This window comes from Paenirhodobacter populi, assembly GCF_004022215.1.
GTDB classification, from domain to species: Bacteria; Pseudomonadota; Alphaproteobacteria; order Rhodobacterales; family Rhodobacteraceae; genus Rhodobacter; species Rhodobacter populi.
On sequence record NZ_SAUZ01000002.1, the window covers coordinates 55,357 to 286,042 of the forward strand.

General features: G+C 67.0%; 198 protein-coding genes, 1 tRNA gene and 1 riboswitch (2 of these 200 running past the window's edge). Of the genes, 112 read left to right on the forward strand and 87 right to left on the reverse strand.

The genetic code is table 11. The annotated features are described in order from the left end of the window. Window positions 1-1,067, reverse strand: partial view of a serine protease gene (locus D2T30_RS01965; protein ID WP_164884182.1) — the 5' portion only. The gene continues 670 nt to the left of window position 1, outside the view; 1,067 of the gene's 1,737 nt are visible here — the first part of the coding sequence; its start codon is at window positions 1,065-1,067; its stop codon lies beyond the left edge, outside the window. 181 nt (window positions 1,068-1,248) lie between these two features. Here D2T30_RS01965 and D2T30_RS01970 point away from each other — a divergent pair, with 181 nt between their 5' ends. The 7 genes from D2T30_RS01970 to glmM all read left to right on the forward strand — a co-directional run bounded on the left by D2T30_RS01970 (window position 1,249) and on the right by glmM (window position 11,548). Then, window positions 1,249-2,244: a glycine--tRNA ligase subunit alpha gene (locus tag D2T30_RS01970; RefSeq protein ID WP_128207424.1), complete on the forward strand. Its 996-nt coding sequence runs from the start codon at window positions 1,249-1,251 to the stop codon at window positions 2,242-2,244. Between the two features lie 2 nt (window positions 2,245-2,246). Continuing rightward, on the forward strand, window positions 2,247-4,478 hold the full coding sequence (glyS, locus tag D2T30_RS01975; RefSeq protein WP_128207425.1) for a glycine--tRNA ligase subunit beta: 2,232 nt from the start codon (window positions 2,247-2,249) through the stop codon (window positions 4,476-4,478). Window positions 4,479-4,701: 223 nt separating this feature from the next. Then, the gene (locus D2T30_RS01980) at window positions 4,702-7,245 is read left to right on the forward strand and encodes a putative PEP-binding protein (protein ID WP_128207426.1); all 2,544 of its coding nucleotides are present in this window, start codon (window positions 4,702-4,704) and stop codon (window positions 7,243-7,245) included. 214 nt (window positions 7,246-7,459) lie between these two features. Beyond that, the gene (locus tag D2T30_RS01985; RefSeq protein WP_128181121.1) at window positions 7,460-8,134 is read left to right on the forward strand and encodes a cell wall hydrolase; all 675 of its coding nucleotides are present in this window, start codon (window positions 7,460-7,462) and stop codon (window positions 8,132-8,134) included. Between the two features lie 94 nt (window positions 8,135-8,228). After that, the gene (locus D2T30_RS01990; protein ID WP_128207427.1) at window positions 8,229-9,143 is read left to right on the forward strand and encodes a dihydroneopterin aldolase; all 915 of its coding nucleotides are present in this window, start codon (window positions 8,229-8,231) and stop codon (window positions 9,141-9,143) included. Between the two features lie 39 nt (window positions 9,144-9,182). Beyond that, window positions 9,183-10,208 (forward strand): dihydropteroate synthase, encoded by a 1,026-nt coding sequence (gene folP / locus D2T30_RS01995; RefSeq protein WP_128207428.1) that lies wholly within the window; start codon window positions 9,183-9,185, stop codon window positions 10,206-10,208. Beyond that, entirely contained in the window at window positions 10,205-11,548 is a 1,344-nt protein-coding gene (gene glmM, locus D2T30_RS02000; RefSeq protein WP_128207429.1) for a phosphoglucosamine mutase, read from the forward strand. The genes folP and glmM overlap by 4 nt, the downstream gene beginning before the upstream one ends. A 442-nt stretch (window positions 11,549-11,990) precedes the next feature. Here glmM and ilvC read toward each other — a convergent pair whose 3' ends face one another. Then, complete coding sequence (gene ilvC, locus D2T30_RS02005) at window positions 11,991-13,013, reverse strand: ketol-acid reductoisomerase (RefSeq protein WP_128181113.1); 1,023 nt, start codon at window positions 13,011-13,013, stop codon at window positions 11,991-11,993. A 126-nt stretch (window positions 13,014-13,139) separates the two neighbouring features. Here ilvC and D2T30_RS02010 point away from each other — a divergent pair, with 126 nt between their 5' ends. From D2T30_RS02010 to urtE, 15 genes are all read left to right on the forward strand, one after another. Further along, window positions 13,140-13,598 carry an Lrp/AsnC family transcriptional regulator gene (locus tag D2T30_RS02010; protein WP_128181111.1) on the forward strand — a complete coding sequence of 153 codons (459 nt, stop codon included), beginning with the start codon at window positions 13,140-13,142 and terminating at the stop codon, window positions 13,596-13,598. Next, on the forward strand, window positions 13,595-14,053 hold the full coding sequence (locus D2T30_RS02015; protein ID WP_128207430.1) for an Lrp/AsnC family transcriptional regulator: 459 nt from the start codon (window positions 13,595-13,597) through the stop codon (window positions 14,051-14,053). The genes D2T30_RS02010 and D2T30_RS02015 overlap by 4 nt, the downstream gene beginning before the upstream one ends. 101 nt (window positions 14,054-14,154) lie before the next feature. Further along, on the forward strand, window positions 14,155-14,964 hold the full coding sequence (locus D2T30_RS02020; protein ID WP_128207431.1) for an urease accessory protein UreD: 810 nt from the start codon (window positions 14,155-14,157) through the stop codon (window positions 14,962-14,964). A gap of 9 nt (window positions 14,965-14,973) precedes the next feature. Next, window positions 14,974-15,276, forward strand: coding sequence for an urease subunit gamma (locus D2T30_RS02025; RefSeq protein WP_128181105.1), 303 nt, complete (start codon window positions 14,974-14,976; stop codon window positions 15,274-15,276). Between the two features lie 10 nt (window positions 15,277-15,286). Beyond that, complete coding sequence (locus tag D2T30_RS02030) at window positions 15,287-15,592, forward strand: urease subunit beta (protein ID WP_128207432.1); 306 nt, start codon at window positions 15,287-15,289, stop codon at window positions 15,590-15,592. Continuing rightward, window positions 15,589-15,960, forward strand: coding sequence for a lysozyme inhibitor LprI family protein (locus tag D2T30_RS02035; protein ID WP_241648271.1), 372 nt, complete (start codon window positions 15,589-15,591; stop codon window positions 15,958-15,960). The genes D2T30_RS02030 and D2T30_RS02035 overlap by 4 nt, the downstream gene beginning before the upstream one ends. 12 nt (window positions 15,961-15,972) lie before the next feature. After that, window positions 15,973-17,679 (forward strand): urease subunit alpha, encoded by a 1,707-nt coding sequence (gene ureC / locus D2T30_RS02040; RefSeq protein WP_128207433.1) that lies wholly within the window; start codon window positions 15,973-15,975, stop codon window positions 17,677-17,679. A gap of 7 nt (window positions 17,680-17,686) precedes the next feature. Next, window positions 17,687-18,214: an urease accessory protein UreE gene (locus tag D2T30_RS02045; protein ID WP_128207434.1), complete on the forward strand. Its 528-nt coding sequence runs from the start codon at window positions 17,687-17,689 to the stop codon at window positions 18,212-18,214. Beyond that, complete coding sequence (locus tag D2T30_RS02050; protein ID WP_128207435.1) at window positions 18,201-18,854, forward strand: urease accessory protein UreF; 654 nt, start codon at window positions 18,201-18,203, stop codon at window positions 18,852-18,854. Before D2T30_RS02045 ends, D2T30_RS02050 begins: the two co-directional genes overlap by 14 nt. After that, complete coding sequence (ureG, locus tag D2T30_RS02055; protein WP_128181095.1) at window positions 18,851-19,477, forward strand: urease accessory protein UreG; 627 nt, start codon at window positions 18,851-18,853, stop codon at window positions 19,475-19,477. Before D2T30_RS02050 ends, ureG begins: the two co-directional genes overlap by 4 nt. A 247-nt stretch (window positions 19,478-19,724) precedes the next feature. Then, the gene (gene urtA, locus D2T30_RS02060) at window positions 19,725-21,020 is read left to right on the forward strand and encodes an urea ABC transporter substrate-binding protein (protein WP_128207436.1); all 1,296 of its coding nucleotides are present in this window, start codon (window positions 19,725-19,727) and stop codon (window positions 21,018-21,020) included. Between the two features lie 52 nt (window positions 21,021-21,072). Continuing rightward, complete coding sequence (gene urtB, locus D2T30_RS02065; protein WP_128207437.1) at window positions 21,073-23,067, forward strand: urea ABC transporter permease subunit UrtB; 1,995 nt, start codon at window positions 21,073-21,075, stop codon at window positions 23,065-23,067. Window positions 23,068-23,170: 103 nt separating this feature from the next. Next, window positions 23,171-24,397: an urea ABC transporter permease subunit UrtC gene (gene urtC, locus D2T30_RS02070; RefSeq protein WP_128181089.1), complete on the forward strand. Its 1,227-nt coding sequence runs from the start codon at window positions 23,171-23,173 to the stop codon at window positions 24,395-24,397. Further along, window positions 24,394-25,134: an urea ABC transporter ATP-binding protein UrtD gene (urtD, locus tag D2T30_RS02075; protein ID WP_128207438.1), complete on the forward strand. Its 741-nt coding sequence runs from the start codon at window positions 24,394-24,396 to the stop codon at window positions 25,132-25,134. Before urtC ends, urtD begins: the two co-directional genes overlap by 4 nt. Window position 25,135: 1 nt before the next feature. Further along, on the forward strand, window positions 25,136-25,831 hold the full coding sequence (urtE, locus tag D2T30_RS02080) for an urea ABC transporter ATP-binding subunit UrtE (protein ID WP_128207439.1): 696 nt from the start codon (window positions 25,136-25,138) through the stop codon (window positions 25,829-25,831). A 207-nt stretch (window positions 25,832-26,038) separates the two neighbouring features. On the opposite strand, the gene D2T30_RS02085 is transcribed toward urtE, so the two are convergent. Together D2T30_RS02085 and D2T30_RS02090 are read right to left on the reverse strand one after the other, a co-directional pair. After that, complete coding sequence (locus D2T30_RS02085; RefSeq protein WP_128207440.1) at window positions 26,039-27,238, reverse strand: UbiH/UbiF family hydroxylase; 1,200 nt, start codon at window positions 27,236-27,238, stop codon at window positions 26,039-26,041. 59 nt (window positions 27,239-27,297) lie between these two features. After that, a complete protein-coding gene (locus D2T30_RS02090) occupies window positions 27,298-27,978 on the reverse strand; it encodes a pyrimidine 5'-nucleotidase (RefSeq protein ID WP_128207441.1) in 681 nt (226 codons plus the stop codon). 137 nt (window positions 27,979-28,115) lie between these two features. On the opposite strand from D2T30_RS02090, the gene D2T30_RS02095 reads away from it, so the two are divergent. Next, window positions 28,116-28,754 carry a GntR family transcriptional regulator gene (locus tag D2T30_RS02095; RefSeq protein WP_128207442.1) on the forward strand — a complete coding sequence of 213 codons (639 nt, stop codon included), beginning with the start codon at window positions 28,116-28,118 and terminating at the stop codon, window positions 28,752-28,754. Here D2T30_RS02095 and D2T30_RS02100 read toward each other — a convergent pair. Then, window positions 28,748-30,706, reverse strand: a complete 1,959-nt coding sequence (locus tag D2T30_RS02100; RefSeq protein ID WP_128207443.1) for a glycosyltransferase family 2 protein — start codon at window positions 30,704-30,706, stop codon at window positions 28,748-28,750. The two genes, D2T30_RS02095 and D2T30_RS02100, sit on opposite strands and share 7 nt — an antisense overlap. Window positions 30,707-30,869: 163 nt before the next feature. Beyond that, on the reverse strand, window positions 30,870-32,036 hold the full coding sequence (gene carA / locus D2T30_RS02105) for a glutamine-hydrolyzing carbamoyl-phosphate synthase small subunit (protein WP_128207444.1): 1,167 nt from the start codon (window positions 32,034-32,036) through the stop codon (window positions 30,870-30,872). A 170-nt stretch (window positions 32,037-32,206) separates the two neighbouring features. On the opposite strand from carA, the gene D2T30_RS02110 reads away from it, so the two are divergent. Further along, window positions 32,207-32,665, forward strand: coding sequence for a GatB/YqeY domain-containing protein (locus tag D2T30_RS02110; protein ID WP_128181073.1), 459 nt, complete (start codon window positions 32,207-32,209; stop codon window positions 32,663-32,665). 33 nt (window positions 32,666-32,698) lie between these two features. Beyond that, window positions 32,699-33,769: an FUSC family protein gene (locus D2T30_RS02115; protein WP_128207445.1), complete on the forward strand. Its 1,071-nt coding sequence runs from the start codon at window positions 32,699-32,701 to the stop codon at window positions 33,767-33,769. A gap of 195 nt (window positions 33,770-33,964) precedes the next feature. Here the strand turns inward: D2T30_RS02115 and D2T30_RS02120 are convergent, their stop codons facing one another. The 7 genes from D2T30_RS02120 to xdhA are packed head-to-tail and all read right to left on the reverse strand — an operon-like array spanning window position 33,965 to window position 43,254. Further along, the gene (locus D2T30_RS02120; RefSeq protein WP_128207446.1) at window positions 33,965-35,047 is read right to left on the reverse strand and encodes a BMP family ABC transporter substrate-binding protein; all 1,083 of its coding nucleotides are present in this window, start codon (window positions 35,045-35,047) and stop codon (window positions 33,965-33,967) included. Window positions 35,048-35,102: 55 nt separating this feature from the next. Further along, window positions 35,103-36,035 carry an ABC transporter permease gene (locus D2T30_RS02125; protein WP_128181067.1) on the reverse strand — a complete coding sequence of 311 codons (933 nt, stop codon included), beginning with the start codon at window positions 36,033-36,035 and terminating at the stop codon, window positions 35,103-35,105. Beyond that, window positions 36,032-37,111, reverse strand: a complete 1,080-nt coding sequence (locus D2T30_RS02130; RefSeq protein WP_128181065.1) for an ABC transporter permease — start codon at window positions 37,109-37,111, stop codon at window positions 36,032-36,034. Before D2T30_RS02130 ends, D2T30_RS02125 begins: the two co-directional genes overlap by 4 nt. After that, complete coding sequence (locus D2T30_RS02135) at window positions 37,108-38,622, reverse strand: ABC transporter ATP-binding protein (protein ID WP_128207447.1); 1,515 nt, start codon at window positions 38,620-38,622, stop codon at window positions 37,108-37,110. Before D2T30_RS02135 ends, D2T30_RS02130 begins: the two co-directional genes overlap by 4 nt. Continuing rightward, entirely contained in the window at window positions 38,619-39,557 is a 939-nt protein-coding gene (gene xdhC / locus D2T30_RS02140; protein WP_128207448.1) for a xanthine dehydrogenase accessory protein XdhC, read from the reverse strand. Before xdhC ends, D2T30_RS02135 begins: the two co-directional genes overlap by 4 nt. Then, entirely contained in the window at window positions 39,554-41,854 is a 2,301-nt protein-coding gene (gene xdhB / locus D2T30_RS02145) for a xanthine dehydrogenase molybdopterin binding subunit (protein ID WP_128207449.1), read from the reverse strand. Before xdhB ends, xdhC begins: the two co-directional genes overlap by 4 nt. After that, a complete protein-coding gene (gene xdhA / locus D2T30_RS02150) occupies window positions 41,851-43,254 on the reverse strand; it encodes a xanthine dehydrogenase small subunit (protein WP_128207450.1) in 1,404 nt (467 codons plus the stop codon). The genes xdhB and xdhA overlap by 4 nt, the downstream gene beginning before the upstream one ends. Window positions 43,255-43,458: 204 nt before the next feature. On the opposite strand from xdhA, the gene dnaE reads away from it, so the two are divergent. The 4 genes from dnaE to D2T30_RS02170 all read left to right on the forward strand — a co-directional run bounded on the left by dnaE (window position 43,459) and on the right by D2T30_RS02170 (window position 50,181). Then, window positions 43,459-46,962: a DNA polymerase III subunit alpha gene (gene dnaE, locus D2T30_RS02155; RefSeq protein WP_128207451.1), complete on the forward strand. Its 3,504-nt coding sequence runs from the start codon at window positions 43,459-43,461 to the stop codon at window positions 46,960-46,962. Window positions 46,963-47,063: 101 nt separating this feature from the next. Then, window positions 47,064-48,461: a magnesium transporter gene (gene mgtE / locus D2T30_RS02160; protein WP_128207452.1), complete on the forward strand. Its 1,398-nt coding sequence runs from the start codon at window positions 47,064-47,066 to the stop codon at window positions 48,459-48,461. Beyond that, complete coding sequence (locus tag D2T30_RS02165) at window positions 48,458-49,009, forward strand: 5-formyltetrahydrofolate cyclo-ligase (RefSeq protein ID WP_128207453.1); 552 nt, start codon at window positions 48,458-48,460, stop codon at window positions 49,007-49,009. Before mgtE ends, D2T30_RS02165 begins: the two co-directional genes overlap by 4 nt. A gap of 356 nt (window positions 49,010-49,365) precedes the next feature. Continuing rightward, window positions 49,366-50,181: a TIGR00282 family metallophosphoesterase gene (locus D2T30_RS02170; protein ID WP_128207454.1), complete on the forward strand. Its 816-nt coding sequence runs from the start codon at window positions 49,366-49,368 to the stop codon at window positions 50,179-50,181. A gap of 44 nt (window positions 50,182-50,225) precedes the next feature. Here D2T30_RS02170 and D2T30_RS02175 read toward each other — a convergent pair whose 3' ends face one another. The 3 genes from D2T30_RS02175 to putA all read right to left on the reverse strand — a co-directional run bounded on the left by D2T30_RS02175 (window position 50,226) and on the right by putA (window position 55,868). Continuing rightward, entirely contained in the window at window positions 50,226-51,071 is an 846-nt protein-coding gene (locus D2T30_RS02175; RefSeq protein ID WP_128207589.1) for an aldo/keto reductase, read from the reverse strand. 120 nt (window positions 51,072-51,191) lie between these two features. Next, the gene (locus D2T30_RS02180; RefSeq protein WP_128181045.1) at window positions 51,192-52,319 is read right to left on the reverse strand and encodes a zinc-binding metallopeptidase family protein; all 1,128 of its coding nucleotides are present in this window, start codon (window positions 52,317-52,319) and stop codon (window positions 51,192-51,194) included. A 117-nt stretch (window positions 52,320-52,436) separates the two neighbouring features. After that, the gene (gene putA / locus D2T30_RS02185) at window positions 52,437-55,868 is read right to left on the reverse strand and encodes a bifunctional proline dehydrogenase/L-glutamate gamma-semialdehyde dehydrogenase PutA (protein ID WP_128207455.1); all 3,432 of its coding nucleotides are present in this window, start codon (window positions 55,866-55,868) and stop codon (window positions 52,437-52,439) included. Window positions 55,869-55,977: 109 nt separating this feature from the next. Between putA and D2T30_RS02190 the strand changes: the two genes are divergently transcribed. From D2T30_RS02190 to D2T30_RS02200, 3 genes are all read left to right on the forward strand, one after another. Next, on the forward strand, window positions 55,978-56,451 hold the full coding sequence (locus tag D2T30_RS02190; protein WP_128207456.1) for an Lrp/AsnC family transcriptional regulator: 474 nt from the start codon (window positions 55,978-55,980) through the stop codon (window positions 56,449-56,451). A 44-nt stretch (window positions 56,452-56,495) separates the two neighbouring features. Further along, window positions 56,496-56,569 (forward strand) — tRNA-Gly (locus D2T30_RS02195). A 249-nt stretch (window positions 56,570-56,818) separates the two neighbouring features. Beyond that, window positions 56,819-57,025 (forward strand): cold-shock protein, encoded by a 207-nt coding sequence (locus tag D2T30_RS02200; RefSeq protein ID WP_128181039.1) that lies wholly within the window; start codon window positions 56,819-56,821, stop codon window positions 57,023-57,025. A gap of 58 nt (window positions 57,026-57,083) precedes the next feature. Here the strand turns inward: D2T30_RS02200 and D2T30_RS02205 are convergent, their stop codons facing one another. Together D2T30_RS02205 and D2T30_RS02210 are read right to left on the reverse strand one after the other, a co-directional pair. After that, entirely contained in the window at window positions 57,084-58,319 is a 1,236-nt protein-coding gene (locus D2T30_RS02205; protein WP_128207457.1) for an MFS transporter, read from the reverse strand. 11 nt (window positions 58,320-58,330) lie between these two features. Beyond that, a complete protein-coding gene (locus D2T30_RS02210) occupies window positions 58,331-59,005 on the reverse strand; it encodes an HAD-IA family hydrolase (RefSeq protein ID WP_128207458.1) in 675 nt (224 codons plus the stop codon). Between the two features lie 115 nt (window positions 59,006-59,120). On the opposite strand from D2T30_RS02210, the gene glmU reads away from it, so the two are divergent. Together glmU and glmS are read left to right on the forward strand one after the other, a co-directional pair. Then, window positions 59,121-60,467 (forward strand): bifunctional UDP-N-acetylglucosamine diphosphorylase/glucosamine-1-phosphate N-acetyltransferase GlmU, encoded by a 1,347-nt coding sequence (gene glmU / locus D2T30_RS02215; RefSeq protein ID WP_128207459.1) that lies wholly within the window; start codon window positions 59,121-59,123, stop codon window positions 60,465-60,467. Between the two features lie 2 nt (window positions 60,468-60,469). Then, on the forward strand, window positions 60,470-62,284 hold the full coding sequence (glmS, locus tag D2T30_RS02220; protein ID WP_128207460.1) for a glutamine--fructose-6-phosphate transaminase (isomerizing): 1,815 nt from the start codon (window positions 60,470-60,472) through the stop codon (window positions 62,282-62,284). A 39-nt stretch (window positions 62,285-62,323) separates the two neighbouring features. On the opposite strand, the gene purD is transcribed toward glmS, so the two are convergent. Continuing rightward, window positions 62,324-63,586 carry a phosphoribosylamine--glycine ligase gene (gene purD / locus D2T30_RS02225; protein WP_128207461.1) on the reverse strand — a complete coding sequence of 421 codons (1,263 nt, stop codon included), beginning with the start codon at window positions 63,584-63,586 and terminating at the stop codon, window positions 62,324-62,326. A 66-nt stretch (window positions 63,587-63,652) separates the two neighbouring features. Here purD and xseA point away from each other — a divergent pair, with 66 nt between their 5' ends. Continuing rightward, window positions 63,653-65,242 carry an exodeoxyribonuclease VII large subunit gene (gene xseA / locus D2T30_RS02230; protein WP_128207462.1) on the forward strand — a complete coding sequence of 530 codons (1,590 nt, stop codon included), beginning with the start codon at window positions 63,653-63,655 and terminating at the stop codon, window positions 65,240-65,242. Window positions 65,243-65,396: 154 nt separating this feature from the next. On the opposite strand, the gene D2T30_RS02235 is transcribed toward xseA, so the two are convergent. Then, window positions 65,397-65,834, reverse strand: coding sequence for a hypothetical protein (locus D2T30_RS02235; RefSeq protein WP_241651171.1), 438 nt, complete (start codon window positions 65,832-65,834; stop codon window positions 65,397-65,399). A gap of 67 nt (window positions 65,835-65,901) precedes the next feature. After that, window positions 65,902-67,062 carry an alkane 1-monooxygenase gene (locus D2T30_RS02240; RefSeq protein ID WP_241651172.1) on the reverse strand — a complete coding sequence of 387 codons (1,161 nt, stop codon included), beginning with the start codon at window positions 67,060-67,062 and terminating at the stop codon, window positions 65,902-65,904. A 151-nt stretch (window positions 67,063-67,213) separates the two neighbouring features. Here D2T30_RS02240 and ftsY point away from each other — a divergent pair, with 151 nt between their 5' ends. Beyond that, window positions 67,214-68,242: a signal recognition particle-docking protein FtsY gene (gene ftsY / locus D2T30_RS02245; RefSeq protein ID WP_128207463.1), complete on the forward strand. Its 1,029-nt coding sequence runs from the start codon at window positions 67,214-67,216 to the stop codon at window positions 68,240-68,242. A gap of 14 nt (window positions 68,243-68,256) precedes the next feature. On the opposite strand, the gene D2T30_RS02250 is transcribed toward ftsY, so the two are convergent. Then, entirely contained in the window at window positions 68,257-68,868 is a 612-nt protein-coding gene (locus tag D2T30_RS02250; RefSeq protein ID WP_128181021.1) for an MgtC/SapB family protein, read from the reverse strand. Between the two features lie 259 nt (window positions 68,869-69,127). Here D2T30_RS02250 and D2T30_RS02255 point away from each other — a divergent pair, with 259 nt between their 5' ends. From D2T30_RS02255 to D2T30_RS02270, 4 genes are all read left to right on the forward strand, one after another. Next, entirely contained in the window at window positions 69,128-69,769 is a 642-nt protein-coding gene (locus D2T30_RS02255) for an inner membrane-spanning protein YciB (RefSeq protein ID WP_128207464.1), read from the forward strand. A 197-nt stretch (window positions 69,770-69,966) separates the two neighbouring features. After that, on the forward strand, window positions 69,967-71,145 hold the full coding sequence (locus D2T30_RS02260) for an aminotransferase class V-fold PLP-dependent enzyme (RefSeq protein ID WP_128181017.1): 1,179 nt from the start codon (window positions 69,967-69,969) through the stop codon (window positions 71,143-71,145). Window positions 71,146-71,256: 111 nt separating this feature from the next. Then, complete coding sequence (folE2, locus tag D2T30_RS02265; protein ID WP_128207465.1) at window positions 71,257-72,351, forward strand: GTP cyclohydrolase FolE2; 1,095 nt, start codon at window positions 71,257-71,259, stop codon at window positions 72,349-72,351. Window positions 72,352-72,511: 160 nt separating this feature from the next. Further along, a complete protein-coding gene (locus D2T30_RS02270; RefSeq protein WP_128207466.1) occupies window positions 72,512-73,291 on the forward strand; it encodes an SDR family oxidoreductase in 780 nt (259 codons plus the stop codon). Between the two features lie 78 nt (window positions 73,292-73,369). Here the strand turns inward: D2T30_RS02270 and D2T30_RS02275 are convergent, their stop codons facing one another. Together D2T30_RS02275 and D2T30_RS02280 are read right to left on the reverse strand one after the other, a co-directional pair. After that, the gene (locus D2T30_RS02275) at window positions 73,370-74,089 is read right to left on the reverse strand and encodes a nucleoside/nucleotide kinase family protein (RefSeq protein WP_241651173.1); all 720 of its coding nucleotides are present in this window, start codon (window positions 74,087-74,089) and stop codon (window positions 73,370-73,372) included. Further along, window positions 74,089-74,706, reverse strand: a complete 618-nt coding sequence (locus D2T30_RS02280) for a thiamine phosphate synthase (RefSeq protein WP_128207467.1) — start codon at window positions 74,704-74,706, stop codon at window positions 74,089-74,091. Before D2T30_RS02280 ends, D2T30_RS02275 begins: the two co-directional genes overlap by 1 nt. Window positions 74,707-74,826: 120 nt before the next feature. On the opposite strand from D2T30_RS02280, the gene D2T30_RS02285 reads away from it, so the two are divergent. From D2T30_RS02285 to D2T30_RS02295, 3 genes are all read left to right on the forward strand, one after another. Further along, window positions 74,827-75,567, forward strand: coding sequence for an RNA methyltransferase (locus tag D2T30_RS02285; RefSeq protein WP_128207468.1), 741 nt, complete (start codon window positions 74,827-74,829; stop codon window positions 75,565-75,567). 213 nt (window positions 75,568-75,780) lie between these two features. Beyond that, a complete protein-coding gene (gene ctaA / locus D2T30_RS02290; RefSeq protein ID WP_128207469.1) occupies window positions 75,781-76,929 on the forward strand; it encodes a heme A synthase in 1,149 nt (382 codons plus the stop codon). Further along, window positions 76,926-78,395: a carboxypeptidase M32 gene (locus D2T30_RS02295; protein ID WP_128207470.1), complete on the forward strand. Its 1,470-nt coding sequence runs from the start codon at window positions 76,926-76,928 to the stop codon at window positions 78,393-78,395. The genes ctaA and D2T30_RS02295 overlap by 4 nt, the downstream gene beginning before the upstream one ends. A 94-nt stretch (window positions 78,396-78,489) precedes the next feature. Here the strand turns inward: D2T30_RS02295 and D2T30_RS02300 are convergent, their stop codons facing one another. From D2T30_RS02300 to D2T30_RS02310, 3 genes are read right to left on the reverse strand one after another with little or no spacing between them, the layout of a single operon-like run. After that, a complete protein-coding gene (locus tag D2T30_RS02300) occupies window positions 78,490-79,860 on the reverse strand; it encodes a cytochrome P450 (RefSeq protein ID WP_128207471.1) in 1,371 nt (456 codons plus the stop codon). Beyond that, window positions 79,857-81,068 (reverse strand): hypothetical protein, encoded by a 1,212-nt coding sequence (locus D2T30_RS02305; RefSeq protein WP_128207472.1) that lies wholly within the window; start codon window positions 81,066-81,068, stop codon window positions 79,857-79,859. Before D2T30_RS02305 ends, D2T30_RS02300 begins: the two co-directional genes overlap by 4 nt. A gap of 53 nt (window positions 81,069-81,121) precedes the next feature. After that, window positions 81,122-81,817 carry a M48 family metallopeptidase gene (locus tag D2T30_RS02310; protein WP_241651174.1) on the reverse strand — a complete coding sequence of 232 codons (696 nt, stop codon included), beginning with the start codon at window positions 81,815-81,817 and terminating at the stop codon, window positions 81,122-81,124. Window positions 81,818-81,954: 137 nt separating this feature from the next. On the opposite strand from D2T30_RS02310, the gene D2T30_RS02315 reads away from it, so the two are divergent. Together D2T30_RS02315 and D2T30_RS02320 are read left to right on the forward strand one after the other, a co-directional pair. Then, window positions 81,955-83,076, forward strand: a complete 1,122-nt coding sequence (locus D2T30_RS02315; protein ID WP_128180999.1) for a Ppx/GppA phosphatase family protein — start codon at window positions 81,955-81,957, stop codon at window positions 83,074-83,076. Continuing rightward, complete coding sequence (locus tag D2T30_RS02320; protein ID WP_128207473.1) at window positions 83,073-83,843, forward strand: RlmE family RNA methyltransferase; 771 nt, start codon at window positions 83,073-83,075, stop codon at window positions 83,841-83,843. Before D2T30_RS02315 ends, D2T30_RS02320 begins: the two co-directional genes overlap by 4 nt. Window positions 83,844-84,085: 242 nt before the next feature. Here the strand turns inward: D2T30_RS02320 and D2T30_RS02325 are convergent, their stop codons facing one another. From D2T30_RS02325 to miaA, 3 genes are all read right to left on the reverse strand, one after another. Further along, on the reverse strand, window positions 84,086-84,613 hold the full coding sequence (locus tag D2T30_RS02325) for a TIGR00645 family protein (RefSeq protein ID WP_128180995.1): 528 nt from the start codon (window positions 84,611-84,613) through the stop codon (window positions 84,086-84,088). A 143-nt stretch (window positions 84,614-84,756) separates the two neighbouring features. Further along, entirely contained in the window at window positions 84,757-85,626 is an 870-nt protein-coding gene (locus D2T30_RS02330) for an AraC family transcriptional regulator (RefSeq protein ID WP_241651175.1), read from the reverse strand. Between the two features lie 111 nt (window positions 85,627-85,737). Further along, complete coding sequence (gene miaA, locus D2T30_RS02335; protein ID WP_164884183.1) at window positions 85,738-86,619, reverse strand: tRNA (adenosine(37)-N6)-dimethylallyltransferase MiaA; 882 nt, start codon at window positions 86,617-86,619, stop codon at window positions 85,738-85,740. A gap of 113 nt (window positions 86,620-86,732) precedes the next feature. On the opposite strand from miaA, the gene pyrH reads away from it, so the two are divergent. The 12 genes from pyrH (at window position 86,733) to lpxB (ending at window position 98,746) form a co-directional block, all read left to right on the forward strand. Continuing rightward, on the forward strand, window positions 86,733-87,464 hold the full coding sequence (pyrH, locus tag D2T30_RS02340) for a UMP kinase (protein ID WP_128180991.1): 732 nt from the start codon (window positions 86,733-86,735) through the stop codon (window positions 87,462-87,464). 126 nt (window positions 87,465-87,590) lie between these two features. Beyond that, window positions 87,591-88,154, forward strand: coding sequence for a ribosome recycling factor (frr, locus tag D2T30_RS02345; protein WP_128180989.1), 564 nt, complete (start codon window positions 87,591-87,593; stop codon window positions 88,152-88,154). 20 nt (window positions 88,155-88,174) lie between these two features. Then, complete coding sequence (gene uppS, locus D2T30_RS02350; RefSeq protein ID WP_380727794.1) at window positions 88,175-88,918, forward strand: polyprenyl diphosphate synthase; 744 nt, start codon at window positions 88,175-88,177, stop codon at window positions 88,916-88,918. Further along, on the forward strand, window positions 88,915-89,730 hold the full coding sequence (locus D2T30_RS02355) for a phosphatidate cytidylyltransferase (protein WP_128207475.1): 816 nt from the start codon (window positions 88,915-88,917) through the stop codon (window positions 89,728-89,730). Before uppS ends, D2T30_RS02355 begins: the two co-directional genes overlap by 4 nt. 3 nt (window positions 89,731-89,733) lie before the next feature. Continuing rightward, window positions 89,734-90,912: a 1-deoxy-D-xylulose-5-phosphate reductoisomerase gene (gene dxr, locus D2T30_RS02360; protein ID WP_128207476.1), complete on the forward strand. Its 1,179-nt coding sequence runs from the start codon at window positions 89,734-89,736 to the stop codon at window positions 90,910-90,912. A 3-nt stretch (window positions 90,913-90,915) separates the two neighbouring features. Next, window positions 90,916-92,262 carry an RIP metalloprotease RseP gene (rseP, locus tag D2T30_RS02365; RefSeq protein WP_128207477.1) on the forward strand — a complete coding sequence of 449 codons (1,347 nt, stop codon included), beginning with the start codon at window positions 90,916-90,918 and terminating at the stop codon, window positions 92,260-92,262. Window positions 92,263-92,390: 128 nt separating this feature from the next. Further along, window positions 92,391-94,778 (forward strand): outer membrane protein assembly factor BamA, encoded by a 2,388-nt coding sequence (bamA, locus tag D2T30_RS02370; RefSeq protein WP_128207478.1) that lies wholly within the window; start codon window positions 92,391-92,393, stop codon window positions 94,776-94,778. Between the two features lie 7 nt (window positions 94,779-94,785). After that, on the forward strand, window positions 94,786-95,370 hold the full coding sequence (locus D2T30_RS02375) for an OmpH/Skp family outer membrane protein (RefSeq protein ID WP_128207479.1): 585 nt from the start codon (window positions 94,786-94,788) through the stop codon (window positions 95,368-95,370). Window positions 95,371-95,474: 104 nt separating this feature from the next. Beyond that, the gene (fabZ, locus tag D2T30_RS02380; protein WP_128180977.1) at window positions 95,475-95,942 is read left to right on the forward strand and encodes a 3-hydroxyacyl-ACP dehydratase FabZ; all 468 of its coding nucleotides are present in this window, start codon (window positions 95,475-95,477) and stop codon (window positions 95,940-95,942) included. Window positions 95,943-95,994: 52 nt separating this feature from the next. After that, a complete protein-coding gene (lpxA, locus tag D2T30_RS02385) occupies window positions 95,995-96,807 on the forward strand; it encodes an acyl-ACP--UDP-N-acetylglucosamine O-acyltransferase (protein ID WP_128207480.1) in 813 nt (270 codons plus the stop codon). Then, on the forward strand, window positions 96,804-97,601 hold the full coding sequence (locus D2T30_RS02390) for an LpxI family protein (protein WP_128207481.1): 798 nt from the start codon (window positions 96,804-96,806) through the stop codon (window positions 97,599-97,601). The genes lpxA and D2T30_RS02390 overlap by 4 nt, the downstream gene beginning before the upstream one ends. Next, window positions 97,598-98,746 (forward strand): lipid-A-disaccharide synthase, encoded by a 1,149-nt coding sequence (gene lpxB, locus D2T30_RS02395; RefSeq protein WP_128207482.1) that lies wholly within the window; start codon window positions 97,598-97,600, stop codon window positions 98,744-98,746. The genes D2T30_RS02390 and lpxB overlap by 4 nt, the downstream gene beginning before the upstream one ends. Window positions 98,747-99,016: 270 nt before the next feature. On the opposite strand, the gene D2T30_RS02400 is transcribed toward lpxB, so the two are convergent. The 4 genes from D2T30_RS02400 to D2T30_RS02415 all read right to left on the reverse strand — a co-directional run bounded on the left by D2T30_RS02400 (window position 99,017) and on the right by D2T30_RS02415 (window position 106,629). Further along, entirely contained in the window at window positions 99,017-99,931 is a 915-nt protein-coding gene (locus tag D2T30_RS02400) for a transglutaminase family protein (protein WP_128207483.1), read from the reverse strand. Between the two features lie 7 nt (window positions 99,932-99,938). Next, entirely contained in the window at window positions 99,939-102,356 is a 2,418-nt protein-coding gene (locus D2T30_RS02405; RefSeq protein WP_128207484.1) for a circularly permuted type 2 ATP-grasp protein, read from the reverse strand. A gap of 26 nt (window positions 102,357-102,382) precedes the next feature. After that, window positions 102,383-105,835, reverse strand: coding sequence for a transglutaminase family protein (locus D2T30_RS02410; protein WP_128207485.1), 3,453 nt, complete (start codon window positions 105,833-105,835; stop codon window positions 102,383-102,385). Window positions 105,836-106,068: 233 nt separating this feature from the next. Next, window positions 106,069-106,629 (reverse strand): YcbK family protein, encoded by a 561-nt coding sequence (locus D2T30_RS02415; RefSeq protein ID WP_128207486.1) that lies wholly within the window; start codon window positions 106,627-106,629, stop codon window positions 106,069-106,071. A gap of 317 nt (window positions 106,630-106,946) precedes the next feature. On the opposite strand from D2T30_RS02415, the gene D2T30_RS02420 reads away from it, so the two are divergent. Genes D2T30_RS02420 through D2T30_RS02435 form a run of 4 tightly spaced genes read left to right on the forward strand, consistent with a single transcriptional unit; the run spans window position 106,947 to window position 111,252 of the window. Next, window positions 106,947-108,611: a L,D-transpeptidase family protein gene (locus D2T30_RS02420; RefSeq protein WP_241651176.1), complete on the forward strand. Its 1,665-nt coding sequence runs from the start codon at window positions 106,947-106,949 to the stop codon at window positions 108,609-108,611. A 43-nt stretch (window positions 108,612-108,654) separates the two neighbouring features. Continuing rightward, window positions 108,655-109,758 carry a UDP-3-O-(3-hydroxymyristoyl)glucosamine N-acyltransferase gene (gene lpxD / locus D2T30_RS02425; protein ID WP_128180961.1) on the forward strand — a complete coding sequence of 368 codons (1,104 nt, stop codon included), beginning with the start codon at window positions 108,655-108,657 and terminating at the stop codon, window positions 109,756-109,758. A 19-nt stretch (window positions 109,759-109,777) separates the two neighbouring features. Further along, a complete protein-coding gene (locus tag D2T30_RS02430; protein ID WP_380727781.1) occupies window positions 109,778-110,041 on the forward strand; it encodes an acyl carrier protein in 264 nt (87 codons plus the stop codon). Between the two features lie 2 nt (window positions 110,042-110,043). Then, window positions 110,044-111,252 (forward strand): beta-ketoacyl-[acyl-carrier-protein] synthase family protein, encoded by a 1,209-nt coding sequence (locus D2T30_RS02435; RefSeq protein ID WP_128207488.1) that lies wholly within the window; start codon window positions 110,044-110,046, stop codon window positions 111,250-111,252. 82 nt (window positions 111,253-111,334) lie between these two features. On the opposite strand, the gene D2T30_RS02440 is transcribed toward D2T30_RS02435, so the two are convergent. Then, complete coding sequence (locus tag D2T30_RS02440; RefSeq protein ID WP_128180955.1) at window positions 111,335-111,994, reverse strand: invasion associated locus B family protein; 660 nt, start codon at window positions 111,992-111,994, stop codon at window positions 111,335-111,337. A 499-nt stretch (window positions 111,995-112,493) separates the two neighbouring features. Between D2T30_RS02440 and D2T30_RS02445 the strand changes: the two genes are divergently transcribed. After that, window positions 112,494-114,032 carry a helicase HerA-like domain-containing protein gene (locus tag D2T30_RS02445; protein ID WP_128207489.1) on the forward strand — a complete coding sequence of 513 codons (1,539 nt, stop codon included), beginning with the start codon at window positions 112,494-112,496 and terminating at the stop codon, window positions 114,030-114,032. A gap of 7 nt (window positions 114,033-114,039) precedes the next feature. Here D2T30_RS02445 and D2T30_RS02450 read toward each other — a convergent pair whose 3' ends face one another. After that, window positions 114,040-114,345: a DUF6477 family protein gene (locus D2T30_RS02450; RefSeq protein WP_241651177.1), complete on the reverse strand. Its 306-nt coding sequence runs from the start codon at window positions 114,343-114,345 to the stop codon at window positions 114,040-114,042. A 213-nt stretch (window positions 114,346-114,558) separates the two neighbouring features. On the opposite strand from D2T30_RS02450, the gene D2T30_RS02455 reads away from it, so the two are divergent. Further along, the gene (locus tag D2T30_RS02455; protein WP_128207490.1) at window positions 114,559-115,656 is read left to right on the forward strand and encodes a DUF6456 domain-containing protein; all 1,098 of its coding nucleotides are present in this window, start codon (window positions 114,559-114,561) and stop codon (window positions 115,654-115,656) included. Window positions 115,657-115,745: 89 nt separating this feature from the next. Here the strand turns inward: D2T30_RS02455 and D2T30_RS02460 are convergent, their stop codons facing one another. Next, entirely contained in the window at window positions 115,746-116,429 is a 684-nt protein-coding gene (locus D2T30_RS02460) for an MIP family channel protein (RefSeq protein ID WP_128207491.1), read from the reverse strand. A gap of 114 nt (window positions 116,430-116,543) precedes the next feature. On the opposite strand from D2T30_RS02460, the gene lipA reads away from it, so the two are divergent. Continuing rightward, a complete protein-coding gene (lipA, locus tag D2T30_RS02465) occupies window positions 116,544-117,494 on the forward strand; it encodes a lipoyl synthase (RefSeq protein WP_128180947.1) in 951 nt (316 codons plus the stop codon). Between the two features lie 231 nt (window positions 117,495-117,725). On the opposite strand, the gene pdxY is transcribed toward lipA, so the two are convergent. Then, a complete protein-coding gene (pdxY, locus tag D2T30_RS02470) occupies window positions 117,726-118,580 on the reverse strand; it encodes a pyridoxal kinase (RefSeq protein WP_128207492.1) in 855 nt (284 codons plus the stop codon). A gap of 143 nt (window positions 118,581-118,723) precedes the next feature. Here pdxY and D2T30_RS02475 point away from each other — a divergent pair, with 143 nt between their 5' ends. From D2T30_RS02475 to D2T30_RS02500, 6 genes are all read left to right on the forward strand, one after another. Then, entirely contained in the window at window positions 118,724-119,896 is a 1,173-nt protein-coding gene (locus D2T30_RS02475) for a M24 family metallopeptidase (protein ID WP_128207493.1), read from the forward strand. A gap of 168 nt (window positions 119,897-120,064) precedes the next feature. Beyond that, window positions 120,065-121,669, forward strand: coding sequence for an ABC transporter substrate-binding protein (locus tag D2T30_RS02480; RefSeq protein WP_128180941.1), 1,605 nt, complete (start codon window positions 120,065-120,067; stop codon window positions 121,667-121,669). Window positions 121,670-121,734: 65 nt separating this feature from the next. Then, a complete protein-coding gene (locus D2T30_RS02485) occupies window positions 121,735-122,742 on the forward strand; it encodes an ABC transporter permease subunit (protein WP_128180939.1) in 1,008 nt (335 codons plus the stop codon). Then, entirely contained in the window at window positions 122,739-123,641 is a 903-nt protein-coding gene (locus D2T30_RS02490; RefSeq protein ID WP_128180937.1) for an ABC transporter permease subunit, read from the forward strand. The genes D2T30_RS02485 and D2T30_RS02490 overlap by 4 nt, the downstream gene beginning before the upstream one ends. Before the next feature lie 4 nt (window positions 123,642-123,645). Further along, on the forward strand, window positions 123,646-124,488 hold the full coding sequence (locus tag D2T30_RS02495) for an ABC transporter ATP-binding protein (protein WP_128180935.1): 843 nt from the start codon (window positions 123,646-123,648) through the stop codon (window positions 124,486-124,488). Further along, window positions 124,485-125,333 carry a dipeptide ABC transporter ATP-binding protein gene (locus tag D2T30_RS02500; protein ID WP_128207494.1) on the forward strand — a complete coding sequence of 283 codons (849 nt, stop codon included), beginning with the start codon at window positions 124,485-124,487 and terminating at the stop codon, window positions 125,331-125,333. Before D2T30_RS02495 ends, D2T30_RS02500 begins: the two co-directional genes overlap by 4 nt. A gap of 131 nt (window positions 125,334-125,464) precedes the next feature. On the opposite strand, the gene D2T30_RS02505 is transcribed toward D2T30_RS02500, so the two are convergent. Both D2T30_RS02505 and D2T30_RS02510 read right to left on the reverse strand, forming a co-directional pair. Continuing rightward, window positions 125,465-126,415: a nucleoside hydrolase gene (locus tag D2T30_RS02505; RefSeq protein ID WP_128207495.1), complete on the reverse strand. Its 951-nt coding sequence runs from the start codon at window positions 126,413-126,415 to the stop codon at window positions 125,465-125,467. A gap of 55 nt (window positions 126,416-126,470) precedes the next feature. Continuing rightward, window positions 126,471-127,379, reverse strand: coding sequence for a LysR substrate-binding domain-containing protein (locus D2T30_RS02510; protein WP_128207496.1), 909 nt, complete (start codon window positions 127,377-127,379; stop codon window positions 126,471-126,473). 180 nt (window positions 127,380-127,559) lie between these two features. Between D2T30_RS02510 and D2T30_RS02515 the strand changes: the two genes are divergently transcribed. The 12 genes from D2T30_RS02515 to D2T30_RS02570 all read left to right on the forward strand — a co-directional run bounded on the left by D2T30_RS02515 (window position 127,560) and on the right by D2T30_RS02570 (window position 146,784). Beyond that, window positions 127,560-128,855: an NAD(P)/FAD-dependent oxidoreductase gene (locus tag D2T30_RS02515; RefSeq protein ID WP_128207497.1), complete on the forward strand. Its 1,296-nt coding sequence runs from the start codon at window positions 127,560-127,562 to the stop codon at window positions 128,853-128,855. A gap of 26 nt (window positions 128,856-128,881) precedes the next feature. Continuing rightward, window positions 128,882-130,390, forward strand: coding sequence for an L-piperidine-6-carboxylate dehydrogenase (gene amaB, locus D2T30_RS02520; protein WP_128207498.1), 1,509 nt, complete (start codon window positions 128,882-128,884; stop codon window positions 130,388-130,390). A 195-nt stretch (window positions 130,391-130,585) separates the two neighbouring features. After that, window positions 130,586-131,770, forward strand: a complete 1,185-nt coding sequence (locus tag D2T30_RS02525; protein ID WP_128207499.1) for an RsmB/NOP family class I SAM-dependent RNA methyltransferase — start codon at window positions 130,586-130,588, stop codon at window positions 131,768-131,770. Between the two features lie 116 nt (window positions 131,771-131,886). After that, a complete protein-coding gene (locus tag D2T30_RS02530) occupies window positions 131,887-134,178 on the forward strand; it encodes an ATP-binding response regulator (RefSeq protein ID WP_241651178.1) in 2,292 nt (763 codons plus the stop codon). A 162-nt stretch (window positions 134,179-134,340) separates the two neighbouring features. Next, window positions 134,341-135,417, forward strand: a complete 1,077-nt coding sequence (recA, locus tag D2T30_RS02535) for a recombinase RecA (protein WP_128180921.1) — start codon at window positions 134,341-134,343, stop codon at window positions 135,415-135,417. A 98-nt stretch (window positions 135,418-135,515) separates the two neighbouring features. Next, on the forward strand, window positions 135,516-138,170 hold the full coding sequence (alaS, locus tag D2T30_RS02540) for an alanine--tRNA ligase (RefSeq protein WP_128207500.1): 2,655 nt from the start codon (window positions 135,516-135,518) through the stop codon (window positions 138,168-138,170). Between the two features lies 1 nt (window position 138,171). Then, complete coding sequence (locus tag D2T30_RS02545) at window positions 138,172-138,462, forward strand: DUF1330 domain-containing protein (protein WP_128207501.1); 291 nt, start codon at window positions 138,172-138,174, stop codon at window positions 138,460-138,462. 302 nt (window positions 138,463-138,764) lie between these two features. Then, window positions 138,765-139,559 (forward strand): class II glutamine amidotransferase, encoded by a 795-nt coding sequence (locus D2T30_RS02550; protein WP_128207502.1) that lies wholly within the window; start codon window positions 138,765-138,767, stop codon window positions 139,557-139,559. 166 nt (window positions 139,560-139,725) lie between these two features. Then, complete coding sequence (cysS, locus tag D2T30_RS02555; RefSeq protein ID WP_128207503.1) at window positions 139,726-141,114, forward strand: cysteine--tRNA ligase; 1,389 nt, start codon at window positions 139,726-139,728, stop codon at window positions 141,112-141,114. Between the two features lie 25 nt (window positions 141,115-141,139). Continuing rightward, window positions 141,140-142,783 carry a citramalate synthase gene (cimA, locus tag D2T30_RS02560; protein ID WP_128207504.1) on the forward strand — a complete coding sequence of 548 codons (1,644 nt, stop codon included), beginning with the start codon at window positions 141,140-141,142 and terminating at the stop codon, window positions 142,781-142,783. Next, window positions 142,780-143,544, forward strand: coding sequence for a squalene/phytoene synthase family protein (locus D2T30_RS02565; protein ID WP_128207505.1), 765 nt, complete (start codon window positions 142,780-142,782; stop codon window positions 143,542-143,544). Before cimA ends, D2T30_RS02565 begins: the two co-directional genes overlap by 4 nt. A 186-nt stretch (window positions 143,545-143,730) precedes the next feature. Further along, window positions 143,731-146,784 (forward strand): methyl-accepting chemotaxis protein, encoded by a 3,054-nt coding sequence (locus tag D2T30_RS02570; protein WP_164884184.1) that lies wholly within the window; start codon window positions 143,731-143,733, stop codon window positions 146,782-146,784. A 92-nt stretch (window positions 146,785-146,876) separates the two neighbouring features. On the opposite strand, the gene D2T30_RS02575 is transcribed toward D2T30_RS02570, so the two are convergent. From D2T30_RS02575 to D2T30_RS02605, 7 genes are all read right to left on the reverse strand, one after another. Continuing rightward, window positions 146,877-147,041, reverse strand: coding sequence for a hemin uptake protein HemP (locus D2T30_RS02575; protein ID WP_380727759.1), 165 nt, complete (start codon window positions 147,039-147,041; stop codon window positions 146,877-146,879). Between the two features lie 606 nt (window positions 147,042-147,647). Further along, complete coding sequence (cydX, locus tag D2T30_RS02580) at window positions 147,648-147,767, reverse strand: cytochrome bd-I oxidase subunit CydX (protein ID WP_128180905.1); 120 nt, start codon at window positions 147,765-147,767, stop codon at window positions 147,648-147,650. 14 nt (window positions 147,768-147,781) lie between these two features. Further along, on the reverse strand, window positions 147,782-148,942 hold the full coding sequence (cydB, locus tag D2T30_RS02585; protein WP_128180903.1) for a cytochrome d ubiquinol oxidase subunit II: 1,161 nt from the start codon (window positions 148,940-148,942) through the stop codon (window positions 147,782-147,784). A 6-nt stretch (window positions 148,943-148,948) separates the two neighbouring features. Beyond that, window positions 148,949-150,550, reverse strand: coding sequence for a cytochrome ubiquinol oxidase subunit I (locus tag D2T30_RS02590; RefSeq protein WP_128207507.1), 1,602 nt, complete (start codon window positions 150,548-150,550; stop codon window positions 148,949-148,951). A gap of 196 nt (window positions 150,551-150,746) precedes the next feature. After that, window positions 150,747-152,423, reverse strand: coding sequence for an amino acid ABC transporter ATP-binding/permease protein (locus tag D2T30_RS02595; RefSeq protein WP_128207508.1), 1,677 nt, complete (start codon window positions 152,421-152,423; stop codon window positions 150,747-150,749). After that, window positions 152,420-154,138, reverse strand: coding sequence for an ABC transporter ATP-binding protein/permease (locus D2T30_RS02600; protein ID WP_128207509.1), 1,719 nt, complete (start codon window positions 154,136-154,138; stop codon window positions 152,420-152,422). The genes D2T30_RS02595 and D2T30_RS02600 overlap by 4 nt, the downstream gene beginning before the upstream one ends. An 82-nt stretch (window positions 154,139-154,220) precedes the next feature. Continuing rightward, window positions 154,221-155,093 (reverse strand): glycosyltransferase family 2 protein, encoded by an 873-nt coding sequence (locus D2T30_RS02605; protein ID WP_206612846.1) that lies wholly within the window; start codon window positions 155,091-155,093, stop codon window positions 154,221-154,223. Window positions 155,094-155,235: 142 nt separating this feature from the next. Between D2T30_RS02605 and miaB the strand changes: the two genes are divergently transcribed. The 6 genes from miaB (at window position 155,236) to metK (ending at window position 162,176) form a co-directional block, all read left to right on the forward strand. After that, window positions 155,236-156,558, forward strand: a complete 1,323-nt coding sequence (gene miaB / locus D2T30_RS02610; protein ID WP_128207510.1) for a tRNA (N6-isopentenyl adenosine(37)-C2)-methylthiotransferase MiaB — start codon at window positions 155,236-155,238, stop codon at window positions 156,556-156,558. Between the two features lie 399 nt (window positions 156,559-156,957). Beyond that, on the forward strand, window positions 156,958-157,974 hold the full coding sequence (locus D2T30_RS02615; RefSeq protein WP_164881662.1) for a PhoH family protein: 1,017 nt from the start codon (window positions 156,958-156,960) through the stop codon (window positions 157,972-157,974). Continuing rightward, on the forward strand, window positions 157,958-158,467 hold the full coding sequence (ybeY, locus tag D2T30_RS02620) for an rRNA maturation RNase YbeY (protein ID WP_128207511.1): 510 nt from the start codon (window positions 157,958-157,960) through the stop codon (window positions 158,465-158,467). The genes D2T30_RS02615 and ybeY overlap by 17 nt, the downstream gene beginning before the upstream one ends. Window positions 158,468-158,503: 36 nt before the next feature. Beyond that, window positions 158,504-159,412: a hemolysin family protein gene (locus D2T30_RS02625; protein WP_128180889.1), complete on the forward strand. Its 909-nt coding sequence runs from the start codon at window positions 158,504-158,506 to the stop codon at window positions 159,410-159,412. A gap of 12 nt (window positions 159,413-159,424) precedes the next feature. Continuing rightward, a complete protein-coding gene (lnt, locus tag D2T30_RS02630; RefSeq protein WP_241651179.1) occupies window positions 159,425-160,945 on the forward strand; it encodes an apolipoprotein N-acyltransferase in 1,521 nt (506 codons plus the stop codon). 8 nt (window positions 160,946-160,953) lie between these two features. Further along, window positions 160,954-161,003: riboswitch (SAM-SAH riboswitch) on the forward strand. Window positions 161,004-161,009: 6 nt separating this feature from the next. Beyond that, a complete protein-coding gene (metK, locus tag D2T30_RS02635) occupies window positions 161,010-162,176 on the forward strand; it encodes a methionine adenosyltransferase (RefSeq protein WP_128207512.1) in 1,167 nt (388 codons plus the stop codon). Window positions 162,177-162,210: 34 nt separating this feature from the next. On the opposite strand, the gene D2T30_RS02640 is transcribed toward metK, so the two are convergent. The 4 genes from D2T30_RS02640 to recJ all read right to left on the reverse strand — a co-directional run bounded on the left by D2T30_RS02640 (window position 162,211) and on the right by recJ (window position 167,133). Beyond that, window positions 162,211-162,678, reverse strand: a complete 468-nt coding sequence (locus tag D2T30_RS02640) for a DUF6869 domain-containing protein (RefSeq protein ID WP_128207513.1) — start codon at window positions 162,676-162,678, stop codon at window positions 162,211-162,213. A 37-nt stretch (window positions 162,679-162,715) separates the two neighbouring features. Continuing rightward, window positions 162,716-163,246: an invasion associated locus B family protein gene (locus D2T30_RS02645; protein ID WP_128207514.1), complete on the reverse strand. Its 531-nt coding sequence runs from the start codon at window positions 163,244-163,246 to the stop codon at window positions 162,716-162,718. Window positions 163,247-163,515: 269 nt separating this feature from the next. Further along, a complete protein-coding gene (locus D2T30_RS02650; RefSeq protein WP_128207515.1) occupies window positions 163,516-165,111 on the reverse strand; it encodes a peptide chain release factor 3 in 1,596 nt (531 codons plus the stop codon). A 279-nt stretch (window positions 165,112-165,390) separates the two neighbouring features. Beyond that, entirely contained in the window at window positions 165,391-167,133 is a 1,743-nt protein-coding gene (gene recJ / locus D2T30_RS02655; protein WP_128207516.1) for a single-stranded-DNA-specific exonuclease RecJ, read from the reverse strand. A 103-nt stretch (window positions 167,134-167,236) separates the two neighbouring features. On the opposite strand from recJ, the gene D2T30_RS02660 reads away from it, so the two are divergent. The 3 genes from D2T30_RS02660 to D2T30_RS02670 all read left to right on the forward strand — a co-directional run bounded on the left by D2T30_RS02660 (window position 167,237) and on the right by D2T30_RS02670 (window position 169,891). After that, window positions 167,237-167,452, forward strand: a complete 216-nt coding sequence (locus D2T30_RS02660) for a hypothetical protein (protein ID WP_128207517.1) — start codon at window positions 167,237-167,239, stop codon at window positions 167,450-167,452. Window positions 167,453-167,542: 90 nt separating this feature from the next. Then, window positions 167,543-168,844 (forward strand): homoserine dehydrogenase, encoded by a 1,302-nt coding sequence (locus D2T30_RS02665; RefSeq protein WP_128207518.1) that lies wholly within the window; start codon window positions 167,543-167,545, stop codon window positions 168,842-168,844. A 105-nt stretch (window positions 168,845-168,949) separates the two neighbouring features. Continuing rightward, window positions 168,950-169,891, forward strand: coding sequence for a fructose-bisphosphatase class II family protein (locus D2T30_RS02670; protein ID WP_128207519.1), 942 nt, complete (start codon window positions 168,950-168,952; stop codon window positions 169,889-169,891). Here D2T30_RS02670 and D2T30_RS02675 read toward each other — a convergent pair. From D2T30_RS02675 to D2T30_RS02685, 3 genes are read right to left on the reverse strand one after another with little or no spacing between them, the layout of a single operon-like run. Next, entirely contained in the window at window positions 169,888-170,499 is a 612-nt protein-coding gene (locus tag D2T30_RS02675; protein ID WP_128207520.1) for a hypothetical protein, read from the reverse strand. The genes D2T30_RS02670 and D2T30_RS02675 overlap by 4 nt on opposite strands. After that, window positions 170,496-171,038, reverse strand: a complete 543-nt coding sequence (locus D2T30_RS02680) for a TadE/TadG family type IV pilus assembly protein (protein ID WP_128207521.1) — start codon at window positions 171,036-171,038, stop codon at window positions 170,496-170,498. Before D2T30_RS02680 ends, D2T30_RS02675 begins: the two co-directional genes overlap by 4 nt. A 7-nt stretch (window positions 171,039-171,045) precedes the next feature. Beyond that, window positions 171,046-172,707 carry a pilus assembly protein TadG-related protein gene (locus tag D2T30_RS02685; RefSeq protein WP_128207522.1) on the reverse strand — a complete coding sequence of 554 codons (1,662 nt, stop codon included), beginning with the start codon at window positions 172,705-172,707 and terminating at the stop codon, window positions 171,046-171,048. Between the two features lie 152 nt (window positions 172,708-172,859). Between D2T30_RS02685 and dnaG the strand changes: the two genes are divergently transcribed. From dnaG to D2T30_RS02700, 3 genes are all read left to right on the forward strand, one after another. Beyond that, window positions 172,860-174,827, forward strand: coding sequence for a DNA primase (gene dnaG / locus D2T30_RS02690; protein ID WP_128207523.1), 1,968 nt, complete (start codon window positions 172,860-172,862; stop codon window positions 174,825-174,827). Window positions 174,828-174,983: 156 nt separating this feature from the next. Next, window positions 174,984-176,993, forward strand: a complete 2,010-nt coding sequence (rpoD, locus tag D2T30_RS02695) for an RNA polymerase sigma factor RpoD (protein ID WP_128180863.1) — start codon at window positions 174,984-174,986, stop codon at window positions 176,991-176,993. 40 nt (window positions 176,994-177,033) lie between these two features. Continuing rightward, entirely contained in the window at window positions 177,034-177,516 is a 483-nt protein-coding gene (locus tag D2T30_RS02700) for a mismatch-specific DNA-glycosylase (protein WP_128207524.1), read from the forward strand. 139 nt (window positions 177,517-177,655) lie between these two features. Here the strand turns inward: D2T30_RS02700 and D2T30_RS02705 are convergent, their stop codons facing one another. From D2T30_RS02705 to D2T30_RS02720, 4 genes are all read right to left on the reverse strand, one after another. Then, the gene (locus D2T30_RS02705; protein WP_128207525.1) at window positions 177,656-178,519 is read right to left on the reverse strand and encodes an SDR family oxidoreductase; all 864 of its coding nucleotides are present in this window, start codon (window positions 178,517-178,519) and stop codon (window positions 177,656-177,658) included. A gap of 154 nt (window positions 178,520-178,673) precedes the next feature. Further along, window positions 178,674-178,994 carry a DUF6280 family protein gene (locus D2T30_RS02710; protein WP_036635644.1) on the reverse strand — a complete coding sequence of 107 codons (321 nt, stop codon included), beginning with the start codon at window positions 178,992-178,994 and terminating at the stop codon, window positions 178,674-178,676. A 264-nt stretch (window positions 178,995-179,258) separates the two neighbouring features. After that, complete coding sequence (gene ygfZ, locus D2T30_RS02715) at window positions 179,259-180,002, reverse strand: CAF17-like 4Fe-4S cluster assembly/insertion protein YgfZ (protein ID WP_128180857.1); 744 nt, start codon at window positions 180,000-180,002, stop codon at window positions 179,259-179,261. Window positions 180,003-180,013: 11 nt separating this feature from the next. Beyond that, entirely contained in the window at window positions 180,014-181,714 is a 1,701-nt protein-coding gene (locus D2T30_RS02720; RefSeq protein ID WP_128207600.1) for an ABC transporter ATP-binding protein, read from the reverse strand. A 214-nt stretch (window positions 181,715-181,928) separates the two neighbouring features. On the opposite strand from D2T30_RS02720, the gene D2T30_RS02725 reads away from it, so the two are divergent. Further along, window positions 181,929-183,128: a pyridoxal-phosphate-dependent aminotransferase family protein gene (locus D2T30_RS02725; protein ID WP_128207526.1), complete on the forward strand. Its 1,200-nt coding sequence runs from the start codon at window positions 181,929-181,931 to the stop codon at window positions 183,126-183,128. 384 nt (window positions 183,129-183,512) lie between these two features. Here the strand turns inward: D2T30_RS02725 and copM are convergent, their stop codons facing one another. The 10 genes from copM to D2T30_RS02775 all read right to left on the reverse strand — a co-directional run bounded on the left by copM (window position 183,513) and on the right by D2T30_RS02775 (window position 197,150). Next, window positions 183,513-183,923: a CopM family metallochaperone gene (gene copM / locus D2T30_RS02730; RefSeq protein ID WP_241560542.1), complete on the reverse strand. Its 411-nt coding sequence runs from the start codon at window positions 183,921-183,923 to the stop codon at window positions 183,513-183,515. Between the two features lie 113 nt (window positions 183,924-184,036). Then, entirely contained in the window at window positions 184,037-185,149 is a 1,113-nt protein-coding gene (locus tag D2T30_RS02735; protein WP_128207527.1) for a pyridoxal phosphate-dependent aminotransferase, read from the reverse strand. 45 nt (window positions 185,150-185,194) lie between these two features. Then, a complete protein-coding gene (locus D2T30_RS02740) occupies window positions 185,195-188,296 on the reverse strand; it encodes a valine--tRNA ligase (protein WP_128207528.1) in 3,102 nt (1,033 codons plus the stop codon). Between the two features lie 70 nt (window positions 188,297-188,366). Next, on the reverse strand, window positions 188,367-189,881 hold the full coding sequence (locus D2T30_RS02745; protein WP_128207529.1) for a YifB family Mg chelatase-like AAA ATPase: 1,515 nt from the start codon (window positions 189,879-189,881) through the stop codon (window positions 188,367-188,369). A 369-nt stretch (window positions 189,882-190,250) separates the two neighbouring features. After that, a complete protein-coding gene (locus tag D2T30_RS02750) occupies window positions 190,251-190,952 on the reverse strand; it encodes a YjbF family lipoprotein (RefSeq protein ID WP_128207530.1) in 702 nt (233 codons plus the stop codon). After that, window positions 190,949-193,153 carry a YjbH domain-containing protein gene (locus tag D2T30_RS02755; RefSeq protein WP_128207531.1) on the reverse strand — a complete coding sequence of 735 codons (2,205 nt, stop codon included), beginning with the start codon at window positions 193,151-193,153 and terminating at the stop codon, window positions 190,949-190,951. Before D2T30_RS02755 ends, D2T30_RS02750 begins: the two co-directional genes overlap by 4 nt. A 94-nt stretch (window positions 193,154-193,247) precedes the next feature. Further along, a complete protein-coding gene (locus D2T30_RS02760; RefSeq protein ID WP_128180843.1) occupies window positions 193,248-194,294 on the reverse strand; it encodes an ABC transporter ATP-binding protein in 1,047 nt (348 codons plus the stop codon). Further along, a complete protein-coding gene (locus D2T30_RS02765) occupies window positions 194,291-195,073 on the reverse strand; it encodes an ABC transporter permease (protein WP_128207532.1) in 783 nt (260 codons plus the stop codon). The genes D2T30_RS02760 and D2T30_RS02765 overlap by 4 nt, the downstream gene beginning before the upstream one ends. Continuing rightward, window positions 195,070-195,948 carry an ABC transporter permease gene (locus tag D2T30_RS02770; RefSeq protein WP_128180839.1) on the reverse strand — a complete coding sequence of 293 codons (879 nt, stop codon included), beginning with the start codon at window positions 195,946-195,948 and terminating at the stop codon, window positions 195,070-195,072. Before D2T30_RS02770 ends, D2T30_RS02765 begins: the two co-directional genes overlap by 4 nt. An 86-nt stretch (window positions 195,949-196,034) precedes the next feature. Then, window positions 196,035-197,150: an ABC transporter substrate-binding protein gene (locus D2T30_RS02775; RefSeq protein WP_128180837.1), complete on the reverse strand. Its 1,116-nt coding sequence runs from the start codon at window positions 197,148-197,150 to the stop codon at window positions 196,035-196,037. 323 nt (window positions 197,151-197,473) lie between these two features. Here D2T30_RS02775 and parA point away from each other — a divergent pair, with 323 nt between their 5' ends. Next, the gene (gene parA / locus D2T30_RS02780; RefSeq protein WP_128180835.1) at window positions 197,474-198,118 is read left to right on the forward strand and encodes a ParA family partition ATPase; all 645 of its coding nucleotides are present in this window, start codon (window positions 197,474-197,476) and stop codon (window positions 198,116-198,118) included. A gap of 338 nt (window positions 198,119-198,456) precedes the next feature. Here the strand turns inward: parA and D2T30_RS02785 are convergent, their stop codons facing one another. Further along, window positions 198,457-199,815, reverse strand: coding sequence for an aminotransferase (locus D2T30_RS02785; protein ID WP_128207533.1), 1,359 nt, complete (start codon window positions 199,813-199,815; stop codon window positions 198,457-198,459). 233 nt (window positions 199,816-200,048) lie between these two features. Between D2T30_RS02785 and rpsF the strand changes: the two genes are divergently transcribed. From rpsF to rplI, 3 genes are read left to right on the forward strand one after another with little or no spacing between them, the layout of a single operon-like run. Then, a complete protein-coding gene (gene rpsF, locus D2T30_RS02790; protein ID WP_128180831.1) occupies window positions 200,049-200,438 on the forward strand; it encodes a 30S ribosomal protein S6 in 390 nt (129 codons plus the stop codon). A 16-nt stretch (window positions 200,439-200,454) separates the two neighbouring features. Further along, window positions 200,455-200,682, forward strand: a complete 228-nt coding sequence (gene rpsR, locus D2T30_RS02795; RefSeq protein ID WP_128180829.1) for a 30S ribosomal protein S18 — start codon at window positions 200,455-200,457, stop codon at window positions 200,680-200,682. A gap of 12 nt (window positions 200,683-200,694) precedes the next feature. Further along, window positions 200,695-201,267, forward strand: coding sequence for a 50S ribosomal protein L9 (gene rplI, locus D2T30_RS02800; protein WP_128180827.1), 573 nt, complete (start codon window positions 200,695-200,697; stop codon window positions 201,265-201,267). A 321-nt stretch (window positions 201,268-201,588) separates the two neighbouring features. Here rplI and D2T30_RS02805 read toward each other — a convergent pair whose 3' ends face one another. From D2T30_RS02805 to D2T30_RS22990, 9 genes are all read right to left on the reverse strand, one after another. Further along, window positions 201,589-202,071 (reverse strand): chemotaxis protein CheW, encoded by a 483-nt coding sequence (locus tag D2T30_RS02805; RefSeq protein ID WP_128207534.1) that lies wholly within the window; start codon window positions 202,069-202,071, stop codon window positions 201,589-201,591. A gap of 5 nt (window positions 202,072-202,076) precedes the next feature. Beyond that, the gene (locus D2T30_RS02810) at window positions 202,077-203,990 is read right to left on the reverse strand and encodes a chemotaxis protein CheA (RefSeq protein WP_128207535.1); all 1,914 of its coding nucleotides are present in this window, start codon (window positions 203,988-203,990) and stop codon (window positions 202,077-202,079) included. Further along, a complete protein-coding gene (locus D2T30_RS02815; RefSeq protein WP_128180821.1) occupies window positions 203,990-204,364 on the reverse strand; it encodes a response regulator in 375 nt (124 codons plus the stop codon). The genes D2T30_RS02810 and D2T30_RS02815 overlap by 1 nt, the downstream gene beginning before the upstream one ends. Continuing rightward, entirely contained in the window at window positions 204,361-204,669 is a 309-nt protein-coding gene (locus tag D2T30_RS02820) for an STAS domain-containing protein (protein ID WP_164884185.1), read from the reverse strand. The genes D2T30_RS02815 and D2T30_RS02820 overlap by 4 nt, the downstream gene beginning before the upstream one ends. A gap of 340 nt (window positions 204,670-205,009) precedes the next feature. Then, on the reverse strand, window positions 205,010-205,978 hold the full coding sequence (locus D2T30_RS02825; RefSeq protein ID WP_128207537.1) for a glucokinase: 969 nt from the start codon (window positions 205,976-205,978) through the stop codon (window positions 205,010-205,012). Window positions 205,979-206,083: 105 nt separating this feature from the next. After that, a complete protein-coding gene (locus D2T30_RS02830; protein WP_128207538.1) occupies window positions 206,084-207,418 on the reverse strand; it encodes an HlyC/CorC family transporter in 1,335 nt (444 codons plus the stop codon). Between the two features lie 37 nt (window positions 207,419-207,455). Beyond that, window positions 207,456-208,409 carry a site-specific tyrosine recombinase XerD gene (locus D2T30_RS02835; RefSeq protein WP_128207539.1) on the reverse strand — a complete coding sequence of 318 codons (954 nt, stop codon included), beginning with the start codon at window positions 208,407-208,409 and terminating at the stop codon, window positions 207,456-207,458. After that, the gene (locus D2T30_RS02840) at window positions 208,406-210,010 is read right to left on the reverse strand and encodes a hypothetical protein (RefSeq protein ID WP_128207540.1); all 1,605 of its coding nucleotides are present in this window, start codon (window positions 210,008-210,010) and stop codon (window positions 208,406-208,408) included. Before D2T30_RS02840 ends, D2T30_RS02835 begins: the two co-directional genes overlap by 4 nt. Continuing rightward, complete coding sequence (locus D2T30_RS22990) at window positions 210,000-210,146, reverse strand: hypothetical protein (protein ID WP_164881661.1); 147 nt, start codon at window positions 210,144-210,146, stop codon at window positions 210,000-210,002. Before D2T30_RS22990 ends, D2T30_RS02840 begins: the two co-directional genes overlap by 11 nt. Window positions 210,147-210,359: 213 nt before the next feature. Between D2T30_RS22990 and D2T30_RS02845 the strand changes: the two genes are divergently transcribed. The 5 genes from D2T30_RS02845 (at window position 210,360) to D2T30_RS02865 (ending at window position 217,014) form a co-directional block, all read left to right on the forward strand. Further along, window positions 210,360-210,917, forward strand: a complete 558-nt coding sequence (locus tag D2T30_RS02845) for a shikimate kinase (RefSeq protein ID WP_128207541.1) — start codon at window positions 210,360-210,362, stop codon at window positions 210,915-210,917. Next, window positions 210,918-212,024: a 3-dehydroquinate synthase gene (aroB, locus tag D2T30_RS02850; RefSeq protein WP_128207542.1), complete on the forward strand. Its 1,107-nt coding sequence runs from the start codon at window positions 210,918-210,920 to the stop codon at window positions 212,022-212,024. It begins immediately after the preceding gene. Between the two features lie 341 nt (window positions 212,025-212,365). After that, window positions 212,366-214,345, forward strand: coding sequence for an acetate--CoA ligase (gene acs, locus D2T30_RS02855; protein ID WP_128207543.1), 1,980 nt, complete (start codon window positions 212,366-212,368; stop codon window positions 214,343-214,345). Window positions 214,346-214,350: 5 nt separating this feature from the next. Continuing rightward, window positions 214,351-215,034: an adenylate kinase gene (locus tag D2T30_RS02860; protein WP_128207601.1), complete on the forward strand. Its 684-nt coding sequence runs from the start codon at window positions 214,351-214,353 to the stop codon at window positions 215,032-215,034. 192 nt (window positions 215,035-215,226) lie between these two features. After that, window positions 215,227-217,014, forward strand: a complete 1,788-nt coding sequence (locus D2T30_RS02865; protein ID WP_206612606.1) for an MFS transporter — start codon at window positions 215,227-215,229, stop codon at window positions 217,012-217,014. A gap of 122 nt (window positions 217,015-217,136) precedes the next feature. On the opposite strand, the gene arsC is transcribed toward D2T30_RS02865, so the two are convergent. From arsC to D2T30_RS02880, 3 genes are read right to left on the reverse strand one after another with little or no spacing between them, the layout of a single operon-like run. Beyond that, complete coding sequence (arsC, locus tag D2T30_RS02870) at window positions 217,137-217,496, reverse strand: arsenate reductase (glutaredoxin) (protein WP_128207544.1); 360 nt, start codon at window positions 217,494-217,496, stop codon at window positions 217,137-217,139. Then, window positions 217,487-218,545 (reverse strand): quinone-dependent dihydroorotate dehydrogenase, encoded by a 1,059-nt coding sequence (locus D2T30_RS02875; protein ID WP_128207545.1) that lies wholly within the window; start codon window positions 218,543-218,545, stop codon window positions 217,487-217,489. The genes arsC and D2T30_RS02875 overlap by 10 nt, the downstream gene beginning before the upstream one ends. Further along, window positions 218,542-218,880, reverse strand: a complete 339-nt coding sequence (locus tag D2T30_RS02880; protein WP_128180801.1) for a DUF952 domain-containing protein — start codon at window positions 218,878-218,880, stop codon at window positions 218,542-218,544. Before D2T30_RS02880 ends, D2T30_RS02875 begins: the two co-directional genes overlap by 4 nt. Before the next feature lie 124 nt (window positions 218,881-219,004). Between D2T30_RS02880 and D2T30_RS02885 the strand changes: the two genes are divergently transcribed. Next, a complete protein-coding gene (locus tag D2T30_RS02885; protein ID WP_128207546.1) occupies window positions 219,005-220,594 on the forward strand; it encodes a bifunctional metallophosphatase/5'-nucleotidase in 1,590 nt (529 codons plus the stop codon). A gap of 41 nt (window positions 220,595-220,635) precedes the next feature. On the opposite strand, the gene D2T30_RS02890 is transcribed toward D2T30_RS02885, so the two are convergent. The 3 genes from D2T30_RS02890 to puuE form a co-directional block, all read right to left on the reverse strand. Next, window positions 220,636-221,118, reverse strand: coding sequence for an ureidoglycolate lyase (locus D2T30_RS02890; protein ID WP_128207547.1), 483 nt, complete (start codon window positions 221,116-221,118; stop codon window positions 220,636-220,638). A 96-nt stretch (window positions 221,119-221,214) separates the two neighbouring features. Beyond that, complete coding sequence (locus tag D2T30_RS02895) at window positions 221,215-222,045, reverse strand: bifunctional allantoicase/(S)-ureidoglycine aminohydrolase (protein WP_128180795.1); 831 nt, start codon at window positions 222,043-222,045, stop codon at window positions 221,215-221,217. Continuing rightward, a complete protein-coding gene (gene puuE / locus D2T30_RS02900; RefSeq protein ID WP_128207548.1) occupies window positions 222,042-223,457 on the reverse strand; it encodes an allantoinase PuuE in 1,416 nt (471 codons plus the stop codon). The genes D2T30_RS02895 and puuE overlap by 4 nt, the downstream gene beginning before the upstream one ends. A 121-nt stretch (window positions 223,458-223,578) precedes the next feature. On the opposite strand from puuE, the gene uraH reads away from it, so the two are divergent. The 6 genes from uraH to D2T30_RS02930 all read left to right on the forward strand — a co-directional run bounded on the left by uraH (window position 223,579) and on the right by D2T30_RS02930 (window position 227,526). Next, on the forward strand, window positions 223,579-223,935 hold the full coding sequence (gene uraH / locus D2T30_RS02905; protein ID WP_128207549.1) for a hydroxyisourate hydrolase: 357 nt from the start codon (window positions 223,579-223,581) through the stop codon (window positions 223,933-223,935). A gap of 192 nt (window positions 223,936-224,127) precedes the next feature. Next, window positions 224,128-224,757: an ATP-dependent Clp protease proteolytic subunit gene (locus D2T30_RS02910; RefSeq protein ID WP_128207550.1), complete on the forward strand. Its 630-nt coding sequence runs from the start codon at window positions 224,128-224,130 to the stop codon at window positions 224,755-224,757. A gap of 127 nt (window positions 224,758-224,884) precedes the next feature. Beyond that, complete coding sequence (gene clpX / locus D2T30_RS02915) at window positions 224,885-226,153, forward strand: ATP-dependent Clp protease ATP-binding subunit ClpX (RefSeq protein WP_128207551.1); 1,269 nt, start codon at window positions 224,885-224,887, stop codon at window positions 226,151-226,153. A gap of 90 nt (window positions 226,154-226,243) precedes the next feature. Continuing rightward, on the forward strand, window positions 226,244-226,618 hold the full coding sequence (locus tag D2T30_RS02920; protein ID WP_128180785.1) for an NADH:ubiquinone oxidoreductase subunit NDUFA12: 375 nt from the start codon (window positions 226,244-226,246) through the stop codon (window positions 226,616-226,618). 42 nt (window positions 226,619-226,660) lie between these two features. Beyond that, a complete protein-coding gene (mlaD, locus tag D2T30_RS02925; RefSeq protein WP_128207552.1) occupies window positions 226,661-227,167 on the forward strand; it encodes an outer membrane lipid asymmetry maintenance protein MlaD in 507 nt (168 codons plus the stop codon). After that, window positions 227,164-227,526: a DUF2155 domain-containing protein gene (locus tag D2T30_RS02930; RefSeq protein WP_128180781.1), complete on the forward strand. Its 363-nt coding sequence runs from the start codon at window positions 227,164-227,166 to the stop codon at window positions 227,524-227,526. Before mlaD ends, D2T30_RS02930 begins: the two co-directional genes overlap by 4 nt. Here D2T30_RS02930 and aat read toward each other — a convergent pair. Further along, window positions 227,490-228,128 carry a leucyl/phenylalanyl-tRNA--protein transferase gene (gene aat, locus D2T30_RS02935; protein ID WP_128207553.1) on the reverse strand — a complete coding sequence of 213 codons (639 nt, stop codon included), beginning with the start codon at window positions 228,126-228,128 and terminating at the stop codon, window positions 227,490-227,492. The genes D2T30_RS02930 and aat overlap by 37 nt on opposite strands. Before the next feature lie 89 nt (window positions 228,129-228,217). Here aat and D2T30_RS02940 point away from each other — a divergent pair, with 89 nt between their 5' ends. Then, a complete protein-coding gene (locus D2T30_RS02940) occupies window positions 228,218-228,925 on the forward strand; it encodes a methyltransferase domain-containing protein (RefSeq protein WP_128207554.1) in 708 nt (235 codons plus the stop codon). 29 nt (window positions 228,926-228,954) lie between these two features. Here the strand turns inward: D2T30_RS02940 and accC are convergent, their stop codons facing one another. Both accC and accB read right to left on the reverse strand, forming a co-directional pair. Continuing rightward, window positions 228,955-230,301, reverse strand: coding sequence for an acetyl-CoA carboxylase biotin carboxylase subunit (accC, locus tag D2T30_RS02945; protein WP_128180775.1), 1,347 nt, complete (start codon window positions 230,299-230,301; stop codon window positions 228,955-228,957). Window positions 230,302-230,311: 10 nt separating this feature from the next. Continuing rightward, window positions 230,312-230,686, reverse strand: partial view of an acetyl-CoA carboxylase biotin carboxyl carrier protein gene (accB, locus tag D2T30_RS02950; RefSeq protein WP_128207555.1) — the 3' portion only. 108 nt of this gene lie beyond the right edge of the window; only the last 375 of its 483 coding nucleotides appear in the window; its start codon lies beyond the right edge, outside the window — the gene reads right to left on this strand; it ends in the stop codon at window positions 230,312-230,314.

Below are 230,686 nucleotides of genomic sequence, written 5' to 3' on the forward strand. Positions count from 1 at the left end.
AGCGCGGGGTCCAGCGCCGCGGACCCGACGGGCCGGAAGCTCGCCTTCATCGCGGCCAGCGTGCGGCCCATCTGCGCCTCGGCGCTGGCGGGATAGGAAATCAGAAAGCCCTTGATCAGCCCGCCCGACAGGCCCGCCTGCGCATGGGCGTGGCGGTGGTCATCCGCGCCCTCCAGCGTGAAACCGTCGCGGTCGAGCTTCCGCTCCCCCGTCACCGGCATCAGCGACAGACTTTGCAGCGTGTCGTAAAGCCCGGCCAGCGCCGCCCGGTCGCCGGTGCGCGAGATCAGCAGCACCGTGACATCCGGGCCGGTGTAAAAGGCGAAGGGCGGGTCGTAACGGTCGAAATGCACCTGCGTCATCGGCAGGTCGATGCTGATCCCGGCCTTGTCGTCCACGATGGTTTGCAGGCCGAGCGCGGCACGCTCCGTCGTGACCCGCGCCAGCAGATCGTCGCGCTGCGCGGCCGAGAATACCCCCGTCGCCGGTGCCCCCTGCGCGTTTTGCCAACGGGCGATCGCGGCGCGCGTCCCCGGCCCATAGGCCCCGTCGATCGCGCCGTCATAGAAGCCCAGCCATTGCAGCGCCGATTGCAGCTCCATCCGCGCAGAGCGGCCCATCCGTGCCTCCGCCGCCTGCGATTCGGCGAGCGTTTCCGCGGGGACGCTGCCCTGCGGGACCACCGGCGCCGCCGGGGAGGCGGTTTCCAGCGGTTGGGGGGGCTCCTCCGGCGCGGGCCAGAACTGTTCCCGATAGCCCGCCTGATCGGCCAGATAGCTGTCCTCGGGAATCAGTCCTGCCGCGCGCAACGCGTCCAGCCGTGCCTGCGCCTCGGCGGGGTCCGCGAAGGGGCCGAGCGCCAGCGCATACCAGCCGGTGCGCATCCGGAAGCCGCCCAGATCGGAGAACCCCTCCGCCCAGTCCCGCGCCCGGTCGGCGGCGCGCGGCAGGTCGGGCTTCGCCTCGATCTGGATCCATGTCGGCTCGGCCCAGACCGACCCCGTCCAGATCATCCCCGCCGCCACGCCCGCCAGAATGCGGCCGACCGTCCGCCGAATGCCCGCCATCTGCTTCGTCCTCCTGCCCTTTGGCGGACAGGTTAGCAGGCCCCGTGGTGGCGTCATCCGAAAAGCGCCGAATTAAAGCCCCGAATTCCGGTGGCTTCTGACGGTGCGGAGGGTCAAGGCCCGTTGACCCCCGCGCCCCCCTTGCCTATGGAAAGGGCGCTTTCTTTCAGAGGTGGACCCCATGTCGAACCCGGCCCCGACGAACCCGGCCACATCGAACCCCGCCGCCCCCCGGTCGTTTCAGGACATCATCCTGCGACTGATGAACTACTGGGCGTCGAAGGGCTGCGCGATCCTGCAACCCTATGACATGGAGGTGGGCGCGGGCACCTTCCACCCGGCGACGACGCTGCGCTCGCTTGGATCCACGCCCTGGGCCGCGGCCTATGTGCAGCCCTCGCGCCGGCCGACCGACGGACGCTATGGCGAAAACCCGAACCGGCTGCAGCACTACTATCAATATCAGGTGCTGATCAAACCCTCGCCCGCGAACCTGCAGGAGCTTTACCTCGGCTCGCTCGCGGCCATCGGCATCGACCTCGCGCTGCACGATATCCGCTTTGTCGAGGATGACTGGGAATCCCCGACCCTCGGCGCCTGGGGCCTTGGGTGGGAGGTCTGGTGCGACGGCATGGAAGTCAGCCAGTTCACCTATTTCCAGCAGGTCGGCGGGCATGACTGCAAACCCGTCTCGGGCGAGCTGACCTATGGCCTCGAACGCCTTGCGATGTATGTGCTTGGCGTCGATCACGTCATGAACATGCCGTTCAACGACCCCGAGGCGCCGATCCCCCTGACCTATGGCGATGTCTTCCGGCAGGCGGAGGAACAATATTCCCGCTACAACTTCGACGCGGCGGATACCGAAATCCTGCTGCGCCATTTCGAGGATGCGGAGAAGGAATGCGAACACCTGCTGTCCTTCCCGGCCGAGGACCCGAATTCCGGCAAGCGTATCGTCATGGCCCAGCCCGCCTATGACCAGTGCATCAAGGCCTCGCATCTGTTCAACCTGCTCGACGCGCGGGGGGTGATCTCGGTCACCGAACGGCAGGCCTATATCGGCCGCGTCCGCGCGCTGGCGAAGAAATGCGCCGATGCCTTCGTGCAGACCCCGGCCGGCGGCTGGACCCCGGATACTTCCAAGGCCCCGGATACTTCAAAGGCGGAGAACTGATCATGCCCGATCTTCTGATTGAACTCTTCTCCGAGGAAATCCCCGCCCGGATGCAGGGGACCGCACGCGAAACCCTGCGCAAGATGGTGACCGATGGTCTGGTCGAGGCCGGCCTGATCTATGCCCATGCCGCCGCCTTTTCCACGCCCCGCCGCCTGACGCTGGCGATCGAGGGCCTGACCGCCGAAAGCCCGACGCTCCGCGAGGAACGCAAGGGCCCGCAGACCACCGCCCCCGAAAAGGCGATCGAGGGCTTCCTGCGCTCGACCGGCCTGACGCGCGACCAGCTTGAGATCCGCGACGACAAGAAGGGCCAGGTCTATTTCGCCGTGGTGACCAGACCCGGCCGGCAGGCGCCCGGGATCATCGCCGAGGTGCTGGAAAAGACGATCCGCACCTTCCCCTGGCCGAAATCCATGCGGTGGGGCGCGGGCAGCCTGCGGTGGGTGCGCCCGCTGCACGGCATCCTGTGCCTGCTGACCTCGGAGGCCGGGGCCGAGGTCGTGCCGCTCGACATCGACGGCATCCGCGCGGGCAACACCACGCGCGGCCACCGCTTCATGGCGCCGGACGAATTTTCCGTAACCTCCTTCGAGGATTATGCGGCAAAGCTGAAGTCCGCGAAGGTCGTGCTCGACAGCGCCGAGCGCGAAGAGATCATCTGGAACGAGGCGAAGACGCTCGCCTTCGCCCGTGGCCTCGAAGTGGTCGAGGACCGGGGCCTGCTGACCGAGGTCGCGGGGCTGGTCGAATGGCCCGTCGCGCTGATGGGCGACATCGCCGAGGATTTCCTCGCCCTGCCGCCCGAGGTGCTGCAAACCTCGATGAAGGAGCACCAGAAGTTCTTCTCGGTCCGCAATCCCGCCACCGGCCGGATCGAGGGCTTCGTCACCGTCGCCAACCGCGAGACCGCGGATAACGGCGCGACCATCCTCAAGGGCAATCTCAAGGTCCTGTCGGCGCGGCTCTCGGATGCGAAATTCTTCTGGGAACACGACCTGCGCGTGGTCCGGACCGAAGGGCTCGAAGGCATGGGCGCGGGGCTTGCGCATGTGACCTTCCACAACAAGCTCGGGAGCCAGGCCGAACGCATCGCCCGGATCGAGGCGCTGGCGCGCGAGATCGCCCCCCTGACCGGCGCGGCCCCCGATCTCGCGGCGCAGGCCGCGCGGGTGGTGAAATCCGACCTGCGCTCCGCCATGGTCGGTGAATTTCCCGAGCTTCAGGGCCTGATGGGCAGCTATTACGCCCGCGCCGAGGGCCTGCCCGATGCCGTCGCCGACGCCTGCAAAGGCCACTATTCGCCCCTCGGCCCCTCGGACGAGGTGCCGACGGACCCTGTGACCGTCGCCGTGGCGCTCGCCGACAAGATCGACACGCTCACCGGCTTCTGGGCGATCGACGAGAAACCCACGGGCTCCAAAGACCCCTTCGCGCTGCGCCGCGCCGCCCTTGGCGTAATCCGGCTGGTGCTTGGGAATGGGCTGCGGGTAAAGCTGGCGGACGTTTTCGCACCTAGGATTTCAGCTCATGTGGTAAATCGGTATTATTCTGGAAAGCTGGACGTATTGTCTGCTCTTTCAGATCTCCAGATTCCTGAAGACTTCAAGGAAGGAGCCGAGCTGCAGTTTAGCGGAAGTGTGAAAGCGATTGATCCAGATGACTATGCAAGTGCAGTTGAGCATTTCCCTGATCTCGCTGATAAGCTGCAAGACCTCCTCTCCTTCTTCCACGACCGCCTCAAGGTCTTCCTGAAGGAACAGAACATCCCCTATGACGTCATCGATGCGGTGCTGTCGATGCCCGGCGCCGATGACCTCACCCTCGTCGTGAAACGGGCCGAGGCGCTCACCGCCTTCCTCAAGACCGACGACGGCACCAACCTCATTCAGGGCTTCAAGCGCGCGAACAACATCCTCACGCAGGCCGAGGAAAAGGACGGCGTCGAATACAGCTTCGGCGCCGATCCGAAATTCGCCGACACGGCCGAGGAAAAGGCGCTCTTCGCCGCGCTCGACAGGGCCGAGGCCGCCATCGCCCCCGCTATGCAGGCCGAGGATTTCGCCGCCGCCATGGCCGCGATGGCCGCCCTGCGCGCGCCGATCGACGCCTTCTTCACCGCGGTGCAGATCAATGCCGATAACCAGATCCTCCGGCGCAACCGGCTGAACCTGCTGTCGCGCATCCGCCAGATCTGCCTCTCGGTCGCCGATCTGACGAAGGTCGAGGGCTGACCGGGCCCCCCCGTCGGCTTTCCATAAATATCCTCGGGGGGCGGGGCGAAGCCCCGGCGGGGGGCAGACGGCCCCCCGGCGACGGCGGGTCCGGGAGATGACCGCCGAACGGCGCGCGTGCCGGCGCGGTTTCCGGGCATCATGCGGGTGTCATACTTGCGAAACCCGCGGTTGTGCCTATCCTGCCCGCAGGACGGGAAGCGGGGACGGGGAGAAGGCTGCAATGCAGAAGCACGCGGATTTCGCCGAGTTCACCGAACTCGTGCCGACGGCGGCCATCAGGACGGAACGCCACGGCTGGCGGGCGAAATGCCTCCAGCGGCTGATCCGGCTTGATCTGCCGGTGCCACAGACGGTGGCGCTGCCCACCGAAACCGTGCGCGCCATCGCGGCCGGGCAGATGCCCGATACCGCCGGCATCGCGGCGATCTTCGGGCCGGATTTCCTCGTCTCGGTGCGATCGAGCCCGGAAAAGCCCGAATGGGGCGGGCCGGGAACGGTGCTGAACGTCGGCATGAACGACGCGGTCCACGCGCAACTGATCGATAGCCACGGGAAAGAGGCGGCCGATGCGCTCTACCTTCGGTTCGTGCAGATCTATGCGGTCAATGTCGCGCGGCTCGACCCGGACATGTTCCACGATGATCCCGGCCCGAAGGCGCTGGAAACCGCGCTGGCCCTCTACCGGGCCGAGACGGACGAGCCTTTCCCGCAATCCCCCGCCCGGCAGCTGGCCGAGGTGCTCCGCTCCATGGCCCGTGCGTGGGAAGGCACGACCGCGCGGCTTTTGCGGCAGGCCAAGGGCGCTCCGGCCGAGGCGCCGCTCGGCCTCGTGATCCAGCGCATGGCGCTTGGCATCGGGCCGGGGCTGTCGGGGTCCGGCGAAATCCAGTTCGTCGATTCCGTCACCGGCCTGCCGCGGATCACCGGCCGCTTCCGGGGGCAGAGCCAGGGGCGCAAGGCCTCGGAGGAGACGCTCTATCTGGTCCATGACCCGCGCGGCGCCTCGCTCGAAGAGGCGGATCCCGCGCTGTTCGCCCGGCTGGTCGAATATGGCGCGCGCTGCCGCGAACATCTGCGCGAGGAGATGCAGATCGAGTTCACCATCGAAAGCGGCGCGCCGATGCTGATCGACGCGGTGCGGGTGCGGCGCTCGGGCCGGGCCGCGGTGCGGATCGCGGTGACGCTGGCCGAAGAGGGCATCATCTCGCGCGAGGATGCGCTGTTGCGGGTCGAACCGCGCGCCCTGACCGAACTGCTGCACTATCAGGTCGATCCGCGCGGCGCGCAGGACCTGCTGGCGCGGGGCATCGCCGCCTCGCCCGGCGCGGCGACGGGGCGGATCGTCTTCACCGCAAGCGATGCGCAGGCCTCGGCGGCGCGGGACGAACCCTGCATCCTCGTGCGGCGCGAAACCGTGCCCGAGGACGTGCGCGGCATGCACGCGGCGGTGGCGGTGCTGACCGAGCGTGGCGGCATGACCAGCCATGCGGCGGTGATCGCGCGCGGGCTGGGTCTGCCCTGCATCGTCGGCTGCGCCGATCTGGCGGTCAATCCGCGCGACCGCACGGTGACGGCGCCCGACGGCCGGATCTTCCGCGAAGGCGATGTCTTCACCGTCGACGGCACCAATGGCACGGTGCTGGCCGGCGCGGCGGAGATGCTGGAACCCGCGCTCGACGACGGGTTCCGCACCTTGCTGCGATGGGCGGACAATGTGCGTGACATCGGCATCCGCGCCAATGCCGACACGCCGGACGACGCCCGCACCGCCCGGATGTTCGAGGCGGAGGGCATCGGCCTTGCCCGCACGGAACACATGTTCTTCGACGACGACCGCCTGACGCTGATGCGCGAGATGATCTTTGCCGACACGCCGAACGACCGGCGCATCGCGCTGGAACGTCTGCTGCCGATGCAGCGCGCCGATTTCACCGCGCTGTTCGAGATCATGGCGGGCCTGCCGGTCTGCATCCGTCTGTTCGACCCGCCCCTGCACGAATTCCTGCCGCATGACCGCGAAGGCATGCGCGAACTGGCCGAGGCGCTCGACCGCCCGCTCTCCGAAGTCACCCGCCGCTGCGAGGCGTTGCGCGAGTTCAACCCGATGCTCGGCATGCGCGGGGTGCGGCTTGGCGTCACCGTGCCGGAAATCTACGACATGCAGGCCCGCGCGATTTTCGAGGCCGCGGTCGAGGCCGGCCGGCGCGGCGCGCCCATCGTGCCCGAGGTGATGATCCCCCTCGTCTCCGCCGCGCGCGAGGTGGAAATCGTCAAGACCCGGATCGACGCCGTGGCCTCCGCCGTGCGGACCGAGATGAAGGCCGAATTCACCTGGCGGCTCGGCGTGATGGTGGAAACGCCGCGCGCTGCGCTGCGCGCCGGGGAAATCGCCCATCACGCGCATTTTTTATCATTCGGAACCAATGACCTGACGCAGATGACCTACGGGCTGTCGCGCGACGATGCCGGGCGTTTCATGTCGACCTATGTGAAACAGGGCGTCTACGCCGAGGATCCTTTCCACATTCTTGACGTCGAAGGGGTGGGGGAACTCTTGCTGATCGGCGCGAGCCGGGGCCGCGCGGCGCGCAGGGAGGTGACGATTTCGGTCTGCGGCGAACATGGCGGCAACCCCGAATCGATCGCCTTCTGCCGGGCGGCGGGGTTCGACTACGTCTCCTGCTCGCCCTTCCGGGTGCCGGTCGCACGGCTTGCGGCGGCCCATTTCGCCATTTTGGCGCCGAAGCCGAAAAAGCGTTCTTGACCGCCGAAAGCGCTCTGATTCCAGTGGTGTTTTCAGACGGTTGTCCTTAGCGTCGAAAAGGTGATCCCGATTTGATTCGGGTCTGGCAGGCCGCCGCGTCCGGCGGATTTCTGCCTGTTTTATGGTCGATAAGTGGACGGGGCACCCGGGTTCGGGTATTGCCCCCGGGTTCCGGTCGTTTGGGCCGGGGCGACGATCTTATCGGAAGATAAACATGTCAGTGCTGAAGAGCTGGACGGGGGGCGTCGTTGTCCTCCTTGCCCTTGCCGGAGGCTTGCGTGCCGAAGTTACGGTAAGCCAGTCCAACCTGCCCGAGGGTGTGATGCAATCGGGTCTCGTCTCCGTTCTGGTGCAGGAACGCGCCGGACTCGATGCGGTTCCGGATGATCATCTGTCGACGATGATGATTTCCGCCGCAGAAACCGAAGATACGCCGACCGCGCGGCTGACCGAGGCATGGCTGGCCCGCCAGCCCGATCCGGAAACCGAGACGCAGGTCGCCTGCCTCGCCAATGCGCTCTACCACGAGGCGCGGGGCGAAGGCGTCACCGGCCAGCAGGCGGTGGCCGAGGTCATCCTGAACCGCGTCGACGACAGCGCCTTTCCGCGCACCGTCTGCGGCGTGGTCAATCAGCGCGGCGGCGGCAGCTGCCAGTTCAGCTTCGTCTGCGACGGCCGGCCCGATACGCCGACCAATGCCGCGGCTTATCGGCAATCGCTGAAGATCGCGCGGGCGATGCTGGACGGGGCGCCGCGCACGCTCACCGACGGGGCCACCTATTTCCATACCAAGGCCGTCCGTCCGGTCTGGTCGAAGCGTTTCGTCAACACCGCGCAGATCGGCGCGCATCTGTTCTACCGAAAATCCCTGCGGACGGCATCGAACTGAGGTCGTTTGTCACCACTCATATGACGTTTCGGGGTGGGCTTCGGCCCGCCCCGTTTCTATATCGTGCGGGTCTAACCTGCAGGACGCCCAGCCGATGACCAATCCCGACACCACCCTTGCCTTCGCGCATCCCGAGGAACGGGCGATCGCCTCGGCCCCCACCGATCCGCGCGACCGGATCAGCCTGCGCGATCATGTCGTCAGCGCGGACATCGGCGCGTTTCAGCAGGAACGCGGGCATGGCCAGCGGTTGCGCTTCAACGTGGTGGTGGAGGTGCGCCCCGCGCCCGAGCCGCTGGACGACGACGTGGACCGCATCCTGTCCTATGACCGGATCACCGAGGCGATCTCGGCCGAGCTGGCGGCGGAGCGGCTGAACCTGCTCGAAACCCTCGCCGCGCGGGTGGCCGAGCGTATCTTGGCCGAACCGCAGGCGATGCGCGTTTTTGTCCGGATCGAAAAGCTCGACCGCGGCCCCGGCGCGCTCGGGGTGGAAATCGCGCGCTCGCGCGCCTCGGTCCCGGTGCAGGCGGGCGAAGGGCAGGAGACGCTGCATCCCGTCGTCGCCTGGCTGTCGAACGATGTGATCGCGGCACCCGACCTTCCGGCGCGGCTCGACCGGCTTGAGGCCTCCGGCGCGCCGGTGATCCTGGCCGTGGGCCTGCCCGAAGGCGCCGTGCCGGTCAGCGGGCAGAAGCCCACGCAGCGGCGCATCGACCTCCTGGCGATCGAGCAGAACGCCTGGGTGCTGGCCGCGCGCGATCCGCGCTGTGTCGTCGTGGCGACGCGCACGGAAATCGACTGGGCGATGCGGCGGCGGCAGATGGTGGTCTGGGCGCCGTCGAAGATCGTGCTCGACGCCGTCGACGGGCCGAAGGGCGCGGTGCGCGACGGGGTGGCGCTGGCGCTGTGGCTGGCCGAGCAGATGGCCGCCGCGCGGCTGGAGCTTCACGGCGATGTTTCAGCCCCGGCAGGAAGCCGCGTGCCGGTGGTGCCCGTCGCCGCCTGAGACTTGCCAAGCCGGGTCCCCGGCGCGATAGGGGGCGGCATGAAGCTCTATTACCGACCGATCGTCCAGACCGATGCTTCGCGTCCCGCGGATGCCCTGCCGCTGGCGGGGGGCTGGGGCTGGTTCACCCATGCCGAAAAGCTGAGCCGTGAGGGCAGCCTCGGCCTGATCCCCGCGCGCGATTTGCCCGAGGAGGTCGCCTTCCGCCTGAGCGCGCCACGCGCGCCGGTGGCGGGGCTGGATCTTTCCCGCCCGCGGATCATGGGTATCCTGAATGTGACGCCCGACAGTTTCTCGGACGGGGGGCGGTTCGACGCGGCGCAGGCGGCCATCGCGCGGGCGCGCGATCTGGCGGCGGCGGGGGCGGATATTCTGGACATCGGCGGGGAATCCACCCGCCCCGGCGCGGCCAAGGTTCCGGTCGCCGAAGAAATCGCCCGCACCGCGCCGGTGATCGCCGCGCTGCGTGACGGCGGGTATCGCACGCCGGTTTCCATCGACACGCGCAAGGCCGCCGTGGCCGCAGCGGCGCTGACCGCCGGAGCCGGTCTGGTGAATGACGTGACCGCGATGGACTTCGACCCGGCGATGGCGGCGACCGTCGCGGGGCAGGGGGCGCCCGTCTGCCTGATGCACGCACAGGGCGATCCCGCGACGATGCAGATCGCGCCGCATTACGAGGATGTGCTCCTCGACGTCTACGACTATCTGGAAGCCCGGATCGCGGCGGCCGAGGCGGCGGGCATCCCACGCGACCGGATCCTGACCGACCCCGGCATCGGCTTCGGCAAGACAATCGGGCACAACCTGACGCTCCTGCGCGGGCTGAGCCTGTTCCACGGGCTGGGCTGCGCGATCCTTCTGGGCGTGTCGCGCAAGGGCTTCATCGGCCGGATCGGTGGGGCTGGCGAGGCGCGCGACCGGATGCCCGGCACACTGGCCGTGACGCTTGCGGGGATCGCACAGGGGGCGCAGATCCACCGGGTCCATGACGTGGCGGAGATCGCGCAGGGGCTGCGGCTGTGGACCGCCATCAATCATAAAAACGAGGGGAACGAGCAATGACGCGGAAACTTTTCGGCACCGACGGCGTGCGCGGCGAGGCGAACAGCTGGCCGATGACGGCGGAAATGGCGCTCAAGCTCGGCGCGGCGGCGGGGCGGTATTTCCGCGTCGATCGCGGCAACGGGCACCGGGTGGTGATCGGCAAGGACACGCGCCTGTCCGGCTACATGCTGGAAAACGCGCTGACGGCGGGGCTGACCTCGACGGGGATGAACGTGCTGCTGCTCGGCCCGGTGCCGACGCCGGCGGTGGGCTATCTCACGCGCTCGATGCGGGCGGATCTGGGGATCATGATCTCGGCCAGCCACAATCCCTCGCAGGACAACGGCATCAAGTTCTTCGGCCCCGACGGGTTCAAGCTGTCGGACGAGGCCGAGGCCGAGATCGAGGCGATGGTCGCGGGCGAGATCCGTCTGGCGCAGCCGCAGAACATCGGCCGGGCGAAGCGCATCGACGATGGCGTCGGGCGCTATGTCGAATATGCCAAGACCACCTTCCCGGCGCGCGGCCGGCTGTCGGGGATGAAGGTGGTGATCGATTGCGCCAACGGTGCGGCCTACAAGGCGGCGCCCGAGGTGCTGTGGGAACTGGGCTGCGAGGTGATCCCCGTGGGCGTCACCCCGAACGGGCGCAACATCAACGAACGCTGCGGCTCGACCCATACCCGCACGGCGGCCGAGGCGGTGGTGGCGCATGGCGCGGATCTGGGCATCTCGCTCGATGGCGATGCCGACCGGGTGATGATCATCGACGAGAATGGCGAGGTCGCGGACGGCGACCAGATCATGGCGCTGTTCGCCGCGCGTTGGGCGGATGCGGGCAAGCTGCGCGGCGGCGCGCTGGTGGCGACGGTGATGTCGAACCTCGGGCTCGAACGGTTCCTGACGGCGCGCGGGCTGCGGCTCGAACGGACCAAGGTGGGCGACCGCTACGTGGTCGAACGGATGCGCGAGGGGGGCTTCAACCTCGGCGGCGAACAGTCGGGCCATATCGTCATGACGGATTACGCGACGACGGGCGACGGTCTGATGGCGGGGGTGCAGTTCCTTGCCGCGATGGCCGAGACGGGACAGAAGGCCTCGGAACTCGCGCGCCAGTTCGAGACGGTGCCGCAACTGCTGAAGAACGTGCGCTATGCCGCGGGGCAGGAGCCGCTGGACGCCGAGCCGGTCAAACAGGCGATCGCCGCGGCCGAGGAGCGCCTGAAAGGCCGGGGCCGCCTGCTGATCCGAAAATCCGGGACCGAGCCGCTGATCCGCGTCATGGCGGAATGCGGCGACGAAACGATCCTGAACGAGGTGGTGGACGATATCGTCGCGGCCGTCGAAAAGGCCGCCTGACGGCGCGAGTCATGCATCGAAGAGAGGGGGCCAGCCCCCTCTTGCCCGTGCCGGGCAATTCACCCCCGGGATATTTATGGAAAGATGAAGACGCATGAATTCGGCCGAGGTTGTGTCAAACCCGGATTCGGCGTCGCAACCGAGAATGCGGTTCTCCACAGTGGCGCCTGTGTCCAGATCGACGCTAGGGCCCGAGGTTGGCCTCACGAGGGAACTCGTTCTGCGTCACTGTCATGACGGCGCATTTTGAGGCAGCCCCGGCCCGGATGGTCTGCGGGACATGGCCCGGACCCTTCGTCCTTCACGATTGTCGGCCTTCCTGCCCGGAGCGCAGGCGCATCGCGGCGACCGAAACCTCCCTGCCCGTCGTTTTTCCATAAATATCCCGGGGGAGTCTCTGAAAGAGACGGGGGCAGCGCCCCCATCTCCGGTGCCGCAGCGATCAGTTGCGGTTCTTGTCGACCAGCTTGCCCTTGCCGATCCACGGCATCATGGCGCGCAGCTTTTCACCGATCTGTTCGATCGGATGCTCGTCGTTGATGCGGCGGGTCGCCTTGAAATAGGGCTGGCCGACGGCGTTTTCCTGCATGAAGTCGCGCACGAACTTGCCGTTCTGGATGTCGGTCAGCACGGCCTTCATGTTCTTCTTCGTCTCTTCGTAGGGCAGCACGCGCGGGCCGGAGACGTATTCGCCATATTCCGCGGTGTTGGAGATCGAATAGTTCATGTTGGCGATGCCGCCTTCGTAGATCAGGTCCACGATCAGCTTCATCTCGTGCAGGCATTCGAAATAGGCCATTTCCGGTTCGTAGCCGGCCTCGACCAGCGTCTCGAAGCCCATGCGGATCAGTTCGACCAGACCGCCGCAGAGCACCGCCTGTTCGCCGAACAGGTCGGTTTCGCATTCCTGCCGGAAGCTGGTCTCGATGATGCCCGAGCGGCCGCCGCCGATCGCCGAGGTGTAGGACAGCGCGATGTCCATCGCCTTGCCGGTCGCATCCTGCGCCACGGCCACGAGGCAGGGCACGCCGCCGCCCTTGACATATTCGCCGCGCACGGTGTGGCCCGGGCCTTTCGGCGCCATCATGATGACATCGACGCCCTTCTTCGGCTCGATCAGGCCGAAATGCACGTTGAGGCCGTGGGCGAAGGCGATCGCCGCGCCTTCGCGCAGGTTGTCGTGGACGTATTTCTTGTAGGTCTCGGCCTGCAGTTCGTCGGGCATGGTGAACATGATCAGGTCGGCCCAGGCGGCGGCTTCGGCGATGCCCATGACCTTCAGGCCCTCGCCCTCGGCCTTCTTCGCCGAGGCGCTGCCCTCGCGCAGCGCGACGACGACATTCTTCGCCCCCGAGTCGCGCAGGTTCAGCGCATGGGCATGGCCCTGCGAGCCGTAGCCCAGAATGGCGACCTTCTTGTCCTTGATCAGGTTCACATCGCAATCGCGATCGTAATAGACGCGCATGGCGTTCCTCCGTTGATGTTCTGCATGCAGGATAGGCGGAACGCGAAAGGGATCAGATCAATGATTGAGGAAATCGTCCTTCTGAGATAAAAATCATTCGCTAAAGAATGGAAAAGTGAAACGTTCATGCAACTGGACGATACCGACCGGCGCATCCTGCGCCATCTGCTGGCCGAACCGGGCATGGCGACGGCCGATCTGGCCGAGCGCGCGGGGCTGACCACGGCCACCTGCTGGCGCCGGATCGAGAGGCTGCGCGAGGGCGGCGTCATCAAGGGGATGCGCGCGGTGATCGACTGGCGCCGCTTGGGGTGGGAGGTGGAGGTCTCGCTGCGCTTCACCCTCGACAAGACCCATCCGCGCGCCTTCGACGAATTCCTCGCCGCCGCGCGCGAGGTGCCCGAGGTGCTGGAAATCCAGACCTTCCTCGGCCAGACCGACGTCCGCCTCAACGCCATCGCCCGCGACATGGCACATTGGCAGGAGATCTATCGTGAACGCATCCTCAACCTGCCGCATATCCAGGACACCGAGGCGCTGATGCTGATCTCCGCCATCAAGGATTCGGCGGAGCTGCCGCTGTGATCGCGCTTGACGACATGGACCGGGCGATCCTGCGGGCGCTGGAGGCGGATGCGACGCTGTCGGCGGGCGCGCTCGGGCGCAGGCTCGGTCTGTCGCAGCCGGCCTGCTGGCGCCGCATCCGGCGGCTGGAGGAGGAGGGCATCATCGCCGGGCGGCGGCTGGTGCTGGATCATGCGGCGGCGGGCTTCGGCGTGACGGTGTTCCTTGGCGTCAAGCTGGCGACCAAGGGCCGCGTCAGCCTTGAGGATTTCGAACGCGCCGTTACCGCCATCCCCGAGGTGCAGGTGGTGCAGCATGTGCTGGGCCTTTTCGACTACCGCCTGAAGGTCCGCGCCCGCGACATCGCGGATTTCGAGCGTGTCTTGCGCCGCCGGATCATGACCCTGCCGGGGCTGGGTCAGGTCGAGGCCAACGTGCTGCTGTCCGAGGAACGCCTGCCGGGCCCACTCGGCTGACTGCCTGTTTTTTCGGCATGCTGCCTCTGGCGCGGCGCGGAAGGCGGCTGCGGGATGGACGCCCCCGGCCTTCGCTTGTAGACCGGGGACGAGGGGAAGCGATGTTCGACACCACCAGCCAGACCGTCATGCAACGCGCCGAGGGCGAAGCCGCCGTGGCTTTCGCCGGCGGGCGGCTGTGCGGTCTGCGCCAGCGCGGCTGCGGCAAGGCGCTGCTGCCACGGGTGCGCGATGCGGTGCCCGAGGCGGTGTTCCTGAACACGGCGGGGGGGCTGACCTCGGGCGACCGGCTGTCCTACCGCACGGAGATCGCGGGCGGGCGGTTGATCACCACGACGCAGGCGGCGGAGCGCGCCTATCGCGCCGATCACGGCCCGGCGCGGGTCGCGGTGCGGCACGAGGTCGGGCCGGGCGGCTGGCTCGACTGGCTGCCGCAGGAAACCATCCTGTTCGACCGCGCCGATCTGGTGCGCGAGACGGTGATCTCGCTCGCGCCCGATGCTGGCTGCCTGATGCTGGAATCCGTCGTCCTCGGCCGTGCCGCGATGGGGGAGGTGGTGCGCGACCTGCGTTTCCATGACACCCGCCGGATCGAGCGGGCCGGGCGCCCGGTCTTCCTTGAACCGTTCCGGCTGGGCACCGCGCTGCTGACCGGCCCGCGCACCGCGATCCTTGGCCCGGCACGGGCCTTTGCGACGCTGGTGCTGTGCGCGCGGGGGGGCGAGGATGCGCTGGCCCCCGCCCGCGCCGCCCTGACGGTCGAGGGGGTCGAGGCCGCCGCCTCGGCCTTTGACGGCAAATGCGTGGTGCGGCTGCTGGCCCCCGACGGCTGGCCCCTGCGCAAGCAGATCCTGAAACTGATGGCGGTGTTGCGGCAGGGCGCCGCACCCCCCCGTGTCTGGCAAATATAGAGGGACAAGATGAACCTGAGCCCCCGCGAAAAGGAAAAGCTGCTGATCAGCCTTGCCGCGATGGTCGCGCGCAACCGGCTCGACCGCGGCGTCAAGCTGAACCACCCCGAGGCGATCGCCATCATCTCGGATTTCGTGGTCGAGGGGGCGCGCGACGGCCGCTCGGTCGCCGATCTGATGGAGGCGGGTGCCCATGTCATCACCCGCGACCAGTGCATGGAAGGCATCCCCGAGATGATCCATTCGATCCAGATCGAGGCGACCTTCCCCGACGGCACCAAGCTCGTCACCGTCCACCATCCCATCCGCTGAGGAGGCGCCCGTGATCCCCGGAGAAATCATTCCCGCCGCCGGCGACATCACCCTGAACGAGGGGCTGGACGCCATCACCCTGACCGTATCCAACACCGGCGACCGGCCGGTGCAGGTCGGCTCGCATTACCATTTCGCCGAGACGAACCCGGGGCTGGCCTTCGACCGCGATGCCGCGCGGGGGATGCGGCTTGATATCGCCGCCGGGACCGCCGTGCGCTTTGAACCGGGCCAGACGCGCGAGGTGCGGCTGGTGCCCTATCGCGGCGCGCGCGAGGTCTATGGGTTCAACCAGACCGTGATGGGCAAGCTGTGATCGGCCGGGCCGCCCTTGCCGTCCTGCTCGTGGCGCCCCTGCCGGCGCTGGCGCAGGGGGATTGTTCAAACGCCACCCAGCAGGTCGAGATGAACGCCTGCGCCGCCGCGGCCTACACTCAGGCCGACGAGGCGCTCAACGCCATCTACAAGCAGGCCGTCGCCGTGGCCAAGGGGCAGGGCGACGATGGGCCGAAGCTCCTGCTTGCGGCGCAGCGCGCCTGGATCGCCTACCGCGATGCCGCCTGCGCGGCCGAGGTTGCCCCCTATGCGGGCGGCTCGATCCAGCCGCTCGTGCAGGCGCAATGCCTGGAACGCCTGACCCGCGCGCGCAGCGAGGATCTGCGCGCCGCCTATCTTTCGAACTGAGAGGAAACCGGCATGCCCACGACCATTTCCCGCGGCACCTATGCCGACATGTACGGCCCCACCACCGGCGACCGGGTGCGGCTCGGCGATACCGACCTGATCATCGAGGTCGAGAAGGACTTCACCACCTATGGCGAAGAGGTGAAGTTCGGCGGTGGCAAGGTGATCCGCGACGGCATGGGCCAGTCGCAGATCTCCCGCGCGGGCGGCGCGGTGGATACCGTCATCACCAATGCGCTGATCGTCGACCATACCGGCATCTACAAGGCCGATGTGGGCCTGCGCGGCGGGCTGATCCATGCGATCGGCAAGGCCGGCAACCCCGACACGCAGCCGGGCGTCACCATCATCATCGGCCCGGGGACCGAGATCATCGCGGGCGAGGGCCGGATCCTCACCGCAGGCGGCATGGACGCCCACATCCACTTCATCGCGCCGCAGCAGGTCGAGGATTCGCTCTATTCCGGCGTCACCTGCATGCTGGGCGGCGGCACCGGCCCGGCGCACGGGACGCTCGCCACCACCTGCACGCCGGGGCCGTGGCATATGGAACGGATGCTTCAGGCGCTCGACGGGCTGCCGATGAACTTCGCGCTGGCGGGGAAGGGCAATGCCTCGCTGCCCGAGGCGTTGGTCGAGCAGGTGCGGGCCGGGGCCTCGTCGCTGAAACTGCATGAGGACTGGGGCACCACCCCCGGCGCCATCGACTGCTGCCTGTCGGTCGCTGACGACATGGACGTGCAGGTGATGATCCACACCGACACGCTGAATGAATCGGGCTTCGTGGAAAACACCCTCGCCGCCTTCAAGGGCCGCACCATCCACGCCTTCCACACCGAGGGCGCGGGCGGCGGCCATGCGCCCGACATCCTGCGTGTCGTGGGCGCGCCGAATGTCATCCCGTCCTCCACCAACCCGACGCGGCCCTATACCGGCAACACGCTGGAAGAGCACCTCGACATGCTGATGGTGTGCCACCACCTCGACAACAAAGTGCCCGAGGACGTGGCCTTCGCCGAAAGCCGCATCCGCAAGGAAACCATCGCGGCCGAGGATATCCTGCACGACATGGGGGCGATCTCGATCATCTCGTCCGACAGTCAGGCGATGGGCCGGGTGGGCGAGGTCATCACCCGCTGCTGGCAGACCGCCGACAAGATGAAGAAGCAGCGGGGACGACTGGCCGAGGAAACGGGCGAGAACGACAACCTCCGCGTCCGCCGCTATGTGGCGAAATACACGATCAATCCGGCGATCGCGCATGGCATGTCGCGGCACATCGGTTCGGTCGAGGTGGGCAAGCGCGCGGATCTGGTGCTCTGGGATCCGGCGTTCTTTGGCGCCAAGCCCGAGATGGTGCTGATCGGCGGCATGATCGTCGCGGCGCAGATGGGCGATCCGAACGGCTCGATCCCGGCGCAGCCGTTTTACATGCGGCCGATGTTCGGCGCCTTCGGCAAGGCGCTTGGGGCGACCTGCGCCACCTTCGTCTCGGCGGCGGCAGAGGCGGATGGGGTGAAGGCGCGGCTTGGCCTCGACAAGGCGGTGCTGGCTGTCGAGGGCACGCGCGGCATCGGCAAGGCGGACATGAAGCTGAACGCCGCATTGCCGAAGATCGAGGTGAACCCCGAAACCTACGAGGTCCGCGCCGACGGCGAATTGCTGACCTGCGAGCCGGCCCAAAGCCTGCCGCTCGCGCAGCGCTATTTCCTCTACTGAGGCGATCATGACGATACTTCCCAAAGCCGGGCGGGTGCTGCCCGCCGGCACATGGCAGGGCGCGGCGGATATCGTCGCGCTGGACTACGAGGGGCGCTTCCTGCGCCGCAAGCGGCTGGAAACGGCGGGCGGGATCGCGTTTCTGGTCGATCTGCCCGAAGTGACCAACCTGACGGGGGGCGAGGCCTTCGCGCTCGATGACGGCCGCCTGATCGAGGTGCGCCCGGGGCTGGAGCCCGTGCTGTCCGTCACCGGCGATCTGGTGCGGCTCGCGTGGCATATCGGCAACCGCCACACGCCCTGCCAGATCGAGCCCACGCGGCTGGTCATCCGGCAGGACCATGTGCTGAAGGCGATGCTGGAACAGCTTGGCGCCCGGGTGCGCGAGACGATCGAACCCTTCCGCCCCGAAGGCGGCGCCTATGGCATGGGCCGCACCATGGGTCATGACCATGGGGGGCACGACCATGGAGGCCATGATCTTGCGGGGCACGGCCATTCCCACGGGCCGGGGCATTTCCATGTCCATCCCTGAACAGGGCGGACCGCTGGGGCTGATGAGCCTTGTGCAATGGCTCTCCCCGGCGTTTCCGACCGGCGCCTATGCCTACAGCCACGGGCTGGAACAGGCGGTGGCGGCGGGGGATGTGCGCGATGCCGGGGGGCTGGAAAACTGGCTGTCGGACATCCTCGCCTGGGGAACGGGGTGGAATGACGCGGTGCTGATCGCCTGCGCGATGCGCGGCGAGGATCTGGCCGGGCTTGCCGATCTGGCCCGCGCGCTGTCGGGTTCGGCGGAACGCCTGCGCGAGACCGAGGAGCAGGGCGCCGCCTTTGCCGTCGCCCGCGCCGCCCTGACCGGCGAGGAGGCCGTGCCGCTGCCGCTGCCTCTGGCCGTCGCGCGGGCGGCGGCGGGGGTGGGGTTGCCGCGCCAGCAGGTGATCGCGCTCTATCTGCATGCCTTCGCCTCGAACCTCGTTTCGGCGGGAGTGCGGTTCATTCCGCTGGGGCAGGCGGCGGGGCAGAAGGTGCTTGCGGCGCTGCATCCGCTGATCGGCATCCTGTCGGAACGCGCGGTCGATGCGGGGCGCGACGATCTGGCGACCGCGGCCTTTCGCGCCGATCTGGGCGCGATGGCGCATGAAACGATGGATGTGAGGATTTTCAAGACATGAGCAACGGACCTTTGCGTGTGGGCATCGGCGGCCCCGTCGGGGTCGGCAAGACGACGCTGACCGAACAGCTGTGCCGCGCGCTGGCGGGGCGGCTTTCCATGGCGGTGGTGACGAACGACATCTACACCCGCGAGGATGCCGAGGCGCTGATGCGCGCGCAGGTGCTTCCGGCCGAACGGATCCGGGGGGTGGAAACCGGCGGCTGCCCGCATACGGCGATCCGCGAGGATGCCTCGATCAACCTCTCCGCCATTGCCGAGCTGAACCGGGAATTTCCCGATCTCGACCTCGTGCTGATCGAATCCGGGGGCGACAATCTTGCCGCCACCTTCAGCCCGGAACTCGCCGATCTGACGATCTATGTGATCGACACGGCGGCGGGGCAGGACATCCCGCGCAAGCGCGGCCCCGGCGTCACGCGGTCCGACCTGCTGATCGTGAACAAGACCGACCTTGCGCCCTATGTGGGCGTCGATCCGGTGCTGCTGGAAAGCGATACCCGCAAGGCGCGCGGCACGCGACCCTATGTCATGGCGCGGCTGCGGCAGGGGCAGGGGATCGACGAAGTCGTCGGCTTCCTCGAACGCGAAGGCGGGCTGCAACTGGCGCCGATTCCCGGCTGAAATCCGCCGTTTATTGACTGGCCGGTCAAGTTCAGATCAAAAAACAGGCGGATAACGGCGCTGTGTCTATTTGTAACGCATTTGCGACTATGTGTTCGGCCGCGCCTTGAGTCCTTTGCATGGCCGCCTTGCAGGGGTCCGGCAGACCCGGTTGAGTGACCCCACGGAGCCGCCCATGGCCCGTCGCACCAGCCGGTGCGGACGGAACACGAGAGGCGGGATGAGGGATAACCCAAGGGGAAACATGATGATAGGGATGCGGAATACATTCGCGGGCGCCGTGCTCGCCTCGTTGCTGGCAAGCGGCGCGGCCTGGGCCGAAGGCGACACGATCAAGATCGGCGTGCTGCATTCGCTTTCGGGCACCATGGCGATTTCGGAAACCACGCTGAAGGACACCGTCCTGATGCTGATCGACGAACAGAACAAGAAGGGCGGCATCAACGGCAAGAAGCTGGAAGCCGTCGTTGTCGACCCGGCGTCGGACTGGCCGCTTTTCGCCGAAAAGGCGCGCGAGCTTCTGACCGTCGACAAGGTGGACGTGATCTTCGGCTGCTGGACCTCGGTCAGCCGCAAGTCGGTCCTGCCGGTGATCGAGGAACTCAACGGCCTGCTGTTCTATCCGGTGCAGTATGAGGGCGAGGAATCCTCGAAGAACGTCTTCTACACCGGCGCCGCGCCGAACCAGCAGGCGATCCCGGCCACGGATTACTTCCTCGACGAACTGGGCGTCGAGAAATTCGCGCTCCTCGGCACCGACTACGTCTATCCGCGCACGACGAACAACATCCTGACCGCCTATCTGGAATCCAAGGGCATTCCGGAAAGCGACATCTTCGTCAACTACACCCCGTTCGGCCAGTCCGACTGGTCGAAGATCGTGGCGGACGTCAAGGCGCTCGGCGCGGACGGCAAGAAGGTCGGCGTGATCTCGACCATCAACGGCGACGCGAACATCGGCTTCTACAAGGAACTGGCGGCCTCGGGCATCTCGGCCGAGGATATTCCCGTCGTCGCCTTCTCGGTCGGCGAAGAGGAACTGTCGGGTCTGGGCGAGGGCGACCTCAAGAACCTCGTCGGCCAGCTTGCCGCGTGGAACTACTTCGAATCCGCCGACACGCCGGAAAATGCCGCCTTCATCGAACAGTGGCACGCCTTCACCGGCAATCCGAACCGCGTGACCAATGACCCGATGGAAGCCACCTATATCGGCTTCAACATGTGGGTGCAGGCGGTCGAACAGGCGGGCACCACCGATGTCGACAAGGTGTCCGAGGCGATGATCGGCCAGACCTTCCCGAACCTGACCGGCTCCACCGCCGAGATGCTGCCGAACCACCACCTGACCAAGCCGGTCCTGATCGGCGAGATCAAGGCAGACGGTCAGTTCGACATCATCAGCCAGACCGACCCGGTGCCGGGCGACGCCTGGACCGACTTCCTGCCCGAATCCGCCGTCCTTGAATCGGACTGGAAGGACCTGAAGTGCGGAATGTACAACACGGAAACCAAGTCCTGCGTGCAGCTCAAGTCGAACTATTGATCCTGTGACGGCGGCTTCGGCCGCCGCCCCTCCCCATTACCCGGGACCAGCCATGCGCAGCTTTCTTCTGGCGTTGACCGCGGGTCTGTGCCTTCTTTCCGTGCCCGCCGCCGTGCCCGCCTTTGCGCAGGATACCACGCCGCCCGCCGCCGAGACGGCCCCCCCGAGCGGACTTGCCAAGGTCATCGCCGACAATGCCGATGCGATTTCCCGCCCCTCGCGCCAGACCATCGGCCCGGTGGTCGATGCGATCGGCGCCTCGGGCGATCCGGGCACGGTCACCTTCCTGCAGGCCTGGGGCGCGCGCCAACTGGGCCTGCGCAAGTCCGACGGCGCGATCTTCCGCCTGTCGCCCTCGCCCGAGGGCTTCGCGCTGGCCGATCCCGTCACCGGCGCCGATGCCGGGACAGCGCCGAAATCCGACATCACCGAGATCAAGCCGAATGCCGGCGTGCAGGGGCTGATCGCCTCGGCGCTGGTGCGGTTCCAGCTGTCCGACCCCGATCCGGCCAAGCGGCGCGCCGCGCTCGACACGCTGGCGCGGCGGGGATCGGCGGAGAACCTCGAGCCGCTGCTTGAATCGATCGACGACGAACCCGATCCCGCGATCAAGGCGCAAAAGCAGCGCGTGGCCGGGCTGATGACCATCACCCACGGCGCGACGCCCGAAGCCCGCATCGCCGCGATCGAAAGTTTCGGCGGCGACATGGCGCTTGATTTCCGCGCCGCGCTGAACCCGATCCTCGCGACGACGCGCAAGGTCTTCACCGGCGCGCCCGAGGGAAATGTGGCGGCCGAGCTGAAACCCGGCCAAAGCGGCTTCAGCGCCGAGAATGCCTATGCCGTGCTGGTGGCCGACGGGCTCGCCCCCAAACGGCTGACCCGCACCGATCAGCGCGCCGCGCTGGAATCCCATATCGAGAACGGCATGGTCGGCGGCGTGCCGGTCGCCGCGCTGAACGATCCGGTGCAGCGCGACCGCGCCTATACCGTGCTCGAGGCGGCAGGCGACGTGCCCGCCGCCGCGACGGATGACGAGGTGGCGACGCTTGTCGCCGCGCACCGCTATGCCGATATCTACAACGAACCCGACAGCGCCGTCACCGACGCCGCCCGCAACGCGCTGAAATCCGTCTCGGTCAAGGTCGGCGCGATGCAGGGGCTGGACCTCGGGCTGGATGCGCTGTCGCTCGCCTCGATCTATTTCCTCGCGGCCATCGGGCTTGCAATCACCTTCGGGGTGATGCGGGTGATCAACATGGCGCATGGCGAATTCATCACCATGGGCGCCTATACGGGTTACGTGGTGCAGCAGCACATCACCGATTACACCCTGTCGATCATCGTCGCCCTGCCGCTCGCCTTCGCGGTCACCTTCGCGGCCGGCGTGGCGATGGAGCGGCTGGTGATCCGCTACCTCTACAAGCGTCCGCTGGAAACCCTGCTTGCCACCTTCGGGATCTCGATCGCGCTGCAGCAGGTGTTCAAGAACATCTTCGGCACGCAGGCACGGCCGCTGACGGCGCCCGGCTGGCTCGACGGCGCCTGGTCGCTGAACGACATCGTCTCGATCAGCTATATCCGCATCGCGATCTTCGTGCTGGCGCTGATCTTCCTCGCCGTCTTCCTGTTCATCATGAACCGCACCCGGCTGGGGCTTGAGGTCCGCGCGGTGACGCAGAACCCGTCGATGGCCGCCTCGATGGGCATCAACCCGGACCGGATCAACATGCTCTGCTTCGGGCTCGGCTCCGGCATCGCCGGCATCGCCGGCGTCGCCATCGGCCTCTTCGCCAAGGTCACCTCCGAGCTTGGATCCGAATATATCGTGCAGAGCTTCATGACCGTCGTGGTCGGTGGCGTCGGCAACATCTGGGGCACGCTCGCGGGCGCCACGCTGGTGGGCTTCCTGCAAAAGGGGATCGAGTGGTTCAACCCCTCGAACACGCTCGCCGCGCAGACCTACATGATCCTGTTCATCATCATCTTCATCCAGTTCCGGCCAAGGGGCATCATCGCCCTCAGGGGCCGCGCGGCGGGGGACTGATCATGCGGCACCTTTCCCCTTCATTCTTCCAAAAATATCCCACGGGGGTGCGGGGGTGTGAAACCCCCGCCTTGCAACGGCAGCCAAGATCGGAGGCACAGGCATGAAACCCGGCTTCATCGCAAAGAACCCCTCGGTTCTGATCTTCATCCTGATCCTCGCGCTGTTCACGCTTGGCGTGACGCTGCTGTCGAACGCCTATGGCACGGGGTTCGTCTCGACCTCGATGGTCAAGACCTTGGGCAAGACGTTGTGCCTGTGCCTCATCGCCATCGCGATGGATCTGGTCTGGGGCTATACCGGGATCCTCAGCCTCGGCCATTTCGCTTTCTTCGGGCTTGGCGGCTACATGATCGGCATGTGGCTGATGTATGCCCGCACCCGCGAGATCGTCGTATCCTCCGCCTCCGGCGCCCTGCCCATGACCCCGCAGGAGTTGAACGACGCCATCGCCTCGCAGGTCTTCGGGGTGGTGGGGTCAAGCCAGCTACCGTCGATCTGGCATTTCGCCGGATCGCTGCCGATGCAGCTGCTGTTCGTCGTGCTGGTGCCGGGGCTGCTCGCCTTCGTCTTCGGCTGGCTGGCGTTCCGTTCGCGCGTCACCGGGGTCTATCTCTCGATCCTGACGCAGGCGATGACGCTGGCGCTGTCGCTCTACCTGTTCCAGAACGATTCCGGCCTGCGCGGCAACAACGGCCTGTCGGGGCTGCAGAACATCCCCGGTGTCACGGCGGGGCAGGATGCGCTGTCGGTGTGGTTCCTCTGGGCCTCCGCCGTCGCGCTCGGGCTTGGCTATGTGCTGTCGGCTTTCATCGTCTCGGGCAAGTTCGGCTCGGTCATGCGCGGCATCCGCGATGACGAGGCCCGCGTGCGCTTCCTCGGCTATTCGGTCGAGACCTACAAGCTCTTCGTCTTCACCCTGACGGCGGTGATCGCGGCGCTGGCGGGCGCGCTCTATTACCCGCAGGCGGGGATCATCAACCCGGCCGAGATGTCCACCGTCGCCTCGATCTACCTTGCCGTTTGGGTGGCCATCGGCGGGCGCGGGCGGCTGTATGGCGCGGTGATCGGCGCGGCCTTCGTCTCGATCATCTCCACCTGGTTCACCGGCGGGCGGGTGCCGAACATCAACCTCGGATTCTACACGATCAACTGGGTGGACTGGTGGCAGGTGCTGCTGGGGCTCAGCTTCGTTCTGGTCACGCTCTTCGCGCCACGCGGCCTGTCCGGCCTGATCGACCTGATCGACGGCCTGCGCGCGCCGAAACGCGGCGGCGATCCGCTCGGCCCCGATGACGGCGCCCTGCAGGAGAAGGAAGCCGAGGCATGAGCGCGCTTCTGGAAGTCACCGGTATTTCCGTCAGCTTCGACGGCTTCAAGGCGATCAACAACCTGTCGTTCGAGATCGGCCCGGCCGAGCTGCGCGCCGTGATCGGCCCGAACGGCGCCGGCAAGACCACCTTCATGGACATCGTCACCGGCAAGACCCGCCCGGACGAAGGCCGCGTCCTCTGGGGCGAGAAATCCATCAACCTGCTGAAACTGAACGAGGCGCAGATCGCCCGCGAAGGCGTCGGCCGCAAGTTCCAGCGCCCCACGGTGTTCGAGGACCAGACCGTCACCGAAAACCTGATGATGGCGCTGAAGGCGCGGCGCAACCCGTTCTCGGTGCTGTTCTGGCGCCCTTCCGGCGAGGATCACGCCCGCGTCGCGGCGGTGGCGAAACAGGTGGGGCTGGGCGATCAGCTCGACCGCAAGTCGGGCGAACTCAGCCACGGGCAAAAGCAATGGCTGGAAATCGGCATGCTGCTGGCGCAGGAACCGCGCCTGCTCTTGGTCGATGAACCGGCGGCCGGGATGACGCTGGCCGAACGCGAACAGACCACGGCGCTGCTGGTCGAGCTGTCGAAAACGCGCGCCGTCGTCGTGGTGGAACATGACATGGAATTCGTCCGGCGGCTCGATTGCCGGGTGACGGTGCTGCACGAGGGATCGGTTCTGGCGGAAGGGTCGCTTGACCACGTCACCTCGGATCCGAAGGTCATCGAAGTTTATCTGGGGCGCTGAGATGCTGCAAACCAAGGGATTGACGCTCCATTACGGCGGGTCGCAGATCCTCTACGGGATCGACATGGAGGCGAAGGCCGGCGAGGTGACCTGCATCATGGGCACCAACGGCGTGGGCAAGACCTCGCTGCTCAAGGCGATTTCCGGCACCCATCCGCGCTCGGGCGGGGAGCTGATCCTTGACGGGGAAAGCGTGCCGAAGGTGCCGCCGCAGGGCATGGCGCGGCGGGGCCTGGGCTATGTGCCGCAGGGGCGGATGATCTTTCCCCTGCTGACGGTCGAGGAGAACATGGAAACCGCCTTCGCGGTGCTGCCGCGGTCCGAGCATTTCATCCCCGACGAGATCTACGACCTGTTCCCGATCCTGAAGAACTTCCTGCACCGGCGCGGCGGCGACCTGTCGGGTGGGCAGCAGCAGCAGCTTGCCATCGCCCGCGCCATGCTGATGAAGCCGAAGGTGCTGCTGCTGGACGAGCCGACCGAGGGGATCCAGCCCAATATCATCCAGCAGATCGGCCGGGTGATCGCCTATCTGCGCTCAAAGGGCGACATGGCGATCATCCTTGTCGAGCAGTATTTCGATTTCGCGCATGAGCTTGGCGACCGTTTCTATGTGCTGAAACGCGGCGCCGTGGCGATGGAGGGAACCAAGACCACCCTGACCCGTGAGGCGCTGCGCGAGGTGGTCAGCGTGTAAGGGGGCCAGCCCCCTCGCGCGTTCCGCGCTCACCCCCGGGATATTTAAGGAAAGATGATGGCAGGAAGTCTGCAATCATTCATATGAGAGCGCTTTCGACGACCACTCAAACCGCATTTGGCCTTTCGTGTTTCCATAAATATCCCGGGGGAGTCTCTGAAAGAGACGGGGGCAGCGCCCCCTTTCGCCGCCGCGGGGAGGCGCGCCTCAGCGGATGCCGAGGCCCGCGCGCATCAGGGCACGGCGGACCGGCGGCAGCCCGTAGAGCGCGCCGAGGACGCCCGCGCGCAGGTCGCGCAGCGGGCGCGGTGCGAGCATCGACGTGCGGTTGAGTGCGTCGATGCCGATCTCGCGCAGGAGCACCTCGGGGCGGCGGCGGCGGGCATAGGCGGAGAGCATCGCTTCCTCACCCAGGGTTTCGGGGGAGTTGCGGGACAGATCCAGCAGGCAGGCCAGATCGGCGAGCGACATGTTCAGCCCCTGCGCCCCGATCGGGGGGATGACATGCGCCGCCTCGGCGATCAGGGCCACGCGCTGCGCCGAGAAGCGCGCGGCGATCTGCGTCATCATCGGCCAGACCGCGCGCCGGGTGACGAGGGTCAGGGGGCCGAGGATCCCGGTCGAGCGTTCGGTCATCGCCGCCTCGAATTCCGGAACGGGCAGGGCGGCGAGGCGTTCGGCCTCGGCCGCGCGCTCCATCCAGACGATGGCCGAAGAGGGCAGGCCGTCGCGATCCGGCAGCGGCACCAGCGTGAAGGGGCCGCCGGAGCGGTGGATCTCGGTCGAGACATTCTCATGCGGGATCGGATGGGTGACGGCGAAGGCCAGCGCCTTTTGCCCGTAGCGCGTGGTCCGCACCGGGATTCCCGTCGCCTCGCGCACGAAGGAATTCCGCCCGTCGGCGGCCACCACCAGCCGGGCGTGGATGCGGGCACCATCGGACAGCGTGACCTCGGCCCCCGTGGTGCGGGTCAGCAGGCCCGCGACCGCGATGCCGGGGCGGAAATCCGCAAGCGGCAGGTCGGCCAGGCGGGCCACCATCTCGCGCCGCAGGAGCCAGTTGGGGAAGTTCCAGCCGAAGGGTTGGTCCGACAGTTCTGATGCGTCGAAATCCCGCGTCAGCCGGGCCACCGGCTCGGCCCCGCCTGCGTCGACGATGCGCATGATCCGCAGGGGTGCCGCATGGGGGGCGAGGCGCTCCCACAGGCCCGCCGCCTCCAGCACCCGGCGCGAGGGTTGCAGGAAGGCGGTGGAGCGCATGTCCGCGCCAGCCGCGCCCTCGGATGTCACCGGGGGGGTGGGGTCAACGCAGATCGTGCGGAACCCCGCTGCGGCGAAGGCCGCCGCCGCCGTCAGCCCCGCGACTCCGCCGCCGGAAATCAGGATGTCGGTGTCTTCTGCGCTCATGACGGGTCTCCGGTATTTCGCTGCCAGTCTAGCGCGCCCGCTGGCATTGGCCAGAGCGATCAGCCGCCCGACCGCAGCCGGCCGAGGAAACCGGCCAGATCGTCGGTGTGGTAGCCGATATGCGGCGCGGGGGACGCCTCGGGCGCCACATGCACGGTGCGCATCCCCATCGCGTGCGGGGCGGCGAGGTTGCGCGGGTCATCCTCGAACATCGCGGCGACGGTGTGGCGGATCCCGGCCTTGGCGAAGACCGTCTCGAAGGCGGCGGGGTGGGGCTTCGGGTGGAACAGCGCATCCTCGACGCCATAAACGCCGTCGAACAGCCCGCTCAGCCCGCGCGCTTCAAGCACCCGTTCGGCATAGGGGGCGGAGCCGTTGGTGAAGACGATCTTGCGCCCGGGCAGGTCCGAGATGGCGCCGCGCAACGCGGGATCGGGGCGCAGCACCGAAAACGAAATGTCGTGCACATCGGCCAGATAGGGGATCGGATCGACGCCATGTTCATGCATCAGCCCGGCGAGCGTCGTGCCGTAAAGCTGCCAGTAGTGATCGCGCAGCCGGTCGGCCTCGGGCGCCTCGACATTGAGGATGCGCATCACATAGGCGGTCATCTTGCGCTCGATCTGATCGAAGAGCCGCATCGATGGCGGATAGAGCGTGTTGTCGAGATCGAAAACCCAATCCGAGACGGCCGAGAAGGCGTCTGAAAGATCGGTCCGGGCGGGAATGGGGGGCTGCATGGCGGCAAATTAGCGCGCCCCGCGCCGGGCGGCAAGCCGCGATGAATTGTCCGGCGCCGAAGTTTGTCCTTGTCAGGACCGGGATCGGTCCGTAACGATCGGATTTCATTCCCATTCCCGAAGATCCGCGAGAGGTCATGACGAAAGACGCCTATACGATGATCCTCGAAGCGATCGACGCCGGGGTCTACCGGCCGGGGGATCGTCTGGTCGAATCCGAACTGGCCGAGCGGTTCGGCGTGTCGCGCACCCCGGTGCGGGAGGCGTTGCAGCGGCTGGAGACCCAAAGCATGCTGGCGCGCGACGGGCGCAGCCTGATCGTCGCCTCGCTCGATCACAACCAACTGGCCGAGCTTTATGTCGTGCGCGCCGAGCTGGAGGCGCTGGCCGCGGCGCTCGCCGCCAAACATGCCGCGCCCGAAGAAGTCCGGGTGCTGGAGGACATGGTCGCGCGGGACTGGGAACAGATGACCGACGCCTTTGAACTCGCCCGGTCGAACAAGCTGTTCCACCGGCAGATCCACCTCGCCTCGCACAACCGCTATCTGGTGCAGCAACTCGACCTCGTGCATCGGTCGATGGCGCTTCTGGCGAGCACGTCGCTGGCGGCGGACGGGCGGCGCGATGCGGCCCTGCGCGAGCATCAGGCGATCGTCGAGGCGATCCGCACGGGCGACGAGGCCGGCGCCGCAGCGGCGCTGCGGGCGCATATCTCGAACGCCTTCGAGACGCGGCTGAAGCTTGACGCCGCGGCGGGGCGCAAGGACCGTTACTGAAGCGTCTTGCGCTGCGCTGCCTCGACCGTCAGCGGAATGGCCTCGGGTTCGTGCTCGAAGATGCCGTGGGCGGTCTTTTCCCAATGGAACGGGCGGGTGACGGCCTCGTAGATCGCGCGCCAGGCGGCCAGCGCGCCGAGCGGGAAATACAGGTTCATCGTCACCGTCCAGGGCAGCAGATGCCGGTGCGCCGGGCCCCGAACCGCCCAGGCGGCCGCGACGACGTTGACCAGTTCGCTGGCCACCAGCACGGCGACAAGCATCGGGATTGCGCCCCCGGGCAGCACCGCGCCGACCGGATGGGGCAGGCTGAACAGCAGCAGCCAGCAGCTCCACAGCACCGGGGCCAGCAGATATTGCGACAGCGAGGCGAGGAACACGATCTGCACGCCGATGAAGCGCTTCGGCCCCAGATCGCGCCACAGCGCCGCCGGGTTGCGCATATGCACGGCCCAGGTCATCGCATAGCCCTTGAGCCAGCGGGAACGTTGCCTGATCCAGGGCAGGGGGCGGCAGTTCGCCTCTTCATGCGTGACGGTGGGCACCATCTCTGTCCGGTAGCCGTGGCGGGCAAGGCGCAGGCCCAGATCGGCATCCTCGGTCACGTTATGCGCGTCCCATGCGCCGAGTTCTTCCAGCGCGTCGCGGCGGAAGAACAGTGTCGTCCCCCCAAGCGGCAGCACGAGGCCGAGCCGCGCCATCCCCGGCAGCATCACCCGGAACCATGTCGCATATTCGATGGTGAAGCAGCGCGCCAGCCAGTTGGTCCGCGGGTTGTAATAATCGAGGATGCCCTGCAGGCAGGCGACCTCGGGCGGTGCGGCGGCAAAGCGCCGGGCGATGACATGAAGCTGTTCGGGGTCGGGCCGGTCCTCGGCGTCATAGACCCCGATGATCGAGCCGCGGCAGAAGTTCAGCGCATAGTTCATCGCGCGCGGCTTCGTCCGGATCGGCCCGCCCGGCACGGTGACGACGCGCATCCAGCGCGGCAGGCGGGTGCGGGCCAGCGCGTCGCGGGTGGTGTCGTCATCCGCCTCGACGATCAGCAGCACGTCGAGCAGCTCGCGCGGATAGTTCAGCTGGCCGATCCGCGCGACCAGCTTGCCGGCGATGTCGGGCTCGTGCAGGAGCGGCAACAGGATGGACACGACCGGCAGCCGCGCCGGGGTGGTCGTGTCGGGCGGCGGGGCGGCCCTGCGCTTGCGATGCGCCCAGATCTCGGCCCCGCAGGCCACCAGCTTCAGCCCCATCGCGGCGATCAGGGTCAGGATCGTCCAGCCGAAGATCAGCGAGAAGGTCGCCAGCGGCAATGCCATCAGCCCGAGCGCCAGCGCGAAGATCAGCCCGAGCGCGATGTTCGAGGCGACGGCGGGGCTGCTGGTGCGACAGCTTTCGACGACCGGCACGCGATGTTCCGCCCGCCGGATCAGCGCCGTCTGCCGCCGCGACAGCAGCGCCGCATGGATCGCGGTTTCCGAGGCGATCACCATCCGGCAGGGCAGGAAGGACCCCGGAAGCCGTTCGCGCAGGGCGGCGAAATCCTCGGGTCGGGCGGTGGCGATGACGACCGTATCGCCGATCCGGCGCCAGGGCAGGATCGTCTCTTTCAGGCAGGTCTCGGCGCCGATCTCGTCGATCAGGCGCGGGTCGGGCCGATCGCGCGACAGATCGACCGCCGAGGCCGACCATTGCCGCGCCAGCGCGGTCATCAGGTCGTCCTCGCGCACCCAGCCATGGGCCAGAAGGATATCGCCCAGCCGGACATCCTCGCGCGCGCGGATCGCCACGGCCTTGAGCAGGTTACCCGGATCGACAGCCTGCATCTCGGTCAGGATCTGGCCGAGCGGCGGGCGCCGTCCGGCACGCGCGGCCGCCGGTTGCGGGCGGGCGGCATTGCCGATCCGCTGAAACTCTTTTCCACCGACGACGCGGAGCCTGCCTCGCGCTTCCATTCTGCCCTCATGACTCGCAACAGGCCTGTGGCCTCGTCGGGCGAGGTTCTGCGGGAAGTGGTTAAAGGAAGATTAACAACGCCTTAAATACACGGATAAAATCCGCCTATTCGACACATTCGTGCCTTCGGTTTTCCATAAACCCCGGGGGGGCCGACAGATCTCAGGCGTCGCGGCGTTCGCGCATGGCCTGGGCGAAGCGGTCGAACAGATAGTAGCTGTCCTGCGGACCGGGGCTGGCCTCGGGGTGGTATTGCACGGAAAACACCGGCCGACCCTCCAGCGCGATGCCGCAATTCGACCCGTCGAAGAGCGAGACATGCGTTTCCGCGACACCCACGGGCAGGGTCTGCGCATCGACGGTGAAACCGTGGTTCATCGAGGTGATCTCGACCTTGCCGGTGGTCAGGTCCTTCACCGGATGGTTCGCGCCGTGATGGCCGTGGTTCATCTTGATCGTCTTCGCCCCAAGCGCCAGCGCCAGCATCTGGTGGCCAAGGCAGATGCCGAAGACCGGCAGTTCCTTTTCCAGCACGCCGCGGATCATCGGCACGGCATATTCGCCCGTCGCCGCCGGATCGCCCGGACCGTTCGACAGGAAGACGCCCTCGGGGTTCAGCGCCAGCACATCCTCGGCCGTCGCCGTCGCCGGCAGAACGGTCACGTCACACCCCGCCGACGCAAGGCAGCGCAGGATGTTGCGTTTCGCGCCATAGTCGATGGCAACGACCCGCAGCCCGTCGCCCTTGCGCTTCACATAGCCCTCGGGCCAGGCCCAACGCATCTCGTCCCAGTGGTAGCTCTGCGCGCAGGTCACCTCTTTGGCGAGGTCGAGCCCCACCAGCCCCTTCCACGCGCGCGCCTTTTTCACCAGCGCCTCGATGTCGAAGCGGCCTTCCGGGTCATGGGCGATGGCGACATGCGGCGCGCCCTGCTGGCGGATCGCGCGGGTCAGGCGGCGGGTATCGACCCCGCCGACGCCGATCCGGCCCTTTTTCGTCATCCAGTCGACCAGATCGTCCGTGGCGCGCCAGTTCGAGGGCTCCGTCGGATCCCATTTCACCACCATCCCCGCGGCGACCGGCTCGGCCGTTTCGTCGTCGTCGAGGTTCACGCCGACATTGCCGACATGCGGGAAGGTGAAGGTGACGACCTGACCCGCATAGCTCGGGTCCGTCATGATCTCCTGATAGCCGGTCATCGCGGTGTTGAACACGAGTTCCGCGACCGTATCCCCCGTGGCGCCGAAGCCCTTTCCGTAGAACAGCTGGCCGTCCGACAGGGCGATCAGCGCGGTGGGTTTATCCGATGACGGGTGACTGACTGGCATGGCGCGACTCCCCGGGGCAAAATCTGCCGGAAACTACGAGCCGCCGCCGCCCGGGTCAATACCCTTGGCTCAAAACTTCTTGTCCATATAAATCAATGTCTTACATCTGTTGCTCCGGGCGGGTATCCGGTCTATTGTGCGGGCTTGGACCGAAATCGGGAGAAATGCAGATGCAGATGCGCGAGCGGCTTGCCGCGGCTCTGAAGGATGCGATGAAGGCGAAGGATGCCGACCGTCTGTCGACGCTGCGCCTGATCAATGCGGCCATCAAGGATCGGGAAATCGCGCTCCGCGCGACGCCGGATGCGCCGGGGGTGAGCGACGCGGACATCCTCGCGATCCTCGGCAAGATGGTGAAACAACGCCAGGAATCGGCGCGCGCCTATGAAGAGGGCGGGCGGCTGGAACTGGCGGAAAAGGAACTGGCCGAAGTCAAGGTGATCGAGGAATTCCTGCCCCGCCAACTGACGCCCGAAGAGGTCTCGGCCGCGGTGGATGCGGCGGTGACGGCGCTTGGCGCCACCTCGATCCGCGACATGGGCCGGGTGATGGGCGAACTTAAGGCGAAATACACCGGGCAGATGGATTTCGGCGCCGTCGGCCCGATGGTGAAGGCAAAGCTGGGCTGACCCCGCCCGGACCCCGAGCAGGAGTCAGCGACGGTGAGCGGAGCGATCTTTCAGGGAAAGTGGCGGCGGCTGCGCGACAGGGCGACCGCCGCGACGCAGGACGCGGCGGCCTCCGCCATCGCCGTCGGGCTGTCGTGGCTGCTGGCGCGCTGGCTGGCCGGGCATGAACGGCCGATGTTCGCGGTGGTGACGGCGGTGATCTGCCTCGCCCCCGGCCTGCCGAACCACGGGCGGCAGGCGGTCTCCATGCTGATGGGGGTCTTCACCGGCATCGCGGTGGGGGAACTGAGCCTGCTTTTGCCCATCGGCGACAGTCTGGGGGCGACCTCGCTGCGGCTGACGGGGGTGACCTTTCTGGCGATCGTGCTGGCCTCGCTCTGGGGGCAAAGCGCGGTGACGGTGATCCAGGCCGGGGTCTCGGCGCTGATGGTGCTGACGATGGGGCCTGTCGCCGCGGGGCCGGAGCGGCTGATCGACGTGCTGATCGGCACGGCGGTCGGGCTGTTCTTCAGTCAGGTGCTGCTGACCCCCGATCCGCTGAAGATGCTGGAAACCGGCGCGCGCAGCCTGCTGAGCGAGCTGGCGCAAGGCATGTTGCTGGCCGAAAAGGCGGTGCGGACGGGCGATGTGAAACAGGCGCAGCAGGCGGCGCAGCAGCTTGGTGCCGCGCGGGTCAAGCTGATGGCGCTGGACGGCGGCATCAGTCTGGCGCGGGACAGCGCCCACTGGACCCTGCGCGGCTGGCGCGCGGGCCCGAAGGTCGCGGAACTCGCCGCCCGATACGACCGGCACGCGGCGCGGATCTATGCGCAGGGGCTGATCCTCGGCGATGAGCTGTATCACGCGCTCCGCGACGAACCGGGCAAGGCGCCCGCCCCGATCGCCGATCTTCTGCATCTCGCGGCGAACAACCTCGCCGATCCAGACCATGCCCATCCGATGGATCGCGCGCGGCTGGCGGAAATCGTCTCGGTCATCGACCCGAAGGCGGAACACTGGCGCGCCGTCGCGACGCAGGCCGTGGCACTCAGCGCCGCCGGCCGCCAGCTTCTGGCGCTCCCGGCCGAGGCCCGCTCCGCCGCCCGCGCAAGCGCGTCAAACTGAAAAGGGCGGCGAAATGACCGCCGCCCGCTTCCCTCATCAGCCTTCCCGGAATCGCTCCGGTCCAACGGGCATCGGTCCCGAAACAGGTTCCGTATCGACGCGGCCTGCTGCCTTCATTCTTCCATAAATATCCCGGGGGTGAGCCCGGAACGGGCGAGGGGGCTGGCCCCCTCTTCCCTCTCCGCAATCCCGCCCTTACTTCGGCAGCTCGCCCGAAACCCCTTCGACGAAGAAGTTCATCCCGGCCAGTTCGCCGTCCTCGGGCGTGGCACCCTCGGCCAGCCATTCGGATCCGTCCTGCTTCTTCAGCGGGCCGGTGAAGGGGTGGTATTCGCCCGAGGCGATCCTGTCCTTCAGCGCCAGCGCCTCCTCCTTCACCTCGGCGGGCACGGCGTCGGAAATCTCGCCGATGCCCACCATGCCGGTGCCGATGCCGCCCCAGGTGGCTTCGGGCTTCCAGGTGCCGTCCAGCGCCTCGCCGATGCGCTTGATGTAGTAGGGGTCCCAGTGGTCGATGGTCGAGGAAACGCGCGGCTTCGGCGCGAAGGCGATCATGTCCGAGGCCTGCCCGAAGGTGAAGACGTTGCCCGCCTCCTGCGCCTTGGCCTGCGGCGCGGTGGAATCGGTGTGTTGCAGGACGAAATCGCAGCCTTCGGCGATCAGCGCGGCGGCGGCGTCGGCCTCTTTCGCCGGGTCGAACCAGGTGTAGGCCCAGACCACCTTGATCTCGACATCCGGGTTGACCTTCTTCGCGTGGATGTAGACGGCGTTGATGCCCTGCACGACCTCGGGGATCGGGAAGGAGCCGATATAGCCGATCTTGTTGGTCTTGGTCATCCGCCCGGCGATGGTGCCCTGAATCGCGCGGCCTTCGTAGAAGCGCGCGTCATAGGTGGCGAGGTTCTCGGCCTGCTTGTAGCCGGTGGCATGCTCGAACTTCACGTTCGGGAATTTCTTCGCCACATTGACCGTCGCATCCATGAAACCGAAGGAGGTGGCGAAGATCAGCTGGTTCCCCTGCAGCGCAAGCTGCGTCAGCGCGCGTTCGGCATCCGGGCCTTCGGGCACGTTCTCGATGTAGGAGGTGACGATCCTGTCGCCATATTCCTGCTGCGCGGCAAGGCGCGCCTGATCGTGCTGGTAGGACCAGCCCATGTCACCCACCGGGCCGACATAGATGAAACCGACCTTCAGCGGATCGGCGGCGCGGGCCGGCAGGCCGGAGGCGGCGACGACGGCGGTGGCCGCCGTGCTGGTCAGAAAGGATCTGCGGTTCATGGGGATCTCCCGTAGTTGAGGGCGGCGCGGCGCGCCACCCGGATGGGCGCAAGGATCAGCTTGCGGCATGAAAGGACCGGCCGAGGGCCGCAGGCGCGGCCTGCACCCCCCGCCGGTGAACGACGGACAGCAGCACCAGCACGACGATGGTCAGCACATAGGGCGCCATCGACAGCAGATGCACCGGAATGGCATAGCCCGCCGCCTGCAATTGCAGTTGCAGCGCGGTGATGCCGCCGAAGAGATAGGCGCCGATCAGCGCGCGTTCGGGCCGCCAGCTGGCGAAGACGACGATGGCCAGCGCGATCCAGCCCGCGCCCGCGGTCATCCCCTCGGTCCATTGCGGCACGCGGATCAGGCTGAGGTAAGCCCCGCCAAGCCCCGCCAGCGCGCCGCCAAAGGCCAGCGCCGCGCAACGCACCGCGATGACCCGATAGCCAAGCGCATGCGCCGCGTCGTGGTTTTCACCGACGGCGCGCAGGATCAGCCCGGCGCGGGTGAACTTCAGAAAGGCCCATGTCACCGCGACCAGCAGCAGCGACAGATAGACCACCCAGTCATGCGAGAACAGGATCCGCCCCAGCACCGGAATGTCGGACAAGGGCCCGAACGGCACCTTGCCGGTGGCGGGGGGGCGCACGCCCTCGAACGGTTTGCCGATCAGCGCCGAAAGGCCCAGCCCGAACAGCGTCAGCGCCAGCCCCGTCGCCGTCTGGTTCGACAGGAACACCTGCGTCAGGATGGCGAACAGCATCGCCATCGCCGCCCCGGCCAGCGCGCCGCCGACAAAGCCCAGAACCGGGCTGCCGGTGCTGACCGCGGTGGCAAAGCCCGCCACGGCGCCGGTGATCATCATCCCCTCGACCCCAAGGTTCAGCACGCCGGACTTCTCGGCCACCAGTTCCCCCGTCGCCGCCAGCAGCACCGGCGTCGATGCCACCATCAGCATCGAGATCAGCGTGATGATGTCGATTCCCCCGATGATCATGCGCGCGCGCCTCCGATGCGGATACGGTAATTGGTCAGCAGGTCGAACCCCAGCAGAAAGAACAGCAGCATCCCCTGGAACACCTGGATCGCCGCCGACGGCAGGCCGAGCATGAGCTGCGCCATGTCGCCGCCGATATAGGTCAGCGCCATCAACAGCCCCGCGAGCAGAATGCCCACCGGATGCAGCCGCCCGAGGAAGGCCACGATGATCGCGGTATAGCCGTAGCCCACGTTGAAGCTGTCGGTGATCTGTCCCGAGGGGCCGGAGACCTCGAACAGCCCCGCCATCCCGGCAAGCGCGCCGGACAGGCACAGGCAGAACACGATCAGCCGCGCCGGAACCACGCCCGCGTAACGCGCGGCGCGCGGCGCCTCGCCGGCCACCCGGATGCGGAAGCCCGCGATATGGCGCTGCATCAGCACATAGATCGCCACCACCGCGCCAAGCGCCGCAAGCACGCCCCAATGGACGCCGGTCCCCGCCATCAGCTCGTCATTGAAGGCCGAGGGATAGCCCTGCAGGTTGCGCGAGCCGGGAAAGCCGTAGCCCTCCGGGTTCTTCAGCGGGCCGAAGGCCATATAGGCCAGCAGGTTCTGCGCCACATAGACCAGCATCAGCGAGACGAGGATTTCCGACGTGCCGAAGACCACCTTCAGCAGCGCCGGGATCAGCCCCCAGAGCAGCCCGCCGATCGCGCCCAGCACGACCATCGCCGGAAACAGGAACCAGCTTTCGGCCGGATAGACGGCCAGCGCCAGCGACGCGCCGAAGATCGCGCCGATGATATACTGCCCCTCGGCCCCGATGTTCCAGATCCCGGCGCGGAAGCCCACGGCCAGACCGCAGGCGATCAGGATCAGCGGCGCCGCCTTGACCAGAAGCTGGCTGCGGAAATAATCCGCGTTCGGACCGAAGAGCGGATCCCAGAAGATCACCCGGATCGCCTCGACCGGGTTCTTGCCCAGAATCGCGAACAGCAGACCGCCCGCGATCATCGTGGCGATCACCGCGACGAGGGGCGTTGTCCAGGACCAGAATTTCGACGGCATCGGGCGCTTGACGAGCCGGATCATGCGGGCACCTCCATGCCATGCGCACCGCCGAGCATCAGGCCGATCTCGTCGATCGTCAGGCCCTCGGTCGGGCGCGGCGCGCTGATCCGCCCTTCGTTCAGCGCGCAGAAGCGGTCGGCGATTTCCATCAGTTCGTCAAGGTCTTGCGAAATCACGATCAGCGCCGCCCCCTTTTCCGCAAGGCGCAGCAGCGCGCGCCGGATCGCCGCCGCCGCGGCCGCATCGACGCCCCATGTGGGCTGGTTGACGATCAGCACCTCGGGCTTTTGCAGGACCTCGCGGCCGATCACGAATTTCTGCAGGTTGCCGCCCGACAGCGCCCGCGCCGCGACCCAGGGGCCGGGGGTGCGCACGTCGAATTCGCGGATGATGTCCTCGGCGAAGGCCTTGGCCTCGGCCATGTTCAGAAAGCCGTTCTTCACCAGCGGCATGCGGATCGTGCCGGTCAGCAGGGTGTTGTCGGTCAGGCTCATGTTCGGCACGGCGGCATGGCCGAGCCGTTCCTCGGGCGCCGACATCAGGCCGAGCGCGCGGCGCGGATTGGGGCCGAGCGCGGAGATATCGGCGCCCTTCATCCACACCGTCCCGGGGGCCGAGGGGCGTTCCCCCGACAGCGTCGCCAGCAATTCCTCCTGCCCGTTGCCGGCGACCCCGCCGATGCCAAGGATCTCGCCCGCCGCGATGCTCAGGCTGATGTCTTTCAGCGAGGGGCCGAATTGCGACAGCGGGGCGAGGCTCAGGCCCTTCACCTCCAGCATGGGCGCGCCGAAAGGGCGCGAGACACGCTCGGTCGCGGCGAATTCGCCGCCCACCATCATCTCGGCCAGTTCGCGGGCCGATTTCTCGCGCGGGATGCAGGACCCCACCACCTTGCCGCCGCGCAGGATCGTCGCCCCGTCGCAGATCGTGCGGATTTCTTCCAGCTTGTGGCTGATATAGAGGATCGCCGTCCCCTCGGACGACAGCTTGCGCAGGGTGCGGAACAGGATCTCCACCTCCTGCGGCGTCAGCACCGAGGTGGGCTCGTCCATGATCAGCAGTTTCGGGTCCTGAAGCAGGCAGCGCACGATTTCCACCCGCTGCCGTTCGCCCGCCGACAGATCACCCACCAGCCGCGCGGGGTCCAGCGGCAGGCCGTAGGCCTGCGAAATCTCGCGGATGCGTTTCGCCAGATCGCGCATCGGCGGCGGGTTTTCCATGCCAAGCGCGACGTTTTCCGCGACATTCAGCGCCTCGAACAGCGAGAAATGCTGAAACACCATCGCCACGCCCGCAGCCCTCGCGGCCCGCGGCTCCGCCGGGGTGTAGGGACGGCCAAGGAATTCCATCGTGCCGCTGTCGGGTTTGACGAGGCCGTAGATCATCTTGACCAGCGTCGATTTCCCCGCGCCGTTCTCGCCCAGAAGGGCATGAACCTCCCCCGGTGCGACGGAAAAGCCGACGTGGTCATTCGCCACCACACCCGGGTAAGCCTTTGTCAGGCCGTCGATCTTCAACAATATTTCGGTCACGCCGTGCGTTCCTCTCTGGCTGCGGCCTGGTCGGCGCGGCTCGCACACAAGTCCCTGAGTAGCGCGGCCCCCACGGAAATCGCAATGGCCTGCGGTGCTTTTCCAAGGGTCGGATCGCCTATCGGGCAGGCAATGCGTAAAATTTGGGCGTCCGTGTGGCCGAGGTCGCGCAGCCGGTGCCGGAAGCGCGCCCATTTCGTCGCCGATCCGATCAGCCCGCAGGCGGCAAAGCCCCGCGTCAGCAGCCGGTGGCAGAGTTCCAGATCCAGCGCATGCGAATAGGTCAGGATCAGGTGGCGCGCCGTGACGGGGGCGAGGCTGACCAGATCGGCAGGGTTTTCCGCGATCAGCGGCGTGACCGGATCGGGCAGGCTTTCGGGAAACCGCGCGGCATCGGTATCGGCCCAGCAGATGCGCAGATCGGGCAATGGGGACAGCACATCGACCAGCGCCCGGCCCACGTGACCGGCGCCCCAGATCCACAGCTCGTCCGGGGTGCGGGCGACCTCCTCGATCAGCCAGCCGTCGATCAGCATTGCCGGACGCTCGCCCCGGTCACGCGCACGGGCAAGGGCACGGCGCACCGACATGGGCATCTGCGCCCCGCCGTCCAGCGGGCGGGCGTGCCAGCCGGGGTCCAGCGCGGCGAACCCGGCCGAGGGTTCGTAGGCCAGCGCCACCGCGCCACCGCAGCATTGCCCCATCGCCGGGCCAAGCGCGATCCGTTCCAGCCGGGGCGCGTGCGTCGCGCGGGCGCGGGCGATGGCCTCGTATTCCAGCCGTCCGCCGCCGATCGTGCCCTCGATGCGGTCGGGCCAGACCAGCATCGCCGCGCCGGGTTCGCGCGGGGCAGATCCCCGCACCTCGGCCACGACGACGCGCACGAACGGCCCGCGCGACCGGGCGCGGGCAAGGGCTCCGGGGTCGATGCTCATTCCAGGTCCCCCCGGGCACGGGCGCAGGCGGCCAGAACCGCCTCGGCCGTGGCGGGGGCGCGCAGCGCGGGCCAGTGCGGGCCGCAGGCGGCGCAGGCCTCCTGCAGCGCGAGCAGCGTCGAGATGCCCAGCATGAAGGGCGGCTCCCCCACCGCCTTGGAGCGATAGATCGTTTCCTCGCGGTTCGGCTCGTCCCACAGATCGACGTTGAAGACCGGCGGGCGGTCGGAACAGGCGGGGATCTTGTAGGTCGAGGGGGCGTGGGTCGTCAGCCGCCCCTTGCCGTCCCAGACCAGTTCCTCGGTCGTCAGCCAGCCGGAACCCTGGACATAGGCGCCCTCGACCTGACCGATGTCGATGGCCGGGTTCAGGCTGTCGCCCGCGTCATGCACGATGTCGGCGCGCAGGATGCGGTTTTCGCCGGTCAGGGTGTCAATCACCACCTCGGTCACCGCCGCGCCATAGGCGAAGTAGAAGAACGGCCGCCCGCGCCCCTCGATCCTGTCCCAGCTGATCTTCGGCGTGGCGTAGAAGCCGGTCGAGGACAGGCTCACCCGCGCCGTATAGGCGTCATGGGCGACCTCGTCGAAGGTGAGTTCGCGCGCGCCCACATGCACCTTGCCGCCGCAGAAGCGGATCGCCTCGGGCGGGCAGCCCTCGCGCGTGGCGAGAAAGTCGCGCAGCCGCGCCTTGATCGTCTCGCACGCGGCCTTCACCGCCATGCCGTTCATGTCTGCGCCCGACGAGGCCGCCGTGGCCGAGGTGTTCGGCACCTTCGACGTATCGGTCGCGGTGATCCGCACCCGGTCCGGCGCGATGCCGAAGACCCGCGCCGCGACCTGACAGCATTTGCGGTGCAGGCCCTGTCCCATCTCTGTCCCGCCGTGATTGATCAGCACCGAGCCGTCGGCATAGACATGCGCGAGCGCCCCGGCCTGATTGAGATGCGTCAGCGTGAAGGAGATGCCGAATTTCACCGGGCTCATCGCGATGCCTCGCTTCAGCGTGCGGTTCGCGGCGTTCCATTCGGCGATGGCGGCCTTGCGCGCGGCGTAATGCGACCGTTCCAGCAGCCGCGGCACCAGACGGTCGAGGATGGAATCGTCCACCTCCTGCCCATAGTGCGTGGAAAGGAAGGGCGCCTCGGCCGGGTAGTAGTTGCGCGCCCGCAGATCGGTGGGCTCCAGCCCCATGACATGGGCGAGATGTTCGACCGCCACCTCGCAGCCCAGCATCCCCTGCGGCCCGCCGAAGCCGCGATAGGCGGTGTTCGACTGGGTGTTGGTGCGGAGCCGGTGGCTCTCGATCCGGATCGCGGGGATGTAATAGGAGCTGTCCGAATGCAGCATCGCCCGGTCGCAGACCGGCAGGCTGAGGTCGGGCGACCAGCCGCAACGGGCGAGATGCAGGAATTCCGCGCCAAGGATCCGGCCCCGCGCATCCGCGCCGATCCGGTAGCGGATCTTGAAATCATGCCGCTTGCCGGTGATGACCATGTCGTCGTCGCGGTCGTAGCGCATCTTACAGGTCCGCCCGGTGGCCTGCGCGGCGATGGCGCAGGCGATGGCGAGGTGATTGCCCTGCGATTCCTTGCCGCCGAAGCCGCCACCCATGCGGCGCATCTCCACCCGCACGTCGTGCATATGGAGGCCAAGCGCCTCCGCCACCTTGTGCTGGATTTCCGTCGGATGCTGGGATGAGCACTGGATCAGCACGCCCTGATCCAGCGGATGGGCGATGGCCGCCTGACCTTCGAGGTAGAAATGTTCCTGCCCGCCCATCTCGAATTCGCCCTCGGCGATGTGGACGGCATGGGAAAGCGCCTCTGCCGCATCGCCGCGCGACCAGATCACCGGGCCACCCTCGAACAGGCTGCCGGCCTCATGGGCCGCGTCGATGGTCAGAAGCGCGGGGCGCGGCGTGTAGGCGATCTTCGCGCGCCGCGCCGCGATGCGCGCGGCACGATGCGAAGTGGCGACGACGAGGAAGATCGGCTGGCCGACATAATGCACCTCTCCCTCCGCCAGAACGGGTTCCGGCAGCGGCGCGGGCGAGGCGTTGTTTTCATGCGGCATGTCGGCGGCGGTCAGCACCTTCACCACGCCGGGGCTTTGGCGAACGGGCGTGAGGTCGATCGCGTCGATCGTGGCACTCGCCTCGGTCGACAGGCCGAAGGCGAGGTGTAGCGTGCCCGCGGGCACCGGCATGTCATCGACATAGCGCGCCTGTCCGGTGACATGCAGTTCGGCTGAATCGTGCGGAAGCGAAAGGCCGGGGATCTTGAGATGAGTGGTCATGCCCGCACCTCCAGCACCGAAACGGCTTCGCCCTCGGCCTCGCGCACATAGCGCAGCGCCATCGCCTGCGCGGTCCGCATCCGGTAGGCGGAGGAGGCGCGCATGTCGCTGAGCGGCTGGAAATCCACCGCCATTTCGGGCAGGGCGCGGGCGATGGCGGCCTCGGTGAAGGGCTGGCCGGTGATCGCTGCCTCGAAGGTGCGGGCGCGTTTGGGCGTCGCGGCCATGCCGCCGAAGGCCACGCGCGCGGCGGTGACGGTGCCGTCCTCGACCGTCAGGTTGAAGCAGCCGCAGACCGCCGAGATGTCCTGATCGAAGCGTTTGGACAGCTTGTAGCAGGCGAGAGCCGGCGCGGTTTTGGGCAGCGTCACGCTTTCGACGAATTCGCCGGGCTGGCGGTCCTGCTTGCGGTAGTCGAGGAAGAAATCCTCAAGCGGGATGGTGCGGCGCGCATCGCCCCGGCGCAGGGTCAGCCGCGCGCCCATGGCGATCAGCGCGGGCGGCCCGTCGCCGATGGGCGAGCCATTGGCGATGTTGCCGCCGATGGTCGCCGATTGCCGCACCTGTTCCGAGGCGAAGCGGCGCAGAAGGGCGGCCAGCGCGGGGTGTGGCCCTTCGGCCCATGCGCGCAGGCGGGCGATGGTGACGCCCGCGCCGATGGTGAACCCGTCCGGGGTTTCCCCGATCCGCTGCAGATCGCGGCAGCCGCCGAGGAAGGCGACCTCGGGCAGGTCGCGGAGCTGTTTCGTCACCCAGAGCGCCACATCCGTCGCGCCGGCGACCAGCGTGGCCTGTGGATGGGCCAGATACCATGTGGCAAGCTCGTCGCTGCTGGCGGGCGTGGCTGGGGGGGCTGTCTGCCCCCCCGCGGCTGCGCCGCTGCCCCCCGAGGATATTTCTGGAAGAATGAAGGCGCCATCCGCCGCGATCCAGTCGGGCACGGGGGCCGGGGCGGCGGCCTCGGCGGCGCGGATGATGGGGGCGTAGCCCGTGCAGCGGCAGAGGTTGCCGGCGAGGATGTCGTCATGGTCGGTGCGGCCGTTCAGATGCGCGACGGCCATCGAGACGATGAAGCCCGGGGTGCAGAAGCCGCACTGGCTGCCGTGTTTTTCCACCATCGCGCATTGCACGGGGTGGAGCGTGCCGTCGGGAGCGGAGATCCCCTCGACCGTACGCAGCGCCTTGCCGGCGATCTGCGGCATCATCAGGATGCAGGCGTTCAGCGCGCGCGACCCGGTGTCGTCGCTGACCATCACGGTGCAGGCGCCGCAATCGCCCTCGTTGCAGCCTTCCTTGGTGCCGGTCAACCCTTCGGAACGCAGCCAGTCAAGCACGCTCAGGGTCGGGCGATCAATAAGCGCGACCCGGGTTTCTCCGTTCAGAAGAAACGAGATTTCCATATGTCTTGTCCGCCGCGTTACACCTTTTGCGGGCGCCCGCCCGATGCGGCGTAGAACGGGGCCTCTCCCACCCCTGATGGAATGTCAGAGCGCCGGTCTTTGCAAGTCACGGAATCGAAATGGCGCCGGTCTGGGCGCGAGTGCCTGATTATTGGGCGGAACTCGCCCCTTCCGCCCGGCGCGGACGCGCCTTATCCTTGCGGCATGGTTCAGCCCCGATTCATCCATCTGCGCGTGCACAGCGAATATTCGCTCCTTGAAGGGGCGGTGCATGCCAAGCAGATCATCAAGCTGTGCGACAAGGCGAAGATGCCCGCCGTCGCGCTGACCGATACCAATGTCATGTTCGGCGCCTTCGAGTTTTCGAGCTATGCGACCGAGGCGGGATTGCAGCCGATCGTCGGTTGCCAGCTGGCGCTGACGGTCGAGGAAACGCGCCCGGGCGACCGGCCGAAGACCCCGGCGCCCGTCGTGCTGCTGGCGCAGAACGAAGAGGGCTATTTCAGCCTGATGGCGCTGTCGACCTGCATGTACAGCGACAACCGGGGCATGATCCCGCAGGTGACGCTGGAACAATTGGCCGCCCATGCGGAAGGGCTGATCTGTCTGACGGGCGGGCCGGGCGGGCCGGTGGGAAAGCTGGTGCAGGGCGGGCAGGCGCCGAAGGCGCGGGCCTATATGGAGAGGCTGGCGGAGATCTTTCCGGACCGGCTTTATGTCGAATTGCAGCGCCATCCGGGCGAGGGCGGGCGGCTGATGGAGGGCGAACGCGCGACCGAGCGCGCCTTTGTCGAGATGGCCTATGACATGGGCCTGCCGCTGGTGGCGACCAATGACGTCTATTTCCCCACCGCCGACATGTATGAGGCGCATGACGCGATGCTGTGCATCGCCGATGGCGCCTATGTCGATCAGGCCGAGCCGCGCCGCCGCCTGACGCCGCAGCACTACTTCAAGTCCGAAGCCGAGATGTGCGCGCTTTTCGCCGATCTGCCCGAGGCCTTGGAGAATACCGTCGAGATCGCGCGGCGCTGCGCCTTCGCCGTGACCAAGCGCAAGCCGCTGTTGCCGAAATTCGCCCCCGACGAGGTGGAGGAACTGCGCCGTCAGGCGTGGGACGGGCTCAAGCGCCGGCTGGACGTGATCCCCCATGCGGTGCCCGTCGCGGAATACGAGGAACGGTTGCGGTTCGAGCTGGGCATCATCGAGCAGATGGGCTTTCCGGGCTATTTCCTGATCGTTGCCGATTTCATCAAATGGGCCAAGGCGCATGACATTCCGGTGGGGCCGGGGCGGGGTTCGGGCGCGGGCTCGCTCGTCGCCTATGCGCTGACGGTCACCGACCTCGACCCGATCCGCTTTTCGCTGCTGTTTGAACGGTTCCTGAACCCCGAGCGCGTCTCGATGCCCGACTTCGACATCGACTTCTGCATGGACCGGCGGGAAGAGGTGATCAAATACGTCCAGCACAAATACGGGGCGGAAAAGGTCGGGCAGATCTCGGCCTTCGGGGCGCTCTTGTCCAAGGCGGCAGTGCGCGACGTGGGCCGCGTGTTGCAGATGTCCTACGGGCAGGTCGACAAGCTGGCCAAGATGATCCCGCTGGAAGGGGTGAAGCCGGTTTCGATCCAGAAGGCGCTGGCGGATGAGCCGCGCCTGCGCGAGGCCGCGAAGAACGAGGAGGTCGTGGGCCGTCTGCTCGGCTATGCCCAGCAGGTCGAGGGGCTGTTGCGCAACGCCTCGACCCATGCCGCGGGGGTGGTGATCGGGGACCGGCCGCTGAACCGGCTGGTGCCCCTGTATCAGGATCCGCGATCCGACTGGCCTGCCACCCAGTACAACATGAAATGGGTGGAAAAGACCGGGTTGATCAAGTTCGACTTCCTCGGGCTCAAAACGCTGACGGTGATCCAGAACGCGGTGAATCTGGTGCTGAAGTCGGGGCGGCCTTTGCATGTCGATGCGGCGGGCAACACGCTCTATGAACCGGCCGAGGGGGCGGAAAACCTGATCGGCGCGATCCCGATCGACGACGCCAAGACCTATGACCTTTATACCAAGGCCCATACCGTCGCCGTGTTCCAGGTGGAATCCACCGGCATGATGGATGCGCTGCGGCGCATGAAGCCCACCTGCATCGAGGATATCGTGGCGCTCGTGGCGCTGTATCGCCCCGGCCCGATGGAGAATATCCCTGTCTATTGCGAGGTCAAACACGGGCTGCGGCCGCTGGAATCCCTGCATCCGACCATCGACCCAATCCTGAAAGAAACGCAGGGCATCATCGTCTATCAGGAACAGGTGATGCAGATCGCGCAGGTCATGGGGGGCTATTCGCTTGGCGGCGCCGACCTCTTGCGCCGCGCCATGGGCAAGAAGATCGCCGAGGAAATGGCGAAGGAGCGGCCGAAGTTCATCGAAGGCGCCAAGAAGACCCACGGGATCGACGCGAAAAAGGCCGGTGAAGTCTTTGACCTTCTGGAGAAATTCGCGAACTACGGGTTCAACAAGTCGCACGCAGCCGCCTATGCGATCGTGTCCTACCAGACCGCCTGGATGAAGGCGAACCACCCCGTCGAATTCATGGCGGGCGTGATGAACTGCGATATCCATCTGACCGACAAGCTGGCGACCTACATGGGCGAGGTGCGCCGCGCGCTGAATATCGAGGTGGTGCCGCCCTGCGTGAACCGTTCTATCGCCACGTTCGACGTGGTGGACCAGAAGCTGGTCTATGCACTCGGCGCGCTGAAGAACGTGGGCGTCGAGGCGATGAACCTGATCGTCAACGCCCGCAACGGCGAGCCTTTCGCCGATCTCTTCGATTTCGCGCGGCGGTGCGACCTGAAACGGATCGGCAAGCGGCCGATGGAAATGCTCGCCCGCGCGGGGGCCTTCGACCAGATCGACCCGAACCGCAAACGCGTGTTCGAAAGCATCGAAAGCCTGATGGCATGGTCGGCGGCGGTGATCGAGGCGAAGACCTCGGCGCAGGTGTCGCTGTTCGGCGATGCGGGCGACGATCTGCCGCCGCCGCGTCTGGCCGATACCGACGACTGGCTGCCCGCCGAACGTCTGGCCGAGGAACACAAGGCCATCGGCTTCTACCTTTCCGGCCATCCGCTGGACGATTACCTGCCCGCGCTGAAACGCAAGAAGGTGCTGACCTTCGCCGAGGTGCAGGACAAGGCGCAGAACGGCCCCTTCATCGGCAAGATCGCCGGTCAGGTCGCGGTGCGGCAGGAACGCAAATCGGCCAAGGGCAACCGCTTCGCCTTCGTCTCGCTGTCCGATCCGACGGGGCCGTTCGAGGTGACGGTGTTTTCCGACACGCTGGAAGCGACGCGGCAGTTCCTCGAACCCGGGCAGGGGGTGATCCTGACAGTCAAGGTCGATGTCGAGGGCGAGACGGTCAAGATGCTGGCGCAGGGCGCGCAGCCGATCGATTCCGTCACGCAGGATGCGGGGGCGACGGGGCTGATGATCCATGTCGACACGCCCGAGGCGATCGGCTCCATCGCCGCGCTGCTGCAAAGGCTGTCGGATGAGGGCAAGGTCCGGTCCCGGGGGCCGATCCATTTCTCGGTCACCGATCCCGCCTCGGGCAACCGCTTCACGCTGAACGCCGGGGCGGAATTTCCGGTCAATCCGCAGGTCAAGGGCGCGATCCGCAGCCTGCGCGGCGTGGCGATGGTCGAAGAGGTCTGATCCCGTGACGCTTTGGTGACCGGGGCGGGTTTTCGCGTCTTCCCCCTGTCGCCTTCCCGGATCCGCCGCTATGGTGCGCCCAATATCGGAACGGGGGCGTCATGACGGAAAACCATGCGATCGTACAGGCCGGGGACGACGGGCGCGAGGAAGAGGATTACGCGCTCAACCACGAGCTTGTCGAGCGCATCCTCAAGGCCGCGCACGAAGGCGAGGCCGACCGGCTGAAGGCGCTGATGGCGCCGCTGCACGCGGCCGACATCGCCGACCTTCTGGAACAGGTCTCCCCCGCCGAACGGCGCGAGATCCTGCTGCTCTGGGGGTCCGAGATGGACGGCGACGTGCTGTCCGAACTCGACGATTCGATCCGCGAAGAGGTCATCTCGACCCTGCCGAAGCACATCCTTGCCGAGGCGGTGCGGGAGCTGGATTCGGACGATGTGGTCGATCTGATCGAGGATCTGGAAGAACCGCAGCAGGAAGCGATCCTCGGCATTCTGGACGACAGCGACCGTGCGGCGGTCGAACAGTCGCTGACCTATCCGGAATATTCCGCCGGCCGCCTGATGCAGCGCGAGGTGGTGAGCGCCCCGGAATACTGGACGGTGGGCGAGACGATCGATTTCCTGCGCCGCGATCAGGAATTGCCCGATCAGTTCTATCACGTCATCCTTGTCGATCCGGGGCATCATCCGGTGGGCTATGTGACGCTTGGCAAGCTTCTGTCCTCGCGCCGGGACCTGACGCTGAAAAGCATCACCGAGGACAGTTTCCGCACCATCTCCGCCACCCAGCCCGAGGCCGACGTGGCCTATGCCTTCAACCAGTATCACCTGATCTCGGCCCCGGTGGTCGATGACCACGACCGGCTGGTGGGGGTCATCACCATCGACGATGCGATGACGGTCCTTGACGAGGAACACGAGGAAGACATGCTTCGTCTCGCCGGCGTGAACGACGAAAGCCACGTTTCCGACGGGCCGGTGACCACCGCGCGCCAGCGTCTGCCGTGGCTGGTGATCAACCTGTTCACCGCCTCGCTGTCGGCGGTGGTGATCTCGCAGTTCGAGCATACCATCTCTTCGCTGGTGGCGCTGGCGGCGCTGATGCCGATCGTCGCCTCGACCGGCGGGATCGCGGGAACGCAGTCGCTGGCGGTGGCGGTGCGGGCGCTGGCGGCGCGCGACCTGAACGCCTCGAACGCGCGGCGGGTTGTGCGGCGCGAGCTGCTGGCCGGGGTGCTGAACGGGCTGGGGCTGGCGCTGATCCTCGGCATCGCGGGGACGGTGATCTTCGGCGATCCGAAACTTGGCGTGGTGCTCGGCATGGCGATGATCGTGAACCAGATCGTCGCCGCGCTCGGCGGCGTTCTGGTGCCGCTGACGCTGGACCGGATGGGGCTCGACCCGGCGCTGGCCTCGGGAACCTTCGTGACGACGCTGACCGATGTGATGGGCTTCTTCGCCTTCCTCGGTCTTGCGACGCTGGTCCTGCTGTGACCAAGGAGGCCGCGCGCAAGGCGGCCTTCGCGGCCCGCCGGAACGCCCATGCGGCGGGGGCGGGGCAGGGCGCGGCCTGCGATCACCTGACGCGAGCCCTACGGGCTTTCGGCCCGGCGCCGCTTGCCGGCTACATGCCGATCCGGACCGAGCTGGACCCCCGCCCGGTGATGGCCGCGCATCGGGGCCCGGTTGCCGTGCCGGTGGTGACGGCGCCGGGCGCGCCGCTGGAATTCCACCGCTGGCACCCCGACATGCCGATGGTTCCCGGCGCCTTCGGCGCCCCGGTGCCGCAGATCGCGGAGCGGATCACGCCCCGCGTCCTGATCGTGCCGCTGCTGGCCTTCGACCGGCGCGGCTTCCGGCTCGGCTATGGCGGCGGGTTCTACGACCGCACCCTCGAGGCGTTGCGCCGCGCCGGTCCCGTCACCGCCATCGGCTTCGCCTTCGCCGCGCAGGAAATCCCCGTGGTGCCGACCGAGCCGACGGACCAGCCCCTCGACCTGATCGTGACCGAGAACGGCGTCCTCATCCCCGCGCAAGCCTGATCCTGCTGCCGTCGTTTTTCCATAAATATCCCAGGGGTGAATTGGCCGCAGGCCAAGAGGGGGCAGCGCCCCCTGCCGACGCAAACAGGGGCGCTGCCCTCTTGCACTGATGCCCGGCGTGGCCACGGTCCGCGCGATCGCCGGGGCACGTCCTTCCACCGGAAGGCCGCTGGCTCCCGGCAACAGGGGCGCTGCCCTCTTGCACTGATGCCCGGCGCGGCCACGGACCGCGCGTTCGCCAAGGGCACGTCCTTCCACCGGAAAGCCGCTTTCCCCGGCTCACCTTGGGATATTTATGCAAGAACCGACGGCAAATGATTTGCCCTTTCGCGGCATTGGGCCTATGGCCTTCCGCCATGAAAATGCTTTTCCTCGGGGATGTCATGGGGCGCGCCGGGCGCGCTGCCATTCAGGAACGCCTGCCGAAGTTGCGGGCCGATCTCGGGCTGGATTTCGTCGTGGTGAACGGGGAAAACGCCTCGGGCGGCATGGGGCTGACGGGGGATCATGCGAAACTGATCCTTGCCGCGGGCGCGGATGTGGTCACGCTTGGCGACCATGCCTTCGACCAGAAGGACATGCTGCGCTTCATCGAGACCGAGCCGCGCATCATCCGTCCGCTGAACTATGCGAAAGAGGCGCCGGGGCGCGGCGCGCGGCTGTTCGAGGACCGGCGTGGCCGCAAGGTTCTGGTGACGCAGGTGCTGGGGCAGGTGTTCATGAAACGGCCCTTCGACGATCCCTTCTCGGCGGTGGATGCGGTCTTGCGGGCGCATCCTCTGGGCGGGATGGCGCAGGCCATCCTTGTCGATGTGCATTGCGAGGCGACATCCGAGAAGATGGCGATCGGGCATTGGTGCGACGGGCGGGCCTCGGTCGTCGTCGGCACGCATACCCATGTGCCGACGGCCGATGTGACGGTCCTGTCGGGCGGCACGGCCTATATGACCGATGCCGGCATGTGCGGCGACTATGATTCCGTCATCGGCATGGACAAGGCCGAACCGATGCGCCGCTTCATCACCGGCATGGTGCGCGAACGCTTCACCCCCGCGAGCGGCGAGGCGACGCTGAGCGGCATCTATGTCGAGACGGACGACCGCACCGGCAAGGCGAAACTGGCGAAACCCCTGCGCATCGGCGGCCGTCTGCCCGAGGCGTGGCCGATCTGACCAATCCTCGATCTGACCGGCCCCCGGCCTGACCCCGGCCGGGATCAGAATTCCTCGTAGGTCGCGGGATCCTGTCCCTTGGTGCGGCCATCGGGACGGGCAAGCGTCGCGATGCGGGCCATGTCATCCTCGGTCAGCTCGAAATCGAAGATCGAGCGGTTCTCGATCTGCCGCGTGGCGGAGGAGGATTTCGGCACCGGCGCCGCGCCGATCTGCAGATGCCAGCGCAGGATCACCTGCCCGACGCTGCGCCGCAGCCGCGCCGCGATGTCCAGCAGGATCGGCTCCTGCAGGATCGAATTGGCCCGGCCGAGCGGGCTCCAGCTCTGCGTGACGATGCGATGCGCCTTGTCATAGGCGCGCTGTTCGTCCTGCGGGAAATAAGGGTGCAGCTCGACCTGATTCAGCACCGGGGTCACGCCGGTCTTTTCGATCAGCCGGTCGATATGTTCGGGCAGGAAGTTGCACACGCCGATCGACTTCACATAGCCGCGCTTGCGCGCCTCGATCAGGGCTTCCCATGCCTCGACATACAGCCCCTGTCGCGGGTTCGGCCAGTGGATCAGGTAGAAGTCGTAGTAATCCAGTTGCGCGCGGTAGAGCGATTCCTCGACCGTCGCGATCGCCTCGTCGAAATGCTGGTGCCGGCCGGGCAGTTTCGAGGTGATGCGCAGTTCGTCGCGCGGCACGCCCGACTTGCGCACCGCCATGCCGAGCGCGCCCTCGTTCTCGTAGTTGAAGGCGGAATCCAGCAGGTGGTAGCCATTGCGGATCGCGCTGACGATGGCCTCGACCCCGTCCGCGCCATTCAGTTTGTAGGTCCCGAAGCCGAGCACGGGCATCGTATGTCCATCGTTCAGGGTCAGGTCCGGAATCCGGCTGTCGATCATCATGCACTCCTTCCGTTCCATTTTGGCCGTTCCGTTGCGGTCCGTTCCGTCATGTAGCGCGATCGGGAATATGGCAATCGCGCGACGGCGCCGGGCGCGGTGTTGTGAAGCGGCCCGGCGTCATTGCGCCGCCTGCGCCGGTGTGGCGACCCCGCCGGTGCGCACCGAAGACACCAGACGATGCACGAACCCCAGCTTTTCCTGCACCGGCAGGGGCAGGGCGAAGGGGTAGCTGTCCGACTGCCCCATCGAGCGGTTCAGCGCGTTCAGCGCCACGGTCAGCGGCATCCATGCGGCGATCAGCCGTTCGGCCTTGCGCACCCGGTAGGGGTCGAAGTCGATGTCGGCCGACATCTCGCCCTCGTCGTCGATATCGGGGTCGATATGCATGCCGAAGGCCGCCGCGGTTTCCAGCGTGTCGATCATGTGCAGGTAATGCGCCCATGTCTCGGCCCAGTCCTCCCACGGGTGCATCGTCGCGTAGGAGGACACGAAATGCAGCGGCCAGTCGGGCGGCGCGCCGTTCAGGTAATGGTTCTGCAATGCCTGTCCGTAATCGGCCCGTTCGTCGCCGAACATCTCGCGGAACGGTTCCAGCGCGCCGCCGTCGCGCACGAGGATATCCCAGTAGTAATGGCCGACCTCATGGCGGAAATGGCCAAGGAGGGTGCGGTAGTTCTCGCCCATCTCGGTGCGCATCTTTTCGCGGATGGCATCGTCGGCCTCGGTCAGGGCGATGGTGACGACGCCATCGGCATGGCCGGTCAGCACCCTTTGCGCCGCATCCGGCGGATCGGCGAGGAAGTCGAAGACCAGCGGCTCCGGATGGCCGTCGCCCGCCACCGGCATCGGCAGGCCAAGGTGGATCAGCGTGTAGATCAGCCGCCGCTTGGCCGCCTCGATCTTCAGCCATTTCTCCATGTTGCCCGGATCCGACAGGTCGGGCACCGTGCGGTTGTGGCGGCAGGCGAGGCAATATTCGTCATGCGCATCCTCTTTCGTCGCGGGGACCATCCAGTTGCAGGCGCTCAGTTCCCAGTTCTTGCAAAAGCGCCAGCGGTCGGGGCCGGGCATGGTGCCGGGCAGGGAACCGTCGGGCAGGGCGGCGGACCAGACCGGGCCATCCGGCTCGACGGCGATCATCTCGTCCTTTTCCGGGGCGTAGCCCAGCTTGCGTCCGCAGCGCAGGCATTCGGTGTTTTCGAAATGCAGAACCTGCCCGCAGCATTGGCATTGAAACAACTTCACGGCGACCTCCTGATCGAACCGGTAACGAAACCCATGCCGCTACATTGCGTGACTATACGCCCGGGTTCCACGGTCTTGCAAAGTTATCGGCGGCCCGTTGCGGGGCCGCCTCTGCCGTCAGTGGCTGGAGGCCAGCAGCGCGGCATTGCCGCCGGCCGCCGTGGTGTCGACGCAGAGGTGCCGTTCATGCAGCACATGGGCGGCATCCGGGCGCGCGGTGATCAGCGGCACGATCGGCCCCGCGCGGCGCGCCAGCGCCTGCGCAAAGGCGCGCCCGGTTTCCGCATCGCCCCACCAGATCGCGGCCGAGAAACCGGCGAGCGTTTCCAGCGCACCGGGTGCCACCGCACCCTCGGCCTTGACCGCCCGCCCGCCAAGCGCCGTCACCGCCGAGGCCTGTTCCGCCTCCGCCGCAGCACCGGGGCCAAGGCACAGGACCGGCGGACGGGCGAGGAAGGACAGACGGTCGAGTTCCCCGGTCGGGCCGGGCATGTCCAGAGGCGCGCGCCCCGTCCCGGCCGGAGCCGCCGCCAGACGCCCCGCCAGCGCCGCGGGTTCGACCTCGGGGCCGGTTTCGGCGGCGGCGGTGGTGGCGCCGACCGGCTCGGCCAGACGCGCGAGATACAGGGGTCCGCCCGCCTTCGGCCCGGTGCCCGAAAGCCCCTCGCCGCCGAAGGGCTGCGAGCCCACGACCGCGCCGATCTGGTTGCGGTTGACGTAAAGATTGCCCGCCTCGACCGAGCCCGCGACTTCCTGCACGCGGGAATCGATCCGCGTGTGCAGGCCGAAGGTCAGGCCGTAGCCGGTGGCGTTGATCGCCTCGATCACCTGCGGGATTTCGCCCGCGCGCCAGGTGGCGACATGCAGCACGGGGCCGAAGATTTCGCGTTCCATCTCGGCGATGCCGCTGACGCGGATCAGGGTGGGGGGGACGAAGAGGCCGGCTTCGGGCGTGTCCAGACGGTGCAGGATCTGGCCCTTCTTCGCCGTCAGATAGGCGTCGATCCCGGCCTTCGCCTCGGCGTCGATCACCGGGCCGACGTCGGTGGTCAGCTCCCACGGATCGCCAAGCGTCAGCAGGTCCATCGCGCCGGTGAGCATCTCGATCAGCTTGTCGGCCACATCCTCCTGCACATACAGGCAGCGCAGCGCCGAACAGCGTTGCCCGGCAGAGCGGAAGGCCGAGGCGACGATGTCACGCACCGCCTGTTCCGGCAGCGCGGTCGAATCGACGATCATCGCGTTCAGCCCGCCGGTTTCCGCGATCAGCGGCGCACCGGGCGCGAGGTTTTCCGCCATCGCCTTGCGGATCGCCCGCGCCGTATCGGTCGAGCCGGTGAACACCACCCCCGCGATGCGCGGGTCCGAGGTGAGCGCCCGCCCCACCGTTTCCCCGTCCCCCGGCAGCAGTTGCAGCGCATCCACAGGCACCCCGGCCCGATGCAGGAGCCCCACCGCCATCGCGGCGATCAGCGGCGTCTGTTCCGCGGGTTTCGCCAGAACCGCATTGCCATCCGCCAGCGCCGCGGCGATCTGCCCGGTGAAGATCGCCAGCGGGAAGTTCCACGGGCTGATCGCCGTCACAAGACCGATGGGCTCGGGATTCGCGGCCTCGGCCTCATGCGCGTAATAGCGCAGGAAATCGCAGGCTTCCCGCAGTTCGGCCACCGCATCGCCAAGCGTCTTGCCCGCCTCGCGCGCCAACGCCGCGAAAAGGGGGCCGAAGTCTTCCTCATACAGATCCGCCGCGCGGCGCAGGATCTCGGCGCGTTCCGCGACCGGCGCCTGCCAGAGCACGGCGCCCGCGATCGCCGCCTCGACGGTGGCCGCATCGGCCTCGGTCACCTCGGCGATCGTCTCGCCCGTCGCGGGGTTGGTCACCGGGCGGGTGGTGCCGCCCGCCGTGCCGGAGGCGATGATCGGCGCTGCATCGGGCAGCGCCGTGTCGCGGGCGGCCGCGATCCGGGCCAGAACCTCGCTGTCGCTCAGATCGAAGCCCTTCGAGTTCTTGCGCACCGGCTCGAACAGCTCGGCCGGATCGCGCAGCGCCGCGGGCGGCTGCGCCGTGGCAAGCTGCTCGAACGGGTCCTGCGCGATGGTTTCGGGGGCGATATTCTCGTCGACGATCTGATGCACGAAGGAGGAGTTCGCGCCGTTCTCCAGAAGCCGCCGCACCAGATAGGCCAGCAGGTCGCGATGCGCGCCGACGGGCGCATAGATCCGGCAGCGGCCCTTGGTTTCACGCAGCACGATGTCATGCAGCCTTTCGCCCATGCCATGCAGGCGCTGGAATTCGAACGGCCGCCCCTCGGCCAGTTCGAGGATGGTCGAGACGGTATGCGCGTTATGCCCGGCGAATTGCGGATAGATCCGGTCCGACAGGCCGAACAGCTTCTGCGCGAGGCAGGCATAGCTGACATCCGTCTGCACTTTTGACGTATAGAGCGGGAAGCCCGGATGCCCTTCCATCTGTGCGACCTTCATCTCGCTGTCCCAGTAGGCGCCCTTCACCAGCCGGATGTTCAGCTTCTGGTCGTAGCGCCCGGCCATCGCGTAAAGCGCGTCGATCGCGGCGCCGGCGCGCTTGCCATAGGCCTGCACGACGATGCCCATCCCGTCCCAGCCGCGCAACGTCGGGTCCGACAGCACCGCGTCGATGACCTTGAACGAGAGCGTCAGGCGGTTCTGTTCCTCGGCGTCGACATGGATGCCGATGCCGCGATCCTTCGCCATGTGGACGAGCTTCGACACCACCGGCACCAGCTCCGCCATCACCCGCGCTTCCTGCGCCACCTCATAGCGCGGATGCAGCGCCGACAGCTTGATCGAGATGCCGGGATTCGCGGTGACCGAGCCATGCGTCGCCACCTTGCCGATCGCCTCGATCGCGCGTTCGTAGTCGCGCGCGTAGCGGGCGGCGTCGGCCGCGGTCATCGCCGCCTCGCCCAGCATGTCGTAGCTATAAGTGAAGCCGACGGCTTCCAGCTCCTTGGCGTTGTCGAGCGCCTGTTCGATGGTCTGGCCCAGAACGAACTGGCGGCCCATCTCCTTCATCGCGCGGCCCACGGCGGCGCGGATCACCGGCTCGCCCAGACGCTTGATCGCGCCGCGCAGCACGCCCGCCATGCCCGGCGCGTCGTCGTCCAGCACCTTGCCCGTCAGCAGCAGCGCCCAGGTCGAGGCATTGACCAGCGACGAGGCCGCTTGCCCAAGATGCCGGCCCCAGTCGGCGGGGGCGATCTTGTCCTCGATCAGCGCGTCGATGGTGCTGTTGTCGGGCACGCGCAGCATCGCCTCGGCCAGACACATCAGGGCGATTCCCTCGCGCGTGGACAGCCCGTATTCGGCCAGGAATTTCTCCATCAGCCCCGGATTGGCGCTGGACCGGATGCGCCGGATCAGCCCGGCGGCATTGGCGGCGATCTTCGCGCGGGTGTCGGCGGGGATCGCGGCGTCGGCGATGAGGCGGTCAAGGATCTCGCGTTCAGGTGCGAATTTCGCGGCCTCGCCTTCGAGCGCATCCAGTTCGGGAAATGAGGTGGGGGGCATGTCGGTTCTCCTGTTCAGGGCAATCTACACAGGTTTCCCTGGGCCTTTCGCCCGAAGATGATATGTATCATGGTCCGATCGACCAATTTGACGCAAGAGGACAGGCCGAATGACTGTTGAGCTGGACGCGATAGACCGCCGGATCCTTGCCGCGCTGGTGCGTGACGCGCGCCAGCCCGTGGCCGAGATCGCCCGCCATGTCGGCCTGTCGAAAACCCCGGTCGCGCAAAGGATCCGCCGGCTTGAGGACGGCGGCTTCATCACCGGCTACCGGGCCGAGCTGAGCCCCGCGCGCCTCGGCCTGACCCATGTGGCCTTCGTCGAGGTGCGGCTGTCCGACACCCGCGAATCGGCGCTGCGCAAGTTCAACATCGCGGTGCGGGCGATTCCCGAGATCGAGGAATGCCACATGATCGCGGGGGGATTCGACTATCTGCTGAAGGTGCGCTCGCACGATATCGCGGATTACCGCCGGGTGATGGGGGAACGGATCTCGGCGCTGCCCTATGTCAACGCGACCTCGACCTATGTGGCGATGGAAACGGTGTTCGAGGCCGGCAACAAGACCGCCGACATGATCTGATGCCTCTTGCATGGCAGGGGCGCGGCAGGTATCAACGCCGCAGCGCGGGTGTTGTGTAGTGGTAAGACCTTAGCCTTCCAAGCTAATGACGCGGGTTCGATTCCCGCCACCCGCTCCAGTCTCTTTCCCCGGAGGTTTTCGATCCGGGGCACACGATCGCGTCATCCTTGCCGTAAGTTTGCTCCGGGGCTTTATCCAGAAGCCGCCGGGTGCGATCTGGTGATTGTCCTGCGCTGCGCCATGTGCTAAACACATCTCGGCATTGTCGTTGTCGTTACTGATCCTTCACGGTCCAGCATTCGAACATCTGCTGTGCCAAGCTGCCGCAATGAAGCGGGCAGACTGATTGAAGAAGGATATACACGAGATGGCCACCGGCACCGTGAAATGGTTCAACTCTACCAAAGGCTACGGCTTCATCGCGCCGGAAAATGGCGGGGCTGATGTGTTCGTTCACATCTCCGCCGTGGAACGCGCCGGGCTGCGCGGCCTGAACGACGGCCAGGCTGTCAGCTTCGAGCTGGAAACCGGCCGCAATGGCAAGCAATCGGCCGTCAACCTGAAGATCGCCTGATCTTCGGTCGACCCGATGTAGCGGAGCCGCCCCCCGGGCGGCTCTTTTCGTTTGTGTTTCAGGCTTTCCCGGGCCGCGATCGCGCGACGCGGCGAAAGGCCAGCAGCGACAGGAACAGCACGCCGGCGGCGATGAAATAGGCCATGTCCGGGGACCGGAACGGCGCCGCGTCGGACAGGAAATAGCCGAAGATCTGCGTGAAAAACAGCGTCCCCGTCACCATCGCAAGGTTCATCAGCGCCGAGATCCCGCCCTGCAACGCGCCCTGCGCGCTTTCGGGCACGGCGCGCGACATCAGCGCGCTGAACATCGGATAGACGAATCCCTCGGGCGCGTGCAGCACCAGCAGCAGCGAGACGGTGGCGATGCCGGTGGCGAATCCGTAGCCGACGCAGACCACGACGCCCACCACAAGCCCGATCAGCGCCACCCGCCATTCGCCGAATCGGTTGACCATCGGGCCGGTCAGCGTGCCCTGCACCAGCGCCATCACCAGCCCGAAGGCGGCGAGGCTCAGCCCGACCATGATCTCGGACCAGCCGAATTTGGCGATGCCCCAGAAGGCCCAGATCGCCGGATAGACGGCCGAGCCGAACAGGTAGATGAACAGCACCGCCGCAAGGCCCAGCACCCCGGGATGCTGGCGGAACACCAGCAGCACGCCGAGCGGATTGGCCTCGCGCCAGCGGAAGCGGCGGCGCTTTTCGGGGGGCAGGGTCTCGGGCAGGGCGATCAGGCCAAAGATGAAATTGGCGAGAGCCAACGCCGCGGCGACCCAGAACGGCACCCGCGGGCCGAAGGCACCCAGCAGGCCGCCAAGCGCCGGGCCGAGCACGAAGCCCAGCCCGAAGGCCGCCCCGATCCAGCCGAAGGCGCGGGCGCGCTGTTCCGGCGCGGTGACATCGGCGATCAGCGCATTGGCGATGACAAAGGACGATCCGCAGATCCCGGCGATGATCCGCCCGACGAACAGCCACAGCAGCGAGGGCGCGACCGCGTGCAGGATATAGTCCACCCCCAGCCCGCCGATCGCCGCCAGCAGCAGCGGCCGCCGCCCGATCCGGTCCGACAGCGCCCCCGCCAGCGGCGCGCACAGGAACTGCGCAAGGCTGAACGAGGCAAACAGCCAGCCGCCGATTCGCGCCGCATCGTCCAGCCCGATATGGCCCACTTCCTCGATCAGCCGCGGCAGCACCGGCAGGATCAGGCCGAGGCCCGCGATGTCGATGAACACGACCAGAAGGGCGAACGGGATGGCGCGGCGCGAAGCGGCCGTTGGCGTTACGGAGGTCATGGAAGATCCTGTCAGATGGGCAGCAGTCGTTCGGCCAACTCTGGCAGTTCCGCGTAATAGTTCAGCAATGCCTCGGGGGCAAGGCGGGCGATGTCGCGCCCCTCGGGGCCGAAGGTCACCAGAACGCTGGCGACGCCCGCATTTCGTGCGGTGTCGCGGTCCGTCGCCGTGTCGCCGATGAGGAAGGAGCGGGCCACCGTGCCGCCCGCCCCCTCGACCGCGGCGCGGTAGGGTGTGGGGTCGGGCTTGCGCACCGGCAGCGTATCCGCCCCGATCAGCGCCCCGAACAGATCCGCGATGCCCAGATCGGCGACCAGCCTGCGGGCGTGCCATTCCGGCTTGTTGGTGCAGATGGCGGTGCGGAACCCCTGCGCGCGCAACGCCTCGACCGCCGCGAGGGCGCCGGGGTAAAGCGTCGTGTGGCGGCAGATGTCTTCGGCGTAGAAATCCAGAAGTTTCGGGAAATCCTCCTCGACGATGTCATCCGTCAGCCCCGCGCGCCCGGATCCCAGCCGCAGCATCGCCCGCCCGCCGTGAAAGGCGGTCAGCGCATCGGCCTGAGGATCGAGCAGATCGCCCAGCCCGCGCGCCCGGAAACAGGCATTCGCCGCCGCGATCAGATCGCCCGAGGTGTCGGCCAGCGTGCCGTCGAGGTCGAAAACCACCGTATCGGTTCCGTTGCGCATCTTCCTGCCGTCTCCTGCCTTGCCGTAACACCGCGAAAGATAGTGTGATGGACATAGCCTTGCGGCCAGATAGGGTATCGGTAAAACGGCTGCGAGCAGAAGAAAAGGCATCAACATGGCCATTGCGCTGATCGTTCTCGCCGCGGGACAGGGCACCCGCATGAATTCCGACCTGCCGAAGGTGCTGCACCGGATCGGGGCCGCGCCGCTGATCGCGCATGCGCTGGCGGCGGGGCGGGCGCTGGACCCGGAACGGGTGATCGTCGTCGCCGGCCACGGCGCGGACCGGGTGACGGGCGCGGTTGCGAAGATCGACCCGGAGGCCGAGGTGGTCTTGCAGACCGAACAGCTTGGCACCGGCCACGCGGTGGCGCAGGCGCTGCCGGCGCTGGCGGGGTTCGAGGGGCGGGTGATCGTGCTCTATGGCGACACGCCCTTCATCCGGCCCGAGACGCTCGAACGTCTGGCCGAGGCGCCGGCCGATGTGACCGTGCTGGGCTTCGAGGCCGCCGATCCCGGCCGCTACGGGCGGCTGATCGCGCAGGGCACGGCGCTGGAGCGGATCGTCGAATACAAGGATGCGACGGATGAGGAATGCGCCGTAACGCTTTGCAATTCCGGCGTGATCGCCTGCGATGCCGAGATACTGGCGGAGCTTGTTTCCGAACTTGGCAACGACAATGCGGCCGGGGAATATTACCTGACCGACATCATCGCCGCCGCCCGCGAAAGGGGCCTGACGGCCGAGGTCGTCACCTGCCCGGAGGAGGAGACGCTCGGCATCAACACCCGCGCCGAGCTCGCCCGCGCCGAGGCGTTGTTCCAGCGCCGCAGCCGCGCCGAGGCGCAGGAGAACGGCGTGACGATGGTCGACCCGGAGACGGTGTATTTCGCGCTCGACACCTATCTGGGCCGCGATGTGACGGTCGGCCCGCATGTCGTCTTCGGCCCCGAGGTGACGGTGGAATCCGGCGCGGCGATCGAGGCGTTCTGCCATCTGGAAGGCTGCCACATCTCGCGCGGGGCGACGATCGGGCCGTTCGCCCGGCTGCGCCCCGGTGCCGAACTGGCCGAGGATGTGCATGTCGGCAATTTCGTCGAGGTGAAGAACTCGATCCTGGGCGAGGGGGTCAAGGTCGGCCATCTGACCTATCTGGGCGATGCCGATGTGGGCGAGGGCACGAATATCGGCGCGGGCACGGTGACCTGCAACTATGACGGCGTGTTCAAGCACCGCACCACGATCGGCGCCCATGCCTTCATCGGTTCGGACACGATGCTGGTCGCGCCGGTGACGGTGGGCGACGGGGCGCTGACGGGTTCGGGCTCGACCATCACGCAGGACGTGCCGCCCGGCGCGCTGGCGCTTGGCCGGGCGCGGCAGGTGGTGAAGCCGGGCCTTGCGACGAAGCTGTTCGAGATGCTGCGCGCGAAGAAGTCAGCTCTGAAGAAAGGCGCGTAACCATGTGCGGAATCATCGGAATTCTGGGGCATCACGAAGTCGCCCCGCAACTGGTCGAGGCGCTGAAGCGGCTGGAATACCGCGGCTATGACTCGGCCGGGATCGCCACGGTGAACCACGGCCATCTGGAACGGCGGCGCGCGGTGGGCAAGCTGGCCAATCTGTCGGACCTTTTGGTGCATGAACCGCTGCCGGGCAAATCCGGCATCGGCCACACCCGTTGGGCGACGCATGGCGCGGCGACGGTGGTGAATGCGCATCCGCATATCTCGGGCCGGGTCGCGGTGGTCCATAACGGCATCATCGAGAATTTCCGCGAATTGCGCGCGGAACTGGCCGAGGCCGGGCTGATCCCCGAAAGCCAGACCGATACCGAAACCGTCGCCATGCTGACGCGGATGTTCATGGATCGCGGCCTGTCCCCGCGCGAGGCGGCCGTGGCGACGCTGAAGAAGCTCGAAGGGGCCTTCGCGCTCCTGTGGCTGTTCGACGGCGAGGACGATCTGATGATCGCCGCGCGCCGCGGCTCGCCGCTTGCCATCGGTCATGGCCGGGGGGAGATGTATGTGGGCTCGGACGCCATCGCGCTGGCGCCGCTGACCGACCGGATCACCTATCTGGAAGAGGGGGATTACGCCTTCGTCACCCGCGCCGGGGTGGAAATCTTTGACGCCGCCGATCGTCGCGCGAACCGGGCGCAGGTGCGCATCGACCCGGCTTCGGCGCGGGTGGAAAAGGCGGGCTACAAGCATTTCATGGCGAAGGAGATCGCCGAACAGCCCGTCGTTCTGGGCGATGCGCTGGCGCATTACCTGCCCGAAGACCGGATCAACCTGCCGGAAACGCTGGATTTCACCGATCTGGACCGGCTGACGCTGGTCGCCTGCGGCACTGCCTTCTATGCCTGTTCGGTGGCGAAATACTGGTTCGAGCAGATCGCCGGCCTGCCGTGCGAAATCGACGTGGCCTCCGAATTCCGCTACCGCGAGCCGCCCCTGCCGGCCAAGAGCTTCGCCGTCTTCGTCAGCCAGTCGGGCGAGACGGCGGATACCCTCGCCGCGCTGCGCTATTGCCGGGAGAGGGTCGAAAGGACCGTGGCCGTGGTCAATGTCGCCACCTCCTCGATCGCGCGGGAAAGCGATGTGGCGCTGCCGATCCTTGCGGGGGTGGAGGTGGGCGTCGCCTCGACCAAGGCCTTCACCTGCCAGCTTCTGGTGCTTGCGGTGATGGCGCTGAAGGCCGGGGTCGATCGCGGCCGCCTGACGCCCGACGCGCTTGCCGCCCATGTCGAGGCTTTGCGCCACCTGCCGGGGCTGATGAACGCCGCGCTGAGCCTTGCGCCGCAGATCGGCAAGCTGGCGGAGCAGCTTTCGCAGGCGCAGGACATCCTGTTCCTCGGCCGTGGGTCGATGTATCCTCTGGCGCTGGAAGGGGCGCTAAAACTCAAGGAAATCAGCTATATCCACGCCGAAGGTTATGCGGCGGGCGAACTGAAGCACGGCCCCATCGCGCTGATCGACCGCACCGTTCCGGTGATCGTTCTGGCCCCGCATGACCGGCTGTTCGACAAGACCGTCTCGAACATGCAGGAGGTCATGGCGCGCCACGGCAAGGTGCTGCTGATCTCGGATGCCAAAGGGATTGCCAGCGCCTCGGAAGGCAGCTGGGCCACGCTGAAATTGCCCGAAGTGCCCGAACCCTTCGCCCCGATCCTCTATGCGCTGCCCGCACAGCTTCTGGCCTATCACACGGCGATCGCCAAGGGCACGGACGTGGACCAGCCGCGCAATCTGGCGAAATCCGTGACGGTGGAATGAGCCATCGGCGGTGCCCGTGAAACGCGGGCACCGCCGGGGTTACAGCGCGCGCCAGCCGATGTCGTGGCGGAAGAAACCCTCGGGCCAGTCGATCCGGTCGATCAGGGCATAAGCCTCTTCCTGCGCCGCGCGCAGGGTCTCGCCGCGCGCGGTGACGTTCAGCACCCGCCCGCCGGTCGCGACCAGCTTGCCGTCGCGCAGCGCGGTTCCGGCGTGAAAGACCATATGCGCGCTGTCCTCGGGCAGATCGGCAAGGCCGCGGATCTCGCTGCCCTTGAGGTAGGGGCCGGGATAGCCCTTTGCCGCCATCACCACGGTCAGCGCGTGATCCTCGGCCCATTGCACGGAGATCTGGTCCAGACGCCCCTCGGCACAGGCGAGCAGCAGGTCCAGCACCTGCGCGCCGAGCCGCATCATCAGCACCTGACATTCCGGGTCGCCGAAGCGGACGTTGTATTCGACCAGCCGGGCGCGGCCGTTCTCGATCATCAGCCCGGCGTAGAGGACGCCCTGAAACGGCGTGCCGCGGCGCGCCATCTCGGTCACGGTGGGCTGGATGATCTCGTCAAGGACCTGCCGCTGGATCGCATCGGTCAGCACCGGGGCGGGGGAATAGGCGCCCATGCCGCCGGTGTTCGGGCCGGTGTCGCCGTCGCCCACGCGCTTGTGATCCTGCGCGGTGCCGACGGGCAGGATGTTCACCCCGTCCGAGAGGATGAAGAAGCTGGCTTCCTCGCCGGCCATGAATTCCTCGATCACCACCTCGGCGCCGGCCTCGCCGAAGGCGCCGCCGAAGATCTCGTCGATGCCCGCCAGCGCCTCGTCGAGCGTCATGGCGACGATCACGCCCTTGCCCGCGGCAAGGCCGTCGGCCTTGATGACGATGGGCGCGCCCTGTGCGCGGACGTAATCCCTGGCGGCTTCCGCCTCGGCGAAGCGCGCCCAGGCGGCGGTGGGGGCGCCGCAGGCGTCGCAGACTTCCTTGGTGAAGGCCTTGGAGGATTCCAGCCGCGCCGCCGCCGCCGAGGGGCCGAAGGTCAGCACGCCGGCATCCCGCAGCGCATCGGCCACGCCGGCGGCCAGCGGGGCCTCGGGCCCGACGATGACGAAATCGATGGCATTCTGCGCGACGCAGGCCAGCACGGCCGTGGCGTCGCAGGGGTCGAGCGCCGCCAGATCGGCGATCGCGCCGATCCCGGCATTCCCCGGCGCGACGATCAGCCGGTCGCATTTCGGGTTCTGCTTCACCGCCCAGGCCAGCGCATGTTCGCGCCCGCCGCCGCCCAGGATCAGAATGTTCATCGCAAGCACCCCCTTGGCCTTCGCTTTCGGGCCTTCTAAGGTCTCCGGGGAAACGAGGCAAGGCAGATGGATCTTCTGGAAGACGGCCCGACGGGGAATGCCCATGAATATACCGTGTCGGAGATTTCCGGCGCGGTGAAGCGCGTGATCGAGGGCGAATTCGGCCGCGTCCGCGTGCGGGGCGAGGTCGGGCGGGTGTCGCGGCCGGCCTCGGGGCACATGTATTTTGACCTCAAGGATCAGGGCGCGGTGATCGCCGCCGTGAGCTGGAAGGGGCAGGTCGCCCGGATGCAGATCCGCCCCGAGGAGGGGATGGAGGTCATCGCCACCGGCCGGCTGACGACCTTTCCGGGCCAGTCGAAATACCAGCTGATCGTCGACAATGTGGAACCCGCCGGGGCCGGCGCGCTGATGGCGATGCTGGAGGCGCGGAGGAAGGCGCTGGCGGCCGAGGGGCTGTTCGATCAGGGCCGCAAGCGGGATCTGCCGTGGCTGCCCGAGGTGATCGGGGTGGTGACCTCGCCAAGCGGCGCGGTGATCCGCGACATCCTGCACCGGCTGCGCGAAAGGTTTCCGCGCCGGGTGTTGATCTGGCCCGTGGCCGTGCAGGGGCAGGCCTGCGCGCCCGAGGTGGCGGCGGCGATCCGCGGCTTCAATGCGCTCGCACCGGGCGGGCCGGTGCCGCGGCCGCATCTGATCATCGTGGCGCGGGGGGGCGGCTCGCTCGAGGATCTCTGGGGCTTCAACGAGGAAATCGTCGTCCGGGCGGCGGCGGAAAGCACCATCCCGCTGATCTCGGCGGTGGGGCATGAAACCGACACGACGCTGATCGACTTCGCCGCCGACAGGCGGGCGCCGACACCGACGGCGGCGGCGGAAATCGCCGTGCCGGTGCGGACGGATCTGGCGAACCGGCTGGGGGAGGCGGCCCTGCGCATGGCGCGGGCCATGCAGGCGCGAGGCGAGGCGCGGGCGCAGCGGCTGAGCGATCTGTCGCGTCTGCTTGGCCGTCCCGAGGCGCTGGTGACGCCGGCGCGGCAACGGTTCGATCTGGTTTCCGAGCGGCTCGGGCCGGGGCTGCGGATGGTGGTGGTGCGCAAGCGGGCAGCCTTTGCGCCGCTGGCGGCGCATGTCTCGCCCCGGCTCTTGCGGCAGGTGCTGGTGAACGAGGCGCGGCGGATCGACCAGCTTGCGGGCCGCTTGCGGCCCGCCCCGGGCGCGCGGCTTCGCCGCGCGCAACAGGACCTGTCGACGCTGTCGCAACGGCTTGAGGCGGCGCGGCAGCGCTCGGTGGCCGATGTCGCACGCCGCAACCGCGAGGGGCGGGCGCAGCTTGCGATACTGGATCAGCGTCTGGCACAGACGCCGCGGATGCGATTCGTGCTGCTGCGCGAACGGCTCGACCGGCTGGACCGGATGCGCCAGACGCTCGGCTACCGCGAGACGCTTCGGCGCGGCTTCGCGGTGGTGCGCGATGCGGAAGGCGCGCTGCTGACCACTGCGGCGGAAGCGCGCGGCGCGGCCCTGTTCGAGGTCGAATTCCGCGATGGCCGCGTCACGGCGCGGCCGCAGGATCCGCCCCCCGCCACGCCGCAAAAACCGCGCCCCGCCAGATCGCGCCGCAAGGACCCACCCGAACAGGGCGACCTCTTTTAAGGACAGGTTTCAAAACCCCCGCAACCCGGCCTTTCCACCTTCGTGTTTCCATAAATATCCCGGGGGTGAGCGCGGAACGCGCGAGGGGGCTGGCCCCCTTGCGACCCATCAGTCAGCGCGCACGCCTTCGGTTTCGAAACACGCTGTCAAGACGTTACACGCCCAGATCCGGGCCGGGGCAGTTCAGCGGCGCCGTCGATTCGCGCAGCGAGATCAGCGGATCGCCGTCGTTCCGGCCCTCGAAAAACGCGACCAGCCCGTCCGGCGAATCGTGGAAGGTCCAGCACTGCAACCCGGTATCGTCGTGATAGTCGAAGCAGATCTGGTTGTCGCGCTGGAACCAGTCGCCCTCGCGGCAATCGTCGCCCTCGAAGGCCCAGACGACCTTGCGGCCGGGGCGGTATTCCTCGACCCCGTAGGGTTGGCCCTGCGCGGTGTATTCGATCGTCTTGCCGCGGGTGCGGGCGTCGAATTCCTCCGCCGTCATCGGCGGGCCGATCTGGGCGGGGGGCTGCGCGGCTCCGGGCGCAGAGGTCAGCGGCAGCAGCGCAAGGCACAGGGCCAGCGGGCGCAGGATCAGGGCAGGTCGCATCATCTTCTCCGTTCGGGCGGGAGAGTGCCCTTTCCCGCCGCGAAGCGAAAGGCACAGCCGCGTGAGGTCACGACGCCGCGCGGCTTTCGACCGGCGGGCGGCTTTCGGCCGGGGACCATGCCGCCGCCTGCCGGCTGCGCAGCGCGCGGACGCGGCGGTCCATCATCCGGTGCCACAGCCGGGGCGACAGCGCGATCAGCGACATGACGGGCAGCGAGAAGGGCAGGATCGCCCGCCCCGGCGCATGGACATCGCCAAGCGCCAGATTGGGATAGGGGCGCGCGGGATGCGCATGGTGATCCGAATGGCGGGGCGCGTTCAGCATCCACAGGGCCGAGACGGGACCGGGCGCATCCCAGCTATGCCCGGCGCCGACGGGTTCATACCCCCCGCCAAGCCGGCGCCGTTCCAGCCCGTAATGCTGCACGTAATCCAACAGCAGGATCTGCATCTGCGCAAAGAGGCACAGCAGCAGATAGGCGCCCAGACCGATCAGCCCGAAAACGATCCAGACCAGCAGCACGAACCCCAGCCCGCCCGCAAGATAGACGGCATAGGCGGGCACCTTCGGCCGCGCGTCGGCAGGCAGCGCCTGTTCCGCCCGCCACCCGGCGCGGAACTCGGCCGGCCAGACCTGCCCGAGATAGGCCCAGAAGCTTTCCCCCAGAACCGCGGTGTTCGGATCCGCGCGCGTGCCGACAAGCGGGTGATGCACCAGCCGGTGGGCCGAGACATGCTGCCCGTAAAGCAGCGAGATGTAGATCCACTGCCCCAGCTGGAACAGCCGCCGGTCGGCGCGGTGGATCAGCTCATGCGCCGTCGCGCCGGACACCTGCCCGATGAACAGCCCGCAGGCCAGGAAGGCCGCGATCCGCTCGACGAGGCCCAGCCCCGTCATCCCCGTCACCGCCACGAGAAGCAGCGCCAGCAGCGCGAAATGCGCCACGGCCAGCGTGATCAGCAGGATATCCGCATCCGCAAAGTCCGCGCCCTCGGGCGCATCGGGCGCGGCGCGGCGCATCAGCCGGTCGAGCAGCGGCATCCCCACCACCATCCAGATCAGCGCGATCCAGAGGAAGAAGCTCCCGAACAGGCAGCCAAGCGCCAGAACCGGCACCGGGACAAAGCTGAACAGCGTGAACATCTCGATCCCCGGCACGCGGCGGCCCAGATGCGCCACATCGCCCAGAATGGCCGGCACGGCCGGTGCCTTCGGATCTTCGGTCATCTGCGGTTCTCCCCGGGTTGCTGGCCCCGATTGCGCCACGGGACGGCGTTTCATGCAACCCCGGATGTGGCCCGCATGTGCCCCGGGGCGCGCGCGCCCCTTCCATCGGGCGTCCCGATCCATTAGGTGAAGGGAAACCCGGAGACCGCCGATGTCCTTCTTTTCCAAGCTCAAGTCGCGTCTGACCCGTTCTTCCTCGAAGCTCGAGGAAGGGCTGGAGGCGATCGTCGCCGAAGCGCCGGAGGCCGGAGCCCCCGTCTCTGCGCCCGTTTCCGCGCCCGAGCCGGAACCGGCGAAACCCGGCTTCCTCGGCCGTCTGATGGGCCGCACCGAGCCCGAGGCCCCGCGCCGCGTGCTGGACGACCAGATGCTCGAAAGCCTCGAGGATCTGCTGATCGCCTCGGACATGGGGGTGGATACGGCGCTGCGCGTTGCCGCCAATCTGGCCGAGGGGCGGATGGGGCGAAAGCTTTCGGTGCCCGAGATCAAGGGGCTGCTTACCGCCGAAATCGCCCGGATCATGGAGCCGGTGGCGAAACCGATGCCGCTCTATCCGAAACGACCGCAGGTGGTTCTGGTCGTCGGCGTGAACGGTTCGGGCAAGACCACGACGATCGGCAAGCTCGCCTCGCAGTTCCGCGCGGCGGGCAAGACGGTGGTGATCGCGGCGGGGGATACGTTCCGCGCGGCGGCGGTCGAACAGCTCAAGGTCTGGGGCGACCGGGCCGGGGTTCCGGTGCTGACCGCGCCCGAGGGATCGGATCCCGCCTCGCTCGCCTTCGACGCGATGACCAAGGCCGAGGCGGATGGCGCGGACCTCTTGCTGATCGACACCGCCGGTCGGCTGCAGAACCGCGCCGATCTGATGGAGGAACTGGCCAAGATCGTCCGGGTGATCCGCAAGAAGGATCCGACCGCGCCGCATAACACGCTGCTGGTGCTGGATGCGACGACGGGGCAGAACGCGCTCAATCAGGTCGAGATCTTTTCCAAGATCGCCGATGTGTCGGGGCTGGTGATGACCAAGCTCGACGGTACGGCGAAGGGCGGGGTTCTGGTGGCGCTGGCCGACAAATTCGGCCTGCCGATCCATGCGATCGGCGTGGGCGAGCAGATCGACGATCTTGCCCCCTTCGATCCCGAGGATTTCGCCCGCGCGCTGGTCGGCGCGGAAGCCTGATCGCGGGGGCCTGATCACACCATCGGGTCGATGCCCGTGGTTTTCGACCGCCGCCCGGGACGCAGGCCGGGACGGCGCAAGGGGCGCTGCCCGGGGAAATCCGGGTCCGGGTGGTCACGGTCGATCCGGTCCTCGAACCTGTCGACCCGCGCCTCCAGCCGGCGAAACACCCACAGCACCACCACCGTCATCGCCGTCGCCAGTGCCGCAAGCCCGATCCGCCCGCAGCCGCAGGCCAGCCCGACCGCGCCCGCAAGCCACATGCCCGCGCCGGTCGTCAGCCCCTTCACCTGCCCGGCGGAAATGACGATCGTCCCGGCGGCGAGGAAGGCGACGCCCGAGGTCACCGCCCCGATCAGCCGCACCATGTCGCTGCGCGCGCCGCTGTCGGCGCCGTCCTCGCGCGAGATGTCGACCAGCTCGAAGGTGATCAGCGCGAACAGCGCCGAGGCGATGGCGATCAGCATATGGGTGCGCAGGCCCGCGGGCTTGTGATGCCATTCGCGCTCGAACCCGATGGCGCCGCCAAGGGCCAGCGCCGCCACCATGCGAAACGCAGCGACCGAAGGCGGCGTCGCCGTGAACGAGGCGGCAAGGTCGGACCACAGGCGGGACAGAAGATCCATATCCGGGCTCCGTAAGGATGGGTGACGCGATCCTATCGCCGCGCCCGCGCCCGCGCCAGCCACAGATGCCGTTTTTCGCGCCCGCCGCCGGGCCGGACGCCCGCGCCTGCGGCAGGCGCGCCACGTTCCCGTGACCGGCGGGCCGGCGCTGCGGAAAAGGGGTGTGTTCCGCGCGCGCGTGGCGTATCTCTGCGCAGAGCCAATACCCCAAAGGGGGATCGCGGACCGGGCCCCGGGCCCGGACGGAAGGAAGGACCGGATGACCGATCAGAACGACACGAACCCGCAGCACGCCGGGGCCCGCCAGACCAAGCCCTGGGTGAAGATGGCGCTGGAATTCGGGCCGCTGCTGGTGTTCTTCGTCTTCTTCACCAGATACAAGGACGCGCATTTCGTCATCGGCGGCACGGATTATTCGGGCTTCGTCGTGGCGACGGCGCTGTTCATCCCGCTGATGGCGGTGTCGACCTTCATCCTGTGGCGGCTGACCGGGCGGCTGGCGCCGATGCAGATCGCCACGCTGGTGCTGGTCGTGGTCTTCGGCGGGCTATCCGTGTGGTTCAACGATCCGCATTTCTTCAAGATGAAGCCGACGATCATCTACCTGATCTTCGCCGCGATCCTGGCCTTCGGCCTATGGCGCGGCAAGCCGTGGCTGCAACTGGTGATGGACGGCGCCATCCCGATGAAGACCGAGGGTTGGACGATCCTGACCAAACGGCTGATCGCGCTGTTCCTGTTCCTTGCCGTCGCGAACGAGGTGATCTGGCGCACCATGTCGGATCAGGCCTGGGTCAATTTCAAGACCTTCGGGCTGACCATCCTGATGTTCGGTTTCTTCATCGCGCAGGGCCCGCTGTTTTCCCGCTACGGCACCGAAAAGCCGAAGAACGACGACTGACCGGCCCTTCCCGTCGTTTTTCCATAAATATCCTGGGGGAATCCTTGCGGCATGCCGCAAGGATGGGGGCAAAGCCCCCGGCGACGTCGCCGCCGCGCCAACAAAGGCGGTCTTCGCACCGATCCCGCATCGACTCCCCGTTGACGCGCGCGGGCTGCGGCGCTAGGCCGCAAGCACTTGCAGCCAGGAGGCATCCCATGACCGAGGATTGGAAGACCCGGACGAAACTTGTGCACGAAGGCATCCGCCGCAGCCAGTATGGCGAAATGGCGGAAGCGCTCTTCCTGACCCAGGGCTTCGTCTATCCTTCCGCCGAAGTGGCCGAGGCGCGGTTCATCTCGTCCGGCCCCGACGAATTCATCTACGCCCGTTACGGCAACCCGACGACACGCATGTTCGAGGATCGCATGTCCGCGATCGAGGGGACCGAGGACGCCTTCGCCACCGCCTCGGGCATGGCGGCGGTCAACGGCGCGCTGATGTCGCTGGTCAAGTCGGGCGACCATATCGTCGCCGCGCGGCAGATGTTCGGATCCTGCCTGCATGTTCTCAAGGTGCTGGGCCAGTTCGGTGTCGAGGTGACGCTGATCGACGGCGCCCAGCCGGAAAACTGGGCGCAGGCGGTAAAGCCGAACACTAAGGTCTGCTTCTTTGAAAGCGTCTCGAACCCCGGGCTCGAGGTGATCGACATCGAAGCGGCGGCGAAAGCCGCGCATTCCGTCGGCGCGAAAGTCGTGGTGGACAATGCCTTCGCCTCGCCGATCTTTTCCCGGGCCGTGTCGCTCGGCGCCGACATCATCATCTATTCGGCGACGAAGCATATCGACGGCGGCGGCCGGGCGCTTGGCGGTGTCGTGCTGGGCACGCATGAGTTCATCCGCGGCCCGCTCGAAACCTATGTGAAACACACCGGCGGCGCGATGAGCCCGTTCCACGCCTGGATCATGCTCAACGGTCTCGGCACGCTCGACCTGCGGGTGCGGGCGCAGGCGGCGAATGCCGAGGCGGTGGCGAAGGCGACGCTCGGCCATCCGAAGCTCGCGCGCACGATCTATCCGGGGCTTGAGGATCATCCGCAACATGCGCTGGCGATGAAGCAGATGGGCGCGGGAGGCACGCTGCTGTGCCTCGACCTCGCGGGCGGCAAGGAGGCGGCGTTCCGCTTCCTCGACGCGATGAAGGTGATCTCGATCTCGAACAACCTCGGCGATGCGAAGTCGATCGCCACGCATCCGACCACCACGACCCACAAGAACCTGACCGACGAGGAACGCGCCCTGATCGGCATCACGCCGGGCCTCGTGCGGATCTCGATGGGGATCGAGGACAAGGACGACCTGATCGCCGACGTGCTCGGCGCGCTCGACGCCGCCTGAGGCCTGAATCGGGGTCGCCTGCGGCGATCCTCTCTGGAAAATCCCGGTGCCCGGCCCATATCGAGCCGGGCGCCGCCGTTTCAGGGCAATGCCGTGTGAAAGGATGCAGAGATGAACCTCCAGACCCGCCTGACCCCGGATGGCGAAGAGGCGAAAGCCGCGCTCGACGTGCTGCGTGCCTGGGCCGCACAGGCCGATCCGGCCGAGGTGGCGCGGCTCGATCCGGCCATCGCGCGGCTGCTGCCGGGGCATGAAGTGTCGAACTATCCCGACCTCAGCCGCCATTACGACCCGGATTTCAGGGTGGACGAGGCCTATCGCGCCACGCTGCCCGATCTGCAGAACGGCCCCGCCTCGCTGATCGTCGGGGCGAAGGCGCGGATCGAGCATGTCGGCATCTCGAACTTCCGCCTGCCTTTGCGCTACCGCACCCGCTCCGGGGGGGAGGTGACGCTCGAAACCTCGGTCACCGGGACGGTCAGCCTCGATGCGAACAAGAAGGGCATCAACATGTCGCGCGTGATGCGCTCCTTCTATACCCATGCCGGGAAGGAGTTTTCCTTCGAGGTGATGGCGGCCGCGCTCGATGATTACCGCGACAAGCTCGACAGTTTCGACGCCCGGCTGATGATGCGCTTCAGCTTCCCGGCGGAGATCGAGAGCCTGCGCTCCGGCCTGAGGGGCTGGCAATATTACGAGATCGGCCTTGAGATGGTCGACCAGAACGGCACCCGGCAGAAGATGATCCATCTGGATTACGTCTATTCCTCGACCTGCCCGTGTTCGCTCGAACTGTCCGAACATGCGCGGCGCACGCGCGGGCAACTGGCGACGCCGCATTCGCAGCGTTCCGTCGCGCGGATCTCGGTGGTGCTGGATGAAACGGGCGGCTGCCTGTGGTTCGAGGACCTGATCGACATCGCCCGCCGCGCCGTGCCGACCGAGACGCAGGTGATGGTCAAGCGCGAGGACGAACAGGCCTTCGCCGAACTCAACGCCGCCAATCCGATCTTCGTCGAGGATGCGGTGCGCGCCTTCGCGGGCGGGTTGCTTGCCGATCCGCGGGTGGGCGATTTCCGCGTCGCCGCCAGCCATCAGGAAAGCCTGCACAGCCACGATGCCGTCGCCGTGCTGACCGAGGGGGCGACCTTCGCCTCGGCGAGCCTCGACCCGCGGTTCTTCGCCTCGCTCAGCCACGGAGGCTGACGGGGATCGCGGGCGGAGAGGGCGCGGGGGTCCAGCCCCCTCGGCGCAAGCGCATTCGGCGGGATATTTGTGGAAAGATGAAAGGCAGGTCGTTCCCGTCCGGGGGCGGCTTGACCATGCGCGGGAACCTGTTAGCCATGAGGCAGAATAGGAGGATGCGATGGATCTGGGCATCAGCGGCAAGAAGGCGATCGTCTGCGCGGGCTCGAAAGGGCTTGGCCGGGGCTGCGCCGGGAAACTGGCGGAAGCCGGGGTGGAGATCATCCTGAACGCGCGCGGCGCCGAGGCGCTGGAAAAGGCCGCGGCCGAGATCGCCGCCGCGACCGGGGTGAAGGTCACGCCCGTCGCCGCAGACATCACCACGCCCGAGGGGCGCGAGAAGGTGCTGGCCGCCGCCGGGCAGGTGGACATCCTCGTCAACAACGCGGGCGGCCCGCCGCCCGGCGTCTGGTCCGACTGGAGCCGCGACGATTTCATCAAGGCGCTCGACGGCAACATGCTCGCGCCCATCGCGATGATGCAGGCGGTGATGCCGGGGATGATCGAGCGCGGCTGGGGCAGGGTGGTCAACATCACCTCGGCCGCCGTGCGCGCGCCGATCGCGCAGCTTGGCCTGTCGAACACCGCGCGGACGGGGCTGACGGGCTTCGTCGCCGGCACCTCGCGGCAGGTGGCGAGCAAGGGCGTCGTCATCAACAACCTGCTGCCGGGCATCCATGCGACGGATCGGGCGGTGTCGCTCGATTCCGCGGTGGCGAAGGCGCAGGGCATTTCGATCGAAGAGGCCGAGGCGAAGCGCGCTGCCTCGATCCCCGCCGGGCGCTACGGCACGCCGGAGGAATTCGGCGCGGCCTGTGCCTTCCTCTGCTCGCAATATGCGGGGTTCATCGTCGGGCAGAACCTGATGCTCGACGGCGGCGCGGCGAATATCTCGATCTGAGGGGGTATCCGCTTTCGGCGCGTGGCGGAACGGCTCTGCTGCCGCGAGGCGTCCGAAGCGGGGACCTTGATGCGGGCGTCAGCCCGGGGGTGGTGCGTCTTCGATCCGCACCACCAGATCCGCCGCGCGGCTTTCCGCGCGGAGCATGCGGCCGTTGGGCAGGTCGTTCTCCTCGACCTTGCGCAGGGCCTCGGCCTCGGGCAGGTCGCGCCAGCGGCGCAGCAGGCGGCGGCGCAGTTCCGCTTCGGCGACGTCGATGCGGATCGACAGGTCGAAGAGCGGAAACAGGTCGTGCCAGCCGGGTCGGGTCAGCAGCAGGTAATTCCCCTCGACCAGAACGAAGCGGGTGCCGGCGGCGATCCGCGCGCCGCCCGGAACGACGGCATCGATCGAACGGTCGAAAGTCGGGACGGGAATCTCGGTTCCGGCCGTGCGGATCTTTTGCAGAAGGTCGATAAATCCAGCGACGTCAAAGGTGTCCGGCGCGCCCTTGATGTGACGCATTCCCCTTGCGTCGAGCGTGTCGTTGTCCAGATGGAAGCCGTCCATCGCCACGATCGCCGCCGTGCCCGGCGCATCCTCGTTCAGCGCGGTGCAAAGCTCGCGCGCCAGACGCGACTTGCCCGACCCGGGCGCGCCGACGACCGCGATCAGGTTGCGCCCCCCGTCAAGCTGCCGGATATGACCGGGCAGGTCGGCCCGGTCCACGCGCAACTCGCTGTCCATGAAGGCGCCGACATCCCCCATCGGCCCGTTCGAGTCGCCCAGCCAGATTTCCCTGTCGGACTTCTTTTCCATCAGCCCATCGCCGCGATCAGCCGGCCGAGCGCGGCCGAGGGATCGTCGTCGTTCCAGATCTCTTCGCCGATGGCGAAGAAATCGGTGACGGGGGCGAGGTCGCGGACCAACGCCTCGGACAGGGCGCCCTCGGCGACGACCGGCACCTCGATCATCTCGCTCCACCACGCGAAAAGGTCGCGGTCCGCACGCGCGCCGTGGCCAAGGCCGGTTTCCCCGACCGGGCCAAAGCAGACGTAATCCGCCCCCGCCTCGCCCGCGTTCATCCCGTCATGCCGCGAGGCGCCGCAGAAGCTGCCGACGATGGCGTCCTGCCCCAGTTCCTTGCGCGCCGCCCGGACGGAGCGCGCCCCATCGGTCAGGTGCACGCCGTCGAGCCCGTGGCGGGCGACGAGGTGGATGTGGTTCTCGATCACCAGCGCGATGTCATGTTCATGCGCCACCACGCGCAGCGCATCGGCGGCGCGCATCACCGCATCCTCGTCCTTCGTCGCCAGCGCGAGGCGGACGCAGGCCGGCTCATGCGCCGCCAGCACCCGCGACAGCGTCCCGGGGAAGACATCCAGATCGAAGCTTGGCGGGGTGAGCAGGTAGATCTGCGGGAGGTCCTCGGCCATGGCGAACACTTTCGTTTGCGCCGTCCGGCGCGGGCTTGCGTTTCGGGCGTTCTAACGCAGGGCAGGCCGCCTTGCCAGAGCCGTTCGGGGGGGCTAAGGGGGCAACGGAAAGGAAACCGCATGACCGATCTGATCGAAAATCCCGTCTTCGTGCTGGTCCGGCCCCAGATGGGGGAGAATATCGGCGCGGCGGCCCGCGCGATGCTGAACTTCTCGCTCGCGCGGATGCGGCTGGTGGCGCCGCGCGACGGCTGGCCGAACCCGAAGGCGGTGGCGATGGCCTCGGGCGCGTCTGCGCAGGTGCTGGATCATGCGGGCGTGTTCGACACGACCGGGGAGGCGATCGGCGATTGCGATTTCGTCTTTGCCACCACCGCGCGCGGGCGCGAGCTGACGAAGCCGATCTACACCCCCGCCGCCGCGATGGCCGAAGCCCATGCCCGGATCGCCGCGGGGCAGAAGGTCGCCGTGCTGTTCGGGCCGGAGCGCACGGGACTGGAAAACGACGACATCGCGCGGGCCAACGCGATCATCACCGTGCCGGTGAACCGGGAGTTCTTCTCGCTCAATCTGGCGCAGGCGGTGCTGCTGACGGCCTATGAATTCTCGCGCGGGGTCTATGACGTGCCGCCCGTCGACCCGGGGCTGGCGGGCGCCGAGATGGCGAGCCAGATCGAGATCGAGAAGCTTGGCGATCATTACGAGGAAAAGCTGGACACGGCAGGCTATTTCTTCCCGCCGGACAAGGGGCCGATGATGAAGCGCAACCTGCGCAACATGTGGACGCGCTTCGGGCTGACGCGCGCCGATGTGCAGACGCTGCACGGGATGCTGCGCCAGATCACCCGGCGCCGGGATTGATGGCGGGGGCGTGGGGGCGCTGCCCCCGCGCGTTCCGCGCTCCCCCAGGATATTTATGGAAGAATGAAGGCTCTGAACAAAGGCCTCTTCATTCTTCCATAAATATCCCGGGGGTGAATTGGCCGCAGGCCAAGAGGGGGCTGGCCCCCTGCGCCACCCCTTGTCTGTGGCGGGGCGCCTGCTAGTGTCCGGTTGCAAAGGACGGAGACCTTCATGAACCCGAAACGCAGCATTTTCGAGGAGGTCGGAGCCGAGGCCCCGGCCGCCCGCGCCACGCCGAAGGGAAATCTGATCGACGCAGGCGCCCGCGGCGCGCGCAAGGCGATCCGCATCTGGCTGTTCGTCCTGTTCGCGCTGGTGGTGGCGATGATCGCCGTGGGCGGGGCGACGCGGCTGACCGATTCCGGCCTGAGCATCACCGAATGGAAACCCGTCACCGGGGCCATTCCGCCGATGAACGAGGCCGACTGGCAGACCGAATTCACCAAATACCAGGCGACGCCGCAATATGCGCTGATGAACGAGGGCATGACGCTTTCGCAGTTCAAGGGCATCTACTGGTGGGAATGGGCGCACCGTCAGCTTGGCCGTCTGGTCGGGCTGGTCTGGGCGGTGGGCTTCTTCGGCTTCCTCGCCGCGCGGAAGATCCCGGTTGGCTGGACCGGGCGGCTGTTGCTGATCGGGGCGCTTGGCGGGCTTCAGGGGGCGATCGGCTGGTGGATGGTGTCCTCGGGGCTGGTGGGGGAGATGACCTCCGTCGCCTCCTACCGGCTGGCCACGCATCTGGGGCTGGCGTTCCTGATCCTCGGCTTCATCGCCTGGTATGCGATGCTGCTTGGCCGGCGCGAGGCGGATCTGTTGCAGGCGCGCCGTCTGGCGGAACCCAGGCTGGTCGGCATGGCGACGGGGGTGCTGCATCTGACCTTCCTGCAGATCCTGCTGGGCGCGCTGGTCGCGGGGATCGACGCGGGGCGTGGCTTCACCGACTGGCCGTGGATGGGTGGGCAGTTCCTGCCGCCCGATCCATTCCCGTTCACGCCGCTGTGGCGGAATTTCTTCGAAGATCCCGGTCTTGTGCAGTTCATTCACCGGATGGCCGGCTATCTTGTCTTCGTCTTCGGCGTCGTCACGGCCATTCTGGGCCGGCGTTCGGCGCATGCGGCGACACGGGTGGCCTTTGCCTGGATGGGGACATGGCTCTTCGTTCAGGTGGGTCTCGGCATCGTCACGCTGGTCCATGGTGCGCCGCTGCATCTGGGCCTCGCGCATCAGCTGGGCGCCGTCGTCGCCTTCGTGCTGATCCTTCGCGCGCGTTTCCTCGCGCGTTATCCTGTCGTGCAGTCGATCCGGGGGGCAAAATGACCGCTTTGCAGAAGTTGCTGGACTTCCAGCGTGAAACCGAGGCGCTGGCCTCGATCGCCGAGCGTCTTGGCTGGGATCAGGAGGCGATGATGCCGCGCGGCGCCGCCGAGCAGCGGGCCGAGGAAACCGGCGCGATCGAGGGCATCCTGCATGCCCGCCGCACCGATCCGCGGATTGAGGACTGGCTCGCCCGGGCCGAGGCGACGACGCCCGCCGAGGCGCGGATCCTCGACCTCGTCGGGCGGTCCTACAACCGCAACACCCGGGTTCCGGCACGGCTCGCCTCGGAACTCGCGCGGCTCACCTCGCTCAGCCAGAGCATCTGGGCCGAGGCGCGGTCCGAGGAAAATCCCGCGGCCTTCCTGCCCGTGCTGCGCGAGGTGGTGGCGCTGAAACGCGAGGAGGCGGGCTGCATCTCGAACGGCGACGCCTATGACGCGCTGCTCGACGATTACGAGCCGGGCGCCACGGCGCGCGGTCTGGCGGCGATCTTCGACCGGATGCGGCCGCGGCTCGTCGCGCTGAAGGACCGGGTGCTGGGGGCGGAGTATCGCCCGCCGGTGCTGGAACACGTCTTCCCCGAAACGGCGCAGCTGCGACTGTCGCGCAAATGCGCCACGGCCTTCGGCTATGACTGGAACTTCGGCCGGATGGACACGGCGGTGCATCCGTTCTCCTCGGGTTCGGGGCGCGATGTGCGGATCACCACGCGGGTGGTGGAAAGCGATCCGTTCAACTGCATCTATTCGACGATCCACGAAACCGGCCATGCCTGCTACGAACTCGGCATCGACCCGGATTACCTGTTCACCCCGATCGGGCACGGCGTGTCCATGGGCGTCCACGAAAGCCAGAGCCGGATCTTCGAGAACCAGCTTGGCCGCTCGTCCGCCTTCACCGGCTGGCTCTACACCCGGATGACCGACGCTTTCGGCGATTTCGGCATCGCTTCGGCCGCGGATTTCCACGCCTGCATCAACCGCGTCCATCCGGGCTTCATCCGCACCGAGGCCGATGAGCTGCACTACAATCTCCACATCATGATGCGCTTCGATCTGGAACGGGCGCTGATGTCCGGCAAGCTCGAGGTCGACGATCTGGAAGAGGCATGGAACGGCCGGTTCCAGGCGGATTTCGGGGTCAAGGTCGAACGTCCCTCGCAGGGCTTCCTGCAGGACGTCCACTGGCCGGTGGGGCTGTTCGGCTATTTCCCGACCTATGCGCTTGGCAATGTCTATGCCGGCTGCCTCTACAAGGCGCTGCGCGAACAGGTCCCGGAATACGAGGATGCGCTGGCCGAGGGAACGGCGGCTCCCGCTGTCGAATGGCTGCGCGAGAATGTGCATCGCCACGGCGGACTGCACACCCCGGTCGAGACGATCACCCTTGCCTGCGGCTTCGCCCCGACCGAGGCGCCGCTGCTCGACTATCTGGAAGACAAGTTCACGGCGATCTACCGTCTCTAGGACAGCGCCCTTTCCCGTCGTTTTTCCCTAAATATCCCGGGGGTGAGCCCGGAACGGGCGAGGGGGCTGGCCCCCTCGCGCCCTTGGGCGCGCCTCAGCGGGGTGTCAGCCGCAGCCAGATCCCGTCCCGGGCGCGCACCGTCAGATGCGCGACAGGGACGGGAGTGCGGCCCGGCGCGGGGGCGAGGCGGAAATCGCGCAGGATCATCGACAGCAGAAGCGGCCCTTCGGCCATGGCGAAGCCGGCGCCGGGGCAGACGCGCGGGCCTGCGGAAAACGGGATAAAGGCCTGCCGCGCCGCCGCCCGGCCATTCGGGCTGTCCCAGCGGGCGGGGTCGAACGCATCGGGATCGTCCCAGATCCGGTCGTGCCGATGCAGATGCCAGGGGCTGAGGACGATCTGCCCGCCCGGCGCGATGTCGCGGCCGCGAAACCGCACCGGGCAGCGGTTTTCCCGCACGAACATCGGCACGGGCGGATAAAGCCGCAGCGTCTCGCGGAAGACGGCGCGGCTGGCGGTCAGTTGCGACAGGCGCGACAGGTCCGGATCGGGACCGGCAAGCACCTCCCGCGCCTCGGCGGCCACACGCTCCTGCCAGTCGGGATGGGTGGCCAGCAGATAGAGCGCCCAGGCCAGCGCCGAGGCCGATGTCTCATGCCCGGCCAGAAAGAAGATCGCCACCTGATCGACCATCTCCGCCGCATCGAAGCCGGTGCCGGTCACCGGATCGGTGAAGGTCATGATCTTGGTCGCCAGGTCGTCGGGGGCGGTGCCGGCGCGGATCGCCGCGGCGCGTTCCGCCGTCAGTCGCTCGATCAGGTGGCGGATGTGCCGGGCGCTCTTGCGGGTCGCGCGGGAATGGAACCGGGGCAACCAGCGGGGCAGCGCCAGAAGCGCCGCCGGATTGACGATCGGCATGGCGCGCTGATGCGTGCGGAAGGCCTGAAAGACCGCCGTGGCCGCGGCATCCTCGATCGGGATGGAAAACAGCGTGCGGAAGATCACATCGGCGGCGATGTGGGAGGTTTCGCGTTCTATCTCAATCGGTTCCGGTCCTGACTTCGCGTGAAGTCTCAATACCCCGTTCGCGCCTGCCGCCCGCATGGCGGGGAGGCTTTGGTGCAGCCGTCCGCCCTCGAACGCCGGGTCGATGATGCGGCGCTGATGTTCCCATTGCGCGCCATTGGTGACGAAGACGCTGTTGCGCAGCAGCGGGCGCAGCCCCTCGGCGATGCGCAGGGATTTCGGGAAATCGGCGGGGCAGGTTTTCAGCACCCGCTCCACCAGCGCGGGATCATTGCACAGGTAGGAGCGGAAGAAGGGCGTGCGGAACTCGGCCATCCACGCATGATAGAGCCGTGCTGGCAGCGCCGAGAGCATGTCGGCGCGGAACATCCGCAGCAGCCGCCACAGCGACGGGCGCCCCTGTCGCGCGGCGGGTTTCGGAGGAATGGTTCCGGTCATGCGTCCGCCGGGTGCTGCGCCGCGCGGGTGATGCGGCTGGGGGAAGGGGCGCGGCCCTGATACCGGGATGCCAGCGTCACCGGCCCGGCGGTGACGGCAAAATAATCATAGTTCGCCGGATTGTCGAAGGCACAAAGATACTGGAAATGCAGGCGGAAGAACCGCCCGCGCAGCCGCTTGCGCCGTTCGGGCGACAGGCTGCGGCGGAAGGCGGCGGAAATCACCAGCGGCCAGCGCTGATCGGGCGGCGCGACGCCCGACACCGCCACCGGATCGCACAAGGCGAAGGAACAGGGATCGCCGGGCGCGGTGACGTCGAGCCAGAAGATCTCTTCCCGCGTCGAGAGCCACGCGAGATCCGCGCGCAGCCGCCGCGCCCCGGGCAGGAAGCTGACCATCGGCACCACCTGACCCAGCGTCAGCAGCGCCATGCGCGGGCCTTCCTGCGGGATGCGCCCCTGCCGCGTCAGATCGGCGAGGATGGAGATCGCCAGATGCGCGCCCGAGCTATGGCCGATCAGCAAGACCTCGTCGCAGGGGCCGCGCAGCGCGGCGGCGATGGTCTTGGCGAAATCCGCCATGCGGGCCTCCAGCTCCGGCGGGTAGGCGCCGTTCCAGCGGGCGGTGAAGGCATAGTCGTGCATCAGGTAATAGGCGAAGATCCGTCTGTCCAAGGCCCGGAACAGCCGCAGCACCGCGATCAGCACGGCGGCGATGATCGCCAGCCGCACCGCGCCATCATGGGGAAAGGCGGGCAGGGCGCAGGCCAGCCCCACGCCAAGGCCGAGGCCGATCGCCGCCTGCACCAGCAGCATCACGATCGGATAGAGCGCGGCCAGCACCGGCCCCCGCCGCAGCCGCATCAGCCGGAACAGCGCGCCCGACCCGACATAGGCCCAGACCGTGCGCAGAAGCTGCGCATAGGTCGCCGGGATCGAGGCGTTCATCGAGCCGCGCACGATGTCCGACCAGATCAGGACATCGACATCCGTTTCGGTCCGCGCACCATCCTGCGCCGTGTGAACATGCCAGCCATAGGCGCCGGCGCCGCGCTTTGGCGATACGGCGATCTCATAGCCGGCGATGCGGGCCTGTTCCCCGGCCTGTTTTCGATAAAGCTCGCGGTAACGGCGGGGATGGAACGGGTCGAAGCCCGGAATGTAGAACACCTGCCGGCGCCGGACCGCATGTGGATCGGTTGCGTCCATTCCCCCCTCACTTTGGCGCGAGGTTAGCCGAATGTCTTTTCTTCGGTAAGGGGTTAAGCGACGTTCCAGCGCTTGCAGGAGGCCTCGATGGCACGTATCCGCGCATCGGTCGCCGGATGGCTGGTCAGCCAGGCGGGCGCGGGCAGCGCCGTGCCGCCGGTCAGCCGGTCGAGCTTTTGAAACAGCGAGATCTGCGGCCCGGTGCCGATCCCCGCCTTGATCAGCAGGGCCGAGGCATATTCGTCCGCCTCGTATTCGTCGCGCTGGCTCATCCGCGCGGCAAGGGTGGTGGCGATCATATGGGCGATCCAGCCGCCCGCGATGGGGATCACCCGCCCGAGCAGCGATCCCAGCACCACCTTCAGCGCGTTCTGCCCGGAAAAGTCGATCATCCGCCGCCGGGTATGGCCATGCGCGACATGGCCAAGCTCATGCGCGATGACCGAGGCGAGTTCCTCGGCGCTGACCTCGCCCTTGCGGTAAAGGTTCAGGAACCCCTCGGTGAGGAAGATCCGCCCGTCCGGCGCCGCCAGCCCGTTGACCGGCGCGACCTGATAGACATGCACCGGCACCTCGGGCAGGCCAAGCGCCGCCGCCATCCGCGACAGCACCGGATCAAGCCCCGGATCGCGCAGCCGGTGCGATTTCGTGTTCAGTTGCCGCGCCAGATTGCGCGCCGAAAACTGCCACATGACGATGGCATAGGCGATCGCGGCCAGAACCGGCAAAAGGCGCAGAAGCAGGGTCATGCCCCCGATCTGGAGAGCGCGTCCCCCTATGTCAAGGCGCGCCCGTCCCGTTAGCGCCAAAGGTTGAACCGCCCAGTCTTGAATAAGGGGGGGCAAATGGATACCTTGGGGACAACTTGAAATCGGAGGGCGTTGAAATGGCGCCCAGGCGTCCCCGGTCCGCGGGCGCGTTCCCGAAAGCGGTAGAGCCTCCCGCGACCAAAAAATACGCCGAATCGGGCGAGCTTTATGCTGCGCTGGATCTCGGCACCAACAGTTGCCGGATGCTGATCGCCCGCCCGCGCGGGGATCAGTTCCAGGTCGTGGACAGCTTTTCCAAGGCGGTCCAGCTGGGGCAGGGGCTTGAAGCCTCGGGCCGGTTGTCGCGCAATTCGATGGCGCGCACGGTGCAGGCCCTGCAGATCTGCCGGCACAAGATCGAACTGCACGGGGTGAAGCGGATGCGGCTCGTCGCGACCGAGGCCTGCCGGCGCGCCGGCAATGCCCGCGACTTCATCCGCTACGTGCGGCGCGAAACCGGGCTGCCGCTGGAAATCATCCCGGCGGAGGAAGAGGCGCGGCTGGCGGTGATCTCCTGCGCCTCTCTGGTGTCGCCCAAGGCGGAACAGATCCTTGTCGTCGATATCGGCGGTGGCTCGACCGAGCTTGTCTGGATGGATGTCTCGCGCGTGCCGCCCTCGGAACGCGGCCGGGCGATCATGCGCATCTCGGGCGGGTTCCGTCAGCCCGAGGGGCCGGAGCCGCAGGCGCGGGTGGTCGACTGGATTTCCGTTCCCTATGGGGTGGCGACGCTCAAGGACCATTTCGCCGATGTCGAAGACGACGCGGCGCGCTTCGCGCTGATGTCCTGGTTCTTTGAAGAAAAGCTTTCGAATTTCTCCACCTATGCCTGCGGCGCGCCGCTGAGCGGGTTCCAGATCATCGGGACCTCGGGCACGGTGACGACGGTGGCGGCCTGCCACCTCGGGCTGAAACGCTACGACCGGACCCGGGTCGACGGGCTGACGATGACGTCGGCGCAGATCGACACGGTGATCCGCAATTTTCTGATGCTCGGCCCTGATGGACGGCGTGCGGATCCGCGGATCGGCCGCGACCGGCACACGCTCATCATGTCGGGGGCTGCGATCCTGCAGGCCCTGATGCGGGTCTGGCCGACCGACAGGATGTCGGTGGCCGATCGCGGCCTGCGCGAAGGACTGCTTTACGCGCAAATGGCCGCCGATGGCGTGATCGACGAGATGGGACAGATCCGATGACCAAGACACCGACCGGAAAGAACACCTCTGGCCGCGGCCAGCGAGAGCTGCGCGTCCGGGTGAAGACCGCCAAGGGGCGCAAGCTCAGCTCGACCCTCTGGCTCGAACGGCAGTTGAACGACCCTTACGTCCAGCGGGCGAAAAAGGAAGGCTATCGCGGCCGCGCGGCCTTCAAGATCCTTGAGCTGGACGACAAATACCGCTTCCTCGTGCCGGGCGCACGGGTGGTCGATCTTGGCTGCGCGCCGGGTGGCTGGTGCCAGGTGGCGGTCGAGCGGGTCAATGCGCTTGGCGAGAAATCGGGCAAGAAGCGGGGCACGGTGCTGGGCGTCGACCTTCAGGAAGTCGACCCGATCCCGGGGGCCGAGATCCATCAGCTCGATTTCCTCACCGACGACGCGGATGAAAAGGTCAAGGGTTGGCTGGGTGGTCCCGCCGATGTGGTGATGTCGGACATGGCGGCCGCGGCCTCAGGCAACCAGCAGGTGGATCACCTGCGCATCATCACCCTGTGCGAACATGCCGCCTGGTTCGCCTTCGACGTGCTGGAAGAGGGCGGCACCTTCGTCGCCAAGGTTCTGGCCGGCGGGGCGGAGCAGGAACTGATGACGATCCTGAAGAAGAACTTCACCAAGGTCGCGAATGTGAAGCCCCCGGCCTCGCGCCGCGACAGCTCCGAGAAATTCGTGGTGGCACAGGGCTTCCGCGGCAAGCGCCACGAGGCGACGGATGCCGAGGATCAGAATACCGCCCCCGACCACGAATGATCGCCGCCGGCGCGCATTCCGGAATCGCCTCGCCCCCCGGCGCCACCGCCTCTCTTTCGTGTTTCCATAAATATCCCGGGATGAGGCGGACAAGCCAACCTTCCGGTGGAAGGTTGGCCCGCCGAATGCCCGGAACGGGCGAGGGGGCTGGCCCCCTGCGTCCCATCCGCCCGCACCGCGCTCCCGGTCTGAACCCCGTCCCAAAGACGCAGGTCCCGGCCCACTCCGCCGAAGGCGGCGCGTCAGTAGGCCTCGCTCTTGCCCTTTTTCTTCATCGATTTCGCGTGGATGGAGATCCAGTCCATCGCCGCCAGCAGCACCCCCGACACGATGAAGACGAGGTGGATGGTCAGCATCCACCGGATCTTGTCGTCGGCATATTTCTCGACATCCATGAAGACCTTGAGCAGATGGATCCCCGAGATTGCGACGATCGAGGCGATCAGTTTCAGCTTCAGGGTCGAGAAATCGACCTCGCCCTGCCATTCTGGGCGGTCCTCGTGATCGGCGGTATCCATCCGGCTGACGAAATTCTCATAGCCCGAGAAGATCACGATGATCACCAGATTGGCGGCGAGCGTCAGGTCGATCAGCGCAAGCACCGCCATCATCGCATCGTCCACCCCCAGCGAGGGCAGCAGAATCATGGAATGCCACAATTCCATGACGAAGGACCACAGCAGGATGATCAGCGCCCCGACCAGTCCCAGATACATCGGCGCCATCAGCCAGCGGCTGGCGAAAAGCGTCCGCTCGATTGCCTTTTCCATGAAAACTCCCAGATGTCGCATGCCCGGATTTGCGTGACGGCGGACATAACCGGATGATGGCGGAAATCAAAGGGGGCGCGGCAATTCGCCGTCCCCGCCTCAGCCGTCCCCGCCTCAGCCATCCCCCGGGCGCCGTCCCTGCCTCAGCCGGCCTTGCGGAAATCGGACGGGGTCTTGCCGATGCGGGCGTGAAAGGCGCGGGTGAAATAGGCGGGGCTGGTGAAGCCGAGCGTCTCCGAAATCTCCTTCACCGGGGCGTCGGTTTCGGCCAGCAGGCGGCGCGCCTCATACAGGCGGCGGTCCTGCAACAGGTCGAGTGCCGCGCGCCCGCAGGTCGTGCGGCACACGCGGGTCAGATGGGTCGGCGTCACGCCCAGTTCCTGCGCATAGTCCGCCACCCCCTGACCCAGCCGGAAATCGCGTTCGAGCAGCGCCGAATAGCGCGCGACGAGACGGCGGGCGGCGTCCGAGCTTTGCGCCTCGTTGGTCTGCAACATTGTCTGCCGCTCCAGCCAGACACCGATCAGACCGAGGTAAAGCTCCGCCGCCCGCATCCCGGCAGGCCGGCTGCCGTCTAGTTCGCGCAGCACGGCCTCGACCAACCCCGTCAGCTCCGCCTGGGGCGTCGCATCGCGGATGCGCAGGTGCTGCGGGGTATCGGGCAGGGTAAAGGGGCAATCGCGGCCGAAGAACACGACCGAGCCGTGGCTCTGCGGCCCGACGTCGAATCCATGCATCACCCCGGCTGGAATGAAGATCGCGTTATGCGCGCCGTAGCCGCGCGTCAGGCCGCCGACGGTGATCCGCCCCTGTCCGCGGGTGAACCAGATCAGGCAGGGTTCGGCCAGCGCGCGCATCGCCTCGACCCGCCAGCGCCCGCCCTGCGCCAGCCGCGACACCTGCAACACCCGGGGCGCGGCCGGGGGCTCCGGCAGGCGCAGGGTGTTGGGCTCAGGTTGTGCGGTTTCAGCCTCTGCGGCCCGCGAGGCGCGGTCGGGGGGAAGGGGAGTCACTGTTGGGGTCCGGCACTGCTGCGATATTTTCTTATTGTCGCAGGATAAGCGTGAAAATACCTTGAAACAAAAGCCTTTTTTCAAACCCCGGCAAGTTTCCGCGAAAGCCCCTCAGGGCCGCATGATCTTGTGCCAGCGCGTCATCCGCGCACGAAACCATGTGCGCTGGCGCTTCGCATATTGGCGCGTGGCGGCTTGGGCGCGCTCGCGCGCGGCCTCCAGATCCATTTCCCCGCGCAGATAGGCGATCAGTTCCGGCGCGCCGATCGCCTTTGCCCAGAGCGCCTGCGGGTCCCAGAAGGGCGCCACGGCGCGGGCCTCATTCAGCGCGCCCTCGTCCAGCATCTGGTCGAACCGGCGGTCGATGCGGTCGGCGAGCCAGTCGCGCTCCGCCTCGATCACCAGCGCGGTGCAGTCGTCCAGGGCCAACAGCGGCGGCGGCGTGTCGTCCTGCCAGGCGGCAAGGCCGCGCCCGGTGGCGGCCTGCACCTCCCACGCGCGCTGGATGCGGGCGGGGTTCAGCCGGTCGATCCGGGCGGCGGTGTCGGGATCGAGTTCCGCCAGCAGCGCGCCCGCGCCCTCGTCGGCGATGCGGCGGTTGGCGGTGTCGCGGACCCTGGCGGGAATCGCCGGGATCTCGGCCAGCCCCTCGGTCAGCGCGGTGAAATACAGCCCGGTGCCGCCGATCAGGATCGGCCGCGGCCCCCGCCCGGCGCGATGCGCGGCCAGAATCGGCGCGACCTCGCGCAGCCAGTGGCCGACGGAATACTCCTCGCCGGGGGCGCGGTGACCATAGAGCAGATGCGGGGCCAAGGCCTCTTCCGCCGCCGAAGGACGCGCCGACAGCACCCGCCAGCAGGACCAGACCTGAAGCGCATCGGCGTTGACCACGACCCCGCCCTGCGCCCGCGCCAGATGCAGCGCCAGCGCCGACTTGCCCGAGGCGGTGGGGCCGGCGATCAGCACCGGTTTCGTGGAATCCAATTTATCCATGTCGATCAAGCGATTGGCCATTATCTTGCGGGGTGCGGCAATCCCGATGTTGAACCCGGAGGGCATTTGCGACATTTTGCGCCGCGATGACAACCGCAAATGGGAATCCCCCGATGAATGCAGAGGCCGAGCCGGCTGTGAAATACAAGCGTGTGCTGCTGAAGATCTCGGGGGAGGCGCTGATGGGCGATCAGGGCTACGGCCTGCATCCGCCGACCGTCGCGCGCATCGCCCGCGAGGTGCAGGCCGTCCATGCTCTGGGCGTGGAGATCTGCATGGTGATCGGGGGCGGCAACATCTTTCGCGGTCTCGCCGGATCCGCGCAGGGGATGGAACGCACCACCGCCGATTACATGGGGATGCTGGCGACGGTGATGAACGCGCTTGGCATGCAGGCGCAGCTCGAGGCGCTTGGCCTGCACACGCGGGTGATCTCGGCCATTCCGATGGATCAGGTGTGCGAGCCCTACATCCGCCGCCGTGCCGTGCGGCATCTGGAAAAGCAGCGGATCTGCATTTTCGCCGCGGGCACCGGCAACCCCTATTTCACCACCGACACGGCGGCGACCCTGCGGGCGAACGAGATGAACTGCGAGGCGATCTTCAAGGGCACCAAGGTCGATGGCGTCTATGACAAGGATCCGAAGAAATTCGCCGATGCGAAGCGTTACGACACCGTTTCCTATGACGAATGCCTGCAAAAGAACCTTGGCGTGATGGATGCTTCGGCCATCGCGCTGGCGCGTGACAACAACCTGCCGATCATCGTCTTCTCGCTGGACGAGCCGGGCGGATTCCGCGGCATTCTGGCCGGGCAGGGCACCTATACCAAGGTCGTGGCCTGACACGATCCGGCCCGCGCCGACCCTGCCTTCCGGGGCCTCGGGTTGGCGCGGGCGTTTATCTTTCCCTACCCTTCGGCGGTGAACACCGCTACAAGGAAACCCAGACCAGACTACCGGGGGGACGCCATGTCCGACGAAATCGAAATCGACACTGATGACCTTCTGCGCCGCATGGAAGGCGCGATGTCCGCGCTGAAAACCGAATTCGCCTCGCTGCGGACGGGGCGGGCCTCGGGCGCGATGCTGGACCCGGTGGTGGTGGATGCCTATGGCTCGCCCACGCCGATCAACCAGGTGGGAACGGTGAACGTGCCGGAACCGCGCATGGTGACCATCAACGTCTGGGACAAGGGGCTGGTCAACAAGGTCGAAAAGGCGATCCGCGAATCCGGGCTGGGGATCAACCCGCAGACCAACGGCACGATCATCATGCTGCCGATTCCCGAACTGAACGAGGAACGCCGCCGCGAACTGTCCAAGGTCGCCGCGCAATATGCCGAAAGCGCGCGGGTCGCGATCCGCAACGTGCGCCGCGACGGCATGGATCAGGTGAAGAAGGCCAAGGCCTCCGGCATGTCCGAGGACGACGTGAAGTTCTGGGAAAACGAGGTGCAGGAGCTGACCAACCGGCAGATCGCGCTGGTGGACAAGGCGCTCGAGTCGAAGCAGGCGGAGATCATGCAGGTCTGAGCGCCTGCAAGCGAGGCGATGTGGCCGTGACCCCGACCCCCGAAGCGACCGGTGCCGCGGATTACGGTGTCCCGCATGTCGCGATCATCATGGATGGCAACGGCCGTTGGGCGAAGAACCGCGGCTGGCCGCGGCTTGTCGGCCACCGCAAGGGGGCCGAACGGGTCAAGGAGATCGTCCGCGCCTGCCCGGATCTGGGCGTGCGCTGGCTGACCGTCTATGCCTTCTCGACCGAGAACTGGCGCCGCTCGACCGAGGAGGTCCTCGGCCTGATGGCGCTGTTCACCCGCTACATCGAGAACGAGGCCGAGGCGCTGGCCGCCGAAGGCGTGCGGCTGCGCTTCATCGGCGCGCGCGAGCGGCTGGATGCGCGGTTGCAGAAGATGATGGCGGGGATCGAGGAACGCACCGCCGCCAATGCCCGGCTGAACTTCACCGTGGCGATCAACTATGGCGGCCGGGATGAGCTGCGCCGGGCGATGGCGCGCGTGGCGCAGGATGTCGCCGAGGGGCGGCTGGCGGCAAGCGCGGTGAACGAGGCGGTGATCGCCGCGCGGCTCGATACGGCGGGGATGCCCGATCCGGATCTGGTGATCCGCACCTCGGGCGAGACGCGGACCTCGAACTTCCTGCTCTGGCAGGCGGCCTATGCCGAATATGAATTCACCCCGACGCTCTGGCCGGATTTCACCCCGGCGGAGCTGGCACGGATCCTGGCCTGTTTCGGATCGCGGGAACGCCGGTTCGGCGGGGCGCAGGGATGAAAACGCCCGCTTCCCCCGGCCGGTGGTCGGATCTGGGGCCGCGGCTCGGATCCGGGCTGGTGATGCTGCTGCTGGGGGCGGCGGCGATCTGGGCGGGGGGCGTGGTATTCGCCACGCTCGCCGTGGTGGTTTCGGCGCTGATGGTGTGGGAACTGGCGGCGATGCTGGTGCCTGCGCGGCGCGCGCGGGCGGTGGTGCTCGGCCTGCTGGCGGGGGCGGCGCTGGCCGCGATCTTCGTGCTGCATTCGCCCTTCGCGCTGGCGCTGCTGATCGTGCCGTCGCTGGCGGGGCTGTGGCGGCTGGCGCGGCGCGACTGGCTGGTCTGGGGGCTTTACGCTTTTGCGATCATGCTGACGGGCTATGGGCTGGTGGCGCTGCGTGACGGGCTGAACGCGCCGCAGGGATTGCGGGCGATCGTCTGGATCATCGCGGTGGTGGTCGTGTCCGACGTGATGGGCTATTTCGCCGGGCGGACGCTTGGCGGGCCGAAGTTCTGGCCCCGGATCAGCCCGAAGAAGACATGGTCCGGCACGGTGGCCGGCTGGATCGGCGCGATGCTGGTTGGGGCGGTCTATGCGCTCAGCGGGATTGGCGGCTGGGGCCTGCTGCTGCTGTCGCCGCTGCTGGCCTTTGCCGGACAGCTGGGCGACATCGCCGAAAGCTGGATCAAGCGCCGCAGCGGGGTGAAGGACAGTTCCGCCCTGATCCCCGGTCATGGCGGGGTGCTCGACAGGTTCGACGCGCTGATCGGGGCGGTGCTGATGGTGCTGCTGGTCGCGCAGTTCGGCACCTTGCCGTTCGTCGGAGGCTAGGGGATGCGCAGGATTTCGGTTTTCGGGGCGACCGGCTCGATCGGTGTGAACACGATCGACCTGTTGCGCCGTCAGGGCGGGGCGGAGGCGTTCCGCATCGTCGCGCTGACCGGCGGGCGCAACATCGACCTGCTGGCCGCGCAGGCGCGCGAATTGCGCGCCGAGGTCGCCGTCACCGCGCATGAGGATCGCCTGCCCGATCTGCGCGCCGCGCTGCAAGGCTCGGGCGTCGAGGCCGCCGCAGGCCCCGCCGCGCTGATCGAGGCGGCGGAACGCCCCGCCGACTGGGTGATGAGCGCGATCGTCGGCGCGGCGGGGCTGGCGCCCGGCTTCGCGGCGCTGCGGCACGGGACCACGCTGGCGCTGGCGAACAAGGAAAGCCTTGTCGCCGCCGGTCCCCTGCTGCTGGCCGAGGCGGCGCGGCATAACGCCCGCATCCTGCCCGTCGACAGCGAACATTCCGCCGTCTTTCAGGCGCTGACCGGCGAGCGGATCGAGGATGTCGAGCGTGTCATCATCACCGCCTCGGGCGGGCCGTTCCGGGACTGGAGCCTTGCGCAACTGGAACGCGCGACGCTGGCCGAGGCTTCGCGGCATCCGAACTGGGCGATGGGGCAGCGGATCACCATCGACAGCGCCTCGATGTTCAACAAGGCGATGGAACTGATTGAAACGCGGGAATATTTCGGCATCGCGCCGGAGCGGATCGAGGCGGTCGTCCATCCCGAAAGCCTTGTCCACGCGCTGGTGGGGTTCCGCGACGGGGCGCTGATGGCGCATCTGGGCGCGCCCGACATGCGCCATGCGATCGGCTATGCGCTGAACTGGCCCGCGCGGCGGGAGCTGCCGGTCGCGCGGCTCGATCTGGCGCGGCTCGGGCAACTGACGTTTCAGGCGCCGGACGCGGTGCGCTTCCCGGCGCTGCGGCTGGCGCGCGAGGTGATGGCCATTCGCGGGGCGGCCGGCGCGGTCTTCAACGCGGCGAAAGAGGTTGCGCTCGACGGTTTCATCGCCGGGCGGATCGGTTTCATGGACATGGCGCGGCTGGTCGAATCCCTGCTCTCGGACATGTCATCGCGGCAGGGTCTTGGAAATGCGCCGGTGAGCCTCGATAACGTCCTAGCAGTGGATGCCGAGGCGCGCGCCCTTGGCCGCGAACGTCTCTCGACCGGAAGGATCTGACCTTTGGAGTTTCTCCCCGATTTCGGCAATGCGATCTATTCCGTGGTGGCCTTCGTCGTCGCGCTGTCGATCATTGTGACGGTGCATGAATACGGCCATTACATCATCGGCCGGCTGTCGGGGATCAAGGCGGAGGTGTTTTCCGTGGGCTTCGGTCCGCGGCTGTTTTCGCGGGTGGACCGGCATGGGACGCGCTGGCAGGTGTCGGCGCTGCCGCTTGGCGGCTATGTGAAGTTTCTCGGCGATGCCAATGCCGCCTCGGCGGGGGTCGATCAGGCGGCCGTCTCGGGACTGAGCGAGGGCGAACGCCGTCACACGATGGCCGGCGCGCCTTTGTGGGCGCGGGCGGCGACGGTGGCGGCGGGGCCGGTCTTCAACTTCATTCTGTCGATTCTGGTCTTTGCCGGGGTGATGATGTGGTCGGGCCGCGCGACCGAGGAGCCAGTGATCGGATCCCTCTATCCGCTGCCCGAGGCGGTGGACATGCTGCGCCCCGGCGACCGGGTGCTGGCCATCGGCGGGATCGACACGCCGGATTACGGGGCGCTTTACGCCGCGGCCTCGGACGGGCTGCCCGATACGCCGACGGTGATCTGGAGGCTGTCGCGCGACGGCGCGACGGTCGAGGTCGCGGGGCCGCAGCCGATGCCGCCGCGGCTGAGCGCGGTGATCCCCGCCTCGGCCGCCTATGCGGCGGGGCTGCAGAAGGGCGACGTGATTACCGAAATCGACGGCGTGCCGGCGGCGCGCTTCGCCGATCTGCGGCAGGCCACGGCCGATGGGGCGGGCAAGCCGCTGACCCTGACCGTCTGGCGCCCGGACGGCGCGGACGCCGCGCTCCGCACCGTCACCCTGACGCCGAAAAGCACCGATATGCCCACCGCCGACGGCGGCTTCGAGACCCGATACATGATCGGCGCGACGGGTGAGCTGGCCTTTGCGCCGCTGACCCGCCGCACCGGCCTGATCGAGGGGATCACCGGCGGCGCGCAACAGACGTGGATGGTGGTCAGTTCCTCCGTTTCCGGGCTCAAGCACATGATTCTCGGTCAGATTTCATCGTGCAACCTGCGCGGCGCCATCGGCATCGCCGAAGGGTCGGCGGCGGCGGCGAAATCGGGGCTCGCGGATTTCATCTGGTTCATCGCGGTTCTGTCGACGGCGGTGGGCTTTCTGAACCTGTTTCCGATTCCGGTTTTGGATGGCGGGCATCTGGTGTTTCACCTCTATGAAGCGATCACCGGGAAACCGCCCTCGGACGGGGCGATGAACGGGCTGATGGCGATCGGCATGGCGCTGGTTCTGGCGCTGATGTTCTTTGGCCTTTGGAACGACGTGACCTGCCCCTGAACCCGCGCCTGAGCGGCCCGCCGCGGACGGCGCCGGAAAGGCGCGCGGGGCGCGCTTCGTCTTTTGACAAGGTTCCCCTTTCCGGCTACTCACGGTCTGACAACAAAAGGGCAGTACGGGGTAAGGGAATGACCAACCGGCGGCAAGAGACGACCGTGGCGGGGCGGGGCCTCGCGCGGTGGGGGCTGGCGTTGCGTCTGACGGCGGCGGGCCTTGCCGGAGCGACGGCGATCGGCTCCGTTCTGGTGCCGGTCGTGGCGCAGGCGCAGGACTACCGCTTCACCAACATCAGGATCGTGGGCAACGAACGGATCGAGGCGGCCACGATCCTGTCCTATGCGAATATCAGCAGCGGCGCCGCGATCTCGGCCGGGGAACTGAACGACGCTTTTCAGCGCATTCAGGGATCGGGCCTGTTCGAGAAGGTCGAGCTGGTGCCGCAGGGATCGACCCTGACCATTCAGGTGCAGGAATTCCCGACGGTCAACGTCGTGTCCTTCGAGGGCAACAGCATCATGAAGGACGATGCGCTGGCGAAGATCGTCAAGACCCAGCCCAACCACGTCTTCAACCCCGCGGTGGCCGAGGCCGACGCCGACAACATCGCCCGCGGCTATGCGGAAGCCTCGGGCCGCTACGGCGTGCGCGTCGATCCCAAGGTCATCCGCCGGTCGGGCAACCGCGTCGACGTCGCCTTCGAGATCATCGAGGGATCGGTGTCCGAGGTGCAGCGGATCGGCTTCACCGGAAACCATTCCTATTCCAACCGCCGGCTGCGCGACGTTCTGGCGACGAAACAGTCGGGCCTGCTGCATGCGATCATCTCGAGCGACAGCTTCGTGCCGGACCGGGTGGATCAGGACCGCCAGCTGCTGATCGACTTCTACCGCTCGCGCGGCTATCCGGATGTGCAGGTGACGGGCGTTTCCTCGGAGATGGCGCGTGACCGCAATGCCGTCTTCATGACCTTCAACATCAACGAGGGTCAGCAGTACAAATTCGGCAATATCACCACGGTCTCGGAAATCCCGGAACTGGACGCGGCCGAATTCTCCGGTCTGGCGAAAATCCGCACCGGGTCGATCTATTCGCCCAACGCGATCGACATCGCCGTCACGCGGATGGAACAGCTGGCGCTGCGCAAGGGCGCCAACTTCGTCCGCGTCGATCCGCGCGTGACCCGCGATCCCCGCACCCAGACGCTGAACGTGCAGTTCGCGCTGGTGCCGGGCGACCGGCTGTTCGTCGAACGCATCGACATCGAGGGCAACACCACCACGCAGGACAACGTGGTCCGGCGCGAGTTCCGCACCGTCGAGGGCGACCCCTTCAACCCGCGCGAAATCCGCAATTCCGCCGAACGGATCCGCGCGCTTGGCTTCTTCAGCAATGCCGAGGTGAACACCCGGCAGGGCTCCGGCCCGGATCAGGTCGTGGTCGACGTCAACGTCGAGGAACAGCCGACCGGCTCGCTGACCTTCGGGGCCAGCTATGGCGTGTCCTCGGGCTTCGGGATCAACGTCGGCTTGCAGGAATCGAACTTCCTCGGCCGGGGGCAGTATCTGGGCGTGCAGATCGGCACGACCTCGGACAACCAGCAAAGCTCCATCGATTTCGTCGAGCCCTATTTCCTCGGGCGTGACCTAAGGGCGCGGGTTCATCTTTGGTACAACACCTCCGAGGATGACAATTCCGCCTATTCGACCAAGCGGCTCGGCATCACGCCGTCGATCGAATTCCCGGTTTCGGAAAATTCGCGGCTGGAACTGCGCTACACCTATTCGGTCGACCGGCTGTATAATGTGACCTCGGAAGAAGAGGCGGCGGCAAGCGGCAGCAGTTCCTGGTCCTCGCCGATCCTCGAACGCGAGGAAGGGGAGCGGACGACCTCTTCGGTCGGCTACAGCTACACCTGGGACACCCGGCGCAGCGGGATCGACCCGCGCTATGGCTTCACCGCCCGCTTCGGGCAGGATATCGCGGGCGTCGGTGGCGATGTGGAATCGTTGCGGACCACGGCGCTCTTGCGGGCCGAACGCAAGGTCTGGCACGAGGAAGTCACCCTGCGCGCCGAACTGGAAGGCGGGGCGGTCCACAAGCGCGGCGATACGCAACTCACGGTGCTTGACCGCTTTTCGGGTTACGGCAAGGTGCGCGGGTTCGAATCGAACGGCTACGGTCCGCGCGACCGGAACGCGCCGAACGGCGATGCGCTCGGCGGCAAGTATTTCGCCGCGCTGCGTCTGGAATCCGAATTCCCCATCGGCTTCCCCGAGGAATACGGCATCACCGGCGGCCTGTTCTGGGATACCGGCTCGGTCTGGGGGCTGGACGACAAGATCGGCGCCGGCGGCATCGAGGTGGACGACGGCATGAAGCTGCGTTCGGCCGTGGGCTTTTCGATCTACTGGCGTTCGGCGATCGGCCCGCTGCGGCTGAACTTCTCGCGCGCGGTGAAGAAAGAGGAATACGACAAGGTGCAGAACTTCGACCTGACCATCTCGACCCAGTTCTGAGGGCGGGATGGCACGGGGTGCGGCACAGCGGCGGGCGGCACGGCGGGGATGGATCCTCGCCGCGATGCTGGCGGGTGTGTCGCTGGCCCCCGGTGCCGCGGGGGCGCAGGCGGCGACGGCTTCGCAGCAGGTGCTGACGCTCGACTGGGAACGGCTGTTCGACGAAAGCCACTGGGGCAAGCGCATCCGCGAGGATCTGGCCCGGGAATCGCAGGCGCTGAGTCAGGAAAACGACCGCATCGCCGATGAGCTGGTGGCCGAGGAGAAATCCCTGACCGAACGCCGCGCCACGATGAACGCCGAGGATTTCCGCCGCGAGGCTGCCGCTTTCGACGCCCGCGCGACGGAGATCCGCAACACGCAGAAGGCCAAGGCCCAGGCCCTGACGCAGAAATTCGAGGATGAGCGCGAGGCGTTGTTCCGCGCGATCGCGCCGCTTCTGGACGACATCTTGCAACAGCGGGGCGCCGCGGTGGTGATGGACCGGCGGGCGATCATCCGCGGCCGCGCCGATGCCGACGTGACCGGCGCGCTGGTGACGCTGGTGAACGACCGTTTCGGCGAAGGCCCGCAGCCCGCCGCGACGCCCTGACCGCCGCGCCGGCCTTTCGGCAAAGGCCAGTGCTTGCCATTGCGCCGCCGCGTTGTTAGCAATCGCGCGATCCGCCTGTTCCGGACCCGTTTCGAGGAAGCCAGATGACTGAACCCGCCCCCCACACGTCCGCCGACCTGGCGCTCATCAAACAGATCATCCCGCATCGCTATCCGTTCCTGCTGATCGACAGGGTGCGCGACATCGTGCCCTTCGAATCCGCCGTGGGTGTGAAGATGGTGACGTCGAACGAGCCGCATTTTCAGGGGCATTTCCCGAACGAGCCGGTGATGCCGGGCGTGCTGATCGTCGAGGCGATGGCGCAGACATCCGCCATCGTCGTGGGCATTTCGATGAACCTGATCGGCACCGACATGGTGACCTATTTCATGGGCATCGACGCCTGCAAGTTCCGCCGCAAGGTGGTGCCGGGCGATGTGCTGGAACTGCGCGTGACCTGCAAGCGGGGCGGCGGCAAGGTGTGGAAATTCCTGGGCGAGGCCTTTGTCGGCGATGAAAAGGCGGCGGAGGCCGAATTCACCGCGATGATGGCTCCGGCTCCGAAAAGCTGAGCCATGACACTTGCCCGATGCGCTGACCGGAAACGGAATGGAGGCTGGAAACATGGCGATTGATCCGCAGGCGGTTATCCACCCCGCCGCCGTGGTCGAAGAGGGCGCGGTGATCGGCGCGGGCTGCCGGATCGGTCCGTTCTGCCACGTCGGCCCCGAGGTCGTGCTGGCCGACGGGGTCGAGCTGAAATCCCATGTCGTCGTCGCCGGTGCGACCGAGATCGGGCCCGAGACGGTGATCTTCCCCTTCGCCTCGATCGGGCAGATCCCGCAGGACCTGAAGTTCAAGGGTGAAAAGACCCGGCTGGTGATCGGCGCACGCAACCGCATCCGCGAATATGTGACGATGAACCCGGGGACCGAGGGCGGCGGCGGCATCACCCGCGTCGGCGACGACGGGCTGTTCATGTCCTCGTCGCACGTGGCGCATGACGTGCAGATCGGCGACCGGGTGATCCTGGTCAATTCCGTCGCCATCGCCGGCCATTGCCATATCGAGGATGACGTGATCGTCGGCGGCCTGTCGGGCGTGCATCAATGGGTGCGGATCGGGCGCGGCGCGATCATCGGGGCGCTGTCGATGGTGACCTCGGACGTGATCCCGCATGCGCTGGTCGCAGGACCCCGGGCGGAGATCGAGGGGCTGAACCTCGTCGGGCTGAAACGTCACGGCGTGGCGCGCACGGACATCGCCGCGCTGCGCGAGCTGTATCAGGCCCTGTCGGATGGCAATTTCCGCGAACAGGCGCGCAAGCTGCATGAGGCGGGCGCGGACAGCGCCTATGTGAACGAGGTGCTGGAGTTCATCCTCGGCCCCTCGGATCGCAGCTTCCTGACGCCGCGCGTGCACCGGGATCATAAATGACGCGGACCGCGCTCATCGCCGGCACGGGGGCCTTGCCCGCGCTTCTGGCGGCGGCGCGGCCCGACATGCTGGTGTGCGAGCTGGAAGGGTTTCCCGCCGCCATTCCGGGCCGCGAGCCCTTGCGCTTTCGGGTCGAGCGGCTGGTGCCGTTTCTGAACACGCTGGTGTCGCGGGGCATCCGCGAAGTGTGCTTCGCCGGCGCCATCCAGCGCCCGAAGATCGAGGCGACGAAATTCGATTTCCGCACGCTGGCGCTGGTGCCGCGGATCATGACGGCGATCCAGTCGGGCGATGACGCGACGCTGCGCGCGGTGATCGCGCTCTTCGAGGAAAAGGGCCTGACGGTCGTCGGCGCGGATGCGATCGCGCCGGATCTGGTCGCGGGCGCGGGCGTGCTCAGCGGCACCGTCTCGGATCAGGACCGCAAGGATGCCGCCCGCGCGCGCCAGATCGTCGAGGCGATCGGCGCGGTGGATGTCGGGCAGGGGGCGGTCGTCGCGCGCGGCCTGTGCCTAGCGGTCGAGGCGCTGCCGGGCACCGACGCCATGCTGCGCTTCGTCGCCGAAACGCGCAAACCGGGCCATGCGGACGGGGTGCTGTTCAAGGCGCCGAAGCCGGGGCAGGATTTGCGCATCGACATGCCCGCCATTGGCCCCGAAACCGTCGCCCGTGCGGCCGAGGCGCGGCTGTCCTGCATCGCCTGGGCGGCGGGCGGAGCATTGCTGCTCGATCGCGGCGCGACCCTCGCGGCGGCGGCGGCGGCGGGGATCGCGCTGTGGGGGATCGGCGCATGAGGCTGTTTCTGGTGGCGGGCGAGGCCTCGGGCGACAAGCTCGGCGCGGCGCTGATGGCGGGGCTGAAAAGCCTGGTGCCGGACGTCACCTTCGAGGGCATCGGCGGCCCGCTGATGGAGGCGGAGGGGCTGACCTCGCGCTTCCCGATGGAGGAGCTTTCGGTGATGGGCATCGCCGAGGTCCTGCCGAAATACCGCCATCTGAAACGCCGCATCGCCGAAACCGCGCAGGCGGTGATTGACATGCGCCCCGATGCGCTGATCACCATCGACAGCCCGGATTTCTGCCTGCGCGTCGCAAGGATCGTCAAGGAGACCGTGCCGGAGCAGAAGACGATCCATTACGTCGCGCCCTCGGTCTGGGCATGGCGGCCGGGGCGGGCGGTCAAAATGGCGCGGGTGATCGACCATGTGCTGGCGCTGTTGCCCTTTGAGCCGCCCTATATGGAAGCCGCGGGGATGAGCTGCGATTTCGTCGGCCATCCGGTGGTGGCCGAACCGCGCGCCACGATGGAACAGGCCGACGCGCTGCGCGAGACGCTGATGATCGGCCCGCGCCAGCCGGTGGCGCTGTGCCTGCCCGGATCGCGCCGGGGCGAGGTGAAGCGGCTTCTGCCGCGGTTCGAGGCGGCGCTGAAGATCCTCGGCCAGCGGCATCCCGACCTGCGGGTGATCGTGCCGACGGTGCGCGGCGTCGCCGCCGTGGTGCGCGACATGACGGCGGGCTGGGAAACGGCGCCCATCATCGTCGAGGCGGCAGATGACAAGCGCGCGGCCTTCGCGGCGGCGGATCTGGCGCTGGCGGCCTCGGGAACGGTGAGCCTCGAACTTGCGGCGAACCGGGTGCCGATGGTGATCGCCTATGACGCGAATGTCATCAGCTGGCACATCATCTGGAACCTGATGCGGATCGACACGGTGACGCTGGTCAATCTGGTGTCGGAAACCCGCGCGGTGCCGGAATTCCTTGGCCCCAACTGCCGGGCGGAAAAGATCGCCCCGGCGCTGGAGGCGCTGATCTCCGATCCGGCGGCGCGGGCCGCGCAGATCGCCGCGATGGAGGAAACGATGCGCCGTCTGGGCGAGGGTGGCGAACCGCCCGGCCTGCGCGCGGCGCGCTCCGTGCTGAAGGCGCTGGCCGCTTAGAGCGCGCCTCAACCCCGGATCGCGGCGCGGGCGGAGAGGCTGCAGGGGGCGCCGCCCCCGCGCGTTCCGCGCTCCCCCGGGATATTTATGGAAAAACGACGGGCAGAAGGCCGTTATCCGGTGTCCATTTGGGCGCTATCAGGGACTCCAACGCGGAACGGCCTCTCTTTCATCTTTCCTCAAATATCCCGAGGGTGAGGCTGAAAGCCGAGGGGGCAGCGCCCCCTGCGCCCTCTCCGCCCGCGCCGCGATCCGGGGTTGAGCCTCTTCTCACTCCGACCCTTGCGCCGGGGCGAGTTGTTCCTCGTCGTCCAGCGGGATCACATCCACCGCCTGCCGGCTTTCATGTCCGCCCGCCGTGCGCATCACGCCGCGCACCGGGGCGACGTCGGAATAGTCGCGCCCATAGGCGACGGTCACGTAATCGAGCCCCGCATATTGGTCGTTCGTCGGGTCGAATTCGATCCAGCCGATTTCCTTGCCGACCCAGGCGCGCACCCAGGCGTGCATCGCGTCGGCGCCTTCGAGCCGGGGTTGGCCGGGCGGCGGGAAGGTGCGCAGGAAGCCCGAGACATAGCCCGACGGGATCCCGACCCCGCGCAGCGCGGCGATCATGATCTGGGTGAAGTCCTGACACACGCCGCGCCGCTTGGCGAAAGCCTCGGCCGGGGGGGTCTCGACGGTGGTGGCTTTCGAGTCGAACTTCATGTCGCGGTTGAGCGCGCGGCCCACCGCCTCGACGCCTTGCAGGGCGGTCATGCCGGGGCGGATCAGCGCGCGGGCATAGGCGGTGGCCTCGGGGAAGGGGCGGATGCGGGGGCTCGCGCCGCGATAGTGATGCGGCGCCTCGGGCCCCAGTGTCTGGACCGAAGCGATGTCTTCCTCCAGCAGCTCGACAGGCGGCGAGAGGTCCAGACGCTGCGGCACGGCCCGCCGCTCCACCCGCGCCATGAGCTGCAGCGCGACGGAATCGATCGGCGCGTGCCAAGCGACGGTGGTCATCGCATTGCCGAAGAAATCCAGCGCGTCGCGGCGTTCATCCGCGGCGGGTTCCACCGTCAGATGCCGCGACAGCACCCTTTGCCGCCCCGGAATGTCGCAGGGCAGCAGCCGCACCAGATTGCGCAGATGGTCCGAGGAAACGGCGTAGCTGTATTCGATCAACAGGCGGATGTCATAAAGCATGGGAACCTCAGCGCAGATAGGCTGCCCCGACCAGATCGGAGATATGGGCCAGTTCGGAGCGCAGGGCGATCAGGCGCGCGGTGTCGATCTCGACCGGATCGCGGACGCAAAATTCCGCCTCGATCGGCAGGATCGCGCGCGAGATCGGCGCGAGCCGCCCGTTCACCCGCGAATGCGGCAGATCGTCGGCCAGTTGCCGGATGCGCTGGATCTGGAACAGGATGGCGCGGGGATTGTCGGCATCGAGCGCCAGCAGATCGACGACCGTATTGCGCGAGGTTTCCACCCGGTAGCGGCGCTGATGGGTGATGACGCTGTCCGCCACCTCCACCGCCATGTCGAGCGAGCCCTGGGGCGCATCCGGGTCGGCGAATTCCGCCAGCAGCGCCGCGAGCGAATCCGCCCGTTCCAGCGCGCGGCCGAGGCTGAGGAACCGCCAGCCGGAGAAGCGATACATGTTTTCATGCACGAGACCGGAAAAGCCGGTGATCTTGCGCACCAGAACCGACATGGCGCGGGCGGCATCGTCGCCCGGTTGCGCGGTCGAGGTCATCCGTCGCGTGGTTTTCAGCAGGTCGTTCAGCGCCGCCCAGCCATCGGTGGAAAAACGGTCCCGCACCTTGGCCGCGCAGCCGCGCGCCGCCTCGATCCGGTCGATCAGGGCGGGCGGGATCGGGCGGCTCAGATCGTAGCCGTAATTGTCCATGAAATCGCGCAGCCGCCGCAGCCGTGCGTCGTTCGGATTGTCGGTCTGCGCAAGACGCAGGTTATAGGCGCGGATCAGGCGGATCGCATCCTCGGTCCGTTCGACATAGCGCCCGAGCCAGTAGAGGTTGTCGGCCGAGCGCGCGGGCAGGATCCCGGTGGTGGAGCGGCGGAAATCACCCGTCTCCGGCGGGGCGAGGGTGTCTTGCGGCACCGGCTTGTCGGAGACGACCCAGACATCGGCGACCGATCCGCCGCGCTGCATGGCCAGCGCCATCGCATCGCCCGATTTGCCGATCCGGGCATAGCCGCCCTTCATGAAATGCCAGCCCGAGGGCGTGCGCGCGGCGAAGATCCGCACCGTCATCGGGCGCGGCTCGACCCGGCCGCCGTCCTCGGCATCGACCCATGCGGGGGTGGTGGACAGCGATACCGCCTCCTGCCCGACGAGGGATGTGCCCTCCGCCTCGATCCATTCGGCGATCGAGCGCTTCTCGCTGTTGAGGAAATTGCCGCCAAGCGCGGTGGTCGAGCCGATGTCGAAGGGCAGGTCGACCGCATAGGCCGATCCGATCATCATCCGGTCGGCGTTGCGGCGGACATAGGCGCGCTGGCTTTCGCCGCCGCACCACCATGTGGCGATATTGGGCAGGATCAGCGGCTGGCCGGTCAGCAGTTCGGAAATGCGCGGGAAGAAGGCCATCATCGCCCGCATCTCAAGAATGCCGGAGCCGAGCGCGTTGACCAGCGCGAGGTTGCCCTGCCGCACCGCCTCCATCAGGCCGGGGGTGCCGATGCGGCTGCTGGAATCCAGCTCCAGCGGATCGGCGAAGGCCGCGTCGATGCGCCGCCACAACAGGCCCACGGGGATCGGACCTTGGATGGTGCGCACCATCGCCTCGCCGTTCTCGACCAGCAGATCCTCACCTTCCAGGAGCATCATGCCGAGGTAGCGGGCGATGTAGGTATGTTCGTAATAGGTGTCGTTCTGCGGCCCCGGCGTCAGGATCGCGGCATAGCGGTCGCGCCCCGCCGAACCGCGCGCCAGATGCTCCATCGCCGTGCGGAAGGCGCCGAAGAACCCGGCGAGCCGGTGGATATGCGCGCGCGGGAACCGTTCGGGGAAGATCCGCCCCGTCGCCATGCGGTTTTCCAGCGCGAAGCCCGCGCCCGAGGGCGCCTGCGTCCTGTCCCCCAGAACGAACCACGACCCGTCCGGGGAGCGGCCGATCTCGAAGGCGAGGAAATGCAGGTAATGCCCGCCGCGCGGCGTCACACCGACCATCGGCCGCAGCCATTGCTGCGATCCGGCGATCAGCTCGGCCGGCAGATGGCCGTCGCGCACCAGATCGCCCGGCCCGTAAAGATCGGCCATCACCGCTTCCAGCAGGTCGGCGCGCTGCGACAGGCCCGCGCAGATATGCGCCCATTCCTCCTCGTGCAGGATCACGGGAATGTGGCTGAGCGGCCATTCCCGTTCCTGCAGGGGATCGTTGGAATACTGGCGGTAGAACACCCCCGCATCGCGCAGATAGAGGTTGCCGCGCTCGAATCGGGTGGCGATTTCCTCCTGCGTCAGCCGCGAAAAGCGATCGACGAAGCGCCGCCACACCGGGCGCATATGCCCCTGCGCATCGAACAATTCATCCGCAACACCGGGGGTTAGCCGGTATTCGGCGAATATGTCCTGAACCGGCTTTTTCCGTGCTGCTTCCGTCATCCTGACCCTCTGGTCAAATTAGAGGCTCACATGAGCCCGATCGGCCTTCGCAGGTCAAGGGTCAACGGAAACTCCGGATGCGGGATTTCCGTCTGCGGACGATAGGCGCCCGGTTCGTGGCCATAGGGCTCGAAACGGGCCAGACGGCGGGCCTCGGCCTCATAGGCATTGACCGGGAAGACATCGTAGTTCCGCCCGCCGGGATGGGCGACGTGATAGGTGCAGCCCGCAAGGGCATGGCCGCTCCAGCTGTCGTAGATGTCGAAGACCAGCGGCGCGTTGACCGGCAGGGTCGGGTGCAGGGCCTCGGGCGGCTGCCACGCCTTGAACCGAACGCCCGCCACCGACACGCCCGAGGTCTGCGTGCGCGCGAGCGGCACCGGGCGGCGGTTGCACATGACCTGATAGCGGTCCTGATGCAGCGAGGTCAGCTTGACCTGCAACCGTTCCACCGAACTGTCGGTATAGCGCACCGTGCCGCCGATCGCGCCGGTTTCGCCCAGAACGTGCCAGGGTTCCAGCGCCTGACGGATTTCCAGATTCACCCCCTCCGCCTCGATCTGCCCACAGAAGGGGAAGCGGAATTCGGCCTGCGCCTCGAACCAGACGGGATCGAAGTCGAAGCCGTTCCGGCGCAGGTCGCCCAGCAGGTCCAGCAGGTCTTCCCACAGGAAATGCGGCAGCATGAAGCGGTCGTGCAGCACCGTGCCCCAGCGGACCGGGCGGCCCTCGACCGGGGCCTTCCAGCAGCGCGCGATCAGGGCGCGCAGCAGCAGTTGCTGCGCAAGGGACATGCGCGGATGCGGCGGCATCTCGAACCCGCGGAACTCGACCAGCCCGAGCCGCCCCGTCGGCCCGTCGGGGGAATAGAGCTTGTCGATGCAGATCTCGGCCCGGTGGGTGTTGCCGGTCACATCGGTCAGCATGTTGCGCAGCAGCCGGTCCACCAGCCACGGCGGCGGGGTGAAGCCCTGCCACGGCGGGACGATCTGGCTGAGCGCGATTTCCAGCTCGTAGAGCGTGTCGTGGCGCGCCTCGTCGATGCGCGGGGCCTGCGAGGTCGGGCCGATGAACAGGCCCGAGAACAGGTAGCTCAGGCACGGGTGCCGCTGCCAGATCAGGATAAGCGACTTCAGCAGGTCCGGGCGACGCAGGAAGGGGCTGTCGTTTGGCGTGGCGCCCCCCACGACCACATGGTTGCCGCCGCCGGTGCCGGTGTGGCGGCCGTCGATCATGAACTTGTCGGCGCCAAGTCGGGACAGGCGGGCCTCTTCGTAGATCGCCTCGGTGGTGGCGACGCAATCTTCCCAGCTATGGGCGGGGTGGATGTTCACCTCGATCACGCCGGGGTCGGGGGCGACGCGGATCACGTTCAGGCGCGGATCGTTCGGGGGGGAATAGCCCTCGATATGGATCGGCAGGCCGAGATCGTCGGCCGTGGCCTCCGCCGCGGCCAGAAGCTCCAGATAATCCTCCAGCGTGTCGCAGGGCGGCATGAACAGGCACAGCCGGCCGTCGCGCGGCTCCATCGCGATGGCGGTGCGCACGGCGCCGGCGCCCGGATCGGTGCCCTCGCCAAGATCCGCGTCCTGCCGCACGATATCCTGCCGGGTGACAGCCTGCCGGTCCGCCTCGGCCGCGCCGGCACGGTAGCCCTGCGCATGACCGGGGGAGACGGGCGGCACCATCCGGGCGCGTTCCTCATCCTCCTTCGCGATGCGGTCGATTTCCTCCTGCACCTTGCGGCGGCGTTCCATCATCGCCTGATAGTCGGGCAGCGGCTGCACCGGCACCGTCGGATCGGCGGGATAGCTGTAGGGATATTGCGCGGGCGGAATATAGGGCAGCGACCCCAGCGGCAGACGGAAGCCCACCGGGCTGTCGCCGGGGATCAGGAAGATATGGCCGCGGCGCGGTTTCCACAGCTCGGACCGCCAGTGCGAGGGCTTATCCGCCGACTGCCACCAGCGTTGAAGCGGCAGGACATAGCCCGAGGGTTCGGTGAGACCGCGGTTGAAGACACGCGCGTAACGTGCCCTGTCCTCGGGGTTTTTCAGCTTCGGATTTTCGGGGGAAACGTTCGGCGGCAGGTTCGCCTCCTTGAGGATCCATTCGCCCGGATCTTCATAGGCCGGTTGCGCATAGCCGGGCGCGAGGCCGAGCTTTTCGGCGAAGCCCGCCATGAACCGCCCGGCATCCTCGGCGGTGACCGGGGCGGGACGGTTTTCCTGCGCGATCAGATCGGGGTTTTTCCACACCGGCAGCCCGTCGCGCCGCCAGTAAAGGGAAAAGGTCCAGCGCGGCAGACTTTCGCCCGGATACCATTTGCCCTGCCCGTAATGCAGGAACCCGCCCGGCGCGAAGCGGCTCTGCAAGCGGCGGATCAGCGTATCGGCAAGCCCGCGTTTCTGCGGCCCGACGGCGGCGGTGTTCCATTCCGCCGACTGGAAATCGTCGATCGAGACGAAGGTGGGCTCGCCCCCCATCGTCAGACGCACATCGCCCTCGGTCAGGCTGTCGTCGACCTGCCGGCCAAGGGCGTTCAGCCTTTCCCACGCCTCGTCCGAGAAGGGCTTGGTGATCCGGGGATGTTCGGCCAGCCGGGTGATCTTCATGTCGAAGTTGAAATCGACCTCGGGCGCGCCGGCGGAGGAGAAGCCACCGACGATCGGCGCGGCGTTGCGGTAATGCGGGGTCGCGGCCAGCGGCACATGGCTTTCGCCGGTCAGCAGGCCCGAGGTCGGATCCAGCCCGATCCAGCCCGCGCCGGGCAGGTAGACCTCGCACCAGGCATGCAGATCGGTGAAATCGTGATCCGTGCCCGAGGGACCGTCGAGCGAGGCGACATCGGGTTTCAGCTGGATCAGATAGCCCGAAACAAAGCGCGCCGCGAAGCCGAGGTTGCGCAGCACCTGCACCAGCAGCCAGCTCGAATCGCGGCAAGAGCCGAAGGCGCGTTCGAGCGTTTCCTCGGGCGTCTGCACCCCGGGTTCAAGCCGGATCGTATAGTTGACGATCTGCGGGATCCGCGCGTTCAGCTCGACCAGAAAATCGACGGTGCGGTGCTGGCCGCGGTCAATGGTGGACAGGAACTGCGCCAGCCGCGGCCCGACGGGTTCGGGCGTGCGGTAGATCACCAGATCGTCGCGCAGATCCTCGGGATAGTCGAAGGGCCAGTGTTCGGCCGAATCCTCGACGAAGAAATCGAAGGGATTGTAGACGGTCATGTCGGCGACCAGATCCACCTCGATCTTGAATTCGGTCACCGGCTCGGGAAAGACGAAACGCGCCAGCCAGTTGCCGTAGGGATCTTGCTGGTGGTTCACGAAATGCCCGCCCGGCGAAACCTTGAGGCTGTGCGAAATCACGCGGGTGCGCGAATGCGGCGCAGGGCGCAGCCGGATGATCTGCGGGCCGAGCGTGACCGGACGGTCGTATTTGTAGTGGGTGAGGTGATAAATGGATGCGTAGATCGCCATTGCCGCTTCCCTGCTATTGCCGCGTTCAGCTTAGGCATGGGGCGGGTTGCGGCCAGCCCAAAGCCCCGATTCGGGTCCGTTATCTGGTGCCTGCGGCAGCATTTGCCTAAAAATTAATCACGGCCCTGCCCAAGGGGAAACCGGCGCCGTAGGAGGGGCTCAAAAAAGCAGACGGCGCCGCAGATGCGGCGCCGGTCTGAAGGCAGGCAGGTCAGTCTGTCGGTCGCCGGGTATCAGCCCCGCCAGGTGCGCACCTGACCGCAATCCATATGGACGAAATTCGACCCGTTGTATTGCCCGACGCCGCCGGCGTTGCAGGCGCTTGCCGCCGCGAACATCTGCGAGACGGAGCGCGACTTCAGCCGAAGATCGGCCGCCATCCCCTTGATGTGCAGGGAGTTTTGCGCAACCCCCCTGGAGCGGGACCGCAGCATCGCATTGGTCTGCGGTGAACGGTAGCCCGACAGCATCATATAGGGTTCGTTCGTGCCCATCAGCCGGTGCGAGGCGGTCGCGATGTCGATGGTGCGCGGGTCTATGTTGGTGACCTGATCCGTGCGCCAGTCGCGCATGAACAGATTGATCTCTTTCAGGGCCTCGGGGACATATTTGCCCTCGATCCAGTAGACCGTATCCAGGCTTTCGCCGGTGCGGCCCGAGTACATCCTGATGCGGCGGATATCGCCCGCGCCGCGCAGGAAGCCGAAGGCGTTGGAGGCAGTCGGCGCAGCAGTAATCATCGTGGCTGCGAAGGCTGCCAGAAGCCCGCGACGGGAAACTGTGGAATTGCTCATGTGTTTGCCTGTCCGTCCTCGTGACGCATTGCCGTCTTTATGCGCGGCTTAACGTGCCAGTAACCCCTGACCATGTCTGAGTTTATGGCATAGGGCGCCTAAATATCCAACAAACGATTCCCGGTAAAATTGAGCGGTTCGGATCCATCGGCTGATTCTTGCCAAACGCCGTCGAAAGCCGCCGAAAGATCGGGGCTGTGGCATGGTTGCATCTGTCGGGGCGGCCGTGACGGCGTCGGCGGGGCAGGGGCTGGGTTGTTCTGGACTTGGCGGTGCGATTTCGGGATTCTGCGTCAAAATGACAAGAGGCGGAGCAGATGGGCAACAAGGTTCGGGGCGGGACAGCATGGCTGATCCTGGCGGTATGGGCTTCGGCGGGGGCGGCGGCGGCGCAGGTCGCGGCGGTGGCGGCGTCCCCGGCCGTGCTGATGCCGGACCCGGCACCGCCCCGGCGTGAACTGGCCGAACTTTCGGGCTATGCGCAGGCGGTGGCCGAGGGCGTCGCCGGCAATCCCGGGCTCAAGGCCTTTTACGAGGCGCGCGGCTATGCGCCGATCTGGACGACGGGCGCGGATGCGGACCGGCGGGCGGCGTTCTTCGCGGCGCTCGGCACGGCGTCCATGCACGGCCTGCCCGCCGCGCGCTATGGGGGCGAGGCGCTGCGGGCGCAGTTCGCCACCATCCGCTCGGAACGGGAGCGGGGCCTGCTGGAGGCGCAGATGTCGATGGCGCTGGTCAGCTATGCGCGGAACCTGTCCTCGGGCGTGCTGGAGCCGAAGCGCGTCGATCCGACCATCGTACGTGACATCCTTCGCCCCGATGCGGGGCAGGTGATCGGCGGTTTCGCCGCGGCGGCGCAGCCCGCGGCCTTCCTGCGCGATCTGGCGCCGAAGTCGCAGGAATACAGCCGGCTTTTGCGCGCGCGGATGGATCTGGGCCGGCAGATCGCGGCGGGCGGCTGGGGCGCGCCGGTGACGGCGGGCATTCTGCGTCCCGGCGAAGAGGGCGATCAGGTCCTCGCGCTGCGCCAGCGGATGCAGGCGATGGGCTATCTGGGCCGCGGCGCGAGCCGCAGCTACGACGCCGCGCTGATCGCGGCGGTCAAGGGGTTTCAGGCGGAAAACGGGCTGAAGGCCGATGGCGTCGCCGGGCCTTCGACGCTGGCCGCCGTCAATGCCGCGCCCGAGGACCGGCTGCGTTCGATCCTTGTCGCGATGGAGCGGCTGCGGTGGATGAACGGCATCGACCTGTCCGCGCGCCATATCTGGGTGAACATTCCGGATTTCAGCGCCGAGATCGTCGAGGATCATCAGGTCACCTTCCGCTCCGTCGCCGTGGTCGGGCGGGCGGAGCCGGATTACCGCACCCCGGAATTCTCGGACGAGATGCAGACGGTGGTGATCAACCCGGCGTGGCATGTGCCGCGTTCGATCACCGTGCGGGAATATCTGCCGAAGATGCAGCGCAATCCGAATGCCTCGGCGCAGATCCAGATCGTCGACAAGGCGGGGCAGGTGATCCCGCGCGATCAGGTGAATTTCGCCGCCTACAATGCCGACAACTTCCCCTTCCGGATGCGGCAGGCGCCGTCGGACGACAATGCGCTCGGACTGGTGAAATTCCTGTTTCCCAATCCGTGGAACATCTACCTGCATGACACGCCCTCGAAATCCCTGTTCGGGAAAGAGGATCGCGCGCTGAGCCACGGCTGCATCCGGATCGGCCGGCCCTTCGATCTGGCCTATGCGCTGCTGGCGCCGCAGACCGACGACCCCGAGGCCTATTTCCAGAAATTCCTGGCCGCCGGGAAAGAGAAATTCGTGACCCTCGCGCAGCCGGTGCCGGTGCATCTGGTCTATTTCACCGCATGGCCCGAGGCGGACGGGCATATCGCGTATCGCAAGGATGTCTACGGGCGGGATGCGGCGCTGTTCGCGGCGCTGGAAAAGGCGGGGGTGGAATTGCCGGTGCTGACGAACTAGATCGGAGGAAAGCCCCGTTCCGGGGCCAGATCCGGGGGATAGCATGGCGCAGCAGACCGTCGAAACCATCGCAAGGGCGCTTGACGCGCGGGCCGAGGGGGATCTGACCCTGCCGATCGACGGCGCGTCCGAGCCGCAGGCTGCGGGGCCGCGTCAACTCGCGCTGGCGATGGCGCCGAAATATGTGGACGGTATCGCGCAGGGCCATGCGGTGGCGGCGCTGCTGCACGAAGGCGCGGACTGGAAGGCGCTCGGGCTGAAGGCCGCGATCTTCGTGCCGCGCCCGCGTCTGGCGATGGCGGGGCTGTCGAAGGCCTTCGATCCCGGCCCCGACATCGCGCCGGGCATCCATCCGACGGCGGTGATCGACCCTTCGGCCGAGATCGGCGAAAATGCGGCGATCGGGCCTTTCGTCGTGGTCGGGCGGGGCGCGAAGATCGGACCGAATGCCCGGATCGCATCGCATGTGGTGATCGCCGAGGGGGCGCGGATCGGCGCGGATGCGCTGATCCTGTATGGGGTGAAGATCGGCGCGCGGGTGGTGATCGGCGACCGCTTCATCGCGCAGGCGGGTGCGGCGATCGGCGGCGATGGCTTTTCCTTCGTCACGCCGGAGAAATCGGGGATCGAGGAGATCCGCGAAACCCTCGGCCAGCGTCAGGAGATCCGTGAACAGCATTGGACCCGGATCCATTCACTCGGCACGGTCGAGATCGGCGACGATGTCGAGGTGGGCGCGAATTCCACCATCGACCGCGGCACGGTGCGGGCGACGACCGTGGGCTCGGGCACCAAGATCGACAATCTGGTGATGATCGGCCACAATGTGCAGGTCGGGCAGGATTGCCTGATGTGCTCGCAGGTGGGCATCGCCGGATCGACGCGGATCGGCAACCGGGTGACCTTGGCCGGGCAAGTGGGCGTGAGCGACAACATCTTTGTCGGCGACGACGTGATCGCGGGCGGCGCCACCAAGATCTTTACCAACGCGCCCAAGGGCAGTGTGCTGCTGGGCTATCCGGCGCTGAAGATGGAAACCCATGTGACGGCATGGAAAAATATCCGCCGTCTGACAAGATTGTTTGCGCAAGTCGCCGAACTTCGTGAAACTGTTGCAAAGCTGATCGAAAAGGAGGGCGCGAAGTAACGGCAACATGAGGTCCGACGTGCAGGAACAGATCATTTCCATCATCGCGCGCGAAGCTGTCATCGATGCGGATCAGGTCCGGCCGGACATGACGCTCGATGAACTCGGTCTCGACAGCCTTGGTCTGGTCGAGATGATCTTTTCCATCGAGGAAACCTTCGGCGTCTCCGTCCCGTTCAATGCGAACGAGGGACAGGCGGGGGAATTCGACCTGTCCTCGGTCGGCGCCATCGTCGGCGCGGTCGAACAGCTGATCGCCGGGCGGGGCGCGGCGGTCGCCTGACGATGCGGCGCGTGGTCATCACCGGGGCCGGCACGGTCAATGCGCTGGCGCGGGATGTGCCGGGGACATGGGCCGCAATGGCGGCCGGGCGTTCGGCGATCGGGGCGCTGGAATTTCCCGATGTCGAAAGACTGTCGATCCGGATCGGCGCGCAGGTCCGGGACTGGCGGCCCGAGGAACATCTCGACCGCACGCGGCTGTCGCTTTACGACCGTTTCACCCAGTTCGCGCTGGTCGCCGGGGCCGAGGCGATGGCGCAGGCCGGGCTTGCCGCCGCTCCGGGCGATGCGACCCGCTGGGGCGCGGTGATCGGCACGGCGGGCGGCGGCAACGGCACGGTCAATGAGGCCTTCCGCGCGGTCTTTGCCGAAGGCCGCAATCGCGTCCATCCTTTCACCGTTCCACGGCTGATGAACAATGCCGCTGCCTCGCATCTGTCGATGCAATGGGGGCTGACGGGGCCGGTGTTTTCGGTGGCGACCGCGTGCTCCAGCTCAAATCATGCGATCGGGCTGGCGTTCCAGATGATCCGCGCCGGCATGGCGGACGGGATGCTGGCCGGCGGGGCCGAGGCGATGCTGAATTTCGGCGGGTTGAAGGCGTGGGAGGGGCTGCGCGTCATGTCGCCCGATGGCTGCCACCCGTTCAGCCTTGGCCGCAACGGCATGGTGCAGGGCGAGGGGGCGGGGGTTTTCGTGCTGGAGGAACGCGAGGCCGCGCTGGCCCGTGGCGCGACGATCCTGGCAGAGGTCCGGGGGTTCTGCATGACCTCCGACGCGGGGGATATCGTCATGCCATCGGCCGAGGGCGCGGCGCGCACGATCGGGGGCGCGCTGGCCGATGCGGGCGTGACGCCGGCGGAGGTGGGCTATGTGAACGCCCACGGCACCGGCACGGCGGCGAACGACCGCTGCGAGGCGGCGGCGATCCATGCGGTTTTCGGCGCGCGGGCGGAACAGGTGCCGGTGTCCTCGACCAAGGCGATGCACGGCCATTGCATCGGCGCGACGGGGGCGATCGAGCTTCTGGCCTGTATCATGGCGCTGCGCGACGGGGTGATCGCGCCGACGATCGGCTATGAAGCGCCGGATCCGGATTGCCGGCTTGATGTCGTGCCCAATGCGGCGCGGCGGGCGCCGGTCGAGGTGGCGATCTCCAACGCCTTCGCCTTTGGCGGGCTGAACGCCGTTCTGGTGCTGTCCGCCGGGTGAGCCGGTTTTGATGAACCAAAAGGCAACGCCGCCCGGATCGGGCGGCGTTCGGTCTTTTCTGTCGCGCCGGAGGCGCGACGGATCATTGCTGGAGCTTCAGATCCTTGTTGCGCGCCGACACGGCGTCATAGGCCGCGGTGAACCCCTTGAGGGAAACGTCCACATTCACCGGCTCATTCGGCGTGGAGATCGGCACGACGGTCAGCGTGACCTTGTTGCCCTTCTTGAACTGCGCCAGTTCCTCCGGCAGCAGGCCGATCCGCGCGAAGCAGCCGAGCTGGGCGCAGAAGGTGAACGGATAGCCGCGCGGCGTCTGATTGTCGACCTTGAGCGCCAGATTGGCGGTCAGCAGGGTTTCGAGCGGGGTCATGATCGTCGCGCCGGCGACGGCCTTGCCGCCCGGCGGCAAGGCGATCATCGAGATGTCGGCCACCGCATTGCCCTTGGCGTCATGCAGAAGCTGATACATCTGGCAGGGGTCGTTGCCGTCCTCGCTGCGGAAGCATTGCAGATTCCAGTCGCCGAAGGTTTCGGCGGTATAGCTGCTGCCCGGACCTTCGGTCGGCTCGGCGGGCTGGGCCTCCGCCGTCGCGGGCGGAGTGGTGGTGGCGGGCGCTTCGGCGGCGGGGGCCTCCGTCGCAGGGGCCTCGGTCGCAGGGGCCGCGGCGTCCTGTGCGAAGGAAGCCGGCACCGCCAGGCACAACACCAGCGCGGCGGCAGCGGAATTTCTGAAAACGGTCATCTCAACTTTCCATCCTGAACCGGAAATCTGCCGTGGCTTATCATGGCGCGATGATGCTGTCAGGGGGCAATTCCGCCTCCGGGGCCGATCCGCCCGCCGGAAGCCATGACAGTCGCGTGAATGTGTGGGGTCCAGATGCAGAAAAGGGTCCCTGTCGGAACCCTTTTCGTTTCCCCCTGCCGGACTGGCCGACCTTGTCATTAATGTGACGCTAGAATTTATCTCGCGGCGGGTCAACCGGCAAATGATCCGTTCCCCCGCGCGGGGGCGAAACGGAATAAGAGGCGCGAAACGAAAAAAGCCGCACCCGAAGGTGCGGCCAGTCTGACAGGGAGGAAACGCCCCGGCCCGCAGAACGCGACCGGAACGATCCCGGTATGGCACGGGAAGGTTAACTTCGCGTTGCGCGACCGGAATTGCGCCCGCCCGCCCCAAGGGTGCTTTCTTGCGCGGCGAACCGGCTATATGAGGAAAAGGACGCATGCGAAGGAGATCAGGCATGACGGGCGTTCTGACCGAAACAGGCATTTTCGTGGGCGGCGGCGGCGAGGGATATACCACGCCGCAGGAGCTTTTGCTGAAATACGGCAATCGCCACGGCCTGATCGCCGGCGCGACCGGCACCGGCAAGACGGTCACCTTGCAGGTTCTGGCGGAGGCATTCTCGACCGCCGGGGTGTCGGTCTTCATGGCCGATGTGAAGGGCGACCTGTCCGGCATCGCCGCTCCGGGCAGCGAAAGCGCCAAGACCCATGAGGCCTTCGTCAAGCGCGCCGGGACGATCGGCTATGACCTCGCCTATACCGGTTTTCCGGTGACCTTCTGGGATGTCTTCGGCGAACAGGGGCATCCGGTACGCACGACGATCTCCGAAATGGGGCCATTGCTGCTGGCGCGGCTGATGGGGCTGACGGATGCGCAGGAAGGGGTGCTCAACATCGTCTTCCACCTCGCGGACAGCGATGGGCTGGCGCTGCTGGACATGGCCGACCTGCGCGCGATGCTGACCCATGTGGGCGAACGTGCGCAGGATCTGTCGCTGCGTTATGGCAATGTCGCGCCGCAGACGGTGGGGGCGATCCAGCGCCAGCTTCTGGTGCTGGAGAATCAGGGCGCGACGCAGTTTTTCGGCGAACCGGCGCTGGCGCTGGCGGATCTGATGAGTCCGACCCCCGACGGGCGCGGCCGGATCAACGTTCTGGCGGCCGACAAGTTGATGAACGCGCCCCGGCTCTATGCGACCTTCCTGCTGTGGCTGATGTCGGAACTGTTCGAGGAACTGCCCGAGCAGGGCGATTCGGACAAACCGAAGCTCGTCTTCTTCTTTGACGAGGCGCATCTGCTGTTCGACGGTGCGCCCAAGGCGCTGGTCGACAAGGTGGAACAGGTGGCGCGGCTGATCCGCTCGAAAGGGGTGGGGATCTATTTCATAACGCAAAATCCGGCGGATGTGCCGGACGGGGTGCTCGGCCAGCTTGGCAACCGGGTGCAGCATGCGCTGCGCGCCTTCACCGCCAAGGACCAGAAGGACCTGCGCCGCGCCGCGGAAAACTACCGCGCCAATCCACGCTTCGATACGGAAACCGCGATCAAGGAGGTCGGCACCGGCGAGGCGGTGACCTCTTTCCTCGACGTGAAGGGTGTGCCGGGCATGGTCGAGCGCACGCTCGTGCGGCCGCCGCAGTCGCGGCTCGGGCCGCTGACGCCGGAGGAGCGCCGCGCGATCATCGCCGCCTCGCCCTTCGCCGCCAAATACGACACGCCGATCGACCGGGAATCGGCGAGCGAGATCCTTGCCGCCCGCGCCGCCTCGGCCGCGCAGGAAGCGTCGGCGCAGCCACGGTTGCGCGAATTCAACAACGCCACGCGGATCGAACCCGCGCGCGCCGACAAGCCCGTGCGCAAGACCGGCGGAGGGTCCTCGCGGTCGGATTCGATCGCCGAGGTTTTCGGCAAGAGCCTTGCGCGGCAACTGGGATCGAAGGCCGGGCAGCAGATCGTGCGCGGCGTTCTGGGATCACTGTTCCGCGCGCGCTAGGTCCGCGTCAGGCGGCATGGGAGGCGTAGATCCGCGCCTCCGCCATCAGCGCGATCAGCACCGTCACATGGCGGGTCACATTATAGTCCGCCGCGGCGGCTCGTCGAGCCTCGTCGAGCCGCGCCTCTTCGTCCAGCAGAATCGCCAGGAGGGATTCGGGCCGGGACAGGTGCTGGGATTCGATCAGACCGCGCAGATCCCGGTTGCGGTTGTAATCCATCTGCCCCGCGCGCGCGGCCCGGACCAGCAGGCGCGGGCGGCGCAGCGCGGCAATGGCGAACAGCAGGGCGGACATTTCGACATGGTCAAGCATCGGGACCTCCTTTTGGTTTGGCCCGATCATGCGCCTTCAACCTCCGGTGTTGCGAAACTGCCTGAAGGAGCGTTCGCAATGGTTGGGAATCTTTATACTTTTTAAAGAAATCTGGCCTTCGCCCGGATTGTTAACGACCGGGTAACCAAAGCAACCCACGGTTGAGAGGTCAGCGAGCTGCCGCTGCCGCGCCAAGCCATTCTGGGGGAAAGAATGACGATCAGAGCCTCCGTCGGGACGGATTTGCCCGGCTGGTTGCCAGATACGACCAGGATCTACCTGCGCCACGTCGAGGAAGGGGTGCCCCTTCGCCAGCTCGCACGGGCTGAAGGGTGCCATGCCTCGACGCTGCTGCGTTGGGTGCGCCGGGTCGAGGAACGGCGCGAGGATCCGCTGATCGACGAAGCTCTTTCCCGGCTCGGCCTTGCGGTGCCCGTCGATGTCTCGGCCGGCTCACCCGAGAGAGAAACCGACATGACCGCACCGATCCGCGCACAGGCGCAAACCGAGGCCGAGGACCACCTGGAGCAGGAGGCGCACCGCATCCTGCGCCGGCTGGCGGAGCCGGGGGCGGTTCTCGTGGTGGGCGAGGGACAGGACAAGGCGGTGGTGCTGCGCGGCACGGTCCGCACTGCGGTCACGGCGCGGGAAACGGCGCAGGCGCTGGCGCTGAAGGACTGGATCCATCTGCGCCACGCCGGCCGCGTCATGAGCTACGGGATTTCCGCGGCCGGGCGCGCGGCGCTGAAGCGGCAGATCGAGGAAGAGCGCGAGGACAGCGGCGAGGAAGACACGGCCTTTGGCGGCCAGCACCGCGAATGGGGCGAGCGCGAGGTCGGATCGGGCGCCGCGCGGCGGCGGATTCGGGCGAATCTGGCGGAAAGCCCGCTTGGCGTGCTGGCGCGGCGGCGCGATGCGAACGGGGCGCCGTTCCTTGCGCCCGATCTGGTCGCGGCGGGGGAGCGCCTGCGCGAGGATTTCGAACTGGCGCAGATGGGGCCGCGCGTCGCGCAGAACTGGGAACGCTTCCTGACCGGCGGCGACCGGGGGCAGTATCGCCCGGATCAGGCGGGCGGTCAGGGCGGATCGGAACGCGCGCGGGAACGGGTGGCCGCGGCGCTGCGCGACCTCGGGCCGGGGCTCGGCGACATGGTGCTGCGCTGCTGCTGTTTTCTGGAGGGGCTGGAGGCGGCGGAGCGGCGGCTTGGCTGGTCGGCACGATCGGGCAAGATCGTGCTGCGGATCGCGCTGATGCGGCTCAAGCGGCATTACGACGAAACCTATGGCGGGGCCGCGCCGCTGATCGGCTGACGCGCACAGGCACAAACACACATGCTCAAAACGCACAGGCCCGGGGAAATTCCCGGGCCTGTGTCTTTCTGTCTTGCCGTATGGCTGGATCAGGCGTCGGCGCGGGTCAGGCCAGCCGCGTTGACGATGCCCGCCAGCGCCCCGCCCACCAGCGGCGCGAGGATGAACACCCACAGCTGCGACAGCGCCTGACCGCCGACGAACAGCGCCGGCCCGATCGAACGCGCCGGGTTGACCGAGGTGCCGGTGACATTGATGCCCACAAGGTGCACCGCCGTCAGCGTCAGCCCGATGGCGAGACCGGCAAAGCCCACCGGCGCGCCCTTGTCCGTCACGCCCAGAATCACCGTGACGAAGATGAACGTCGCCACGACCTCGAAGATCAGCGCCGCGGCGAGGTTGTAGCCGCCGCCGTAACCCGGCCCGTAACCGTTCTGCCCCATGCCGCTGGTGGCGATGGAATAGTCGGACTTGCCGCTGACGATCAGGTAGATGACGAAGGCGCCGAGGATGGCGCCGATGACCTGAGCGATGACATACTGGACGAATTCGCCCGCCGACATGCGCCCGGCGCAGAGCACGCCGATCGAGACCGCCGGGTTCAGGTGGGCGCCCGAAATCGCGCCGATCCCGTAGGCCGCCGCGACGATCGACAGACCGAACGCGGTGGCGATCGGCAGAATTCCGAACTCCGCGCCGGTGATGGCGGCGGTGCCGACACCAAAGAAGACGAGGAAGAAGGTCCCGAGGACCTCGGCAATGAATTTTTTCATAGGCAAATCGCCGCAGACGGACTGCGGTCCCCTTTTAGGATGTAAGCCCGCATTGCGTCTCGGGCCGGTTTCGCATTATCTATCCGAAGACCTCAGGAAAAGGGGGAAAATCCCTTGCGCGAACTCAAGATCCCCGATCAACGCCACCCGGAGAAAGCCCACCGCCCCGATCAGGCGCAGCCGAAGAAGCCGGACTGGATCCGGGTCAAGGCGCCGACCTCGCAAGGCTACAAGGACACGCGCGAGATCCTGAAGAAAAACCGCCTCGTCACCGTGTGCGAGGAAGCGGGCTGCCCGAACGTCGGCGAATGCTGGTCGCAGGGCCATGCCACGATGATGATCATGGGCGAGATCTGCACCCGCGGCTGTTCCTTCTGCAACGTCGCGACGGGCAAGCCCGACACGCTCGACGCCTTTGAACCGGGGCGGGTCGCCCATGCGGTGCAGACGCTGGGGCTGAAGCATGTCGTCGTCACCTCGGTCGACCGCGACGACCTTCAGGACGGCGGGGCAGAGCATTTCGCCCAGACGATCCGCGCCGTGCGCCACCGTGCCCCCGACACGACGATCGAGATCCTGACGCCCGACTTCCTGAAATGCAGCCCGCGCGCGCTGGAAATCGTGGTCGAGGCGCGCCCGGACGTGTTCAACCACAATCTCGAAACCGTGCCCGGGCTTTACCCCGAGGTGCGCCCCGGCGCGCGCTATTTCCATTCGCTGCGGCTGTTGCAGCGGGTGAAGGAGCTGGACCCGACGATGTTCACCAAATCGGGGATCATGGTGGGGCTGGGCGAGACCGCGATGCAGGTGAAGCAGGTCATGGACGACATGCGCGCCGCCGACATCGACTTCCTGACCATCGGGCAATATCTGCAACCGACGCCCAAACATCACCGCGTCGATCGCTTCGTGACGCCCGACGAGTTCAAGGAATACGAACGCGCGGCCTACGGCAAGGGCTTCCTGATGGTCTCGGCGACACCGCTGACGCGGTCGAGCTATCACGCGGGCGACGATTTTGCCCGGCTGCGGGCCGCGCGTCTGCAAAAGCTCGGTCGCGCCTGACCGCGCGCGGGTCGGGGGCGCTGCCCCCGCCGGTGGCCTCGGCCACCCCGGCGCGGCCACGGGCCGCGCGTTCGCCGAGGCGGCCTTCCACCGGAAGGCCGCTGCTCCTCGGCTCACCCCGGGATATTCATGAAAAAACGATGGGCTGTTTCCGATGGGGCCGGAACGCGATCATGAAACCGCGTGAAACGCCTCGTGGCTTTCGTCTTCAGGGAAAGATGGCGGGCGGGATCATCCGGCCGGTTGCAGCCGGGCGAGGGCGGCGCGGAAGTCCGGGTCCGACAGCACGACCTCTTCGGCGCCAAGCGCCTGTGCCCGCGCGATCGCGCGCGACATCTGCACCTGTGCCGCATCGACGGCGGCGGAGAGGGTCAGCGCGCTGCTGATCCCCGCGACGATCAGCCCGGCGAACAGGTCGCCCGTGCCGGAAATGGCGATGGGCAGTTTGCGGACGGGATGGCGGCTCAGCCCCTCGGGGCCGAGGACGACGGTTTCGATCATGCCTTCGGCGGTTTCGGCGAGCGCGCAGCCCGTCGCCACCAGATGCGCGCCCGGCGCCAGCCCGAGCCTTGCGCCGACGCGGGGAATGTCCGCGAGCGTCGCGACCGGGTCGCTGTCGGTCAGCCAGGACAGCTCGAACGGATTCGGCGTCGCGATATCGGCGAGCGGCAGCAGATCGTTGCGGATCACCGAGGCGATCTCGGACGGCACGTAAAGCCCCGGCCCGGTATCGCCCATCACCGGATCGCACAGATAGATCAGCCGCGGATTGGCGGCCTTGGCCCGGCGCACGAAAGCGGCGGTCTGGCGCGCCACCTCGATCGAGCCGATATAGCCGGTGACCAGAAAGGCCGCGCGTTCGGGCAGGCCGCGTTCTTCGGCCCCAAGCAGCAGATCGGCGAAGATTTCGGGCGGCAGGGCGCAGCCGCGCAGGGTGGGGTAGAAGGGCGTGTTGGAAAACAGCACCGTCGGGATCTGCGCCACCTCAAGCCCCGCGGCCTGCATCGGAAAGACCGCGGCGGAATTGCCGACATGGCCCATGACGACCTGGCTCTGGATGCTGATCACAAGCGGCGGGCGACGCATGGCAATCCCTTCCTGGCTGCGGTAAATTGGTCCCGGAACGGGCGACGGCCTTCTGTGCGGCAAAAAAACCGCGATCGCAATGGCGTTTCCCGCGATTTTGCCGGAATGCGGACCAAGTGTCGCGCCGCAAGCAGGAGCAGGACATGACGAGCTATGAAAAGGCGCTGGACGGGTTCGAGCCGGTCAGCGCGATGCCGATTTCCGACGATGAGCTGACGGCGCGGATCGCCGGTTTGCAGGGGCGGATGGCGGCGCGGGGGCTGAAGGCGGTGTGGCTCGATGCCTCGTCGTCGCTGCGCTATTACACGGGGCTGTCGATCGCGCCCTCGGAACGGATGCATGGCGCGATCATCCCGGTGCGGGGCGCGCCGGTCTATGTCAGCCCGCGATTCGAGGTGCCGAAGCTTGACACGATGCTGCGCATCCCCGGCGAGGTTCTGGCGTGGGAGGAACATGAAGACCCCCGCGCGATGATCGCCGCGCGGGTGCGGGGGCTGGATCTGCCGGGGCAGGGGCTGGCGCTGGATCCGGCGACGCCCTTCCTGTTCGCCGCCGGGATGATCGCGGCGATGGAGGGCGCGGTGGAGCCCGCCGCCCCGTTGATCACCGCGCAGCGGCAGGTGAAATCGCCGGCCGAAATCGCCATCCTGCGCACCGCGATGGAGGCGAGCTGGCGCGTCCAGAAGGCCGTTTGGGAAGGGCTGCGGCCCGGCATCTCCACCGCCGAGGTCTGCCAGTTCGTCGATGCGGCGCATCGGCGGCTGGGGATGAAACCGCTGTTCGTCGCGGCGCAGTTCGGCGAGGCGACGGCCTATCCGCATGGCAAGCCGGGCGGGCAGGTGCTGCGGGAGGGGGACATGGTGCTGATCGACCTTGGCGGCATCCTGCAAGGCTATCGGTCCGACATCACCCGCAGCTATGTCTTCGGCAAGCCTACGGAACGGCAGGCGTATCTGTGGGACTGCGAGCGGCGCGCGCATCTGGCGGCCTTTGCCGCCGCGCGGCCCGGCGCGCCCTGCGCCGCGGTCGACGCCGCCGCGCGCGCGGTGCTGGAGGCCGAGGGCTTCGGCCCGGATTACGCCGTTCCCGGCCTGCCGCACCGGACGGGGCACGGGCTCGGCCTCGACATCCACGAGGATCCCTTCATCGTCCGGGGCAATGCCACGCCGCTCGAACCCGGCATGGTCTTTTCGATCGAGCCGATGCTCTGCGTCTATGGCGAATGCGGGGTGCGGCTCGAGGATATCGTCTGGATGGGGGAGGACGGGCCGCACTGGTTCTGCCCGCCCGCGCAAAGTCCGGCGGCGCCGTTCTGACGGGGCTTTACAGGACCTCCGGTTTGGCCCTTGAATATCCCTCATGAAGATGTGAGGAAACGCGCGGCCGTGGATTGATCGGATGGTCAAATCTCCACGCATTTTCCGTCCTTGCGCCGGCGCGAGACCGGCGTCACGAAACGACTCAACAGTGAGAAAGGATATCCGATGAAACTCCTGTCCCGCAGCCTGCTCGCGGTTTCCGCGCTGGCGCTGAGCGCGGCTGCGCCCGCAATGGCGAAGACCTTCGTCTATTGTTCGGAAGCCTCGCCCGAGGGCTTTGATCCGGCCCCCTATACCTCCGGCACCACCTTCGACGCCTCGGCGCATCCGGTGTTCAACGGGCTCGTGGAGTTCAAGCCGGGCACCACCGAGGTCGAGCCGGGTCTGGCCGAAAGCTGGGACGTTTCGGAGGACGGCACCGTCTACACCTTCCACCTGCGTCCGGGCGCGAAGTGGCAGTCGAACGACATCTTCACCCCCACCCGCGACGTGACCGCCGATGACGTGATCTTCAGCTTTGAACGTCAGGGCGATGCGGCGAACCCGTGGCACGAATACATCCCCGGCATCACCTACGAATATTATACCGCGATGGAGATGCCCGAACTGGTCAAGTCGGTCGAGAAGGTCGACGATCTCACCGTCAAGGTGACGCTGACCCATTCCGAGGCGCCCTTCATCGCCAACCTCGCCATGCCCTTCATGTCGATCGTGTCGAAGGAATATGCCGACACGCTGGCCGCCGCGGGCAACAAGGAAGACTTCAACAACAAGCCGATCGGCACCGGCCCGTTCAAGTTCGTCGCCTATCAGAAGGATGCGGTGATCCGCTACCAGAAGAACGCCGACTACTGGGGCGACGCGCCGAAGATCGACGACCTGATCTTTGCGATCACCACCGACGCCTCGGTCCGGCTGCAGAAGCTGAAGGCGGGCGAATGCCACCTGATGCCCTATCCGTCGCCCGCCGACATCGAACAGATCAAGGCCGATCCGAACCTCAAGCTCGACGAGATGCCGGGCCTGAACGTCGCCTATCTGGCCTATAACACCACTGTCGCCCCCTTCGACAAGCCCGAGGTCCGCAAGGCCCTGAACCAGGCGATCAACAAGGAAGCGATCATCGACGCGGTGTTCCAGGGCGCCGGGCAGGTGGCCAAGAACCCGATCCCGCCGACCATGTGGTCCTACAACGACGCGATCGTCGATGATGTCTACGACCCCGAGGCCGCCAAGGCCGCGCTGGAAGCCGCCGGCGTCAAGGATCTGTCGATGGAGATCTGGGCGATGCCGGTGCAGCGCCCCTACATGCCGAACGCCCGCCGCACGGCCGAACTGATGCAGTCGGACCTCGCCAAGGTCGGCGTCAAGGCCGAGATCGTGTCCTACGAATGGGGCGAATACCTGAAGAAGTCGATGGAGGAAGGCCGCAAGGGCGCCGTCATCATGGGCTGGACCGGCGACAACGGCGATCCGGACAACTTCCTCAGCGTGCTGCTGTCCTGCGCGAGCGCACAGGGCGGCGGTGCGAACCGGGCCTTCTGGTGCAACCAGGAATTCTCGGACCTGCTCACCCAGGCCAAGCAGAATTCGGACGTCGAAGAACGCACGAAGCTCTATGAACAGGCGCAGGTGATCTTCAAGGAACAGGCGCCGTGGGACACGCTGGCGCATTCCACCCAGTTCGTGCCGATGCGCGCGAATGTCACCGGCTTCACCATGAGCCCGCTGGGTGACTTCACCTTCGAACACGTTGACCTCACCGAATAATCCTCGGGGACAAACGGACGGGCGCGCGGGGGGCAACCCTTTGCGCGCCCGTTGAGGATATATGCATGATCAGATTTCTTCTCACCAAGCTGCTGTATCTGGTCCCGACGTTTCTGGGGATCACCTTCGTGGCTTTCGGTTTCGTGCGGGTTCTGCCGGGCGATCCGGTCCTGCTGATGGCGGGGGAACGCGGCCTGTCGCCCGAGCGCCATGCGGAGCTCGCGCATCAGCTCGGCTATGACAAACCCTTCCTGATGCAGTATCTCGACTTTCTGGTGCGGCTGCTGCACGGCGATCTGGGCAATTCGCTGGTGACGAAGAAACCCGTGCTGACGGAATTCCTCGCGCTGTTTCCGGCGACGATGGAGCTGGGCATCGTCGCTATCCTGCTGGCGACGCTGATCGGCGTGCCGGTGGGCGTTCTGGCGGCGATCAAGCGCGGCTCGTGGTTCGATCAGGTGTCGATGACCGCGGCGCTGGTCGGATTTTCCATGCCGATCTTCTGGTGGGGGCTTCTGCTCATCATCTTCTTTTCCGGCATCCTGCAATGGACGCCGGTGTCGGGCCGCATCAGCCTGATGTTCTTCTTCCCGCCGGTGACGGGCTTCATGCTGATCGACAGCCTGCTGTCGGGGCAGAAGGGAGCCTTCGCCTCGGCCTTCTCGCACCTGATCCTGCCGTCCATCGTGCTGGCGACGATCCCGCTGGCGGTGATCGCGCGGCAGACCCGCTCCGCCATGCTCGAGGTGATGGGCGAGGATTACGTCCGCACCGCCAAGGCCAAGGGCATGCCCTATTCGCGTGTCGTCATGGTCCATGCCCTGCGCAACGCGATGATCCCGGTGATCACCACGATCGGCTTGCAGATCGGCGTGCTGATGGCCGGCGCCATCCTGACCGAGACGATCTTCAGCTGGCCCGGCATCGGCAAATGGATGATCGATTCCATCTCGCGCCGCGACTATCCGGTGGTGCAGTCGGGGCTGCTGCTGATCGCCGCCATCGTGATGATCGTGAACCTGATCGTCGACCTGACCTATGGTCTCATCAACCCGAGGATCCGCCACAAATGACCGACACCGCAGTCAAGCTTTCCGATGCGGCGATCCGGCGCCGGATGGTTGCCGATTTCTGGTATCACTTCCGGCAGAACCGGGGCGCGGTCGCGGGTCTGGTCGTGTTCATCCTGCTGGTCTTTGCCGCCGTCTTCGCGCCGGTGATCGCGCCGCATGATCCGACGATGCAGTATCGCGACGCGCTGCTGGTGCCGCCGGTCTGGCAGGAGGGCGGGCGTTCCGCCTACCTTCTGGGCACCGACGCGGTCGGGCGCGACATGCTTTCGCGGCTGATCTACGGGGCGCAGTATTCGCTGTTCATCGGCATCGTCGTCGTGTCCATCGCGGTGGTCGGCGGGATCCTGATCGGCACGCTCGCCGGGTTCTTCGGCGGCTGGGTCGATACCGTCATCATGCGGGTGATGGATGTGGTTCTGGCGTTCCCGTCGCTGCTGCTGGCGCTGGTTCTGGTCGCCGTTCTGGGGCCGGGGCTCTTGAACGCGATGATCGCCATCGCCATCGTCTACCAGCCGCATTTCGCGCGGCTGACGCGGGCGGCGGTGATGGGGGAAAAGGCGCGCGAATATGTCACGGCCGCGCGGGTCGCGGGGGCGGGCAACCTGCGTCTGATGTTCAAGACCATCCTGCCCAACTGCCTCGCGCCGCTGATCGTGCAGGCGACGCTGTCGTTTTCCTCGGCGATCCTCGACGCGGCGGCCCTGGGCTTCCTCGGCATGGGGGCGCAGCCGCCCGCGTCCGAATGGGGCACGATGCTGGCCGAGGCGCGCGAATTCATCCTGCGCGCCTGGTGGGTGGTGACCTTCCCGGGGCTGGCGATCCTGATCTCGGTGCTGGCGATCAACCTGATGGGCGACGGGCTGCGCGATGCGCTCGACCCGAAACTGAAGAAGGGCTGAGGTCATGGCATTGCTGAACATCCGCAACCTCACCGTCCGGTTCGCCACCTCCACGGGCAGCTTCACCGCCGTCGACGGGATCGACGTTTCCGTCGATGCGCGCGAGGTGCTGGCGATCGTCGGCGAATCCGGGTCGGGGAAATCCGTGTCCATGCTGGCGGTGATGGGGCTGTTGCCCGACACCGCCACGGTGACGGCGGACGAGATGACCTTTGACGGCCACAACCTGCTGCAGATGACCGCGCAGGAACGCCGGCGCGTCATCGGCCGCGAGATCACGATGATCTTTCAGGAACCGATCGCCTCGCTCAACCCGTCCTTCACCGTGGGCTTCCAGATCGAGGAGGTGCTGCGCCTCAACCTCGGTCTTTCGCACCACGCCGCGCGGGCGCGCGCGATCGAGCTGTTCAAGGCCGTCGGCATCCCCGAGCCCGACGCCAAGATCCGCGCCTATCCGCATCAGATGTCGGGCGGGCAGTGCCAGCGGGTGATGATCGCCATGGCCATCGCCACCAATCCGCGGCTGCTGATCGCGGATGAACCCACCACGGCGCTGGATGTGACGATTCAGGCGCAGATCCTCGACCTGCTGATGGATCTGCAGGAGAAACACGGGATGGCGCTGATCCTGATCACCCATGACATGGGGGTGGTCGCGGAAACCGCCGACCGGGTGATCGTGCAATACAAGGGCCACAAGATGGAAGAGGCCGATGTGCTGAGCCTCTTCGAGGCGCCGAAAAGCCCCTATACGCGCGCGCTGCTCTCGGCCCTGCCGGAGAACGCCACGGGGGACCGGCTGCCGACGGTTTCGGATTTCTTCGGTGCTGAGGGGGTGAGCAAATGAGCTATGTCGTCGAAGGCATCGATCTGACGCAGGATTACGACGTGCCCGGCGGCATGTTCGGCGGGGCCAAGACGGTGCGCGCGGTCAAGGGCGCCTCCTTCGCGGTGGAAAAGGGCAAGACGCTGGCGATCGTGGGGGAATCCGGTTCGGGCAAGTCGACGCTCGCGCGGATCGTTACGCTGATCGACCATCAGTCGGGCGGCGTGCTGAAGATCGACGGGCAGGAGGTCGATATCTCGAAGAAGCGCCCCGATCACACCCTGCGCGCCAAGGTGCAGATGGTGTTCCAGAACCCCTATGGCTCGCTCAATCCGCGCCAGAAGGTGGGCGACGTCCTGATGGAGCCGCTGCTGCTGAACACCAAGTTGCCCGCCGCCGAGCGGCGCGCGCGGGCCGAGGCGATGCTGACGCGCGTGGGCCTCGCGCCCGAGCATTTCAACCGCTATCCGCATATGTTTTCCGGCGGCCAGCGGCAGCGGATCGCGATTGCGCGGGCGCTGATGCTGAACCCGGCGCTGCTGGTGCTGGACGAGCCCGTCTCGGCGCTCGATCTGTCGGTGCAGGCGCAGGTGCTGAATCTGCTGGCGGATCTGCAGGAGGAATTCGGCCTGACCTATGTGTTCATCAGCCATGACCTCTCGGTGATCCGTTATATCGCCGACGACGTGATGGTGATGCACAAGGGCGATGTGGTCGAACAGGGCAGCCGGGACGAGATCTTCGCCAATCCGAAGCATCCCTATACCCGGCAGCTTTTCGCCGCGACCCCGGTGACCGATATCGAGGCGATCCGCCAGCGCGTCGCCCGGCGCAAGGCGCTGCGCTCCGGGCAGATTTCTGCCTGAGGGCAGCGGCAGACCGGAAGCGCCGTGCGTGCCGATGCGTGGCGAGGGGGCCAGCCCCCTCGGCGCAAGCGCCTCACCCCCGGGATATTTATGGAAACACGAAAGCAGGAGCGGCGCGCGGATTGTGCCTGTCAGCCTTCGCGCGCCGAGAGCAGGCGGGTGATGCGTTCGTGCACGGCTTCGGCGCGGATGGCGGTGCAGTAGTCCTGTGCCGGGGCGCTGTCCCAGTCGCCGGGCGGGAAGCGCATGTCGAGGGGCGCGGCCACGGTCGCGCCCCGGCCGATGCCTTCCGTCAGCACGCGGATGCGCGCGGTGCGGCGGGTGAAGAGGTCGGGGTCGGTGACCAGAACGCAGGCGCAGCAGTCATGGACGACCATGCCGCGGTGGTTCAGCGCCTCGTAAAAGGCGATGTAATCCTGCGACAGATCGCGCAGGAGTGCGACCTCGGGTTTACCCTGTCGGGCCAGATCGGCGAGTTCCGCGCGCGTCATCTCGACCTGTCGCGTCACGTCGAGGCCGACTGCAACGACGGGCCAGGAGGCGGCGAAGACCTCATCCGCCGCGAGGGCATCGCCGTGAAGGTTCGCCTCGGCCGCCGGGGTGACATTGCCCGGCACGGCGAAGGCGCCGCCCATCACCACCACCTGTTTCGCCTGTGCGGCGATCTCCGGCGCGGCGCGGAGCGCCTGCGCCAGATTGGTCATGCGTCCGACGGCGACGAGCGTGACCTCGCCCGGATGGGCGCGGATCGTGTCGACGATCACCTGATGCGCCGGGCGCGGATCGGGCTGCGCCGCGGGTTCGGGCGCGTCGATATTGCCGAGCCCGTCGCGCCCGTGGATATGCGTGGGCCAATGCGCCTCGTCCGGGCCGGACAGGGGGTGCGCGGCGCCCATGGCGACGGGCGCGGTGATGCCCCAGGAGTCCTTCAGGAACAGGGCGTTGCGGGTCGTCGTTTCGACGGGTGCATTGCCGAAGACCGTGGTGATCGCCAGCAGGTCCACCTGCGGGTGGCGGTGCAGGTAATACAGCGCCAGCGCATCGTCCACGCCGGGGTCGGTGTCGAAAATCACCTTGTGCATGTGGTCCTCCGTTTGTCGCAGACAAAGGCGATCCGGCATGAAAGCGCAAGGGGGATCAGGGGCTTGCGGCCTCGAAGGCGCGGGTTTCGCGGACCAGCCAGTCGCGGAAGCGGCTCAGCGGCGGGTGATCGTCATGATCGGCGGGCCAGCACAGGTGATAGGCCTGTTTCGAGCGCATCGGCAAGCCCACGGGACAGACAAGGCGGCCGCGTGCGATTTCATCCTCGATCAGGAAGGTGGGCAGCAGCGCGACCCCGAGCCCCGAGGCCGCCGCCTGCGCCACCGTGGCGAACTGGTCGAACAGCATGCCGTGGATCTGTCCCGGGTCGATCCCGTGATGTTCCAGATACCTTTCCCACGCATCGGGGCGCGAGGTCAGGTGCAGAAGCGGCGCCCCGGGCAGGTCGGCCACCGTGGCAAAGCCGAACCTTGCGGCAAGGTCGGGCGCGCAGGCGGGCACCACCTGTTCGCCCATCAGCCGCAGCACCCGCCCGCCCGGCCAGTCGGCGCGGCCGAACTGGATCGCGGCATCGACGGCCTCGGCCGCGAAATCGATGGGGCGCAGACGGGTGACGAGGTTGATGGTGATCCCCGGATGCTGGGCCAGAAAGGCCGGCAGACGCGGCGCCAGCCAGCGCGTGCCAAAGGTCGGCAGGATGGCGAGCGACAGCGTTCCCCCATGCGGATTGGCGCGCAGGTTCATTGAGGCCTGCGAGATCCGCGCCAGCGCCTCGCGCACCTCGCGGGCATAGGCTGCGCCGCCGTGGGTAAGCCGCAGGCTCTGCTTTTCGCGGTGGAAAAGGGCCGTGCCGATCTGTTCCTCCAGCGCACGGATCTGCCGCGAGACGGCGCTTTGCGTCAGCGACAGTTCCTGCGCCGCCATGGTGACGGAATTCAGCCGCGCGGTCGCCTCGAAGGCCTGCAAAAGGGACAACGAAGGCAGAAAGCGGCGTGGCGTGCGCATGGGCGTAACATTCCCGTTCGGAATGATGGTGGTGGTTTGCTTGCCCGGACAGGGCAGGATCGCGCGGAAACCTACATCAACTCATTCTCACATGGAATGACCTGTGGAGGATATGGAACTGGCGCCCGCCCGGGCTTTCGCCCAGTCCTGTCACAGGATCGGGCCATTCGGGGGCAAGAGATGCGCGGTGATTCCCGCAGTCATGGTCTTTGGGAACGCTCGGCGCCCGCGGCGCCGGCGCTGCCGCCGTTCGAGGGCGACCAGCGCACCCGCGTCGCGATCATCGGTGCGGGCTATACCGGCCTCTCCGCCGCGCTGCATCTGGCGGAGGCGGGCAGGGCGGTCACCGTGCTGGAGGCCGCCGAGCCGGGCTTTGGCGCCTCGGGGCGCAATGTCGGGCTGGTCAATGCCGGGATGTGGGTGATGCCGGATGACCTGCCCGGCGTTCTGGGCGCGGATTACGGCAGCCGGCTGCTGGATTTCCTTGGCAATGCGCCGGCCGAGGTCTTCGCGCTGGTCGAACGGCTTGGCATTACCTGCGAGGCGGTGCATCGCGGCACCCTGCATCTGGCCGTGGGCGACAAGGGCCTGCGCGAGATCACCAACCGGATGCAGCAATGGCGGGCGCGCGGCGCGCCGGTCGAGCTGCTGTCGGCCGGGGAAACCCGGCGCCGTCTGGGTGGCGGTGACTATGCGGGATCGCTGCTCGACCACCGCGCGGGCACGATCCAGCCGCTGGCCTATGCGCGGGGGCTTGCGTGCGCGGCGCTGGCGGCCGGGGCGCGGATCCACGGCGACGCGGCGGTGACCGACGTGTCCCATGACGGCACGGAATGGGTTCTGCGCACCGCGCGCGGCACGCTGCGGGCGGAATGGCTGATCCCGGCGACGGATGCCTATACCGCGCAGGTCTTTCCGCAGATCCTGACCGAACAGGTGATCCTTCCCTATTTCAACATGGCGACGCCGCCGCTGCCCCCGGATCTGGCGGGTTCGATCCTGCCGGGGCGGGAGGGCTGCTGGGACACGCCCGAGGTGCTGTCCTCCTTTCGCATGGATCAGGCGGGGCGGCTCGTCTGGGGATCGGTCGGGCGGCTTGGCGGCGCTTTCGCGGCGGCCGAGCGCGCGGCCCATCACGCCTGGGCCCTGCGCGCCATGCACCGGGTCTTTCCGCAACTGAAGGGCGTGGGCTTCGAGACCTTCTGGTGGGGGCGGATCGGCATGACGGCGGATGCGCTGCCGCGCCTGCACCAGCCCGGCCCCAATGCCGTCGCGATCTGCGGCTACAACGGGCGCGGCATCGCGCCGGGCACCGTCTGCGGCAGGGCGCTGGCGCGGCACGTTCTGGGCGAATGGTCCATCGGGGAAATGCCCTTGCCCGTCACCCCCGTCGAACCCGCCGCATTGCGCGGCCTGAAATCCGCATGGTATGCCGTGGGCTCCGGGCTTTTGCATACCGTCTCCGACCGGCTCTGAGCCACCTGACCCCTGAAGGAAACCGCATGACTCTTACGACCGAAACCGCAACGATCCTGACCGGGCTTGGCGTCGACACGAACCGCTTCACCGGCGGCACGATGGAAAGCTTCACCCCCCTGACCGGCGAAAGGCTGGCGGAACTGACCCCCGATACCGAGGCCACGACCCAGGAGGCGATCGCCCGCGCGAAGGCGGCCTTCACCGCCTGGCGGCTGGTGCCCGCGCCACGCCGGGGCGAGCTTGTCCGCCTCTGGGCGGAGGAGCTGCGCGCCGCCAAGGCCGATCTCGGTCGGCTCGTCTCGATCGAGGCGGGCAAGATCCCGTCCGAGGGGCTGGGCGAGGTGCAGGAAATGATCGACATCTGCGATTTCGCCGTGGGCCTGTCGCGGCAGATCTACGGGCTGACCATCGCCACGGAACGCCCCGGCCACCGGATGATGGAAACCTGGCATCCGCTGGGGCCCGTGGGGATCATCTCGGCCTTCAACTTCCCCGTCGCGGTCTGGTCGTGGAATACGGCGCTGGCGCTGGTCTGTGGCAATCCGGTGCTGTGGAAACCGTCGGAGAAAACGCCGTTGACGGCGATCGCCGCGCAGGCGGTTCTGGATCGCGCGCTGGCGCGCTTTGGCGATGCGCCCGCGCATCTGGCGCAGCTTCTGATCGGCGGGCCGGAGGTCGGCGAAGCGCTGGTCGACAGCCCGGATGTGCCGCTGATCTCGGCCACCGGCTCGACCCGGATGGGGCGGATCGTCGGGCCGAAGGTCGCGGCGCGGTTCGGACGCTCGATCCTCGAACTCGGCGGCAACAACGCGGGGATCGTCTGTCCCTCGGCCGATCTGGATATGACGCTGCGGGCCGTGGCCTTCGGCGCGATGGGCACGGCGGGGCAGCGCTGCACCTCGCTCCGGCGGCTGTTCGTGCATGACAGCATCTATGACGCCTTCGTGCCGCGGCTGGTGAAGGCCTATGCCAGCGTCAGGGTCGGCAATCCGCTGGAGAGCGACGCGCTGGTCGGCCCGCTGATCGACCGCGCCGCGTTCGAGGGCATGCAGGCCGCGCTGAACGCCGCCGCGACCATGGGCGGCAAGCTGCATGGCGGCGAACGGGTCGAGGTGCCGCCCGGCGGCTATTACGTGCGCCCGGCGATCGTCGAGATGGCCGAACAGGTCGCGCCGATGACCGAGGAAACCTTCGCGCCCATCCTCTACGTCCAGCGCTACAGCGATTTCGAACAGGCGATCGCCCTGCAGAATGGTGTGGCAGCGGGGCTGTCGTCCTCGGTCTTCACCCGCGATCTGCAGGAGGCGGAGCTGTTCCTTTCTGCCGCCGGGTCGGATTGCGGCATCGCCAATGTCAACATCGGCACCTCGGGCGCGGAAATCGGTGGCGCCTTCGGCGGCGAGAAGGAAACCGGCGGCGGACGCGAAAGCGGATCGGATGCGTGGAAGGGCTACATGCGCCGCGCGACCAACACCGTGAACTATTCGCGCGACCTGCCGCTGGCGCAAGGCGTCGTCTTCGACATCGAATGATGGGCAAGGCGTCCCTTCTGCCTTTCATCCTTCCTCAAATATCCCGGGGGTGAATTTGCCGTCAGGCAAAGAGGGGGCGGCGCCCCCTTGCGCCCTATCCACCTCCCCCACGATCGTGGCCCTGAACCACGATCGCGGGAATGCCGGGTTGAGCCGGACGCCCACCCCGGCTAGATCGGAGGAAAGGAGCTTCCGATGACCCCTGCCGCCCGCCTTTCCGCCGCGATCACGATCCTCGATGCGATCCGCGAGGGCGCGCCTGCCGAACAGGCGCTGACCAACTGGGCGCGGGCGAGCCGCTATGCCGGTTCGGGCGACCGGGCGGCGGTGCGCGATCACGTCTTCGACGCGCTGCGCTGCCGGGGCAGCTTCGCCCTGTTGGGCGGGGGCGAGAGCGGCCGGAACCTGATCCTCGGGCTATTGCGGGTGCAGGGGGCGGACGCCGCGACGCTGTTCACCGGCGAAGGCCATGCGCCCGCGCCCCTGACGGCGGAGGAGGCTGCGCTGCTGGCCGCGCCGCTGCCGGAGGCCGGCGCGCTTGCCCTGCACGACTGGCCAGACTGGCTGCGGCCACAACTCGCGGCGGATCTGGGTGCGGATTTCGCGGCGGTGAGCCTTGCGATGCGGGGCCGCGCGCCGGTCTTCCTGCGGGTCAACACGGCGCGGACCGACCGGGCGGGGGCGCAGGCCGCCCTTGCCGCCGAGGGGATCGACAGCCTGCCGCATCCGCTGGCCGAAACCGCGCTGCGGGTGATCTCGGGCGCGCGCAAGGTGCAATCCTGCGCGGCCTATCGCGACGGGCTGGTGGAATTGCAGGATGCGGCGTCTCAGGCGGCGGTGGCCACCGCCGCGCCCGAGGGTCGTGCGCGCGTCCTGGACTACTGCGCGGGCGGAGGCGGCAAGGCGCTGGCGCTGGCCGCGCGGGCGCCGGACGCGCGGATCGTGGCGCATGACATCGACCCGGGGCGGATGCGCGACATCCCGGCCCGGGCGAAGCGCGCGGGGGCACGGCTCGCGCTGGCACCGCCGGGCGGCGTTTCGGGGATGTTCGATCTGGTCATGGTGGATGCGCCCTGTTCGGGGTCCGGCACATGGCGGCGCACGCCCGATGCGAAATGGCGGCTGACGCCCGAGGCGCTGGCGCGGCTTGCGGGTCTTCAGCAGGAGATCCTTGCCGCCGCCGCGCGGCATGTGGCTCCGGGCGGGGCGCTGCTGTATATGACCTGCTCGTTGCTGGACTGCGAGAACGGCGCGCAGATCCGCCGTTTTGCCGAACAGGGCATCTTCGGGATCGTGGCGGAGCATCGCTTTCTGCCGCTCGGCCCCGCGGAGGAGGCGGCCGATGGCTTCTACGCCGCGCAGTTGCATCGCCTGAGATGACTGTTAATTCTTCGTTAACCAGGCGGCATTAGACAGGTCCGAAAGAGCGGGCCGTCGCCCTTGTCCTTCGGATACAGGCGGCGGGATCCGGACGGGATCTGTGGGGCGGGTGACAGGTGAAGGAGGCGAACACGCTTCAGCTCGGGGCGCGGCGGCGGACGGGGAATGGCGGCCCGCTGCGCGAGGCGTGGCTGCTTGGTTTGGGTATCGCGACGGGGATCGTGGGCGGCGTGCTGCCGCATCCCGTCATCTCGACGCTGCTTCTGACCATCGCCGGCAGCCTGCTGGTACTGGTGGTGGGCATGGTTCTGGTGCGGCAGGCACGGCGCCTGCGCGGGCTGTGGCTGCGCTACCGGCTGGGTCGTGTTCTGGGGGCGGATGGCGCGCGCTGCCTTGCGGCGGATGGGGACGGGGCCATCCTGTACCGGAATGCCGCCGCGGCCTCATCGGCGGCCACCGTCTCTGCCGCGCTGCTCGACCGTTTCGCCCATCCGGATCCGTTGCTCGCACGGCTGCAATCGCGCGCACGGCAACGCGGCGCGGCGCATGAGGATGTGGTGACGGGGCAGGGGCGGACCCGCGTTTCCGTGCATGTGATCGGCCGGAAGACCTATCTGTGGCGGATCGAGGATGTCGCCGATACCGGCGCGGATGACACCGGCGCGCTGCCGCAGCTGGTGCTGTCGCGCTCGGGCGTCGTGCTGTCGGTCAATGAGGCGCTGCGCGCCCTGATCGGGGCGGAGCGGAACGATCTGGAACGGATCGTCACCGATCTGCCGCTGCGCCCCGGGGAGGAGCACGAACTCCAGACGCTCTCCGGCCTGCTGCGCTGTTTCGTGGCGGAGGTCGAGGCCACCAGCGGCGGCAACCGCCGGATCATCTTCCTGCCGGTCGCGGCGGGCAAGGTGGAAAGCCATGACCCGACCGCCTTCGAGACATTGCCGATCGCCATGCTCCGGCTGACGGCGGGGGGCTGCGTGATCGCCGCCAATCAGGCGGCCCGCGCCCTGATGGGCGAGGTGGAGATCGGTCGGGGCCTCGGCGATCTGTTCGAGGGGCTGGGCCGTCCCGTGGCCGACTGGGTGGCCGATGCCCGCGCCGGACGCGCCGAGCGCCGGCCCGAGGTGATGCGCCTGCGCGGCCATCCCTCGGAACTGTTCCTGCAGGTCATGCTCAGCCGCGTGGTGGTCGAGGGGCGCTCTGGCTTCATCGCCGTGCTGACCGACGCGACGCAGCTGAAAACGCTTGAGGCGCAATTCGTGCAGGCGCAGAAGATGCAGGCGATCGGGCAGCTTGCGGGCGGTGTCGCGCATGATTTCAACAATCTGCTGACGGCCATCTCGGGGCATTGCGACCTGCTGATGCTGCGCCATCACCGGGCCGATCCGGATTATGCCGATCTGGACCAGATCAGCCAGAACGTGAACCGGGCGGCGGCGCTGGTGCGGCAGTTGCTGGCCTTCTCGCGCAAGCAGACGATGAACCCCGAGGTGCTCGACCTGCGCGACACGCTTTCGGAACTGACGCATCTGCTGAACCGGCTGGTGGGCGAGCGGGTGGCGCTGACGCTGCTGCACGATCCGGAACTCCGGCCGATCCGGGCCGACAAGCGGCAGCTTGAACAGGTGATCATGAACCTCGTGGTCAATGCGCGCGACGCGATGCCCGCGGGCGGCGAGATCCGGATCGAGACCGACAACCTGACGCTGCGCGATGAGCTTGGCCGCGACCATGTGACGATCCCGCATGGCGATTACGTTCAGGTGCGGGTGATCGATCAGGGCTCCGGCATCACGCCGGAGGTGATGGGCAAGATCTTCGAGCCCTTCTTCACCACCAAGCGCGCCGGGGACGGGACGGGGCTCGGCCTTTCGACGGTCTACGGGATCGTCAAGCAGACCGGCGGCTATATCTTCTGCGACAGCACGCCCGGCGCGGGGACGACCTTCACCATCCTGCTGCCGACCTATGACCGCATCGAGGAGGCGCCACCGCCGGCCCCCGCGCCCCCGAAGGCGCCTGCGGCGGAACAATCCGACGCCTCGGCGACGATCCTGCTGGTGGAGGATGAAGCGCCGGTCCGGGCTTTCGCGACGCGGGCGCTGAAGCTGCGGGGCTATGTGGTGTTCGAGGCGGAAAGCGGCGAAGAGGCGCTGAGAATCCTCGAGGACGAGGCGCTGATGGTCGATGTCTTCGTCTCCGATGTGATCATGCCGGGGATGGACGGGCCGTGCTGGGTCGCCAAGGCGATGGAGAAGCGCCCCGGAACGGCCGTGGTCTTCATGTCCGGCTATGCCGAGGACGCCTTCCGCGACGGGTTGCCGCGGTTTCCGAACTCGTCCTTCCTGCCCAAGCCGTTCTCGCTCAGCGATCTGGTGGCGACGGTGCAGGAACGGATTGCGCGGTAACGCCGTAAACTTTTCCTTAACCGTGATCGCGCAGCATCTTCCGGTGGAAATAGATTGAATTGTTCCTGAAAAGTTCTCATATTGGCGAGAACGAGTGGTGAACACCCGCGTTGGGCCCCGCGATTGCCGTGGGCGACGCGCTATGGGATAAGGAAGCGTCAGATGGCAGTAACGGCAGGCCTTTTCGAGATGAACGACAAACGCAACGCGGACAAGCAGAAGGCGCTGGATTCGGCTCTCGCGCAGATCGAACGGCAGTTCGGCAAGGGCGCGATCATGAAGCTCGGCGGCGACAATCCGGCGGCCGAGATCGAATCGACCTCGACCGGATCGCTTGGCCTCGACATCGCGCTTGGCATCGGCGGGCTGCCCAAGGGGCGGATCATCGAGATCTACGGGCCGGAAAGCTCGGGGAAAACCACGCTGACGCTGCATTGCATCGCCGAGGAACAGAAGAAGGGCGGGGTCTGCGCCTTTGTCGACGCGGAACATGCGCTCGACCCGCTTTACGCTAAGAAGCTCGGGGTGAACCTCGACGATCTGCTGATCTCGCAGCCCGACACCGGGGAACAGGCGCTGGAAATCGTCGATACGCTGGTGCGGTCCGGCGCGGTCAGCATGGTGGTGGTCGATTCGGTCGCCGCGCTGACGCCGAAGGCGGAAATCGAGGGCGACATGGGCGATGCCACCGTCGGCGCGCAGGCGCGGCTGATGAGCCAGGCGATGCGCAAGCTGACCGCCTCGATCGGCAAGTCGAACTGCATGGTGATCTTCATCAACCAGATCCGCATGAAGATCGGCGTGATGTTCGGCAACCCGGAAACCACCTCGGGCGGCAATGCGCTGAAATTCTACGCCTCGGTCCGGCTCGACATCCGCCGCACCGGCGCGATCAAGGACCGCGACGAGGTGGTGGGCAACTCGACCCGCGTCAAGGTGGTCAAGAACAAGGTGGCGCCGCCGTTCCGTCAGGTCGAGTTCGACATCATGTATGGCGAGGGGATTTCCAAGGTCGGCGAGCTGATCGACCTTGGCGTCAAGGCCGGCGTAGTGGAGAAATCCGGTGCCTGGTATTCCTACGGCGACGAGCGCATCGGCCAGGGCCGCGAGAACGCCAAGCAGTTCCTGCGCACCAACCCCGACATCGCCTATGAGATCGAGGACAAGATCCGCGCGAGCCACGGGCTCGACTTCGGCCTCCAGGGCGGCGAGGGCGACGACGCCGTCACCGAGGAGTGAGCAAAACCAAGGCCGGGCCTTCGCGCCCGGCCTTTTGCTTTCTGGACAGGCGCGGGCGTGGGCGCTAAACGGGTTCAAACTTCCGGAAGGCCACAGACATGCCCAGCCTTAACGATATCCGCTCGACGTTCCTGAGCTATTTTGAACGACACGGCCACCGCGTGGTGCCCAGCTCGCCGCTCGTGCCGCGCAACGACCCGACGCTGATGTTCACCAATGCCGGGATGGTGCAGTTCAAGAACTGCTTCACCGGCGTCGAGAAGCGCGATTACGTCCGCGCCACCACCGCGCAGAAATGCGTCCGCGCGGGTGGCAAGCACAATGACCTCGATAATGTGGGCTATACGGCGCGCCACCACACCTTCTTTGAAATGCTGGGGAATTTCTCCTTCGGCGATTATTTCAAGGAAGGCGCGATCACCTTTGCCTGGGAATTGCTGACGAAGGATTTCGACATTCCGAAGGATCGTCTGCTGGTCACCGTCTATCACACGGATGACGAGGCGGCGGCCCTGTGGAAGAAGATCGCCGGTCTGCCCGATGACCGGATCATCCGCATCCCGACCAAGGACAACTTCTGGCAGATGGGGCCGACCGGCCCCTGTGGCCCCTGCACGGAAATCTTCTACGACCACGGCGACAAGATCTGGGGCGGCCCGCCCGGCTCGGCCGAGGAAGACGGCGACCGTTTCATCGAGATCTGGAACAACGTCTTCATGCAGAACGAGCAGTTCGAGGACGGCTCGATGCGCACGCTCGACATGCAGTCGATCGACACGGGCATGGGGCTCGAACGGATCGGCGCGCTGCTGCAGGGCAAGACGGACAACTACGACACCGATCTGATGCGCTATCTGATCGAGGCCTCGGCGAACGCCACCAGCACCGATCCGGACGGCCCGGGCAAGGTGCATCACCGCGTCATCGCCGACCATCTGCGGTCGACCTCCTTCCTGATCGCCGACGGGGTGATGCCCTCGAACGACGGGCGCGGCTATGTGCTGCGCCGCATCCTGCGCCGCGCCGCGCGCCATGCGCATATGCTGGGCGCCAAGGATCCGGTGATGTATCGTCTGGTTCCGGCGCTGATCCGGCAGATGGGCGCGGCCTATCCGGAACTCGTCCGCGCCGAGGCACTGATCGAGGAGACGCTGAAGCTCGAAGAGGCGAAGTTCGGCCAGACGCTGGACCGCGGGCTGAAGCTTCTGGACGACGAACTGGCGAAGCTGCCCGAAGGGGCGGAACTGCCGGGCGAGGCGGCCTTCAAGCTCTATGACACCTATGGCTTCCCGCTCGATCTCACGCAGGATGCGCTGCGCGAGAAGGGCCGCACCGTCGACACCAACGGCTTCGACGCCGCGATGGCCGAGCAGAAGGCCAAGGCGCGGGCCAGCTGGGCCGGGTCGGGCGAGACGAAGGATGCGAAAATCTGGTTCGAGATCGCGGCTGACAAGGGCGTGACCGAATTCCTCGGCTATGACACCGAGGCGGCGGAGGGCCAGATCCTTGCGCTGGTCGAGGATGGCAAGCCCGTCAAGACCGCCAAGGGCAAGGTGCAGATCGTTGTCAATCAGACGCCGTTCTATGCGGAATCGGGCGGTCAGGTCGGCGATGCGGGCATCATCCGCACCGAGACCGGCGAGGCGCATGTGACCGACACGCGCAAGGTCGCGGGCGTGTTCATCCATGTCGCCGAGGTGACGATGGGCGAGATCAGCCAAGGCCAGGGCGCGCAGCTCGAGGTCGACCACAAGCGGCGTTCGGCGATCCGGGCGAACCACTCGGCCACCCACCTGCTGAACGAGGCTTTGCGTCGCGCCCTTGGCGATCACGTAGCACAGAAGGGCTCGCTGAACGCCGAGGACCGGTTGCGCTTCGACTTCAGCCATTCCAAGGCGATGACGCCCGAGGAAGTCACCCGGGTCGAGCATGAGGTGAACGATTTCATCCGCCAGAACACCCCGGTGACGACCCGCATCATGGCGCCCGACGATGCCCGCGCGCTTGGCGCGCAGGCCCTGTTCGGGGAGAAATATGGCGATGAGGTGCGCGTCGTCTCGATGGGCGAACTGCCGGGCTCGGGCAAGGGCACCGACGGCAAGACCTATTCGATCGAGCTGTGCGGCGGCACGCATGTGAACCGCACGGGCGACATCGGGGCCTTCGTGGCGCTTGGTGACAGCGCCTCGTCGGCCGGCGTGCGCCGGTTCGAGGCGCTGACCGGGCAGGCGGCGCTCGATTACCTCAAGGCGCAGGACGAGAAGCTGCACGAGGTCGCGGCGGTGCTGAAGACCTCGCCGGGCGAGGTGGTGGACCGCGTCCATGTGCTGGCCGAGGAACGCCGCCATCTGACGAACGAAGTGGCGCAACTGCGCCGCGAGCTGGCCATGGCGGGCGGTGCCTCGGGCACGCCGGAGGCCGAGGAGATCAACGGGATCAAATTCCTTGGTCAGGTCGTGTCGGGGGTGACGGGCAAGGATCTGCCGCCGCTCGTCGATGCGCTGAAAGAGCGGATCGGGTCCGGCGCGGTGGTGGTCGTGGCCGATACCGGCGACAAGGCGGCTGTGGCGGCGGGTGTCACCGGCGATCTGACGGCGCGGGTTTCTGCGGTCGATCTGGTCAAGGCGGCGGCGGTCGTTCTGGGCGGCAAGGGCGGCGGCGGCCGTCCGGACATGGCGCAGGCGGGCGGCTCGGATCCGTCGAAGGCCGAAGAGGCCGTGGCGGCGGTGCGCGCCGTGATCGCGGGGGTGTAAGATGCCGGGAGCCTATTGGATCGCGCATATCACCGTCACCGACCCGGAGGCGCATGGCGCCTATGCCAAGGCGGCGGGGCCGGCCTTCGACAAGTTCGGCGGCAGGATCCTCGCCCGCGGCACGCGCTACGTGACGCTTGAGGGCCGGGAACGCGGGCGCCATGTGGTGATCTGGTTCCCGAGCGTGGAGCAGGCGGAAGCCTGCTACCACAGCCCGGAATATCAGGCCGCGTTGGCGCTGACCAATGGCACGTCGGAGCGGGATCTGGTGGTCGTCGAGGCGGCGGACTAGGCGCATCCTCGTATCGGTTTCGCATGCTGCGGGCGGAGCAGGGGGCGCTGCCCCCTCTTTGCGCTAGAGCGCAAATTCACCCCCGGGATATTTGTGGAAGAATGAAGGCAGGGGGTGTTTCGGGCGTGAGGCGCGCGGGACAGGGCCGGCGGGGAATGGTCCTCCCTGATCTTCGGGGAACAGGGCGCTGATTTTCGGCGATGATCATGCCATGTGCGGCGTCATCGCACGTTTACAAATGGTCCGGTTCGGCTATCTTTTGCCGCGGCGCAGAAAGCCGGACGGGCGAACAGAGGCAGGGCATGTGTCGTTGGGCGGCCTATATCGGGCAACCGATCTTTCTTGAAGACATCATCAGCCGGCCCGGCCATTCGCTGATCCGGCAAAGCCAGTGCGCGACGCAATGCCATACGGCGATCAATGCCGATGGCTTCGGGATCGCGTGGTATGGCGAAAAGCCGGAACCGGGGCTCTATCGCGACGCGATGCCCGCCTGGTCGGATCAGAACCTGAAATCGCTGACGGCGACGGTGAAATCGCGGCTGTTCCTTGCGCATGTGCGGGCCTCGACCGGGACGGCGAGTTCGCGCAACAACTGCCATCCGTTCACCCATGGCCGCTGGTCCTTCATGCACAATGGCCAGATCGGCGGCTATGACGCCTTTCGCCGTGCGGCGGAGATGATGATTCCCGACGATCTCTACCCGTTCCGGCGCGGTGCGACGGACAGCGAGGCGCTGTTCCTTGTCGCGATTTCCGAGGGGCTGGAGCAGGATCCGAAAGGCGCGCTCGAACGGGCGACGGCGCGGTTCGAGGCGCTCGCGCGGGCGCGCGGCCATGCGCCCTATCTGCGGCTGACGGCGGCGCTGGCGGATGGCGAGAGGCTGTATGCGGTGCGCTATTCCTCGGACGATCAGGCGCCGACGCTGTATCATCGCTGGTCGGACAGCCGTATGGGGCAGGCGGTGGTCTCGGAACCGCTGGAAGAGGGCGAGCACGACTGGAGCGAGATCCCGCAGGGTGCCTTTTGCACCTTCGAGGGCCGGGACGTGCGGATCGAGCCGTTCCGCCCCGTCGCCTGTTCCATTGCGGCCTGACGCTTGAAACGCTTGTGCGGCGGAGCCGGGCAGGCTAGAAGAGCGGCATGAAGATCCGTGCCATCACCACCTGCATCATTATCATCCGCTGACATCGTCACGCGGGCGCGTTCTTCCATCCCTACAGGTGAACCAGCCAGGCCCGCGCGAAGCCCCGCGAGGACCCATGACCGAGCTACGCCTGCATAATTCCAAGACCCGCCGCAAGGAGGTCTTCGCCCCGATCGATCCCGACGATGTGCGGATGTATCTGTGCGGCCCCACCGTCTATGACCGGGCGCATCTGGGCAATGCCCGGCCGGTCGTGGTCTTCGACGTGCTCTACCGCCTGTTGCGCCATGTCTATGGCGAGGACAGCGTGACCTATGTGCGCAATTTCACCGATGTCGATGACAAGATCAACGCGACGGCGAAGGCGCGCAAGGACGCGGGGGCGGAAGGCACGCTGGAACAGCTGATCCACGAACGCACGGTGGAGACGATCGGCTGGTATCACGCCGATATGGATGCGCTCGGCGCGCTGCGCCCGGATGCGGAGCCGCGCGCGACGGCCTATATCGGCGCGATGATCGCGATGATCGAGCGTCTGATCCTGTCGGGCCATGCCTATGCCAAGGATGGCCATGTGCTGTTCCGCGTGCGGTCGTATCAGGACTATGGCGCGCTGTCGGGACGCTCGGTCGATGACATGATTGCCGGCGCGCGGGTCGAGGTGGCGCCCTTCAAGGAGGATCCGCTGGATTTCGTCCTGTGGAAGCCTTCGGATGAAGAGTTGCCGGGCTGGAACAGCCCCTGGGGGCGTGGGCGTCCGGGCTGGCATATCGAATGCTCGGCGATGTCATATGAGCTTCTGGGGGATACGTTCGACATCCATGGCGGCGGCATCGACCTGCAATTCCCGCATCATGAGAACGAGATCGCGCAGAGCTGCTGCGCCCATCCCGAGGGGAGCTTTGCCCGCTACTGGTTGCACAATGAAATGCTGCAGGTCGAGGGCAAGAAGATGTCGAAGTCGCTCGGCAATTTCTTCACCGTGCGCGACCTGCTGGACCGGGGGATTCCGGGCGAGGTGATCCGGTTCGTGTTCCTGCAGACGCATTACACGAAGCCGATGGACTGGACCGCCGAGAAGGCCGCGCAGGCCGAGGCGGTGTTGCGCAAGTGGCGTGGTCTCGTCGCGGGCATCGAGCCCGCTCCGAGCCCGGCGCCCTCGGTCATCGCCGCGCTGAGCGACGACCTCAATACAGCGGGCGCCCTTGCCGAGCTGCATGCGATGACGGGGGATCCGGCGCTTCTGAAGACCTCGGCGCGGATGCTGGGGCTGCTTGAGGATCACATGGGCGACTGGGTGGCGCCGAAGGCGGATCTGACGGCCCATGCGGATCATTTGGCGGCGCTGCGGGCGACGGCGATGCAGGCGAAGGATTTCGCCCCGGTGGATGCGTTCAAGGCGGCGCTTCTGGATGCCGGGGTCGAGGTGCGGATGTCGAAAGCGGGCGTCGAACTGCTGCCCGGCGTGGGCTTCGATCCGGCGCGATTGCCGCCCCTGAACTGACGGAACCGGGCTGACGGAGGAGAAGATGAGCGAGCAGGATCTGCGGGAGCGGCTGTATCTTTACGATACGACGCTGCGCGACGGCCAGCAAACGGCGGGGGTGCAATTCTCGGTCGCCGAGAAGATCGCGGTGGCGCGGGCGCTGGATACGCTTGGTGTGGATTACATCGAGGGGGGATGGCCCGGGGCGAATCCGACCGACAGCGATTTCTTTGCCGAGAGGCCGCGCACGCGGGCGACCTTCACGGCCTTCGGGATGACGAAGCGGGCCGGGCGCTCCGCCGCGAATGACGAGGTTCTGGCGGCGGTGATGAATGCCGGGACCGAGGCGGTCTGTCTGGTCGGCAAGGCGCATCCCTGGCAGGTGACGGCGGCGCTTGGCCTGTCGCTAGCGGAGAATGTGGAAAACATCCGCGCCTCGGTCGCCCATGCGGCGGCGACGCGCGAGGCGTTGTTCGACGCGGAGCATTTCTTTGACGGTTATCGCGCCGATCCGGGCTATGCGCTGGAATGTCTGCGCGCGGCGTTTGAGGCCGGGGCGCGCTGGATCGTGCTGTGCGATACGAATGGCGGCACGCTGCCCGGCGAGATCGGCCGGATCGTGCGGGCGGTGATCGATGCGGGAATCCCGGGCGACCGGCTGGGCATCCATGCGCATGACGATACCGGAAACGCCGTCGCCTGTTCGCTGGCGGCGGTCGAGGCCGGGGTGCGGCAGGTGCAGGGCACGCTGAACGGTCTTGGCGAGCGTTGCGGCAATGCGAATCTGACGACGCTGATCCCGACGCTGGCGCTGAAGGAGCCGTTCCGGTCGCGCTTTGTGACCGGGGTGCCGGCCGAGGCCCTGCGCGGGCTGACGCGGATCTCGCGCCGGCTCGACGACATTCTCAACCGGGTGCCGCTGCGCTCGGCCCCCTACGTCGGGGCTTCGGCGTTTACGCACAAGGCGGGGCTGCATGCCTCGGCGATCCTCAAGGATCCGGCGACCTATGAACATGTCGCGCCGGAGCTGGTCGGCAACAGCCGGCTGATCCCGATGTCCAATCAGGCGGGGCTGTCGAACCTGCGGGCGCGGCTGGCGGCGATGGGGATCGCGGTCGACCCGAAGGACCCGCGTCTGGCCGGGATTCTGGAGGAAATCAAGCTGCGCGAGGAGCATGGCTATGCCTATGACGGCGCGCAGGCGAGCTTTGAGCTGTTGGCGCGGCGCGATCTGGGCCTGATGCCGGAATTCTTCGAGGTGGAGCGCTACCGCGTCACGGTCGAGCGCAAGCGCGATGCGCGGGGCCGGATGGGGCATCTGTCCGAGGCGCTGGTCGTTGTCCGGATCGGTGGCGAGCGGAAGATGAGCGCCTCCGAAGGGACGATCGCCGATGGCTCGGATGGCGGGCCGGTGAACGCGCTGGCGACGGCTTTGGCCAAGGATCTGGGACCCTATCAGCATTTCATCGACGACATGAAGCTTGTCGATTTCAAGGTGCGGATCACCCATGGCGGGACCGAGGCGGTGACCCGCGTCATCATCGACAGCGAGGACGGACAGGGCCGGCGCTGGTCCACCGTGGGCGTATCGGCGAATATCGTCGATGCCTCGTTCGAGGCGCTGCTGGACGCGATCAACTGGAAACTGGCGCGCGATGGGGCGGAACCTGTCGCGGCGGCGGCATGACCGATCTGGCCGCCAGCATGGCCGCCGCGGCCGATCTGGTCGCGGCGGGCGATCCCGACCGTTTTGCCGCGACGATGGCGACCCCGGCGGAGCTGCGGGGGCGGCTGTGGCCGCTTTATGCCGTCAATCTGGAAATCGCGCGGGCACCCTGGGCCTCGGCCGAGCCGCTGGTGGCCGAGATGCGTCTGCAATGGTGGGTGGATGCGCTGTCGGAGCTGGCGGAAGAGGGGCGCGCGCCCGACCACATCCTTGGGCCCGCGCTGGCGGCTCAACCGCCGCTGGCGGAGGCCCTGCTGACCGTTGCCGAGGCGCGGCGGCGGGATTGCTGGGCCGAGGGATTCGCGGATACGGCGGAGGTGTGGGACTATCTGGCCGCGACCTCGGGGCAGGTTTACCGGGCCGCAGCGGTGGCGCTTGGCGCGGCGCCGGCGGAGCTGGATCTGTTGTCGGAATTCGGAACGGCGGCGGGACTGGCGGCCTGGCTGACGGCCGTGCCTGAGATGGCCCGCCGCGGGCGCCCGGCACTGCACCCGGACGAAGCGACGGACCTGGCGGCGGATGGGTGGCATCGGCTTGGCCGGGCGCGGACAGGGCTGCGGCGGGCGTCGCATGCGGCGCGGCTGGCGGCCTTGCCGGGATGGCAGGCGCGGGCGATTCTGATGCGCGCCCGAAAGACGCCGCACCGGGTTTTCGACGGCACCTTGGGCGGGTCGGAGTTTTCCCGTCGTTTCAGCCTGTTGGTGGCGGCATTCCGGCTCTGATCCGGCGCGGGAATTTTAAGCGAATCTTCAGGTCCCGCGGTCAACCTGTGCCGGAAGCGCGTTTCGGATGGGGCGCAAGGGGGCGCTGCCCCCTCGGCCTGCGGCCTCACCCCCGGGATATTTATGGAAGAATGAAGGAGCCGGTTCGGGGGCAAGGCGCGCGCGGGAATGTTGTCGGAGACAAGGATGTCGATCGCGCTGAATCTGCGGCTCGGGACGAAACTGCCGCTCATGCTGGTGTCCGTGTCCTTCGTGGCGCTGGCGATCATGGGGCTGTCGTCCTACCATCTGGCCTCGACCATGCTGATCACCCATGGCACGCAGCGGCTGGAACAGGCGCTTGGCAGCCGCCGAGAGGTGTTGCGGCACTGGTCCGAGCAGCAGCTTTCCTCGATCCGCGCGGCGGGGTTGAGCGCGGGGGCCTTGCGCGCCGCGCGGGATTTCCAGACGGCGTGGGAGCGGATCGGCCCCGACCCGGGGCCGGAACTGCGGCGGATCTTCGTCGACCATGTTGCGCCCGATGGGGGATATTCCCAGCCGGGCGTGGTGCCGCATCTGAGCGACTATACCCTGCAGCACCGCCGCTATAGCGGGACCTTTTCGGCGCTGGTCGAACAGAACGGCCTTCTGGACATCTTTCTGGTCGGGCCGGGCGGGGAAGTTTTCTATTCCCATCAGAAGGATGCGAATTTCGCGACCAACCTGTTCGACGGAAACCGCGACGATCCCGATCTGGTCCGCGTCGTGCGCGAGGCGCTGGAGGCGCGGACGAGTTCCGGGCCATTCATCTCGCTGTTCACCCGCGATTTCACCCATCCCAGAAGTCCGCGCGTGGTCTATCTGTCCGTGCCGCTGCGATCCGAAGGCGGCGAGGTGCTTGGCGCGCTGGTGTTCGAGGTGCCGCTGGCGCCGCTGAGCGACACGATGGGCGACCCGAACACGCTCGGCTCCACGGGACAGGGCTATCTGGTGGATGGCGGGCGGACATTGCAGACACCGCTGCGGGATATTCCGCGCCCGGTGGACGGGAAATTCGACATCCCGGAGGACGTGGTGACGCGCGCCCTGCGCGGCGAAGCCGGCCAGCAGGACGGACGCGGGATCGACGGGACCGAGGTGATTTCCGCCTATGCGCCGGTCGATCTTTTCGGTCGCAGATTCGCCGCGATCGTCGAACAGACCACGAAGGAGATCTATGCTCCGGCCCGGGCGCTGGCGCGCGAGATGGTGGTGAATGGCGGGCTGGTGCTGGCGCTGCTGGCGGCGGTGTCGGGGTTGCTGGCGCGATCCGTCTCGGGACCGCTGACCCAGTTGACGCAGATGATCCGCAAGATCGCCGAGGGCCGATACGATACGGCGATCCGGGGAACCGAACGGGGGGATGAGGTCGGCGACATGGCCCGCGCGCTTGGAGGTCTGCGCGACGACCTTGCCCGGGCCGAGGCGGCGCAACTGGAGGCAACGATACAGGGGACGGCCTTCCGCACCTCCTCCGCCGCGATGATGATGGTGGATTCGGATTTCGTCATCATCTACGTGAACGATGCCCTCGTCAGGCTCCTGAGGTCACGGCAGGAGGAATATCGGCTGTCGCATGCGGATTTCCCGACCGAGGATCTGGTGGGCCGGTCGATCGGCGATTTCCATGCCATGCCCGATCACCTGCGCGAGATCCTCGGCGATCCGGCCAATCTGCCCTATCACGTCGATATCGTCGTCGGGGACGTGCGCTTCGGGCTGGACGTGAACGAAATCTCGCTGCCCGAAAAGGGGCAGATCGGCTTCGTCATCGAATGGCGCGACGTGACGGAAATCCGCATGAACCGGGCCTTGCTTTCGGCGATCGGAAACACGCAGCTGATCATGGAGTTGTCGCCCGAGGGCCGGGTGACGCGGGTGAACGAAAACCTGTCGACGGCGCTTGGCATCAGCGCAGAAGATCTGCAGGGCCGGTCGTATGAAACTCTGATCTGCTGCGAAACCCTAGGCTTCTGGGAACAGTTGCAGCAGCTCGAGCCGGTGGTCGGACGTTTCAGCCTGCGCGTCGCGGGCGGTCCGCTGGTCATCGCAGAAGGCAGCATGACCTCGGTCCCCGACCGGCATGGCTGCCTGCTGAAGATCGTCCTCATCGCGAATGACGTGACCGAATCGCATGTCGCGCTGAAGGCGGAACGCGAACGCGCGGATGCGATGCTGGAAGATCAGAAACAGGTGGTGGAGGCGCTGCGGATCGGTCTCAAGGCGCTGTCCACGGGCGATCTCTCGATCAATATCAGGGATGATTTTCCTTTTGAATACGAACAGTTGCGGCAGGATTTCAATGTGGCGGCGCAGAACCTGTCCGAAGCCATTCAGGTGGTGATCGACAATGCGGCGAGCATCGACCGCGAGGCCCGCGACATCAGCGATGCGGCGGAGGATCTGAGCCACCGCACAGAACGTCAGGCCTCGACGCTGGAACAGACTGCCGCGGCGCTGGATGAGCTGACGGCATCGGTCAGTTCGGCGACGGCTGGGGTGATGGATGCCAACCGGGTCGTGAAGCTGGCGCGGGAAAGCGCCGAAAGCTCCGGCCGGATCGTGCAGGAAGCCGTCGATGCGATGGGGGAGATCGAGGAATCGTCGCGCAAGATCTCGCGCATCATCGGGGTGATCGACGATATCGCGTTCCAGACGAACCTGCTGGCGCTCAATGCCGGGGTCGAGGCCGCCCGTGCCGGGGAGGCGGGCCGCGGCTTCGCGGTCGTCGCCTCCGAGGTCCGGGCACTCGCGCAACGATCCTCGGATGCGGCGCGGGAAATCGACGGGCTGATCACGGCATCAACGAATCATGTCCGGTGCGGTGTCGATCTGGTCGGCGAAACGGGCAATGCGCTGGAAAAGATCCTGGTGTCCGTCAACGATATCGCCTCGCGCATGGCGGAAATCGCGGCCTCGTCGCATGAACAGGCCTCGGGCCTTTCGGAAATCAATATCGCGGTCAATCAGCTCGATCAGGTGACGCAGCACAACGCGGCGATGTTCGAGGAGACCACCGCCGCGAGCCATGCGCTGACCCGGGGGGCGCAGGCTCTGGCCGCGGCCGCCGCGCAATTCCGCACGTCGAAACCGGCGCGTGTGGCGGAGATGCCGCCCGAACCCCCCGCCGCTATGGCGGCTTCCGGCCGTCCGTCGCCCGGCAATGCCATGCGCCTCGTGCATGCGGCTCCCGAAGGCAGGGGAAATATCCACGACCGTTGAGCGTCGATGCCGGAGCAAAGAAAAAAGGACCGGCAAGGCCGGTCCGAAGTCACGATGATGGTTCAACGGGTCCGTCCTGCGGTCGGGCGGACTTATTTTGTCAGGATCAGCTTGCCGGCCTTGGTGATGCGCAGCGTGTAGATCTGGCCGTCGAGCGCGATCTGCGCCAGCGACCCGCCCTCGGTCAGCGTGCGGGCATCATGGGCGGGCAGGGCGGGGGCATAGCTCTGCGTGGCGAAGTTCATCGGAGCGGTCATTTGAGTCCCTCGATTCTGTCAAGCATCATTTCAATTCCCTGCGTGGAGGCGACGCCAGTGCAGATGGCCTCGACCAGATCACGCAAGCTCAATGGCGTTTCGGAACGATGGGCCCCCGGGGAAGCGGGGGCGGGATGTTGGACGTGTTGCATCGCCGCTTTCCTGTTCCAGTCAGTTTCGATGACAATAACCTGAGTGAAAAACTACGCTTTGTAAAGCCGATTCTTTTAGTCGGAAATAAGGTGTCCCGGAATATCGGCAAACATCCTCCGGTCCCGCGAAGCGGTTCACGGCTCTCGTCTTTCCCTGAATATTCCGGGGGATGAGGCGGATCAGAGAACTTTCGGGTGCAGGGACATCCCGTCGAATGCCGGAACGGCTGAGCTGGCAGGGCCCCCGTTGCGCCGCCCTTTGGGCATGCGCTCACTCCGGAAAGCGGAAATCATGCGCGATGCCGGAGCCTGCTGTTCATCCCGGAGGTCCGACGGGTCGTCGAAATCGCGTCGCGGCCACGGCCCGGAAAAAACCATTGGCCGCCAAGGCGGCCAATGGTGGTGTTGCATGCGCCGCCGGATGCGGGCCATCCCCGCATCCGGTCGGGGACGTTCAGCGAAGCGGCTTGCGCTCCGTGGCCTTGCGATCTTCCTGTATCTCGAGCCACATCGCGTTCACCACCGCGACCAGCGCGGCGAGCGGCAGCCCGAGGATCCATGCGAAATACCACATTCCGTGATCCCTTCTCAGTAATAGTGGTGTTTTTCAGTGACTTCCGCCACGGTGACCTTGCCCCACAGCACCTTGTAGACCCAGGCCGTGTAGGCGAGGATGATCGGCACGAAGATGAGCGCGCAGACCAGCATCACGAACAGCGTGAGCTGCGAGGACGAGGCCCCCCAGACCGTCAGCGAGGCATTCGGCTGGATCGAGGACGGCAGGATGAACGGGAACATCGGCAGGCCGACCGAGGAGATCACCCCGAAAATCCCGAGCTGCGCGAAGATCATCGTCGAGCCTTCGCGTCCCGCCCGCAGGCCCAGCACGGCGAGCCCCAGCCCCACGATGCCCAGGATCGGCGCGATCCAGATCCACGGACGGGCGGCATAGCTGTCCATCCATGAACCGCCGCGCACCACCTCGGTCATCAGCGGGTTCGAGGGGCCGTTCGCCGGCACCACGGAAACGATCTGATAGGCTTCGATCCCGTAGGCCATCCACACGCCGGCGAGGATATAGGCGACGATCGTGACGATGCCCGACACGGTGCCCACGGCCTGCGCGCGCTTTTGCACCTCACCCTCGGTCTTGAGCGAGATCCACGCCGCGCCGAGCGTGATCAGCATGGCCAGCGACACCACCCCGCCCATGATCCCGAACGGGTTCAGCAGCGCGAGGAACTTCCACCAGAACGGGCCGGGATACATCGGCATCAGCATGTCGTTGAGCTGGAACGGCACGCCTTGCAGCACGTTGCCGCAGGCCACGCCGAAGATCAGCGCCGGGACCGCGCCGCCGATGAACAGCGCCCAGTCCCAGTTGCGGCGCCAGCGCACGCTTTCGCGCTTCGACCGATACTTGAAGCCGACGGGGCGCAGGATCAGCGCCGCGAGGATGGCGAAGATCGCCAGATAGAATCCCGAGAAGCTGACCGCGTAAAGCGGCGGCCACGCGGCGAAGATCGCGCCGCCGCCGAGGATCAGCCAGACCTGATTGCCTTCCCAGACCGGGCCGACGGTGTTGATCACGACGCGGCGTTCCGCGTCGGTCTTGGCGACGAAGGGCAGCAGCGTCGCCGCGCCCAGATCGAAGCCGTCCATCACCGCGAAGCCGATCAGCAGGACGCCCAGAAGCACCCACCAGATCACCCGCAGCACATCAAGGCTGATAAGATCATGCAAAATCATGTCCGGTTACTCCGCGGGCTGGATGTTGGGGCTCTGGCCGCTCAGACGGGCGTTGTGGCGCGCCATCCATTCTTCGGTTTCCGCAACATCGTCCTGCGGGCCTTTCCGGATGTATTTCAGCATCAGGCCCATCTCGATGATGAAGAGAACGGTGTAGAGCGCGACGAAGATCACCAGCGTGATCAGCAGATCGGCGACGCTGAGATGCGACACCGACAGCGCGGTCGGCAGGATGCCGTCCACCGTCCAGGGCTGACGCCCGAATTCGGCGACGAACCAGCCCATCTCGGCCGCGATCCACGGCGCGGGAATGATGATGACCGCGGTGCGCAGTGCCCAACGCGGGTAGTTCATGCCCTTGAAGTTGGTGACGACGAAGAAATAGCCCAGAACCGCGATGAAGGCGAAGCCAAGCCCGACCATGATCCGGAACGCCCAGAACAGCGGGAAGACCTGCGGAACGGTATCCCACGAGGCCTGCACGATCTGTTCCTCGGTCGCGAGGCGCGGATCGTCAAGGTAGCGCTTCAGCAGGAAGGAATAGCCCAGATCGGCGGAATGTTCCTCGAAGGCGGCGGTGACCTCGGGGGCGACGTCGCCGTGGCTGGCGCGGATCTGCATCAGCGCGTCATAGGCGATCAGGCCCGAGCGGATCCGCCCTTCGCCCTCGGCCACCAGATCGTTGATGCCGGGGATCTGCTGGTCCAGCGAGCGCGTGCCGATCAGCCCCATCGCATAGGGGATGTGGATCGCGTATTTCGTCTCGCGCGCCTGCTGGTCAGGAATGCCGAAGGCGGTGAAAGAGGCAGGCGCCGGTTCCGTTTCCCACATCGCCTCGATCGCGGCGAGCTTCATGCGCTGGTTCAGCCCGGCCTCGTAGCCGGATTCGTCGCCCAGAAGCACGACCGAAAAGGCCGAGGCCAGACCGAACGATGCCGCGACGGCGATCGACCGGCGGGCAAGCTCGATATGGCGACCCTTCAGCAGGAACCAGGCCGAGACCCCCAGAACGAAGATCGCGGCGGTCACATAGCCCGCCGAGACGGTATGGACGAATTTCGATTGCGCGACGGGGTTGAACAGGACGTCGAAGAAGGAGGTCATCTCCATCCGCATCGACGCGGGGTCGAAACGGGCGCCGACCGGGTTCTGCATCCAGCCGTTCGCGATAAGGATCCACAGTGCCGAAAAATTGGTGCCTATGGCTACGAGCCAGGTGACGATCAGGTGCTTGACCCGGCTCAGCTTGTCCCAGCCGAAGAACATCAGCCCGACGAAGGTGGCTTCGAGGAAGAAGGCCATCAGCCCCTCGATCGCCAGCGGTGCGCCGAAGATGTCTCCGACGTAATGGCTGTAGTAGCTCCAGTTCATGCCGAACTGGAACTCCATGGTGAGCCCGGTCGCCACGCCCAGCACGAAATTGATGCCGAACAGCGAGGCCCAGAATTTTGTCATTTGCCGCCACATCGGCCGGCCGGTCATGACATAGACCGTCTCCATGATCGCCACGATGACCGCAAGGCCAAGGGTGAGCGGCACGAAGAGGAAGTGATACATCGCTGTCATGGCAAATTGCAGCCGTGACAGCTCGACGATCCCGAAATCCATGCTCGTCTCCATTTCCGAAGCAGTGCATCCCCGCGGGGCTGCACAAATGCATTCGTCCTATTCATTAGCACGATGCACCCTAATGCGCCGAATTCTGCCGGACTTTGACCGGGATCAAAGAGACCAATGGTCGCAGCGTTTTGTTTTTGCCTGTTTTGTAGGCATTTCGGACAATGTGCCGCAGGCGGGGCCGGGTTCAGACGGTCGTCGCGGGGAAAAGCGGGATGTGATGGGGGGTGGTGCCGAGATCCTCGCGCCGGTGGCTGACGATCAGGATGCCGGCTTCGGGCAGCAGCCGGCGCAGGCCGGTCAGGACCCGATGCGCGGTGGCGGGGTCCAGCCCCTCGGTCGGTTCGTCGAGGAGCAGCACCTTGGGCGCGCGCAGGATCGCGCGGGCAAGGCACAGCCGCCGGCTCTGGCCGCCCGACAGGCCCGATCCGCCCGCGCCGAGCCGGGTGTCGAGCCCGCCCCGCGCCCGCAGCACCGCGCCAAGGGCGAGGGTGTCGAGCACTTCCCACGCGCGGGCCTCGTCCAGCGCCGTGCCTTGGGGCAGGGCGAGCGACAGGTTTTCCCGCACCGTCCCCGCGATCAGCGCCGAGCGTTGCGGCACCAGCGTCAGGATATCGCGCAGCTCCGCCTCGGGCCAGTCGGCGATGGCATGGCCCATCAGGCGCGCGGCGCCGGCATCGGGTGCGATCAGCCCGGCCAGAATGGACAGCAGCGTCGATTTCCCTGCGCCCGAAGGGCCGGTCAGCAGCAATGTCTCCCCCCGCTGCAGGGTGAAGCTGACCGGCGCGAAAATGTCGCGCGCCGCGCCCGCGCGGCGGCAGGTCAGCGCCTCGACCGACAGCAGCGGCGCCCCCGGCACGGGATCGGCCCGCCGCGCCGGTGCCGGGCGGGCAGGGGTGCTCGCCAGCGCCATGACCCGGACGGCGGCGCTTTCCATCCGGCCCAGTTCCGCCAGACCTCGGCGCAGAAGTGCCATCCCCTCGCCAAGCGCGAGCGCCGCGAAAAAGCCGATGGCCGCCGTCGCGGGCGTGATCGCACCTTGTTGCGCCTGCATCCCGCCGACGGCCAGCGCCGCCGCCGCCGCGGCCGCCGTGGTCATCGACAGCGCCGCACCGCCCGCGCGATCCACCCGTTCCAGCCCGTTGCGCTGCCGTGCCGAGGCATCTATGGCGGCCGTCACCCCGGCCTCGCGGTGCAGCAAGGCGCCGGCCACCGCCAGATCGGCGCGGCTCTGCGCCAGATCGAGCGTGCGGGCGCGCAGGTCCTGCAGCGCGGTTTCATCGGCCTCGGCCACCGCACGGGCATTGCGCGCCGTCGCGCGCAGCGCCACTCCGCCGCCGAGGAGGAAGACCGCCAGCACCGCCGTCGCGACCGGCAGCGACACCAGCCACCACAGCAGCGCGAAGGCCCCGCCCAGCACCACCGTGACCGAGATCGCCGGCAGCACCAGCCGCAACAGCAGCCCGTCCAGCGCATCGACATCCGAGGTCAGCCGGTTCAGCGCCTCGGCCCCCCGCAGGCGGGTCTGCGCCTCATAGGGCAGCCGCGTCACCCCGCCGTAAAGCCGCCCGCGCAGCATCGCCAGCGCATGGAGCGTGGCGTCATGCGTCAGCATCCGTTCCCCGTAGCGCGCGCCCGCGCGGCCAAGCGCGAGGAACCGCACCCCGGCCGAGGGACGGAAGAAGTCGAAGCCGATGCCGATCCCGGCGATGCCCGCTGCCGCCGAGGCGGTGACGAACCAGCCCGACAGGCCCAGAAGCGCCGCCCCCATCGCCAGCACGGTGACGCCAAGCGCCGCGCCGCGCAGGAAGGCCTTGGGGCTATCGCGGAAGATCCGCCATGCGAGGTGCAGAAGAACGGTCATTGCGCGGCCTCCGCTTCGGTATCCGGCGTCTGCGGCGCGATCTCCAGCACCTGCTCCATCGCCGCCAGAACGCGCGGGTCGTGGCTCGCGACGATCAGCGCCGCGCCGATGTCGCGCAGGGTCATCAGCCCTGCCAGCACCGCATCCGCGGTATCGGGGTCCAGATCGGCCGTCGGCTCATCGGCAAGGATCAGCCGCGCCCCGGCGTGATGGGCGCGCGCGATCATCAGCCGCCGCGCCTCGCCCCCCGAAACGCCGCCGCCCAGATCGCCGAGCCGCGCCGACAGGCCACCGGGCAGGGCGGCGATGATATCTTCGGCCCGCGCCGCGCGCAAAGCCGCCGCCAGATCGCCCGGGCGGCCAAGGGTCAGCGCCTCGGACAAAGGCGCGTCGATGAAGCGCGGGGTCTGCGGCAGCCAGCCGATCCCGGCGCGGATCCGGTCGGCGGTCTCGTCGTCCAGCACGACATCGCCCCAGCGGATCTCGCCGCTTTCGGCGCGGATCAGCCCGCCGAGCGCGGCCAGCAGCGTGGTCTTGCCCGCGCCCGATGGCCCCTTGATGCCAAGCGCCCCTCCGGGGGCGACCATGGCGTCCGGGAAATGCAGGGGCGGGGCCTCCGGTCCCGGCCGCACCGTCAGCCCGTGCCAGCCGAAAGGCGCGGGGGGCAGCGGCTCCGCCGCCGCGCCATGCCCGAGGATGGTGCCCGAAGCCGCGATGGCGCGTTGCGCCTCGCCGGCCTCTTCGGCCACCGCCTGCGCGGAAACGCGGTCATGCCAGGCCGCCGCCAGATCGCGCAGGGGCTGAAAGAATTCCGGCGCGATCATCAGCAGGAAGATCCCCGCCTCGACCGACAGCGGCCCGCCCCAGGCGCCAAAGCGGATCTCGCCCAGCAGGGCAAAGCCCACATAGACCGCGACCATCGCCACCCCGAGCGCCGAGAACAGTTCGAGCACGGTCGAGGACAGGAACGCCACCGCCAGCACCTTCATCGTGCGCTGGTGCAGCCCGTCCGAGGCCGTGGCCAGATCCGCGCCCGCCCGCGCCTCGGCCCCCAGCAGGCGCAGATCGGCGATGGCGGCGATACGGTCGGCCAGCAGCACGTTGAGCGAGCCGATTTCCGACATCTGCCGCTCGGACGCCTCCTTGGCCGCCATGCCGACCAGCGCCATGAAGACCGGGATCAGCGGCCCCGCGACAAAGAGGACGATCGCCGCCGCCCAGCTGAAATAGGCCGTCAGCGCCAGCAGCACGACGGGCACGATCCGCGCCCGGGTCATCGCCGGCTGATAGCGCGCGGCCCAGGGGGCGAGCATCACCGCCTTTTCGGCGGCAAGGCTGGCAAGCTCCGCCGGGGCCGGGCGATCCGCGCGCGGGGTCTGCCGCGCGGCGGAGGTGAGCTGCAACCGCACATCGGCGACCAGCCGGTTCGCCGCCCGCTGCGCAAGCCGCCCCGCCAGCGCGTCGAGCCCCGCCCGCACCGCTGCCAGCGCCAGAAACACCAGCGCCGCCGCGACCGGCGACAGCACGGCCTGCCCGCTGACCAGCCCGCCGATCGCCAGCGCCGCGACGGCCGCCTGACCGGCCCAGAGACATTCCGAAACGGCGGACAGCCATCCCGCGCGCCGCAGGGCGGGCGCGATCGGGGCGGCAAGCCGGCGCAGCGCGGCCTCGGCCGGAGAGACGGGGCGGCGCTTGCGTTGGGTCTGGTCGGTCATCTGGCGGCTGGCTCCTTCGCGCGCTGTGCTAGCCCATCGCGGCACCCGCGCAAAGGGGGGCGCGGCGATCCGCCCCGCGGGGTCAGAACCACTGACCGGGCTCCATCAGGCCAAGATCCATGAGCTGCTGGCCGCACCATTCGAACCGCACCGAATTGTACCAGCGGAAATCGGTGACGGCAAAGCTGGAGGCCGGGTTGTATTTCAGCCCCTTCGCCGCCCGGAAAGAGGCCACCGCCGCCGTCAGGTTGTGATGCCAGGGGCAGGCATAGGTGTTGTATTCCTCGATGTTGAACGTGTGATCGGGCCGCAGTTCCAGCCCCGGCGCCGCGCGGAACAGGGAAATGCGGTCGATGCGGCGCTGACGCGGCGCGACATGTTCCTCGAACCGCCAGCGCAGCCCGCCGAAGAAATCGAGCTGCCGTTCCTTCGGATGGCCGTGATTGGCGGGATCGGGGCGGGCAAGCGCGTAATAGCCCGCGCGGTCCAGCATCGCCGCGCGCAGGTTCACCCCGTTCGGGTCAAGCGCCAGATCGGGGGCGTAGAGGTCGATCACATAGGTCAGCATCGCCGGGCGCCGTTCCTCGGTATGGAAGGCGAGCATCTCGCGCACGGTGCGCGTTTCGCAAAACGGGTAGAAGAGGTATTCGGCATTGTAGCCGTAATACATCCATGTCCCTTGCGGTACCGCGGCGATGAGCGGATTGACCGTGGCGGTCAGCGCATCCGGCGCGCGCATGGTGTGATGGATGTGATGCACGGCGTCCGCCAGATCCCCGGGCAGCCCCAGATCGGCCGGCGCCAGCAGCAGGACCGTGCGGAACCCGGCGTCCAGATGATGGCGGATCGTGCTTTCCACCTCGACGCGATCCTCGACCAGGATCAGCGCCACGGGGCCTTTCGCCCGCCGCAGCACCCGCTGATCCAGAAATGCCTCGAGCGACGGGTAATTCATGGTATTGATGCCCTGTGTCCGGCTCCGTTGCCGCAAGATTGGCGATCGCGCCGGCGAATGCAACCGGGGGGTGCGGTGGACCGGTTGCGTCGCACCCGTCTTTTGCCGTATCACGCAGCCTTGCAAACCGTCGGGGGAAGCCATGCCGGACGCCGTGAAGAAGCTGCACATCAAGACCTACGGCTGTCAGATGAACGTCTATGACAGCGAGCGCATGGCCGAGGCCATGGGCGCGCAGGGCTATGTGCTGACCGATGATCCGGCGCAGGCCGACATGGTTCTGCTGAACACCTGCCACATCCGGGAAAAGGCCGCCGAGAAGGTCTATTCCGACCTCGGCCGCCTGCGCCCGTTCAAGGAGGCGAAACCGGATCTGCGGATCGGCGTCGCCGGCTGCGTGGCGCAGGCCGAGGGCGCCGAGATCATGCGCCGCATGCCTCTGGTCGATCTGGTGGTCGGCTCGCAGAACTACCACCGCCTGCCGGACATGGTCGCCGCCGTCGCGCGCGGCGAACGGCCCGTCGACACCGAATTCCCGATCGAGGACAAGTTCGACAAGCTGCCCGAGCGGCCCGCGACCGGCCGCCCCACCGCCTTCCTGACGGTGCAGGAGGGCTGCGACAAATTCTGCGCCTTCTGCGTCGTGCCCTATACCCGCGGCGCCGAGGTCAGCCGCCCGGTCGAGCGGATCCTGACCGAGGCGCGCAAGCTGGTCGACAGGGGCGTGTCCGAGATCACGCTGCTCGGCCAGAACGTCAACGGCTATCACGGCGCCGGCGCGGACGGAACCTGGGGGCTTGGCCGTCTGGTGCGCGCGCTGGCGGCGATCGAGGGGCTGGAACGCATCCGCTACACCACCTCGCATCCGAACGACATGTCGGACGAACTGATCGAGGCCCATGCCGACGAACCCAAGCTGATGCCCTATCTACATCTGCCGGTGCAGTCGGGGTCTGACCGGATCCTGAAGCTGATGAACCGCCATCACACCGCCGAACACTATCTGCGGCTGATCGAGCGTATCCGCGCCGCGCGGCCGGACATGATGCTGTCGTCGGATTTCATCGTCGGCTTCCCCGGTGAAACCGATCAGGACCACCGCGACACGCTGGCGCTGATCGAGGCGGTGGGCTACGGCTCGGCCTTCTCCTTCAAATATTCGCCGCGCCCCGGCACCCCGGCGGCCGAGCGTGCGGGCGTCGATTCCGACGTGGCCGATGCCCGGTTGCAGGAGTTGCAGGCGCTCATCACCCGCCAGCAGCGCGCCGCGCAGGAGGCGATGGTGGGCCGCGAGGTCGGCGTCCTTTTCGAAAAGGCCGGGCGGATGCCGGGCCAGTGGGTCGGCAAGTCGGACTACCTCCATTCGGTCTTCGTCAGCGCCGAGGAACCGATGCAGGGGCGGATCGCGCGCGTCCGAATCACCGCGAGCGCGCCGAACTCCCTTGCCGGCGAACTGATCCGGTAAATCCCGCATCTCCACCGTCCCCCCGCATCGGAGTCGTATCCGCGCGCCCTGTCGCGCGGAGACCGCTCCTGTCCGCCTCGCTCCGGCATGTCTGCGGAAAATGAAGGCACCTTCATTCTTCCCTAAATATCCCGGGGGTGAGCCCGGAACGGGCGAGGGGGCTGGCCCCCTGCGCGCTCTCCACATGCGGATCCCTCTTCATGAGGCCCCGCCTCCGGTCCCCTCATCCCCATCCTGCTTGAAAAACGGGCAGGCCGCCCCAATCTTGGTGCGAATGGCGAAAATCATGACCGTTTGGTGAAATCTCAGCCCGGCCGCGATTCATCCGAAACCAGTGCTTGCGTGAACGGAAGGTGCAGGGCACCATATCTTTACCCAAGCCAGCCAAGGGAGACGTTATTGGGCTTCAGCGCGATCACACCCCCGCCTCGCTCTCAAGAGACATTCGAAGCGCTTCTTGAATTCCCCGACAACCGGCTGTTGATCGACCTGTGCGGCCAATTCGACCGCAATCTGGCCCAGATCGAGCATAAACTCTCGGTCCATATCCTGCGACGGGGCAACCAGCTTGCCATCGTCGGCGCGCCCGAGGCGCAGATGCAGGCGCAGGGCGTGTTGCATTCGCTCTATCAGCGGCTGGAACAGGGCAAGCCGATCGACGCCGGTGAAATCGACGCGGCGATCCGCATGGCGGATCTGGGCAATGCCGGGATGACCGTGGACGAACAGCTCGAAATGTTCGCGGCCGGCAAATACGAAATCCGCACCCGCAAGAAGCAGGTCCAGCCCCGGACCGAGGCGCAGAAGGCCTATGTGCGTTCGCTGTTCGAGAACGAGCTGTGCTTCGGCATCGGCCCGGCGGGCACCGGCAAGACCTATCTGGCCGTCGCCGTGGGCGTCACCATGCTGATCGGCGGGCATGTCGACAAGATCATCCTGTCGCGTCCGGCCGTCGAGGCGGGCGAGCGTCTGGGCTTCCTGCCCGGCGACATGAAGGAGAAGGTCGATCCCTACATGCAGCCGCTCTATGACGCGCTGAACGACTTCCTTCCGGCGAAGCAGATGCAGAAGCTGATGGAGGAAAAGCGGATCGAGATCGCGCCCTTGGCCTTCATGCGGGGCCGCACGCTGGCCAATGCCTTCGTCGTGCTCGACGAGGCGCAGAACGCCACGACCATGCAGATGAAGATGTTCCTGACCCGTCTGGGGCAGGGCTCGCGCATGGTCATCACCGGCGACCGCAGCCAGATCGACCTGCCGCGCGGGGTGGCCTCGGGCCTGCATGACGCGGAGCGGATCCTTGAGGGCGTGAAGGGCATCGCCTTCAACTACTTCACCGCGGCGGATGTCGTGCGTCACCCCCTTGTGGCGCGCATCATCGACGCTTATGACCGCGCCGATGGAGCCGCTGGTTGATATCATCATCGAGGACCAGCGCTGGAATGGCATCGACCTTCCGGCGCTGGCCGAACGTGCCGCCTTGGCGGTGTTCGAGGATCAGGGCCTTGATCCCACGCTGTTCGAGGTCAGCCTGCTCGCCTGCGACGACGCCCGCATCACCGTCCTGAACGGCGAATTCCGCGACAAGCCGAAGCCCACCAACGTGCTGAGCTGGCCCGCCGAGGACCTTGCCGCCGAGGACGAAGGTGGCCGTCCCGACGCGCCCGAACCCTTCCTGCCCGATGAACGCGAATCGATCGGCGACATCGCTATCGCGTGGGAGACGTGCCAGCGCGAGGCGGAAGAAGGCCAAAAGCCGCTTGCCGACCATGTGACCCATCTGATCGTGCATGGAATTCTGCATCTTCTCGGATATGATCATGTCCGGGAGGGGGATGCCCTGTTGATGGAGGGGACCGAAATCAGGGTCCTTGACCGGATGGGGATATCCGACCCATATGATATGTGATGCGGCAATTATCGCCGTGTGATCTGGAAAGGACAAATGGGACAAGTCGCTGACGGAGCAAGCTCCGCCACCGCGCCCTCGTCGGACCTCGACGCGGGCGACAGTTCATCCGAACCTCACTCGCGTGGGTTCATCGGACGCATTCTTGGCGCCTTGGGCGCCTCTTCCCTTGCGGATAATGATTCGGCGGAACCCGACCCATCGGCGCAGAGCGCGCGGGTGACGGGCCATCCCGGCCTTGGCAACCTGCGGCATATGCGCGTGGGCGATGTTGCCGTGCCGAAGGTCGAGATCGTCGCCGTTCCCGTCACCATCACTCGGGACGAGCTGGTCGAGGTCTTCCGCAACGAGGGGTATTCGCGCCTGCCGGTTTTCAAGGGTACGCTGGATACGCCGCTGGGTCTGGTTCACCTCAAGGATCTGGCGCTGGAATACGGCTTCGGCAATCCCGGGGGCCGGTTCTCGGTGCGCAAGCTGCTGCGGCCGCTGCTTTACGTGCCGCCGTCGATGCCGATCGGGGTGCTTTTGCAAAAGATGCAGGTGCAGCGCATCCACATGGCGCTGGTGATCGACGAATACGGCGGGGTCGACGGGCTCGTGACGCTGGAGGACCTGATCGAACAGGTCATCGGCGAGATCGAGGACGAACACGACGAGGCCGAGGGCGGTTACTGGAAGCTTGAAAAGCCCGGCCAATGGGTGGTGCAGGCGCGCGCCCCGGTCAAGGATTTCGAGGCCGAGATCGGCATGGCGCTGGCCGAACCCGAGGAAGAGCAGGAAATCGATTCGATGGGCGGGCTCGTCTTCATGCAGATCGGCCGCGTTCCCGCGCGGGGCGAGGTGATCAAGGGCGAGAACGGCGTCGAATACGAAATCATCGACGCCGATCCGCGCCGGATCAAGCGCATGCGGGTGCGTCTGCCCGGCGTCGCCCCGGCCGAGTGACCGCGTGAACGCATGAAACTGCGGCTGCCCCCATTCCTGCGCATGCGTCCGCGATGGACCGTGCTTTCGGGGGCGGCCGCGCTTGGCGCCGTTGCGGCACTGGGGCAGGCGCCCTTTGGCCTCTGGTTTCTGGCGCTTCCGGCGCTGAGCGGGCTGATCGCGCTGGCCGCGCGGTCCCGCGCGGGCTGGACGGGCTTTGCGGGCGGCTTCGGCTATGCGCTCGTCGCCATGTTCTGGATCGTCGAGCCGTTCATGGTGGAACCCGAGATCTACGGCTGGATGGCCCCCTTCGCGCTGGTGCTGATGGCGGCGGGGATGGGGCTGTTCTGGGCGCTTGGCTGCGGTCTGGGCGCGCGGTTCGTGCGCGGTCCCGCGGGGATCGCGGTGGGACTGGCGGCGATGGATGCGCTGCGGTCCTATGTCTTCACCGGCTTTCCCTGGGTTCTGTTCGGCCATATCTGGATCGGCACGCCGGTCGCGCAGCTTGCCGCATGGATCGGGCCGATCGGGCTGAGCCTGCTGACGCTGGCGCTGGCCGCGCTGCCATGGGTTCTGGGGCGCAGGGCGGGGACGGGGCTGGCGGTTCTGGTTCTGGCCGGAGCATGGGGCACAGGTGCGCTGCGGCTGGCGGCGCCCGAGGCTCCGCGTCCCGATCCCGTGCATCTGCGGCTGGTGCAGCCCGATGCGACGCAGGCGCTGAAATGGGATCCGGACCATCAGCTTGAATTCTTCTACCGCCATCTCGACCTGACGGCGCAGGATCCGGCCCCCGGCCAGCCGCGCCCCGATCTGGTGATCTGGCCGGAAACGGCGGTGCCCTTCCTTCTCAACCGCGCCGGACAAGGGATTGAGATGATTGCGAATGCCGCGCAGGGCGCACCTGTCGCCCTTGGCATCCAGCGATCCGAGGACATGCGCTATTTCAACAGCCTCGCGGTGATCGGGCCGGATGCGCGGATCGAGGATGTCTACGACAAGGTGCATCTGGTGCCCTTCGGCGAATATATCCCCTATGGCGATCTGATGGCCAAGATCGGCATCGGCGCCTTTGCCGCGCAGCAGGGCAACGGCTATACGCCGGGCAAGGCGGAAACCCTGCTGGATCTTGGCCGGCTTGGCCGGGTCGCGCCGCTGATCTGCTATGAATCGATCTTTCCGCAGGATATCCGGCGGGTGCCCGGGCGGCCCGACTGGATCATGCTGGTGACGAACGACGCCTGGTTCGGCAATATCTCGGGTCCGTGGCAGCATCTGGCGCAGGCGCGGCTGATCGCCATCGAATTCGGCCTGCCGGTGGCGCGGGCGGCGAATACCGGCGTCAGCGCGATGATCGACGCCAAGGGGCGCGTGACGGCGGAACTGGGGATGAACCGGCAGGGCGTGATCGACGCCGTGCTGCCACCCTCGCTGCCCGAAACGCTTTACGCGCGGACCGGCGACTGGCCCGCCATCGTGCTGATCGCATTCCTCGCCTGCGCAATTCCGTCATTCAGGCGCAACAATCGCGTTGACCGCGTGTCCGGGCGGGTCTAGCAAAGGTTCAACCGTCCCAACGGCTTCCTGACGGGACGGGGGTAGAACCAATGGAGCACTCCCCATGTCCCGACAGAACTATGTTTTCACCTCCGAATCCGTTTCGGAAGGGCACCCCGACAAGGTCTGCGACCGGATCTCGGATGCCGTTCTGGACGCGCTGATCGCCGAGGAACCCAATGCCCGCGTTGCCTGCGAAACCTTCGCCACGACCAATCAGGTCGTCGTCGGGGGGGAGGTCGGCCTGTCGGACAAGGCAAAGCTTGACGATTTCCTGCACCACGTCGATGGCATCGTGCGCGATTGCGTGCGCGACATCGGCTATGAACAGGAACATTTCCACTGGAAGACGCTGAAGTTCAGCAACTACCTGCACGCCCAATCCGCCCATATCAGCCAGGGCGTCGACAAGGACGGGGCGGGCGATCAGGGCATCATGTTCGGCTATGCGACGGACGAGACGCCCGAGCTGATGCCCGCGCCGATCCTTTACGCCCATGCGATCCTGCGCCGTCTGGCCGAGGTGCGCAAATCCGGGCAGGAACCCACGCTCGGCCCCGATGCCAAGTCGCAGCTTTCGGTGCGGTATGAGGGCGGCAAGCCCGTGGGCGTGACCTCGATCGTGCTCTCGACGCAGCACAAGTTCGAAAGCCAGACCTCGGCCGATATCCGTGCGATCGTCGAACCCTATATCCGCGAAACGCTGCCCGAGGGCTGGATCACCGACAAGACCGAATGGTGGGTGAACCCGACCGGCACCTTCGTCATCGGTGGCCCGGATGGCGATGCGGGGCTGACCGGGCGCAAGATCATCGTCGACACCTACGGCGGCGCGGCTCCGCATGGCGGTGGTGCCTTCTCCGGCAAGGATCCGACCAAGGTGGACCGCTCGGCGGCCTATGCGGCGCGCTATCTGGCGAAGAACGTGGTGGCGGCCGGGCTGGCGAAGCGCTGCCTCATTCAGGTCAGCTATGCGATCGGCGTGGCGAAGCCGCTGTCGATCTATGTCGACACCTACGGCACCGGCACCGTCCCGGATGAGGAAATCGAGCGGATCGTCGGCCAGTGCATGGACCTGACGCCGCGCGGCATCCGCACCCATCTGGACCTGAACAAGCCGATCTATGCCCGGACCTCGGCCTATGGCCATTTCGGCCGCGCGCCGGAGGCCGATGGCGGCTTCAGTTGGGAACGGACGGACTTGACGGATACGTTGAAGAACGCTCTATAAGGCATTGAAACGGGGCCGAAAGACCCCATTTCATTTACGCGGGCGGCAGTGGACCGCCAAGATCCAGCCCCTGATCCACCGCACCGATCCGGGCGGTGTCGATCCGCTGGCGGATGCCTTCATCCGCGATATCCTGCGTCCAGACCCCGGTCAGCGCATAGCGGATCCGGGGCGAGCGGCGGGCCTGTTCCTCCAGCCGGTCGATGACCGCGGCGCCGTGCTTCATCAGCAGATCCTCCAGCGGCCCGGCGGCGATCAGCCCGACCTGCCAGGCGTTTTCCGCCTTGCGCAGGGCGCGCAGGACAAAGGCCAAGAGCACTTCGGGATGGGCATCCAGCTCGAACACGCACAGATCCGACCAGGCCATTTCCTCGGGGTCGCCGTCATCCGTCCGATGGTCGGCCAGCCAGAGATCCGCCAGCGCCTCGACGGTATGGATGTCCTGCGGCGGCGAGGCGGCCTCGCACAGCCGGGTGATCAGATCCGGGGGAAGCGGCGTCATGCGCGCGATCCCCGAAGCGCGGCGGCGCGGGCGGCGATCATTTCGCCACCGCCTCGGTCTTTGCCCTTTCGGTGAGCGTGCCGATGACCGAGGACAGACCGTCGGTCGGGATGTCGATGCTGAACTGCTGCGGATTGTTCTGCGCGAAGAACAGCAGCTCGACCTTGTCCGCGGTCTGCACCGCGGCGAATTGTTCGGGGGTCGGTTCGGCGACGGCGCGGCATCCGTCGGGCAGGCAGACCTCATAGGCGACATTGACCGTCTGATCGCCATAGACCAGCCGGGCGCCGGGCTTGATCGCCGAGCCGAGCGGCAGCACCGCACCCAGAATACCGCCGCCATCCGGTTTCACCCCGACCACCAGGACGCCAAGGATCTGCTGCTGCTGCGCGCCCGTGGGGGAGGGTTGCTCCGACGGGCGGGTGACGACACGGGTGGCGAAACAGCCGCCGGGGATGCAGCTGGTCTGCCAGTCCTGCGCGGTCGTGTTGTCGGTCTGCGCCAGTGCCGGCGTCAGCCAGAGGCCGGACAGCGCGGCGCCGAGCGCGAGAATCTTGGCGGTGGTCATGGTCGAACTCCTCGTTCGCAACGGGGCAGGGGCGGAGTGTCCCGGCTTGCCTGCGGCGGATCATGCCCGCCCGTGCCGTCCGGCGCAAGGCCGGGTCACACAGGGTTCAGGGGCAGCGCAAGATCACTCCCGTGCCATCATTTTTCAATGAATATCCCGGGATGAGGCGGATCAGACATCCTGCCCGTGGAAGGATGTCCCGCCGAATGCCCGGCACGGGCGAGGGGGCGGCGCCCCCTATCCACCCGCGCATTGTTCAGGGATTGGCCCTATTGCAGCATTTCCTTGGTCGCGCTCAGCTTCACGCCTTCATAATCGCGCAGGACCCGGTCGATGTCCCATTGCAGGCGGGTCAGGAAAACCGTGTCGCCGTCATTGTCGATGGCGATGTGCTGCTTGTTGGCGTTGACCATCTTTTCGACCAGATCCTTCGGTCCATGCACCCAGCGGGCCGAGGTGAACTGCGAGGGTTCGAACCGCACGGGGATGCCGTATTCGATCTCGATCCGGCTGGCGAGAACCTCGAATTGCAGCGCGCCGACGACACCGACGATGAAGCCCGAGCCGATGGCGGGTTTGAACACCTTGGCGGCGCCCTCCTCGGCGAATTGCATCAGCGCCTTTTCCAGATGCTTGGCCTTCATCGGGTCGGTCGCGCGCACCGATTGCAGCAGTTCCGGCGCGAAAGAGGGGATACCGGTGAAGCGCAGCACCTCGCCTTCGGTCAACGCGTCGCCGATGCGGAGCTGGCCGTGGTTCGGGATGCCGATGATGTCGCCCGCCCAGGCCTCTTCCGCCAGTTCGCGGTCGGAGGCGAGGAACAGCACCGGGCTGGTGATCGACATCGGCTTTTTCGAGCGCACATGCAGCAGCTTCATGCCCCGTTCGAAATGGCCCGAGGCGAGCCGGACGAAGGCCACCCGGTCGCGGTGCTTCGGGTCCATGTTCGCCTGCACCTTGAAGACGAAGCCGGTGACGGCCTTTTCCTGCGGGTAGACGACGCGCTCGGCGGCGGGCTGGGGCTGCGGCTCGGGGCCGTATTTGCCGATGCCGTCCATCAGCTCCTTCACGCCGAAGGAATTGATCGCCGAGCCGAACCAGATCGGCGTCATCGACCCTTCGAGGAAGCGGTCGCGGTCGAGCGCGGGCAGCAATTCGCGCGCCATCGCCACTTCTTCGCGCAGCTTCGCCAGCAGATCGGCCGGGATGTGGGTTTCCAGCAGCGGATCGTCGAGGCCCCTGATTTCCACCGATTCCGCCACGCGGTTGCGGTCGGCGCGGTCCATCAGTTCCAGCCGGTCGTTCAGCAGGTCGTAACAGCCAAGGAATTCGCGCCCCGAGCCGATCGGCCAGCTTGCGGGCGACACGTCGATGGCGAGGTTTTCCTGAATCTCGTCGATGATCTCGAACGTGTCGCGCGCCTCACGGTCCATCTTGTTGCAGAAGGTCACGATCGGCAGGTCGCGCAGGCGGCAGACCTCGAACAGCTTGCGGGTCTGGCTTTCGACGCCCTTGGCCCCGTCGATCACCATCACCGCGGTGTCGACGGCGGTGAGTGTGCGGTAAGTGTCCTCGGAGAAGTCCGAGTGGCCGGGCGTGTCGACGAGGTTGAAGCGGTATTCCCGGAAGTCGAACGACATCGCCGAGGCCGAGACCGAGATACCCCGGTCCTGCTCCAGCTTCATGAAGTCCGAGCGCGTGCGCCGCGCCTCGCCCTTCGCCCGGACCTGACCGGCCATCTGGATCGCGCCGCCGAAAAGCAGGAACTTTTCGGTCAGCGTGGTCTTGCCGGCGTCCGGGTGCGCGATGATCGCGAAGGTCCGGCGGCGTGCGATTTCGGGCGGAAGGGGGGCAGCGTTTGTCATGGCCAGCGCTTTAGCCTGCGGGCGGGCGTTCGGCAATGGGGTTGGTCCGGTGGTGAGGGCGGGAAGCGGGGGGCGCTGCCCCCCGGTCCGGCGGTGGTTCCTGTGGCGCGGCGCCGCCTGCCCCCCGGGATATTTATGGAAAAACGACGGACAGGGAGCGGGCAGGCGACAGAGGAGCTGGCAGCAGGCGCGATCAGATTGGGGGGAGACCGGATCGCGCGCCGTGGGATGACGTTCCGGCGCGGTCAGGCTGGCGCGCGCGATCAGATTGGGGCGCGGTCAGGCGCGGGCGGCGTCGTCGAGGCGCAGCTGCGCCTTGCGCCGTCCGCCCCAGGTGTTGATCTCGAGCTTGCCGGCGAGATGGAAGCGGGTGGCGCCGCCTTCGGTCAATGCCGGGCCGAGGGGGCCGTCGAAGGCGCCGAAGGCCACCGCCTCGATCCGCGCGCCCATGCCGTCGCCGAGGTTGAAGCGCAGGTGGCTTTTGCCGATCCGGCGCGCGCCGGTGATCTCCATCGCCGCGAAGGCGAAACGCGGCGCAGGAGCGCCTTGGCCGAAGGGGCCGGCGCGTTCCAGATCCTCGATCAGTTCGGGGCGGACGGCGCCGGGCATCAGCAGTCCGTCGAGCCGCAGGTCGCGCGGGCCGTCGATCCCCGCGCCCTGTTTCGCCAGAAGCTCGGCGAGGCGGGCCATCGCGGGTTCGATCTTGTCGGCCTCGACCGTCAGGCCCGCCGCCATCTTGTGGCCGCCGCCTTTGAGGAGCAGCCCCTCGGCCGCGACGCGATGGACGGCGGCGCCGAGGTCCACCCCGGCGACGGAACGCGCGGAGCCCTTGCCGATGCCGTTTTCCACGCCGATCACCACGGCGGGGCGGTTCGTCGCCTCTTTCATCCGGGCGGCGACGATGCCGACGACACCCGGATGCCAGCCGTTCCCCGCCGCCCAGACGAGGGGGGCTTCAAATCCGCGGGCCTCGGCCTGCGCAAGGGCTGCGTCGCGGACGCGGTTCTCGATCTCGCGCCGTTCGGAATTGAGCTGGTCGAGCCGGGCGGCGATGGCCTCGGCCTCGGCCCGGTCGGCGGTGGCAAGCAGCCGCGCGCCCAGATCCGCGGCACCGATCCGGCCGCCCGCGTTCACGCGGGGGCCGAGCACGAAGCCCAGATGATAGGCGCTTGGCGCCGCGTCGAGCCGCGAGACATCGGACAGCGCCACCAGCCCCGGCCGTTCGCGCCGCGCCATGATCTTCAGCCCCTGCCGCACCAGCGCCCGGTTCACCCCGACAAGCGGCGCCACATCGGCCACCGTCGCCAGCGCCACGAGGTCCAGAAGCGCCATCAGATCGGGGCCGCGCACGCCATCGGCACGCATCTGCCGGTTCGCCTCGACCAGCATCAGGAAGACCACGGAGGCCGCGCAGAGAAAGCCCAGATCGCCGGTTTCGTCCTGCCGGTTCGGATTCACCACGGCCAGCGCCTCGGGCAGCGTCTCGGCGCCCAGGTGATGGTCGAGGATCACCACATCCGCGGGCTTCGCCGCCGCCACGGGCTCAAAGCTGAGCGTGCCGCAGTCGACGCAGACGATCAGGTTGTGGTCGCGCGCCAGCGCCTGCATCGCGGGCACGTTCGGGCCGTAGCCCTCATCGATCCGGTCGGGGATGTAGAGCGTCGCCTGCCGCCCCATGGCGCGCAGCCAGCTGAGCAGCAGCGCCGCCGACGATCCGCCATCCACGTCGTAATCGGCGAAGACGGCGATCCTTTCGTTCGACTTCACCGCCTTGACGAAGCGCGCGGCGGCCTTTTCCATATCCTTCAGCCGGTGCGGGTCGGGCAGAAGCTCGCGCAGCGTGGGTTCGAGGAAACCGGTCGCCTCTTCGGGCGCGACCCCGCGCGCGACCAGCACGCGGGCAAGCGGCAGGGGCAGGCGGGTGTCGCGGGCCATCGCCTCGGCCAGCCGGTCGGCCTCGGCCGAGGGGCCGGTCCAGCGCCGGCCGGTCAGCGATTGTTCGACATCGAGGAAAGCATTCATGCCGCCTCCTTAATCGAACGGAACGCCTGCCGCCACCCATTTGCGCGGCCTCTGGCAAGTCGCGCGTCCTGCCCCTATGCTCCGCCCGAAACCGGAGCCCGCCATGACCCGATCGCACCTGTGCCTTGCCCTTCTGTTGCCCCTGTCGGGGGCGGTCCTTGCCGGTTGCGGGGGCGGCGGGGAGTATCCCGCGCTGGTGCCGATGCAGGATATCCTGCAAGACGATGCGCAGGTCGACCCCGATCCCGCGCCCGAGTTGCAGGCACGGGCGGCGGCGCTTGGCGCGCGGGCGGATGCGCTGCGCCGGGCGGAGCCTTGAGCATCGCACTTTCGCGCCGCGCCGCCGTTGCAAGCCGCGCGCCTTCGGGCTAACAGGGCGCGAGTTCTGACCCCTGTCCATGAGGTTTCCATGTCGTCCGTGCCCGAAGTATCGCCGCTCCGTCTTGGTATCGCGGGGCTCGGCACCGTGGGCATTGGCACCGTCCGCATCGTGCAGGAACATGCGGCGCTGATCGCCGCGCGCACCGGGCGTGCGGTGACGATCTCGGCCGTCTGCGCGCGCGATCCGCGCAAGAACCGCGATGCGGATCTGTCGGGTTATGCTTGGGAAAGCGATGCGGTCGCGCTGGCCCTGCGCGATGATGTCGATGTCTTCGTCGAACTGATGGGCGGGCACGAGGGGGCGGCGAAGGCCGCGACCGAGGCCGCGCTGAAGGCCGGCAAGGATGTGGTGACGGCGAACAAGGCGCTGCTGGCCCATCACGGGCAGGCGCTGGCCGAGCTGGCGGAAGGCGCTGGCCGCGTGATCCGGTTCGAGGCTGCCGTCGCCGGCGGCATCCCGGTGATCAAGACCCTGACCGAGGGCCTTGCGGGCAATGCGATCCGCCGGGTGATGGGGGTGATGAACGGCACCTGCAACTATATCCTGACGCGGATGGAAAGCGCGGGCCTGCCCTACGAGACGGTCTTTGAGGAAGCGCGGCAGCTGGGCTATCTGGAGGCGGACCCGACGCTTGACGTGGGCGGGATCGACGCGGGGCACAAGCTTGCGATCCTTGCCGCGATCGCCTTTGGCACCAAGGTCAGCTTTGCCGGGGTGACGCTGGAGGGGATCGAGAAGATCTCGATCGACGATATCCGCCGCGCCGACGACATGGGCTACAAGATCAAGCTCTTGGGTGTTGCGCAGATGACCGGGCGGGGGCTGGAACAGCGGATGATGCCCTGCCTCGTGCCCGCGGCCTCGCCGCTGGGGCAGTTGCAGGGCGGCACCAACATGGTCGTGCTCGAAGGCGATGCGGTCGGGCAGATCGTGCTGCGCGGCCCGGGGGCGGGGGCGGGGCCGACGGCCTCGGCGGTGATGGCGGATGTGATCGACCTCGCACGCGGCGTGCGGCTGCCAGTCTTCGGCCAGCCGGCCACGACGCTGGCGGAACCCGAGGTCGCTGTGACCTCGACGCCCGCGCCCTATTATCTGCGGCTCGAACTCTTGGACAAGCCCGGCGCGCTGGCCAAGGTAGCGACGATTCTGGGCGAGGCGGGGGTGTCGATCTCGCGCCTGCGGCAGTATGGCCATTCCGACCAGACCGCCCCGGTGCTGATCGTCACGCACAAGACCACCCGCGATGCGATCGACCATGCGATCGGCAATCTGCCGTCGACCGGCGTGCTGGCGGGGGATATCGTCGCGCTGCGGATCGAAGAGGTCTGATCCGCGCCTTTCCGCCCGCCTGCCTGCCCGGCCTTGCCAGCGCCGGGGCAGCCCGCTAGCTGTCCCCGAAATCACCCATTGGTGTGTAGCCCGCAGGAGCCGAAGATGATCGCCCCGATCGATTTCAATGACCGCATGCTGTCGCTTGGCCTCGCGCGGGTGTCCGAGGCGGCGGCCCATGCCGCGGCCGCGCTGATCGGGCGCGGCGATGCAGCGGCGGCGAACCGGGCCGCGGTCGAGGCGATGCGCGAACAGCTCAACATGCTCGACATCGACGGGACGGTGGTGATCGGCGAGGGCGGCCGGGACGAAGCGCCGATGCTCTATCTCGGCGAGAAGGTCGGCAACGGCAAGGGGCCGGCGGTGGATATCGCGCTGGATGCGTTGCAGGGCGCGCGGCTGACGGCGCGGGACATGCCGAATGCGATGACGGTGATCGCCATGGCGCCGGCGGGGACGCTGCTGCCCGCGCCGGATACCGGGATGGAGAAGCTGGCGATCGGCCCGGGCTATGCGCCGGATCTGATCGGGCTGGAGATGAGCCCGGAGGAGCGGGTGCTGACGCTGGCCGAGGCGCGGGGCGTGCGGGTCGGGGATATCACCTGCTGCGTGCTCGACCGGCCACAGAATGCCGGGCTGATCGGCGCGTTGCGCGAGACGGGTGCGGCGGTCCGGCTGATGGCGGATGGCGATCTGGCAGGCGTGATCGACTGTGCCGAGCCCGCGCTGACCGGCATCGATGTCTACATGGGGTCGGGCCGCGCGCCGGAGACGGTTCTGGCGGCGGCGGCGCTGAAATGCATGGGCGGGCAGGTCTGGGCGCGGTTCGTGCCGGATGCCGGTCTGGCTGAACCGGGCCGGGTCTACCGGCGCGACGATCTGGCAAGCTCGGACGTGATCTTCGCCGCGACGGGGGTGACGAGCGGCTCGATCCTGCGCGGCGTGCGCCGCGCGCCGCATTTCATCGAGACCGAAACGATCCTGATGCGCTCCAAGACCGGGTCGCTGCGGCGGATGATCTATCGCAACCCGGTGCGCCCGGCCTAGTGATCGGCGTTCCAGACCGTGCGGGGGCCACGCGGGCGGGTGACGATGAATTCGTGGAAGGTCAGCCGCGAGGTCAGCCCCGCCGCAATCGGAACCGAGCCGCCAAGCGACAGATCGCGGTCGCCGATGCCGAAGACCGGCAGGTAGGTGTAGACGGTTTCCAGCACCACCGCCGAATCCCCGGCCGCCATCATCGGAATGCGGTGCGCACGCGCGTCGAGCGTTTCCTGCGTCAGCGCGACATGTCCGCCCGTCGCGTGGGACTGGTCGAGGCGCATCGGCTTGCTCACGCCATCGCAGCTCTGCATGTCCTCGGGCGTCGCGGGGCAGGAAATCAGCGTGATCCGCAGCCAGCTCCGGTCCGTGGCGCGGATGCCGACGAACTGGTCGAACAGACGTTTCGTCCCGTCGATATAGGTCGGGCCGATCGCCGCCTTCTGCCGCGAGACCAGATCCGCCATCGTGTAGGAGGCCGAGCTGATCCGCGCCTTGATCCGGAAGGCGTCGTAGAATTCATAGGCGGCCATGAACCAGCCCAGCAGCAGCACGCCGCCCAGCAGGCCCTCGATCGCGACATTCCCGTCCTCGCGCCGCCAGAAGCCGCTCATGACGCGGTTCCCGTGTTGCGCGGCTCGTTGACGAAGACGGTGACGGTGCTCAGCGTGAACCGCCCCGACCCGTCGAGCCGCAGCGCCTTCGCCAGCGGATCGATCCCCGACATCGGTTTCAGCCGCAGGCAGGCGCGCAGCGCCATGACGCGATTGCCCGTCGAGGTGTCGAAGACCGGCTCATGTGCCTCATCGGCGATGAAATCGGCGCAGTGCGGCGCATCGGGGTTGTCGAGCGACCAGGTGGCGGTGTCGACGGGGAATACCTCGACCGAAAGATTGTCGCGGCAGCCGGAGACGAAGGCGATCACGGAGCAGATCCGGTTCCGCAGCGCCTCATGCGTGGGCACCTCGGCATTGCCAAGCCGCAGGTCGCGCGTCGCCACATCCACCGCCCGGTCGAGCAGCACCTGCCGCATGTTCAGCACCATCAGCTCGACCGAGGCGAGCAGGATCATGAAGAACACCGGGATCCAGAAAATCGTGGGCAGGGTGACGGCCCCGTCGTCGCGGGACCGGTCTTTGGTGGAGCGGGTCATGAACATCTCAGTTCGTCAGCCGCAGCGCGCTGATCGCGGCGGCGATGGAGGTGAAGGCATCCGTCAGTCCGGAGGCCGTGACGCTGTAGGCATAGCCCTCGTCGGTGGCGCAGGCGCGCAGGATGTTCACGCCCTCGGGTGGGGCATCCACCGCGACGGTGAAGACATGGATCCCGCGCGCCGGATCCTTGGCCGCCGCGCAGAGGTTGCGCAGCGCGGCGTCCTTTTGCGCGAATTCCGACTGCACCGCCATCTCGTCATAGATCGCGGTCTTGGACACGCCGGTCGCGGCGTTGCGGGGAGGATAGATGAAGGTGTTGATAACATATTGCAGGGTATAGTTCTTGCCCCAGATCGTCTGCCAGGTGATCTGCGACAGCGTGCCGGAGATGGCGTTCTTGCTGTACCACTTCTTGTCCGACAGGTTGTAATAGGGGGCGGATCGCCCCTCGACGTAATAATAGAGCGCCTTCAGATCGGTGGTGGAGGCGCTGAAGGCGCTGCTGCCGCGGGTGGAATAGAAGGGGGACGGGCCGGTGCGATACGCCGGCATGGTGGAATAGGACCGGGTGTTTTCCCCGTCCGTCATCAGTACCATCACCTTCATCGCCGCGCGCGATAGATCGCCATCCCCGTCGCCATAGTCGAAGGGCCGCCCCGCCAGCGCAACGCGCGAGGCGTCCCTCGCGATCAGCCGGTCCAGCGCCGGGCGCATCGCCGGGTCGAGCAGCGCGAAGCCCCACCGCGCGCCCACGTCGATCGCCGTATCGCCGCCGGGGGCAAGGGCGTTGATCTTTGCCTCCAGCAATGTCCGGTCGCCGGAAAAGGCCAGCACGTTGGCAGGAGCGTTTTCCTGACAGTTCAGGATACCGCCCGAGGTCGGGACCGAGGCCGGATAGCCCCAGTAATCGAAACTGTCGCCATACATGGTGCGCTGCAATTCGGCATCGGCATCGATGGCGATATCCGTATCGGGCAGGATCTGCACATCGGCGCAGGTGTTTTTCGCGTGATCCGTCGACAGATGCAGCACCCCGGCCAGTTCCGACCCCAGCACGACCTGCTGGTTGTAGGGCACGACCGAGACCGACAGCCGCCCGTCCGCCGCGCCCTCGGGCTGCACGGTTTCGAACATCTGCCGCACGAAGCGCAGCGCGGCGGGGCGAAGCTGCTCCATCCGCGTGGGGGAAACGCCGCTGGCGCCGGAATAGATGTTGAAATTCATCGAGCCGGAAATATCCAGCACCAGCGCGATTTCCACATTGCCGATCGATTCCTCGGCCTGGCTGGCGGCGTTCACGCGCAGGCTGTCCATGCCGATCAGCGGCCCGAAGATGGTGGTCAGCCCGTCCGTCGCGCTCAGGCTGACGCGGCGCCATTGCCGCAGCGCGCCTTCCTCGACGATGGGCGTGACGTTCAGATAGCCGAGCCCGGCCTTGTCCAGATAATCGCGCACCACCTCGGCGGGCGGCAGATCCTGCGCGAGCGAGGCCGAGGCCAGCGCCGCCCGGTCGAGCGTGTTCTGCACGCGCACGCGCAGCTCCTCCTGCCGGACCAGATCGACGGTGATGCCGATGCAGATCATCATCATCAGGAATATCTGCAATGCGAGGGGAATCAGCGCGCCGTCCTCTCCGCGCAGGAACCGCCGGATTTTCTGGCCGATCATGCTGGTTTTCGCTCCACCCGTTCACGCCGTTTCGCGGCACTATCGCCGGGGTTGTGGGCGAAATTGCGGCGCTGGCAAGGAAACCCCGGGGAGAGGTTTCCATCTGACTGCGGGGCCTCGACTCTTGCCGCGCGCGGACCAATATAAGGGGCATGAGCCTGCCGCCCGGTTTCCTTGATGAATTGCGCAATCGCGTCTCGATCTCGCAAGTGGTCGGGCGCAAGGTCGTATGGGACATGCGCAAATCGAACCAGGCGAAGGGCGACATGTGGGCGCCATGCCCGTTCCATCAGGAAAAATCCGCCTCGTTCCATGTCGATGACCGCAAGGGCTATTACTATTGCTTCGGCTGTCACGCGAAGGGGGACGCCCTGTCCTTCCTGCGCGAGACGGAGAATGTCGGCTTCATGGAGGCGGTCGAGATTCTGGCGCGCGAGGCCGGAATGACCATGCCCGCGCGCGACCCGAAGGCGGCCGAGCGCGCCGACCGGCGGACCGAGCTGACGCGGGTGATGGACGAGGCGGTCAAGTATTACCGCATGCAGCTGTCGACGCAGGCGGGGGCCGAGGCGCGCGCCTATATCCAGCGCCGCGGCCTGACGCCGGAAACGGTATCCCGGTTCGAGCTGGGCTTTGCCCCCGACCAGCGGCAGGGACTGTTCAACGCGCTGGTGCAAAAGGGCATCGCGGCGGAGCTGATCGTCGAAGCCGGGCTCTGCGCGAAACCGGATGACGGCGGCGCGCCCTATGACCGCTTCCGGGGCCGGATCATCTATCCGATCCGCGATGCGCGGGGGCGGGCGATTTCCCTTGGCGGCCGGGCGATGGACCCGAACGCGCGGGCGAAATACCTGAACGGGCCGGAGACGCCTTTGTTCGACAAGGGGCGGTCGCTCTACAACCACGGCCCGGCGCGGGAGGCCTGTGGCAAGGGCCAGCCGCTGATCGTCTGCGAAGGCTACATGGATGTGATCGCGCTGGCGCAGGCGGGCTTCGGCGGTGCGGTCGCGCCGCTTGGCACCGCGGTGACCGAGGAACAGCTGCATCTGATGTGGCGCATCCATGACGAGCCGGTGATCGCGCTCGACGGCGATACGGCGGGGATCCGGGCGGCGATGCGGGTGGTCGATCTGGCGCTGCCGCTGCTGGAGGCGGGCAAGGCGCTGCGTTTTGCCATCCTGCCGGGCGGACAGGACCCGGACGAGCTGATCAAGGCGGGCGGCCCCGGCGCCATGCAAAGGGTGCTGGACGGGGCGCGGCCGATGGTCGACCTGCTCTGGCAGCGCGAGACCGAGGGCAAGGTCTTCGACAGCCCCGAACGGCGCGCCGCGCTGGACAAATCCCTGCGCACGGCGATCAGCCGGATCCGCGACGCCTCGATCCGGCGTCACTACGGGGCCGAGGTGGACCGGCTGCGGCGCGATCTCTTCGGCTTCTCGGCGACGAGCGGGCAGGGGACGACGGGGCAGGGCTTCACCGCCTACCGCGAGGACCGGCCGTTCCGCCGCCGTCCCTTCGGGGCGAAACCGCCCGCGCTGCCGCTGCCCGCGACGCGCTCGACGCTTCTGGTCGCGGCGGAGGGGGAGGCGGTGCCCGACCATCTGCGCGAGGCGGTGATTCTGGCGATTCTCGCCACCCATCCCGCGCTGATTCCCGAATTCGAAAGCCAGCTCGAAACCATGCGCTTTTCCGATCCGGCGCATGAACGGCTGGCCGAGGCGATGCTTCAGGCCATCGGCGCCGGAGAGATCCTGCCCCGGATCATGCAGGCAGCGGGCGCCGACCTTGACAGATTGCTCCGCCAGCCCCATGTGCGAACCGCACCCCCGGTTCTGCGCCATGACGACACCGCCTTCGCGCGCATGTGTCTGGCAGAGGAGCTGGCCAAGGCCGAAGCCGCCCGCGCCGTTCGCGCCGAAGTGGCTGAAGCTGCGGAAGAACTTGAAGGTCTGGCCGACGAAGGCGTCACCTGGCGCCTGTCCGAGGCCAACCGTGCGCGCGAGCGTGCGGAGAGGTCGAAACTGGACGACACCAGCGACATGGGCGAAGACCGCGCGGCATTGTCCGCACAGTTGCAGGCCCTGATCGACGGTGAAGTCTGGCGCAAAAGGAAAGGCTGATGCCCATATTCCCGGCAAGACGCGAATCGCCCCCGAATCCCCATGATTCGGACCTGTGATTCGCCATGTTGATTCGATAGAACCGACCCGACCGATTCGATTCGCCGCCCCGCCCGCCGGAGCGGCACAAGCCTCAAAGCCCCAGCAGGAGCGCCCATGGCCGCCAAGGACATCGACGAAAGCAAATCCGAAAACACCTCGGATGACGACAACTCCTTCGACATGTCGAAGGCCGCGGTCAAACGCATGATCGCGGAGGCGCGCGAGCGTGGCTACATCACCTATGACCAGCTCAACGCGGTGATGCCCCCCGATCAGGTTTCCGGCGACCAGATCGAGGATGTGATGTCGATGCTGTCGGAGATGGGCATCAACATCGTCGAGGCCGAGGAAACCGAGGAAGCCGAAAGCGGCGAGGTCGCCGCGACCCAGTCCGGCTCACGCGAGATCACGGTCTCGACCTCGACCACGGAAAACCTCGACCGCACGGATGACCCGGTGCGGATGTATCTGCGCGAGATGGGCTCGGTCGAACTCCTGTCGCGCGAGGGCGAAATCGCCATCGCCAAGCGGATCGAGGCCGGCCGCAACACGATGATCGCCGGGCTCTGCGAAAGCCCGCTGACCTTCCAGGCGATCACCATCTGGCGCGACGAGCTGCTGAACGAAGACATCCTGCTGCGCGACGTGATCGACCTCGAAGCGACCTTCGGGCGCACGATGGACGAGGACGGCGAGGAAGAGGATGTCCTCGACGAGAACGCCCCGCCGCAGCCCGAAGGCGCCGCCAGCGAGGAGCGGAGCGACGATTGGGAAACGACGAAGACGCGGCAGGTCGATGCCGACGGCAACCCGCTGCCGGTCGAGGATGACGACGACGAATTCGACGGCCAGAACATCTCGCTTGCCGCGATGGAAAGCGCGCTGAAGCCGAAGGTTCTGGAAACGCTCGAAGTGATCGCGCGCGATTACGGCAAGCTGGCCGAGATGCAGGACCTGCGGATGTCGGCGACGCTGAACGAGGACGGCACCTTCTCGGTCGCCGAGGAAGCCGCCTATCAGAAGCTGCGTTCCGAGATCGTCGGGCTGGTGAACGAACTTCATCTGCACAACAACCGGATCGAGGCGCTGATCGACCAGCTCTACGGCATCAACCGCAAGATCATGTCGATCGACAGCGGGATGGTGAAGCTCGCCGATGCCGCCCGCATCAACCGGCGCGAATTCATCGACGAATACCGCAATTACGAACTCGACCCGACCTGGACCGAGCGGATGCAGGCCAAGGGCAACCGCGCCTGGACCGTGCTGTTCGAGAAGACCGGCGACAAGGTCGACGATCTGCGTTCGGAAATGGCGCAGGTCGGGCAATATGTCGGCGTCGACATCTCGGAATTCCGCCGCATCGTCCAGCAGGTGCAGAAGGGCGAGAAGGAAGCCCGGCAGGCGAAGAAGGAAATGGTCGAGGCGAACCTGCGTCTGGTCATCTCGATCGCCAAGAAATACACCAACCGCGGGCTGCAATTCCTTGATCTCATTCAGGAAGGCAACATCGGCCTGATGAAGGCCGTCGACAAGTTCGAATACCGCCGGGGCTACAAGTTCTCGACCTACGCCACTTGGTGGATCCGGCAGGCGATCACCCGCTCGATCGCCGATCAGGCGCGCACGATCCGCATCCCGGTCCACATGATCGAGACGATCAACAAGCTGGTGCGGACGGGGCGGCAGATGCTGCACGAAATCGGCCGCGAACCGACGCCCGAGGAACTGGCCGAAAAGCTGCAGATGCCGCTCGAAAAGGTCCGCAAGGTGATGAAGATCGCCAAGGAGCCGATCTCCCTCGAAACCCCGATCGGGGACGAGGAAGACAGCCAGCTCGGCGATTTCATCGAGGACAAGAACGCGATCCTGCCGCTGGATTCCGCCATTCAGGAAAACCTGAAGGAAACCACGACGCGGGTTCTGGCCTCGCTCACCCCGCGCGAGGAACGGGTGCTGCGGATGCGCTTCGGCATCGGCATGAACACCGACCACACGCTGGAAGAGGTCGGCCAGCAGTTCTCGGTCACCCGCGAACGGATCCGGCAGATCGAGGCGAAGGCGCTGCGCAAGCTGAAGCACCCCTCGCGCTCGCGCAAGCTGCGCTCCTTCCTCGACCAGTGATCACAGCGCCCCCGCAAGGGGGCGTTTTCACGGAATACCCATGATACTGCCCGATTTCCTCGGCCCCGGCCTGCGCGCCGTCTTTTGCGGCACGGCGGCGGGGCGCGTGTCGGCCGAACGCGGGCGCTATTACGCGGGGCCGGGCAACCGATTCTGGCCGATCCTGCATCCGGCGGGCATCGTGCCCGAACCCCTTGCCGTCGGCGACGAGGCGCGGCTTCTGGCGCAAGGGATCGGGCTGACGGATATGGCGAAACTGGCCTTCGGACCGGACGCGGCGATCCCGCGCACCGCCTATGATCCGGCGCGCCTGCGGGATTTCCTGCTGCGCCATCGTCCCCGCAGCCTCGCCTTCAACGGCAAGAATGCCGCGCAGCGGTTCTTCGGCACGCAGGTGGCCTATGGGCCGCAGCCGGGGACCGAGATCCCCGTCTGGGTCCTGCCCTCGACCTCCGGCATGGCGCGGCGCTACTGGGATGCGCAGCCCTGGCACGATTTCGGCGCCTTCCTGAAAAACCTCTGATCTTCCCGGGCTGAACTTCCCCGTCGTTTTTCCATAAATATCCCGGGGGTGAGGCTGAAAGCCGAGGGGGCAGCGCCCCCTTCTCCCCATCCGCATATCCGCCGGAGTCCGATTCTGAAATCCCGGGGGCGCCACCCCTTCAGGGCAGCGCGCGCCGGATGGTTTCCTCGATCGGCTCGGTCGGATGGCCGATCAGCGTCGACAGATCCTTGCTTTCGGAATAGAGCGCACCCTTCGCCGCCCAGGCATCGCTGTCGGCGAGGATACCGGCGAAGGCCTCGGGCACGCCCACCTCGACCAGCGCCTCCTTGTAGTCGGCCTCGGACATGTCGACATAGATCACGTTCTTGCCCGAGATGGCGAAAATGTTCTTCGCCAGATCGGTGAGGGTGAAGGCCGTATCCCCGGCCAGTTCATAGGTCGCGCCCTCATGGCCTTGGGCCGACAGCACGATCGCCGCCGCCTCGGCATAGTCGCGGCGCGGCGCGGTCGAGAACTTGCCTTCCCCGGCAGCCCCCAGATGCTTGCCCAGCTTCAGGTCGTTTTCCAGCGAGGCGAGCAGGTTTTCCGAATACCAGCCGTTGCGCAGGAAGGCATACGGGATCCCCGCATCGCGGATCATCTCCTCGGTCAGCCGGTGTTCGGCGGCCAGCGCCATGCCCGAATGTGCCGCGTCGAGGATCGAGGTATAGGCGATGAACCCGACCCCACTCGCCTTCGCCGCATCGACCACATTGCGGTGCTGCCGCGCCCGCTGACCGACCGCCGAGCCCGAGATCAGCAAAAGCCGGCCGACCCCCTCGAAGGCGGCTTCGAGGCTTTCCGCATCCTCGTAATCGCCGATCCGCGCGCCCAGGCCCTCGGCGCGCAATTCCTCGGCATCGGCTTCGCGCCGGACGAGGCCCAGGATCCGGTCCTCGGGCACCAGCGTGCGCAGATGCGCCAGCACCAGCCGTCCGAGCTGCCCGCTCGCCCCGGTCACCATGTAGAGAGTGTCAGCCATCGCAGGTCCCTTTCAACGATACATCCTGTTGTCCTGATGTAGTCGCTTTTCACCCGCAGGGAAGGCGGGAGGTCCCGATATGCAAACGGCGTGCCCTTCGGCACGCCGTGTGAGCTTCGGCCCCGGGAAGGCGGGCCTGATGACAACGGCCCGATCAGGCCGCTTCGGCTTCTTCCGCCGCCATGCGGCGTTCGCTTTCCTCGCGCGACAGCGCGACAGAGGTCCGCACCCCCTTGGAAACGAATTCCATCAGGCCGCGCACGACCCGTTCGTTCGGATCGATCCCGGCGCAGGAGAGCACCTCGCGTCCGTCGCGCGACCGCGCCCAGCGGGCGATCTGCTCCGGACCATTGCCGTACTTCTTGTCATCGGCAATCGCATCATCGAGCGCGGCAAGAACCACAGCTGCGAACAGCTTGCGGGCCCGTTGGCCTTGCTCGTAGTTGAATGCGGAGCCGTCAACGAAATCGCGCATTATTACGTCCTTTTGTTATTGCTCTTGCGTCTGTTGTTGGCGTGGGGCCATCTAGGGTGTCTGAGACGCGATTCGATATGGCCCCAGGCGAATTGCCGTCATGCGTCATGTGCATGGCACTGACACGACAAACGGTTCCATACGAACGGGATCAGATCGTGGTCTGCTCAGGCAGGCCGGCCATATATAGTCGCTGACGATTCTCGATCAAGAAAATTTAGGTGCCCTGCGCTGAGATAACGCGGTTTGTGAATAAAATCTTACTCACAGGGGCGCCGAGGGGTCGCGCCGGATCCCTGCATCCAGTGCAAGCATCTCTCCCTCGGCCCGGTCGAGCCGCAGATGCGCCAGCGCCCGGCCGCCGGATCGGGTGAACAGCGTGCCAAGCGCCTTGCCGTCGGCCGACAGGATCGGCGTGCCGGGCGGTGCCGCGCCCTCGATCAGCACGCGGGTCAGGCCCTTGCGCAGCTCGGTCTTGTGCTTCATCCGCGCGGTGACCTCCTGCCCGACATAGCAGCCCTTGCGGAAGTCGACGCCATGCAGCCGCTCGAACCCGGCTTCGAGGATATAGGTCTCGGGCGTCAGTTCGATGCCGGTTTCGGGGATGATCCGGTCGACGCGGATGGCGTCCCAGTCGGTGCCGTCATCGCCCTCGGCCTCGCCATAGAGCCGCCAGCCCATCGCCGGGTCGCGCGGATCCGTCACCGCGCCTTCGGGCGCGGGACCGGTGCCGCGATACACCTTCAGATCCGAGGGCGCGATCTGCACATCGGCGCGCAGCCGATACATCGACAGCCGCTTCACCGCCGCCTCGGCGATCCCGGCGTCGATGTCCAGAAGGATCGCCTCGCCCCGCGGCACCAGCAGGAAATCCGCCAGATATTTCCCCTGCGGCGTCAGCAGCGCGGCATAGACCGGCCCCGAGGCCAGCCCCTTCACGTCGTTGCTGACCAGCCCTTGCAGGAAATGTTCCCGGTCGGGCCCGGTGATCTGATAGATCCTGCGCATCGCGTGTCCTTTCATTCGACAAGCTGCATCCGGCACAATGCCGCATAAGTGCCGCCTCTGGCAAACAGCGCCTCGTGCGTGCCCTCCTCGATCACCCGGCCTTCGGACACCACCACGATCTTGTCGGCGTTGCGCACGGTCGACAGCCGGTGCGCGATGACCAGCGTGGTGCGCCCCGCCGACAGATGGTCGAGCGCCTGCGCCACCTGCGCCTCGGACCGGGTATCCAGCGCCGAAGTCGCCTCGTCCAGCAGCAGGATCGGCGCATCGCGCAGCACGGCGCGGGCGATCGCCACCCGCTGCCGCTGCCCGCCCGACAGGGCCGAGCCGCGGGGCCCCGCGGGCGTGTCCAGTCCCTCGGGCATCGCGTCGGTGAATTCCGTCACATGCGCGACGGACAGGGCCTGCGCCAGCGCCTCGGGCGTGGCGTCGCGGCGGCCCAGCAGCACGTTTTCGCGGATCGTCTCGTCGAACAGCGAGGCATCCTGCGACACGGTGGAAAACAGCTCGCGCAGATCCGCGAGCCGCATCGCCTGCACCGGCACCCCGCCGATCGACACCGTGCCGCTGTCCGGATCCACCATCCGCGTCAGCAGGTTGAAGACGGTCGATTTCCCCGCCCCCGAGGGACCGACAAGCGCCGTGGTCTTGCCCGCCTCGGCGGTGAAGCTCATCCCCCGCAGCACCGGTTTTTCGCCATAGCTCAGGAACACGTTCTCAAGCCGCACCGTCATCCTTTCGGGCGGCGGCAGGGGGCGCGCCGGGTCATGCACCCGGGGCGTGATGTCAAGGACGTGATAGATCCGCTCAAGGCTCGCCGCCGCGCTCTGCCATGTGCCCGCAAGCCCGCCCAGCCGTCTGAGCGGCTGGAACGCCAGCGACATGGCGGCGAAGAAGGACATGAATTCCCCCACCGTGCGGTCGCCGGCGATGATCTCCCTGCCGCCCAGCACCAGCACGACGAAAAAGCCGAGCCCCGTCACCACGTCGATCAGCGCCGGGATCATCGACTGGATCGCCGCCATCTTGACCATCGAATGGCGCAGCCAGCCCACCAGACCGCTGAACCGCGCCATCTGGTAATCCTCGATCCGGTTCAGCTTCACCGCCGCGATGCCGTGGAACACCTCGTCAAGCTGCGTCGCCCGCGCGCCCGACTGGTCGCGCATCTGCCGCGACTTGCGCCGGATATAGCGCTGCACCACCACCGTGGGCAGGATCAGCAGCGGCGCCCCCACCAGCGCCGCCAGCGTCCAGCGCCAGTCGATCGAGATCGCCACCCCGAACAGCGAGACGAGCGAGATCGCATCCCGCCCGGCGCCGGTGATGAACACCGTCCACACGCCCTGCACGGCCGAGGTATCGCCCTGCACCCGCTCGATCAGCGCGCCGGGGGGATTGGCCTGAAAGAACGACTGGTCGAGCGTCAGGATATGGCGCACCAGATCCACCTGCATCGCCGTCGAGGATCCCTGCGAGATATTCGACAGAAGCGTGCGCGATCCGACCGAGGTCACCGCCCGGATCACGAACAGCGCGAAGATCGCCCCGCCCACCAGCCAGAGCATCGACTGCTGCCCCTCGACGAAAACCTTGTCGAACAGCGGCTTCAGCATCCAGCTGAGCGCGCCAAGGGTCGCGCCCTCGATCACCATCAGCAGGGCGGCCAGCGCCATCTTGGGCCAGTGCCGGGCAAGGTAGCTTTTCCACATCCGACCAAAGAGGACGCGCGAACTGTAGGGGAATTGGGGGGTGCTCACATCGTTCCTCGGGCAGGCGCGGGGCGCGCGGATTGCCCATGGGTCTAACGCGAATGGCCGAAGGCGACAAGCGTGCGCCGGAACCTGTGCCCGATACAAGCCGGCGATTGACCCGGCCCGGCCGCTTCTTTACGCCGGGGGCAAACCGATCATTCAGGAGCATGCGATGAACCTTTCGCAGGGGCGTCCCTATCTTGCCATTCCCGGGCCTTCGGCGATGCCGGACCGGGTCCTTGCCGCCATGCACCGGCCGGCGCCGAACATCTACGAAGGCGATCTGGTCACGCTGACCGAACGGGTCGCGGCGGATCTGAAGCGCGTCGCGCTGAGCACGCAACATGTGGCGATCTATATCGCCAACGGTCACGGGTTGTGGGAAGCGGCGATCGCCAACCTCTTCTCGCGCGGGGACCGGGCGCTGTCGCTGGCGACGGGGCGGTTCGGGGTGAACTGGGCGCTGCATGCGGGCGACATGGGGGTCGAGGCCGAAATGATCGACTTCGGCCTGAAATCCCCGGTCGATCCGGCGCGGGTCGAGGCGGCTCTGCGCGCCGATACCGAACGGCGGATCAAGGTTGTGCTGCTCACCCATGTCGATACCGCGACGGGGGTGAAGAACGACGTGCCCGCGGTGCGCGCGGCGATCGACGCGGCGGGGCATCCGGCGCTGCTGGCGGTCGACTGCATCGCCTCGCTCGGCTGCGATGAATTCCGCTTCGACGACTGGGGTGTCGACATCATGGTCGCGGCCAGCCAGAAGGGGCTGATGGTGCCGCCGGGCGTGGGCTTCGTCTGGTTTTCCGAAAAGGCCCGTCGCGCCACCCCCGCGCCGGATCTGCGCACGCCCTACTGGGACTGGACCCCGCGCGCCTTCCCCGAGGCGTTCTATCAGTATTTCGGCGGCACGGCGCCCACGCATCACCTGTTCGGGCTGGCGGAATCGCTGAAGATGATCCTCGACGAGGAAGGTCTGGATCACGTCTGGGCGCGGCACGAAACGCTGGCCCGCGCGGTCTGGGCGGCCTTCGACGCCTGGGGCGCGGGCGGGGACATCACGCTGAACATCGCCGACCCGGCGGCGCGCGGCCATTCCGTCACCGCCGCCCGGATCGGCGCGGGCGGCGCCGGACGCTTGCGCAAATGGTGCGAGACGGAGGCGGGCGTGACGCTTGGCATCGGTCTTGGCATGGCCGAGCCCGGCACCCCCGAAGAGGGCGATTTCCTGCGCGTCGCGCATATGGGCCATGTGAACGCGCATATGACGCTTGGCGCGCTGGCGGTGATGGAAACGGGGATGCGCGCGCTGGCCATTCCGCATGGGGACGGGGCGCTGAATGCCGCCACGGCGGTCTGCGCCGGGCGCTGAGCAGGTCGCAGGCAGCGGCCCGTCAAACGCAAGATCACCCGAACGGAGCCTGCCCCTTCTCCCTGTCGTGTTTCCATAAATATCCCGGGGGTGAATTTGCGCGCATGCGCAAAGAGGGGGCTGGCCCCCTCGCCACCCCATCCGGTCGCGCCCGCGCTCCTGTCTTGAAACCGATGATGCCCCGGAAGGGAACGCCCGGCCTTCGGCGGGGGTCCTTCCACGGGAAGGATGGACCCGCCTCATCATGCTCAGGCAAAGATGAAGGGTCCACAGACAGCCCCGGCCCGCGAACCGCCTTCAAGGCGGGCGGCAAGGGGAGGGATACCCCCGCCGCCCGCGATCACCCCCGGGAAGGTTCAAAACCCGGGAGTATTCCGTGAGGGCTCATTTGGTCGGCGCGTGCTCGGCGAGCCAGGCGTTCATCCAGTCGATCTCGGCCTGCTGCGCGGTGATGACCTGTTCTGCCAACTTGCGAACCTGCGGATCGGTTCCATATTCCAGCGCCACTTTTGCCATCGCGATCGCCCCTTCGTGATGGGGGATCATGCTGCGGATGAAATCGACATTCGCGTCGCCGGTATAGGGGATCTCCATCGTCCGGTGCATCTGCGTCGCGGCCTGCATGAAGGCAAGGGTCGAGGGCGCCGCATCCGCCGTCGCATTGGCCCCGCCGGTCATGTTCGCCATGTCATGGGCGGGCATGGTTCCGCTCTCCTGCGCATGGGCGCAAAGGGCCGGGACCATCAGGGCCGGAACGACCATGGAAAGGATGCTGCTGCGGCTGATTCTGTTCATCTCTGTCTCCCGAGGTTGGCACGACCCTGCACCCGGACGCGCACGGCCGCAAATCACCACTCGGCGATGGGTCTGTAACGTTGGCCGCACGGCGGCGCGACCGGCTGGCCGGATCAGGCGCGCGCGCGGGCGCGGTCGAGCGCGCCGGGCAGGGCGGCGGCAAAGCGGTCCAGATCGGCCTCCGGCCCGCAGGAGACGCGGATGCAGCGGTCGAGCGGCGCGACGCCCGGCATGCGCACGAAGATGCCGTCTCCGGTCAGCTCCTCCAGCACGGCGCGGGCAAAGGTGCCGTCGCGGCCGCAGTCGATGGCGACGAAATTGGTGGCCGAGGGCAGGGCCGTCAGCCCGTTTTCCGCCGCGATCCCGCCGATCCGGTCGCGCGCGGCGGCGATCAGGCGGTGCATGTAGGCCTGCCAGGTCGCATCCCGCAACGCCGCCAGCGCGCCTGCCTGGGAAATCCGGCTCATGCCGAAATGGTTGCGGATCTTGTCGAAGGCCTGGATCAGCGGCTTCGCCCCGATCGCATAGCCGACGCGCGCGCCCGCCATCCCATGCGCCTTGGAAAAGGTGCGGAAGCGGATCACGCGCGGATCCTCGGGCGGGATCGCGGGGGCCGTGCCCTCGGGCGCAAGCTCGACATAGGCTTCGTCGAGGACCAGAAGCGTGCCCTCCGGCACCTCCTCGACCATGCGCAGGATGACCTCGCCCGGATGGGCGGAGCCCATCGGATTGTCGGGATTGGCGATGTAGATCAGCTTCGGCCGGACCTCGCGCGCCAGCGCGATCAGCGCCTCGGGATCCTCATGATCGCCGCGATAGGGCACGCGGTGCAGCGTGCCGCCATAGCCCGCGACGTGGAAATTGAACGTCGGATAGGCGCCTAGCGAGGTCACCACCGCATCGCCTTCCGCCACCGTCAGCCGCACGAGGTAACCCAGCAGCGCGTCGATCCCCTCGCCGACGACGATGTTTTCCGGCGCGCAGCCGTGATGCGCGGCCAGCGCCTGTTTCAGGTCGTAATTCTCGGGATCGCCATACATCCAGACATCGCCCGCCGCAGCCGCCATGGCGGCGATGGCGCGCGGGCTGGGGCCGAAGCCGTTCTCGTTCGCGCCAAGCCGCGCCCGGAACGGATGCCCCATGCGGCGTTCCTGCGTTTCCGGCCCGACGAAGGGCACGGTCGAGGGCAGGGTTTCGATCAGCGGCGTGTAACGCGGTCCGGTCATGGCGGTCCCTTTCTGCGAGGGGGGCGTCTCCGCCCCCCGGATGGTTCAGCCGAGTTCGGCCAGCCGCGCGACGGCGGCGGCGATCTTCTGCGCCTCGTCCTCGCGCGCCGCAAGGTTTTCCCGCGCCTCGAGGATCACCTCTTCGGCCGCGTTCTCGATGAATTTCGGGTTCGAGAGCCGGCCGCGCAGCGCCGCCGCCTCTTTCCCGATCTTCGCCAGCGCCTTTTCCAGCCGCGCCTTTTCCGCCGCGACGTCGATCACCCCTTCCAGAGGCAGGCCGAACAGCGCCCCCGCCACCGGGATCGAGATCGCCCCCTTGGGGATCGCCCCCTCGGTGATCGCATCGACACGGGCGAGCTTGAAGATCAGCGCCTCGTTGCGGGCGAAGGCGGTGCGGGCGGCATCATCCGCCTCGGCCAGAACCATCGGCAGCTTCAGCCCGACCGGCACCCCCATCTGCGCGCGCGAGGACCGGATCGTCTCGATCAGGTCGATCACCCAGTTCATCTCGCGGTCGGCCTCAGGGTCGATCAGCTCGGCCCCATAGGTCGGCCAGTCGGCATGGATCAGCATCTTGGCCCGGTCGCCGGTCAGGCCCCAAAGCTCTTCGGTGATGAAGGGCATGATCGGATGCAGCAGGATGTCACACTGGTCGAGCACCCAACGCATCGTCTCGCGGGTTTCATCCGCATCCTCGGTGTCGAACAGCGGTTTGGCGAATTCGACATACCAGTCGCAGACCTTGCCCCAGACGAACCCATACAGCGCCTGTGCCGCGTCGTTGAACCGATAGGAGGCGAAGGCCGTATCCACCGCCTCGCGCACGCGCGCGGTTTCGCCGATGATCCAGCGGTTCACCGTATGGGTCGGTTGCGGCACGGCGACAGGCACCGGCCCCTCGAACACGCCGTTCATCTCGGCGAAGCGGGTGGCATTCCACAGCTTGGTGCCGAAGTTGCGGTATCCCGCGATCCGGTCGCGGCTGAGCTTCAGCACGCCCCCAAGCGCCGCCATCGAGGCATTGGTGAAGCGCAGCGCATCCGCGCCATATTCGTCGATGATCAGCAGCGGGTCGATCACGTTGCCCGCCGTCTTCGACATCTTCTTGCCCTTCTCGTCCCGGACGAGCTGATGCAGATAGACCGTGTGGAACGGCACCTTATCCACCACCGCAAGCTGCATCATCATCATCCGCGCCACCCAGAAGAACAGGATGTCGAAGCCCGTGACCAGCACGTCGGTCGGGAAATATTTCCGCAGCTCCGGCGTATCCTCGGGCCAGCCGAGCGTGCCGATCGGCCACAGCCCCGAGGAAAACCATGTGTCCAGCACGTCCGGGTCGCGCCAGACGGGATAGACGAGCTTCGTCGGATCCTCGGAAATCTCATAATCGGCGAGGCTCGCGGCCAGCGTCTCGATGGCAGCCTGCTTGTCCGCGACTTCGACCACGCGCATGTTGCCAAGCGGCACCGGCAGGTCGGCGATCTCGCCCAGGAAGGCATCGGCGACCGCCTCGAAGGACGCGGCGCAGTGATGCACCGGATCGCGATGCACCATCTCGTCGGTGACGAGCAGGCGGCCCATCTCGACCAGATCGAGCGATCCGTCGCCCTCGTCGTCGCGGAACCCCTTGGCACCCAGATCGAGCCCATACCACACCGGGATCTGGTGCCCCCACCAGAGCTGGCGCGAGATGCACCACGGCTCGATATTCTCCAGCCAGTGGAAATAGGTCTTTTCGCCCGACTCGGGCAGGATCACCGTTTCGCCGCTGCGCACCGCATCCAGCGCCTTGCCGACGATCCTGTCGGCATCGACGAACCACTGGTCGGTCAGCATCGGCTCGATCACCACCTTCGACCGATCGCCGAAAGGCTGCATGATCGGTTTGTTCTCGACCAGCGGCAGCATGGCGGCTTCGCCATCCTCGCCCCATTTCGGGTTCGGGATCATCACGGCCAGCCCTTCGGCCGTCACCGCGTCGATCACCTTCTGGCGGGCCTCGTAACGGTCGAGCCCGCGCAGATCCTCGGGCACGAGGTTGAGGCTGTCGACCTCGGCCTCGGTGAAGCTTGCGCCATTGGCGATTTCCGCCGCGCGCCTGGCCGAGGCTTCGTAGTCCAGCCCATCGACCCGCATCTGCGCGCGTGTGTCCATCAGCCGATAGAGCGGCAGGTCGTTGCGCTTCGCCACCTGATAGTCGTTGAAATCATGCGCGCCGGTGATCTTCACCGCGCCGGAGCCAAAGGCCGGATCGGGGTAGGGATCGGCGATGATCGGGATCTGGCGGCGGAATTCCTTCGGCCCCACCGGGATTTCGCACAGCTTGCCAATGATCGACGCATAGCGTTCGTCGGACGGGTTCACCGCCACCGCGCCGTCGCCCAGCATCGTCTCGGGCCGGGTCGTGGCGATGGAGATATAGTCGCGCTCCTCCTCAAGGATCACGTTCCCCTCGGCATCCTTCTCGCGGTAGGTATAGGTGGCCCCGCCCGCCAGCGGATATTTGAAGTGCCACATATGGCCGGCGACCTCGATATTCTCGACCTCGAGGTCGGAAATCGCGGTTTCGAAATGCGGGTCCCAGTTCACCAGCCGCTTGCCGCGATAGATCAGGCCCTTGTCATACATCTCGACAAAGGCGCGGATCACCGCGTCGTGGAAATTGCCTTCCTCGCCCGCCGGCGCGCCGGGCGCCCCCGACATGGTGAAGGCGTTGCGCGACCAGTCGCAGGACGATCCCAGCCGCTTGAGCTGCCCGATGATGGTCGAGCCGTATTTGCCCTTCCATTCCCAGACCTTTTTCAGGAATTCCTCGCGGCCCAGTTCCGTGCGCGACGGCTGCTGCGTCTTCGCCAGTTCCTTTTCCACCATCATCTGCGTGGCGATGCCCGCATGGTCCTGTCCGGGCTGCCAGAGCGTGTCGAAGCCGCGCATCCGGTGCCAGCGGATCAGGATGTCCTGAATGGTGTTGTTGAACGCATGGCCGACATGCAGCGCGCCGGTGACATTCGGCGGCGGGATCATGATGCAGAACGTCTCCGGCCGCGAGGCGTTCGCTCCGGCCCGGAATGCCCCGGCCTCTTCCCATTTCGCATAGATCCGGGGTTCGGCCCCGGCCGCATCGAACGTCTTTTCCATGGTCATCGCTGCAGTCCCTTCGTCAGGCCCGACGTTCCTACCCAATCGGGACGGGCAGGCCAAGGGGGAACGACGTTCAGGCCGGCAGCGACAGCGCGATGCGGTGACCGGCCGCCTCGGCGACATGGGGGGCGCGGACCCGCTCGCTCCCGTCCAGATCGGCGAGGGTGCGGGCGATGCGCAGCACCCGGGTGTAGCCCCGCGCGCTCAGCCCGACACGTTCAGCCATCTGGGCGAGCATCTCGCGCCCCTCGGCATCCGGCGCGGCGATATCGTTCAGCAGGCTGCCCTGCGCCTCGGCATTGGTGCGGATCTGCGGCAGGTCGCGGTAGCGCGCTGCCTGCCGGGCGCGGGCGGCTGCGACCCGCGCGGCCACGGTGGCGGAGCTTTCGCCCTCGGGCTGCGCGGCGAAATCGCGCCAGTCGATGCGCGGCATCTCCAGCCGCAGATCGAAACGGTCGAGGAGCGGCCCCGACAGCCTTCCCAGATAATCCTCGGCGCAGCGGGGTGCCTTGGAACAGGCCCGCGCCGCATCGCCCGGATGGCCGCAGCGGCAGGGATTGGCGGCGGCGATCAGCAGAAAGCGGCAGGGCCAGGTGACATGGGCATTCGCCCGCGCCACAGCGACCTCGCCGCTTTCCAGTGGCTGGCGCAGGGTTTCCAGAACCTGCGGCGCGAATTCCGGCAATTCGTCCAGAAACAGCACGCCGTTATGCGCAAGGCTCATCTCGCCGGGCCGCGCATGGCGCCCGCCGCCGGTCATCGCCGCCTTTGATGCCGTGTGATGCGGCGCGCGAAACGGCCGCGCGCGCGAGATCGCGCCATTCAGCAGATCCCCCGCCACCGACCGGATCATCGAGGTTTCCAGCGCCTCGGCCGGTGTCAGGTCGGGCAGGATCGAGGGCAGGCACCCCGCCAGCATCGACTTGCCATTGCCGGGCGGGCCGATCAGCAGCAGGTGATGGCGCCCGGCGGCGGCGATCTCCAGCGCGCGTTTCGCCCGCGCATGGCCCTTCACCTCGCGCAGGTCCATGCCGGGGGCGGGGGGCGCGGCGGCCCCGGGCAGCGCCTGCGGCAGGGGCGATTCACCCGTCAGGTGGCGCAAAGCCTCGTGCAGCGTCGCGGGGGCAAAGACGGGCGCGGCGGCGACCCAGGCGGCCTCGGCGCCGCTTGCACGCGGGCAGATCAGCGCGTGCCCTTCCTCCGCCGCCAGAAGGGCCGCGGGCAGGGCGCCCGGCACCGCCATGATCCGCGCGTCGAGCGACAGCTCGCCCAGAGAAACGATCCCCGCCACCTCCTCCGCCGGCAGAACGCCGATCGCGGCCAGCAGCGCAAGCGCGATCGGCAGGTCGAAATGCGGTCCCTCCTTGGGCAGATCGGCCGGGGCGAGGTTGATGGTGATCCGTTTCATCGGCAGTGCGATCGACAGCGCCGCCAGCGCCGCGCGCACCCGTTCGCGCGCCTCGCTGACCGCCTTGTCGGGCAGGCCGACGATGGTAAAGGCCGGAAGCCCGGCGGCCAGCGCGCATTGCACCTCGATCAGGCGGGCCTCGGCCCCCTCGAACGCCACCGTATAGGTTGTCGTGACCACCGCATCCCCGCCATTCCATCCGATCTTCAGCCTGCGGCGGGATCGGTTAATGACGGGTTAACGCTTGGCCGAAAGACACGACATTATCCGCAAGAGTTGGATGACCTTCGGGGACAAATGCCCCGCTGTTACCGGACGGAAGCGCGGATGGATGGGGCGCAGGGGGCGCTGCCCCCTCGGCGCAAGCGCCTCACCCCCGGGATATTTGAGGAAAGATGAAAGGAAGCCGGGCCGTATCGTGACGATTCACAAGGGCGTGGACGTATTCGTGCGCGTGCGAGACAGTCTGAACTTCGTCCCGTGGGTGAGCCCGGCACGGGCGAGGGGCAGCGCCCCTTGCGGCCTCCCCGCCAGCGCCGGGTTTCCGGCCTAACCCCGGATCGTCTGGATCGTCACATAGCCGAGCTGCGGCGAGATCCATTGCCGCGAGGCGATGATCGCGCCATCGGCCCCGACGATATAGCTGTTGTCGATCACCGCGCCCGAGCCCTCGCAATGCTCGATCACCTGTGTCCCGGTCCAGCTTTGCCCGGCGAAGGGATAGGTGCTTTCCACCCCGGTGCGCACCGCGCAGGTCAGCGGCAGCGGCCGTTCGAGCCCGAGCCCGTCGAGGAATCGCAGCACCTTTGCCGCCCCCCCCGTGGTGCGGCCCCGGATCAGCGCGCCCACCGCCGCCACATCGGCGGAGATCATGTCATGCCCGAAGCCCCGCGTCCCCGCGAGGATCCCACCCCGCAGGATCATCGCCTGAGACGATGGCGTCGCATAGGTCCGCATCGCGCCATTCTCGCCGATCATGCCAAGGACGGTGGTGATCCCCTGCGCCTCGAAGGAGGCAAGGATCAGCGGCCCGCGGTTCGTCTCCATCGCCGACAGGGCCATCGCCTCGGCATTCGGCGCGGCGGCGGGCGCGCCGCCTTTCTTCAGGAAGGGGATCGGCAACAGACCGACGATGCCTTTCGCGGTCTCGGCCGCAAGCTCGGTGCCTTCCTTCTCGCTCTGGTCCGAACCGCAGGCCGCGAGCGCTGCGACAAGCAGCCCGGCCACGGCACGGCGCAGCACGGGGGTCATCTCCAGAACCTCCCCCAGCCGTCATAGAGATCGCCGGTATGGGCGTTGCGGATCGTTTCATAGAGCCGCCCGTCGACATCGAGCTTGGCCCCGCCGTCGCGCGTCAGCGGGCGGATCACGCTGTCGATCTTGCCGAGCGTCGGCCGGCCCGTGGCCCAGGCGATCGGGATGGTGATCTGGATGCCCTTGTCAAAGGACCCCTCGCCGAAATCGTCGCTCGACATATCGGTGAAGCTGGCGAAGGCGCCGACCTTCCAGCCGTTCTCGAATTCGCGGTCGAGGGTGATGGTCGTGCCCCAGTCCCTGGCCAGATAGCGGCCATAGTCGATCTGCGCCGTATAGCCCTTGCCGATGTCGTAATAGGCCGAGACATGGCCGGTGACGGTGGTGTAGTCGCGGAAGCTGAACCGCTGGTCATAGGCGCGCTGTTGCACCCAGTTCGCCTCGATCCCCAGGGCGAAGCGGCTGTCCACCGGCTTCCACAGAAGCTCGCTCGACACGCCGCCATACATCTGTTCCAGAAGGCCCACCGTGACGCGGGCGTAGATGTCATCGACCGGCTGGCTGTAGAAGGCGGCCTGCAGATGCGGGATCGTCAGATCGCCATGCTTGTCGTATTCGACCTGATCCGAGCGGACATGTGCGACGACCGAATCCGAAACCCGGTCGCTCTTGTCGCGGTTGCCGACGATCTTCTGGCGCAGCGCGCCGGAAAAGATCAGGCCGGGGAGGACCTCGTAGCGGCCCGAAAGCTCGGCCCCCAGATCGATGCGGAAGGGTTCGTCGGCATCGAAGAAGGTCGCGTCCACATAGGGCGTCAGCGCCCATTGAAAGCGCGGATAGACCTCGGGCGTGCGGACCTGCCCCCTGTCGTCCGTGGCCCCGGTGATCGCCACGCGCTGCGCGATCTCGGCCGAATTGGTGTTTTCCAGCCGCTCGATATCCGTGCGCCGGAAGGTCAGCGAGGACAGCGGCACGCCGTTCTTCATCGGCGTCACCACGATCGTCTCGACCGAGGGCGGCAGCGCGCGTGTCGCCATCCGCACCACATGGCCGACGGCCTGCGCCTCGGAGCCATAGGTTTCGTTGCGCACGCGCAATTCGGCGCGGGTCGCGGTAAGAGACATGGATTCAAGGATTTGCCCGTCTTTCTTCAGGCTTTGCGCGAGGGCATCCTGAATGGCGGGCCGGGCGGTCGGGTCATCGGCCCAGGCGCCCGACCAGCCCTCGGGATCGGCCGAGGGCGCCGGGCGCGGGCGCACCGGCAGGGGCATCTTCTCGATCCCCGAGGGGAACGGCGGGTCCTTGGGGTCGATGCTCAGCGCGAATTGCAGGCCGACCTTGTCGCCGTGCAGGTAATAGACCTGCGCGCTTACGAGGTCGTTGAACCGATAGGCGGCCGCCACGTTCACCCGCGAGCGGCGGGAGAAATCGCTCCGCTCTTCCTCCTGCGCATAACTGTCCGAGGAATATTCCGCCTTCAGCGTCCAATCCTCGTTCAGCGCGTAGGACAGCCCGAAGAAGGGTGCAATGTCGCCGCGGAACAGATTGCGGCCATTGAACTTTCCGCCCGTGTCGGTGAAGTCGGACGGACGCCGGTGGCCGATGTTCCCGATGCTGCCCGACGATCCGAGCCGCCCCCAGCCAAGCCCCGCCGTGGCGCGCAGGCCGGGCAGGATGTCCTTCGTCGCCACGACATATTCCGACGAATAGGTGCCGGTGCCGATGAAGTCGCGCGCCCCGATCGCCATCGCCGGCATCCACGGCGCCCATTGCCCCTGATCCAGAAACTGGAAATGCAGGTCAAAGGACCGGTCGTAGAGCGATCCATATCCGCCCGGCTCGTCCGGATCGGGCTTCAGTCCCGGCACGCGCGAATAGCGGAAGGCCCCGGTGACGCGCGGTGCGATCTGGAAGGTGATGTTGTTGCGCTGCGTCCCGCCCTGATACCAGCTCAGCGCAAGGCCCAGCTCGCCGTCCGGCCGGACCTCGGCACTGGGCATGTCGATCAGGCCGGGCATGCCGAAAGTGTTGCGGCTGCCGCCGGTCAGGGGCTCCGCATGGCCGGCGGGAACGGCAGCGATGACGACGGAAAAGACCCCGAGCGCGCCGGCCATCCCGGCCTTGCGTCCCTTCCTCCTGCGTCGTTTCAAGCTCTGCCCGTTCGCGCCGCGTCCCGCGTGCGTGATCGATCTGGTCACCGTGCCCTCCAGCGTCTTTTTTTCCAGTTTATAACGGCTTTGCGGAGATGCGCGAGAGGGAAAGCCGCCGGAGCGGCAAATCCCGGCAGGGGGCTCAGTCCTCGATGACCAGCAGATCGGCGGAGCGCAGGCCCAGAACCACCTTTTCCCCAAGCGTCGGCGGCGCCGTGCCGGGGGTGTTGAAGGTGTCGAAGGCGATCGTCTGCCCGCCCAGATCGGCCCGCAGCCGGATCACCGAGCCGAGGAAATCCACCTCGGTGATCGTGCCGGTCACCGCCGTGTCATGGCCGTTCTGGCCAAGCGAGACCGCCTCGGGCCGCAGCCCCAGCGTCACCGTGCCGTCGGGCACCGGCCGGTTGAGGATGGTTTCCACCCCGGCCAGCCGCAACCGGCCGATGGCGCTGTCCAGAACCTCGGCCTCGATCGTGTTGAGCGTGCCGACGAACCCGGCGACGAAACGGGTGGCGGGGCGGGAATAGATGTCCGAGGGCGTGCCCACCTGTTCGGCGATGCCCGCGTGCATGACGACGATGCGGTCGGACATCGACAGCGCCTCTTCCTGGTCATGCGTGACGAAGATCGTGGTGATGCCCAGTTCCTTCTGGATCGACCGGATTTCGTTGCGCAGCGAGACCCGCACCTTGGCGTCGAGCGCCGAAAGCGGTTCGTCCAGCAACAGCATATGCGGTTTCGGCGCCAGCGCCCGGGCCAGCGCCACCCGCTGCTGCTGCCCGCCCGAAAGCTGGAACGGATAGCGCCCGCCCAGATCCGGCAGGCCGATCAGCTCGAGCATCTCGCCCACGCGGGTGCGGATCTCGGCGCTGCCGGCGCCCTTGACCTTCAGCCCGAAGCCGACGTTCTGCGCCACCGTCAGGTTGGGGAACAGCGCGTAGGACTGGAACACCATGCCGATGTTGCGCTGGTTCGGGCGCAGCTTCACCACGTCCTTGCCGCTGATCAGGATCGCGCCGGAAGAGGGCTCCTCGAACCCCGCGACCATGCGCAGCACCGTGGTCTTGCCGCATCCCGAAGGCCCGAGGAGCGAGATGAACTCACCCTTCTCGACGCTCAGGTTGAAGTCCTTCACCACCCGCGTCGGGCCGAAGGATTTTTCCAGATGCGAGATGTTCAGAAAGCTCATCGCGGTGCCTTGTCGAATTTCGAGAAACGGGTCACGAGGTTGAGAAGCCCCATGCACGCCCAGGTGATGACGAATGCGATCGTCGAAAGGGCGAAGGGCTCATAGGCCCGGTTCGCGCCCATGAGCTGCAGATACGGGCCGAAGGCCGGACGGTTGAGCAGCGCGGCCAGCGTGAATTCCCCCATGACGATGGCGAAGGTCACGAAGGCGCCCGACAGCACCGCCACCAGCACGTTGGGCAGGATCACCTTCGCAAGGATCGTCACCCAGCCCGCGCCAAGCGACTGCGCCGCCTCGGTCAGGGTCGCCACGTCGATGGTGCGCAGCCCGGTGTCGATCGCGCGATACATGTAGGGCAGCGACAGCGTCATGTAGCCGAACAGCAGCAGCGCATTGGTGCCCGTCAGCGAGCCGGTCAGCGGCAGCCAGCTTGAGGTGTTGTAAAGCCGGATATAGCCGAAGACGATGACGATGGCCGGGATGACCAGCGGCAGAAGGGTGACGAATTCGATATAGGGCCGGATCCACGGCATCTTCAGCCGCACCCAGAAGGCCGTCGGCACCACCAGAAACACGCCGAAGGCGATGGTCAGCAGCGCCATCACCACCGAATACATGAAGGTCTCGCGGAAGCGCGGATCGGCCAGGACGACGCGATAGGCCTCGAAGCTGTATTCGCCGCGCTTCATCGACAGCGAGAATTCCACCATGCCGATCAGCGGCAGGATGAAATAGGCCATGCCCAGCAGCAGGATGGCCCAGGAGGCGGCCTTTCTCATTTCAGCCACCTTTCCGACCGGACCCGCAGCCAGATATAGACCACATTGGCGACGCCGGTGACGACGATCATGCCGAAGGCCATCGCATAGCCCAGATGCGGATTGCCCAGCACGTCGCCGCGGATCTGCGCGAACAGCATGATCGGCACGATGTTCAGCGACGATCCCGTCAGCGCGATGGCCGTGGCGACGGCGCCGAAGGCATTGGCGAAGAGCAGCGCGAAGGTGCCGAGGATCGCCGGAAACAGGATCGGCAGCGCCACCATGCGCCAGTATTGCACGGCGCTGGCGCCAAGGCATTCCGCCGCCTCGCGCCAGTCGCGGCGCAGCCCTTCCAGCGCCGGGGTGATGATCAGGATCATCAGCGGGATCTGAAAGAACAGATAGGTGATCGTCAGGCCCCAGAAGCTGAGGATGTTGAACCCCATGGCCCGCAGGTTGATGCCGAATTCCGTGCGCAGGAACACCGTCACCAGACCGAGCGGCCCGAGCGTCGCCAGAAACGCGAAGGCCAGCGGCACGCCCGCGAAATTCGAGGCGACCCCCGAGAATGTCATCAGCGGCGAACGGATGACCTTGGGCAATCCGCCCAGCACCACCGCCGCCGCCATCAGGAAGCCGATCAGGCAGCCGATCGCCGAGGAGGCGAACGAGATCTTGATCGAGATCCAGTAGCTGTTGAGGATGGAGGTGGTGAACAGGCCGCGGATATTGTCCAGCGTGAAGCCGCCCGCAGGCGTCTGGAAGGCGCCGATCACGATCTTCATCGTCGGCGCGATCAGGAACAGGGCGATGAACAGGCCGAAGGGCAGCAGGCCGAGCCATGTCAGCGGAAGGCGCCTGCGCGCCGTGACGGGGGGAGGGGTATCGGTCACGTGTAGGTCCGGCTTTCTCCGAAACGAAGGTCCGCGCGCCGGACGGGACCGGCGCGCGGATGCAGGCGGAGCGGGCTCCGCCGATGTTATTGCACGTTGGCGCCGACGACCGAATCCCAGCTGCCGGTGACGGCGGCCTTGTTCTCGTCGACTTCTTCCAGCGTCGGGAAATAGGCCTTGGCATAGGCTTCGGCCGGGGGCAAGGCGTCCAGCAGCTCGGCCGGGATCTTGCCCGCCGCCGACATCGCGTTGAAGCGCGCCGGGTGGCAGTAGCCCTTCAGCCAGCCGGTCTGGCCCTCGTCGGAGTAGAGGTATTCCATCCACAGCTTCGCCGCGTTCGGATGCGGCGCATGGGCCGAAATCGCCTGAACATAGACACCCGCGAGAACGCCCGAAGCCGGAACCACGACATCCGCCGGCGGGTTGCCGTTCAGCCCGTCACGCCAGGACAGCGCGTTGTAGTCCCAGGCGATGACGATCGGCGTCGCACCCTGCGCGAGCGTGCCCGCCTTGCCGATCGTCGGCACGAAGTTGCCCGCCGCGTTCAGCTTCTTGAAGAACTCAAGACCCTTTTCCCCGGCTTCCTTGCCCGAGGCGCCGCCTTCGGCAAGGCCCGCGGCCAGAACGCTCAGGATCGCCTGGTTCGAGGCGCGCGGATCACCCGCCAGCGCCACCTGACCGGCATATTCCGGCTTCAGCAGATCCGACCAGTCGGCCGGAACGGTATCCACGAGGTCCTTGTTCACCATGAAGGACATCACGCCGTAATAGTCGCCGTACCAGTAGCCGTCGGCGTCCTTGATCTCGTCCGGGATCTCGTCCCAGGTGGAGACCTTGTAGGGCTGAAGGAGCCCTTCTTCCTTCGCCTGCGGACCGAAGGCGAGGCCCACGTCGATCACGTCGGGCGCCTGCGGGCCGGTGTTGCCCTTGTTGGCGCGGATCGCCTCGAGCTCGTCGGCGGAACCGGCGTCGGGGTTCAGCTCGTTGACGGTGATTTCCGGATATTTCGCCTTGAAGCCGGCGATCACGTCGCCATAGCCACACCAGCTGTGCGGCAGGGCGATGGTGGTCAGCATGCCTTCCTTCTTGGCGGCGGCTTCCAGCGAGGCCAGATCCTCGGCCTGGACAAGGGCGGTCGTGGCCAGCAGCGCGGCCGCACCGGCAAGGCCGCCTTTCAGCCAGCGCGCAGGATGCTTCGTCATCTTCAATTCTCCCCATCGGTCGGAAGTGCGGGCCCGGAACGGGCGCTATCTGCTCCTAGGTGCGTTCCATGACAATCATGCGACACAGGCACCCGGGCCGCGGTTTTATTGATTCACGGGTCAACACTTGCCCGAAATTCCGACCGTTGCAACAAAACTGTTGCAATACCGTCATCTTCCGGCCGGGCCACATATTCTGCGCAGGAAATAGGCAGCTCCGGCGCGCAGGTGTTTCCCATCGTCGCGGCAGCGCGGCGCGGTAGGCAGACGGACGAGAATCTGTTTAGGTCGGACAGCAGGCGGAACCGGGGAGGGGGACGGACATGACGGGCAGGGTGATCACCGTGGCGCAGCAGAAGGGCGGGGCGGGCAAGACCACGCTCGCCGTCAATCTGGCGACGGCATTGCTGCGGCAGGGGCGGCACGTGGCGCTGCTGGACACGGATCCGCAGGGCTCGCTCGGCCGCTGGTTCATGACGCGGCGCGCCAGTCTGTCCGATGTCGGGGTCGATTTCTCGACCTCCTCCGCCTGGGGGGTCAGCTACGAGGTCGAAAAGCTGCGCCGTCAGGTCGATGTGGTGATCGTCGACACCCCGCCCAAGGTCGACAGCGACCTTCGCCCGGCGCTGCGCGAGGCGGATGTGATTCTGGTGCCGATCGCCGCCAGCCTGATGGATCTGTGGGCGACGGAGGGGGTGCTCGACCTCGCCCGGCGCGAGGGAAAGCGCCCGAAACTGGTGCTGAACCGGGTGCGGGGCCGCACGCGGCTGGATGCCGAGGTGCGGGCCGCGGCAGAGGCGCTGGAAGGCGACCTGCTGCCCGCGACGCTGGCGCATCGGGTGATCTATGCGGAAACGCTGGGGCAGGGGCTCGGCGTGGTCGAGGCCCGGCGCAGTCCTGCCGTGGCGGAGGTCGAGGCGCTTCTGCTCGCCGTCATGGCCGCGGCGGAGGCTTCCGACGCGGCCTGAAGGGCCGAGGGCGTGTCAAAACCCGGATTCGGCATCGCAACGCAGAATGCGGTTCTCCACAGTGGCACCTATGTTCGCATCGACGCGTCTATATGGCCCGAGGCTGGCTTCACGATGGAACTCGTTCTACGCCGCCGTCATGAAGGCGCGTCCTGACACAGCCTCGGCCGTAAGACCCGCGGCCCCCGGAAAACGCCGCCGCCCTGTCACATCCCGCGCCTCACCAACGTCATCGCAGGATGCAAGGAAATCCCCCTGCCGTCGTTTTTCCATAAATATCCCGGGGGTGAATTCGCTGAAAGCGAAGAGGGGGCTGGACCCCTCCTCCCCGTTCGCCATCAGGCGACTTCGGCAAACACCTTCTTCAGCGCCTTGTCGAGTTTCTCGAACATCTCGTCCATCTGCCCCTCGGTCAGGATGAACGGCGGGCAGAGCACCACCGACTGGCCGAGCGGGCGGCAGATCAGGCCAAGGTCGGTGCAGGTATTGGCGATCCGCTCCGACACCGAGAGGGTCGAGGCGAAAGGCGTCTTCGTCGCGCGGTCCGCCACCGCCTCCAGCGCCCACATGTAGCCGATGCCGCGCAATTCGCCGATGTTCGGGTTCTTCGCGATCTCGGCCAGCCCGGCCTCCAGCCGCGGGGCAAGACGCACGACGTTGTCCGCCAGCCCCTCGTTCATCACCACGTCGATCGCCTTCAGCGCGATGGCGCAGCCGACCGGATGGCCCGAGGCGGTGAAGCCATGCGGGAATTCCTCGATCGCCTCCGAGGCGGCCTGCACCCGGTCCGCCAGTTCCGGCCCGAGGATCACCGCTCCCATCGGGAAGAACCCGGCGGTAATGTTCTTCGACGAAATGATCGCGTCGGGCATGAAGTCATAGGTCTGGCTGCCCCAGGTGTTGCCGGTGCGGCCGAATCCGCAGATCACCTCGTCGGCGATGAAGGGGATGCCGTATTTCTTCAGGATCGGCGCGACGGCCTGGAAATAGCCCTTGGACGGCGGGATGACCCCGCCCGCGCCCATCACCGGCTCGGCGAAGAAACCGGCGATCGTGTCGGCGCCCTCCTTGATGATCGTGGCTTCCAGCTCGGCGGCCATGCGGGCGGTGAACTGTTCCTCGGTCTCGCCGGGTTTGCCGTTGCGCCAGTAATGCGGGCAGGACAGGTGCAGGAAGCCCGGCAGCGGCAGGCCGAAGACCGAATTGTAGGGCTTGCCGGTCATCGAGGCCGACACTGCCGTCACCCCGTGATAGGCGTTCTGCCGGGTCAGGATCTTGCGCTTCTGCGGCTTGCCCTCGGCCTGATGCAGGAACCACAGGATCTTGACCATCGTATCGTTCGCCTCGGACCCCGAGTTGGTATAGAACACCCGGCCCCGGTCGAAGGGCGACACCTCGACAAGCTTTTCGCTCAGCAGCACCGTCTGATCCGACATCCGCCCGAAAAAGGCGTGATAGCCCGGAAAGCGCGCATATTGATCCTGCGCCGCCTTGATCAGCCCCGGATGGTCGAAGCCCGCGACCATGTTCCACAGCCCCGAATTGGAATCGAGATACTTGCGCCCCTTGGTGTCGAAGACATAGGGTCCCTCGCCATGCGTCACGACGACCGCGCCGCGTTCGTGGACCGAAGGCAGGTCGGTGAAGCCGTAAAGCGAATATTCGTCCGCCCTGGCTTCCCAGCTGTTGTTGCCCATGATGCTCTCCTTGATCCTGTTCGCCCGAAATTCCGGTTGTGGGCAGGCTATCCGCGCCAACGGCGGCGTCAATGGGCGGGGCTTGGGGCGGCGCGCTTTTCGCGGCTTGCTTTTCCGGCCGATCCGCGTATAAGGCCCGGACTTCCGCAATCATCTGAACCGGCGGAGCCTCTCGTGGCGGGCAGCGGAAGTTTTGCCCTCCTATGAAGCCGCCCATTGCAACAGGAGCATACATGCCGCTTTACGAGCATGTCCTCATCGCGCGTCAGGACCTGTCCAACGCGCAGGCCGAAGGCCTCGTCGAACATTTCTCGACCGTTCTCGCCGACAACGGCGGCAAGGTCGTCGCCTCGGAATACTGGGGCGTCAAGACGATGGCGTACAAGATCAACAAGAACCGCAAGGGGCATTACGCCTATCTGCGCACCGACGCACCCTCTGCCGCCGTGCAGGAAATGGAACGTCTGGCCCGCCTGCATGACGATGTCATGCGCGTCCTGACCGTCAAGGTCGACGCCCACGAGGACGGCCCCTCGATCCAGATGCAGAAGCGCGAAGAGCGTGATGACCGTGGCCCGCGTGGCGACCGCGACGACCGCGGCCCGCGCCGCGAACGTCGTTGATCGGAGGACTGTAACCATGGCCAACAAACCGTTTTTCCGCCGCCGCAAGGTCTGCCCGTTCTCGGGCGACAACGCGCCGAAGATCGACTACAAGGACACCCGTCTGCTGCAGCGCTACATCAGCGAACGCGGCAAGATCGTCCCCGCCCGCATCACCGCCGTCTCGGCCAAGAAGCAACGCGAACTCGCCCGCGCCATCAAGCGCGCCCGCTTCCTCGCGCTGCTTCCCTACGCCGTGAAGTAAGGAGCCAGACCCATGCAAGTCATCCTCCTGGAACGTGTGGCCAAGCTTGGCCAGATGGGCGAGGTCGTCAACGTCAAGGACGGTTACGCCCGCAACTTCCTGCTGCCGCAGGGCAAGGCGCTGCGCGCGAACGACGCCAACATCAAGTCGTTCGAGACCCGCAAGGCGCAGCTCGAAGCGCGCAACCTGGAAACGAAGAAGGAAGCCGAATCGCTGGCCGAAAAGCTGGCGGGTCAGTCCTTCATCGTGATCCGCTCGGCGTCGGACGCCGGTGCGCTCTACGGTTCGGTCACCCCGCGTGACGCCGCCGAGGCAGCCACCGCCGGTGGTTTCTCGATCGACCGCAAGCAGATCGCGCTCAAGGCGCCGATCAAGGATCTGGGCCTGCACGAAGTGCATGTCGTCCTGCATCCCGAAGTCGATGTGACGATCACGCTGAACGTCGCGCGCTCGCCCGAGGAAGCCGAGCTTCAGGCTTCGGGCAAGTCGATTCAGGAACTCGCCGCCGAGAAGGAGGCCGAGGCCGAATTCGAGATCGCCGAGCTGTTCGACGAAGTCGGCGCCGCCGCGGGCGACGAAGAATAATCCCTCCCTTTACGGGAAGGACCGGAACCGCGCCCCGCAAAGGGCGCGGTTTTTTCATGCGCGGATGACGGTTGCCGGGATCGCGGAATTGCGGGCCGGGGGGAAGGGGCTGCCGGATTCCAACCGGAAACGGCTGTGGATGGGGGAAGGGGGCGCCGCCCCCTCTTCGCTTTCAGCGAATTCACCCCCGGGATATTTATGGAAAAACGACGGGAAAGCCGGCTTTTCGGAGGAAGGCGCCCCGGATTGGTGGCCGCGAAGCGGTGGATCGGGAGCCTGCCTCCATCCGTGAAATCTGTGCCGCATGGTCTGTCGCCGCGCTCAGGATGGGGGGCGCGGCGGAGCCTCGGCCGGCGGGGCGGGCAGCACCGCCGCAAGGTTCAGCAGCCGGATCATCCGCCCGCCGATCACCGCCAATGCGCCGATGAATGTCTGATCGGCGTAATGCGCGATATCGGGCGGCGGGTGCAGGTCGCTGCGCGGCACGGTCAGGATGTCGGACACGGAATCGACCAGAAGACCGGTCAGCAGGCCGCCATGACCGACGACGATGAAGACATTGCGCGGATCGCCTGATACTCCCGCCATGCCAAGCCGGATCGACAGGTCGACGATCGGCAGGATCGTGCCGCGCAGGTTGAGCACCCCGCGCATGTGCGGTGCGGCATGCGGCAGCGGTGTCGGCCTGGACCAGCCGCGGATCTCGCGCACCGACATGATATCGAGGCAATATTCATCCGCGCCGAGGCGGAACGAGAGCAGTTCCATCGTCCCGCCGCTCTGCGGGGGTGCATCAATGTCCATTGCATTCATCCTGCCATCGCCATGTCATGGGGAGAAAGGTGGCGGCGCGACAGCAGATCGGTCGGATCGACGATCAGCGCCACGCGCCCGTCGCCCAGGATCGTCGCGGCGGAAATGCCGTGAATCGGGCCGCAGCCGCGGTGCAGCCCCTTGATGACCACCTGCCGCTGTTCGAGGATCGCATCGACGATCAATGCCGAGCGGCTTTCATCCTCATGCCGGGTCAGCAGGATGATGCCGCCGTCGTCATGCCGTCTGGGCGCGCGAAAGCCGAGTTCGGCACCCAGATCGAACAGCGGCAGGAAGCCGCCGCGCAGTTCCAGAACCGTATGGCCCGCACCGATCGCCCGGACGTTCTGTGACGACAGTGCCGCCGTCTCGATCACCGCGGACAGCGGGATGACCAGCGTTTCCTCGCCCACCCGGACGATCATGCCGTCCAGCACCGCGAGCGTCAGCGGTAGAGAGACGGTGAACACCGTTCCTTCGCCCGGCCGCGACCGGATGCCGATGCGCCCGCCAAGCCCGTGGATCGCGGTGCGGACCGCGTCGAGCCCGACGCCGCGCCCCGACAGCGCGGAAATCTCGGTCACGGTGGAAAAACCGGGCGAGAACAGAAGGGCGTCGATCTCGCTGTCCGGTGGAGGGGATCCGGCGGGGACCAGCCCGCGGCGGACCGCGATGGTCAGGACCTTGTCCCGGTCGATCCCCGCGCCGTCGTCGCGCAACTCGATCATCAGGCGCCCGGATTGGTGCTGTGCCGTCAGGGTGATCGTGCCGCAGGCCGGCTTGCCGAGGCCGGAGCGGACCTCCGGCGGCTCGATCCCGTGGTCGACTGCATTGCGGATCAGGTGTGTCAGGGGCTCGGCCAGCCGCTCGATCACCGTTCTGTCGATCTCGGTCGCCTCGCCAAGCGCCACCAGCCGCACCTGTTTGCCTGTGCTGGCGGCGGTTTCGCGCACCACGCGCGACATGCGCTGGAACAGCGGTTTCACCGGCTGCGCGCGGATCATCATCACGCTTTCCTGGATTTCCCGGGTCAGCTTGGTGAAGGAGTCGAGCCCGGTCATGACCGGCGAATTCGGCTGCGCGCCGCTGTCGGTCACGCTTTGCACGAGCATGGCCTGATTGATGACGAGTTCGCCGACGAGGTTCATCAGCCGCTCGATCCGGTCCAGATCGACCCGGACCGTCGGCACGGGGCCGGTTTCGCCCGGGGCAGGGCCGGCCCGCGCCCGGCTGATCGTCAGCGTGCAGAGATCCTCGACGAAGCAGAAAATCTCGCGGATGTCGGCCTCGGCCGTTTCCGCCGGAAGGGTGAGCGTCCAGCGCAGCGCGGGACGCGCCGGATCGAAGGCGATGAGCCCCCCGCCCACGTCCGCCGCACAGATGACATCCCGCGCGCCCAGTTCGCGCAGCGCTCGGAGCAGGTAAAGCGGCTCATGGCCGTTGTCGTAAAGGGCGCCATGCGGGGTGAAGTCCAGCTCCCATGACGCGGCCTGCGGCTTGGGCGCGGCATCCTCCCGCATGAAGGGGGCGAGCTGCCTTTGCAGTTCCACAAGGATGGACTCCCGTTCCTCCGGCGGCGGATCGCCACGTTGCGCCGCCTGCACATGATCTTCCAGCGCGTCGCTCGCCCGGTCCAGCAGCCGCAGCAGCGCCTCGGTCAGCGGCGCGCGACCGGTGCGCAGAAGGTCCAGCGCGGCTTCGTAGCGATGCGCGAAACCGACGAGCCGGTCCAGCCCGAAGGCCCCCGCGCCCCCCTTGATCGAATGCACCGCCCGGAAGATCGTGTCGATCCGCGTCCGGTCCGTGGTATCCGCCGCCAGCGCCGCAAGACCATCGCGCAGGGTTTCCAGAAGCTCCTCGCATTCCAGAAAAAACCCGGCGCGGATCTCGGCAAGCGGATCTTGTGGCATCAGCCCCCGCTTCCCGCCACCAGACGCAGCGTCCGGATCATCTTCTGCGCGTCGAAGGGCTTGACGATCCAGCCCGTCGCCCCGGCGGCACGGGCGCGGGCGCGCAGTTCCGGCCCGGGTTCGGTGGTCAGCACCAGAATCGGCAGCGTGCGGAACCGTTCCTGCCGGCGCACCGCCTCGATGAAGCCGAAACCGTCCAGATCCGGCATGTTGATGTCCGAGATGACCACATCCGGCGTGATCCGCCGCAGCAGATCAAGCCCGGCCGCCCCGTCCTCCGCGAGATGCAGTACGATATCCTCGTGCGCGAGGGCGAGGCTGAACATGTTCCGCATCGTCGGGCTGTCATCGATGGCAAGGACGGTCAGGGTCATGCGGCCTCCGGGTCGAACCGGGCCGGATCGATGCCGAAATCCGCCAGCGCATCGTTCAGGGCCTGAGATCGCGGCAGGACGGCAAAGGCCTGCCCGGTCCTGCGCCAGTCCCGTTCCGCCCGCAACAGAAGTTCCAGCCCGAGCCCGCCCAGATGGCGCACCTCTCCGCCGTCGAGCCGCAATGGCGCCCCCGCCTGGGCGCGCAGCCCCTCGGCCACCCCGGCGACGGTGGCCGCGTCGAGCCGCGCGGGCAGGACAAGGCTGTTCCCTGCGGTTTCATCGGTCCGGGTCTGCCCCATCTCCATGCGCCATTCCCCCGTTTTCAGCCGGGGCAGGCTAGCAAGGGGAACGTTAAGATAGCTTTTAGATGACCCCTCGAAATCATCCGGGCGGGGCCTCCGATGCGGCGAAAAAGGACATTCCTCTCCGCGCGCCCGGGCAAAAGCCGGCATACAGGGTGCATCCGTCCCGGGAAAACGCCCCCGAGTCGCGGCGCGATCCGGGTCGCAGGCTCGGTGGACCTTCTCCCTTTCGTGTTTCCATAAATATCCCGGGGTGAGCCCGGAACGGGCGAGGGGCAGCGCCCCTTTCTCCCCTCCACACGCGCAGCCATCGTCGGAATTCACTCCCGGCGCGGACCGGATATCAGCCCTCGCGCAGGCGGTTGCGCAAATGGATCGCGCAGCCCGTCAGGGCGGCGTAGTCATCCTCGATCACCGATACCGGGAAGGCCGCGAGGAAATCCGAGAACCGCCCCTTGGCGCGGAACGCCTCGTCGAAGCCGCAGGCGCGGAGCCAGGGCGCGAAGGCCCGCGCGACGCCGCCGATCAGGTGGATGCCGCCGAAGGGCAGGTGGATCAGCGCCAGATCCCCCACGACCGCGCCCATCAGCCGCACGAAAAGCTGCGCGGTCCGCACCGCGATCGGATCGCCCGCCTTGAACGCCGCCATGATCGCCGCGGTGTCGAGCGGCGGCTGCGCCGCCTCGCCGGCCTCGGCGCGCAGAAAGGCATGGACCTGCGCCACGCCGCGGCCCGACAGGATTTCCTCGACGCAGGCAAAGCCGTGCTGGTGCTCGATGAACCGGCGCAGGCGGATTTCCTCGTCGGTGAGGGTGGGCAGGGTGATCTGACCGCATTCCGACGGCGCGACGACCCGGCCGCCGGGGCCGTCATGCACGGGCGCAGCGTTGAAGCCGGTGCCGATGCCGATGACAAGCTGGCTCGCCCCCGGGCGGGCGGGGGCGCCGGGCAGGATCTCGCGCAGCGTATCCGGGGCGAGATGGCCGAGCGCATAGCCCTGCGCCTGAAGATCGTTCAGCACCGCGACGCGGTCGGCACGGAGTGCGCCCGCCAGAGCGGCTTCCTCGAAGACCCAGTTCAGATTGGTCATCGTGGCCACCCCGTCACGCACGGGCCCGGCCGCGGCGACGCAGGCCCCGGCCAGATGCGCGACGCCGGATTGCGCCATGTAGCCGGTCAGGATCGGCTCCAGCGCCGGATAGTCGGCGTTCGGATAGCGGCGGATGGTGTCGGGCTGCACCGCGCCGTCCCGGGCAAGGGCGACGCGGGTATTGGTGCCGCCGATATCGGCAAGAAGGGTATAAAGGCTCATATGCGGTCCCGCTGCCTGGTTCCTGCCTTGATAGAATGCCAGCAGGCCCTGCCGCAACCCTTCCTTGCCCGCGCCCGCCGCCGACGCGGGGTCAGGGCAGACGGATCACGGCTCGGGGACGGTCACGTCGGGCAGCAGCGGCACGACCTTCAGCATGGCGATGCGGTTGCCCTTGCGGGTGACGACCTCGAACCGGAAGCCGTGGAAGGCGAAGACCTGACCCTCGGCGGGGATGGTCTGGGCTTCCTGAATGACCAGCCCGGCGATGGTATGCGCCTCGTCATCCGGCAAGGACCAGTCCATTTCCCGGTTCAGGTCGCGGATCGTGGTGGTGCCGTCGACCAGCCAGGCGCCATCCCCGGCGGCGCGGATCTGGCGTTCGGCCTTGGGGTCCATCTCGTCGGTGATGTCGCCGACGATCTCCTCGATGATGTCTTCCAGCGTCACCAGCCCGCGCAGGTCGCCATATTCATCCACGACCAGCGCGAAATGCATCCGCCGTTTCAGGAATTCCCGCATCTGTTCGTCGAGCGGCGTGGTGTCCGGGATGAAATAGGGCTTCATCGCCACTTTCATCACGTCGAGATCCGAGGCCTCGTCCAGCTTGCCGTCGCCGGTACGCAGGAACCTGTCCACCGCGCGCAGCAGATCCTTGGCATGGATCACGCCGACGACGTTTTCCCGCTCCCCCTTGTAAATCGGCAGGCGGGTGTGGGGCGAGTTCAGCACCGCCGCCAGCAGGTCGTCGGGCGGCAGCTCGGCGTCCAGCATCTCGATCTGGCTGCGGTGGAGCATGATCTCCGACACGGTGCGGTTGTCGAGGTCGAGCGCCCCCAGCAGCCGGTCGCGTTCCTCCTTGTCCAAGGTCCCTTCGGAGGAACCGATGGCGATCGCCCCGGCGATCTCGTCGCGGAAGGAAAAGACCGACTGGCCCGCCTCCAGCCGCACGCCGAACAGCCGCAGGATGCCGCGCACGATCAGCCGCACCACGCCGATGACCGGGGTCAGCACCATGACGACCCAGCGGATCGGCTTCGCCACGCGGCTCGCCACGCTTTCGGGCAGCGAGATGGCGTAGGTCTTGGGCAGCACCTCGGCGAAGATCAGCACCAGCACCGTCATCACCAGCGTCGCCAGCGCCACCCCGCCCGAGCCGAAGGCCCGGGTGAACAGCGCCGTGGCGAGCGAGGCGGCAAGGATATTCGCCACGTTGTTGCCCAGCAGGATCGCGCCAATCAGCCTTTCGCTGTCCTCGACCGCATCCAGCGCCGCCGCCGCGCCGCGATCGCCCCGGTCGGCGCGCGAACGCTGCCTGGCCCGGCTCGATGCCGTCAGCGCCGTTTCCGAGGCCGAGAAGAAGGCCGAGATCAGCAACAGGCACAGGATCGCCCCCGCCGTCAGCCAGAAGACGAAATCGAGCGAGGATTCCGGTGTTTCCATGATCTTTCCCCTTGGGTCTTCGGCGCTGCCTGCCGGATCATTCGCCCCGTGGGGCGGCTTTCGCAAGGGGGTGATGGTCCAGAACCAGCGACTTCAGCCGTTCGTCGAGGACATGGGTGTAGATCTCGGTCGTCGACAGGTCGGCATGGCCGAGCAGCATCTGGATCGCGCGCAGATCGGCGCCGCCCTGCAAGAGATGGGTGGCGAAGGCATGGCGCAGCACATGCGGCGTCACCCGCGCGGGGGCGATGCCGGCGGCGACGGCGATGTCCTTGAGCAGCAGAAAGAAGCCCTGCCGGGTCAGATGCCCCTCGCGGCCCGAACCGGGGAACAGGAACCGCGAGGGCCCGGCGCGGCGCGCCAGACGGGCCTCTTCCTCCTGCGCGTCGCGGGTGGAAAGCCATGCGGCCAGCGCCTCGCGCGCGGGGGCGGTCAGCGGCACCATCCGTTCCTTGTTGCCCTTGCCGCGGATGAGCAGCATCGCCGGATTGCCGCGCGCCGCCGCGACGGGGAGGGAGACCAGCTCGCTGACCCGCATCCCCGTGGCGTAGAGCAGCTCCATCAGGCAGCGGTTGCGGATATGTTCGGTGGGGTTGCGGCCGTGGTCGCGGGCGGCCTCCAAAAGCGCCTCGACCTCCTCGATGGCAAGCGTCTTGGGCAGGCGCTGCGCCTTGCCGGGGCCGGAGATGCGCAGTGCGGGATTGTCCGCCCGCCAGCCCTCCTCATAGGCAAAACGGTAAAGCTGCCGCACCGAGGACAGCCGCCGCGCCCGCGTGGCCTTGGCAAGCCCCTCGGCCTCGCAGCGGATCAGCCATGCCTCGATATCCGCGCGGGCGAGCGTTTCCAGCCGCAGGCCCTTTGCGCTGGTGAACCCAAGGAAGGCGTTCAGGTCCCGGCCATAGCTGAGGATCGTGTTGCGCGCGGCCCCCGCCTCGGCGGCCTGCGCCTCAAGGAAGGTGGCGATCCAGCGCGGATCCGGCGGGGCTGTCATCCGTTGCGTTCCAGCACGATCATTTCCAGCGCCGTGCGCCGCGCCACGGTTTCCAGCCCTTGGTAGCGCAGGAGCTTCAGCCCCGCCTCGACCCGCCGGTAATCGCCTCTGGCGCCTTCGGTGATGTCGTCGATGGCGTTCAGCATCGCCTCGCCCCGCCGGTCCATCAGCAGCGGCTGATAGGTCGCGGGCGCGGCGGTGACCGGGGCGTCGAACACCCGTTTCAGCATCAGCCCGAGCTGATCCTGCGCCGATGCGGCGCTTGTATCGCCCCGCGCGATGGCGACCAGCAGCGCCTCGTCCTGATCGTGGACGGTGTGTCGTGCCGCCGCCTCGGCGAAATCCGGGGTCAGCAGGCCGAGCCGCAGCCCGAGATCATCCGCCGTGCCGGTCAGCTGCAGATCGGCAAGCCGCGGCGCGAACATCGCGGCCAGCGCCGGTTCCAGCTCCTGTCCCTGCATCGCCTCCCACGCGCCGGGCAGGATCTGCGACACCCGCGTCGCATCGCCCGCCGTGAGGGCGCGGTCGAGCGAGGACACCACCGTCACCCGGTCCCACACCCCGCCCGAGGCCGAGGCGCGCTCCTGCGTGTAAAGCCCCAGAAGCTGGTTCGGGTCCAGAACGCCCGCGCGGGTCAGACGCTCGGCCGCCTCGATCTGCGCCTTCCAGCCGGCATTCGATTGCAGGTCCGCCTGCGCGAAGGCCAGCGGCAGCGGCCCGGTCGACAAAGGCTCGCCGATCGCCTCGAGCAGCCGGAAGACGAGCGGCGTGGGCCGGGTCGGAGGCGGCAGGGGATCCGACACCTCGGCCAGTTCGGCGTCGAGGAAGCGCAGCAGCAGCTCCGACATCTCCGGATCGATCTGGCCAAGCGCGCGCCCGGTATCAAGGCTCAGCGCCGCCGCCTGCCAGTCGCCATGCCGCGCGAGGCAGAAGATCCGCGCCGGGAAGGAAGGCGCGACACTGGGCGTATCGACCATGATCTCGCAGGCCTTGTCCTCTTGCCCGAGGAGCAAGGCGACATCGAACCGGCGGCGGAAGATCTCGGGGTCCGAGGATTCCGTCTGTTCCAGCAGTGCCATCGCCTGATCCAGCGCGCCCATGTCGAGCAGCCGGTCGATCCGCGCAAGGAACAGCATGTTGCGGCTGTCGGGCGCTGCGGCCTCGGGCGGGGCGAATTCGGCCAGCAGCAGTTCCATCAGGAAGGCCTGCATCGAGGGCAGCGTGTCGATCCGTTCCTTGCGCAGGAGCCTTGCCAGACGGTCCTCGGGCGTGCGGCCCCACAGATCGCGCGGCAGGCCGATCGCCTCGGGCGGCACGAGGCCGAGCCCGTTCGCCGAGGATTGCCCGATCGGCCCGACCGAGACGATCTCATCCGTCAGCCCGCGGCTTACCGGCGGTTCGCCGGGCACCGGCGGCACATTGGCCCGCGATCCGCGCGTCGCGGGCGGCGCCACCGCCACCGGCGTCGCGATCGACCCCGACAGCCAGTCGATCGCCGACATCGGCGCCGTTTCGGCCAGCGCGGCGAAGGGACAGGCGAGCCAGGGCAGGATCAGCGCCCCGAAACGTGCCTTTTGCCCTGCGCGATGTTCAATTGTCACTCGGCGCCTCCGGAAGGGTCACGTTCTGCCGTTGCTCGCCCTTGGTCGGCGTCATGTCCCCGACATAGGCATAGCCGATCACCGCCAGAATCCCGATCACCAGCAGCACCGCGATCACCTGTAGAATGCGCCCCATAAAACTCTCTCGTTTCTCGTGTTTTTGTCCGGCGGTTCTTGTGTTTCCGCCCGGGGAAGACCCCGGCAACGGTTCTGACCGATTTCGCGCCTGTTTTCGCGTCGATTATATATGGCATTTTCGGGAAGATCACGCCATTCAGGGGGGCGAAATTCATGTTTGCGCGAGCGCCCGCCCATCCCGGGGCGCCGATGCCAGGAGGATGCGGCGGCCATGGCGCGGCAGGGGCAGCGAGGATTGCAAAGGCCGGTCGTGCTGGTGGGCATGATGGGAGCCGGGAAAACCGCGGTCGGCACGATGCTGGCGCGGGTTCTTGGGGTGCCGTTCCTCGACAGCGACGAGGAAATCGTCCGCGCCGCGCAGATGCCCATTTCGGAAATCTTCGCGCGCGACGGCGAGCCGTTCTTTCGCGCCCGCGAAAGCGAGGTGCTGGCCCGGCTGCTGGGCGATGCGCCGGCGGTGATCTCGACGGGGGGCGGGGCCTTTCTGTCCGAAGGGAACCGGGCGCTGATCGCGCGGCACGGGATTTCCGTCTGGCTGAAGGCGGATCTTGACCTGTTGTGGCAACGGGTGCGGCACAAGAACACGCGGCCCCTGCTGCGCACGGCGGATCCCAAGGGCACGCTCGAAACCCTGCTGGCGGCGCGCGCGCCGGTCTATGCGCTGGCGCAGGTCGCGGTCGAGGCGGAGCCGGAGCTGTCGGTCGAACATATGGCGCAGAAGGTGATCGGGGCGCTGAAGGCGCATCCCGGCGTGATCGCGGAGGATTGAATGCGGAACGTGGTGCGGGTCGAACTTGGGGAACGGGCCTATGACGTGCGGATCGGCAGCGGGCTGATCGCGCAGGCCGGGGCAGAGATCGCGCCGCTGCTGCGCCGTCCTCGGGTGGCGATCATCACCGATGAAACCGTCGCCCGGATGCATCTTGAGGAACTGCGCGCCGGGCTTGGCGGGATCGAGGCGGTGTCACTGGCATTGCCCGCGGGCGAGGGCACGAAAAGCTGGCCCCATCTGGAACAGGCCTGCGAATGGCTGCTGGCGCAGAAGGTGGAACGCAAGGATATCGTCATCGCCTTTGGCGGCGGGGTGATCGGCGATCTGGCGGGCTTCGCGGCGGCGATCCTGCGCCGCGGCGTGCGCTTCGTGCAGATCCCGACGACGCTGCTGGCGCAGGTCGACAGCTCCGTCGGCGGCAAGACCGGCATCAACGTCAAGGCGGGCAAGAACCTGATCGGCGCCTTCCACCAACCGTCGCTGGTGCTGGCGGATATCGACCTGCTGGGCACGCTGACGGCGCGCGATTTCCTCGCGGGTTATGGCGAGGTGGTGAAATACGGCCTTCTGGGCGATGCGGATTTCTTCGACTGGCTGGAGGCGAACGGCCCCGCGCTCGCGGCCGGGGACAAGGCCGCGCGGCTGCGCGCGGTGACCCGTTCGGTCGAGATGAAGGCCGAGATCGTCGCCCGCGACGAAACGGAAGAGGGCGACCGCGCGCTTCTGAACCTCGGCCACACGTTCTGCCACGCGCTTGAGGCGGCGACGGGCTATTCCGACCGCCTGCTGCATGGCGAGGGCGTGGCGATCGGCTGCGCGCTGGCTTTTGAGCTGAGCCAGCGGCTTGGCCTGTGTTCGCAGGAGGCGCCAAGCCGCGTGCGCGCCCATCTGAAGGCGATGGGCACCAAGGTGGACCTGTCCGACATTCCGGGCGATCTGCCGGATGCCGAGGGGCTGATCGCCCTGATGGCGCAGGACAAGAAGGTGCTGGACGGCAGGATGCGTTTCATCCTCGCGCATGGCATCGGTCAGGCCTTCGTCACCTCGGACGTTCCGCGCGACGTGCTGAAGACGCTTTTGCAGGACGCGCTGCGCGGTCGCTGATTGATTCGGCAGAACGGCGCACCGGGCGAATCGGCCCGAAGGATGCTGCGGCGCGGCATTCATGCTGCGCTGTGGCGTGGTGGCGCTAACGCCGCCCAAGCACCGCAGCACATCAACAGCCAAACATCTGATGTCACGCTGATTTCCCGCCATCCGGCCGGGTGAATTTACAATGCACCTGCAACATCAGTGAATGAATTTACAGAAAAACATAATGAAAATGAATGCTTACGAAAAATGGAGAGTTTGGTTTACAATGCAGTCGGGGGAATATGCGGCGCCGGGTCATTCCGTGCCGCGAGCGGCGTTTCGCCGCGCGACAGCGAGGAGGAGGAAACTCAATGACCAAGCACGAACAGGTCGTCGCCGACAATGGCATGTGTCCGATTCCGCAGGGTTTTGAAAACGCCCATGCGGACACGCCCAAATATCTGGAGATGTATCGCGAATCGATCGAGAACCCCGATGCCTTCTGGGGCCGCGAGGGGCTGCGGCTCGACTGGATCAAGCCTTATAGCATCGTCAAGAACACCGATTTCACCTTCGGCAAGGTCTCGATCAAATGGTTCGAGGACGGGGTGCTGAACGCCTCGGTCAACTGCATCGACCGGCACCTGAAGGATCGCGCGCTGCAGACCGCGATCATCTTCGAGCCCGACGACCCGCATGAAAGCTCGCGCCACATCACCTATCGGGAGCTGTCCGAAAAGGTGAACCGGATGGCGAACGTGCTGCTGTCGCAGGGCGTGATGCGCGGCGACCGGGTGGTGATCTATCTGCCGATGATCCCCGAGGCGGCCTATGCGATGCTCGCCTGCGCGCGGATCGGGGCGATCCATTCCGTGGTTTTCGCGGGCTTTTCGCCCGATGCGCTGGCGAACCGGATCAACGATTGCGGCGCCAAGCTGGTGATCACCGCCGATACCGCGCCGCGCGGCGGCAAGCGCACGCCGCTCAAAGCGAATACCGATGCGGCGCTGCTGCATTGCTCGGACAAGGTGCGCTGTCTGGTGGTGCGCCGCACCGGCGACCAGATCAGCTGGACCGAAGGCCGCGACGTCGACATCAGCTACATGATGGAACAGGTTTCCCCCGAATGCCCGCCGCGGCCGATGGGGGCGGAGGATCCGCTGTTCATCCTTTACACCTCGGGCTCGACCGGCAAGCCGAAGGGCGTCGTGCATTCGACGGGCGGCTATCTGGTCTATGTCTCGATGACGCATGAATACACTTTCGACTATCACGAGGGCGACGTGTTCTGGTGCTCGGCCGATGTGGGCTGGGTGACGGGGCACAGCTATATCGTCTACGGGCCGCTGGCGAACGGGGCGACGACGCTGATGTTCGAGGGCGTGCCGACATGGCCCGATCCGGGCCGGTTCTGGGCGATCTGCGAAAAGCATGGCGTGACCCAGTTCCACACGGCACCCACCGCGATCCGCGCGCTGATGGCGCAGGGCGCCGAATGGGTGGACAAATACGATCTCTCCTCGCTCAAGCTGATCGGCACGGTGGGCGAGCCGATCAACCCCGAGGCATGGCACTGGTACAACGAACATGTCGGCAAGGGCCGCTGCCCGATCGTCGACACCTACTGGCAGACGGAAACCGGCGGCAACATGCTGACGCCGCTGCCGGGCGCGACACCGACGAAGCCGGGATCGGCGACCAATCCGTTCTTCGGGGTGAAGCCCGTGGTGCTGGAACCGCAGACCGGCGTCCGCATCGGCGAGGTGGAATGCGAAGGCGTGCTGGCGATCTCGGACAGCTGGCCGGGGCAGATGCGCACCGTCTGGGGCGATCACGAGCGTTTTCAGGAAACCTATTTCAGCCAGTATCGCGGCTATTACTTCACCGGCGACGGCTGCCGGCGCGACAGCGACGGTTACTACTGGATCACCGGCCGCGTCGATGACGTGCTGAACGTGTCCGGCCACCGCATGGGCACGGCCGAAATCGAAAGCGCGCTCGTCGCCCATCCGGCGGTGGCCGAGGCGGCGGTGGTCGGCTATCCGCACGACCTCAAGGGGCAGGGGATCTACGCCTATGTCACCCTGATGAACGACCAGACGCCTTCGGACGAGCTGCGCTCGGAACTGGAAAAGTGGGTGCGCACGGAAATCGGCCCGATCGCCAAGCCCGACCTGATCCAGTGGGCGCCCGGCCTGCCCAAGACCCGCTCGGGCAAGATCATGCGCCGCATCCTGCGCAAGATCGCCGAAAACGACTATGGCGCGCTTGGCGACATCTCGACGCTGTCCGATCCGGGGGTCGTGCAGGATCTGATCGACAACCGCATGAACCGCGGAGCCGACGCATGAACGAGATGGCGAATGCGGTCGACACGAAACCCCTTGTGCTGATCCTGCTCGGTCCGCCGGGCGCGGGGAAGGGGACGCAGGCGCGGATCCTTGAGGAAGCCTTCGGGCTCGTGCAGCTCTCGACCGGGGATCTCCTGCGGGCGGCGGTGGCCGAGGGCACCCCCGCCGGGCTTGCGGCCAAGGCGGTGATGGAGGCGGGCGGGCTCGTCAGCGACGAGATCGTCCTCGCCATCCTCAAGGACCGGATGGCCGGGCCGGATGTGTCGGCGGGCGTCATCCTCGACGGGTTTCCGCGCACGGCGGTGCAGGCGGCGGCGCTCGATGACCTTCTGGCCGAAACCGGCCAGCGCGTCGATGCCGCGGTCAGCCTGGATGTCGACGACGAGGCGATGATCGCCCGCGTCGCCGGCCGCTACAGCTGCGCCCTGTGTGGCGAGGGCTACCACGACAGCTTCAAGATCCCGGCCGTGGCCGGGGTCTGCGACAAATGCGGCGGTACCGAGTTCCGGCGCCGCCCCGACGATACCGCCGAAACGGCGCGGGCGCGGCTGGAGACCTATCACAGCCAGACCGCCCCGCTGATAGATCACTACGACCGGCTTGGCGTTCTGGCGCGGGTCGATGCGATGGGCTCGATCGCGGATGTGCGCGCGGCGCTCGCCCGGGTCGTGGGGGCCGTGGCGGCCTGACGCCGCCACGAAGCGCCGCACCCCCGGGAGGAGGCCCGGGGGACAGCGGCGGGAAGGCCGGGCGACATGCCCGGTCCAATCGGAAAACGTCCACCCCGGCAGGGGCGGGACCGGAGGGCATGCCCGTTCCGGCCCGGGTGGGTTGTTGTGTCTCAGGGAGACCGGCCACGGCCGGCAGAAGGAGGAGAGACGATGGCTTCATACAACACCAACGTGACGGCCGAGCGGGCGCGTCCGATGACCCGCGACGAAAAGCGGGTCATCGCGGCGTCATCCGCCGGCACGATCTTCGAGTGGTACGACTTCTACCTGTACGGCTCGCTTGCGGCGATCATCGGGGCGCAGTTCTTCACCGCCTTCCCCGAAGCCACGCGCAACGTCTTTGCGCTGCTGGCCTTTGCCGCGGGCTTCATCGTGCGGCCCTTCGGGGCGCTGGTGTTCGGCTCGCTCGGCGATCTGGTGGGGCGGAAATACACCTTCCTCATGACGATCATGATCATGGGCGTCTCGACCTTCATCGTCGGGCTTCTGCCCGGCTATGCAAGCTGGGGCGTCGCGGCGCCGATCATCCTGATCGTTCTGCGGATGCTGCAGGGGCTGGCGCTTGGCGGCGAATATGGCGGTGCCGCGGTCTATGTGGCGGAACATGCGCCGCAGAACCGCCGGGGCTATTACACCGCCTTCATCCAGACGACGGCGACGCTCGGCCTGCTTCTGTCGCTGATCGTGATCCTGCTGGTGCAGGGCTATGTGAACGCGAATTATCCGATGGTCGCGGTGCTCGACCTTGCGGGCAATCCGGTGCTGAACCCGGACGGGACGGAACGCATGATCCGCGCCTTTGACGCCTGGGGATGGCGGATTCCGTTCCTGTGCTCGATCTTCCTGCTGGGCATCTCGCTCTATATCCGGCTGCAGATGGAAGAAAGCCCGGCCTTCAAGAAGATGAAGGCGGAAGGCGCGCAATCCAAGGCGCCGCTGCGCGAGGCCTTCGGCACCTGGAAGAACGGCAAGATCGCGCTGATCGCGCTTCTGGGCCTGACGGCCGGGCAGGCCGTGGTCTGGTATTCGGGGCAGTTCTACGCGCTGTTCTTCATCCAGAACGTCATCAAGGTCGACAGCTTCACCGCGAACGTCCTTGTGGCGTGGTCGCTGATCCTCGGCACCGGGGGCTTCCTGTTCTTCGGCTCGCTGTCCGACAAGATCGGACGAAAGCCGATTATCCTCGGCGGGTGCGTGCTGGCGGCGCTGACCTATTTCCCGGTCTTCAAGGCGCTGACCCATACGGCCAACCCGGCGCTTTATGCGGCACAGCAGACGCAGGTCATCGTCACCGCCGATCCGAACGACTGTTCGTTCCAGTTCAACCCGACCGGGACGGCCAAGTTCACCTCGTCTTGCGACATCGCCAAGGCGGCGCTGTCCAAGCTCTCGGTGAATTCGGTGACCGAGGATGCCGCCCCCGGCACCCCCGCCACCGTGACGATCGAGGGCCAGGTGATCGCGTCCTATGACGGTTCGAACCTGTCGGGGCCGGAACTCGCCGCCGCCCAGACCGCCTTCGACACCCAGGTGAACGCCGCGCTTTCGGCGGCGGGCTACCCGATGACGCCGGGGGACAACATCACCGTTGCGCGGGCCAACCACTTCTTCGACATCTTCACGGTGCAGAAGCTGACGGTGGTCGTGATCCTGACCTATCTGATCTTGCTGGTGACGATGGTCTACGGCCCGATCGCGGCGATGCTGGTGGAGCTTTTCCCGACGCGGATCCGCTATTCCGGCCTGTCGCTGCCCTATCACATCGGCAACGGCTGGTTCGGCGGGCTGCTTCCGGCGACGGCCTTCGCGATATCGGCTCAGTCCGGCAATATCTACGCGGGGCTGTGGTATGCGATCGTCGTGGCGGTGATGACTGTGGTGATCGGGGTGATCTTCGTGCCGAACAACACGCACAAGAAGAACATCTTCGTCGACTGACCCGGCCTTGCCGGTTGCATCGGGGCCGTCCCTTCGGGGGCGGCCTTTCTTATTGCCTTCATCTTTCCTTAAATATCCCGGGGGTGAGCCCGGAACGGGCGAGGGGGCTGGCCCCCTTCCCCCTAGAGGATGGAAAGCACCGTCTCCGGCGGACGCCCGATCCGCGCGGCATCGCCGTGGATCACCACCGGCCGCTCGATCAGGCGCGGATGCGCGACAAGCGCGTCGAGGATCGCCTCTTCCCCGGATGCGCGCGTCAGCCCGGCGGGCACCTCGGGCTCCTTCCAACGCAGCAGATCCGCCGCCGGACGTCCGAGCTTTTCAAGCACAGCGCGCAGTTCGGCCCGGTCCGGCGGGTCTTGCAGATACAGCCGGATTTCAGGCTCGATCCCATGCGCGCGCAGCAGGTCCAGCGTCTTGCGCGATGTGGTGCAGCGCGGATTGTGCCAGATCTCCACCGTCAGAGCCCCTGTCACAGCCATCGCGCCCGCCCGGTTCCCACCGCCTCGGCGACCGAGGAAAAACCGTCGCGCGACAGCAGGCCATCCAGCCCGCGCGCGATTCCGGGGATCAGCGACATGCCCTGATAGACCATCGCCGTATAGACCTGCACCGCCGAGGCTCCGGCCCGGATCTTTTCATAGGCCTGCTCGGCCGAGCCGACGCCGCCCACCCCGATCAGCGGGATCTTCCCGCGCGTGAGCCGCGAGAGCTGCGCCAGCACGCGGGTCGAGCGTTCGAACAGCGGCGCGCCCGACAGCCCGCCCGGCTGCCCGGCATCCGGGGAATGCAGCCCGTCGCGCGACAGGGTGGTGTTGGTGGCGACGATCGCATCGAGCCCGGCGCGCAGGGCGACCTCGGCGATATCCTCGATCTCGGCGGGGCTCAGGTCGGGGGCGATCTTCAGGAAGACCGGGATCCTCCGTTCGAGCGCATCCCGCGCCTCGGTCACGCCACGCAGCAGGGCGGCGAGCGCATCTTTCCCCTGCAGATCGCGCAGCTTTTCGGTATTGGGCGAGCTGACGTTCACCGTGGCGAAGTCGATATGCGCGCCCGCATGGCGCAGCACGGTGGCAAAATCCGCGGCGCGGTCGGCGCTGTCCTTGTTCGCGCCGAGGTTCAGCCCGACGGGGATCCCCGCCGGCCGCTGCGCCAGACGTTCGGTGATCGGCTCCATACCGTCGTTGTTGAAGCCGAAGCGGTTGATCGCGGCGCGATCCTCGGTCAGTCGCCACAGGCGCGGCTTGGGATTGCCGGGCTGCGGCCGGGGTGTGGCGGCGCCGACTTCGAGGAAGCCGAAGCCCGCCCGCATCAGCGGCGACAGCGCCACCGCATTCTTGTCATAGCCCGCCGCAAGGCCTACCGGGTTCGGCAGCTTCAGCCCTGCAAGCTCCGTCGCCAGCCGGGCCGAAGTGACGGGGCCGGGTGCGGGCACCAGCCCGCAGCGCAGGGTCCGCAGCGACAGGCCATGCGACAGCTCGGGATCCAGCCGGTGCAGGACGGCGAGCCCCAGCCTTTCGGTCACGCTCATGGCAGCACCTCGGGGAAGATATGGCCCGCGACGCCCATCGGCAGGGAGCGGTCCCACAGGACCTCATCCAGCCGCAGCGCACGATACAGGTGCGGAAACAGCGCCCCGCCGCGCGAGGGCTCCCATTTCAGCGCCGGGCCGAGCCGGTCGGGATCGACCGCGACAAGGACCAGATCGCTTTCCGCGGCGAAATGCTTGGCCGCGGTTTCGGTCACCTGCGCGCTGGTGGAAAAGTGGATGAAGCCGTCCGCCAGATCGACGGGCGCGCCAAGCGTTTCGCCCGCGTCGCGGAACGCATTCCATTCGGGTCGGCGGAAAATCTTGTAGATCACCATGCCGATGCAATGCCGAAAGCCGGGGCCGGGGTCAATATGCTTGGGGTCGGGGATTCCGCTTTTGACAGGCGCGGTCCAGGGCGGGCAAGGTTGACGGGACGCGATTCACCCCTCGGAGGTCCTGATGAAGATCCGGTTTCTGATGTCCACGGCCTTGTCGGCCGCCCTGTTGCTGGCGGCGGCCGCGGCGCAGGCGGATTACACGCTGCACATCCTGCATACGAACGACCTTCACAGCCGCATCGAGCCGATCGACAAATTCGATTCCACCTGCGATGCGGAAACCGATGCGAAGGGGGACTGTTTCGGCGGCGTCGCGCGGATCGCGACGAAGGTGGCCGAACTGCGCGAGGAGCTGGCGGGGCAGAATGTCCTGCTGGTCGATATCGGCGATCAGTTTCAGGGATCGCTATTCTACACCACCTACAAGGGGCGGGACGCGGCCGAGTTCATGAACGACATCGGCTATCAGGTGATGATCCTCGGCAATCACGAATTCGACGATGGGCCGGCGGTGCTGCGCGATTTCGTGGGTCTGGTCGATTTCCCGGTGATCTCGGGCAATCTGGACCTGAGCCGGTCCGAGGAATTGCGCGGCAGGATCGGCCGGTCGCTGGTGATGGAGATCGGCGGCGAAAAGGTCGGGCTGGTTTCCGCGCTGACCACCGACACGCCGGAAATCTCCTCGCCCGGGCCGAATGTCATCTTTCAGGACGATGCCGAAAGCCTGAAGGCGCAGGTCGAGGATCTGCAGGCGCAGGGCGTGACCAAGATCGTCGCGCTGACCCATGTGGGCTATACGCGCGACCGGCAACTGGCGGAACAGGTGCCGGGGCTGGATGCGATCGTGGGCGGACATTCGCATACGCTGTTTTCCAATGTGATCGAGGGGGCGGAGAAATATCCTACGACGGTGAATGAAGTTCCGATCGTATCCGCCTATGCCTATTCGAAATATCTGGGTCATCTGGTGCTGACCTTTGACGATGACGGCAATCTGAAATCGGCGGGCGGAGAGCCCATCCTGCTGGATGCCTCGGTCAAGCCGGATCCGAAGATCGCCGCCCGGGTGGAGGAGCTGGCCGAGCCCATCGCCGAGGTGCGCGCCCGCGTCGTGGCCGAGGCCTCGGCCGCGATCGACGGGTCGCGCGACACCTGCCGCGCGGCCGAATGCCAGATGGGCAATCTGGTCGCGGATGCGATGCTCGACCGGGTGAAGGATCAGGGCGTCAGTATCGCCATCGAGAACGGCGGGGGCTTGCGCGCCTCGATCGAGGCGGGACCGGTGACGATGGGCGATGTGCTGACGGTGCTGCCGTTCCAGAACACGCTGTCGACCTTTCAGGCGCGCGGCTCGACCATGGTGAAGGCGCTGGAGAACGGGTTGAGCCAGGTCGAGGAAGGGGCGGGCCGCTTCCCGCAGGTGGCTGGGCTGCGGTTCGTCTGGGATCCGAAGGCGCCGGCGGGGGAAAGGCTCGTCTCGGTCGAGGTGCAGAAGGACGGGGACTGGGCGCCGATCGAGCCGGATACGGTCTATGGTATCGTGACCAACAATTACATGCGGATGGGTGGCGACGGCTATTCCGTTTTCGCCGCCGAGGCGGAGAAGGCCTATGATTTCGGCCCGGATCTGGCGGATGTCACGGCGGACTATCTGGCGAAATCGCAGAGCTACACACCCTATCTGGACGGGCGCATCAGGCAGGTGGAATGAAGGGATATCAGGTGGTTGCCATCCGATATTGATCCGGTTTCTCAGGAGATGACCGTCACCGGATGGGTCAGGATCACCTCTTCGAGGTTCGGCGTCGTGCCGATCCGGTCGACGACGGCGAACAGCCCCGGTTCCTGCAGCGGCGTCAGCACGCCATGCCAGGTGCCGCGGTGCAGGTTGATCGCCTGATCGCCGCGGGTCAGGAAGGCGCGCGGGGCGCCCGGCCTGCCGCCCTCGTCTGGCGCGACGATGACGAGGAACGGGGCGTCGGTCATCGGGATGAAGGCCTGGCTGCCCTCGGGGTGGCGTTCGAGCAGGTCGAACCTGTAGGGCAGGCTGCGCGCCACCGCCTTGAAGATGGAGATCCCGGCGCGGCCGCCGGGGCCGAAGTCGAGCTTCGCCCGGTCGTGATAGCGGCCGCAGAGGCCCGCGTTGATGAGCCGGTCCGGCGCGCCATCGGCGGAGAGCACCTCGCCGAACGGGGCGAAGGCGTCAGGGGTGAGCGGTTCTGCCTGGATCTGCATCGTGGCCTCTTGCGGTGAGGGGGCTGGGGGCGCTGCCCCCACCGTGGGCTGCACCCCCGGTTCCCCCGGGATATTTATGGAAGAATGAAGGGCAGCTCAGCGCCCGAGGACGCCGCGCAGTTTCGCATGGCGGTTCACGTCCTTGTAGAGCAGGTAGCGGAAGCGTTCCGTGCCGCCCGCGTAGCAGGCCTGCGGACAGAAAGCGCGCAGCCACATGAAATCGCCGGCCGCGACCTCGACCCAGTCGTTGTTCAGCTTGTAGACCGCCTTGCCCTGCAGCACGTAGAGGCCGTGTTCCATGACATGGGTTTCCTCGAACGGGATCACCGCGCCGGGTTCCAGCGTGACGATGTTCACATGCATGTCGTGGCGCAGGTCGAGCGGCTGGACGAAGCGGGTGGTGGCCCATTTCAGGTTGGTGCCGGGCATGCCGGCGGGCGAGCGGTGCTGTTCGTTGGTCACGAAGGCCTCGGGGATGTCGAGGCCGGGGGCGGTTTCGTAGAGCTTGCGGATCCAGTGGAATTTCGCCGGTGTCTTGCCGGTGGCGCGCAGCGTCCACGGGCAGCCGGGGGGGATATAGGCGTAGCCGCCCTCGGCCATCTCGTGTTCGCCATCGGGCAGGGTCAGGGTCAGGCGGCCCGAGACGACGAAGATCACGCCCTCGGCCTCGGGGTCCGGTTCACCTGCATCGGTGCCGCCGCCGGGCATGACTTCGAGAATGTATTGCGAGAAGGTCTCGGCGAAACCCGAGAGCGGGCGGGCGATGATCCAGACGCGAGTGTCGGTCCAGCCGGGCAGGTAGCTGGTGACGATGTCGGTCATCACGCCGCGCGGGATCACCGCATAGGCTTCGGTGAAGATCGCGCGCCCGGTGTGAAGCTCGGTCTGGCGGGGCAGCCCGTCGCGGGGCGTGGCGTAGCTGGTCATTTGAACTGGTCCTGAAGGCGGTGCCAGCCGATGCGTTCCACCTGTCGGCAGGCTTCGGCGAATTCGGCGTCGCGGGAATTGGCGAGGCGGCGGTAGAAAGCCTCGACGATGGTGGATTTCGTGTTGTCCTTCACCGCGATGATGAAGGGGAAGCCGAATTTTCCGACATATTCGGTGTTCAGCGCCTCGAAGGTTTCGCGTTCCGTATCGGTCAGCGCGTCGAGCCCGGCCGAGGCCTGTTCGGCTGTGCTGTCGGCGGTGAGCCGTTTCGCCTGCGCGAGCTTGCCGGCGAGGTCGGGGTGGGCCTTGAGTACGCCGAGGCGTTCATCGTCGCTGGCCGTGCGGAAGGCGCGGGCGAGGACCGAGGCGACGCCTTCGGCGCAGTCATGCGCGGGGCCAAGCTCCATCTCCCAGGCGCGTTCGGCGATCCAGGGACTGTGTTCATAGATCGCGCCGAAGCGTTCGACGAAGCGGTCCTTCGACATCTGGCTGGGACGCTCGAAGCGGTGATGCGGGTGATGCGCGGCCCAATGCGCGGCGATTTCACCGCGGGTGGCGAACCAGACGCCGCCTTTGGCTTGTGCGTAGTCGAGGAAGCGCCTCAGCCCGGCCATCTTGCCCGGCCGCCCGATCAGCCGGTTGTGCAGGCCGATCGAGAACATCTTGGCGCGGCCCTCGACCCCTTCGCGGTAGAGCGTGTCGAAGCTGTCCTTCAGATACTGGAAGAACATCTCGCCCTCGATATAGCCGGGGGAGGTGGCGAAGCGCATGTCGTTGGCTTCGAGCGTGTAGGGGATCACCAGCTGGTCGCGGGCGCCGACCTCCAGCCAATAGGGCAGGTCGTCGTCGTAAGTGTCGGAAATCCAGTCGAAAGCGCCGGTCTCGGCGGTCAGGCGTACGGTGTTGGCGGAACAGCGGCCGGTATACCAGCCGCGCGGCGGTTCGCCCGTGACTTCGGTATGCAGGCGGATCGCTTCGGCGATCTGGCGGCGTTCCTCTTCCTCGGGCATGTCCTTGTGTTCGACCCATTTGAGCCCGTGCGAGGCGATTTCCCAGCCGGCGGCCTGCATCCCCGCGACCTGTTCGGGGTTGCGCGCCAAGGCCGTCGCCACGCCGAAGATGGTGACGGGAATGTCAAACGCGGTGAACAGCCGGTGCAGCCGCCAGAAGCCGGCGCGGGCGCCGTATTCGTAGATCGATTCCATGTTCCAGTGGCGCTGGCCCGGCCACATGCCCGCGCCGTTGATGTCGGACAGGAACGCCTCGGAGGCCGCGTCGCCGTGCAGGATGTTGTTTTCGCCGCCTTCCTCGTAGTTCAGCACGATCGAGACGGCGACTTTCGCGCCGCCCGGCCAGCCTGCGTCGGGCGGGGTCGGGCCATAGCCGCGCATGTCACGGGGATAACGGTTCATCTGTGCCTCCGATGTTTCAGGCGATCAAAGGACGAATGTCCGCCGCATGCAAGAGGCCGCATGCGGGGGTGCTTGTCCGGGCTGTCCGGCCGCGTCATAGTCCGGCGAAAAGGAGATTGCCATGACCGGATATCTGACGACGCATGTTCTTGATACCGCCCGGGGAACGCCTGCGGAGGGGCTGCATATCTCGCTCTTCCGGATCGGCGCGGACGGGGCCGAACTGATCGCGCGGGCGGTGACGAACCGGGACGGGCGCACCGACACGCCGATTCTGCCGCAGGGGGCGTTCGAGACCGGGGTTTACGAGCTGGTCTTTCACGTCGGGGACTATCTGCGGGCCAGCGGGCAGGCGGCGGCGGAGCCGCTGTTCCTTGACGTGGTGCCGCTGCGCTTCGGGATTTCGGATCCGGCGGCGCATTACCATGTGCCGCTGCTGCTGTCGCCCTTCGGCTATTCGACCTATCGCGGAAGCTGAACGCGCGATAACGAAGATGGTGATCGCGCCGGCGGGCCGGAATCGGCTCGGTTTTTCGGGGGATTCCGCCCGGCGCGGGGCGGGCGGCGAAAGTTCCTGCACCGGGCGCCCTTGCAGCCACCCCGGCGCGCCACTAAGACTCTCGTAAAGCTCCGCGATTATGAATTTGGCAGGACCGCAGGAAGGCACAGGATGAAAGACTCGATTGACCTTTACATGAACACGCTGGTGCCGATGGTGGTCGAACAGACCTCGCGCGGCGAGCGTGCCTATGACATCTATTCGCGCCTGTTGAAGGAGCGGATCATTTTTCTGTCGGGGCCGGTGCATGACGGCATGTCGACGCTGATCTGCGCGCAGCTGCTGTTCCTTGAGGCGGAAAACCCGACCAAGGAAATCTCGATGTATATCAATAGCCCCGGCGGTGTGGTCACCGCGGGTCTGTCGATCTACGACACGATGCAGTATATCCGGCCGAAGGTTTCGACGCTGGTGATCGGGCAGGCGGCCTCGATGGGGTCGCTGTTGCTGACGGCGGGCGAAAAGGGGATGCGCTTCAGCCTGCCCAATTCGCGGGTGATGGTGCACCAGCCCTCGGGCGGGTATCAGGGGCAGGCGACGGATATCCTGATCCATGCGCGCGAGACGGAAAACCTGAAGCGCCGGCTGAACGAGATCTACGTGAAGCACACCGGCAACGACTACGCGACGGTCGAGGCGGCGCTGGAGCGCGACAACTTCATGTCGGCCGAGGCGGCGAAGGAATGGGGCCTGATCGACGAGATCCTGGAAAGCCGGGGCAAGGCCGAAGCCGACAAATGACCGTGATGTGACGGCCGGAAGATCGTCCGAAACGGAAATTTGACGTTGAGATGAACATGGGGCCGCCCTACACTCCGGGGCAGCCCTTCACAGCCCCGGGGTCCCGGGGCGAGAGCAGAGGAAGACGATGGCGAACAATCCCGGCTCGGACAGCAAGAACACGCTCTATTGCTCGTTCTGCGGCAAGAGCCAGCATGAGGTGCGCAAGCTGATCGCGGGGCCGACCGTGTTCATCTGCGACGAATGTGTCGAACTGTGCATGGACATCATCCGCGAGGAGACGAAATCTTCGGGGCTGAAGTCCACCGACGGCGTGCCCACGCCGCGCGAGATCTGCAAGGTTCTGGATGATTATGTCGTCGGGCAGAGCCATGCCAAGCGCGTGCTGTCCGTCGCCGTGCACAACCACTACAAGCGGCTGAACAATTCGTCGAAGACGGATATCGAGCTGGCGAAGTCGAATATCCTGCTGATCGGGCCGACCGGCACCGGCAAGACGCTGCTGGCGCAGACGCTGGCGCGGATTCTGGACGTGCCGTTCACGATGGCGGATGCGACGACGCTGACCGAGGCGGGCTATGTCGGCGAGGATGTCGAGAACATCATCCTCAAGCTGTTGCAGGCATCCGAATACAATGTCGAACGCGCGCAGCGCGGCATCGTCTATATCGACGAGGTCGACAAGATCACCCGCAAGTCGGACAATCCCTCGATCACCCGCGACGTGTCGGGCGAAGGGGTGCAGCAGGCGCTGCTGAAGATCATGGAAGGCACCGTGGCGAGCGTGCCGCCGCAGGGCGGGCGCAAGCATCCGCAGCAGGAATTCCTGCAGGTGGACACGACCAACATCCTGTTCATCTGCGGCGGCGCCTTCGCCGGGCTGGACCGGATCATCGCGCAGCGCGGCAAGGGCACGGCGATGGGCTTCGGCGCCTCGGTCAAGGGGCCGGACGAACGCACCGCGGGAGAACTGTTCAAGGAACTGGAGCCCGAGGATCTGCTGAAATTCGGTCTGATCCCGGAATTCGTCGGCCGTCTGCCGGTGATCGCCACGCTTGAGGATCTGGACGAGGCTGCGCTAGTCACCATCCTGACCGAACCCAAGAACGCGCTGGTCAAGCAATACCAGCGGCTGTTCGACATCGAAGGCGTGAAGCTGACCTTCACCCCGGATGCGCTGTCGGCTATCGCCAAGCGGGCGATCAAGCGCAAGACCGGCGCGCGCGGGCTGCGCTCGATCATGGAGGACATCCTGCTCGACACGATGTTCGAACTGCCCGGCATGGATGGCGTGCAGGAAGTCGTGGTCAACGAGGATGCGGTGGATACCGCCGGCGCGAAGCCCTTGCTGATCTATGCCGAAAACGCCAAGAAAGAACCGAAAAGCGCCAGTTGACCGGAGGGGCGGGCCGCGCGCCCGCCCTTTCGCTGGATCTTGCGGCGCCGACCGGCGTATAAGGGGGGCGAAAGCCCGCGGAGGATGGACATGAACTTTCTGATGCGCATGTTGACCTGGTGGAACGGCCAGACGGTCGGAACCCAGCTTTTCACCGCCCGCAATGGCGTGAAGGTCGGCGAGGACCAGGAGGGGAACGTCTATTACCAGACCAAGGACGGCAAACGTCGCTGGGTGATCTACAACGGTGAGATCGAGGCGAGCCGGATTCCCCCCGAATGGCATGGCTGGATCCATTTCACCTGGGACGAGCCGCCGACCGAATCCGCGCCGAAGCGTCAGTCGTGGGAATTGCCCCATATCGAGAACCGGACAGGCACGGCCCTGGCCTATGTTCCGCCCGGATCGATCCGGCGTCCGGAACCGGTCGAGCGGCGTGATTATGAGGCTTGGCAGCCGGAATGAGGCTGGCCCCGTCGGGGGCCGGTCCCCACTGCGGGAGAAACCATGAGCGAGAATCGCATTGAAATTCTGACCGGCGCCGCTGTGGTGGCCGTGGCAGTCGGCTTCATCATCTGGGCCGGGCAGGTCCGGGGGCTGGGCATGTCGACGGACAGCTATCCGCTGCATGCCTCGTTCCGCTCGGTCGAGGGGGTGACGGTCGGCACCGATGTGCGCATGGCCGGCGTCAAGATCGGCGCGGTGACGGATGTGCGTCTGGATCCGAAGACCTTCTTTGCCGATACGACCTTCACCGTGCGCAAGGGGATCGAACTGCCGGATGATTCGCAGGTCATCGTTGCCTCGGAAGGGCTGATGGGCGGATCGTTCATCGAGATCCAGCCGGGCGGCAGCATCACCAACCTCGCCCCCGGGGAAGAGATCGTTGACACACAGGGGGCGGTTTCGATCCTCAGCCTGATGATGAAATTCGCGGGTGGCGGCGGTGACACCGGGGCCGCGCCCGCCGCGGCGGGCGCCGATACGGATACGGGCGCGGGGACGCAGCCGTGAAACCGGCGCTGATCGTGCTGGCGATCGCGGCGGCGGGGCCGGTTCTGGCGCAACAGGCGGACGGGCTGGCGCAGGCCTCCGGCGCGCTGCTGCGTGGGCTCGACAAGATCTCGGGGGTTTCGACGGATATTCCGGTGCGCGTGAACGAGCGGGTCGATTTCGGCCAGATCTCGGTCACGCTGAAGCAATGCCGCTATCCGGCGAACGACCCGGCCTCGAATGCCTATGCCTATCTTCAGATCGACGAGAAGGATGGCAAGACGGATTTCGAAGGCTGGATGATCGCCGACAGCCCGGCGCTTTCGGCGCTGGATCATCCGCGCTACGACGTCTGGGTCATCCGCTGCAACAACAGCTGAGGCGTGGGGATTTCCGGCGCGGTGAAATCCGCCGAATGGCGTAGCGCCACGGCCAGACGCCGGCGGTATTCGTCGCGCGGAATTTCCACCCCGCCAAGGCTGGCCAGATGCGCGGTCAGATATTGCGTATCGAACAGGCTGAACCCGGCCTCGCGCAGGTGGTCGACGGCATAGGCCAGCGCGACTTTCGACGCATTCGTCACGCGGGAGAACATGCTTTCCCCGAAAAACGCCCCGCCAAGCGTGATGCCGAAGGTGCCGCCGACCAGATCCGGCCCGCGCCAGACCTCGATTGAATGAGCATGGCCGAGCGTGAACAGCGTATCGTAAAGCTCGAACAGTTCGGCATTGATCCAGGTTTCCGGTCGGTCGGCACAGCCCTCGACCACCGCATGAAAGGCGCTGTCGAGCCGGATCGTGAACCGGCCGCGCCGGATCTCCCGCGCGAGGGAGCGCGAGATATGGAACCCGTCGAGCGGCAGGATCCCGCGCCGGTGCGGCTCGAACCAGTGCAGCTCGCTGGCGTCGCGGCTTTCGGCCATCGGGAAAATCCCCTGCGCATAGCCCGCAAGCAGCATCCCGGCCGTCAGCTGATCGTGCATTCCGGCCCCCGTTGTTGCCTTGGTCGCGCGCCCGCGCTAACACTAGACCCGCCAGAGGCTGCGGCAAAGCCGCCAGACGGGTGAAACACATGGGTTTTTTCGATTTTCTGTCCTCGATCGCACCCTATGAGGATGATGCGAAGACCATCACCCGGATGAACCTGCGGCATGAGATGATCCTTGAGCCGCTGAAGCCCGAGATCACCGGCCGCCGGGTTCTGGATCTGGCGGCGCATGACGGCAGATGGGCTTACGCCTTCGCCGCGGCCGGTGCCCGCGAGGTGATCGGGATCGAGGGGCGCGCGGAACTGGTCGAACGGTTCCGCGATTTTCCCGATGATACCGCGCGCGGGCGGGTGACGATGGTGCAGGACGACATCTTCGACGGTCTGGAAAAGCTGGTCGCGCGGGGGGAGAGTTTCGACGTCATCGGCGTGCTGGGCATCTTCTACCACATCATGGATCACTTCCGCCTGCTACGGCTGGCCGCGGCGCTGCGGCCGAAGCTGATGATCGTCGACAGCGAATTCGCCGCGCGCCCGGGAGCGGTGATCCTGATGTCGCGCGAGCGCACCGACAAGGATCTGAACGCCATTCCGCAGATCGCGGGGCAGGTGCGCGCGGTGGTCGGGATTCCTTCGCCCAAGGCGCTGGAATCGATGGCGGATGCGCTCGACCTGTCGTTCGACTGGCTGGATTGGGAGGAGGTTCCGGAGGAATACCGTTCTCCGATCGCCGATTACTACCGCGTTGGGGAAAAGCGCCGCGGCACTTGCCTGCTGCGCGAGCGGGCATAGGAACGGCGCCCGAAGGCGCCGTCCGGGGATCAGCCGTAGGTCTTGGCCAGCCACTTTTCCAGCCAGTGGATCGAATAATCGCCCCTCTGGATGTCCGGCTCGGCCAGCAGGGCATGGAACAGCGGCACCGTCGTATCGACCCCATCGACGATCAGCTCGCCCAAGGCGCGGCTCAGCCGGGCGAGGGCTTCCTGACGGTCGCGGCCATGCACGATCAGCTTGCCGATCAGGCTGTCGTAATAGGGCGGGATCCTGTAGCCGTCGTAGATCGCGGAATCGATCCGCACGCCAAGACCGCCGGGCGCATGATACTGGGTGATCGTGCCGGGGCAGGGCGTGAAGCCGGGGACGCGCTCGGCGTTGATCCGCACCTCGATCGCCGCGCCGCGGATCTTGAGCTGGTCCTGATGGAATTCCATCTTCTCGCCCGCCGCGACGCGGATCTGTTCGCGCACGAGATCGACGCCGAAGATCGCCTCGGTCACCGGATGTTCCACCTGAAGGCGGGTGTTCATCTCGATGAAATAGAATTCGCCATCCTCGAACAGGAATTCGATCGTGCCGGCGCCGGAATATTTCAGCTTGGCCATCGCGTCCGCGCAGATCTTGCCGATGCGGTGGCGCTGTTCCTCGGTGATGACAGGGCCGGGGGCCTCTTCCAGCACCTTCTGGTGGCGGCGCTGCAAGGAACAGTCCCGCTCGCCCAGATGCACCGCGCGGCCCTTGCCGTCGCCGAAGATCTGGATCTCGATGTGGCGCGGCCGCTGGAGATATTTCTCCATATACACTTCGTCGTTGCCGAAGGCGGCCTTGGCTTCGGACCTTGCGGTGCGGAAGGCGATTTCCAGTTCGGATTCGGTTTCGGCGACCTTCATGCCGCGGCCACCGCCGCCCGCCGTCGCCTTGATGATGACCGGGAAGCCGATCTGCCGCGCCGCGGCCTTCGCCTCCTCGAAATCATGGACGCCGCCGGCCGAGCCGGGAACCACCGGGATGCCCAGATTCTTCGCGGTTTCCTTGGCGGTGATCTTGTCGCCCATCAGCCGGATATGTTCCGACGAGGGACCGATGAAGATCAGGCCGTGATCTTCCAGCGCCTGCACGAAATTGGCGTTTTCCGACAGGAAGCCATAGCCCGGATGGATCGCCTGTGCGCCGGTGATCTCGCAGGCCGCGATGATCGAGGCGATATTCAGATAGCTTTCGGACGAGGGCGGCGGCCCGATGCAGACGCTTTCGTCCGCCATCCGCACGTGCATCGCATCGCTGTCGGCGGTCGAATGGACCGCTACCGAGGCGATCCCCATCTCGCGGCAGGCGCGGATCACGCGCAGCGCGATCTCGCCGCGGTTGGCGATCAGGATCTTGTCGAACATGGGTTTGCCCTCACTCGACGATCATCAGGGGCGCGCCGAATTCCACCGGGGTGCCATCCTCGACGAGGATGCGCTTCACCGTGCCCGATTTCGTCGCGGGGATGTGATTCATCGTCTTCATCGCCTCGATGATCAGCAGGGTCTGTCCCTGCTGCACGGAATCGCCGACCTTGACGAAGGTCGCGGCGCCGGGTTCCGGCGCCAGATAGACGGTGCCGACCATCGGCGAGGTCACCGCGCCCGGCAGTGTCGCCGGATCGGCATCCACCACCGGCGCGGGCGCCGCAAGCGCGGGCACGGGAGCCGCCGATACCGCGGGCGCGGCAGCGGCCGGGGCCGCCACGATGGTCGCCTGCTTCACCACACGCACCTCGAGGCTGTCATC

Coding starts and splice junctions, on each gene's coding strand:
- D2T30_RS01970 (WP_128207424.1), top strand. CDS start 1,249: ATGTCGAACCCGGCCCCGACGAACCCGGCCACATCGAACCCCGCCGCC.
- glyS (WP_128207425.1), top strand. CDS start 2,247: ATGCCCGATCTTCTGATTGAACTCTTCTCCGAGGAAATCCCCGCCCGG.
- D2T30_RS01980 (WP_128207426.1), top strand. CDS start 4,702: ATGCAGAAGCACGCGGATTTCGCCGAGTTCACCGAACTCGTGCCGACG.
- D2T30_RS01985 (WP_128181121.1), top strand. CDS start 7,460: ATGTCAGTGCTGAAGAGCTGGACGGGGGGCGTCGTTGTCCTCCTTGCC.
- D2T30_RS01990 (WP_128207427.1), top strand. CDS start 8,229: ATGACCAATCCCGACACCACCCTTGCCTTCGCGCATCCCGAGGAACGG.
- folP (WP_128207428.1), top strand. CDS start 9,183: ATGAAGCTCTATTACCGACCGATCGTCCAGACCGATGCTTCGCGTCCC.
- glmM (WP_128207429.1), top strand. CDS start 10,205: ATGACGCGGAAACTTTTCGGCACCGACGGCGTGCGCGGCGAGGCGAAC.
- ilvC (WP_128181113.1), bottom strand. CDS start 13,013: ATGCGCGTCTATTACGATCGCGATTGCGATGTGAACCTGATCAAGGAC.
- D2T30_RS02010 (WP_128181111.1), top strand. CDS start 13,140: ATGCAACTGGACGATACCGACCGGCGCATCCTGCGCCATCTGCTGGCC.
- D2T30_RS02020 (WP_128207431.1), top strand. CDS start 14,155: ATGTTCGACACCACCAGCCAGACCGTCATGCAACGCGCCGAGGGCGAA.
- D2T30_RS02025 (WP_128181105.1), top strand. CDS start 14,974: ATGAACCTGAGCCCCCGCGAAAAGGAAAAGCTGCTGATCAGCCTTGCC.
- ureC (WP_128207433.1), top strand. CDS start 15,973: ATGCCCACGACCATTTCCCGCGGCACCTATGCCGACATGTACGGCCCC.
- D2T30_RS02045 (WP_128207434.1), top strand. CDS start 17,687: ATGACGATACTTCCCAAAGCCGGGCGGGTGCTGCCCGCCGGCACATGG.
- D2T30_RS02050 (WP_128207435.1), top strand. CDS start 18,201: ATGTCCATCCCTGAACAGGGCGGACCGCTGGGGCTGATGAGCCTTGTG.
- ureG (WP_128181095.1), top strand. CDS start 18,851: ATGAGCAACGGACCTTTGCGTGTGGGCATCGGCGGCCCCGTCGGGGTC.
- urtA (WP_128207436.1), top strand. CDS start 19,725: ATGATAGGGATGCGGAATACATTCGCGGGCGCCGTGCTCGCCTCGTTG.
- urtB (WP_128207437.1), top strand. CDS start 21,073: ATGCGCAGCTTTCTTCTGGCGTTGACCGCGGGTCTGTGCCTTCTTTCC.
- urtC (WP_128181089.1), top strand. CDS start 23,171: ATGAAACCCGGCTTCATCGCAAAGAACCCCTCGGTTCTGATCTTCATC.
- urtD (WP_128207438.1), top strand. CDS start 24,394: ATGAGCGCGCTTCTGGAAGTCACCGGTATTTCCGTCAGCTTCGACGGC.
- urtE (WP_128207439.1), top strand. CDS start 25,136: ATGCTGCAAACCAAGGGATTGACGCTCCATTACGGCGGGTCGCAGATC.
- D2T30_RS02085 (WP_128207440.1), bottom strand. CDS start 27,238: ATGAGCGCAGAAGACACCGACATCCTGATTTCCGGCGGCGGAGTCGCG.
- D2T30_RS02090 (WP_128207441.1), bottom strand. CDS start 27,978: ATGCAGCCCCCCATTCCCGCCCGGACCGATCTTTCAGACGCCTTCTCG.
- D2T30_RS02095 (WP_128207442.1), top strand. CDS start 28,116: ATGACGAAAGACGCCTATACGATGATCCTCGAAGCGATCGACGCCGGG.
- D2T30_RS02100 (WP_128207443.1), bottom strand. CDS start 30,706: ATGGAAGCGCGAGGCAGGCTCCGCGTCGTCGGTGGAAAAGAGTTTCAG.
- carA (WP_128207444.1), bottom strand. CDS start 32,036: ATGCCAGTCAGTCACCCGTCATCGGATAAACCCACCGCGCTGATCGCC.
- D2T30_RS02110 (WP_128181073.1), top strand. CDS start 32,207: ATGCAGATGCGCGAGCGGCTTGCCGCGGCTCTGAAGGATGCGATGAAG.
- D2T30_RS02120 (WP_128207446.1), bottom strand. CDS start 35,047: ATGAACCGCAGATCCTTTCTGACCAGCACGGCGGCCACCGCCGTCGTC.
- D2T30_RS02125 (WP_128181067.1), bottom strand. CDS start 36,035: ATGATCATCGGGGGAATCGACATCATCACGCTGATCTCGATGCTGATG.
- D2T30_RS02130 (WP_128181065.1), bottom strand. CDS start 37,111: ATGATCCGGCTCGTCAAGCGCCCGATGCCGTCGAAATTCTGGTCCTGG.
- xdhC (WP_128207448.1), bottom strand. CDS start 39,557: ATGAGCATCGACCCCGGAGCCCTTGCCCGCGCCCGGTCGCGCGGGCCG.
- xdhB (WP_128207449.1), bottom strand. CDS start 41,854: ATGACCACTCATCTCAAGATCCCCGGCCTTTCGCTTCCGCACGATTCA.
- xdhA (WP_128207450.1), bottom strand. CDS start 43,254: ATGGAAATCTCGTTTCTTCTGAACGGAGAAACCCGGGTCGCGCTTATT.
- dnaE (WP_128207451.1), top strand. CDS start 43,459: ATGGTTCAGCCCCGATTCATCCATCTGCGCGTGCACAGCGAATATTCG.
- mgtE (WP_128207452.1), top strand. CDS start 47,064: ATGACGGAAAACCATGCGATCGTACAGGCCGGGGACGACGGGCGCGAG.
- D2T30_RS02170 (WP_128207454.1), top strand. CDS start 49,366: ATGAAAATGCTTTTCCTCGGGGATGTCATGGGGCGCGCCGGGCGCGCT.
- D2T30_RS02175 (WP_128207589.1), bottom strand. CDS start 51,071: ATGATCGACAGCCGGATTCCGGACCTGACCCTGAACGATGGACATACG.
- putA (WP_128207455.1), bottom strand. CDS start 55,868: ATGCCCCCCACCTCATTTCCCGAACTGGATGCGCTCGAAGGCGAGGCC.
- D2T30_RS02190 (WP_128207456.1), top strand. CDS start 55,978: ATGACTGTTGAGCTGGACGCGATAGACCGCCGGATCCTTGCCGCGCTG.
- D2T30_RS02200 (WP_128181039.1), top strand. CDS start 56,819: ATGGCCACCGGCACCGTGAAATGGTTCAACTCTACCAAAGGCTACGGC.
- D2T30_RS02205 (WP_128207457.1), bottom strand. CDS start 58,319: ATGACCTCCGTAACGCCAACGGCCGCTTCGCGCCGCGCCATCCCGTTC.
- D2T30_RS02210 (WP_128207458.1), bottom strand. CDS start 59,005: ATGCGCAACGGAACCGATACGGTGGTTTTCGACCTCGACGGCACGCTG.
- glmU (WP_128207459.1), top strand. CDS start 59,121: ATGGCCATTGCGCTGATCGTTCTCGCCGCGGGACAGGGCACCCGCATG.
- glmS (WP_128207460.1), top strand. CDS start 60,470: ATGTGCGGAATCATCGGAATTCTGGGGCATCACGAAGTCGCCCCGCAA.
- purD (WP_128207461.1), bottom strand. CDS start 63,586: ATGAACATTCTGATCCTGGGCGGCGGCGGGCGCGAACATGCGCTGGCC.
- xseA (WP_128207462.1), top strand. CDS start 63,653: ATGGATCTTCTGGAAGACGGCCCGACGGGGAATGCCCATGAATATACC.
- D2T30_RS02235 (WP_241651171.1), bottom strand. CDS start 65,834: ATGCGACCTGCCCTGATCCTGCGCCCGCTGGCCCTGTGCCTTGCGCTG.
- D2T30_RS02240 (WP_241651172.1), bottom strand. CDS start 67,062: ATGACCGAAGATCCGAAGGCACCGGCCGTGCCGGCCATTCTGGGCGAT.
- ftsY (WP_128207463.1), top strand. CDS start 67,214: ATGTCCTTCTTTTCCAAGCTCAAGTCGCGTCTGACCCGTTCTTCCTCG.
- D2T30_RS02250 (WP_128181021.1), bottom strand. CDS start 68,868: ATGGATCTTCTGTCCCGCCTGTGGTCCGACCTTGCCGCCTCGTTCACG.
- D2T30_RS02255 (WP_128207464.1), top strand. CDS start 69,128: ATGACCGATCAGAACGACACGAACCCGCAGCACGCCGGGGCCCGCCAG.
- D2T30_RS02260 (WP_128181017.1), top strand. CDS start 69,967: ATGACCGAGGATTGGAAGACCCGGACGAAACTTGTGCACGAAGGCATC.
- folE2 (WP_128207465.1), top strand. CDS start 71,257: ATGAACCTCCAGACCCGCCTGACCCCGGATGGCGAAGAGGCGAAAGCC.
- D2T30_RS02270 (WP_128207466.1), top strand. CDS start 72,512: ATGGATCTGGGCATCAGCGGCAAGAAGGCGATCGTCTGCGCGGGCTCG.
- D2T30_RS02275 (WP_241651173.1), bottom strand. CDS start 74,089: ATGGAAAAGAAGTCCGACAGGGAAATCTGGCTGGGCGACTCGAACGGG.
- D2T30_RS02280 (WP_128207467.1), bottom strand. CDS start 74,706: ATGGCCGAGGACCTCCCGCAGATCTACCTGCTCACCCCGCCAAGCTTC.
- D2T30_RS02285 (WP_128207468.1), top strand. CDS start 74,827: ATGACCGATCTGATCGAAAATCCCGTCTTCGTGCTGGTCCGGCCCCAG.
- ctaA (WP_128207469.1), top strand. CDS start 75,781: ATGAACCCGAAACGCAGCATTTTCGAGGAGGTCGGAGCCGAGGCCCCG.
- D2T30_RS02295 (WP_128207470.1), top strand. CDS start 76,926: ATGACCGCTTTGCAGAAGTTGCTGGACTTCCAGCGTGAAACCGAGGCG.
- D2T30_RS02300 (WP_128207471.1), bottom strand. CDS start 79,860: ATGACCGGAACCATTCCTCCGAAACCCGCCGCGCGACAGGGGCGCCCG.
- D2T30_RS02305 (WP_128207472.1), bottom strand. CDS start 81,068: ATGGACGCAACCGATCCACATGCGGTCCGGCGCCGGCAGGTGTTCTAC.
- D2T30_RS02310 (WP_241651174.1), bottom strand. CDS start 81,817: ATGACCCTGCTTCTGCGCCTTTTGCCGGTTCTGGCCGCGATCGCCTAT.
- D2T30_RS02315 (WP_128180999.1), top strand. CDS start 81,955: ATGGCGCCCAGGCGTCCCCGGTCCGCGGGCGCGTTCCCGAAAGCGGTA.
- D2T30_RS02320 (WP_128207473.1), top strand. CDS start 83,073: ATGACCAAGACACCGACCGGAAAGAACACCTCTGGCCGCGGCCAGCGA.
- D2T30_RS02325 (WP_128180995.1), bottom strand. CDS start 84,613: ATGGAAAAGGCAATCGAGCGGACGCTTTTCGCCAGCCGCTGGCTGATG.
- miaA (WP_164884183.1), bottom strand. CDS start 86,619: ATGGATAAATTGGATTCCACGAAACCGGTGCTGATCGCCGGCCCCACC.
- pyrH (WP_128180991.1), top strand. CDS start 86,733: ATGAATGCAGAGGCCGAGCCGGCTGTGAAATACAAGCGTGTGCTGCTG.
- frr (WP_128180989.1), top strand. CDS start 87,591: ATGTCCGACGAAATCGAAATCGACACTGATGACCTTCTGCGCCGCATG.
- D2T30_RS02355 (WP_128207475.1), top strand. CDS start 88,915: ATGAAAACGCCCGCTTCCCCCGGCCGGTGGTCGGATCTGGGGCCGCGG.
- dxr (WP_128207476.1), top strand. CDS start 89,734: ATGCGCAGGATTTCGGTTTTCGGGGCGACCGGCTCGATCGGTGTGAAC.
- bamA (WP_128207478.1), top strand. CDS start 92,391: ATGACCAACCGGCGGCAAGAGACGACCGTGGCGGGGCGGGGCCTCGCG.
- D2T30_RS02375 (WP_128207479.1), top strand. CDS start 94,786: ATGGCACGGGGTGCGGCACAGCGGCGGGCGGCACGGCGGGGATGGATC.
- fabZ (WP_128180977.1), top strand. CDS start 95,475: ATGACTGAACCCGCCCCCCACACGTCCGCCGACCTGGCGCTCATCAAA.
- lpxA (WP_128207480.1), top strand. CDS start 95,995: ATGGCGATTGATCCGCAGGCGGTTATCCACCCCGCCGCCGTGGTCGAA.
- D2T30_RS02390 (WP_128207481.1), top strand. CDS start 96,804: ATGACGCGGACCGCGCTCATCGCCGGCACGGGGGCCTTGCCCGCGCTT.
- lpxB (WP_128207482.1), top strand. CDS start 97,598: ATGAGGCTGTTTCTGGTGGCGGGCGAGGCCTCGGGCGACAAGCTCGGC.
- D2T30_RS02400 (WP_128207483.1), bottom strand. CDS start 99,931: ATGCTTTATGACATCCGCCTGTTGATCGAATACAGCTACGCCGTTTCC.
- D2T30_RS02405 (WP_128207484.1), bottom strand. CDS start 102,356: ATGACGGAAGCAGCACGGAAAAAGCCGGTTCAGGACATATTCGCCGAA.
- D2T30_RS02410 (WP_128207485.1), bottom strand. CDS start 105,835: ATGGCGATCTACGCATCCATTTATCACCTCACCCACTACAAATACGAC.
- D2T30_RS02415 (WP_128207486.1), bottom strand. CDS start 106,629: ATGAGCAATTCCACAGTTTCCCGTCGCGGGCTTCTGGCAGCCTTCGCA.
- D2T30_RS02420 (WP_241651176.1), top strand. CDS start 106,947: ATGGGCAACAAGGTTCGGGGCGGGACAGCATGGCTGATCCTGGCGGTA.
- lpxD (WP_128180961.1), top strand. CDS start 108,655: ATGGCGCAGCAGACCGTCGAAACCATCGCAAGGGCGCTTGACGCGCGG.
- D2T30_RS02435 (WP_128207488.1), top strand. CDS start 110,044: ATGCGGCGCGTGGTCATCACCGGGGCCGGCACGGTCAATGCGCTGGCG.
- D2T30_RS02440 (WP_128180955.1), bottom strand. CDS start 111,994: ATGACCGTTTTCAGAAATTCCGCTGCCGCCGCGCTGGTGTTGTGCCTG.
- D2T30_RS02445 (WP_128207489.1), top strand. CDS start 112,494: ATGACGGGCGTTCTGACCGAAACAGGCATTTTCGTGGGCGGCGGCGGC.
- D2T30_RS02450 (WP_241651177.1), bottom strand. CDS start 114,345: ATGCTTGACCATGTCGAAATGTCCGCCCTGCTGTTCGCCATTGCCGCG.
- D2T30_RS02455 (WP_128207490.1), top strand. CDS start 114,559: ATGACGATCAGAGCCTCCGTCGGGACGGATTTGCCCGGCTGGTTGCCA.
- D2T30_RS02460 (WP_128207491.1), bottom strand. CDS start 116,429: ATGAAAAAATTCATTGCCGAGGTCCTCGGGACCTTCTTCCTCGTCTTC.
- pdxY (WP_128207492.1), bottom strand. CDS start 118,580: ATGCGTCGCCCGCCGCTTGTGATCAGCATCCAGAGCCAGGTCGTCATG.
- D2T30_RS02475 (WP_128207493.1), top strand. CDS start 118,724: ATGACGAGCTATGAAAAGGCGCTGGACGGGTTCGAGCCGGTCAGCGCG.
- D2T30_RS02480 (WP_128180941.1), top strand. CDS start 120,065: ATGAAACTCCTGTCCCGCAGCCTGCTCGCGGTTTCCGCGCTGGCGCTG.
- D2T30_RS02485 (WP_128180939.1), top strand. CDS start 121,735: ATGATCAGATTTCTTCTCACCAAGCTGCTGTATCTGGTCCCGACGTTT.
- D2T30_RS02490 (WP_128180937.1), top strand. CDS start 122,739: ATGACCGACACCGCAGTCAAGCTTTCCGATGCGGCGATCCGGCGCCGG.
- D2T30_RS02495 (WP_128180935.1), top strand. CDS start 123,646: ATGGCATTGCTGAACATCCGCAACCTCACCGTCCGGTTCGCCACCTCC.
- D2T30_RS02500 (WP_128207494.1), top strand. CDS start 124,485: ATGAGCTATGTCGTCGAAGGCATCGATCTGACGCAGGATTACGACGTG.
- D2T30_RS02505 (WP_128207495.1), bottom strand. CDS start 126,415: ATGCACAAGGTGATTTTCGACACCGACCCCGGCGTGGACGATGCGCTG.
- D2T30_RS02510 (WP_128207496.1), bottom strand. CDS start 127,379: ATGCGCACGCCACGCCGCTTTCTGCCTTCGTTGTCCCTTTTGCAGGCC.
- D2T30_RS02515 (WP_128207497.1), top strand. CDS start 127,560: ATGCGCGGTGATTCCCGCAGTCATGGTCTTTGGGAACGCTCGGCGCCC.
- amaB (WP_128207498.1), top strand. CDS start 128,882: ATGACTCTTACGACCGAAACCGCAACGATCCTGACCGGGCTTGGCGTC.
- D2T30_RS02525 (WP_128207499.1), top strand. CDS start 130,586: ATGACCCCTGCCGCCCGCCTTTCCGCCGCGATCACGATCCTCGATGCG.
- recA (WP_128180921.1), top strand. CDS start 134,341: ATGGCAGTAACGGCAGGCCTTTTCGAGATGAACGACAAACGCAACGCG.
- alaS (WP_128207500.1), top strand. CDS start 135,516: ATGCCCAGCCTTAACGATATCCGCTCGACGTTCCTGAGCTATTTTGAA.
- D2T30_RS02545 (WP_128207501.1), top strand. CDS start 138,172: ATGCCGGGAGCCTATTGGATCGCGCATATCACCGTCACCGACCCGGAG.
- D2T30_RS02550 (WP_128207502.1), top strand. CDS start 138,765: ATGTGTCGTTGGGCGGCCTATATCGGGCAACCGATCTTTCTTGAAGAC.
- cysS (WP_128207503.1), top strand. CDS start 139,726: ATGACCGAGCTACGCCTGCATAATTCCAAGACCCGCCGCAAGGAGGTC.
- cimA (WP_128207504.1), top strand. CDS start 141,140: ATGAGCGAGCAGGATCTGCGGGAGCGGCTGTATCTTTACGATACGACG.
- D2T30_RS02565 (WP_128207505.1), top strand. CDS start 142,780: ATGACCGATCTGGCCGCCAGCATGGCCGCCGCGGCCGATCTGGTCGCG.
- D2T30_RS02570 (WP_164884184.1), top strand. CDS start 143,731: ATGTCGATCGCGCTGAATCTGCGGCTCGGGACGAAACTGCCGCTCATG.
- D2T30_RS02575 (WP_380727759.1), bottom strand. CDS start 147,041: ATGACCGCTCCGATGAACTTCGCCACGCAGAGCTATGCCCCCGCCCTG.
- cydX (WP_128180905.1), bottom strand. CDS start 147,767: ATGTGGTATTTCGCATGGATCCTCGGGCTGCCGCTCGCCGCGCTGGTC.
- cydB (WP_128180903.1), bottom strand. CDS start 148,942: ATGATTTTGCATGATCTTATCAGCCTTGATGTGCTGCGGGTGATCTGG.
- D2T30_RS02590 (WP_128207507.1), bottom strand. CDS start 150,550: ATGGATTTCGGGATCGTCGAGCTGTCACGGCTGCAATTTGCCATGACA.
- D2T30_RS02595 (WP_128207508.1), bottom strand. CDS start 152,423: ATGACCGTTCTTCTGCACCTCGCATGGCGGATCTTCCGCGATAGCCCC.
- D2T30_RS02600 (WP_128207509.1), bottom strand. CDS start 154,138: ATGACCGACCAGACCCAACGCAAGCGCCGCCCCGTCTCTCCGGCCGAG.
- D2T30_RS02605 (WP_206612846.1), bottom strand. CDS start 155,093: ATGAATTACCCGTCGCTCGAGGCATTTCTGGATCAGCGGGTGCTGCGG.
- miaB (WP_128207510.1), top strand. CDS start 155,236: ATGCCGGACGCCGTGAAGAAGCTGCACATCAAGACCTACGGCTGTCAG.
- ybeY (WP_128207511.1), top strand. CDS start 157,958: ATGGAGCCGCTGGTTGATATCATCATCGAGGACCAGCGCTGGAATGGC.
- D2T30_RS02625 (WP_128180889.1), top strand. CDS start 158,504: ATGGGACAAGTCGCTGACGGAGCAAGCTCCGCCACCGCGCCCTCGTCG.
- lnt (WP_241651179.1), top strand. CDS start 159,425: ATGAAACTGCGGCTGCCCCCATTCCTGCGCATGCGTCCGCGATGGACC.
- metK (WP_128207512.1), top strand. CDS start 161,010: ATGTCCCGACAGAACTATGTTTTCACCTCCGAATCCGTTTCGGAAGGG.
- D2T30_RS02640 (WP_128207513.1), bottom strand. CDS start 162,678: ATGACGCCGCTTCCCCCGGATCTGATCACCCGGCTGTGCGAGGCCGCC.
- D2T30_RS02645 (WP_128207514.1), bottom strand. CDS start 163,246: ATGACCACCGCCAAGATTCTCGCGCTCGGCGCCGCGCTGTCCGGCCTC.
- D2T30_RS02650 (WP_128207515.1), bottom strand. CDS start 165,111: ATGACAAACGCTGCCCCCCTTCCGCCCGAAATCGCACGCCGCCGGACC.
- recJ (WP_128207516.1), bottom strand. CDS start 167,133: ATGAATGCTTTCCTCGATGTCGAACAATCGCTGACCGGCCGGCGCTGG.
- D2T30_RS02660 (WP_128207517.1), top strand. CDS start 167,237: ATGACCCGATCGCACCTGTGCCTTGCCCTTCTGTTGCCCCTGTCGGGG.
- D2T30_RS02665 (WP_128207518.1), top strand. CDS start 167,543: ATGTCGTCCGTGCCCGAAGTATCGCCGCTCCGTCTTGGTATCGCGGGG.
- D2T30_RS02670 (WP_128207519.1), top strand. CDS start 168,950: ATGATCGCCCCGATCGATTTCAATGACCGCATGCTGTCGCTTGGCCTC.
- D2T30_RS02675 (WP_128207520.1), bottom strand. CDS start 170,499: ATGAGCGGCTTCTGGCGGCGCGAGGACGGGAATGTCGCGATCGAGGGC.
- D2T30_RS02680 (WP_128207521.1), bottom strand. CDS start 171,038: ATGACCCGCTCCACCAAAGACCGGTCCCGCGACGACGGGGCCGTCACC.
- D2T30_RS02685 (WP_128207522.1), bottom strand. CDS start 172,707: ATGATCGGCCAGAAAATCCGGCGGTTCCTGCGCGGAGAGGACGGCGCG.
- dnaG (WP_128207523.1), top strand. CDS start 172,860: ATGAGCCTGCCGCCCGGTTTCCTTGATGAATTGCGCAATCGCGTCTCG.
- rpoD (WP_128180863.1), top strand. CDS start 174,984: ATGGCCGCCAAGGACATCGACGAAAGCAAATCCGAAAACACCTCGGAT.
- D2T30_RS02700 (WP_128207524.1), top strand. CDS start 177,034: ATGATACTGCCCGATTTCCTCGGCCCCGGCCTGCGCGCCGTCTTTTGC.
- D2T30_RS02705 (WP_128207525.1), bottom strand. CDS start 178,519: ATGGCTGACACTCTCTACATGGTGACCGGGGCGAGCGGGCAGCTCGGA.
- D2T30_RS02710 (WP_036635644.1), bottom strand. CDS start 178,994: ATGCGCGATTTCGTTGACGGCTCCGCATTCAACTACGAGCAAGGCCAA.
- ygfZ (WP_128180857.1), bottom strand. CDS start 180,002: ATGCGCAGGATCTATCAGATCACCGGGCCCGACCGGGAACATTTCCTG.
- D2T30_RS02720 (WP_128207600.1), bottom strand. CDS start 181,714: ATGTGGAAAAGCTACCTTGCCCGGCACTGGCCCAAGATGGCGCTGGCC.
- D2T30_RS02725 (WP_128207526.1), top strand. CDS start 181,929: ATGAACCTTTCGCAGGGGCGTCCCTATCTTGCCATTCCCGGGCCTTCG.
- copM (WP_241560542.1), bottom strand. CDS start 183,923: ATGAACAGAATCAGCCGCAGCAGCATCCTTTCCATGGTCGTTCCGGCC.
- D2T30_RS02735 (WP_128207527.1), bottom strand. CDS start 185,149: ATGACCGGACCGCGTTACACGCCGCTGATCGAAACCCTGCCCTCGACC.
- D2T30_RS02740 (WP_128207528.1), bottom strand. CDS start 188,296: ATGACCATGGAAAAGACGTTCGATGCGGCCGGGGCCGAACCCCGGATC.
- D2T30_RS02750 (WP_128207530.1), bottom strand. CDS start 190,952: ATGACCCCCGTGCTGCGCCGTGCCGTGGCCGGGCTGCTTGTCGCAGCG.
- D2T30_RS02760 (WP_128180843.1), bottom strand. CDS start 194,294: ATGAGCTTTCTGAACATCTCGCATCTGGAAAAATCCTTCGGCCCGACG.
- D2T30_RS02765 (WP_128207532.1), bottom strand. CDS start 195,073: ATGAGAAAGGCCGCCTCCTGGGCCATCCTGCTGCTGGGCATGGCCTAT.
- D2T30_RS02775 (WP_128180837.1), bottom strand. CDS start 197,150: ATGACGAAGCATCCTGCGCGCTGGCTGAAAGGCGGCCTTGCCGGTGCG.
- parA (WP_128180835.1), top strand. CDS start 197,474: ATGACGGGCAGGGTGATCACCGTGGCGCAGCAGAAGGGCGGGGCGGGC.
- D2T30_RS02785 (WP_128207533.1), bottom strand. CDS start 199,815: ATGGGCAACAACAGCTGGGAAGCCAGGGCGGACGAATATTCGCTTTAC.
- rpsF (WP_128180831.1), top strand. CDS start 200,049: ATGCCGCTTTACGAGCATGTCCTCATCGCGCGTCAGGACCTGTCCAAC.
- rpsR (WP_128180829.1), top strand. CDS start 200,455: ATGGCCAACAAACCGTTTTTCCGCCGCCGCAAGGTCTGCCCGTTCTCG.
- rplI (WP_128180827.1), top strand. CDS start 200,695: ATGCAAGTCATCCTCCTGGAACGTGTGGCCAAGCTTGGCCAGATGGGC.
- D2T30_RS02805 (WP_128207534.1), bottom strand. CDS start 202,071: ATGGACATTGATGCACCCCCGCAGAGCGGCGGGACGATGGAACTGCTC.
- D2T30_RS02810 (WP_128207535.1), bottom strand. CDS start 203,990: ATGCCACAAGATCCGCTTGCCGAGATCCGCGCCGGGTTTTTTCTGGAA.
- D2T30_RS02815 (WP_128180821.1), bottom strand. CDS start 204,364: ATGACCCTGACCGTCCTTGCCATCGATGACAGCCCGACGATGCGGAAC.
- D2T30_RS02820 (WP_164884185.1), bottom strand. CDS start 204,669: ATGGAGATGGGGCAGACCCGGACCGATGAAACCGCAGGGAACAGCCTT.
- D2T30_RS02825 (WP_128207537.1), bottom strand. CDS start 205,978: ATGAGCCTTTATACCCTTCTTGCCGATATCGGCGGCACCAATACCCGC.
- D2T30_RS02830 (WP_128207538.1), bottom strand. CDS start 207,418: ATGGAAACACCGGAATCCTCGCTCGATTTCGTCTTCTGGCTGACGGCG.
- D2T30_RS02835 (WP_128207539.1), bottom strand. CDS start 208,409: ATGACAGCCCCGCCGGATCCGCGCTGGATCGCCACCTTCCTTGAGGCG.
- D2T30_RS22990 (WP_164881661.1), bottom strand. CDS start 210,146: ATGGGGCGCATTCTACAGGTGATCGCGGTGCTGCTGGTGATCGGGATT.
- D2T30_RS02845 (WP_128207541.1), top strand. CDS start 210,360: ATGGCGCGGCAGGGGCAGCGAGGATTGCAAAGGCCGGTCGTGCTGGTG.
- aroB (WP_128207542.1), top strand. CDS start 210,918: ATGCGGAACGTGGTGCGGGTCGAACTTGGGGAACGGGCCTATGACGTG.
- acs (WP_128207543.1), top strand. CDS start 212,366: ATGACCAAGCACGAACAGGTCGTCGCCGACAATGGCATGTGTCCGATT.
- D2T30_RS02860 (WP_128207601.1), top strand. CDS start 214,351: ATGGCGAATGCGGTCGACACGAAACCCCTTGTGCTGATCCTGCTCGGT.
- D2T30_RS02865 (WP_206612606.1), top strand. CDS start 215,227: ATGGCTTCATACAACACCAACGTGACGGCCGAGCGGGCGCGTCCGATG.
- arsC (WP_128207544.1), bottom strand. CDS start 217,496: ATGGCTGTGACAGGGGCTCTGACGGTGGAGATCTGGCACAATCCGCGC.
- D2T30_RS02875 (WP_128207545.1), bottom strand. CDS start 218,545: ATGAGCGTGACCGAAAGGCTGGGGCTCGCCGTCCTGCACCGGCTGGAT.
- D2T30_RS02880 (WP_128180801.1), bottom strand. CDS start 218,880: ATGGTGATCTACAAGATTTTCCGCCGACCCGAATGGAATGCGTTCCGC.
- D2T30_RS02885 (WP_128207546.1), top strand. CDS start 219,005: ATGAAGATCCGGTTTCTGATGTCCACGGCCTTGTCGGCCGCCCTGTTG.
- D2T30_RS02890 (WP_128207547.1), bottom strand. CDS start 221,118: ATGCAGATCCAGGCAGAACCGCTCACCCCTGACGCCTTCGCCCCGTTC.
- D2T30_RS02895 (WP_128180795.1), bottom strand. CDS start 222,045: ATGACCAGCTACGCCACGCCCCGCGACGGGCTGCCCCGCCAGACCGAG.
- puuE (WP_128207548.1), bottom strand. CDS start 223,457: ATGAACCGTTATCCCCGTGACATGCGCGGCTATGGCCCGACCCCGCCC.
- uraH (WP_128207549.1), top strand. CDS start 223,579: ATGACCGGATATCTGACGACGCATGTTCTTGATACCGCCCGGGGAACG.
- D2T30_RS02910 (WP_128207550.1), top strand. CDS start 224,128: ATGAAAGACTCGATTGACCTTTACATGAACACGCTGGTGCCGATGGTG.
- clpX (WP_128207551.1), top strand. CDS start 224,885: ATGGCGAACAATCCCGGCTCGGACAGCAAGAACACGCTCTATTGCTCG.
- D2T30_RS02920 (WP_128180785.1), top strand. CDS start 226,244: ATGAACTTTCTGATGCGCATGTTGACCTGGTGGAACGGCCAGACGGTC.
- mlaD (WP_128207552.1), top strand. CDS start 226,661: ATGAGCGAGAATCGCATTGAAATTCTGACCGGCGCCGCTGTGGTGGCC.
- aat (WP_128207553.1), bottom strand. CDS start 228,128: ATGCACGATCAGCTGACGGCCGGGATGCTGCTTGCGGGCTATGCGCAG.
- D2T30_RS02940 (WP_128207554.1), top strand. CDS start 228,218: ATGGGTTTTTTCGATTTTCTGTCCTCGATCGCACCCTATGAGGATGAT.
- accC (WP_128180775.1), bottom strand. CDS start 230,301: ATGTTCGACAAGATCCTGATCGCCAACCGCGGCGAGATCGCGCTGCGC.